Source organism: Microbacterium sp. NPDC096154 (assembly GCF_040302945.1).
GTDB lineage: Bacteria > Actinomycetota > Actinomycetes > Actinomycetales > Microbacteriaceae > Microbacterium.
Window position 1 is genome coordinate 1 of record NZ_JBEOSM010000008.1, and the last position, 204,994, is coordinate 204,994.

Annotated in this window: 188 protein-coding genes and 1 tRNA gene; 133 read left to right on the forward strand and 56 right to left on the reverse strand. The window is 71.9% G+C overall.

Annotated elements, in window-relative coordinates; translation table 11 throughout:
• Together ABTW64_RS11600 and ABTW64_RS11605 are read right to left on the reverse strand one after the other, a co-directional pair.
• Positions 1 to 199: hypothetical protein (locus ABTW64_RS11600; protein WP_350622533.1), on the reverse strand; the 199-nt coding region annotated here is incomplete at its 3' end.
• Entirely contained in the window at positions 190 to 717 is a 528-nt protein-coding gene (locus ABTW64_RS11605; RefSeq protein ID WP_350622535.1) for a hypothetical protein, read from the reverse strand. The genes ABTW64_RS11605 and ABTW64_RS11600, both read right to left, overlap by 10 nt.
• 125 nt (positions 718 to 842) lie before the next feature.
• On the opposite strand from ABTW64_RS11605, the gene ABTW64_RS11610 reads away from it, so the two are divergent.
• Positions 843 to 2,210 (forward strand): HNH endonuclease signature motif containing protein, encoded by a 1,368-nt coding sequence (locus ABTW64_RS11610; RefSeq protein ID WP_350622537.1) that lies wholly within the window; start codon positions 843 to 845, stop codon positions 2,208 to 2,210.
• Between the two features lie 10 nt (positions 2,211 to 2,220).
• On the opposite strand, the gene ABTW64_RS11615 is transcribed toward ABTW64_RS11610, so the two are convergent.
• From ABTW64_RS11615 to ABTW64_RS11640, 6 genes are read right to left on the reverse strand one after another with little or no spacing between them, the layout of a single operon-like run.
• Entirely contained in the window at positions 2,221 to 3,009 is a 789-nt protein-coding gene (locus ABTW64_RS11615) for an ABC transporter ATP-binding protein (RefSeq protein WP_350622539.1), read from the reverse strand.
• A complete protein-coding gene (locus ABTW64_RS11620; protein ID WP_350622541.1) occupies positions 3,006 to 3,812 on the reverse strand; it encodes an ABC transporter ATP-binding protein in 807 nt (268 codons plus the stop codon). Before ABTW64_RS11620 ends, ABTW64_RS11615 begins: the two co-directional genes overlap by 4 nt.
• The gene (locus ABTW64_RS11625) at positions 3,809 to 4,714 is read right to left on the reverse strand and encodes an ABC transporter permease (protein WP_350622543.1); all 906 of its coding nucleotides are present in this window, start codon (positions 4,712 to 4,714) and stop codon (positions 3,809 to 3,811) included. The genes ABTW64_RS11620 and ABTW64_RS11625 overlap by 4 nt, the downstream gene beginning before the upstream one ends.
• Positions 4,711 to 5,661 carry an ABC transporter permease gene (locus ABTW64_RS11630; RefSeq protein WP_350622545.1) on the reverse strand — a complete coding sequence of 317 codons (951 nt, stop codon included), beginning with the start codon at positions 5,659 to 5,661 and terminating at the stop codon, positions 4,711 to 4,713. Before ABTW64_RS11630 ends, ABTW64_RS11625 begins: the two co-directional genes overlap by 4 nt.
• Before the next feature lie 37 nt (positions 5,662 to 5,698).
• Positions 5,699 to 7,219, reverse strand: a complete 1,521-nt coding sequence (locus tag ABTW64_RS11635) for an ABC transporter substrate-binding protein (RefSeq protein ID WP_350622547.1) — start codon at positions 7,217 to 7,219, stop codon at positions 5,699 to 5,701.
• A gap of 47 nt (positions 7,220 to 7,266) precedes the next feature.
• Complete coding sequence (locus ABTW64_RS11640) at positions 7,267 to 8,289, reverse strand: alpha/beta fold hydrolase (protein WP_350622549.1); 1,023 nt, start codon at positions 8,287 to 8,289, stop codon at positions 7,267 to 7,269.
• Between the two features lie 208 nt (positions 8,290 to 8,497).
• Here ABTW64_RS11640 and ABTW64_RS11645 point away from each other — a divergent pair, with 208 nt between their 5' ends.
• From ABTW64_RS11645 to ABTW64_RS11655, 3 genes are all read left to right on the forward strand, one after another.
• Complete coding sequence (locus tag ABTW64_RS11645; protein ID WP_350622551.1) at positions 8,498 to 8,983, forward strand: carboxymuconolactone decarboxylase family protein; 486 nt, start codon at positions 8,498 to 8,500, stop codon at positions 8,981 to 8,983.
• Positions 8,984 to 9,005: 22 nt separating this feature from the next.
• Positions 9,006 to 9,710, forward strand: coding sequence for a tyrosine-protein phosphatase (locus ABTW64_RS11650; protein WP_350622553.1), 705 nt, complete (start codon positions 9,006 to 9,008; stop codon positions 9,708 to 9,710).
• Between the two features lie 62 nt (positions 9,711 to 9,772).
• Positions 9,773 to 10,249: an SIP domain-containing protein gene (locus ABTW64_RS11655; RefSeq protein ID WP_350622555.1), complete on the forward strand. Its 477-nt coding sequence runs from the start codon at positions 9,773 to 9,775 to the stop codon at positions 10,247 to 10,249.
• On the opposite strand, the gene ABTW64_RS11660 is transcribed toward ABTW64_RS11655, so the two are convergent.
• The 4 genes from ABTW64_RS11660 to ABTW64_RS11675 form a co-directional block, all read right to left on the reverse strand.
• The gene (locus ABTW64_RS11660; RefSeq protein ID WP_350622883.1) at positions 10,236 to 10,664 is read right to left on the reverse strand and encodes a Fe-S oxidoreductase; all 429 of its coding nucleotides are present in this window, start codon (positions 10,662 to 10,664) and stop codon (positions 10,236 to 10,238) included. The genes ABTW64_RS11655 and ABTW64_RS11660 overlap by 14 nt on opposite strands.
• Positions 10,665 to 10,759: 95 nt before the next feature.
• Positions 10,760 to 11,602: an arginase family protein gene (locus tag ABTW64_RS11665; RefSeq protein WP_350622556.1), complete on the reverse strand. Its 843-nt coding sequence runs from the start codon at positions 11,600 to 11,602 to the stop codon at positions 10,760 to 10,762.
• Between the two features lie 85 nt (positions 11,603 to 11,687).
• Complete coding sequence (locus ABTW64_RS11670) at positions 11,688 to 12,425, reverse strand: PspA/IM30 family protein (RefSeq protein ID WP_350622558.1); 738 nt, start codon at positions 12,423 to 12,425, stop codon at positions 11,688 to 11,690.
• 104 nt (positions 12,426 to 12,529) lie between these two features.
• Complete coding sequence (locus ABTW64_RS11675) at positions 12,530 to 14,548, reverse strand: TPM domain-containing protein (protein ID WP_350622560.1); 2,019 nt, start codon at positions 14,546 to 14,548, stop codon at positions 12,530 to 12,532.
• A gap of 118 nt (positions 14,549 to 14,666) precedes the next feature.
• Here ABTW64_RS11675 and ABTW64_RS11680 point away from each other — a divergent pair, with 118 nt between their 5' ends.
• The 5 genes from ABTW64_RS11680 (at position 14,667) to ABTW64_RS11700 (ending at position 20,716) form a co-directional block, all read left to right on the forward strand.
• On the forward strand, positions 14,667 to 15,500 hold the full coding sequence (locus ABTW64_RS11680; RefSeq protein WP_350622562.1) for a DUF3097 domain-containing protein: 834 nt from the start codon (positions 14,667 to 14,669) through the stop codon (positions 15,498 to 15,500).
• Positions 15,501 to 15,547: 47 nt separating this feature from the next.
• Positions 15,548 to 16,324 (forward strand): tRNA (guanosine(46)-N7)-methyltransferase TrmB, encoded by a 777-nt coding sequence (gene trmB / locus ABTW64_RS11685; RefSeq protein ID WP_350622564.1) that lies wholly within the window; start codon positions 15,548 to 15,550, stop codon positions 16,322 to 16,324.
• A 31-nt stretch (positions 16,325 to 16,355) separates the two neighbouring features.
• Positions 16,356 to 17,213 (forward strand): CPBP family intramembrane glutamic endopeptidase, encoded by an 858-nt coding sequence (locus ABTW64_RS11690; RefSeq protein ID WP_350622566.1) that lies wholly within the window; start codon positions 16,356 to 16,358, stop codon positions 17,211 to 17,213.
• 40 nt (positions 17,214 to 17,253) lie between these two features.
• The gene (locus ABTW64_RS11695; RefSeq protein ID WP_350622568.1) at positions 17,254 to 19,086 is read left to right on the forward strand and encodes a gamma-glutamyltransferase family protein; all 1,833 of its coding nucleotides are present in this window, start codon (positions 17,254 to 17,256) and stop codon (positions 19,084 to 19,086) included.
• A gap of 85 nt (positions 19,087 to 19,171) precedes the next feature.
• Positions 19,172 to 20,716 (forward strand): serine/threonine-protein kinase, encoded by a 1,545-nt coding sequence (locus ABTW64_RS11700; protein WP_350622570.1) that lies wholly within the window; start codon positions 19,172 to 19,174, stop codon positions 20,714 to 20,716.
• Positions 20,717 to 20,874: 158 nt separating this feature from the next.
• Here the strand turns inward: ABTW64_RS11700 and ABTW64_RS11705 are convergent.
• Positions 20,875 to 20,947: transfer RNA gene (locus ABTW64_RS11705), tRNA-Arg, on the reverse strand.
• 52 nt (positions 20,948 to 20,999) lie between these two features.
• Positions 21,000 to 21,821, reverse strand: coding sequence for an SGNH/GDSL hydrolase family protein (locus ABTW64_RS11710; protein ID WP_350622572.1), 822 nt, complete (start codon positions 21,819 to 21,821; stop codon positions 21,000 to 21,002).
• Positions 21,822 to 21,887: 66 nt separating this feature from the next.
• Here ABTW64_RS11710 and ABTW64_RS11715 point away from each other — a divergent pair, with 66 nt between their 5' ends.
• The 14 genes from ABTW64_RS11715 to ABTW64_RS11780 all read left to right on the forward strand — a co-directional run bounded on the left by ABTW64_RS11715 (position 21,888) and on the right by ABTW64_RS11780 (position 41,154).
• Complete coding sequence (locus tag ABTW64_RS11715) at positions 21,888 to 23,555, forward strand: arginine--tRNA ligase (RefSeq protein WP_350622574.1); 1,668 nt, start codon at positions 21,888 to 21,890, stop codon at positions 23,553 to 23,555.
• A gap of 4 nt (positions 23,556 to 23,559) precedes the next feature.
• Positions 23,560 to 24,381 carry an LmeA family phospholipid-binding protein gene (locus ABTW64_RS11720; protein ID WP_350622576.1) on the forward strand — a complete coding sequence of 274 codons (822 nt, stop codon included), beginning with the start codon at positions 23,560 to 23,562 and terminating at the stop codon, positions 24,379 to 24,381.
• Between the two features lie 121 nt (positions 24,382 to 24,502).
• The gene (lysA, locus tag ABTW64_RS11725) at positions 24,503 to 26,062 is read left to right on the forward strand and encodes a diaminopimelate decarboxylase (RefSeq protein WP_350622578.1); all 1,560 of its coding nucleotides are present in this window, start codon (positions 24,503 to 24,505) and stop codon (positions 26,060 to 26,062) included.
• A complete protein-coding gene (locus ABTW64_RS11730; RefSeq protein ID WP_350622580.1) occupies positions 26,059 to 27,384 on the forward strand; it encodes a homoserine dehydrogenase in 1,326 nt (441 codons plus the stop codon). The genes lysA and ABTW64_RS11730 overlap by 4 nt, the downstream gene beginning before the upstream one ends.
• A 2-nt stretch (positions 27,385 to 27,386) precedes the next feature.
• Entirely contained in the window at positions 27,387 to 28,349 is a 963-nt protein-coding gene (gene thrB, locus ABTW64_RS11735) for a homoserine kinase (RefSeq protein WP_502892336.1), read from the forward strand.
• Positions 28,346 to 29,797 carry a threonine synthase gene (gene thrC, locus ABTW64_RS11740; RefSeq protein ID WP_350622584.1) on the forward strand — a complete coding sequence of 484 codons (1,452 nt, stop codon included), beginning with the start codon at positions 28,346 to 28,348 and terminating at the stop codon, positions 29,795 to 29,797. Before thrB ends, thrC begins: the two co-directional genes overlap by 4 nt.
• 183 nt (positions 29,798 to 29,980) lie before the next feature.
• On the forward strand, positions 29,981 to 31,942 hold the full coding sequence (gene rho / locus ABTW64_RS11745) for a transcription termination factor Rho (protein ID WP_350622586.1): 1,962 nt from the start codon (positions 29,981 to 29,983) through the stop codon (positions 31,940 to 31,942).
• Positions 31,943 to 31,946: 4 nt separating this feature from the next.
• Entirely contained in the window at positions 31,947 to 33,017 is a 1,071-nt protein-coding gene (gene prfA, locus ABTW64_RS11750) for a peptide chain release factor 1 (protein ID WP_350622588.1), read from the forward strand.
• 152 nt (positions 33,018 to 33,169) lie between these two features.
• Complete coding sequence (locus ABTW64_RS11755; RefSeq protein ID WP_350622589.1) at positions 33,170 to 33,838, forward strand: hypothetical protein; 669 nt, start codon at positions 33,170 to 33,172, stop codon at positions 33,836 to 33,838.
• A gap of 5 nt (positions 33,839 to 33,843) precedes the next feature.
• Positions 33,844 to 35,622 carry a DUF4012 domain-containing protein gene (locus ABTW64_RS11760; protein ID WP_350622591.1) on the forward strand — a complete coding sequence of 593 codons (1,779 nt, stop codon included), beginning with the start codon at positions 33,844 to 33,846 and terminating at the stop codon, positions 35,620 to 35,622.
• Between the two features lie 116 nt (positions 35,623 to 35,738).
• A complete protein-coding gene (locus ABTW64_RS11765; protein WP_350622593.1) occupies positions 35,739 to 36,425 on the forward strand; it encodes an RNA polymerase sigma factor in 687 nt (228 codons plus the stop codon).
• A gap of 2 nt (positions 36,426 to 36,427) precedes the next feature.
• Positions 36,428 to 36,892 carry a hypothetical protein gene (locus ABTW64_RS11770; RefSeq protein ID WP_350622595.1) on the forward strand — a complete coding sequence of 155 codons (465 nt, stop codon included), beginning with the start codon at positions 36,428 to 36,430 and terminating at the stop codon, positions 36,890 to 36,892.
• 567 nt (positions 36,893 to 37,459) lie between these two features.
• On the forward strand, positions 37,460 to 39,955 hold the full coding sequence (locus ABTW64_RS11775; protein WP_350622597.1) for a CHAT domain-containing protein: 2,496 nt from the start codon (positions 37,460 to 37,462) through the stop codon (positions 39,953 to 39,955).
• Between the two features lie 179 nt (positions 39,956 to 40,134).
• Complete coding sequence (locus ABTW64_RS11780) at positions 40,135 to 41,154, forward strand: dTDP-glucose 4,6-dehydratase (RefSeq protein ID WP_350622599.1); 1,020 nt, start codon at positions 40,135 to 40,137, stop codon at positions 41,152 to 41,154.
• Between the two features lie 100 nt (positions 41,155 to 41,254).
• Here the strand turns inward: ABTW64_RS11780 and ABTW64_RS11785 are convergent, their stop codons facing one another.
• Entirely contained in the window at positions 41,255 to 41,869 is a 615-nt protein-coding gene (locus ABTW64_RS11785) for an acyltransferase (RefSeq protein ID WP_350622601.1), read from the reverse strand.
• 130 nt (positions 41,870 to 41,999) lie between these two features.
• Here ABTW64_RS11785 and ABTW64_RS11790 point away from each other — a divergent pair, with 130 nt between their 5' ends.
• The 12 genes from ABTW64_RS11790 (at position 42,000) to ABTW64_RS11845 (ending at position 55,264) form a co-directional block, all read left to right on the forward strand.
• Positions 42,000 to 43,082 (forward strand): Gfo/Idh/MocA family protein, encoded by a 1,083-nt coding sequence (locus tag ABTW64_RS11790; protein ID WP_350622885.1) that lies wholly within the window; start codon positions 42,000 to 42,002, stop codon positions 43,080 to 43,082.
• Entirely contained in the window at positions 43,079 to 44,113 is a 1,035-nt protein-coding gene (locus ABTW64_RS11795; protein WP_350622603.1) for a dTDP-glucose 4,6-dehydratase, read from the forward strand. The genes ABTW64_RS11790 and ABTW64_RS11795 overlap by 4 nt, the downstream gene beginning before the upstream one ends.
• A 77-nt stretch (positions 44,114 to 44,190) precedes the next feature.
• On the forward strand, positions 44,191 to 45,348 hold the full coding sequence (locus tag ABTW64_RS11800) for a DegT/DnrJ/EryC1/StrS family aminotransferase (RefSeq protein ID WP_350622887.1): 1,158 nt from the start codon (positions 44,191 to 44,193) through the stop codon (positions 45,346 to 45,348).
• The gene (locus ABTW64_RS11805; RefSeq protein ID WP_350622605.1) at positions 45,345 to 46,013 is read left to right on the forward strand and encodes an acetyltransferase; all 669 of its coding nucleotides are present in this window, start codon (positions 45,345 to 45,347) and stop codon (positions 46,011 to 46,013) included. Before ABTW64_RS11800 ends, ABTW64_RS11805 begins: the two co-directional genes overlap by 4 nt.
• The gene (locus ABTW64_RS11810; protein ID WP_350622607.1) at positions 46,010 to 47,170 is read left to right on the forward strand and encodes a DegT/DnrJ/EryC1/StrS family aminotransferase; all 1,161 of its coding nucleotides are present in this window, start codon (positions 46,010 to 46,012) and stop codon (positions 47,168 to 47,170) included. Before ABTW64_RS11805 ends, ABTW64_RS11810 begins: the two co-directional genes overlap by 4 nt.
• Positions 47,171 to 47,192: 22 nt before the next feature.
• Entirely contained in the window at positions 47,193 to 48,290 is a 1,098-nt protein-coding gene (locus tag ABTW64_RS11815; protein WP_350622609.1) for a glycosyltransferase, read from the forward strand.
• The gene (locus ABTW64_RS11820) at positions 48,290 to 49,855 is read left to right on the forward strand and encodes an oligosaccharide flippase family protein (protein ID WP_350622611.1); all 1,566 of its coding nucleotides are present in this window, start codon (positions 48,290 to 48,292) and stop codon (positions 49,853 to 49,855) included. Before ABTW64_RS11815 ends, ABTW64_RS11820 begins: the two co-directional genes overlap by 1 nt.
• 64 nt (positions 49,856 to 49,919) lie before the next feature.
• Positions 49,920 to 51,113, forward strand: coding sequence for a glycosyltransferase family 2 protein (locus tag ABTW64_RS11825; RefSeq protein ID WP_350622613.1), 1,194 nt, complete (start codon positions 49,920 to 49,922; stop codon positions 51,111 to 51,113).
• Positions 51,110 to 52,342 (forward strand): rhamnosyltransferase WsaF family glycosyltransferase, encoded by a 1,233-nt coding sequence (locus ABTW64_RS11830; protein ID WP_350622615.1) that lies wholly within the window; start codon positions 51,110 to 51,112, stop codon positions 52,340 to 52,342. The genes ABTW64_RS11825 and ABTW64_RS11830 overlap by 4 nt, the downstream gene beginning before the upstream one ends.
• The gene (locus tag ABTW64_RS11835; protein ID WP_350622617.1) at positions 52,339 to 53,016 is read left to right on the forward strand and encodes a hypothetical protein; all 678 of its coding nucleotides are present in this window, start codon (positions 52,339 to 52,341) and stop codon (positions 53,014 to 53,016) included. The genes ABTW64_RS11830 and ABTW64_RS11835 overlap by 4 nt, the downstream gene beginning before the upstream one ends.
• Positions 53,013 to 53,840: a hypothetical protein gene (locus ABTW64_RS11840; RefSeq protein ID WP_350622619.1), complete on the forward strand. Its 828-nt coding sequence runs from the start codon at positions 53,013 to 53,015 to the stop codon at positions 53,838 to 53,840. Before ABTW64_RS11835 ends, ABTW64_RS11840 begins: the two co-directional genes overlap by 4 nt.
• Entirely contained in the window at positions 53,837 to 55,264 is a 1,428-nt protein-coding gene (locus ABTW64_RS11845; protein WP_350622621.1) for an O-antigen ligase family protein, read from the forward strand. The genes ABTW64_RS11840 and ABTW64_RS11845 overlap by 4 nt, the downstream gene beginning before the upstream one ends.
• Positions 55,265 to 55,391: 127 nt before the next feature.
• Here the strand turns inward: ABTW64_RS11845 and ABTW64_RS11850 are convergent, their stop codons facing one another.
• The 5 genes from ABTW64_RS11850 to cysK form a co-directional block, all read right to left on the reverse strand.
• On the reverse strand, positions 55,392 to 57,191 hold the full coding sequence (locus ABTW64_RS11850) for a glycosyltransferase (RefSeq protein ID WP_350622623.1): 1,800 nt from the start codon (positions 57,189 to 57,191) through the stop codon (positions 55,392 to 55,394).
• A complete protein-coding gene (locus ABTW64_RS11855) occupies positions 57,184 to 58,020 on the reverse strand; it encodes a WecB/TagA/CpsF family glycosyltransferase (protein WP_350622625.1) in 837 nt (278 codons plus the stop codon). Before ABTW64_RS11855 ends, ABTW64_RS11850 begins: the two co-directional genes overlap by 8 nt.
• Before the next feature lie 131 nt (positions 58,021 to 58,151).
• Positions 58,152 to 59,546 carry an amidase gene (locus ABTW64_RS11860; protein ID WP_350622627.1) on the reverse strand — a complete coding sequence of 465 codons (1,395 nt, stop codon included), beginning with the start codon at positions 59,544 to 59,546 and terminating at the stop codon, positions 58,152 to 58,154.
• A 14-nt stretch (positions 59,547 to 59,560) separates the two neighbouring features.
• Entirely contained in the window at positions 59,561 to 60,154 is a 594-nt protein-coding gene (gene epsC / locus ABTW64_RS11865) for a serine O-acetyltransferase EpsC (protein WP_350622629.1), read from the reverse strand.
• Positions 60,154 to 61,092, reverse strand: a complete 939-nt coding sequence (gene cysK / locus ABTW64_RS11870; protein ID WP_350622631.1) for a cysteine synthase A — start codon at positions 61,090 to 61,092, stop codon at positions 60,154 to 60,156. Before cysK ends, epsC begins: the two co-directional genes overlap by 1 nt.
• Positions 61,093 to 61,282: 190 nt before the next feature.
• On the opposite strand from cysK, the gene prmC reads away from it, so the two are divergent.
• The 17 genes from prmC (at position 61,283) to ABTW64_RS11955 (ending at position 78,443) form a co-directional block, all read left to right on the forward strand.
• A complete protein-coding gene (gene prmC, locus ABTW64_RS11875; RefSeq protein WP_350622633.1) occupies positions 61,283 to 62,176 on the forward strand; it encodes a peptide chain release factor N(5)-glutamine methyltransferase in 894 nt (297 codons plus the stop codon).
• Between the two features lie 88 nt (positions 62,177 to 62,264).
• Positions 62,265 to 63,014: an L-threonylcarbamoyladenylate synthase gene (locus ABTW64_RS11880; protein ID WP_350622635.1), complete on the forward strand. Its 750-nt coding sequence runs from the start codon at positions 62,265 to 62,267 to the stop codon at positions 63,012 to 63,014.
• Positions 63,011 to 64,174: an MraY family glycosyltransferase gene (locus ABTW64_RS11885; protein ID WP_350622637.1), complete on the forward strand. Its 1,164-nt coding sequence runs from the start codon at positions 63,011 to 63,013 to the stop codon at positions 64,172 to 64,174. Before ABTW64_RS11880 ends, ABTW64_RS11885 begins: the two co-directional genes overlap by 4 nt.
• A complete protein-coding gene (locus tag ABTW64_RS11890; protein WP_350622639.1) occupies positions 64,175 to 64,672 on the forward strand; it encodes a Cg1360 family ATP-synthase-associated protein in 498 nt (165 codons plus the stop codon).
• 194 nt (positions 64,673 to 64,866) lie between these two features.
• A complete protein-coding gene (gene atpB / locus ABTW64_RS11895; RefSeq protein WP_350622641.1) occupies positions 64,867 to 65,658 on the forward strand; it encodes a F0F1 ATP synthase subunit A in 792 nt (263 codons plus the stop codon).
• Positions 65,659 to 65,701: 43 nt separating this feature from the next.
• Entirely contained in the window at positions 65,702 to 65,941 is a 240-nt protein-coding gene (gene atpE, locus ABTW64_RS11900) for an ATP synthase F0 subunit C (protein WP_135114798.1), read from the forward strand.
• Positions 65,942 to 65,971: 30 nt separating this feature from the next.
• Positions 65,972 to 66,526 (forward strand): F0F1 ATP synthase subunit B, encoded by a 555-nt coding sequence (locus ABTW64_RS11905; RefSeq protein WP_350622643.1) that lies wholly within the window; start codon positions 65,972 to 65,974, stop codon positions 66,524 to 66,526.
• Positions 66,526 to 67,308 (forward strand): F0F1 ATP synthase subunit delta, encoded by a 783-nt coding sequence (locus ABTW64_RS11910; RefSeq protein ID WP_350622645.1) that lies wholly within the window; start codon positions 66,526 to 66,528, stop codon positions 67,306 to 67,308. The genes ABTW64_RS11905 and ABTW64_RS11910 overlap by 1 nt, the downstream gene beginning before the upstream one ends.
• 81 nt (positions 67,309 to 67,389) lie before the next feature.
• The gene (gene atpA, locus ABTW64_RS11915) at positions 67,390 to 69,033 is read left to right on the forward strand and encodes a F0F1 ATP synthase subunit alpha (RefSeq protein ID WP_350622647.1); all 1,644 of its coding nucleotides are present in this window, start codon (positions 67,390 to 67,392) and stop codon (positions 69,031 to 69,033) included.
• 21 nt (positions 69,034 to 69,054) lie between these two features.
• Complete coding sequence (locus ABTW64_RS11920) at positions 69,055 to 69,954, forward strand: F0F1 ATP synthase subunit gamma (RefSeq protein WP_350622649.1); 900 nt, start codon at positions 69,055 to 69,057, stop codon at positions 69,952 to 69,954.
• Between the two features lie 41 nt (positions 69,955 to 69,995).
• Positions 69,996 to 71,432 carry a F0F1 ATP synthase subunit beta gene (gene atpD / locus ABTW64_RS11925; RefSeq protein ID WP_350622651.1) on the forward strand — a complete coding sequence of 479 codons (1,437 nt, stop codon included), beginning with the start codon at positions 69,996 to 69,998 and terminating at the stop codon, positions 71,430 to 71,432.
• 2 nt (positions 71,433 to 71,434) lie between these two features.
• On the forward strand, positions 71,435 to 71,695 hold the full coding sequence (locus tag ABTW64_RS11930; RefSeq protein WP_350622653.1) for a F0F1 ATP synthase subunit epsilon: 261 nt from the start codon (positions 71,435 to 71,437) through the stop codon (positions 71,693 to 71,695).
• A complete protein-coding gene (locus ABTW64_RS11935) occupies positions 71,692 to 72,450 on the forward strand; it encodes a YaaA family protein (RefSeq protein ID WP_350622889.1) in 759 nt (252 codons plus the stop codon). Before ABTW64_RS11930 ends, ABTW64_RS11935 begins: the two co-directional genes overlap by 4 nt.
• Before the next feature lie 91 nt (positions 72,451 to 72,541).
• Positions 72,542 to 73,411, forward strand: coding sequence for a large exoprotein (locus ABTW64_RS11940; RefSeq protein WP_350622655.1), 870 nt, complete (start codon positions 72,542 to 72,544; stop codon positions 73,409 to 73,411).
• Positions 73,412 to 73,478: 67 nt separating this feature from the next.
• Positions 73,479 to 74,459 (forward strand): aldo/keto reductase, encoded by a 981-nt coding sequence (locus ABTW64_RS11945; protein WP_350622657.1) that lies wholly within the window; start codon positions 73,479 to 73,481, stop codon positions 74,457 to 74,459.
• A 156-nt stretch (positions 74,460 to 74,615) separates the two neighbouring features.
• Positions 74,616 to 75,557 (forward strand): PP2C family protein-serine/threonine phosphatase, encoded by a 942-nt coding sequence (locus ABTW64_RS11950; protein WP_350622659.1) that lies wholly within the window; start codon positions 74,616 to 74,618, stop codon positions 75,555 to 75,557.
• 57 nt (positions 75,558 to 75,614) lie between these two features.
• Entirely contained in the window at positions 75,615 to 78,443 is a 2,829-nt protein-coding gene (locus tag ABTW64_RS11955; protein WP_350622661.1) for an FtsK/SpoIIIE domain-containing protein, read from the forward strand.
• 34 nt (positions 78,444 to 78,477) lie between these two features.
• Here ABTW64_RS11955 and ABTW64_RS11960 read toward each other — a convergent pair whose 3' ends face one another.
• Entirely contained in the window at positions 78,478 to 79,467 is a 990-nt protein-coding gene (locus ABTW64_RS11960; protein ID WP_350622663.1) for an asparaginase, read from the reverse strand.
• Between the two features lie 74 nt (positions 79,468 to 79,541).
• Here ABTW64_RS11960 and ABTW64_RS11965 point away from each other — a divergent pair, with 74 nt between their 5' ends.
• Positions 79,542 to 80,012: an OsmC family protein gene (locus ABTW64_RS11965; RefSeq protein WP_350622665.1), complete on the forward strand. Its 471-nt coding sequence runs from the start codon at positions 79,542 to 79,544 to the stop codon at positions 80,010 to 80,012.
• Positions 80,013 to 80,036: 24 nt separating this feature from the next.
• Here the strand turns inward: ABTW64_RS11965 and ABTW64_RS11970 are convergent, their stop codons facing one another.
• A complete protein-coding gene (locus ABTW64_RS11970) occupies positions 80,037 to 80,825 on the reverse strand; it encodes a lysophospholipid acyltransferase family protein (protein ID WP_350622667.1) in 789 nt (262 codons plus the stop codon).
• A 131-nt stretch (positions 80,826 to 80,956) separates the two neighbouring features.
• On the opposite strand from ABTW64_RS11970, the gene ABTW64_RS11975 reads away from it, so the two are divergent.
• Both ABTW64_RS11975 and dxr read left to right on the forward strand, forming a co-directional pair.
• Positions 80,957 to 81,907, forward strand: a complete 951-nt coding sequence (locus tag ABTW64_RS11975) for an FKBP-type peptidyl-prolyl cis-trans isomerase (protein ID WP_350622669.1) — start codon at positions 80,957 to 80,959, stop codon at positions 81,905 to 81,907.
• Between the two features lie 5 nt (positions 81,908 to 81,912).
• Entirely contained in the window at positions 81,913 to 82,995 is a 1,083-nt protein-coding gene (dxr, locus tag ABTW64_RS11980; protein ID WP_350622891.1) for a 1-deoxy-D-xylulose-5-phosphate reductoisomerase, read from the forward strand.
• A 91-nt stretch (positions 82,996 to 83,086) separates the two neighbouring features.
• On the opposite strand, the gene ABTW64_RS11985 is transcribed toward dxr, so the two are convergent.
• The 3 genes from ABTW64_RS11985 to ABTW64_RS11995 all read right to left on the reverse strand — a co-directional run bounded on the left by ABTW64_RS11985 (position 83,087) and on the right by ABTW64_RS11995 (position 86,248).
• Complete coding sequence (locus ABTW64_RS11985) at positions 83,087 to 84,694, reverse strand: Mur ligase family protein (RefSeq protein WP_350622671.1); 1,608 nt, start codon at positions 84,692 to 84,694, stop codon at positions 83,087 to 83,089.
• Between the two features lie 102 nt (positions 84,695 to 84,796).
• The gene (locus ABTW64_RS11990) at positions 84,797 to 85,507 is read right to left on the reverse strand and encodes a YcnI family protein (RefSeq protein WP_350622673.1); all 711 of its coding nucleotides are present in this window, start codon (positions 85,505 to 85,507) and stop codon (positions 84,797 to 84,799) included.
• Between the two features lie 129 nt (positions 85,508 to 85,636).
• Entirely contained in the window at positions 85,637 to 86,248 is a 612-nt protein-coding gene (locus ABTW64_RS11995) for a hypothetical protein (RefSeq protein WP_350622675.1), read from the reverse strand.
• Between the two features lie 114 nt (positions 86,249 to 86,362).
• Here ABTW64_RS11995 and ABTW64_RS12000 point away from each other — a divergent pair, with 114 nt between their 5' ends.
• Both ABTW64_RS12000 and ABTW64_RS12005 read left to right on the forward strand, forming a co-directional pair.
• Positions 86,363 to 87,655 carry a M50 family metallopeptidase gene (locus ABTW64_RS12000; RefSeq protein ID WP_350622677.1) on the forward strand — a complete coding sequence of 431 codons (1,293 nt, stop codon included), beginning with the start codon at positions 86,363 to 86,365 and terminating at the stop codon, positions 87,653 to 87,655.
• Positions 87,656 to 87,658: 3 nt separating this feature from the next.
• Complete coding sequence (locus tag ABTW64_RS12005) at positions 87,659 to 88,543, forward strand: DMT family transporter (protein ID WP_350622679.1); 885 nt, start codon at positions 87,659 to 87,661, stop codon at positions 88,541 to 88,543.
• Positions 88,544 to 88,609: 66 nt separating this feature from the next.
• On the opposite strand, the gene ABTW64_RS12010 is transcribed toward ABTW64_RS12005, so the two are convergent.
• A complete protein-coding gene (locus tag ABTW64_RS12010) occupies positions 88,610 to 90,589 on the reverse strand; it encodes a chorismate-binding protein (protein WP_350622681.1) in 1,980 nt (659 codons plus the stop codon).
• Between the two features lie 312 nt (positions 90,590 to 90,901).
• Between ABTW64_RS12010 and ispG the strand changes: the two genes are divergently transcribed.
• A complete protein-coding gene (ispG, locus tag ABTW64_RS12015) occupies positions 90,902 to 92,053 on the forward strand; it encodes a flavodoxin-dependent (E)-4-hydroxy-3-methylbut-2-enyl-diphosphate synthase (protein ID WP_350622683.1) in 1,152 nt (383 codons plus the stop codon).
• Positions 92,054 to 92,061: 8 nt separating this feature from the next.
• On the opposite strand, the gene ABTW64_RS12020 is transcribed toward ispG, so the two are convergent.
• The 4 genes from ABTW64_RS12020 to pcp all read right to left on the reverse strand — a co-directional run bounded on the left by ABTW64_RS12020 (position 92,062) and on the right by pcp (position 95,551).
• On the reverse strand, positions 92,062 to 92,211 hold the full coding sequence (locus ABTW64_RS12020; RefSeq protein WP_350622685.1) for a hypothetical protein: 150 nt from the start codon (positions 92,209 to 92,211) through the stop codon (positions 92,062 to 92,064).
• Positions 92,212 to 92,295: 84 nt separating this feature from the next.
• Positions 92,296 to 93,192, reverse strand: a complete 897-nt coding sequence (locus tag ABTW64_RS12025) for an LLM class flavin-dependent oxidoreductase (protein ID WP_350622687.1) — start codon at positions 93,190 to 93,192, stop codon at positions 92,296 to 92,298.
• Between the two features lie 276 nt (positions 93,193 to 93,468).
• A complete protein-coding gene (locus ABTW64_RS12030) occupies positions 93,469 to 94,896 on the reverse strand; it encodes an RNB domain-containing ribonuclease (protein ID WP_350622689.1) in 1,428 nt (475 codons plus the stop codon).
• A gap of 16 nt (positions 94,897 to 94,912) precedes the next feature.
• Positions 94,913 to 95,551 carry a pyroglutamyl-peptidase I gene (gene pcp / locus ABTW64_RS12035; RefSeq protein WP_350622691.1) on the reverse strand — a complete coding sequence of 213 codons (639 nt, stop codon included), beginning with the start codon at positions 95,549 to 95,551 and terminating at the stop codon, positions 94,913 to 94,915.
• A gap of 40 nt (positions 95,552 to 95,591) precedes the next feature.
• Between pcp and ABTW64_RS12040 the strand changes: the two genes are divergently transcribed.
• The 7 genes from ABTW64_RS12040 to rbfA all read left to right on the forward strand — a co-directional run bounded on the left by ABTW64_RS12040 (position 95,592) and on the right by rbfA (position 108,752).
• Positions 95,592 to 97,352 (forward strand): proline--tRNA ligase, encoded by a 1,761-nt coding sequence (locus ABTW64_RS12040; protein ID WP_350622693.1) that lies wholly within the window; start codon positions 95,592 to 95,594, stop codon positions 97,350 to 97,352.
• A 212-nt stretch (positions 97,353 to 97,564) separates the two neighbouring features.
• Positions 97,565 to 102,247 carry an ExeM/NucH family extracellular endonuclease gene (locus ABTW64_RS12045; RefSeq protein WP_350622695.1) on the forward strand — a complete coding sequence of 1,561 codons (4,683 nt, stop codon included), beginning with the start codon at positions 97,565 to 97,567 and terminating at the stop codon, positions 102,245 to 102,247.
• Between the two features lie 78 nt (positions 102,248 to 102,325).
• Complete coding sequence (locus ABTW64_RS12050; protein ID WP_350622697.1) at positions 102,326 to 103,855, forward strand: alanine/glycine:cation symporter family protein; 1,530 nt, start codon at positions 102,326 to 102,328, stop codon at positions 103,853 to 103,855.
• A 109-nt stretch (positions 103,856 to 103,964) separates the two neighbouring features.
• Complete coding sequence (gene nusA / locus ABTW64_RS12055; RefSeq protein ID WP_350622699.1) at positions 103,965 to 104,954, forward strand: transcription termination factor NusA; 990 nt, start codon at positions 103,965 to 103,967, stop codon at positions 104,952 to 104,954.
• Between the two features lie 195 nt (positions 104,955 to 105,149).
• Positions 105,150 to 105,422, forward strand: coding sequence for a YlxR family protein (locus ABTW64_RS12060; RefSeq protein ID WP_350622701.1), 273 nt, complete (start codon positions 105,150 to 105,152; stop codon positions 105,420 to 105,422).
• Between the two features lie 57 nt (positions 105,423 to 105,479).
• The gene (gene infB, locus ABTW64_RS12065; protein ID WP_350622703.1) at positions 105,480 to 108,224 is read left to right on the forward strand and encodes a translation initiation factor IF-2; all 2,745 of its coding nucleotides are present in this window, start codon (positions 105,480 to 105,482) and stop codon (positions 108,222 to 108,224) included.
• Positions 108,225 to 108,317: 93 nt separating this feature from the next.
• Positions 108,318 to 108,752 carry a 30S ribosome-binding factor RbfA gene (gene rbfA, locus ABTW64_RS12070; protein ID WP_350622705.1) on the forward strand — a complete coding sequence of 145 codons (435 nt, stop codon included), beginning with the start codon at positions 108,318 to 108,320 and terminating at the stop codon, positions 108,750 to 108,752.
• A gap of 126 nt (positions 108,753 to 108,878) precedes the next feature.
• Here rbfA and ABTW64_RS12075 read toward each other — a convergent pair whose 3' ends face one another.
• Together ABTW64_RS12075 and ABTW64_RS12080 are read right to left on the reverse strand one after the other, a co-directional pair.
• The gene (locus ABTW64_RS12075; RefSeq protein WP_350622707.1) at positions 108,879 to 109,745 is read right to left on the reverse strand and encodes an iron-sulfur binding domain-containing protein; all 867 of its coding nucleotides are present in this window, start codon (positions 109,743 to 109,745) and stop codon (positions 108,879 to 108,881) included.
• A gap of 36 nt (positions 109,746 to 109,781) precedes the next feature.
• Entirely contained in the window at positions 109,782 to 110,225 is a 444-nt protein-coding gene (locus ABTW64_RS12080) for a GNAT family N-acetyltransferase (RefSeq protein ID WP_350622709.1), read from the reverse strand.
• A gap of 131 nt (positions 110,226 to 110,356) precedes the next feature.
• Between ABTW64_RS12080 and ABTW64_RS12085 the strand changes: the two genes are divergently transcribed.
• Genes ABTW64_RS12085 through ABTW64_RS12105 form a run of 5 tightly spaced genes read left to right on the forward strand, consistent with a single transcriptional unit; the run spans position 110,357 to position 113,865 of the window.
• On the forward strand, positions 110,357 to 111,067 hold the full coding sequence (locus ABTW64_RS12085; protein ID WP_350622711.1) for a hypothetical protein: 711 nt from the start codon (positions 110,357 to 110,359) through the stop codon (positions 111,065 to 111,067).
• A gap of 59 nt (positions 111,068 to 111,126) precedes the next feature.
• Positions 111,127 to 112,032: a tRNA pseudouridine(55) synthase TruB gene (gene truB / locus ABTW64_RS12090; protein WP_350622713.1), complete on the forward strand. Its 906-nt coding sequence runs from the start codon at positions 111,127 to 111,129 to the stop codon at positions 112,030 to 112,032.
• The gene (locus ABTW64_RS12095; protein WP_350622715.1) at positions 112,029 to 112,397 is read left to right on the forward strand and encodes a hypothetical protein; all 369 of its coding nucleotides are present in this window, start codon (positions 112,029 to 112,031) and stop codon (positions 112,395 to 112,397) included. The genes truB and ABTW64_RS12095 overlap by 4 nt, the downstream gene beginning before the upstream one ends.
• Before the next feature lie 47 nt (positions 112,398 to 112,444).
• On the forward strand, positions 112,445 to 112,891 hold the full coding sequence (locus ABTW64_RS12100) for a hypothetical protein (RefSeq protein WP_350622717.1): 447 nt from the start codon (positions 112,445 to 112,447) through the stop codon (positions 112,889 to 112,891).
• Positions 112,888 to 113,865 (forward strand): bifunctional riboflavin kinase/FAD synthetase, encoded by a 978-nt coding sequence (locus ABTW64_RS12105; RefSeq protein ID WP_350622719.1) that lies wholly within the window; start codon positions 112,888 to 112,890, stop codon positions 113,863 to 113,865. The genes ABTW64_RS12100 and ABTW64_RS12105 overlap by 4 nt, the downstream gene beginning before the upstream one ends.
• Positions 113,866 to 113,933: 68 nt before the next feature.
• On the opposite strand, the gene deoC is transcribed toward ABTW64_RS12105, so the two are convergent.
• Complete coding sequence (deoC, locus tag ABTW64_RS12110; RefSeq protein WP_350622721.1) at positions 113,934 to 114,671, reverse strand: deoxyribose-phosphate aldolase; 738 nt, start codon at positions 114,669 to 114,671, stop codon at positions 113,934 to 113,936.
• Between the two features lie 83 nt (positions 114,672 to 114,754).
• Between deoC and ABTW64_RS12115 the strand changes: the two genes are divergently transcribed.
• From ABTW64_RS12115 to ABTW64_RS12135, 5 genes are all read left to right on the forward strand, one after another.
• Positions 114,755 to 114,970, forward strand: a complete 216-nt coding sequence (locus tag ABTW64_RS12115) for a heavy-metal-associated domain-containing protein (protein ID WP_350622723.1) — start codon at positions 114,755 to 114,757, stop codon at positions 114,968 to 114,970.
• Positions 114,967 to 117,255 (forward strand): heavy metal translocating P-type ATPase, encoded by a 2,289-nt coding sequence (locus ABTW64_RS12120; RefSeq protein WP_350622725.1) that lies wholly within the window; start codon positions 114,967 to 114,969, stop codon positions 117,253 to 117,255. The genes ABTW64_RS12115 and ABTW64_RS12120 overlap by 4 nt, the downstream gene beginning before the upstream one ends.
• A 31-nt stretch (positions 117,256 to 117,286) precedes the next feature.
• Positions 117,287 to 117,979, forward strand: coding sequence for a hypothetical protein (locus ABTW64_RS12125; protein WP_350622727.1), 693 nt, complete (start codon positions 117,287 to 117,289; stop codon positions 117,977 to 117,979).
• Between the two features lie 325 nt (positions 117,980 to 118,304).
• The gene (locus tag ABTW64_RS12130; RefSeq protein WP_350622729.1) at positions 118,305 to 120,458 is read left to right on the forward strand and encodes a DEAD/DEAH box helicase; all 2,154 of its coding nucleotides are present in this window, start codon (positions 118,305 to 118,307) and stop codon (positions 120,456 to 120,458) included.
• A 67-nt stretch (positions 120,459 to 120,525) separates the two neighbouring features.
• Positions 120,526 to 121,554: an ATP-dependent 6-phosphofructokinase gene (locus tag ABTW64_RS12135; protein WP_350622731.1), complete on the forward strand. Its 1,029-nt coding sequence runs from the start codon at positions 120,526 to 120,528 to the stop codon at positions 121,552 to 121,554.
• A 247-nt stretch (positions 121,555 to 121,801) separates the two neighbouring features.
• On the opposite strand, the gene ABTW64_RS12140 is transcribed toward ABTW64_RS12135, so the two are convergent.
• Both ABTW64_RS12140 and ABTW64_RS12145 read right to left on the reverse strand, forming a co-directional pair.
• Positions 121,802 to 122,740 (reverse strand): endonuclease domain-containing protein, encoded by a 939-nt coding sequence (locus ABTW64_RS12140; RefSeq protein WP_350622733.1) that lies wholly within the window; start codon positions 122,738 to 122,740, stop codon positions 121,802 to 121,804.
• Between the two features lie 331 nt (positions 122,741 to 123,071).
• Entirely contained in the window at positions 123,072 to 125,237 is a 2,166-nt protein-coding gene (locus ABTW64_RS12145) for a S9 family peptidase (protein ID WP_350622735.1), read from the reverse strand.
• A 184-nt stretch (positions 125,238 to 125,421) separates the two neighbouring features.
• On the opposite strand from ABTW64_RS12145, the gene ABTW64_RS12150 reads away from it, so the two are divergent.
• The 4 genes from ABTW64_RS12150 to ABTW64_RS12165 all read left to right on the forward strand — a co-directional run bounded on the left by ABTW64_RS12150 (position 125,422) and on the right by ABTW64_RS12165 (position 129,673).
• The gene (locus tag ABTW64_RS12150; protein ID WP_350622737.1) at positions 125,422 to 126,846 is read left to right on the forward strand and encodes an inorganic phosphate transporter; all 1,425 of its coding nucleotides are present in this window, start codon (positions 125,422 to 125,424) and stop codon (positions 126,844 to 126,846) included.
• The gene (locus ABTW64_RS12155) at positions 126,843 to 127,169 is read left to right on the forward strand and encodes a peptidase (RefSeq protein WP_350622739.1); all 327 of its coding nucleotides are present in this window, start codon (positions 126,843 to 126,845) and stop codon (positions 127,167 to 127,169) included. The genes ABTW64_RS12150 and ABTW64_RS12155 overlap by 4 nt, the downstream gene beginning before the upstream one ends.
• Positions 127,170 to 127,198: 29 nt before the next feature.
• Positions 127,199 to 128,107, forward strand: a complete 909-nt coding sequence (locus ABTW64_RS12160; protein ID WP_350622741.1) for a metallophosphoesterase — start codon at positions 127,199 to 127,201, stop codon at positions 128,105 to 128,107.
• Between the two features lie 111 nt (positions 128,108 to 128,218).
• Positions 128,219 to 129,673 (forward strand): aspartate ammonia-lyase, encoded by a 1,455-nt coding sequence (locus ABTW64_RS12165; protein WP_350622743.1) that lies wholly within the window; start codon positions 128,219 to 128,221, stop codon positions 129,671 to 129,673.
• A gap of 131 nt (positions 129,674 to 129,804) precedes the next feature.
• On the opposite strand, the gene ABTW64_RS12170 is transcribed toward ABTW64_RS12165, so the two are convergent.
• A complete protein-coding gene (locus ABTW64_RS12170; protein ID WP_350622745.1) occupies positions 129,805 to 130,674 on the reverse strand; it encodes a fumarylacetoacetate hydrolase family protein in 870 nt (289 codons plus the stop codon).
• 108 nt (positions 130,675 to 130,782) lie between these two features.
• On the opposite strand from ABTW64_RS12170, the gene ABTW64_RS12175 reads away from it, so the two are divergent.
• The 3 genes from ABTW64_RS12175 to ABTW64_RS12185 all read left to right on the forward strand — a co-directional run bounded on the left by ABTW64_RS12175 (position 130,783) and on the right by ABTW64_RS12185 (position 133,283).
• Positions 130,783 to 131,991, forward strand: a complete 1,209-nt coding sequence (locus ABTW64_RS12175) for a PrsW family intramembrane metalloprotease (protein WP_350622747.1) — start codon at positions 130,783 to 130,785, stop codon at positions 131,989 to 131,991.
• Between the two features lie 226 nt (positions 131,992 to 132,217).
• Entirely contained in the window at positions 132,218 to 132,589 is a 372-nt protein-coding gene (locus ABTW64_RS12180) for an FKBP-type peptidyl-prolyl cis-trans isomerase (protein ID WP_350622748.1), read from the forward strand.
• Between the two features lie 145 nt (positions 132,590 to 132,734).
• Entirely contained in the window at positions 132,735 to 133,283 is a 549-nt protein-coding gene (locus ABTW64_RS12185; protein WP_350622750.1) for a YceI family protein, read from the forward strand.
• 88 nt (positions 133,284 to 133,371) lie between these two features.
• On the opposite strand, the gene ABTW64_RS12190 is transcribed toward ABTW64_RS12185, so the two are convergent.
• Positions 133,372 to 134,676 carry an MFS transporter gene (locus ABTW64_RS12190; protein WP_350622752.1) on the reverse strand — a complete coding sequence of 435 codons (1,305 nt, stop codon included), beginning with the start codon at positions 134,674 to 134,676 and terminating at the stop codon, positions 133,372 to 133,374.
• A gap of 163 nt (positions 134,677 to 134,839) precedes the next feature.
• Between ABTW64_RS12190 and rpsO the strand changes: the two genes are divergently transcribed.
• Complete coding sequence (rpsO, locus tag ABTW64_RS12195; protein WP_018187174.1) at positions 134,840 to 135,109, forward strand: 30S ribosomal protein S15; 270 nt, start codon at positions 134,840 to 134,842, stop codon at positions 135,107 to 135,109.
• A gap of 203 nt (positions 135,110 to 135,312) precedes the next feature.
• On the opposite strand, the gene surE is transcribed toward rpsO, so the two are convergent.
• The 3 genes from surE to ABTW64_RS12210 form a co-directional block, all read right to left on the reverse strand.
• Positions 135,313 to 136,056, reverse strand: coding sequence for a 5'/3'-nucleotidase SurE (gene surE / locus ABTW64_RS12200; RefSeq protein WP_350622755.1), 744 nt, complete (start codon positions 136,054 to 136,056; stop codon positions 135,313 to 135,315).
• Positions 136,053 to 137,120 carry a PfkB family carbohydrate kinase gene (locus ABTW64_RS12205; protein WP_350622757.1) on the reverse strand — a complete coding sequence of 356 codons (1,068 nt, stop codon included), beginning with the start codon at positions 137,118 to 137,120 and terminating at the stop codon, positions 136,053 to 136,055. Before ABTW64_RS12205 ends, surE begins: the two co-directional genes overlap by 4 nt.
• Positions 137,121 to 137,247: 127 nt before the next feature.
• Positions 137,248 to 138,375, reverse strand: a complete 1,128-nt coding sequence (locus ABTW64_RS12210; RefSeq protein WP_350622759.1) for an acyltransferase family protein — start codon at positions 138,373 to 138,375, stop codon at positions 137,248 to 137,250.
• Positions 138,376 to 138,595: 220 nt separating this feature from the next.
• Here ABTW64_RS12210 and ABTW64_RS12215 point away from each other — a divergent pair, with 220 nt between their 5' ends.
• Both ABTW64_RS12215 and ABTW64_RS12220 read left to right on the forward strand, forming a co-directional pair.
• On the forward strand, positions 138,596 to 139,801 hold the full coding sequence (locus ABTW64_RS12215; RefSeq protein ID WP_350622893.1) for an LLM class flavin-dependent oxidoreductase: 1,206 nt from the start codon (positions 138,596 to 138,598) through the stop codon (positions 139,799 to 139,801).
• A gap of 19 nt (positions 139,802 to 139,820) precedes the next feature.
• Positions 139,821 to 140,483 (forward strand): CE1759 family FMN reductase, encoded by a 663-nt coding sequence (locus tag ABTW64_RS12220; protein ID WP_350622761.1) that lies wholly within the window; start codon positions 139,821 to 139,823, stop codon positions 140,481 to 140,483.
• Between the two features lie 95 nt (positions 140,484 to 140,578).
• On the opposite strand, the gene ABTW64_RS12225 is transcribed toward ABTW64_RS12220, so the two are convergent.
• Positions 140,579 to 141,166, reverse strand: coding sequence for a DedA family protein (locus tag ABTW64_RS12225; RefSeq protein WP_350622763.1), 588 nt, complete (start codon positions 141,164 to 141,166; stop codon positions 140,579 to 140,581).
• A 52-nt stretch (positions 141,167 to 141,218) separates the two neighbouring features.
• A complete protein-coding gene (locus ABTW64_RS12230; protein WP_350622765.1) occupies positions 141,219 to 142,388 on the reverse strand; it encodes a MalY/PatB family protein in 1,170 nt (389 codons plus the stop codon).
• Between the two features lie 185 nt (positions 142,389 to 142,573).
• On the opposite strand from ABTW64_RS12230, the gene ABTW64_RS12235 reads away from it, so the two are divergent.
• Positions 142,574 to 144,550 (forward strand): glycosyltransferase, encoded by a 1,977-nt coding sequence (locus tag ABTW64_RS12235; RefSeq protein WP_350622767.1) that lies wholly within the window; start codon positions 142,574 to 142,576, stop codon positions 144,548 to 144,550.
• A 304-nt stretch (positions 144,551 to 144,854) separates the two neighbouring features.
• On the forward strand, positions 144,855 to 145,607 hold the full coding sequence (locus ABTW64_RS12240) for a hypothetical protein (RefSeq protein WP_350622769.1): 753 nt from the start codon (positions 144,855 to 144,857) through the stop codon (positions 145,605 to 145,607).
• Between the two features lie 711 nt (positions 145,608 to 146,318).
• Here ABTW64_RS12240 and ABTW64_RS12245 read toward each other — a convergent pair.
• Positions 146,319 to 146,522, reverse strand: a complete 204-nt coding sequence (locus tag ABTW64_RS12245) for a hypothetical protein (protein WP_350622771.1) — start codon at positions 146,520 to 146,522, stop codon at positions 146,319 to 146,321.
• 382 nt (positions 146,523 to 146,904) lie between these two features.
• On the opposite strand from ABTW64_RS12245, the gene ABTW64_RS12250 reads away from it, so the two are divergent.
• The 3 genes from ABTW64_RS12250 (at position 146,905) to ABTW64_RS12260 (ending at position 151,156) form a co-directional block, all read left to right on the forward strand.
• Positions 146,905 to 149,166: a polyribonucleotide nucleotidyltransferase gene (locus ABTW64_RS12250; protein ID WP_350622773.1), complete on the forward strand. Its 2,262-nt coding sequence runs from the start codon at positions 146,905 to 146,907 to the stop codon at positions 149,164 to 149,166.
• Positions 149,167 to 149,391: 225 nt separating this feature from the next.
• The gene (locus ABTW64_RS12255) at positions 149,392 to 150,402 is read left to right on the forward strand and encodes an aldo/keto reductase (protein WP_350622895.1); all 1,011 of its coding nucleotides are present in this window, start codon (positions 149,392 to 149,394) and stop codon (positions 150,400 to 150,402) included.
• Between the two features lie 151 nt (positions 150,403 to 150,553).
• Complete coding sequence (locus tag ABTW64_RS12260) at positions 150,554 to 151,156, forward strand: histidine phosphatase family protein (RefSeq protein ID WP_350622775.1); 603 nt, start codon at positions 150,554 to 150,556, stop codon at positions 151,154 to 151,156.
• Positions 151,157 to 151,387: 231 nt separating this feature from the next.
• On the opposite strand, the gene ABTW64_RS12265 is transcribed toward ABTW64_RS12260, so the two are convergent.
• Positions 151,388 to 151,876 carry a hypothetical protein gene (locus ABTW64_RS12265; protein WP_350622777.1) on the reverse strand — a complete coding sequence of 163 codons (489 nt, stop codon included), beginning with the start codon at positions 151,874 to 151,876 and terminating at the stop codon, positions 151,388 to 151,390.
• Between the two features lie 46 nt (positions 151,877 to 151,922).
• The gene (locus ABTW64_RS12270; RefSeq protein WP_350622779.1) at positions 151,923 to 152,387 is read right to left on the reverse strand and encodes a GNAT family N-acetyltransferase; all 465 of its coding nucleotides are present in this window, start codon (positions 152,385 to 152,387) and stop codon (positions 151,923 to 151,925) included.
• 94 nt (positions 152,388 to 152,481) lie between these two features.
• On the opposite strand from ABTW64_RS12270, the gene dapB reads away from it, so the two are divergent.
• Positions 152,482 to 153,288, forward strand: coding sequence for a 4-hydroxy-tetrahydrodipicolinate reductase (dapB, locus tag ABTW64_RS12275; RefSeq protein WP_350622781.1), 807 nt, complete (start codon positions 152,482 to 152,484; stop codon positions 153,286 to 153,288).
• Complete coding sequence (locus ABTW64_RS12280; protein ID WP_350622783.1) at positions 153,285 to 153,731, forward strand: hypothetical protein; 447 nt, start codon at positions 153,285 to 153,287, stop codon at positions 153,729 to 153,731. The genes dapB and ABTW64_RS12280 overlap by 4 nt, the downstream gene beginning before the upstream one ends.
• A 22-nt stretch (positions 153,732 to 153,753) precedes the next feature.
• Here the strand turns inward: ABTW64_RS12280 and ABTW64_RS12285 are convergent, their stop codons facing one another.
• From ABTW64_RS12285 to ABTW64_RS12300, 4 genes are all read right to left on the reverse strand, one after another.
• A complete protein-coding gene (locus ABTW64_RS12285) occupies positions 153,754 to 154,641 on the reverse strand; it encodes a TIGR01777 family oxidoreductase (protein ID WP_350622785.1) in 888 nt (295 codons plus the stop codon).
• Positions 154,642 to 154,644: 3 nt separating this feature from the next.
• Positions 154,645 to 155,067, reverse strand: coding sequence for an OsmC family peroxiredoxin (locus ABTW64_RS12290; protein ID WP_350622787.1), 423 nt, complete (start codon positions 155,065 to 155,067; stop codon positions 154,645 to 154,647).
• A gap of 78 nt (positions 155,068 to 155,145) precedes the next feature.
• Positions 155,146 to 155,721, reverse strand: a complete 576-nt coding sequence (locus ABTW64_RS12295; RefSeq protein ID WP_350622789.1) for a DUF4395 domain-containing protein — start codon at positions 155,719 to 155,721, stop codon at positions 155,146 to 155,148.
• Positions 155,714 to 156,154 (reverse strand): TlpA family protein disulfide reductase, encoded by a 441-nt coding sequence (locus tag ABTW64_RS12300; RefSeq protein ID WP_350622791.1) that lies wholly within the window; start codon positions 156,152 to 156,154, stop codon positions 155,714 to 155,716. The genes ABTW64_RS12295 and ABTW64_RS12300 overlap by 8 nt, the downstream gene beginning before the upstream one ends.
• A gap of 88 nt (positions 156,155 to 156,242) precedes the next feature.
• Here ABTW64_RS12300 and ABTW64_RS12305 point away from each other — a divergent pair, with 88 nt between their 5' ends.
• The 15 genes from ABTW64_RS12305 (at position 156,243) to mobA (ending at position 171,276) form a co-directional block, all read left to right on the forward strand.
• Positions 156,243 to 157,052, forward strand: coding sequence for a thymidylate synthase (locus ABTW64_RS12305; protein ID WP_350622897.1), 810 nt, complete (start codon positions 156,243 to 156,245; stop codon positions 157,050 to 157,052).
• Positions 157,053 to 157,055: 3 nt separating this feature from the next.
• Entirely contained in the window at positions 157,056 to 157,559 is a 504-nt protein-coding gene (locus tag ABTW64_RS12310) for a dihydrofolate reductase (protein WP_350622793.1), read from the forward strand.
• A 64-nt stretch (positions 157,560 to 157,623) separates the two neighbouring features.
• The gene (dapA, locus tag ABTW64_RS12315; protein WP_350622795.1) at positions 157,624 to 158,601 is read left to right on the forward strand and encodes a 4-hydroxy-tetrahydrodipicolinate synthase; all 978 of its coding nucleotides are present in this window, start codon (positions 157,624 to 157,626) and stop codon (positions 158,599 to 158,601) included.
• A gap of 127 nt (positions 158,602 to 158,728) precedes the next feature.
• Entirely contained in the window at positions 158,729 to 160,405 is a 1,677-nt protein-coding gene (locus ABTW64_RS12320) for a ribonuclease J (RefSeq protein ID WP_350622797.1), read from the forward strand.
• 68 nt (positions 160,406 to 160,473) lie between these two features.
• Positions 160,474 to 163,245: an FtsK/SpoIIIE family DNA translocase gene (locus ABTW64_RS12325; protein WP_350622799.1), complete on the forward strand. Its 2,772-nt coding sequence runs from the start codon at positions 160,474 to 160,476 to the stop codon at positions 163,243 to 163,245.
• A complete protein-coding gene (pgsA, locus tag ABTW64_RS12330) occupies positions 163,245 to 163,820 on the forward strand; it encodes a CDP-diacylglycerol--glycerol-3-phosphate 3-phosphatidyltransferase (protein WP_350622801.1) in 576 nt (191 codons plus the stop codon). Before ABTW64_RS12325 ends, pgsA begins: the two co-directional genes overlap by 1 nt.
• A complete protein-coding gene (locus tag ABTW64_RS12335) occupies positions 163,817 to 164,338 on the forward strand; it encodes a CinA family protein (protein ID WP_350622803.1) in 522 nt (173 codons plus the stop codon). The genes pgsA and ABTW64_RS12335 overlap by 4 nt, the downstream gene beginning before the upstream one ends.
• A 108-nt stretch (positions 164,339 to 164,446) precedes the next feature.
• Positions 164,447 to 164,755: a helix-turn-helix domain-containing protein gene (locus ABTW64_RS12340; RefSeq protein ID WP_350622805.1), complete on the forward strand. Its 309-nt coding sequence runs from the start codon at positions 164,447 to 164,449 to the stop codon at positions 164,753 to 164,755.
• 25 nt (positions 164,756 to 164,780) lie between these two features.
• Positions 164,781 to 164,999, forward strand: coding sequence for a DUF3046 domain-containing protein (locus ABTW64_RS12345; protein ID WP_350622807.1), 219 nt, complete (start codon positions 164,781 to 164,783; stop codon positions 164,997 to 164,999).
• A 263-nt stretch (positions 165,000 to 165,262) separates the two neighbouring features.
• Positions 165,263 to 166,318 (forward strand): recombinase RecA, encoded by a 1,056-nt coding sequence (recA, locus tag ABTW64_RS12350; protein WP_350622809.1) that lies wholly within the window; start codon positions 165,263 to 165,265, stop codon positions 166,316 to 166,318.
• Between the two features lie 51 nt (positions 166,319 to 166,369).
• Entirely contained in the window at positions 166,370 to 167,104 is a 735-nt protein-coding gene (locus tag ABTW64_RS12355) for a regulatory protein RecX (protein WP_350622811.1), read from the forward strand.
• Between the two features lie 66 nt (positions 167,105 to 167,170).
• On the forward strand, positions 167,171 to 168,742 hold the full coding sequence (gene miaB, locus ABTW64_RS12360) for a tRNA (N6-isopentenyl adenosine(37)-C2)-methylthiotransferase MiaB (protein WP_350622813.1): 1,572 nt from the start codon (positions 167,171 to 167,173) through the stop codon (positions 168,740 to 168,742).
• Between the two features lie 22 nt (positions 168,743 to 168,764).
• Positions 168,765 to 169,700 (forward strand): tRNA (adenosine(37)-N6)-dimethylallyltransferase MiaA, encoded by a 936-nt coding sequence (gene miaA, locus ABTW64_RS12365; RefSeq protein WP_350622815.1) that lies wholly within the window; start codon positions 168,765 to 168,767, stop codon positions 169,698 to 169,700.
• Positions 169,701 to 169,805: 105 nt separating this feature from the next.
• On the forward strand, positions 169,806 to 170,696 hold the full coding sequence (gene dapF, locus ABTW64_RS12370; RefSeq protein ID WP_350622817.1) for a diaminopimelate epimerase: 891 nt from the start codon (positions 169,806 to 169,808) through the stop codon (positions 170,694 to 170,696).
• Positions 170,697 to 170,709: 13 nt separating this feature from the next.
• The gene (mobA, locus tag ABTW64_RS12375) at positions 170,710 to 171,276 is read left to right on the forward strand and encodes a molybdenum cofactor guanylyltransferase (RefSeq protein WP_350622819.1); all 567 of its coding nucleotides are present in this window, start codon (positions 170,710 to 170,712) and stop codon (positions 171,274 to 171,276) included.
• A gap of 3 nt (positions 171,277 to 171,279) precedes the next feature.
• Here mobA and ABTW64_RS12380 read toward each other — a convergent pair whose 3' ends face one another.
• Entirely contained in the window at positions 171,280 to 171,924 is a 645-nt protein-coding gene (locus ABTW64_RS12380; RefSeq protein WP_350622821.1) for a class I SAM-dependent methyltransferase, read from the reverse strand.
• Positions 171,925 to 172,077: 153 nt separating this feature from the next.
• Between ABTW64_RS12380 and hflX the strand changes: the two genes are divergently transcribed.
• Positions 172,078 to 173,610, forward strand: coding sequence for a GTPase HflX (hflX, locus tag ABTW64_RS12385; RefSeq protein WP_350622823.1), 1,533 nt, complete (start codon positions 172,078 to 172,080; stop codon positions 173,608 to 173,610).
• A gap of 24 nt (positions 173,611 to 173,634) precedes the next feature.
• Here hflX and ABTW64_RS12390 read toward each other — a convergent pair whose 3' ends face one another.
• Together ABTW64_RS12390 and lexA are read right to left on the reverse strand one after the other, a co-directional pair.
• A complete protein-coding gene (locus ABTW64_RS12390) occupies positions 173,635 to 175,623 on the reverse strand; it encodes an alpha/beta hydrolase family protein (RefSeq protein WP_350622825.1) in 1,989 nt (662 codons plus the stop codon).
• A 72-nt stretch (positions 175,624 to 175,695) separates the two neighbouring features.
• Positions 175,696 to 176,388, reverse strand: coding sequence for a transcriptional repressor LexA (gene lexA / locus ABTW64_RS12395; protein WP_350622827.1), 693 nt, complete (start codon positions 176,386 to 176,388; stop codon positions 175,696 to 175,698).
• Between the two features lie 270 nt (positions 176,389 to 176,658).
• On the opposite strand from lexA, the gene ABTW64_RS12400 reads away from it, so the two are divergent.
• From ABTW64_RS12400 to ABTW64_RS12425, 6 genes are all read left to right on the forward strand, one after another.
• Positions 176,659 to 177,045: a LysM peptidoglycan-binding domain-containing protein gene (locus ABTW64_RS12400; RefSeq protein ID WP_350622829.1), complete on the forward strand. Its 387-nt coding sequence runs from the start codon at positions 176,659 to 176,661 to the stop codon at positions 177,043 to 177,045.
• Positions 177,046 to 177,104: 59 nt separating this feature from the next.
• Positions 177,105 to 178,211: a histidinol-phosphate transaminase gene (locus ABTW64_RS12405; protein WP_350622831.1), complete on the forward strand. Its 1,107-nt coding sequence runs from the start codon at positions 177,105 to 177,107 to the stop codon at positions 178,209 to 178,211.
• Between the two features lie 52 nt (positions 178,212 to 178,263).
• The gene (gene hisB, locus ABTW64_RS12410) at positions 178,264 to 178,869 is read left to right on the forward strand and encodes an imidazoleglycerol-phosphate dehydratase HisB (protein ID WP_350622833.1); all 606 of its coding nucleotides are present in this window, start codon (positions 178,264 to 178,266) and stop codon (positions 178,867 to 178,869) included.
• Positions 178,866 to 179,555, forward strand: a complete 690-nt coding sequence (gene hisH / locus ABTW64_RS12415; protein ID WP_350622835.1) for an imidazole glycerol phosphate synthase subunit HisH — start codon at positions 178,866 to 178,868, stop codon at positions 179,553 to 179,555. Before hisB ends, hisH begins: the two co-directional genes overlap by 4 nt.
• A gap of 76 nt (positions 179,556 to 179,631) precedes the next feature.
• Complete coding sequence (gene priA, locus ABTW64_RS12420; protein ID WP_350622837.1) at positions 179,632 to 180,378, forward strand: bifunctional 1-(5-phosphoribosyl)-5-((5-phosphoribosylamino)methylideneamino)imidazole-4-carboxamide isomerase/phosphoribosylanthranilate isomerase PriA; 747 nt, start codon at positions 179,632 to 179,634, stop codon at positions 180,376 to 180,378.
• Positions 180,362 to 181,129 carry an SseB family protein gene (locus ABTW64_RS12425; RefSeq protein ID WP_350622839.1) on the forward strand — a complete coding sequence of 256 codons (768 nt, stop codon included), beginning with the start codon at positions 180,362 to 180,364 and terminating at the stop codon, positions 181,127 to 181,129. Before priA ends, ABTW64_RS12425 begins: the two co-directional genes overlap by 17 nt.
• 33 nt (positions 181,130 to 181,162) lie before the next feature.
• Here ABTW64_RS12425 and ABTW64_RS12430 read toward each other — a convergent pair whose 3' ends face one another.
• Positions 181,163 to 181,573, reverse strand: coding sequence for a DUF1844 domain-containing protein (locus ABTW64_RS12430; protein WP_350622841.1), 411 nt, complete (start codon positions 181,571 to 181,573; stop codon positions 181,163 to 181,165).
• Between the two features lie 270 nt (positions 181,574 to 181,843).
• Here ABTW64_RS12430 and infC point away from each other — a divergent pair, with 270 nt between their 5' ends.
• The 10 genes from infC (at position 181,844) to pheT (ending at position 191,268) form a co-directional block, all read left to right on the forward strand.
• On the forward strand, positions 181,844 to 182,494 hold the full coding sequence (gene infC, locus ABTW64_RS12435; protein ID WP_502892337.1) for a translation initiation factor IF-3: 651 nt from the start codon (positions 181,844 to 181,846) through the stop codon (positions 182,492 to 182,494).
• A gap of 107 nt (positions 182,495 to 182,601) precedes the next feature.
• On the forward strand, positions 182,602 to 182,796 hold the full coding sequence (rpmI, locus tag ABTW64_RS12440) for a 50S ribosomal protein L35 (RefSeq protein WP_221859612.1): 195 nt from the start codon (positions 182,602 to 182,604) through the stop codon (positions 182,794 to 182,796).
• A 29-nt stretch (positions 182,797 to 182,825) separates the two neighbouring features.
• A complete protein-coding gene (gene rplT, locus ABTW64_RS12445) occupies positions 182,826 to 183,212 on the forward strand; it encodes a 50S ribosomal protein L20 (protein ID WP_203135696.1) in 387 nt (128 codons plus the stop codon).
• Positions 183,213 to 183,358: 146 nt separating this feature from the next.
• Positions 183,359 to 184,159 carry a TrmH family RNA methyltransferase gene (locus ABTW64_RS12450; protein WP_350622845.1) on the forward strand — a complete coding sequence of 267 codons (801 nt, stop codon included), beginning with the start codon at positions 183,359 to 183,361 and terminating at the stop codon, positions 184,157 to 184,159.
• A gap of 139 nt (positions 184,160 to 184,298) precedes the next feature.
• Complete coding sequence (locus ABTW64_RS12455; protein ID WP_350622847.1) at positions 184,299 to 185,039, forward strand: amino acid ABC transporter ATP-binding protein; 741 nt, start codon at positions 184,299 to 184,301, stop codon at positions 185,037 to 185,039.
• Between the two features lie 58 nt (positions 185,040 to 185,097).
• Positions 185,098 to 185,994, forward strand: coding sequence for a glutamate ABC transporter substrate-binding protein (locus ABTW64_RS12460; RefSeq protein WP_350622849.1), 897 nt, complete (start codon positions 185,098 to 185,100; stop codon positions 185,992 to 185,994).
• 74 nt (positions 185,995 to 186,068) lie between these two features.
• On the forward strand, positions 186,069 to 186,725 hold the full coding sequence (locus ABTW64_RS12465) for an amino acid ABC transporter permease (RefSeq protein WP_350622851.1): 657 nt from the start codon (positions 186,069 to 186,071) through the stop codon (positions 186,723 to 186,725).
• On the forward strand, positions 186,722 to 187,666 hold the full coding sequence (locus ABTW64_RS12470) for an amino acid ABC transporter permease (protein ID WP_350622853.1): 945 nt from the start codon (positions 186,722 to 186,724) through the stop codon (positions 187,664 to 187,666). The genes ABTW64_RS12465 and ABTW64_RS12470 overlap by 4 nt, the downstream gene beginning before the upstream one ends.
• 54 nt (positions 187,667 to 187,720) lie before the next feature.
• Complete coding sequence (gene pheS, locus ABTW64_RS12475) at positions 187,721 to 188,776, forward strand: phenylalanine--tRNA ligase subunit alpha (protein WP_350622855.1); 1,056 nt, start codon at positions 187,721 to 187,723, stop codon at positions 188,774 to 188,776.
• Positions 188,776 to 191,268 (forward strand): phenylalanine--tRNA ligase subunit beta, encoded by a 2,493-nt coding sequence (gene pheT / locus ABTW64_RS12480; protein WP_350622857.1) that lies wholly within the window; start codon positions 188,776 to 188,778, stop codon positions 191,266 to 191,268. The genes pheS and pheT overlap by 1 nt, the downstream gene beginning before the upstream one ends.
• Positions 191,269 to 191,306: 38 nt before the next feature.
• On the opposite strand, the gene ABTW64_RS12485 is transcribed toward pheT, so the two are convergent.
• From ABTW64_RS12485 to ABTW64_RS12495, 3 genes are all read right to left on the reverse strand, one after another.
• A complete protein-coding gene (locus ABTW64_RS12485) occupies positions 191,307 to 192,296 on the reverse strand; it encodes a hypothetical protein (protein WP_350622859.1) in 990 nt (329 codons plus the stop codon).
• Positions 192,297 to 192,477: 181 nt separating this feature from the next.
• Entirely contained in the window at positions 192,478 to 193,137 is a 660-nt protein-coding gene (locus ABTW64_RS12490) for a protein-L-isoaspartate(D-aspartate) O-methyltransferase (protein ID WP_350622861.1), read from the reverse strand.
• 41 nt (positions 193,138 to 193,178) lie between these two features.
• Positions 193,179 to 194,318: an AAA family ATPase gene (locus ABTW64_RS12495; RefSeq protein WP_350622863.1), complete on the reverse strand. Its 1,140-nt coding sequence runs from the start codon at positions 194,316 to 194,318 to the stop codon at positions 193,179 to 193,181.
• A gap of 241 nt (positions 194,319 to 194,559) precedes the next feature.
• Here ABTW64_RS12495 and argC point away from each other — a divergent pair, with 241 nt between their 5' ends.
• The 9 genes from argC to tyrS all read left to right on the forward strand — a co-directional run bounded on the left by argC (position 194,560) and on the right by tyrS (position 204,611).
• Positions 194,560 to 195,606 (forward strand): N-acetyl-gamma-glutamyl-phosphate reductase, encoded by a 1,047-nt coding sequence (argC, locus tag ABTW64_RS12500; protein ID WP_350622865.1) that lies wholly within the window; start codon positions 194,560 to 194,562, stop codon positions 195,604 to 195,606.
• Complete coding sequence (gene argJ / locus ABTW64_RS12505) at positions 195,603 to 196,760, forward strand: bifunctional glutamate N-acetyltransferase/amino-acid acetyltransferase ArgJ (RefSeq protein WP_350622867.1); 1,158 nt, start codon at positions 195,603 to 195,605, stop codon at positions 196,758 to 196,760. Before argC ends, argJ begins: the two co-directional genes overlap by 4 nt.
• Positions 196,757 to 197,683: an acetylglutamate kinase gene (gene argB / locus ABTW64_RS12510; RefSeq protein ID WP_350622869.1), complete on the forward strand. Its 927-nt coding sequence runs from the start codon at positions 196,757 to 196,759 to the stop codon at positions 197,681 to 197,683. The genes argJ and argB overlap by 4 nt, the downstream gene beginning before the upstream one ends.
• Positions 197,680 to 198,897: an acetylornithine transaminase gene (locus tag ABTW64_RS12515; protein WP_350622871.1), complete on the forward strand. Its 1,218-nt coding sequence runs from the start codon at positions 197,680 to 197,682 to the stop codon at positions 198,895 to 198,897. Before argB ends, ABTW64_RS12515 begins: the two co-directional genes overlap by 4 nt.
• Positions 198,894 to 199,817 carry an ornithine carbamoyltransferase gene (gene argF / locus ABTW64_RS12520; protein WP_350622873.1) on the forward strand — a complete coding sequence of 308 codons (924 nt, stop codon included), beginning with the start codon at positions 198,894 to 198,896 and terminating at the stop codon, positions 199,815 to 199,817. The genes ABTW64_RS12515 and argF overlap by 4 nt, the downstream gene beginning before the upstream one ends.
• The gene (locus ABTW64_RS12525; protein ID WP_350622875.1) at positions 199,796 to 200,911 is read left to right on the forward strand and encodes a heparan-alpha-glucosaminide N-acetyltransferase domain-containing protein; all 1,116 of its coding nucleotides are present in this window, start codon (positions 199,796 to 199,798) and stop codon (positions 200,909 to 200,911) included. The genes argF and ABTW64_RS12525 overlap by 22 nt, the downstream gene beginning before the upstream one ends.
• Positions 200,912 to 200,921: 10 nt before the next feature.
• The gene (gene argH, locus ABTW64_RS12530) at positions 200,922 to 202,364 is read left to right on the forward strand and encodes an argininosuccinate lyase (RefSeq protein WP_350622877.1); all 1,443 of its coding nucleotides are present in this window, start codon (positions 200,922 to 200,924) and stop codon (positions 202,362 to 202,364) included.
• A 116-nt stretch (positions 202,365 to 202,480) separates the two neighbouring features.
• Complete coding sequence (locus tag ABTW64_RS12535; protein WP_350622879.1) at positions 202,481 to 203,287, forward strand: hypothetical protein; 807 nt, start codon at positions 202,481 to 202,483, stop codon at positions 203,285 to 203,287.
• Positions 203,288 to 203,315: 28 nt separating this feature from the next.
• Positions 203,316 to 204,611 (forward strand): tyrosine--tRNA ligase, encoded by a 1,296-nt coding sequence (gene tyrS / locus ABTW64_RS12540; protein ID WP_350622881.1) that lies wholly within the window; start codon positions 203,316 to 203,318, stop codon positions 204,609 to 204,611.
• The last annotated feature ends 383 nt before the right edge of the window (positions 204,612 to 204,994 follow it).

The window sequence follows — 204,994 nt, forward strand, 5'->3', positions numbered from 1 at the left end:
GGTCGTGCGTGTCTTCGCCGGATTGCTGTTGCACGCTGCCGCCCACGGTCAGGGTGTTCCCGTCATTCTGCGGGTCGTTCAGAGTGGGGCAACCGATGAGGCCAGTATCCGCACCGCATGCCGTACCAGCCGCAGCGTGGGCCGCGCCCGGGGAAAGCGCCAACAGACATGCAAGGGTGAGCGCCAGCGTCAGCCGCATGGAAACTCCGGGGTCGCCACACTCTTCTCGATGGCAAGACGGAACCTCTCGATAGTCATCAAGGAAACCTTGAGCGCGAGTGATTCGTCACGCTCTGGCGTCACATCCGTTCCATGTGCGTCGAGCACTCGCGTGCCGGAGTAGTCAAGGCACACGAACAGCGTCACGCTCCATGCGCTCTCGACCGCGGCAGCTTCGCCATGCTGTAGTGCGCGAATCTCTACTTCGCCGTCGACCTGGAGATCCTGCTCCTTCATCAGAGCGAGAAAGGCCTGTCCCTCCGTCAGCGCGTCGGCGGTGAGATACAGCCGCGGTTCGTACGCATCAGCCCCGGCGTAGTAGCTGTTCAGGGCCGCGGTGTAGTCGCGGTACAACTCTTCCGCCGCAGCGAACGCCTCCTCCTCGCTCGCGAACCCCGTTGGGGAAGGCGAGGGGTTTGCCTTGCCCGAGCCCGTGCATCCGGTCAGCGCGGCGAGCAGCAGGGCGGCAGCGACGACGGAGCACGAGCGGGACAGCATGTGCCCACGGTATGGATCATCGCGACTCGGGCCCGGAAGTTATCCCCAGGCGCTGCGATGGCCGAGAGCTGCAGCCGCATCCGGACCTTCGAACAAATGTCCGAAGCTCGTGCCAGCATGGGGGCATGACCCGGTTCATGGATGCGGACGACCTCGGCTGGGGGTTCACCCCGGCCGAGCGCATCCGCACGCGTACCGCGATCGAGCGGCTGAGGAGCGTGCGGCGCGAGCGCGCGCGTCTCGATGCCGAGGAGGCGCGTGTGCTTGCCGAGGTCACGGACATCGCGCTCGGCCAGCTGGCGCGCGACCCGAATGCCAGCGTTCATCGGTTTCCGCTGCGGTCGATGGCGACCGAGCTCGCGCTCGCCCTGCGTGAGTCGCCGCGTGCGATGCAGCGGCGGATGGAGCGCGCGCACGACCTGGTCACGCGCTTTCCCGCGGCACACGCCGCGCTCGCCCAAGGACGGGTGACCGCGCGACACACGCAGGAGATCGTGGCGGTCGGCGCCGACCTCCGCGAGGACGCGGCTCGGGCCGCGTACGAGGCCGAGATCACCGCGATGGCGGAGCGTTCGACGCCCGGCCGGACGAGAGCGCTCGCCGCGCGGGTCGCTGAGAAGCACCAGCCCACGACACTCGTGGAGCGGCACGAGATCGCGCGATCCGAGCGCCGCGTCTGGGTCGCCGACCTGCCCGACGGCATGGCGGAGCTGGGCATGGTGGCGCCGGCGGTCGTGGTCCATGCGGTCTTCGACCGGCTGACCGCGCTGGCCCGGGCGGTGCACCGCGACCGCCCGGCGGCCGCGATGCGTGCCGACGGCAGCGCGGGCGGCCCGCACGACAACCATGCCGCAGACAACCATGCCGCAGACAACCATGCCGCCGACCTCCATGCCGCAGACCTCCGCGACGACCGGCGGCTGGCCCAACTGCGGGCCGATCTGGCGGCGGACCTGCTGGTGTCGGGAGCACCCAGTGGGCACGACGTCGAGCGCTCGATCGCGGCGACGGTCGAGATCACCATTCCGGCGACGACGCTGAGCGGGCTGGATGACGGGCTGGCGCTCCTTGCGGGCTCCGGGCCGCTCGATGCAGCGACCGCCCGTCGCCTGGCCGGCCACGCGATCGGCTGGGAGCGCCTCTTCGTGAACCCTGACACCGGCGCGCTGCTCACGGTCGACCGCTACACACCGACTGCGGCGCAGCGTCGCTATCTGCTTGCCCGCGACCGCACGTGTCGGGTTCCGGGATGCGTGACGAAGGCGAAGCACTCCGACATCGATCACACCGTGCCGTACTCCCGCGGCGGGCCGACCGAGATCGGCAACCTCGCCGCGCTCTGCGAGGCGCACCACACCCTCAAGCACCATTCGCCCTGGCGGGTGCGTCAGCTGGGCGGCGGCCGGCTGCTCTGGCACAGCCCCGCGGGCTACGACTACCTCGACATCCCGCCCGTGCTGATCGACACCGGAACTCCCTCGGCTCCGTTCTGAGGTCGACGTCTCAGTCGATCGTCGGGATCGCGGCGAGCAGGCGCTTGGTGTAGTCCTCACGCGGACGCAGCAGCACATCCGCCGTCGCCCCGTGCTCGACGATGCGGCCGTCCTTCATCACCGCTACCGTGTCGCACAGGCTCTGCACCACGCCGATGTCGTGCGAGACCATCACCAGCGTCAGGCCGTCGCGCCGGCGCAGCTCATCCAGCAGCTGCAGAATCTGCGCGCGTACCGTCACGTCGAGGGCCGACAGGGGCTCGTCGCCCACGAGCAGGCGCGGACGGTGGGCGATCGCGCGCGCGAGGGCGATGCGCTGGCGCTGTCCTCCCGAGAACTCGTGGGGATAGCGCTCGGCCATCTCGGGCTCCAAACCGACGTCGGCGAGCACCTCGCGCACCCGAGCGGCGTGGTCGCCGGCGATCCCGAGCGCCCACAGCGGCTCGGCGACGATGCGCTCGATCGTCATTCGGGGGTCGAGCGACGCGTACGGATCCTGCAGAACGATGCCGGTGTCGCGACGCAGCCAGTGCAGCTCCCTCGCGCGCGCACCGGCTTCCACCGCGCGGCCCGCGAACTCCACCGTGCCCGAGGATGGCCGGTCGAGTCCCAGCAGCAGCCGCACGAGCGTCGACTTGCCCGAGCCCGACTCCCCGATCACGCCGAGAGCCGAGCCGTCGGCGATGTCGAGGTCGGTCGGCGCGAGCGCCACGTTCTCCCGGCGCGGGGAGAACGGTGTCTCGCGGGGGAGCGGGTGACGACGGCTGAGGCCGCGCGCCCGGATGATCGCATCGCTCATGGCCGCACCTCCGGCGCATCCTGCGCCCCGGGCTTCCACAGCGTGGCTTTCGCGTCGCGCAGCAGCCCCTGCGTCACGGGATGAGCGGGCCCGGACAGCAGCTCCGAGACCGGCCCGTGCTCGACGACCCGCCCGTGCTCGAGCACCACCCCGTGCGTGGCCACCTGCGAGAGCACGGCCAGGTCGTGCGTGATGAAGACGAGCGACATGCCGCTGTCGGCCACCAGCCCGAGCAGCAGCCGCAGGATCTCGGCCTGGATCGTCACGTCGAGCGCCGTCGTGGGCTCATCGGCGATCAGCAGCCGCGGCTCGCACGCCAGCGCCATCGCGATCGCGACACGCTGCCGCTGCCCTCCCGAGAGCTGGTGCGGGTACCGGCGCACGATCGCCTCCGGCTCGGGCAGCTTCACTCGGCGCGCCTCATCGACCGCGATGCGGCGGGCCTCGGCACGCGTGACGTCGCGGTGGATGCGCACCGACTCGGCGATCTGCCGACCGACCGTGCGGATCGGGTTGAGCGCGGTCTGCGGCTCCTGGAACACCATCCCGATCTCGTCGCCGCGCAGCTCGGCCAGCTCGCGGTCGCGTAGCCCAATCAGCTCGCGACCGTTCCACCGGATGCTGCCGCTCGCCGTCGCGCCATCCGGCAGCAGCCCCAGGATCGCCAGCGCGGTGAGGGACTTGCCCGAACCCGACTCGCCGATGAGGCCGACCCGCGCGCCCTCCGGCACGGAGAACGAGACGCCGTCGACCACGCGCCGCCCGCCGATCTCGACCGCGAGATCGCGCACCTCGAGACTCATGCGACCACCCCAGGAGTCGTGTGCGGCATCGCCTTGGCGCTGGGGGCGCCCGGGGCACGTCCGCGCAGCGTCGGATCGGTGGCCTCGCGCAGCGCGTCTCCCAGCAGGTTGAGCGCCAGCACCGTGAGCGTGATCGCGAGCCCGGGCCACACGACCGACAGGGGATGGATCTGCAGGTACTGCTGAAGGTCGGCCAGCAGCAGCCCCCACGAGGGCTCGGTCACGGAGGCGCCGAAGCCGAGGTACGACAGGCCCGCCTCCGCGAGCACCGCCACGGCCATCGACCACGACAGCTGCACGATGAACACGGGCGCCACATTGGGCAGCAGGTGGCGGCGCAGGTTCTGCAGCGTCGTGAGGCCCGACGCGCGACCGGCGAGCACGTAGTCGCTGCTCCGCACGCGCCGCAGCTCGGGGCGGGTCACCCGCGCGATGCTCACCCCGAAGCCGATGCCCACCGACCAGACGACCACCCAGAGCGAACCGCCCCACACCGACGAGATCATCATCGCGATCAGCAGCACGGGGAACGCGATCAGGATGTCGATCAGCACGGCTACGGCCTCGCGCGTCCAGCGCGGGGTCAGCGCGCCGAGCGACGCGAGCAGGATGCCCACCGCGGTCGACACGATGCCGGCGCCCACCGCGACCAGGAGCGTGGTGCGCGACCCCGCCATCACCAGGCTCAGGATGTCGCGCCCCGTGCCGTCGGTGCCCAGCAGGTGCGGCCATCCGGGCAGGCCCCAGCGCGCGGCGATGTCGACGGACTGGGGATCGAACGGCGTCCAGGCGAGCGACAGGAGCGCCGTGAGGGTCACGGCGCTCATCACGATCAGGCCGAAGCGCCCGGTCGACAGACGCCACGCACGCGCGACCAGACCGTCGCGGGGGCGCGCGCTCATGCGGCCTCCCTCTGCCGGGGGTCGATCGCGTGATGCACGAGGTCGACGACGAAGCCGACCAGCAGCACGAATCCCGTCAGCACGAGCAGCTCGCCCTGCACCATTACCAGATCTCGTGATCCCACATCGGCGCTCAGCATCCGGCCGATGCCGGGCAGATTGAACACGCGCTCGATCACCACCGCGCCGACGATGATGCCCGCCACCTGGATGCCCAGCACGGTCACGATCGAGAGCCCGACCGAGGGAAGCCCGTGCCGGATGAGGGCCTGGGTGCGCGTGAGCCCCTTGGCCGCTCCCGTGCGCACGAAGTCCTGGCCTACGGCCTGCAGGGTCGCGCTGCGCACGAAGCGCAGCAGCATCGCGCCCTCGACCACGCCGATCGTGAGCGCCGGCAGCACGAGCGATCGCAGCGCCTGCCCGGGCTCATCCCATCCGGATCGGGGGAAGCCCTGGGCAGGCAGCCAGCCGAGCACGACCGCGAACAGCACGATCAGCATCATGCCCGCCCACACCGCCGGCACGGCCGCGAGCGCCTGCGACGCCACGCTGATCGCGGTGCCGTCGCCGCGGCCACGGCGCACGGCGGAGAGCACGCCGAACGGCACCGCGATCAGCATCGCCACGAGCATCGCCAGGAGCGACAGCGGCGCCGTCACCTGCGCCTTCTCCCACAGCTGCGCCGACACCGACGACCCCGTCAGCAGCGACCGGCCGAGGTCGCCGCGCACCACGCCGCCGATCCAGTCGATGTACTGCCGCCACAGGGGCGCGTCGAGCCCCAACTGCTCGCGGATGCGCGCCACCTGCGCGGGCGACCCCTGGGTGCCCGCGATCATCTGCGCGACATCGCCGGGCAGCACCCGCAGCACCGTGAAGATCAGCGCGCTCGCGACGAACAGGCCCAGGACCAGCAGTGCCAGTCTCGTCAGCAGGTAGCGGATCACGGGCGGCGGATGCTCGGAGCTCAGCGGGGAGACCGGATCACTCGGATACGGTGACGCCCGACAGGTCGAGGCGCGACGTGGTGGAGTCGACAGGGAACCCGGCGACCGACTCGTGCACGGCCGTGAGCTCGCCGGCCGAATACAGCCAGTCGGCCGCGTGGTCCTCCGAGACGACGCGCGCCGCCTCGGCCAGCAGCGACGCCGACTCGTCGGCGTCGACGGCCGCCATGGCCTGGGCGTAGAGCTCCTGCACCTCGGCGCTGTCGTAGTTGAAGTAGTACTGCGGGTTGGCGTAGTTCGCGAAGTCGCGCGGCTCGGCGTGCTCGACGAAGCTCAGCTGGTAGTCCTTGTTGGTGTAGACGTCGTTGAGCCAGGTCGAGAACTCGACCGGGTCGACCTTGAGCTCGACGCCGATGTCCTTGAACGCCGAGACGAGGTACGCCGGCACCGTCGTGCCGTAGTGGTTCGAGATCGTCAGGGTGAGCTCGAGCTCCTCGTGGCCGGCCTCCGCCAGCAGCTCCTTGGCGCGCTCCGGGTCGTGCGGTGCGACATCCGAGAGGTCCTCGTAGCCCGGATCGAGCTCGGGGATCGGACCGTACAGCGTGCTGCCCGAGCCGATCGCCTCGACGAGCGCGTCGTGGTCGATCGCGAGGCGCAGCGCCTCCCGCACGCGCACGTCGTCGAGCGGCTCCGCGGCGTTGTTGAACGCGAGGGTGCCCTCCGACGTGGAGCGGCCGTCGACCAGCGTGTAGCCCGAGACGCCGTCGATCTGCGGCGCGAGGTTCGCGTCCACGCGCGTCAGCACGTCGAGGCTGCCTTCGAGCGCCGCGTTGATGCCCGCGGTCGCGTCGGGGATGTACTGGAACTCCACCTCCGCGACGCCCGCAGCCTCACCCCAGTACTCGCCGAAGCGCGCGAGCGAGATGCTCGTGCCCTGCGTCCAGTTCTGGAGCGTGAAGGGCCCCGTCCCGTTCGCCTCGGTCTTCATGTCGGTCTTGTCGCCCTCGTCGAAGACGAGACCGGCGGGGCCCGTGAGCCAGAACAGCAGGTTCTGGTCGGGCTCGCTCAGCGTCAGCACGACCGTGTGGTCGTCGGGGGCGTCGACGGCCTCGATCACCGAGAGCTCGGTGTGCCCGCGCAGGCTCTCGTCCTCGCGCACCTGGGTGAAGCTGGCCACGACGTCGGATGCGGTCAGCTCCCCGCCGCCGTGGAAGGTCACGCCCTCGTTCAGCTGGAAGGTGTAGGTGAGACCGTCCTCCGAGATCTCGTAGTCCTTCGCGAGCGACGGCACGACCTGGTTGTCGGGCGTGCGCGTGACCAGACCCTCGTAGACGTTGTCGATCAGCACCTGCTCGAGCGCGACCCCGGCGGTGTGACGGATGTCGAGGTTCTCGGGCTCGAGCCGCAGGCCGACCCGGAGCGTCGCGTCCGGGTTCGGGTCGCCCGTCGGCGTCTCGGCCGGAGCGCCCGTGCAGCCGGCGAGCGCGAGAGCGAGGACGGTGCCGACGCCGGCCGCCGTCAGCGTGCGGGTCGGAACGCGAGTCGTGAAGCTGTGCATGGATGTCCTCTCGGAGCCGGCGCGTGCCGCGCCGCGCGGGGTGCCGCTCACCGGCGGTCCGCGGTCGGGTCGTCTGCGGCGCCGGATGCGGCCGCCGTGGTGTCGGGAAGTCTCAGGGTCTGCGTCGGGAAGGGCACCCGCTCGGCGGGATCGGAGGCCGATGTGTTCAGGCGAGACGTCAGCAGCGCCGCCAGGGCCACGGGCGCCGCCTCCTGCACGTTGTGCGGCGCGTCGAGCGACACGATCGCCGCCTGAGGCACCCGCCGGGCGAACTCGTCGGCCGCCGCGTCGTCGACGTAGCCGCGCTCGCCGCGCACGAGCGTGACGGGAGCCGTCACCGCGGCCAGGTCGTCCCAGCTCGTGTCGTCGACGAGGGGCGCCGCGACCGCGTCGGTCCGCTGCGCCAGTCGAGCGAAGTGGTGCTTCCACTCGACGCGGCCGTCCTCGCGCACTCGCGTGTTGAGGAAGACGCCGCGGCGCGCGTCGTCGCGCGACCCACCGAGCCCGAAGGCCATCGCGCGCTCGAGGGCCTCCTCGCGCGAGGCGAAGTCCGTCTGCTCGTAGAAGCGGCGCAGCTCGGTCGACCCGGAGCCGCCGGCCGCGCTCGGGGTGATGTCGACCAGCTTGAGCGACGCCACGAGGTCGGGGCGCGCCGCGGCGACCGCCGCGGCCGTGAGCCCTCCCAGCGATTGTCCGGCCAGCACGACGGGCGCCTCGGCCCACGTCTCGATGGCCTCGATGACGTCGGGCGCGAGGGTGCGGGGCCGGTAGTCGGCGTCTTCGCGCCAGGACGAGTCGCCGTGCCCGGGAAGATCGATCGAGAGCACGGGCACGCCCAGGGCGATCGCGACGCGATCCCACGTGTGCGCGTTGAGGCCCGCACCGTGCAGCAGCACGACGCGCGGCGGCTCGGAGCCGAGGCGCACGGCGCTCAGAACACGCCCGTCGGCGAGAGGCAGCTCGAGGCGCCGGGCGGGAGGCGTGGGCTGTCCCAGCGATGCGGCCTGGTCGGCCAGGAAGGAGAACTCGTCATCCGCGGCGCTGCGCGCGCGGGAGGTCTTCTCGGTCACGGGGTGCGTGCTTTCTGTAGGGCCCGCATGGGGCGGAACGGTGTCCATTGTGACGCCGTTTCCCTCGCGCCCGGAAATCGCGGCTCAAGATGCTCATCGGAACTCCTCCAAAGCGTGCAGTATGCATGCCATGTGGAGAACCGGAGTGGCGATCTGATCTCGGACCCTTCTCGTGCCGTGCGCTTCGAGCGCTGGATAGGGTGTCAGCATGGCCGACCTGCGCGTGCATCTGTCGAAGTCCGAGCCGACCGCCTACAAGGCGCTCGACGCGTTCTCGCGCGAGGTCGGACGCATCGCGCGCGACAACGGCATCGACGACCGGCTCAGGGAGCTCGTGCTGCTGCACTGCTCGCAGCTCAACGGGTGCGCGTACTGCACCCGCATCCACTCCGATCGTGCGCTCGCGGCGGGCATCGGCTATGACGATCTCGCTCAGCTGCCCGTCTGGCGAGAGTCGGGCGTCTTCTCGGAGCGCGAGCGCGCGGCTCTCGAGCTCGCAGAGGCGTTCACGTTCATTCATCGTGGCGGGATCTCGGACGAGGTCTACGACCGGGTCGGCGGCGTGCTGAGCGAGAAGGAGTACCTCGGGATCAGCTGGCTGTGCGTCTCGATCAATGCGTTCAATCGAGTCGTCGTCGCCGGGCGCTATCCGGTGCCGCGCCGCGACGGGGACGCTCCGGCAGTGCAGGCATGACCGGCCGGGAGGGGGCCGGCGGATGAGCCTCGTGCCCGGCGCGGTGAACTTCCGCGATGTCGGCGGTCTGCCCGCGGGTGGCGGCCGCACGCGCACGGGCGTGCTGTACCGCTCGGGGAGCCTCGCAGAGGTCGACGATCTCGGCGGCGAGGCGTTCCGCCGACTGGGAGTGCGGCGCATCGTCGATCTGCGATCGGACGAAGAGGCCGGGCGCGCCCCCAGTCGCGTCGAGGGGGCCGAGACGCTGCGCGTGCCGCTGTTCCTCGGCTCGCTCACCTCCTTCTTCCTGGAGGACGTCACGCTCACCCAGCTGTACCGTTCGCTCCTCGAGCGTTCGGGCGACCGCCTCGTCACGGCGATCCGCGCCATTCTCGGGGCCCAGCCCGTCGTCGTCCACTGCACGGCCGGCAAGGACAGGACGGGGCTCACGGTGGCGCTCGCCCTGCGCGCGGCGGGGGTGGACGAGGACGCAGTGGTCGACGACTACGAGCGCACCGAATCGATGCTCCCGCCCTGGCGCAACCAGCAGACGCTCGCGCGGATGCGGCGGGCGTACCCCGCGCAGCGGCACCTCGAGGAGCTGGCCACCCGTGCGCCCGCCGCCGTCATGCGCGGCGTGCTCGAGGAGATCCGCGCGACGCACGGGTCGGAAGCCGGCTACCTGCGCGCGCATGGGCTCCGGAACGACGAGCTCGACCTTCTGCGGCGCACGCTCGTCGAGGAGTGAGGCTGGGCGAATTTCGGCGGTGAGGTAAGGCAACCCTGACAAGCGCGTAGGATGGGGGCATCATGACCCCCGTCGAGCACAGCACCGTCGAGCACAGCGCATCCGTGTGCCGCGCGCAGCGCCACACGCGCGTGCAGCATCTCGTGACCGCTGACGAGCAGTCGTTCGCCGCGCTGGAGGCGCTGCTGGCGACGCTGCCGATCTGCGCCACGGGGCGCGTGTTCATCGAGGTGCCCGACGCGACCTGGATCGGCGCGGTGGCGGCGCCGCCGCGCATGGTGGTCACGTGGCTCGACCGCTCCGCCCGCACCGGTGCGCCCGGCACGGGTCGCGCGTGCGCCCCCGGAGCGGCGCTCACGCGTGCGGTCACGGCCTGGGCCGACGAGATGCTGTGCGCGGACGACGACCAGACGCGCATCGACCTGCTCGGCGGCTACCTCGGCACGGCCGACATCGCCGACCACCTCACCGAGCGGCTCGGCGTCGACCCGGCGCGCATCAAGGCGCCCGAGCACTTCCGCCTCTTCAGCTCGCGCTGACCGACGTTCGCCGGCCGCGCGGGCCGCGCACATAGCCGCCCGCGCGCAGGCCGGCGGCGATCTCGAAGCGGTTGCGCAATGGGTCGCGACCCGCGAGCAGGTAGAGCAGCGGCATGAGGAACCCGTAACGGCGCCACTGCGCGCGATGCACGGCCTCGTGCCCCAGCAACGCGTCGCTCGGAGCCGCATCCCCGGTCAGGAAGCATCCGCCCACGCACACGCCGCCGCGCGGGAACGCCCACGCGGGCAGGCCGCGGAAGACCCAGAGCCCCGCGCGCCGCTCGATCGGGCCGGTGCTCCACAGCGAGCCCCAGAGCCAGCCGACCGCGGTGCCCCATGCGTAGCCCGCGAGGCTGACGGGCGAGTCGAGCAGGAATCGCGGGATCAGGCGGTCGATCGCGTCGCCTCGTCGCAGCGCACGCTCGGTCCGCGAGCGGATGCCGTCGGGCAGCGACGCCAGGTCGGCGTGCGGATGATCCGCATCCGGATGGTCGCGGGTGTGCCTCTCGCTCACGCGAGTGCTCCGATGATGCGCAGGATGGTGCCCATATCGTCGACCGCCGCGTCCGGGGAGGAGGGAGCGAAGCCCGCGATCGTGGCGCCCGCCAGCTCGATGCGCCGGCCGTCCGCCTCGACCGCACGCAGCGCGCCGATGGCGGCCACCAGCGTCGCCGGCGAGACGCCGAAGGGCTCGGGCGACGACACCCCCGTGACGTGAGCGGGATCGAGCACGTCCAGATCGACGTGCACGTAGACGCGGCGCACGCCCGTCGCGGCGACGGCATCGGCGAGGGCCTGGGGGCGCTCGAGGTCGGCCGGCGCGAGCGACGTCAGGGTCGACTGCGCGAGGTGCTCATCCTCCTCGGGGTCGAGCATGCGCACGCCCGCGAGCACCACGTGCTCGGGGGCGATGGTGCCCGCCGGGAGCGACAGCCCGGCGGCGCCGTCGCCCAGCACCGCGCGCAGGGCCATGCCGGCGAAGGCGCCGCTCGGCGAGCTGTCGGGCACGTGCAGGTCGCCGTGCGCGTCGAGCCACACGACGCCGAGCGGGTCGGGAGACTGTTCCGCGGCGTGCCCGATGGCGGCGACCGAGACGCCGCAGTCGCCGCCGATCACGATCGCGGGAGCGGGGATGTCGTCCAGTGCCGAGCGGATGCCGTCGGCCGTGCGCAGCAGGGAGCTGGCGCGCAGCACGCCGGTCTCGAGGGTCTCCCCGGCCTCCAGGGGCACCTCGACGACCGTGCAGGCGGAGCGCGGCAGATCGCCCGCGATCGCCTCGGTGCCGTCGATGTGCGCCATCGCCCGTGACGACGGGGATCCCTGCCACTGCGGGACGACGAGGAACCGTGCCATGGTCACATCCTGCCCCGAAACGCCTCGGCCCCGAAACGAGCCGAGGCCGCACCCGGACGGATGCGGCCTCGACGACGGGAGCGGATCAGGAGCCGAGCTGGCCCTGCGGCTGGCCGCCCGACTTGAGCTGCGCGAGTCGGGCCTCGACCTCGGTGAGCTCGCCGAGGTCCTCGAGGCTCTCGAACTGGGCGTCGAGGCTCGACGCCGCGAGCTCGGCCTTGCCCTGGGCCTGCGCCTCGACGCGGCGCACCTTGTCCTCGAAGCGGCCCAGCTCGCTGGTCGGGTCGAGCACGTCGATCGACTTGACGGCGTCGACGACCTTGGCCTGCGCCTCGGCGGTCTTCTGACGGGCCAGCAGCTCGCTGCGCTTGGCGCGCAGCTGCTCGAGCTTGACCTTCATGCCGTTGAGGCCTGCCTTCAGCTTCTCGACGACCTCCGACTGGGCCTCGAGCTGCGGCGCGGTCGCGCGGATGTCGTTCTCGGCCGAGATCTGGCGCTGCAGCGCGACCTTGGCGAGCGCGTCGAACTTGTCGGCGTCGACGGTGTCACCCGACGCGCGCAGCTCGTCGGCCTTGCGGCTGGCGGCGAGCGCCTTGTTGCCCCACTCGACGGCGGCCTGCTTGTCCTCGGCGTGATCGCGCTCGAGCAGGCGCAGGTTGCCGATGGTCTCGGCGATCGCGGCCTCGGCGTCGGCGATGTTGTTGGTGTAGTCGCGCACCAGCTGGTCGAGCATCTTCTCCGGGTCCTCGGCCTGATCGAGGATGGCGTTGATGTTCGCCTTCATGAGCGTCGAGATGCGCCCGAAGATGGACTGCTTTGCCATGATGTGCCTTTCGTCTGGCGTCGGTGGTGAGTGTGGGCTCGGGTGAGTCGCTCGGGGGTGAGTCTAGAAGCGGCGCCGCATGGATGGGCTGAGTGCGGAGCGCATCAGAATCGACCGCCTCCGCGACGCCCCCGGCTGCCGCCGCCGAAGCCGCCGCCGCCGATCCGGGCGCGGCTGCCGCCGCCGAGTCCGCCGAGTCCGCCGAGGCTGCCGCCCCACCCGCTCGACCCGCTCGATCGCGAGCCGCCGCTCATACCGCCGCTGATCAGGCCGCCGATGAGGCCGCCGACGATGCCGTCGACCATGCCTCCGCTGCGACCTCCGCCCAGCATGCCGCCGCCACCCAGGATGCCGCCGCTCATACCGCCGCCCCATTCAGCCGACTGCACATCGCTCTGGGCAAGACGACTCGCGGCGGTCGCGAGCTCGAGGGCGCGCTGCGCCCGCTGCAGGGCCTGCGCGGGGTCGCCCGTCTGCAGCGCCTCGGCCCGGGCCAGCTCGGCACCCGCCTCGGCGAGGCGGGTGCGCGCCTCGGCGCCGACCGCGCCGCGGCGCGCGGCGATGTACTCCTCGGCACCCGTCACCTGACTGCGTGCCTGCAGCAGGGTCTGACCGAGCAGCTGCTGCGCGCGCTGGGCGTTCGCGATGAGGCCGTCGATCTGCGCGTTCGCGCGCTGCAGCGCATCGAGCAGCATCTGCGGGCTTCGCGCGGGTCCCGAGAGGTTCTGCCGGGCCTGGGCGACGGCCTGCTCGGCCGCCGCCACGGCGACCGTGAGGTCTCCCTGCCCCGGAAGCACGCGGGCGCGGGCGACATCCTGCTCCAGGTCCGCGATCAGCGCGGCGGCCTGCTGCTCGGCTGCCTGGAGGCTCGCGCCCAGGTCGGTCACGGCCTTGTCGAGCGTCTCTGCCTGGGCAACGGCCTGCTCGGCGTTGCGGATCGCGACGGCGGCCTCGCCGGCGTCGCCCGTGCCGATCAGCTGCTCGGCGTCGGCGAGCTGCTGGTCGGCGAAGGCCAGGCGCGCCTCGGCCTGCGCGGGGTTGTCGGCCACGGTCGCCAGCGCGTCGGCCGCGTACCGCGTCCGCAGCTGCGCGAGCGCGGCCTCCACACGCTCGGCCGTGCCGTCGGCGGCGGCGCGACGCCGCCGAGCCTCGGCCAGCGCAGCGGGCGCATCCTGCTCGATGCGGCGCAGCTCGCCGAACGCGGCCTGCTTGTCGGCCAGGGTGGCCGCGGCGGCCTCGCACAGGTGCACGATCTCGGCGTTCCACGCCCGGATCTCCTGCTCCGTGTCCTTCTCGCCGTCGTCGAGCCGCTGCTTCAGCTCGAACGCCTGCGCCAGGTTCGCCTTCGCGTCCGCCAGCGCCCGCTCGAACTCGCCCGTGGCGTCGGCGCCGAACTGGGCGACCGCGAAGCCGAGCTCCTGCTCGCTGGCCCGCACGGCGTCGTCGGTCGCCACGAGCGCCGACGACGCGCGGCGGGCGAGCTCGTCGGTGCTGAGCTCGGGCTCGCCGGCCGGATCGGCCCCCGCCGGAGCGGCGCCCCTGCGCCGGCGCGTGAGGGCCCAGGCGGTGGCGCCGATCGCGACCACGCCCACGCCGCCGATGACCCAGGGGGTCGCAGAGCCTCCCGCGCCTCCCGCGCCGCCCGCGCCTCCGCCGAGCTCATCCGCCGTCGCGACGGCGGCGCCCGCCCAGTCGGATGCGCTGAGCTCATCCTGGATGTCGCGCTCGATCTCGCCCACGCGGTCGCCCGACAGGGGCCCCGCCGAGTCCGCTGAGAGGTAGTACGCGCGGCCCTCGATCGCGACGGCGAGCAGGTAGTCGTACGGGCCGAGGTTGTTGCGCTCGGCGGTGAGGTTGGCCCACTCCTCGGCCGAGGCGGGCGACTCGAACTCGTCGACGTAGACGACCCACAGGCTGAGGTCGGTGTCGGAGGCGAGCTGCGCGAGGCGCGCGTCGACCTGCTCCTCCTGTGCAGACGAGAGCGCGTCGGCGGCGTCGTGCACATAGCCGCTGCCGAGCTGCACGGGCTCCTCGGCCGAGGCCGGCAACGCGGCCAGCGTCAGCGCCGCCGCGATTCCCGTGACCGCGAATCCTCGCCGTGCGACCGTTCGCCGCGCTCGCATCGCCCACCCCTTCCCGGCCCGGTCCGGGGTCGGCGGGCCGTCGGTCACGATCCTAGAGGGCGGATGCGCCGCGCGGCATGCGAGGCGGGGCGGGGGCCGAAACGTAGGCTGGGTGGCCATGGACGATCGCTACGGGACCGACGTGCTGGCATCCGGATGGCGCGAGCGAGGCGCGAAGAAGGTCGCCGAGGTGCCCGCCGAGATCGACCTCGTGGTCGAGGTCGCCGTCGACGGGTTCTGCGGCGCCGTCACGAGGCTCGAAGCGGGCAGCGTCGAGCTGGAGGACGGGAAGGGACGCCGCCGCGTCTTCCCGCTGGGCAAGGGGTTCCTGATCGACGGCGAGCCCGTCGAGCTCGTCGTGCCGCGCGCCGCGCCGCAAGGGCGGCGTCGCACCGCCTCGGGGTCGTTCGCAGTGGAGGACCAGCGCGCCCGTGTGGCGCTGCCGCACCGCATCCTGGTCGAGGGAAAGCACGATGCCGAGCTGGTCGAGAAGGTCTGGGGTGCCGACCTGCGCGTCGAGGGCGTGGCGGTCGAGTTCCTCGAGGGCGTCGACCACCTGCCCGACCTGCTGCGCGCCGAGCCGCCCGGCCGGGGCCGCCGATACGGCGTGCTCGTGGACCACCTCGTGCCGGGCTCCAAGGAGCAGCGCATCGCGCGCGCGATCGAGCAGAGCCCGCACGGTCCCCACATGCGCATCGTGGGACATCCGTTCATCGACGTCTGGCAGTGCGTCAAGCCGTCGTCGGTGGGCATCCGCGCGTGGCCCGAGGTGCCCAAGGGCGAGGAATGGAAGAAGGGCGTGTGCCGCCGCCTCGGCTGGCCGCATGCCGAGCAGGCCGACACCGCTCGCGCGTGGCAGCACATCCTGTCGAAGGTCACGACGTTCCGCGACATCGAGCCGGCTCTGCTCGGTCGCGTCGAGGAGCTGATCGACTTCGTCACGGCGCCGTAGTCAGCGCCTTAGTCAGCGCCGTAGCCGGCGCCGCCTACGCTTGAGGGATGCCCGAAGAACTGCCTGAGGCCGAGCCGGCCTTCCGCAAGCAGCCGGTGTCGTTCGTGCGTCGCAGCGGGCGGATGTCGGAGGCGCAGGACCGCGCGTGGGCCGAGCTCGCGCCGCAGTACCTGTTCGACGTGCCGCGCGACGTCGCCTCGACCTCGGTGCACCCCGACGCGCGCCTCGTGCCCGCCGAGGTGTACGGCCGCGAGGCCCCGCTGACCGTGGAGATCGGGTCGGGGCAGGGCCACGCGATCGTGTCGGCGGCGACCGCGCATCCGGAGCGCGACTTCCTCGCAGTCGAGGTGTTCCGCGCCGGGCTCGCCCGCACGATGCTCGACGCCGACCGCGCCGGCGCCCGCAACCTGCGCCTGGTCGAGGCGAACGCGCCCGAGGTGCTCGAGACGCTGCTGCCCGAGGGCTCCGCCGACGAGGTGTGGGTGTTCTTCCCCGACCCCTGGCACAAGAGCCGCCACAACAAGCGGCGCCTGGTCAAGGAGGGGTTCGGCGCCCTCGCGGGCCGCGCGCTGCGCGATGGCGGCGTGCTGCGGCTCGCGACCGACTGGGAGGACTACGCGCTGCAGATGCGCGAGGTGCTCGACGGCGCACCCGAGTTCGAGCGCGCGTTCGACGGCGCCTCCGATCCCGACCAGGCCTCCGATCCCGACGGGGACTGGGCGCCGCGCTTCGAGGGGCGGGTCATGACGGCCTTCGAGCGCAAGGGCCTGAACAAGGGGCGCGACATCCGCGACCTGACGTATCGACGCGTGCCCCGCGGCTGACCCGCACGCTGACGACGGCGGGAGCGAAGACATGGCACGCACGCACGCGACGGCTCCGGTGGCCCGCGGGGTGGAGCCGCTGACCCTCGTCGCCGCACTGCTGATGTGCCTCGCGGCCCCGGCGTTCTACGTCGTGCAGATCTGGTGGGCCGGGTTCGCGCTCGTCGCCGCGAGCATCGCGGTCGCCGCCGTGTCGGACCGGCGCGATCCGGCTGGTCTGCGGCGCGAGACCGGCCTGACGCGCGATCTGTCGCTGATCGCTATCGGCCTGCTCATCGTGGCGTCGATGTCCATGGAGGCGAAGCTCGACGACTGGTCGATGGTGCGGTTCACGCTCGTCCTCGGGGGCGCCGTGGCCGTGCCGTATCTGGTGTCGCGGTTCGTCTATCGCGACCATGCCATCCGGTTCCCCTGGCGGGGAGGCGGCCGCTGGGGGCGGCTCCAGTGGGCCTGGCTCGTGGCGGTGCTGCTGCTCGGGTGGCTCATCCTGCCCTTCTACTTCGTGACGAGCGGCGTCTACCTGAACTGGCCGGTCGTGGACACGCCGAACCTGATCGCGCGACTGTTCGTCGGCGTCGGCGCCGTGGGCATCTGGGACGAGCTGTTCTTCATCTGCACGGTGTTCGCGCTGCTGCGCCGGCACCTGCCGGACGCGGTCGCCAACGCGCTGCAGGCGATCGTGTTCGTGTCGTTCCTGTGGGAGCTGGGCTACCGCGAGTGGGGCCCCGTGCTGACGATCCCGTTCGCGCTGCTGCAGGGCGTGATCTTCCTGCGCACGCGCTCGCTGGCGTACGTCGTGACCGTGCACCTGCTGTTCGACGCGGTCGTGTTCCTCGTGCTCGTGCACGGCCACAACCCCGGGGTGCTCGACGGACTGTTCCTGGTCTGAGCCGGTCGCCGGGAGTCAGGCGGCTGGTTGACTGGCGCGTATGAGCTTCACGCCGCCGCCCACGCACCTCACCCGTCCCGACCTGCGCGGCAGCTTCGGCATGGCCGCCTCGACGCACTGGCTCGCGAGCGCGAGCGCGCAGGCGGTGCTCGAGCGCGGCGGCAACGCGTTCGACGCGGCGGCGGCGGGCGCGTTCGTGCTGCACGTGGTCGAGCCGCACCTGAACGGCCCGGGCGGCGACATGACCGGCGTCTTCGCGACCGCCGACGACCCGACCCCCGTCGTGCTGATGGGCCAGGGGCCCGCGCCCGCGGGCGCGACCATCGCGCACTACCGCGCCGAGGGGCTCGACCTCGTGCCCGGTGCGGGGGCGCTCGCCGCGGCCGTGCCCGGCGCGGTGGACGCGTGGCTGCTGCTGCTGCGCGACCACGGCACATGGCCCGTGTCCGATGTGCTGGCGTTCGCGATCCACTACGCGCGGGAGGGTCATCCGATCCATCGCAACGTGACCGCGACGATCGCCCGGGTGCGCGGTCTGTTCCGCGACCACTGGCCCACGTCGGCCGAGCGCTGGCTGCCGGACGGCCGGGTGCCGGAGGAGGGCGAGCTGGTGTACGCGCACCGGTACGGCGCGCTGCTGGGCGACATGGCCGCCGCGGGCGAGGGGCTCGAGCGGACGGCGGGGGTGGACGCGGCGCGCGCGGTCTGGCGGGAGCGCGTGGGCGCGGCCGCCGAGCGGTTCGTGCGCACGCCCCACCGGCACTCCGACGGCGCCGACCACGCGGGCGTGATCACGGCGGCCGACGTCGCGGCGTTCGCCGCGTCGTACGAGCCGGCGGTGACCATCGACTTCCGCGGTCACACGATCGCCAAGATCGGGCCGTGGGGGCAGGGGCCCGTGCTGCTGCAGATGCTGCGCATCCTCGACGGCTTCGACGACCAGCGCCTCGACCCGCAGACCGAGATCGGCGCCCACACGATCCTCGAGGCGATGAAGCTCGCCCTCGCCGATCGGGATGCCTGGTACGGCGAGGACGTCGCACCCGAGACGCTCGCGCACCTGCTGTCGGAGGAGTACGCGGCCGAGCGCCGTGCGCTGATCGGCGAGACCGCGTCGCACACCGTGCGTCCGGGCTCCGTCCCCGGCCGCGGCGAGCCGCATGTGCCGGTTCTGCGCGAGACGTACGACGCGGGCTCCGGACGCATCGCGGGCGGAGGCGAGCCCACTGTGCAGGTGGCAGCGGCACAGGGAGCGGACCTCGAGACGGACGCCGACGGCCGGACCCGCGGCGACACGTGCCACATCGACGTGGTGGACCGCTGGGGCAACATCGTGTCGGCGACGCCGTCGGGCGGATGGCTGCAGTCGTCGCCGGAGATCCCCGAGCTGGGCTTCTGCCTCGGCACCCGGCTGCAGATGACGTGGCTCGACGAGGCGTCGCCGTCGCGCCTGCGGCCGGGCCGGCGCCCGCGCACGACGCTCACCCCCTCCCTGGTGCTGCGCGAGGGGAAGCCCGTGATGGCGCTGGGGTCGCCCGGCGGCGATCAGCAGGACCAGTGGCAGCTGCTGATGCTGCTGCGCGTGCTGGTCGGCGGCTACACGCCCCAGCAGGCCATCGACGCGCCGGCGCTGCACACGACCTCGATGCACGACTCGTTCTGGCCGCGCACGTGGACGCCCGGCGGAGCGGTCGTCGAGGACCGCCTGGGCGACGACGTGATCGCCGGGCTCCAGGCGCGCGGGCACCTCGTGACCCGTGCGGGCGACTGGGCGCTCGGCCGGCTGTCGGCCGTGACGCGCGATCCGGCGACCGGCGTGCTGGGCGCCGCAGCCAACCCGCGCGGGGCCCAGGGCTACGCCGTGGGGCGCTGATCCGCGGCCCCGGCGGCCCATTGCATGCCAGGGCGCTGGAGTCAAGCCTCGGGGGAGAAATCGCGGGGTGCCGGATCATGGAGCCATGACATCAGCGAGTGTGTGCGAGGCGGTACCGGGGGCGGTCCGGTCTCGTGCGCGCGTTGATGGGGGAGCGTCGGATGCCGAGCTGCTGGGGGGCCGCTATCGGCTGGAGGAGCTCGTCGGTCGGGGCGGGATGGGGCGGGTGTACCGCGCGACCGACGAGCTCCTCGGACGCACCGTCGCGATCAAGCTCTTCCCCGCCGCGCCCCGCGATGACGCCGACCTCGCGCGCCGGGCATCCGAGACGCGCCTGCTCGCCGCGCTCAGCCACCCCTCTCTCGTGACGCTCTTCGACGCGGACACCGCCGAGGACGGATCGGGCTACCTCGTGATGGAGTACGTCGACGGCGGCACGCTGGCCGACCGCATCGCGCGCGGCCCGCTGGCGCCGCAGCAGGTGGCAGCGGTCGCCGCAGACCTGGCCGAGGCGCTGCACGCGGTGCACGCGGCCGGCATCATCCACCGCGACATCAAGCCGCCGAACGTGCTGATGCGCGCGTCGGCCCAGGGCCCGTATCGGGCGACCCTCGCGGACTTCGGCATCGCCTATCTGGTGGACGGCGCCCGGATGACCACCCCGGGCATGGCCGTCGGCACGGCCGCGTACTTCTCGCCGGAGCAGGCTCGCGGCGCGGAGCCGTCGCCGGCCTCCGACATCTACGCGTTCGGTCTCGTGCTGATCGAGGCGCTCACGGGCCGGCGGGCGTTCCCGCAGACCACGCCCATCGAGGCGGCCATCGCTCGGCTGCACACGCCGCCCCAGGTGCCCGCGGGATTCGGCTACGGCTGGCGCTCGCTGCTCACCGCGATGACGGCGACGGACCCGGCCGCGCGGCCCACGGCTCTGGAGGTCGCCTCCCGCGCCCGCTCGCTGCAGAACGAGGCCGACGAGACCGCGGCCGCCGTGCCCGTCGCCACGGCCGCGACCCCCGTGGCCGTCGCGGAGACGCCGACGGTCGCTGTCGCCAGCGTCGACGATCCCACGCATGTGGTTCCCGTTGCGCCCGTGCCCGCCGCACCGGCTCCCGCCACGCCGCGACTGAGGGAGCGCCACCGTCGCGCCCGCCGGCCGCGGAGCATGGTCGGCGTGCACCTGGCCGCGGGGCTCGGCGTCACGGCGATCGCGCTCGGCGTGTGGAGCGGTGCGGCCGGGGGCCTCGGCTCGGCCGCCTTCGGCTCGGGCGCGACCATCGGCGGGCACGAGGTCGAGGTGCGCGGCGAGATCGCCCGCGTCGGAGCCGCTGTCGGCGAGGAGCCAGCCGAGCCTGACGCCCCGGCCGAACCCGTGGCAGTGGAGCCCATGGCGGTCGAGCCGGCGGTTGTCGAGCCGGCCGTGGTCCAGCCGGACGCGGCGGAGCCCGCGGCCGTGAAGCCGGCCCCGGCCACTGTTCCGAGCGAGAACCAGAATCAGGGCGCGGGCGCGCCGGCCGAGCGGGGCGAGAAGGCCCCTGCCGCCGAGCGCTCGGCCGACAAGACCCATGGGAATGGGAATGGGAAAGGGAGATCCGGCTTGGGGAAGCCGGACACCGGCCGAGACGGACGCTGACGACCACACCCCTTCAAGGGACGGGAGGGGTCATCCGGGCGTCGCGCACCGTTGAGCCGAGAAGGGCCGCACCAGATGGTGCGGCCCTTCTTCTCGTACGGGGATCCTGCGGGAACCCGGCCCTGCCGAGCCCGGCCCTGTGGGACCCGATTCTGTTGTGCGCCCGGAGGGATTCGAACCCCCGACACCTGGCACCGGAAGCCAGTGCTCTATCCACTGAGCTACGGGCGCATACCGATCGAGGATATCAGCCGTCGAGCGTGCTGCTGACCGCGGCCGGGTGTCAGGGCAGCGAGGCGGGCGAGACCGGCTCGGCCGGGGCCTCCTCGGCGGCCTCGAGCGTGGTCACGGGGTCGGTGATCTCGGCCAGGGCGCCGGCGAGGCGCTCGGCGAGGTAGGCGTGGCCGGCGACCGAGGGGTGGTCGCGCCCGTAGTCGCTCGTGTCGATCACGGTCGCGTAGTTGCGGGGCGTGATCCACTCCTCGGCGATCGGCGAGATGTACCACCACTGCCGCTCGGCCGCCAGGGCGGCGAGGTCGCGATCGATGCGCGCCGTGGCCGCCTCGACCGGCAGCACCTGCGGCGCGGGACCCAGTACGACGATCGGCGTGCCGGGATACAGCTCGACGAGCGCGTCCCATGCGGCGTTCACGGCATCGCGGTAGCCCGCGGCGGGCTGACGGCGGTCGTTGATCGAGCCCTGCACCACGATGAGGTCGTACTCGGCGGTCGGATCGAGGGCGGCGATGCGGGTGCCGTAGTCGGGGCGGTCGATCCCGGGCTTCAGGTAGCCGCTGCCGCGACCGCCGTCGACCACCGTCTGGCCGTCGAGCAGCGAGGCGAGCACATACGCGTAACCGCGCCGGATCGGCGTGGCCGCCGAGCCGTAGGTCCACGAGTCGCCGAACACGAGCACGTCCGGGTGAGCGGGAAGCCGGATCGCCGGCGGGGTCAGCACCGGCTCCTGGGCGGCGGCCTGCTCGACCTCGGCGACCTGCGGCGACCAGGGGCGCAGCACGCCCGCGGTCACCGCCGCGAGCACAGCGACGAGCACCGTCACGATGAGAGCGACGGCGTTGCGACTGGGGCGGGTCACGGACGCCATGCGCAGTAGGGTAGGCGATCCATCTGAATGGATCCGACACGGCGCGTCCCATAGGATTGACCCCCTATGAATCCGGATGCTCTGGCCGCCTCCCTGCTCGCCGTCGTCGCCCCGATCGCCGCACGACGACGCCCCGACGAGGCGCTCGAGCTGACGGCCTCCGACGTGACCCTCGAGCGCCCGAAGAACCGCGAGCACGGCGACTGGGCCACCAACCTCGCGATGAAGCTCGCCAAGCGCCTGGGCGCCAACCCCCGCGAGCTCGCGCAGGAGATCGCCGACGGGCTCGCCGCGACGGAGGGCGTCGCCGACGTCGAGGTCGCGGGCCCCGGCTTCATCAACATCCGGCTCGACGCCGCCGCCGCCGGCGCGCTCGCCCGGACGATCGTCGAGGCGGGCGCCGACTACGGCCGCAACGACTCCCAGTCGGGCAACACGATCAACCTCGAGTTCGTCAGCGCCAACCCCACGGGCCCCCTCCACATCGGTCACACGCGGTGGGCGGCGCTCGGCGACAGCATCGGCCGGATGCTGCAGTTCTCGGGAGCGACGCTGGCGCGGGAGTTCTACATCAACGACGCGGGCGCCCAGATGGCCCGCTTCGGCGCCTCGGTGCTCGCCGCGATCAAGGGCGAGCCCAAGCCGGAGGACGGCTACGCCGGCGAGTACATCGACGACCTCGCGCGCCGTGTGCTCGAGAACCGTCCGGACGTGCTCGACCTCCCGGCCGGCGAGCAGCTCGACGTCGTGCGCGACGACGCGTACGCCCTGCAGCTGGCCGAGATCAAGGAGTCGCTGGCCAAGTTCAACGTGCACTTCGACGTGTGGTTCTCGGAGCGCATCCTGCACGCCAAGGGCGAGGACGGCTCGCCGAGCCTCGTCGACCAGGCGGTCGACCGGCTGCGCGCCCAGGGGCACGTGTTCGATCTGGAGGACGCGGTGTGGGTGCGCACCACCGACTTCGGCGACGACAAGGACCGGGTCATCCGTCGCTCCAACGGCGAGTACACATACTTCGCCGCGGATGCCGCGTACTACCTCAACAAGGGCGACCGCGGCTTCGCGCACAAGATCTATCTGCTGGGCGCCGACCACCACGGCTACGTGCATCGGCTCAAGGCGCTCGCCGGCGCGGCGGGCGAGGACCCGGAGAAGGACATCGAGATCCTGATCGGGCAGCTCGTGTCGGTCGGCGGCGCCAAGCTGTCGAAGCGCGCGGGCAACATCATCGAGCTCGACGATCTGCGCGAGTGGCTCGGCACCGACGCGCTGCGCTACTCGCTGGCGCGGTACCCCGCGGACTCGCCGCTGTCGCTCGACCCCGACCTGCTGCGCAAGCGCACCAACGACAACCCGGTGTTCTACGTGCAGTACGCGCACGCCCGCACGCACAACGTGGGCCGCAACGCCGTGGACGCGGGCGTCGACCGCTCCGAGTTCGCGCCGGAGCTGCTCACGCACGAGACCGAGGCGGCCCTGCTGGGCGCGCTGCAGGAGTTCCCGCGCGTCGTGGCGTTCGCGGCCGAGGTGCGCGAGCCGCATCGCGTCGCCCGTTACCTCGAGGAGCTCGCGGGTCTGTACCACCGCTGGTACGACAACTGCCGCGTGACGCCCCTGGGCGACGCGCCGGTCGAGACCGTGCACCGTACGCGCCTGTGGGTCAACGACGCCACCGGGCAGGTGCTGCGCAACGGCCTCGGCCTGCTGGGTGTGACGGCGCCCGAGCGGATGTGACCGCATGAGCGCCGGCGAGCCCGTCACCGCGCCGCTCCCGCTGCAGGCGGACGCCGCGCCTGTGCCGCGTCGGCGGCGGCGATGGCCGTGGGTCGTTCTGGTCGCGGTCATCCTGCTCGCGGTCGTGGCGGCCGTCGTGGCCGAGCTCGTGGCCCGCTCGATCGTGCCCCAGCGGGTGCGCGAGACCGTCACGGCCGAGCTGGGACTGCCCGCCGGCCACCCGATGGACGTGGGACTGGGCGGCGGACTGCTGGTGCCCCAGCTGATCGCCGGGCGACTGGACGACCTGCGGATCGCGAGCGACGATGTGCCGCTGCCCTCGGGAGAGGGCGTGACGGCCGACGCCGAGGTGCGCCTGAACGGCGTGCCGCTGCGCGACGGCGCGACGAGCGGCGCCGGCGGGGCCGAGCTGCGGTTCGACCGAGACGATCTCGAGGTCATGCTGGGGTCGGCCGGGCTGCCGCCGGCCCTGGAGGGCGCCGAGCTCGCGCTCGCGGAGCCCGACGTGGTGCTGTCGCACGACGTCCCGCTGCTCGGCGCGTCCATCCCGATCGAGATCTCCCTGGCGCCCGGTGCGGCCGACGGCGATCTGACGTTCGAGCCGACGGGCGCATCCGTCGGCGGAGCGGCGCTCTCGCTCGATCAGCTCGCCGCCATGGCCGGCACCGAGGTCGGGCCGGTGCCGGTGTGCCTCGCCGACCGCCTGCCCGCGGGGCTGACGCTCACCGACGTGGCGGTCGACGGGCAGGAGCTCGTGGCGTCGCTCGACATCGCGCCGGGCACGCTGGGCGATCCCGCGCTGCTCGAGCCCGGCACCTGCGGCTGACCCTCGCCGACGGGGCTCGGGCCGGCGTCGGAAGCGATGGCGCGGGTGCCCTAGACTCGGGGGCACCCGCGCACGCGTGACCATCCCGCGTCGCGGACATCCCCATCCCCGAAGGTGACACGTGCCCGACGACGCAGCCGCTCCTGAGCAGAGCTGGGCGCTCGCGCCCGACTGGCTCGAAGTGCCCTCCGACCCGAACGACCTCGTCGACGGGGTGTGGCCCGCCTCGACGCGACGCGACGCCGACGGCGCGATCGTGATCGCGGGGGTCTCCGCCCCCGAGCTCGCGCGCACGTTCGGCACGCCCGTGCAGGTGCTCGACGAGGACGAGGTGCGCGCCCGCGCTCGCGAGACGCTGCGGGCGTTCGGAGACGCCGCCGCCCGCCACGGCGGTCGCGCGCGGGTCTACTACGCCGGCAAGGCGTTCCTGAGCGCCGAGGTGGCGCGCTGGATGATGGACGCCGGCCTGAACATCGACGTCTGCTCGGCCGGGGAGCTCGCGGTGGCCCTCGCGGCCGGCGTGCCCGGGGCGCGCATCGGCTTCCACGGCAACAACAAGCGCGTGTTCGAGCTCGAGCGAGCCGTCGAGACCGGCGTGGGCACGATCATCGTCGACTCGGAGATCGAGATCGAGCGTCTGGCCGCGATCACCGAGCGGCTGGATCGCCGACAGACCGTGCTCATCCGGGTCAACAGCGGCGTGCACGCCGAGACCCACGACTTCCTGGCCACGGCCCACGAGGACCAGAAGTTCGGCTTCACGCTCGAGGCCGCCCAGCGCGCGGCCGAGCGCATCCACGAGCTGCCCCTGGTGGACCTGGCGGGCCTGCACTGCCACATCGGCTCGCAGATCTTCGGCGTCGAGGGGTTCCGGGAATCGGCCTCGCGCGTGCTGGAGCTGTTCGCTCCCCTCCACGCGGCGGGACGGTTCACGGCCGAGGGCGGCCCCGTGCTGAACCTGGGCGGCGGCTACGGCATCGCGTACACGCGCGCGGACACCCCGAGCCCGATCGCGGAGCTGGCCGACGGCATCGTCGCTGCGGTCGCCGACGAGTGCGCCGTGCGGGGCATCGACCTGCCCGTGCTCGCGTTCGAGCCCGGTCGCACCATCGTCGGACCCGCCGGCGTGACGCTCTACGAGGTCGGCACGATCAAGTCGGTGACGGTCGACACGGATCGTCAGCTGGCCGTCGGCCCGGGCAAGGCGATGTCGGACGACCTGGGATCGGGCACGACCGAGCGCCGCTACGTGAGCGTGGACGGCGGGATGAGCGACAACGCGCGCCCCGCGCTGTACGGCGCGCAGTACTCGGCTCGCATCGCGTCGCGCGAGGGCATCGGCGCCCCCGTGCTGAGCCGCGTCGTGGGGCTGCACTGCGAATCGGGCGACGTCGTGGTCGACCACGAGTTCCTGCCCGACGACATCACGCCCGGCGACCTGCTGGCGGTGCCCGCCACCGGCGCGTACTGCGCGCCCCTCGCCAGCAACTACAACCACGTGCCCCGCCCGCCGGTCGTCGCGGTCTCGGGCGGTGTGGCACGCGTCATCGTGCGCGGCGAGCGGATCGAGGATCTGCTCGCGCGCGATGCCGGGATCGGGGGCCCCGTGCCGCCGGTCGGACAGGATGTCGAATCGGCACCCGCCGCAGCTGCGGATCGCGCCGGAGAGGGAGAAGCATGATCGATCACCGTCGCCTCCGGGTCGCGCTACTGGGCGCCGGCTCGGTCGGGTCGCAGGTCGCGCACCTGCTGCTGACGCAGGCCGAGGAGCTCGCCGAGCGCTCGGGCGCCGACCTGGAGCTGGCCGGCATCGCCGTGCGTGACGTCGACGCGCCGCGCGACGTCGATCTGCCGCGCGAGCTGCTGACGACCGACGCCGACGCGCTGATCGTGGGCGCCGACATCGTGATCGAGCTCATGGGCGGCATCGAGCCCGCGCGCACGCACATCCTGACCGCGCTGAACTCGGGTGCCGACGTCGTGACCGGCAACAAGGCGCTGCTGGCCACACACGGCGCCGAGATCTTCGACGCGGCCGACCAGGTGGGCGCGTCCGTGTCGTACGAGGCCGCCGTCGCCGGCGCGATCCCGATCATCCGCCCGCTCAAGGACTCGCTCGCGGGCGACCGGATCACGCGCATCTTCGGCATCGTCAACGGCAGCACCAACTTCATCCTCGACAAGATGGACCGCGAGGGCCTGTCGGCGGAGGACGCGCAGCGCATCGCGACCGAGCTGGGATACCTCGAGGCCGATCCCACGCTCGACCTCGAGGGCTACGATGCGGCGCAGAAGGCCGCGATCCTCGCGAGCCTGGCCTTCCACACGCACGTGTCGCTGGACGACGTGCACCGCGAGGGCATCGAGAACATCACGGCCGACATGATCGAGGGCGCGCGCCGCGCGGGCTTCGTGATCAAGCTGCTCGCGGTGTGCGAGCGGCTGGACGGCGACGAGAGCGACGAGGCCGGCATCGGCGGCGAGTCGATCTCGGTGCGCGTGTATCCGGCGCTGATCAGCCGCGACCACCCCCTGGCGAGCGTGCACGGCGGCAACAACGCGGTGTTCGTCGAGGCGGTCGCGGCGGGAGATCTCATGTTCTACGGTGCGGGCGCCGGCGGCCTGCAGACGGCGTCGGCCGTCATGGGCGACGTGGTCTCGGCCGCGCGTCGCCACATCGCGGGCGGCGTGGGCGCCGGCGAGTCTCCCCGTCAGAGCCTGCCGACCGCGCCGATCGGACGCATCATGACGCGCTACCAGGTGACGCTCGAGGTAGCGGACGAGCCCGGCGTGCTGGCACGGATCGCGAGCATCCTGAGCGAGGGCGGCGTGTCGGTCGCGACCGTCGAGCAGACGCCCTCGCACGATGCGCCCGGCCGGGCCCACATCGTGATCGGAACCCACCGCGCCCGGGAGCAGGCGCTGGGCGACACCGTCGCCCGCCTGGAGTCGAGCGACGTCGTCGAGCGCGTGGTGTCGGTGCTGCGCGTCGAAGGAGAGTGAGCGTGCCCGGCGCGGCGCCGCGCACGGTTCACGTGCGGGTGCCCGCGACCAGCGCGAACCTCGGTCCCGGCTTCGACACCCTGGGCCTCGCGCTCAGCGTGTACGACGAGCTCGCGGTCACCTCCCTCGCGCCGGGTGAGCTCGAGATCGAGGTGGCGGGCACGGGAGCGGACGAGATCCCGCGCGACGCGTCGCACCTCGTCGTGCGGACGATCCGCTACTGCTACGAGGCGGTGGGCCGCCCGGTGCCGGGACTGCGCATCGTTGCCCACAACGGCATTCCGCACGGGAAGGGCATGGGATCGTCCGGCGCCGCGGTCGCGGCGGGAGTGCTGGCGGCGAAGGGGCTGCTGGAGGGCGAGGCCGAGCTCAGCGACACCGACATGCTGCGGCTGGCGACCGAGCTCGAGGGGCACCCCGACAACGTCGCGCCCGCGCTGTTCGGTGGGCTGACGATCGCGTGGGACGAGAACGGCGTGCCGCAGCACAAGAAGCTGCTCGTGCACCGCGGCGTCGCCCCCGTCGTGTTCGTGCCCGACCGGACGATGTCGACATCCACCGCGCGCAGCGTGCTCGACGCCGCGGTGTCGCGCGAGGACGCGGTGTTCAACGTCTCGCGCTCGGCCCTGCTGATCGCGGCGCTCACGCAGAGCCCCGACCTGCTGTTGTCGGCGACCGAGGACAAGCTGCATCAGGAGCGCCGCGGCGAGGCGATGCCCGAGACGTTCGCGCTCGTGCGCGCCCTGCGGTCGCGCGGCTTCGCAGCCGTGGTCTCGGGGGCGGGCCCCAGCGTGCTGGTGCTCGCGGACGGCCCGGGACGCCGCGTGGCGGCCGCCGAGGTGGTGGCCGAGATCGGCGGGGGAGCCTGGCAGCCCCTCATGCTCGCCGTCGACTTCAAGGGCGGCACGGTGCGGACGTCGCCCGAGGCGGCAGCGCTGGAAGCGAAGACGGAGGTCCTCTCGTGAAGTACATCTCCACGCGCGGCGGCGGCGAGCCGCTGTCGTACACCGAAGCGCTGCTCGAGGGCCTCGCCCGGGACGGCGGGCTGGCGGTTCCCGAGACCATGCCCCGGGTCGAGCCGGAGACCCTCGAGCGGTGGCGCGCGCTGACCTACCCGCAGCTCGCCACCGAGGTGCTGGGGCTGTTCGCGACCGACATCCCGCGCGACGACCTGGCCCGGATGACGGCGGCCGCCTACGCGGCGTTCCCCTCGGAGGTCGTGCCGCTGCGGTCCATCGGCGACGGGCTCACACTCGTCGGGCTGTCGGAGGGGCCGACGCTCGCCTTCAAGGACATGGCCATGCAGTTCCTCGGCCAGGTGCTCGAGTACGCGCTCGCGCGCACCGGCGCGGTGCTGAACGTGCTCGGCGCCACGTCGGGAGACACCGGCTCGGCGGCGGAGCACGCGCTGCGCGGCAAGGACCGGATCTCGGTCTTCATGCTGTCTCCGCGGGGCCGGATGAGCGCCTTCCAGCGGGCGCAGATGTTCTCGCTCGACGACGAGAACATCCACAACATCGCGATCGACGGCGTGTTCGACGACTGCCAGAACCTCGTCAAGCAGCTCGCCGGCGACATCGCGTTCAAGCAGGCGAACCACCTGGGCGCGGTCAACTCCATCAATCTCGCGCGCATCACCGCCCAGTCCGTGTACTACTTCTGGGCGTGGCTGCGGGCGACCGACGCCGGCGGCCCGCGCGAGGTGTCGTTCACGGTGCCCTCGGGCAACTTCGGCAACGTCCTGTCGGGCTTCTATGCGAAGCGGATGGGGCTGCCGATCCGCCGACTGGTGCTCGCGACCAACGAGAACAACGTGCTCGACGAGTTCTTCCGCACGGGCGTCTACCGGCCGCGCACCGCGGCCGAGACGCTCGCCACCTCGAGCCCCTCGATGGACATCTCGAAGGCGTCGAACCTCGAGCGCTTCATCTTCGAGCTGGTCGGGCGGGACCCGCAGCTCGTGGTGCAGGCCTGGACGGAGCTCGACGAGCAGGGCTTCTTCGACGCCTCCGCCGACCAGCCGCGCTTCGCCGGGGAGTTCGGGCTGGTCAGCGGCACGTCCACGCACGACGACCGCATCCAGACGATCCGGCAGGTGCACGCCGCCGCGGGCGACATCATCGATCCGCACACGGCGGACGGCGTGAAGGTGGCGCGCGAGCACGTGGAGCCCTCTGTGCCGATGCTCGTGCTCGAGACCGCGAAGCCGCAGAAGTTCGCTGAGACCATCCGCGAGGCGCTCGGGGTGGACCTCGAGTACGCGCCCGACGTGAGGGCCATGCTGGACGCGCCGCAGCACGTGACCGAGATGGCCGACGACGCGCGGGCGCTGCGCGCGTTCATCGAGGCCGCCGCTCTGAGAGGTGCTACAGTGGGGGAAACCGCGGTGGGTGCCGATCGGCACGATTCTTGACCACCGTTTCGCAATCTGCGAAGCCCCGCACAGGTCCCCCGACCAGCTCTCCGAGCAGCTTGTTCACCTGAGCAGCCTGATCACGAGCGCCTGGGCGACCGACGCGTGTCGTGGCGCCCCCAAGCCGCGCATCCGGTACGTGCGATCGGGCGACATCACCACGTTCCAGCCAGAGGAGCACTCGTGGAGACCATCTCCGAGATCCAGACTGAGGCCGCCGCTGTGAGCAGCGAGCAGGTCACCGACACGGCCGCGGCCGAGACGCCGACGAAGGCGCCCCGCAAGCGTGCCCCCCGCCGCGCGAAGTCGGCCGACGCCGAGGCCCCGGTCGACGCTGCGGCGTCCGACGCCGCCCCGGCAGCGGAGCAGGCCGCCGAGGCCCCCGCCGACGCCGCGCCCGAGAAGCCCAAGCGCGCCCCGCGCAAGCGCACGCCGAAGGCCGCCCCGGCCGAGGCGGCGCCCGAGCAGGTCGCCGACCAGGCGAGCGAGGCGCCGGTCGAGGCCGCCGCGGACAAGCCCGCGGAGCTGCCCGCCGCGCCCGAGGACGCCTCGCAGCAGGACGCCCCGCAGCAGGACGCCCCGAAGCGGAACGCGCCGAAGCGAGGCCGCAAGCAGGACGCCGCGACGCAGGACGCTCCTGAGTCCGATGCCGCCGAGCAGGCCTCCGCGCCGGAGAACGCCGCCGAGGGCGCCGCGCAGGACGTCCCGCAGGAGGCCGCGCAGGACGGCGCCGCCGAGCAGGCGCAGGAGGGCACCGGCCGCCGCAGCCGGAGCCGCAGCCGCAGCCGCAGCCGCAACAAGGGCGACAAGGGCGAGGGCGGCCAGAACCAGAACGGCCAGAACCAGAGCGGCGCGCAGGCGCAGCCCCAGGCGCAGGAGTCCGACGACGAGCAGGGCGGTCGCGGTCGCGGTCGCAACAAGCGCCGTGGCGGCAACCAGACCGGCGACGAGTTCGAGACCGAGATCACCGAGGACGACGTCCTCATCCCGATCGCGGGCATCCTGGATGTGCTCGACAACTACGCATTCGTGCGCACGACGGGCTACCTCCCGGGCCAGCAGGACGTGTACGTCTCGCTCGGGCAGGTCAAGAAGTACAACCTGCGCAAGGGCGACGCGGTGGTCGGTGCGATCAAGCAGCCTCGCGAGAACGAGCAGCAGGGCCGCCAGAAGTACAACGCGCTGGTCAAGGTCGACTCGATCAACGGCCTGTCGGTCGAGGACGCGGCCTCGCGGGTGGAGTTCTCCAAGCTCACGCCGCTGTACCCGCAGGACCGCCTGCGCCTCGAGACGGCGCCCGAGAAGCTGACGCAGCGCATCATCGACCTCGTCGCGCCGATCGGCAAGGGTCAGCGCGGTCTCATCGTCGCGCCCCCGAAGGCGGGCAAGACGATCGTGCTGCAGCAGATCGCCAACGCGATCGCGCACAACAACCCCGAGGCCCACCTCATGGTCGTGCTCGTCGACGAGCGCCCCGAGGAGGTCACCGACATGCAGCGCACGGTGAAGGGCGAGGTCATCGCCTCGACCTTCGACCGTCCGGCCGAGGACCACACCACGGTCGCGGAGCTCGCGATCGAGCGGGCCAAGCGCCTGGTCGAGCTGGGACGCGACGTGGTCGTGCTGCTCGACTCGATCACGCGCCTGGGCCGTGCGTACAACGTGTCGGCTCCGACGTCGGGACGCGTGCTGTCGGGTGGCGTCGACGCGTCGGCGCTGTACCCGCCCAAGCGCTTCTTCGGCGCCGCGCGCAACATCGAGAACGGCGGATCGCTCACGATCCTCGCCACCGCGCTGGTCGAGACCGGATCCAAGATGGACGAGGTCATCTTCGAGGAGTTCAAGGGCACCGGCAACATGGAGCTGCGCCTGTCGCGCCAGCTCGCCGACAAGCGCATCTTCCCCGCCGTGGACGTGAACGCGTCGTCCACGCGCCGTGAGGAGATGCTGCTGTCGCCCGACGAGGTCAAGATCACCTGGAAGCTGCGTCGCGCGCTCGCGGGCCTCAGCCCCGAGCAGTCGATCGGCACCATGCTCGAGGGGCTCAAGGAGACCCAGTCGAACGTCGAGTTCCTCGTCAAGATGCAGAAGTCGATTCCCGGGGCCGGCGGACGCTCGTCGGGCCACGAGAACGACATCCGCTGATCGCGTGTTCGAGTCGGTCGATGCCCTGATCGACGAGCACCGCCGGGTGCAGGAGGAGCTCTCCGACCCGGCGGTGCACGCCGATGCCGCACGCGCGAAGCGCGTCAACCGGCGCTACGCCGAGCTGAACCGCATCGTTCAGGCGCACGAGGCGTGGACGGCCGCGACGGAGGACCTCGAGGCGGCGCGAGAGCTCGCCAAGGAGGACGACGCGTTCGTGGACGAGGTGCCCGTGCTGGAGGAGAAGCTGGCGCAGGCGCAGGAGAAGCTGCGTCGGCTGCTGATCCCGCGCGATCCGGATGACGCGCGCGACGTGATCATGGAGATCAAGGCGGGCGAGGGCGGCGCCGAGAGCGCGCTGTTCGCGGCCGACCTGCTGCGCATGTACACGCAGTACGCGGCCTCCAAGGGCTGGAAGACCGAGCTGCTCGAGCGCAACGAGTCGGACCTGGGCGGCTACAAGGACGTGCAGGTCGCCATCAAGGGATCGTCGTCCGATCCGGTGCAGGGCGTGTGGGCGCACCTCAAGTACGAGGGCGGCGTGCACCGCGTGCAGCGCGTGCCCGCCACCGAGTCGCAGGGGCGCATCCACACGTCGACCACGGGCGTGCTCGTGTTCCCCGAGGTCGACGAGCCCGAGGAGATCCAGATCGACCAGAACGATCTGAAGATCGACGTGTTCCGCTCGTCGGGCCCCGGCGGCCAGTCGGTGAACACGACCGACTCGGCCGTGCGGATCACGCACGTGCCGACCGGCATCGTGGTGTCCATGCAGAACGAGAAGTCGCAGCTGCAGAACCGCGAGGCCGCCATGCGCGTGCTGCGCGCCCGCCTCCTCGCGCGCCAGCAGGAGGAGCTCGACGCCGCGGCAGCCGACGCGCGCAAGTCGCAGATCCGCGGCATGGACCGTTCGGAGCGCATCCGCACGTACAACTTCCCCGAGAACCGCATCGCCGATCACCGCACGGGCTACAAGGCCTACAACCTCGACCAGGTGATGGACGGGGCTCTTGAGCCCGTCGTGCAGTCGTGCATCGAGGCGGACGAGGCCGAGCGCCTGGCCGCGCTCGGTTGACGGGCCGCTTCGCTGGGCTGACGGGCCGCTTCGCTGGGCTGACCGCGGCTCACACCGTCCCGTCGCCCCGACGGTCTCGCTGTATCACCGGGCCCTCTGACCCCTCGTAAGAGGGGACGCCGCGGTCCGCGCGGTGCCGGGAGGGAGGCGCGGTGCTGCACGGGTTGATCGCGGGAGCGGCGATGACGCTGCTCGCGGCGGGCTCGCTCGACGAGCCGTACGCCCCCGAGCAGCCCGTCGAGCCGTCGCTGAACGCGAGCGCGGTCGCGGTGTGCATCGCCGACGCCCCCTGGATCTCGTATGACGTGACGCTGGTCGATCCCGACGGGCTGTCCACGACGCGGGATGTCTCGCTCGTGTTCCGCAAGGGCGTCGAGCGGTACGACCTGCCGCTGGGAGCGCTCGGGGGCGACGACCGCCTGGCGGGATCGGTGCTGTGTCCGGGCTCTGCCGTCGATGCCCAAGGCACCGGCGCGGGGTGGCCCGGATGGCGACGGGTCGATGGCGAGTGGCGGGACGTGGGCGAGGACGACCTCGGGTGGACGCGCGTGGGCGCGCACGTCACCGTCGAGATGAACCCCGCGGCGGCGGTCGCCGTGGCCTATCCGCCCTCCACGCCCGGCTGCGTGCCGGGCCCCCGCCTCGAGCCGCCATCGCCGCGCCCCGACAGCGTGCCCACGGCGGGTGCTGCGGGCGCCGGGCTCGGGCCCCGCGCGCTGGCCGCCACCGGCATCGAGCTGGCGGCACCGCTGCTGCTCGGCGCGGGCATGCTCACAGGCGGGCTCGCGTTCGTCACGGCTCGACGGCGGCCGCGGCTGTGATCGCTGTGATCGCGCCTCCGCCTGCCCGGCCCTGGCGCCGGGCCGTCTCCCGCACGCTGCTCGGCGCGGGAGTGGTGCTGGCGGCGGCGTGCGTGTGGCTGGCGGTTAGAGCGGCGCTCGCGTACGCGGAGGTGGCCGCCCTGCAGCGCGCCGCCGACCGTTTCGAACACACTCTCGACGGCGCGCAGTTCGACGCGTCGTTCCTGGACCGCGTGTCCGGCGACGCGGGGGCGCTCGCCGGGCACGCTCAGACCCTGGCGTCGCTGACGTCGGACCCGATCTGGCGGGTCGCGGAGCACGCGCCGTTCGCGGGGCCCAACCTGCGTGCGATCCGTGTCGGAGCCGCCGAACTCGCCGCGCTCACGGCGGCGGGGCGCGACATCCTGCGCTCGGCCGGCCCGGTGGTCACTCCGACCGCTGCCGGGGGCGTCGACGTCGACGCGATCGAGGCGCTGCGCGCTCCGCTGCGCGAGGCGGTGGCGGCCCTCGGCGACGCGCGGGAGCGTCTCGCCGCGCTCGACCGATCCCACGTCGTGGGACCGATCGCCGCCGCGCTCGACCTGCTCGACCGCGGCGTGGCACGCGCCGGGCCCGCGATCGAGGCGCTGCACGCGACCTCGGAGATCGCGCCGGCCATGCTGGGAGCGGACGGCGACCGGCTCATCCTGGTGATGCTGCAGAACCCCGGCGAGCTGCGTGCCGCGGGCGGCATCGCGGGAACGTTCGTGGCGATCCGCGCGAAGGACGGCGTGCTCGCGCTCGAGGCCCAGACCGACAGCGAGTCGTTCCCGCCCGCGCGGGAGCCGCTGCTCCCCGTGCCGGACGATGCGTCGACGTGGCCCGACGACGATGTGGCGCGGTACGTCCAGAACCTGAGCGGCACACCCGATTTCGCGCTCTCGGCGCAGCTCGCGGCGGCTTGGTGGCGGGGATACGCGGGCCAGCAGCCGGATGCGGTGCTGTCGATCGATCCGCTGGTGCTGCAGCCGCTGCTGAGGGTGACAGGACCCGTGCGGGCGGGCGGCGAGCAGATCGCGGCGGAACAGGTGGTCGACGCGCTGCTGCGCCGCCCCTACCTCGAACGCGATCGGCCGGAGCAGGCCATGTTCTTCGCCGCCGTCGCGGAGGCCCTCTTCGCCGCCGCGATGGCGGATGCCGCCCACGCCGCGCCGATCGCCTACCACGTGGTGCCGCTGGTCGAGGAGGGGCGCGTCGCGCTGTGGAGCGCGCACGCCCGCGAGCAGGCCGCGATCGCCCGCTCTCCGGTGGCCGGCATGCGCGCTCGCATCGAGCAGCGGGATGCGCACGCGCTGCTCTTCGACGACCTCACGGGCGGCAAGCTCGGGGCGTATCTCTCGGCGACGTTCGCGCTGGACGCGAGCGCGTGCCGTGCCGACGGCCGGGGCACCGTGCTCGTGCGGGCCACCCTGACGAGCGAGGTCCCGCCCGACATCCTGCTGCCGTGGACGTCCTTCCCGGCCTGGGGCGGCTTCGAGCGCGACCACATCGGCGTGCGGCTGACGGCCCTGGCGCCACCGGGCGCCATCGTCGAGGGCGTGCACCTCGACGGCGAGCCGCACGCGTGGAGCAGCGCGACGGTGATCGGCCGGCCCGGCGCGGCCACGCGCATCGATGTGCCGCCGGGAGACGCCGTCGCGGTCGAGTTCCGCTTCGCGAGCGCGGCGCAGGGGGCAGACGCACACGGGGCGCCCGCGCCCGCGCTCGTCCACACGCCGCTCGTGGGGGACTCCCCGGTGGCCGTCACGGGGGGAGGATGCGGGTGATCGACCTCAAGGTCTCCTTCAGGTTCGGCGGCGCGGGCCGGGATGACGCGGCCGTGCCTCAAGTTCGCGACACTTCCCCTTGTGGGGTGTCATCGGCGATCGGCACAATGTGCCGCGTGCAGGATCAACATCCTCCGGAGCAGCCGACCCCCGAATCGGGCTCCGACCTCGCCGCGTCCCCCCGCGCGGGCGAGCGGTCGCCGGACGCGTCCGCCGACGAGACGGGTGACGGTCCCGCGCGGTGGAAACAGGCGGCTCGGCTGTTCGTGCGGTGGCGCGAGAGCGGCGACTCGCGCGCGCTCGACGAGCTCGTGCGCCTGCTCAGCCCGGTGCTGTGGCACGTGGTGCGGGCTTACGGGCTGCGACGGGAGACCGCCGAGGATGTGGTGCAGGCGACCTGGCTGGCGTTCGTGCGCAAGCACGAGTCGATCCTCGACCCCGAGGCCGTGTCGGCCTGGCTCACCATGACGGCCCGTCGCGAGGCGTGGCGCAGCTCGAAGGTCGACGCGCGCGCCGACCCGACCGAGGACGAGACGCTCGAGCTGCGGCTGGCGCCCACGGCCACGGCCGAGGAAGAGGCCGTCGGGCAGCTGGAGTCGCAGCACCTGTGGCACGCCGTGCAGGGGCTCGACGACCGATGTCAGCGCCTGCTGCGCATCGTGGCCTTCGACGACCGGCCCGACTATCGCCGTATCGCGGCCGATCTGCACATGCCGGTCGGCAGCATCGGGCCGACCCGCCAACGCTGCCTGGCCAAACTGCGGGCGCGGCTTGATGGTACTGAGGGGCTGCAAGGGGGATGATCATGATCGTGGACAGCGAAGAAGAGGACCGCGAGACGCTCGCAGCGCTCAGGCGGATGTGGGAGCGTGTCGACGAGCCCCCACAGGATCTGGCCGAGCGGATGATCGCGGCGGTCGCCGTGGACGACGTCTCGCGCGAGTACGCGCTGCTGACCGAGGTCACCGCGGGTCAGGCCGCGGTGCGCAGCGAGCAGGAACGGCTCACGCTGCAGTTCAGCGACGAGGCCACCAGCGTGCTGCTGCACGTGTCGGCGACCGAGTCGGGCAACCGCCGCATCGACGGCTGGTCGGAGCCCGCTGTGCTGGCGGCGCGCCTGTCGCAGGACGCGCACGAATGGGCGGCCGAGCTCGGCGAGGAGGGACGTTTCGCGTTCGCGGACGTGACCCCCGGGCTGTCGGCCGTGCGCCTGATCGTTCGGATGGACGGTGAGCTGAGGGAGTTCATCACGCCGCAGTTCGAGGTCTGATCTCTCACCGCGCTCCGCGTCATCCGGATGCTGCGGCGCCCCCGCGTCGCAGCAGGGACCGACGGTGCCCCCGCGCCGTCGGAACGTGCGATGCGGTTGCCGCGCACCGCGGAGAGGTGACCCCTATGGCTGGCGACGGGGCCTGCTGTCAGAGGGAAGGCGTGCGCGCCCGCTCACGCGACGACGGCCGTGCCGGAGCACGAAGCGGAGCGGCGCGCCGTGCGCCGCTCCGCTCGGCTCTGGCACGGCCGTCGCGGAGCGCGGGATGCCGGCGGTCAGCCGCCGGCGAGGGGGCGCAGCACCAGCGCGGCGCCCCGGAACGGCGACGGAATCGGCGCCCGGGATCGCCCATGCGGACGACACATCGAGGGCGTTCGGTCGGTGTGGATGACGGTGCGCGGGCGCGCGTGATTGGTGGGGGAGAAGGGCATGGGGAGTGCCTCGGGATCAGGGTAGGGGCGGGTAGGGAAGCGCGTTCCGATCGGGGGTTCGGAGCGTTACCGGACATGGTGCACCATGTCCCCGCCGGAGGGAAGAGGCAGTCGGCGCGTCGAGCGGAGGTGCGCCATGCGCCTCACCGCTGATGACCTTCACGCGCGCGGCGTCGCCCTGAGCAACCGGGGTCGGCTCACCGCGGCGCGGCGGGTGCTGCACGCGGCGGCCGAGCGTGCCGCGTCGGCCGACGAGCGGGCGCGGATCGCCGGAACGCTCGCGTACGTGCTCGCCCGCACGGGTCATCCGGACGAGGCCGCCCGGCTCTGCCGCGCCGTGCTGAGCGAGGGCCGCGCCGAGGGGCGGCTGTCGGCGTCCGCAGCCGCGGTGCTGCACGGGCAGCTCGGCGCCCTCGCCGTCGAGCGCGGCGACTACGACGAGGCGCTCGCGATGCTGAACCGGGCCATCGCGGCCGAGACCCATCCGCTGCGACTGGGCAACATGCTGGTCAACCGCAGCGTGGCGCTGATGCGCCGCCACCGGCTCGCCGCGGCGCGCGCCGACCTCGAGCGCGCCGCGTACTCGTTCGCGCAGGCCGGCGAGAAGCACAACCAGGCCATGACCGTGCACAACGCGGGCTACGTGGCGCTGCTGGAGGGCGATCTCGTCACGGCGCTCGAGCGCATGGCCGAGGCCCGCCCCATCATCGCCTCGTCGCCCGTGAACGTCGCGATCTGCGACCTCGACCGCGCCGAGGTGCTGCGCGAGGCCGGCCAGGTGCTCGAGGCGGAGCGCACGCTGGAGAGCGTCGCGCGGGCGTTCGGCGCCGCACGCATGCCGCAGTCCCGCGCCGAGGCGGAGTTCCACCTGGCGCTGTCGCTGCTCACGCACGAGCCGGCCCGGGCGGCGCAGGTCGCCGGCCTGGCGACGCGGCGCTTCCGCGGCCTCGGCAGCACGGCATGGGCCGCGCGGGCCGAGGGCGTGCGGCTTCGCGCGATGCTGCAGCTGGCCGACGCCGGCGGTCGCCTGCCGAGCGAGGAGCAGGTCGAGCGCGCGGCGACCGAGCTGGCGGACCTCGGCTACGCCGCGGAGGCGGAGACGCTGCGACTGGCGCGTCTGATCGCGGCGTCGCGCCGCGGCGATGTGTCGGGACGCACACCCCGCCTGCGCGATGGCGACTCGCTTCCGGTGCGGCTGATGGTGCACGAGGCCCGGGCGGTGCGGGCCGCCGCACGCAGACGCGACGGCGAGGCGCGTCGTCACGCCGCCGCAGGCATCGAGACCCTGTCGGCGTGGCAGCGCTCGTTCGGGGCTCTCGACGTGGCGTCCTCGGTCGCCATGCACGGCAACGGGCTGATGTTCGAGGGGCTCGCGGCCGCGATGCGCTCGCGTCGCCCCGACGTCCTGTTCGAGTGGTCGGAGCGCGCGCGGCACTTCGCACACCAGGTGGCGCCCGTGCGGCCGCCGCACAACCCCCGTCACGCGCACGACCTCGCCGAGCTGCGCCTGCTGCGCGAGGAGAAGGGCGCCGCGTGGCAGGACGACCCGCGTGCGCAGGAGATCCGCGAGCGCGTGCGCGAGCGACAGTGGGCCACGGTGGGGGAGGCCGCGGCCATCCCACGTGTGGGGCTCGAGACGCTGCGCGCCCACCTCGACCCCGGCACCGCGATGCTGACCTACCTGTACAGCCGGGGAGCGCTGCTGTGCCTCGCCGTGCCCGCCGACGGGGACCCGACGGTGATCGACGTCGACTGGGCGGCGGTGGAGGGCGAACTGCCCGGCCTCCGCGCCGATCTCGACGTCGCGGCGGCGCTCACGGGCGGGCGCATGGCGCGCGCCGTGCGCACGTCGCTGGAGCGTCGCCTGGCGCGGTTGTCGGCGCTGCTGGTGGACACGGCGCTCGCCGCGGCGGGCGAGCCGCGCCGCGTCCTGGTGACCGCGCCGGGCATTCTCGCGGGGCTCCCGTGGACCATGCTGCCCGGCATGCGGGGCCGAGCGATGACGCTGTCGCGCTCGGCCTCGCGATGGGTGGCCTCTCGCGGCGGGTGCCGTGCGGCGCACAGCGCCGGGTTCGTGGTCGGGCCCGGCATCGCGCGCGGGCAGGAGGAGGCCGAGAACGCGGCGTTCGCATGGGAGCTGCACCGTGCTGGTGGCGGCGCCGAGGCGGAGGTCCGCGCGCCGCGCATGCTGCTCGGCGCCGACGCGCGCGTCGACGCGGTGACCGAGCTGGCCCAGCAGGTCGACGTGCTGCACGTGGTGGCGCACGGGAGGCACTCGCTCGACTCGCCGCTGATGTCGGGCCTGAGCCTGGCCGACGGCACGCTGTTCGGCTATGACATCGATCTGATCGGGCGCCCGCCCGGCACGGTCGTGCTGTCGGCATGCGAGCTGGGACGCTCGTCGGTGCGCTGGGGGGCCGAGGCCATCGGCATGGCCCATGCGTGGCTGCACGCGGGGACCGTGTGCGTCGTCGCGGCGCCCGTGACCGTGGGGGACGACGCGGCCGCCGAGCTGCTCGGTGCGCTGCACGGCAGCCTCGCGGCGGGCCTGGCGCCGTCGGACGCGCTCGCGCTCGCGACGCAGGAGACGGGCATCATCGCGCCGTTCCTGTGCCACGGCAGCGGCTTCTGATCGGCGGACCGAGGCGGGCTGCGGCGGTATCAGATCCGCGCCCTCGCGCTCCTGCATCTCACCGGCGCCTCCGCGCCGGGAGACGGGACCTCGTGGCGAGGCCCCGCGGCGAGCGAGGAGCAGCGCGTGGCACAGCGGGTCAGGGACATGGTGCGTGCGGCCGGGGCGGGAGGCGCGGCATGACGTCGCTCTCGGGCGCGCGCATCGTGGTGACGGGCGGTGCCGGGTTCATCGGCAGCCACCTCGTGGACGAGCTCGTCAACCGCCGACGGGCGAAGCGCGTCACGATCGTCGACTCGCTGGTCAACGGCCGGCGCGCGAACCTCGCGCAGTGGGGATCGGACCCGCGGGTGCGGCTGGTGCAGGCCGACATCCGCTCCGACGCGGGCCGGCGCCCGCTGGAAGACGCGGATGTCGTGTTCCACCTCGCGTGCCTGGGGGTGCGGCACAGCCTGCACGACCCGGTCGAGAACCACGAGGTCAACGCCACCGCCACGCTGGCTCTGGTGGAGCGCGCGCGGCTCGCGGGCGTGCGCCGCTTCGTGCACGTCAGCTCGAGCGAGGTGTTCGGCACGGCGCAGCGCGTGCCGATGGACGAGCACCACCCCACCACCCCCGAGACCGTGTACGGCGCCAGCAAGCTCGCCGGGGAGGCCTACGTGCGCGCCGCGTATCGCACGCACGGCTTCGGCACGATCGTGGTGCGTCCGTTCAACACGTACGGCCCCCGCAGCCACTTCGAGGGCGACAGCGGCGAGGTCCTGCCGCGCACGATCATCCGCAACCTCTGCGGTCTGCCGGCGCTCGTCTACGGCGACGGCGAGCAGACCCGCGACTTCATGCACGTCGGAGACACTGCGCGGGGCCTGGCGACGATCGCCGAGTGCGACCAGGCCGTGGGCCGCACGATCAACTTCGGGTCGGGGCGCGAGATCTCCATCCGCGTGCTCGCCGAGACCGTCGCCCGGCTCGTCGGACGCCCCGACCTGGCTCCCGTGCACCTCGAGCCCCGACCGGGCGACGTGCGCCGGCTGCTCGTGGACGGCCGCCTGGTGCGCCGGCTCACGGGCTTCACCACGGCGATGCCGTTCGAAGCCGGCGTGGCGGACCTCGTGCGATGGTTCCGCGGCGGGCTCGCGACACCGCAGCAGATGCTGGCGCGGATCGACGATCGCAACTGGATGCCGTCGCCGGTCTGAGGCTCCTGCCGCCCGGCCGTCAGTGCGCCGGTGTGAGCGCGCCGTCGCGCTCGATGTATCGCTCGCCCGATGCGGGGCACACCCACTCGCCGCCCGGCCGTCAGTGCGCCGGTGTGAGCGCGCCGTCGCGCTCGATGTATCGCTCGCCCGATGCGGGGCACACCCACTCGCCGCCCTCGCGCACCAGCGGGCGGCCCGCGCGGCCGACCCAGCCGACCCGCCGCGCCGGCACGCCCACCATGAGGGCGTGAGCCGGAACGTCCTTCGCCACCACGGCGCCCGCGGCGACGAGCGCCCACGCCCCCACCGTGACCGGGGCGATGCACACCGCCCGCGCGCCGATGGACGCGCCGCGTCCGATCGTGACGCCCACGGCATGCCAGTCGTCCTGGCCCTTCAGGCGGCCATCGGGCGTGACGGCGCGAGGGAACTCGTCGTTCGTCAGCACGGCCGCCGGGCCAATGAAGACGCCGTCAGCCAGGACGGCCGGCTCGTACACCAGCGCGTGGTTCTGCACCTTGCACGCATCGCCCAGGACCACGCCGGGGCCGATGTACGCGCCCCGCCCGATGATGCAGTCCGCGCCGACTCGGGCGCCCTCGCGCACCTGGGCGAGATGCCAGATGCGCGTGCCGAGGCCGATGCCGGCGGAGGGGTCCACGTCGGCGGACGCGGCGGCGAGAGCCGCGGGTCGGGCGGGCTGGGTCTCGGTCATCGGATCATCCGTTCGTCGCGGCCTTCGTATCAGCGGGGGCGGCGCTCGCTCTGAGCAGGGGAGGCCGCACCGGCCGACAGTTCTCAGCAGAGCGCGCGACGCGCTCTCGACGGCAAGGAGCGGAAGCGTGATGGAGAGATACAACGCGGCGGTGATCGGCGCCGGCTACTGGGGCCCGAACCTGGCGCGCAATCTCCGCGCCTCGGACGCGTGGAACCTGGCCGCGGTGTGCGACCTCGACGTCGAGCGCGCGCAGCGCGTGGCGGAGTCGGTGGGAGGCGCGCCCGTGCTCACCGACGTCGCGGCCGTGCTGGCCGACCCGCTGATCGACGCCGTCGCGATCGCGACGCCCGCGCGCACCCACCACGCGCTGGCGTGCCGCGCGCTCGAGGCCGGCAAGCACGTGATGGTCGAGAAGCCGCTCGCGGCCGACCGCGCGTCGGGCAGCGAGATGGTCGCGCTCGCGCGCGAGCGAGGCCTCGTGCTCATGACCGACCACACGTACTGCTACACGCCCGCCGTGCTGCGCATCCGCGACCTGATCGCGGAAGGCGCTCTCGGCGACATCCTGTACATCGACTCGACCCGCATCAACCTCGGTCTCGTGCAGCCCGACGTCGACGTGCTGTGGGACCTGGCGCCGCACGACCTGGCGATCCTCGACTTCGTGCTGCCGGGCGGGCTCGCGGCGGACTCGGTGTCGGCCGCCGGCGGCGACCCGCTCCGCACGGGCAGGACCTGCGTCGGCTACCTCGCCCTTCCCCTCGCGGACGGCGCCATCGCCCACGTGCAGGTCAACTGGCTCAGCCCCACCAAGATCCGCCGCATGGTGATCGGCGGCACCCGCCGCACGCTGGTCTGGGACGACCTCAATCCGCAGCAGCGGCTCAGCGTGTTCGACCGCGGAGTCGACGTCGGGGCGCGGGCGGGTGGCGACCCCGGCACCCGCGATGCGCAGGTGTCGTACCGACTCGGCGACACCTGGTCGCCCGCGCTGCCCGAGCAGGAGGCGCTGGCGAATGTCGTGGCGGAGTTCGCGGCGGCCATCCGCGAGGGGCGGCCCGCTCGCACCGACGGCGACAGCGGCCTGCGCGTGCTGTCGGTGCTGGAGGCGGCCTCTCGCAGCCTGGCGGCGCACGGAGCGCCCGTGGCGGTCGAGAGCCCCGCGGAGCCGGCGCTCGCCGCTGCCTCGATCGTCGGAGGTGCGGCATGACCCCGCTCGCCGGCGCGCGCGTCGTGGTCACGGGAGGAGCGGGGTTCATCGGCAGCCACCTGGTCGACGAGCTGGTCGCACGCCGCGACGTCGAGCACGTCACGGTCGTGGACTCGCTGGTGAACGGCAGCCGCGAGAACCTCGTGCGCTGGTGCGGGGATCGCCGGATCGGCCTGATCGAGGCCGACATTCGGTCGGATGACGCGCTGCGGGCGCTCGAGGGCGCCGACGTCGTGTTCCACCTCGCGTGCCTGGGTGTGCGGCACAGCCTGCACGACCCGTTCACGAACCACGACGTGAACGCGACCGCCACGCTGCGCCTGCTCGAGCGGGCGCGGGCCGTGGAGGTGGGGCGGTTCGTGCATGTCAGCTCGAGCGAGGTGTTCGGCACCGCGCAGCGCGCGCCGATGGACGAGCAGCACCCGACCTGGCCCGAGACCGTGTACGGCGCCGCGAAGCTCGCGGGCGAGGCCTACGCGCGGGCCGCGTACCGCACGCACGGGCTGCCGGTGATCGTCGTGCGCCCGTTCAACACGTACGGCCCGCGCAGCCACTTCGAGGGCGACAGCGGCGAAGTGCTGCCGCGCACGATCGTGCGCAACCTGTGCGGGCTGCCCGCGCTGATCTACGGCGACGGGCGCCAGACGCGCGACTTCATGCACGTCAGCGACACCGCGCGGGGCCTGGCGACCCTTGCCGAGTGCGACGCGGCGATCGGCCGCACGGTGAACTTCGGGTCGGGGCAGGAGGTCACGATCGAGGCGCTTGCCCGCACGGTCGCGTGGCTGGTCGGGCGCCCCGACCTCGACCCCGTGCACCTCGAGGCGCGACCGGGCGACGTGCGCCGCCTGCTCGTCGACGCGACGCTCATGCGCCGGCTCACGGGGTTCGTGCCGGCTATGCCGCTGCATGAGGGCGTCGCCGAGCTGGTCGAGTGGTTCCGCACCCGCCCGCTCACGCCGGCGCAGATGCTGCAGCGCATCGAGGACCGCAACTGGCAGTCGCCCGCGCCCGAGGAGGTGACGGCGTGACCGCGCCGCAGCAGGCTCTGCTGGGGGAGGCCGCCCCGGCCGCGGCGCCCGCGGCTGCTCACGAGCGCATCGACGTGATGCGCCCCTGGCTGGGCGACGAGGAGGCGCAGGCCGCCGCGGCGGTGATCGCCTCGGGATGGGTCGCGCAGGGGCCGCGCGTCGCGGAGTTCGAGCGCGAGTTCGCCGCGGCGATGCACGCCCCGCACGCCATCGCGACCTCGAGCTGCACCAGCGCGCTGCACCTGGCGCTCGTCGTGGCCGGCATCGGCTCGGGCGACGACGTGGTGGTGCCCTCGCTGTCGTTCATCGCCACCGCCAATGCCGCGTCGTACGTCGGCGCGCGCACGGTGTTCGCGGATGTCGACGCCGCGACCGGCAACGTGACGGCCGACACCATCGCGCGCGCCCTGACACCCCGCACGCGCGCCGTGATCGCGGTGGACCAGGGCGGCATCCCGGTCGACCTCGCGCCCATCCGTGCCCTGTGCGATCCGCGCGGCATCGTCGTGATCGAGGACGCGGCGTGCGGCGTCGGGTCGACCTACCACGGCGCGCCCGTCGGGGCGGGCGCAGAGCTGGTGGCGTGGTCGTTCCATCCGCGCAAGATCCTCACCACGGGAGAGGGCGGCATGCTCACCACGAGCCGCGCCGACTGGGCGGTTCGCGCCCGGCGGCTGCGAGAGCACGCCATGGGCGTGTCGGCCGCCGAACGGCACGCCGCGCTGATCTCGCCGCCCGAGCGGTACGACGAGGTCGGCTTCAACTTCCGCATGACCGACCTGCAGGCGGCCATCGGGCTCGTGCAGCTCACGCGGCTGCCGGCCATCGTGGCCCGCCGTCGCGCCCTGGCCGCGCGCTACCGCGCCGCGCTCGCCGACGTGCCGGGCATCCGCGTGGTCGCCGACCCGCCGCGCGGTGAGAGCAGCTTCCAGTCGCTGTGGATTGAGGTCTGCCGGCCGTACCCGCTGGACCGCGAAGAGCTGCTCTCCGCGCTCGCCGCGCGGGGCGTGTCGGCGCGGCGCGGCATCATGGCGGCGCACCGCCAGCCCGCCTACGCCGAGCGCGACACCGGCGGCGCCTCGCTCGCCGCGACCGAGCGCCTGACCGATCGCACGCTCATCCTGCCCCTGTTCCACGAGCTGACGCTCGCCCAGCAGGATCGCGTGATCGCGGTCGTGCGCGACGGCGCGCGATGGATCGGCACCGCGGCCCGCACGAGCGGAGCCGCGCCGTGAGCGTGCTGCTGATCGGTGCGAGCGGGCTGGCGCGCGAGGTGCTCGCCGCCGGCGCGCCCGGTGTCGTCGGCATCCTCGACGACGACCCCGCCACGCACGGCACGGAGTACGGCGGGGTGCCCGTGCTCGGCGGCGTGGGGGAGGCCGCGCTGCGGCGCGAGCATCTGCTCGTGTGCATCGGATCGGGCCGGGCGCGCCGCGACGTGGTGCGCCGGCTGGCCGCGGCGGGCGTCGGCCCCGCGCGCTACACGACCTTCGTGGCCGCGGATGCGCGTGTGGGGTCGACGAGCACGGTGCGGGCGGGCTCCATCCTGCTCGACGGCGCCACGGTCACCGCGGATGCGCGCCTCGGCCGTCACGTCGTGGTCATGCCGGGCTGCACCATCACGCATGACGACGTGCTCGGCGACTTCGCGACCCTCGCGGCCGGCGTCAGCCTGGGCGGCGGCGTGCGCATCGGCGAGGCCGCGTATCTCGGCATGAACGCCGCCGTGCGCCCGGGCATCGTGGTCGGCCCCGGCGCGACCATCGGGATGGCGGCCGCCGTGATCCGCGACGTCCCCGCGGGTCAGACGTGGGCCGGAGTCCCCGCCCGGCGTCTCTCGGCGAGGGCCGCGTCCTACCCCCCTCCCATTCCCGCCCGCGTCCTGGAGCCTCACGCATGAGCATCACCGTGCCCACCTCGACCGTCATGGCGGCCGCCGTTCCCCGTTCCCCCGCCGTGCCGTTCCTCGACCTGCGCGCGCAGTCCGAGGAGATCGCCGACGAGGTGCTGCCCGCGTGGCACGAGCTGCTGCGTGCGGCCGCCTTCATCGGCGGCGGGCACGTCGACGCGTTCGAGCGCGAGTACGCCGCGTACATCGGCACCCGCCACGCGGTCGGCGTCTCCAACGGCACGGATGCGCTCGAGCTCGCGTACCGCGCCGTCGGCGTCGGGCCGGGCGATGAGGTCATCCTGCCCGCCAACACCTTCATCGCCACGGCTGCCGCCGCGAGCCGCATCGGCGCCGTGCCGGTGCTCGTGGACGTCGACGACATGCACCTGCTGATGGATCCGGATGCCGTCGCGGCCGCGATCACGCCCCGCACGCGGGCGATCGTGCCGGTGCACCTGTTCGGGCAGATGGCGCCGCTCGAGCGGATCGCGCCGATCGCCGCCCGCCACGGCATCCCGCTGGTCGAGGACGCCGCGCAGGCGCAGGGCGCGACCGGGCCCGCAGGGCGCGCGGGCGCCGTGGGAGCGATCGCCGCGACCAGCTTCTACCCCGGCAAGAACCTCGGGGCGGCGGGCGACGCCGGGGCCGTGACGACGTCGGATGCGGCGCTCGCCGAGACCGTGCGGTCGCTGCAGGCCCACGGCAGCACGACGAAGTACGTGCACGACCGCGTGGGCGTCAACGCGCGCCTCGACGCGGTGCAGGCGGTCGTGCTGCGCGCCAAGCTGCGGCGCCTGGAGGCGTGGAACGCCGCGCGTCGGGCGGCCGCCTGCCGCTACGCGGAGCTGCTGGGCGGCGTCGGGGATGTGCGGCTGCCGGTCACGCGCGCCGGCAACGTCGATGTCTGGCACCTGTATGTCGTGCGCGTGGCGCAGCGAGACCGCGTGGCTGCCGCGCTGGCCGATGCGGGCGTGGGCGCAGGCGTGCACTACCCGACCCCGCTGCATCTCACGGGCGCCTATGCGCACCTCGGCCACCTCCGCGGGGAGTTCCCCGTCGCCGAGGCGGCCGCGGAGCGCATCCTGTCGCTGCCGATGTTCCCGCACCTCGTGGAGGCGCAGCAGACGGCGGTCGCCGACGCGCTGCGTGCCGCGGTCGGCGCGTGACGGGAGGGGAGCGGGCGGCGTGGTGACCTTCGGCAAGAGCCTTCCGCCCGCGACGGGCGGCCTCGTGACCGTCGTCGTGCCGCACTTCAACTACGGGCGGTACCTGCCCACGGCGGTGCAGTCGGCACTCGCGCAGGACGTGCCGGTCGAGGTGATCATCGTCGACGACGCGTCGACCGACGGCAGCGACGCCGTCGCGCGGGAGCTCGCGGACGCGGATCCGCGGGTCACGCTGGTGCAGCACGCCGAGAACATGCGGCACATCCGCACGTACAACGACGGTCTGGCGCGGGCCAGGGGAGAGTACGTCGTTCTGCTCTCCGCCGACGACGCTCTCGCGCCCGGCAGCCTGGCCAGGGCCGCCGCGCTGTTCGAGCACGATCGCCGCATCTCGCTCGTCTACGGCCGGGTCGAGCAGTTCGAGCAGGGGGACGAGTTCGAGCACGCGGACGAGTTCAGGCGGGCGGCGCCACTCGGGGCACTGCCCGCGCCGGCACGGAAGCACTCCTGGTGGACGGTGTGGGACGGGGAGGAATGGATCGGGCACTTCGCGCGCCGCGGCCGCAACATCCCCACGAATCCGGAAGTCGTGATGCGCCGCTCGGTGTACGACGAGATCGGCGGCTACGCCGCGTCGCTGCCGCGTTCCGCCGACATGCTCATGTGGCTGCGGGCGGCGGCGCGTGGCCGGATCGGACGCGTGAACGGCCCCGTGCAGGCCTACTACCGCCTGCACGGGGCCAACATGCACCGCACCGTGTACGGCGGACTGCTCGACGACGCCATCAGCGTCAAGGAGGCGTTCGAGCTGTTCTTCGAGGTCGACGGCGTCCGACTGAGACAGCCGGGCAGGCTCGCGGAGCGGGCCCGACGCGCGGTGGCGCGAGAGCTGGCGCTCGCGTCGGCGCCGCTCCCGGGCGGCGAGGAAGGGGCGCACGCGCGTCGCCGGATGCTCGCGCTCGCACGTGACATCGACCCGGGCGTGGTGCGGTCCGGCGCATGGCGCTGGGCCGTGTTCGCCGCGGGCACGGGCGACCGCACGCGGCGCGTGGCGGTCCGCCCCGTCGAAGCGCTGCGCTGGCGCATCCGGAGCAGGATCCACGGGGCGCTGGGGACGTGATGCGCGCCGGGAGCACACGAGCCGCGCCCGAGCCCGGCCTGGCGGCGCGCGCCGCGCGCGGGGCCGCGTGGAGCAGTGTCAGCAGCCTGGTGCTGCGGCTCGGGGGCGTCGTCGTCGGCATCGTGCTCGCCCGCATCCTCGCGCCCGAGCAGTTCGGCGTGTTCGCGATCGCGATCACCGTGCAGGGCGTGCTCATGACCCTCGCCGACCTCGGTCTCTCGGCCGACATCATCCGGTCGCCGCACCCCGAGCGCATCGCGCCGACCGTCGCGACGCTGGGGCTCGTGTCGGGCGCGGCGCTCGCTGTCGCCACGGCGGCGACGAGCGCGCCGACCGCCGCCCTGCTGGGCAGCCCCGAGGCGGGCCCGGTCATCGCCGTGCTGTCGGTGACGCTGCTGCTCGCGGGCGCGACCGTCGTGCCGTACGGCATGCTGCAGCGGCGATTCCAGCAGCGCGAGCTCTTCGTGGTCGCGGTGTGCGACCTGATCGTGTCGACGGTCGTCACCCTGGGCCTCGTCGCGGCGGGCTTCGGTGCGCTCGCGCTCGCCATCGGGCGGGTCGCCGCCCAGGCCACGGGGTCGGTCCTGCTGTTCGCGTTCGCCCGCGTCCGTCCGCGGTTCGGCCTGGATCACTCCCAGCTGCGCGCCGTGCTCGCGTTCGGCGTGCCCATCGCGGCCGCCAACCTGCTGTCCTGGGCGCTCCTCAACGCCGACAACGTCGTGCTGGCGCGCACGGTGGGGGTCGTCGGCCTGGGGTACTACGTGCTGGCGTTCAACGTGTCGAACTGGCCGATGAGCGCGCTGTCGCAGGTGGTGCGGTCGATCGCGCTGCCGTACTTCTCGCGGACCGGGGAACCCGGCACGGGCGAGGCCCGCTCGGGGCAGGCGGGCGGCGCGCTCGCCGCCCTGACCGGGGTGGCATGGGCGGCGGCGCTGCCGGCCGGCGCGCTGCTCGCCGTGCTCTCGGCCGCGCTGGTCGAGGTGGTCTACGGCGAGAAGTGGCTGCCGGCCGCGCCCGTGCTGGCGGCGCTCGGCGTCTACGGCGCGCTGCGCGTGGTGTTCGACCTGTTCGCGTCGTACCTGTACGCCGAGGGACGCAGCGCGCCGGTGCTGTGGATCCAGGTCGCGTCGCTCATCGCCCTGGTGGCGGGCATGCTCGTGGCGACGCCGCTGTTCGGCATCGTCGGCGCCGCGTGGGTGCACGTCGCCGTCGCGCTGGCGCTCATCCTGCCCGGATACCTGCTCGCCGTGCGCCGTGCGGGCGCCCGGCTGCGCCCGCTGCTGCGGGCGTGCCTGCGGCCCACCATCGCGGTCCTGCCCGCGGCCGCCGTGGGATGGGGCCTCGACGCCCTGCTGGCCTCGCCGCTCGCGGCGCTCCTGGCCGGCGGCGCGGGGGCTGCCGCCACGTATCTGCTGGTCGTCGGGCCGTGGCTGCTGGCGCGGGTGCGATCGCTGCGGTCCGGCGCCGCGCCCCGCCCGACCGACGCGCCGATGGCGGGTGCCGCACGCGAACCGGATGCCGCACCGGAAGAGGTATCAACGGCGCGGGGCGGCGACTCCCTCTGACCGTCGCCACCATCCGGTCGGCGACGCGGGCGGACGGTCGCAGCCGACGATGAGAGGGGCGGACATGAGCGGATACCAGAGCGCACCCCGCGAGCTCGCGGCGGAGTTCCGTGCGCCCTTGCCGACGCGAGAGCTGGTGCTGGTCTCCGTCGTCATCCCCTGCTTCGACTACGAGCAGTACCTCGCGCACGCGGTGCGCAGCGCGCTGACCCAGCACGGCGTCGACGTGGAGGTCATCGTGGTCGACGACGCCTCCCGCGACGGCAGTCTCGACGTCGCCCGGCGCCTCGCCGCCGACCCGCGGGTGCGGGTGCTCGCCAACGAGCTCAACGTCGGGCCCGTCGCGACCTTCAACCGGGGCCTCGCGGCCGCGCGCGGTGAGTTCGTGGTGCGGCTCGACGCCGACGACCTGCTCACGCCGGGCGCCCTGCGCCGCGCGGTGGCGGTCATGCAGCACCACCCCTCGGTGGGTCTGGTCTACGGGCATCCGCTGCACTTCCGCCACGGACGCCCCCCGGCGCGCAGCCGGGTGACCGGATGGACGGTGTGGCAGGGCCGCGCGTGGCTCGCCGCGCGGTGCGCGGCGGGCGACAACGTCATCACCTCGCCCGAGGTCGTCGTGCGCCACAGCGTGCTCGAGCGCATCGGCGGGCAGCGAGAGCTGGCGCACACGCACGACATGGAGCTGTGGCTGCGGATCGCGGCGCATGCCGACGTCGCCTACCTCGAGGGGTGCGATCAGGCGTGGCATCGCGAGCACGACGCCAGCCTCTCGATGCAGGCGCAGGATCCGCGTGTGTTCCTGCGCGAGCTGCGCGCCGCGTTCGAGACGCTCTGCGACGGCATCGCCGACGCCGATGAGCTGCGCGGGTCGGCGCAGCGCGCGGTCGCGCTCGGGGCTCTCCGGCAGGCTCGACGCGACCTCGATCGCGGACAGGCGACCGAGGCCGCTGAAGAGCTGCGCCACCTCGCAGTGGACATCTGGCCTCCCGTGCTCGCGACGCCCGAGGGGCGTCGTTTCGAGGCAGCGCGGCGGCGTGCGTCGACGTGGCCGCACACCGCCGCGCTGGCGGCGGGCGCGCTGCCGCGTCTGCGCCGCCGCCGCGAGGCCGATGCGCGCTGGCGGCGCTGGCACAGCACCGGCGTCTACGAGCCGCTGTCCGCTGCGGGGCCGGAAGGTGCCGGACACCCAGCGGGGCACGGCGCCCATGCCGCACGGGCCGTGAAGACCCGTCCCGCCTTCGGAGGGGCGGCATGACCTCGCTGCGAGCGGGCATGCGCCTGCTGCGCCGCGAGGGACCGGGAGCGTTCGCGCGGCGGGCCGGTCAGCTCGCCGCCGCACGGCTGGGCGGGGGCGAGTCCGAGCTGGGCCTGGCCGACGCCGACGTGGCCGACTCCGCCGGCCTGCTGCTGCCGGTGCCGGATGTCGCGCCCCCGCGCGGATCGCCGCTGACGATCGGCTGGGTCACCACCTCGCCCGGCCCGGGCTCGGGAGGGCACACCACGCTGTTCCGCATGGTCGAGGGACTGGAGGCCGCGGGACACCGCTGCGTGCTGTTCCTCGCGGACCGGGGCGGTGCCGACCTCGTCGAGCGCGAGCGGATCATCCGCTCCTGGTGGCCCCGCGTGCGCGCCGAGGTGCGCTCCGCGGCCGACGGCATCTCGGGAGTCGACGCCGCGATCGCCTCCTCGTGGGAGACCGCGCATGTGCTGGCCACACGAGGGCGCTCGCCCATGCGCCGGCTGTACTTCGTGCAGGACTACGAGCCCTGGTTCCATCCCCGCGGCGCAGCCTACGCGCTCGCGGAGGACACCTATCGCTTCGGCTTCCGCTGCATCGCCCTGGGCGAGGCGGTGGCGGCGGCCCTGCGGCACGAGGTGGGCGTTCAGGCCGACGTCACGTCGTTCGGCTGCGACACCGAGGTGTACCGGCCGCTGCGCGGTGTGCGCCGCGAGGGCGTGGTGGCGTACGCGCGGCCGGGTGTCGCGCGACGCGGCTGGGAGCTGGCGCGGCTGGCCCTCGCCCGTTTCCACGAGCGGCGACCCGACGTGCCGATCCACATCTACGGCGACGTCGCGCGCGGCCTGCCGTTCCCCGCGACGCAGCACGGGCGCCTGTCGCCCGCCGACCTCAACGCCCTGTACGCGGGCTGCGTGGCCGGCGTGGCGATGTCGTTCACCAACATCTCGCTGGTGGCGGAGGAGATGATCGCCGCCGGGGTGGTGCCGGTGGTGGGCGACTCGCCGTACGCGCGTGCCGATCTGCCGGGCCCCGCGGCCGCGTGGGCGCGCCCCACCCCGGCCGGAATCGCGGGGGCGCTGGTCGCGGCGGTCGACCGGCCCGACCGCGACGCGCACGCGCTGCGCATCGCCGGCACGGCGCGCAGCGGGTGGGCGCGCGCTCAGGCCGATGTGCTGCGGGTGGTCGAGCACGACGTGTACGACGCGCCGAGCGCGCGTGCCCAGGCGCTGGCGGTCGCCGGATGACGCTGCGCACCCTGCTCGTGATCGTCGCGCGCCGGTGGTACGTCGTGCTGGTCGTCCTCGGCGGCGCCGGGGGTCTCACCGTGCACCTGGCCTCCTCGGCGGCCGGGGTCTACTCCACCCACACGACGGTGTCCTTCCTGTACGAGTTCGAGTCGACGCTGAGCCTGGACGGCTCCCGGGCCGACGAGGACGTCGTGGCGTTCGCGGGCGCGGTGGCCGCCGAGGTCGTGCCCGGTCGCGCCGCCGTGCGCTACTCGGCCGTCGAGGCGCCGTACTACGGTGCCGGGCTGCGCGAGGGGGTGCTGGTCGGCCTGCTCGACTACGGCAACCAGTGGACACCCAGCTATGGCGCCGCCGTGCTCGACATCCGCATCGTCGGGCCCACGCGCGAATGGGTGGCGCTGCGGCAGCGCGAGGCCCTCACCCGCGTGTACACCAGCAGCTACGTGCAGCGGCAGCCGGGCAACCGGATGGACATCACGCCGCGCGTGGATCCGCTGAGCCTGCGCATCGAGCACATCGCTCCCACCCGCGTGGCGATCGCCGCCGCCGTCGCGGCGCTGTCGGCCGCGGGTCTGCTCACTGCCGGCGCCCTCGCCGTCGGCGTCGACCGCGGCCTCACCGCCCGCGCCGCGCGCCGCGCGATCCGTCCGTCCGCAGAGGAGAGCCGATGAACATCGCCGAGACCCTGCGGGGCCTGCTGCGCCGCTGGTACATCGTCGGGCCCGGGCTGCTGCTGGCGGCATCGGCCGCCGTGGCCACGTGGATGCACGTTCCCCCGAGCTACGAGCGGACGGCGACGCAGCTGCTGCTGCCCGCCGAGGCCACGCTGCCGGAGATCGAGATCCAGGTGGAGGTCGAGGACGGCGAGGACGGCGAGACCGAGACCGAGACGCTCGCGCCGAACCCCTTCCTCTATCTCGGCGGCCTCAACACCGCCGCCGATGTCCTGGTGAGCGCCGTAGCGGGGGCGCCGGCCGTCGCGGACGCGCTCGACCGGTACGACGGCGCCGAGGTCTCTGTGACGCGGGATCCCAGCTCCCCGGGCCCGATGGTGCTCGTCACCGTGACGGCGGCCAGCGACGAGTCGGCCACCGAGCTCATCGACTTCATGCTCGCCCAGAGCCGACTCGCGCTCGACGATCTCCAGACGTCCCAGAGCGTGCCCGACGAGTCGCGCGTGCGCATCTCGCCGATCGCCGTCGACACCGAGAGCACGCTCGGGAACAGAGACCGGATGACCCTCACCGCCGGGGCGGGGGCGGCCATCGCGCTGCTGTCGGTGCTGCTGGCGGCTGCCGTCGACGGGCTCGTGCGCAGCAGGCGCAGGCGGCGTGGAGCCCGGCGGGGCGCCCGTCGCCGCGATCGCACCCGACCGCTTCGCCGGACCGGCACGGCGCCCGAGGGCGAGGGCCTCGCCCAGCCGGAGCCGGATGAGGCAGGGGCGGCCGAGCCGCTGCCCGAGCCGGTCGGGGCGGGGAGAGCGAGCGCGCCGTGAGCGCCGGGCGCGTCGACGGGCTCACCCGGCCGGTCTCGGCCTCACGAGGGGCGCTGGCTCGCCGGCCGCGCACGGGCACGGCGCTGACGATGGTGACCGTGTACATCGTGCTGCTGTTCGGCATCCCCTCGAACCTCACGTTCGCGGCACTCGGATCGCTCGGACGGCCCGCGCTGCTGTGGGGCGTGCTGCTGCTCATGTGGTGGGTGCTCGCCCGGCTGCAGGCCCGCGCGATCGACGTGACCCCGGCCCCCCAGCCGGTGCGGTGGGCCTGCGTGGCGCTGCTCGTGGTCGCGCTGATCAGTTTCGCCGCCGCCATGCTGCGCGGGCAGCCGGAGGGCCAGGACACCACGGCGATGACGTCGCTGGTGCGGCTGCTGTCGTGGGGCGGAGTCGTGCTGGTGACGATGGACGGCCTCCGCACGCTGCGCGACGTCGAGGCGCTCGTGGGGCGGCTCGTGGTGGCCGGCGCGCTCCTGTCGCTGCTCGGGCTGGCGCAGTTCGTCACGGGCCGTGGCCTGCTCGGGCTGTATGACCTGCTGCCCGGCTTCACGATCGAGCAGGCGGGCGTGACCGAGCGCGGGATGTTCACGCGTGCCGCGGCCACCGCCACGCATCCGCTCGAGTTCTCGGCCGTGATCTGCGCGATCCTGCCGCTCGCGATCACGCTCGGGGTCATCCGGGCCGACGCCGGTCGGGGCCGCCTGCCGTGGAACTGGATCCCCGCGGCCCTCATCGCCTTCGCGGCGCTCCTGTCGGTCTCCCGCTCGGGGATGATCGGCCTCGCGGTCGCGATCGTCGCGTCCCTGCCCGCGCTGCCGGCGGTGTACCGCGGCGTCGTCGCGGTCGGAGGGATCCTGGCCGCGGTGGCCGCCGTGGTCGCGGTGCCGGGACTGTTCGGCACGGTCGTCGACCTGTTCAGCGGCGTGGGCTCCGACACGAGCACGCTCTCGCGCACCGAGGGGCTCGCCCGCGTGCCGGAGTTCCTCGCCGCGAGCCCCGTGCTGGGGGTGGGCTTCGGCACCTTCCTGCCGCGGTACTACATCTTCGACAACCAGTGGGTGCTCATCCTGCTCGAGCTGGGTGTGCTCGGTCTGGTCGCGTTCGCAGCGGTGGTGCTCACCGCGACGTGGAGCGCGGTGAGCGCCGTGCGCCGGTCGCCGTTCGCGGATGTCGCGGCGCTGGGGCGCGGTGTGGCGGCGTCGCTGGTGACATCCGTGGTGCTGTTCGCGTTCTTCGACGGCCTGAGCTTCGCGATGTCGGCGGGTGCCTTCTTCCTGCTCGTCGGTCTGGCCGCCGCCGTGCGGGCCGTGGGGTACGCCGACGCGCGGATCGGCGTCGACTGGCTGCGCGCGGCGCGTGGGGCACCCCTGCGCGCTCGTGCCCGAGCCGCTGCCGCTGCCGCTGCCGGTGCCGCTGCCTGAGCCGGTGTCGGAGCGGGAGGCGCTGTCCGTGGGCCTCGCCGCGGCTCGAGGCGTCTGCCGCTGCGGGCGCCGGTGCGGTGGCCGAGCCCGGCAGCCCAGGGGCGGGCGGGCTGCCGAGCTCGGGGTCTCAGGCCGTGGCGGGGCGCGTGGAGGTGTCGCGCTCCCAGTCGGTCCACCGCCCCCGCCGCGAGATCCGCCCGCTCGCGTCCCGCCGCGCGATGAGCGCGAAGGCGGCGTAGACGGCGGCGTCCCAGGCGCGGGCGGGCGTCGTGGCGGTGCGCAGCAGCGCGGCGAGCGTGCCGCGGCCGGTGTCCACGCCCTGCTGCGCGGGGCCGCGCCGCACACGCCGCAGGGTCGCTCGCAGCGCGCTCGCGGTGAGCGGCACGCGCACGCGCACAGGCGCCAGCGGCGGGATGCGCTTCTCGTGCGCCGCGATGCTGCGGTCGACGTGCACGTCGTCCGCCGTCACCCCCGGCAGCGGCGCCACGCGGCTCACGCCTTCGCGTGTGAGCGCGTACACGCCCGCGCCCCACAGGGCGGCCGACGTGTGCGGCATGCGTCGGCGTGCGCGGTAGTACGCGCGCACCAGGGCGTCCGCGCCGGTCAGGTCGTATTCGAACGGCGGACGCCCGCCGACCGCGCCGGCACCGTCCAGTGCGCGCACGAGCCCGGGGATCGCGGCCGCAGGCAGCTCGATGTCGGCGTCCAGCACGAGCACAGGCCGTGTCGTGGTCATCTCGAGCCCCGCGTTGATGGCGGCGGGCTTCGACCCGACCGCCAGCTCGATCACGCGCACGCCCGCAAACGCCCGCGCGCGTGCGGCGGTGTCGTCGTGGCAGCCGTTGCACACGACGACGACGTCGATCGCGCCAGATGCCGCCGGGACGGCGAGGCGGGCCAGCGTGCGCTCGATCACCGCCGCTTCGTCGTGCGCCGGGATGATCACCGCGGCGACCGCGCAGGGCCCGCTGTCGCCGCCGCGCCAGGTGGCGGCAGGCAGGTCGACCCAGCGCCGCTCGTCGCGCAGCACGGGCAGCAGGGCACGGTGCGGCGCCGACCATGGTGCCCTCAGCGCCGCTCCGAGGATGAGCGCCGCGCGATACGGTGCGGCGCGGTGCGGCGCGTGCTTCCTCATGTAGCGCACGCGGTTCACGGCGAGCAGAGCGTCGAGCGCGGGCGACGACCCCGATCCGCCCTGGCTGTGCGCGACGCGCGCCTCGGGCGCGTAATGCACGGTGAACCCCGCGTCCCGCACGCGCCGCAGGGCGTCGGTCTCCTCGGAGTACAGGAAGAACCGCTCGTCCCAGTCTCCGACGCGCGCCGCGGCAGCGGCCGACAGCAGCACCGCGGCTCCCGTCGCCCAGTCCACGTCGTGCGCGCGCGTGTACGCACGCGCGTCGCGCACGCTCTCGGACAGGATGCCCGGACGGTGCGGCCACAGCGGACCGAGCGCGGCGTCGCCGAGCGCACGGAGCACGCCGGGCTCTCGGAACAGCGACCGCGCGGTGCGACCCGTCTCGTCCACGATGCGCGGCACCACCGCGCCGCGCCGCTCGTCGGCGCGCAGGCGTGCGAGCATCACCCGCAGGGCCCCCTCGCGCACCGAGAGATCGGGGTTGAGCACGAGCACCGCCTCGGCGTCGCCCGCGCGCGCCAGCCCCGCGTTCACGCCGCCGGCGTAGCCGAGGTTGCCGCCCGTGGGCACGACGATCACGTCGGGGTGGCGCCGGGCGACGCGCACGGTGGCGTCGTCGGGCGAGTTGTCGGCCACGATCACGCGCAGCGCGACGTCACGGGCCTCGCGGCGGAGGTCCGCGATGAGCGTCGCCAGGTGGGCGGCGCTCAGGTACGTCACGACGATCGCGGCGATCTCGGCGCGGCCCTCCGTCGCGAAACGGCCCGGCTGCCCGGGCGGTGCGTCAGGCATGGCGGCCCACCGGCCCGAGCGCCGGGCGTCGCACGATCGCGCGCGCCGAGCGGCGCAGCGCGATGTAGGCGGGCGGTCCCTGCACGAGGTAGCGGTGCGCCAGCCGTCGCGGCTCGAGCATGAGCCGCCAGGCCCACTCGAGCCCGGCGCGCGAGACCCACCGCGGCGCGCGGGCGACGCGTCCTGCGAGGAAGTCCACGACGGCGCCGAACGCCAGCATCACCCCCGCGCCCGTCTGGGCGCCGTACGTGTCGATCCACAGCTCCTGCCGCGGCTTGCCGAGGCACACGAGCAGGATGTCCGCTCCCGCCTCGCGGATGCTCTCGGCCACGGACGCGGCGCCCTCGGGCGTGCTGAGCTGCGCGCGCGGCGGCGTCCAGTGTCCGGCGAACCGCACGCCGGGCCACCGCTGCGTGAGGCGCTGGCGCAGCGGTGCGCACAGGGCGGGGTCGCCGCCGAGCACGCCGATCGACAGGTCCTCGTCGGCCGCGAGGCGCAGCACGTCGGCGATCAGGTCGCTGCCCGACAGCCGCGGGTAGGCCAGGCCGGTCTCGCGCCGCGCGTACGCGGCGATGGGGGAGCCGTCGATCAGATTCAGCCATTCGACCGGTCCGCCCTCGGTCGTCGCGGCGTGGTGCGTGTGCCGGCCGAAGTGGTGCAGGTGATCGAGATTGATCGACGCCACGGCCAGCGGGCGCGGGGACCTCCGCGCCGCGCCCTGCGCGATCACCCGCAGCGCGGGCTCGGCGGTCACGAGGTGGATCGGCACCCCGTCGGTGTCCAGCGTGGGGATCGCGCCTGTCAGCGTCCCCGATTCGGCTTGCGTCATCGCAAATCCCTTTCGCCGCGTCCTCGTAGGAGGGGAGCGGCAGGGTGCACGCCCCACTCAGTGAGAGGCGCGAAGGGCGGCGGTGATGCAAACTCGCGCGAGATCGTCGTGCGCGGCACCCCGCGCCGGCGTCAGAGGGAGGGCCAGGCGAGGGCGCCGCGCGAGCGCTCGAGATGCGCGGCGACGTGCAGGATGAGCGCCTCGCCGCCGGGACGCCCGATGAGCTGCACGCTCACCGGGTGCCCGTCGGGTGCCGTCGCGACCGGGACGGTCACGGCCGGGAGGCCGCAGACGTTGACGAAGCTGCTGTAGGGCGCGTACTGGCACTGTCTCGTGAAGCTGACCTCGGGGTCGTCCTGCGCGAACCAGCCGACGGGACGGGGCGGCAGCGCCAGCGCGGGTGTCAGCACGAGGTCGAACGACGCGAACGCCGCGATCGTGCCGCGCTCGAAGGCCCGGGCCGCCGCGTACGCCCCGAGCAGTCGCTCGGCGGTGAGGGCTCGCCCCTCGCGGATGAGCCATGCCGTGATCGGCTCCACCTCGCCGAGGCGCGCATCTGGCACGGGGATGCGTGCGGCCGACGCGCGCCACAGAATCATGAACATGTCGCCGTAGCCGGTCGGCGCCCAGCCGACGTCTTCGATCCCGTGTCCCGCGCCCGCGAGCACGCGCACGGCCTCGTCGAGCGCGCCGCGCGCGGCCGGGTCGAGCCGGATGTCCATGCTCTCGTCCCAGGGCGAGGCGGTCGTCACGCCGATCCGCAGGGTGCCCGGCAGCACCAGGGCCGCCTCCGAGAAGGGGCCGTCGCCGGGGGCTCGCGTCGCGTACCGGTACGGACCCGCCGCGAGCACGTCGAGCAGCATCGCCGCGTCGTCCACCGTTCGGGCGATCGGGCCGGCGACCGCGAGTCCGTCGGGCGAGTCGAGGCCCGACCCCGCCGGCACCCGCCCGCGCGAGGGCTTCAGTCCCACGACGCCGACGGTCGCGGCTGGGATGCGGATCGAGCCGCCGCCGTCGGACGCCGGGGCCGCCGGCAGCAGGCCGGACGCGACGGCGACCGCCGCGCCCCCGCTCGAGCCGCCCGCGCCGTTCGCCGGGCCCCATGGGTCGCGGGCCGGGGGTCCGACCCGCGTCTCCGTGAAGCCCGTGAGCCCGAACTCGGGCGTGCTGGTCTTGCCGAGGCTGATCGCTCCGGCCTCGTCCAGTGCGACCGCGAGTGGATCCGAGTGCGCGGGCACGTGGTCGGCGTTGACGCGCGATCCGTACCGGGTGGGCACGCCGGCCCGCGCCGTGAGGTCCTTGTCGGCGAGCGGCACGCCCCACAGCGCCGGCGGATCGGCCGGCGGAGCACCCAGTTCGGCCGCGCGCCGGCGCGCGGCCTCGGCCGTGACCTCGGCGAAGGCGCCGAGGTCTGTGTGTGCCTCGATGCGCGCCAGGAAGTAGGCGGTCGCCTCGACCGGCGTCACCTCGCCGTCGCGCAGCGCGGCCGCCAGCGGACGCAGGCCGAGCTCGTGCAGGGCTGACAACCGGTCGCCCCCGCTCAGATCTGGTACTCGGGGGCGGTGAGGATCGCGCGCGTGTCCTCGCCGTCCCGGCGCTGCCGGGCCTTGGCCGGGACGCCCACCAGCACGCTGTCGGGCGGCGCGTCCCGGGTCACGACGGCGTTCGCGCCGATCGCGCAGCGCGCGCCGATCGTGATGGGGCCCAGCACCTTCGCGCCGGCGCCGACCGCCACCCCGTCGCCCAGCGTGGGGTGGCGCTTCCCCGCGTCGCGCGTGCGGCCGCCGAGCGTGACGCCGTGGTAGAGCAGCACGTCGTCGCCGATCTCGGCCGTCTCGCCGATCACGACGCCCATGCCGTGATCGATGAACAGGCGCCGGCCGATCGTGGCTCCGGGATGGATCTCGATGCCCGTGAGGAACCGCGCGATCTGCGACAGCGCGCGCGCCGGGAAGCGGAGGCCGCGCCGCCACAGGCGGTGGCTGACGCGGTGCGCCCACACGGCATGCAGCCCGGGGTACAGCAGCGCGATCTCGAGGCCCCCGCGGGCCGCGGGGTCGCGCAGGCGCGCCGACGCGACGTCGTCCCGCACAGCCGCCGCGGCCGCCCGGAGGGTGCCTGCGACGCCCGCCATCAGTCCTCGCGCAGGTCCTCGAACAGCGCGGTCGTCAGGTAGCGCTCACCGGTGTCGGGCACGATCACGACGATGCGCTTGCCGGCGTTCTCGGGGCGCTTGGCGACCTCGAGGGCCGCCCAGACGGCGGCACCCGACGACATGCCGACCAGCAGGCCCTCCTTGGCCGCGAGCTCGCGCGCGACGCGCAGCGAGTCCTCGAAGCCGACGGGCACGACCTCGTCGATCACGTCGCGGTCGAGGATCGCGGGCACGAAGTTGGGGCCGATGCCCTGGATCTTGTGAGGGCCGGGGTGACCCTCGCTGAGCATGGGGGAGTCCTTGGGCTCCACGGCGACGACCTGCACGCCGGGCACCTTCTCCTTGAGCACCTGGCCGACGCCCGTGATGGTGCCGCCCGTGCCGATGCCGGCGACGAAGATGTCGATCCGGCCCTCGGTGTCGTCGAGGATCTCCTGCGCCGTCGTGCGGCGGTGGATGGCCGGGTTCGCCTCGTTCTCGAACTGGCGGGCCCACACGGCCCCGGGGGTCTCGGACACGATGCGCTGGGCCTCGTCGACGGCCAGCTGCATGCCCTTGGTCGGGTCGGTCAGCACGAGCTCGGCGCCGAACGCCTTCAGCAGCAGGCGCCGCTCCTTCGACATCGAGGCCGGCATGGTCAGGATGACGCGGTAGCCGCGCGCCGCGCCGACCATCGCGAGGGCGATGCCGGTGTTCCCGCTCGTCGACTCGACGATCGTGCCGCCCGGCTTCAGCTCGCCCGACTGCTCGGCGGCGTCCACCAGCGCGATGCCCAGACGGTCCTTCACGCTCGAGGCGGGGTTGTAGAACTCGAGCTTGGCGAGCACCTCGGCCTCGATGCCGTCGGTGACGCTGTTGAGCCGCACGAGCGGGGTGTTTCCGAACGCGGTGGTGATGTCGGCGTGGATGCCGGGCATGGCGGTGCTCCTCGAATCGGGGTCGCGGGTCGTGAGGCCGGTGAGGGCCGTCCCGCCCAGCGTAGGCGGGCGGCAGCCGTCCTGTCTCGTGTGTGACGTCATCCGGCGTCGCCATATTCCGCGTTCGGCATCCTCAGGACGGCGCCCGCATCGCGGCCGCGGAATCCCCGGCGCAGTAGGCTGGCACCTCATGACCACCACCCACGCGACGGGGGAGAGGCACGACTCCCGCGCGCTGCGCGACCGCCTGCGCTTCGCGGCCGTGCGTCTCGCGGAGGCCGGCGTGCCCGATCCGCAGGTCGACGCCGAGCTGCTGCTCGCGCACCTGCGCGGCCAGAGCCGGGGCGAGGTGCAGGCCGGTGTCGTGCGCGGCGACGAGTTGAGCGTCGCCGAGGCCGAGGCGTTCGAGGTGCTGGTGGCTCGGCGGGCCGCGCGCGAGCCGCTGCAGCACATCACGGGCGTCGCGTACTTCCGCCACCTCGAACTGGCGGTGGGGCCCGGGGTCTTCGTGCCCCGCCCCGAGACCGAGTCCGTCGCGCAGTTCGCCATCGACGCGCTGCGCGCGGCCCCGGTGCCCGAGCCTGTCGGCGTCGACCTGGGAACGGGCAGCGGAGCGATCGCGCTGGCGATGGCGACGGAGGTGCCGCACGCGCGCATCCACGCGGCCGAGAACTCGCCGTACGCGTTCGTGTGGACCACGGAGAACGTGCGCCGCGTGGGGGCCGACAACGTGCGCCTGGCCTTCGTCGATCTCGCCGTGGCGTTCCCCGACCTCGACGGGCGGGTCGACGTCGTGGTCTCGAACCCGCCGTACGTGCCGGACGACGCCATCCCGCGCGATCCCGAGGTGCGCCTGCACGACCCCGAGTCCGCGCTGTACGGCGGCCCCGACGGCCTCGACGTCGTGCGCGAGCTGAGCCACGTCGGCATGCGCCTGCTGCGCCCGGGCGGGCTGCTCGTGATCGAGCACGGAGAGCTGCAGGGCCAGGCCATCCGCGACCTGCTCACGGCCGACGGCTGGCGCGCCGCGGCCACCCACCCCGACCTCACGCTGCGCGACCGCACCACCACGGCTGTTCGTTAGGCTCGCTTCGCTCGCAGGGCCCGAGCAGACGAGTGAGCAAGGAGAGCGTCGGGCGAGCGATCGATCTGGACTCTCTACAATCAAAGAGATGTCCCCCCTCTTCGACTGCCGTGATGAGGCGCAGCTGCTCACCGGCATGCGCCAGGCGCGCCAGGCGATCGCCCGCGGCCATGTCGTCGTCATGCCCACCGACACGGTGTACGGCGTCGCGGCCGACGCGTTCAGTCCGCAGGCCGTGCAGCGGCTGCTCGACGCCAAGGGGCGCGGCCGGCAGCAGCCCCCGCCGGTGCTGGTCTCGGGCGTCGACGCCATGCGCGCGCTGGTCGAGCAGGTGCCCGAGCCGATCGAGCGGCTCGTCGAGCGCTTCTGGCCCGGCGGTCTGACCATCGTGCTGCCCGCCCAGCCCTCGCTGTCGTGGGACCTGGGCGAGACCCGCGGCACGGTGGCGGTGCGCATGCCGGATCACCGGATCGCGCTGGAGCTGCTGAGCGAGACCGGTCCGCTGGCCGTGTCCAGTGCGAACCTCACGGGTCAGCCGGCCGCCGTGACGGGTGACGACGCTCGCGCCATGCTGGGCGACCGGGTCGCGGTCTACCTCGACGACGGGCCCTCGCGCACGGGCGTCGCCTCCACCATCATCGACGCGACCTCGCTGGTCGGCCCACGCGGCGACGAGGCCGGCGAGCCGCAGGTGCGCATCCTGCGCGACGGCGCCGTGTCGCGCGACGAGCTGCTGGAGGTGCTGGGCGACCTGCTGGAGGTGCCCGAACACGAGCCGCACGCGCCGCCGACCGCCCGCTCCGGCGAGGACGAGGCCGCGGGCGGCGATCCGGCGTGAGGCAGTACCTCTTCACCATCCTGCTCACGGCGACGCTGACGACGGCGCTCGCCTGGGCGGTGTGGCGACTCAGCATGCGCTTCAAGCTGTACCCCGGCATCCGGGAGCGCGACGTGCACAAGACGCCCACGCCGCGGCTCGGCGGCATCGCGATGTTCCTCGCGATGGTGGCGGCGATCGGGGCGTCGGCCTCGAACGAGTTCTTCCAGATCTTCTGGGTCGATCCGCAGAAGGTGTGGGCGGTGCTCGGCGCCGCGACGCTGATCGTGCTCGTGGGTGTGGCCGACGACCTGTGGGACCTCGACTGGACCATCAAGCTCGGCGCCCAGTTCCTGGCCGCCGGCATCATCGCGGTCGTCGGCGGCCTGCAGATCTATGCACTCCCGATCGGCGGCATGACGCTGGTGTCGAGCTGGGTGAGCATCGCCCTGACGATGTTCTCGATCGTGATCGTGATGAACGCCGTCAACTTCATCGACGGGCTCGACGGCCTGGTCGCGGGCGTGTGCCTGGTCGCCAACGGCGTCTTCTTCGTGTACTCGTACATGCTCACGCGCGACACCTCGACCACCAACTCGAGCATCGCCACGTTCCTCGCGGCGGCCATGATCGGTGCGTGTGCCGGGTTCCTGCCGCTGAACTGGAAGCCCGCCAAGCTCTTCATGGGCGACTCGGGCGCGCTCGTGCTGGGCCTGCTGATGGCCACCAGTGCCATCGCCGTGACCGGATCGCTGCCGCCCTCGGTGCTCGATCCGGTCGACGGCCTCGGGCGCTCGCAGCTCCTGGGCGCGTTCCTGCCCATCCTGCTCCCGCTCGTGGTGGTGCTGCTGCCGCTGGCCGACTTCGGCCTGGCCGTGATCCGCCGGATGCGCGCCGGCAAGTCGCCGTTCTCGCCCGACCGCAAGCACCTGCACCACCGGATGCTCGACCTCGGTCACACCGATCGCGATGCGGTGCTGATCTTCTACGCCTGGACGGCCGTGATCTCGCTCGCCGTGCTGCTGATGTACCTCGCCACGCGGGAGGACTGGTTCGGCGGCTACTGGATCGGCGTCGTCTTCGGAGTGATCGGCGTCGCCGCCTGTCTCGTGCTCACCCTCATGCCCACACGCCGCGCCGCCGCCGAGCCGGCCCCCGATCACGCCACCCAGGAGGCCTGAATGTCGACAACCGAACCCTCGGACAGCACCCCCTCGGCCGCCGGCATCTCCAGCACCCCGGTGCTGCGCACGGCGCTGCTGTGGGGCGGGATCGCCACGCTCGTGATCGCGGTGGTCGGAGGCGGCATCGGCTTCGCGATCGCCGGCGGCGACGGCGCGCTGAGCGCATTCGCCGGCGCCGCGATCGCCGCAGTCTTCATGCTGCTGACGGCTGTGAGCATCCTGATCGCCAACCGCTGGTTCGGCGACGCGCTGTACGTGCCGATCTTCTTCGGCATCGTGCTGGGCGGCTGGCTGCTCAAGCTCGTGCTGTTCATCGTGGCGCTGCTCGTGCTGCGGGGGCAGCCCTGGGTCGTGCCGGGGGTCTTCTTCGTGGCCCTGGTGGTCAGCGTGCTCGCGTCGCTCGCGATCGACGGCATCGCGATGTTCCGCTCCCGGGAGCCCTACGTCGATGTGCGTCTCCCGGGCGAGGGCGGCGACGGGTCCTCGCGGTCCTGACAGAGCTTTTTCGACGCGTCGTAGAAGCGCGCGATTCTTTGATAGGCTGACGGAGTTCCTGCCGAGTTCCCCGCGGATGCCGATGGCGACATCGCCAGTGGTGACTGAGGGCTCCGGCAGATGACGACTTCCTGCCCCTCCCGGTCCCCGTGCCGGAGCTATGAAGCCGGAGCCACACGTTGACTCATGCCGCGATGCTGATCGCCTCTGCCGAATCGAGCGATGGCGGATTCCACCCGCCGTCCATCTCTGACTTCTTCCCGCCGGCGATCTTCCAGATCGGCTTCCTGGAGTTCACCCGCATCAATGCGGCGCAGCTGCTCGCGACCGCGATCCTGGTGATCCTGCTCGTCGTCGGCACGCGCAACATGAAGGTCGTGCCCGGCCGCCTGCAGAGCATCGTCGAGATGGGCCTCGACTTCGTGCGCGTCAACATCGCGCACGACATCCTCGGTCGCAAGGACGGCAACCGCTTCCTGCCGCTGCTGACCACGATGTTCTTCATGATCCTGTTCATGAACCTGACGGGCATCATCCCGGGCATCAACATCGCGGGCACCAGCGTCATCGCCGTGCCGCTGCTGCTGGCGGTCATCTCGTACGTCACATTCATCTACGCGGGCATCAAGAAGAGCCCCGGCGGCTTCTTCAAAAACTCGCTGTTCCCGTCGGGCGTGCCGGCCGCGCTGTACATCATCGTCACGCCGCTCGAGTTCCTGTCGACGTTCATCATCCGCCCCGTCACGCTCACGCTACGACTGCTGATGAACATGATCGTCGGCCACCTGATGCTCGTCCTGTTCTTCTCGGCGACGCACTTCTTCTTCTTCACCGCGGGTGGACTGTGGTCGGCGCTCGGCGTCGGCACGCTCGCCTTCGGTCTCGCCTTCACTCTGTTCGAGGTCCTGGTGGCGTTCCTCCAGGCCTACGTCTTCACGATCCTCACCGCGGTCTACATCCAGCTCGCGGTTGCGGAAGAGCACTGACGGTCCGCCACACGGCGCACCGCCTAACCGAAAGGAAAACCCCGTGGACGCTACTACGGTTCTCGCCAACGTGTACGGCTCGATCGCGACGGTCGGCTACGGTCTCGCCGCCATCGGCCCGGCCATCGGCGTGGGCATCGTCGTCGGCAAGACCATCGAGTCGGTCGCCCGCCAGCCCGAGCTCGCCGGTCGTCTGCAGGTCCTCATGTGGATCGGTATCGCCTTCACCGAGGCCCTCGCGTTCATCGGCATCGCGACCGGCTTCATCTTCGGCTACAACTGATCACTCGCTGCTGACACGTAAGGAGACAGGATGCTGAACGCTCTTGTCACGATCGCCGCGGAGGAGGGCGAGGCGCAGAACCCGCTGATCCCGGCGGCGTACGACATCATCTGGTCTGCGGTCTGCTTCCTCGTCATCCTGTTCGTGGTGTGGAAGGTCGCCCTTCCGAAGCTGACGGCGATGCTGGATGCCCGCTCGGCGGCCATCGAGGGCAACATCGCGAAGGCCGACGAGGCGCAGCGCCAGGCCGAGGCGGCTCTCGAGGAGTACACGAAGCAGCTCGCCGACGCCCGCAAGGAGGCCGGTGACATCCGCGAGGCCGCCCGTGAGGACGGCAAGCGCATCGTCGCCGAGGCCAAGGCGAACGCGGCCACCGAGGCCGAGCGCATCACCGCGACGGCGCACACGCAGATCGAGGCCGAGCGTCAGTCGGCGCTCGTCACGCTGCGCAGCGAGGTCGGCGCGCTCGCGATCGACCTGGCCGGCAACGTCATCGGCGAGACGCTGAGCGACGACCAGAAGGCCACGGCCGTGGTCGACCGCTTCCTCGCGGACCTCGAGGCTTCCGAGAAGGCGGCGAAGTAATGGGCAGCGCGACCACTCAGGCGCTCGCGAAGAGCGCGCAGGCGCTCGACGCGGCCACGGTCGACCTCGACACGGCTCGCGAGCTGTTCGCGGCCGCCCGTGCCGTCGCCGGCTCGCAGGCGCTGAGCGGCGCGCTCGCCGATCCGTCTGCAGCTCCCGAGGCGCGCAGCGCGCTCGTCGCTCGCGTCTTCGGCAGCCTGTCGCCGACCTCGCAGTCGCTCCTGTCGACGACCGCCGCCCAGCGGTGGTCGTCGCAGGGCGAGCTGGTCGACGGCATCGAGGAGCTCGCCATCCGGGCGGCCGCCAAGGCCGACCAGGGCGACCTCGAGGGCGAGCTGTTCCGCGTCTCCCGCATCGTCGCGGAGAACCCGGAGCTCGAGCTCGCGCTCGGCAGCCGTCTCGGCGACGGCGCGGCCAAGGGCGCGCTCATGGAGAAGCTGCTCGGCGGTCGCGCGAGCGAGGCCACGACCCTGGTCGTGTCGTCGCTCGTGCAGCAGCCGCGCGGGCGTCGCGTGCGCGGGCTGCTCTCGCGGGCGCTGCGCATCGTCTCGGCCCAGCGCGGCCGCACGGTGGCGACGGTCACGACGGCTGCGCCGCTCACGCCCCTCCAGACCGAGCGTCTGGCCACCGCGCTCGCGCGCACCTACGGCGGCGCGGTGACGATCAACCCGGTCGTCGACCCCTCGGTCGTCGGCGGCGTGCGCGTGCAGATCGCGGACGACGTCATCGACGGAAGCATCGCGTCGCGTCTCGCCGACGTGCGCCAGAAGCTCGCTGGTTAATCGGCAGGGCTGACCCGAACACTTCCCGCCCCGGCGGACTCACTTGGGGATCGCGCAGATCCCACAACATGAAGGAAGACAATGGCAGACATCACGATCAGCCCCGACGTCATCCGTGACGCGCTGAAGGACTTCGTCGCCGCCTACGAGCCCACGGGCGACGCGGCCACCGAGGTCGGCACCGTCATCGACGCGGCCGACGGCATCGCCCACGTCGAGGGCCTGCCGGGCGTCATGGCCAACGAGCTCGTCCGCTTCGCCGACGGCACGCTGGGCCTGGCCCAGAACCTCGACGAGCACGAGATCGGCGTCGTCGTGCTCGGCGAGTTCGACCGCATCGAGGAGGGCCAGCAGGTCACCCGCACGGGCGAGGTGCTCTCGGTCCCGGTGGGCGAGGGCTACCTCGGCCGCGTGATCGACCCGCTCGGCAACCCGATCGACGGCCTGGGAGAGATCGCGGGCATCGAGGGTCGCCGTGCGCTCGAGCTGCAGGCCCCCGGCGTCATGATGCGCAAGTCGGTGCACGAGCCGATGCAGACCGGCATCAAGGCCATCGACGCCATGATCCCCGTCGGCCGCGGCCAGCGTCAGCTGATCATCGGCGACCGCCAGACCGGCAAGACCGCGATCGCGATCGACACGATCATCAACCAGCGCGCCAACTGGGAGTCGGGCGACCCGACCAAGCAGGTTCGCTGCATCTACGTCGCGATCGGCCAGAAGGGCTCGACCATCGCCTCGGTGAAGGGCGCCCTCGAGGAGGCCGGCGCGATGGAGTACACCACCATCGTCGCGGCCCCCGCGTCCGACCCGGCCGGCTTCAAGTACCTGGCGCCCTACACGGGTTCGGCGATCGGCCAGCACTGGATGTACCAGGGCAAGCACGTCCTGATCGTGTTCGACGACCTGTCGAAGCAGGCCGAGGCCTACCGCGCCGTGTCGCTCCTGCTGCGCCGTCCGCCGGGCCGCGAGGCGTACCCGGGTGACGTCTTCTACCTGCACTCGCGTCTGCTCGAGCGCTGCGCGAAGCTCTCGGACGAGCTGGGCGGCGGCTCGATGACGGGTCTGCCGATCATCGAGACGAAGGCCAACGACGTGTCGGCCTACATCCCGACGAACGTGATCTCGATCACCGACGGCCAGATCTTCCTGCAGTCCGACCTGTTCAACGCGAACCAGCGTCCCGCGGTCGACGTGGGCATCTCGGTGTCGCGAGTCGGCGGTGACGCGCAGCTGAAGCACATCAAGAAGGTCTCGGGCACGCTGAAGCTCGAGCTGGCCCAGTACCGCTCGCTGGAGGCGTTCGCGATGTTCGCGTCCGACCTCGACGCGGCCTCGCGCCGTCAGCTCGCTCGCGGTGCGCGCCTGACCGAGCTGCTCAAGCAGCCGCAGTACTCGCCGTACCCGGCCGAGGAGCAGGTCGTCTCGATCTGGGCCGGCACGAACGGCAAGCTCGACACCATCGAGGTCGAGGACGTGCTGCGCTTCGAGGCCGAGCTGCTCGACCACTTCCGTCGCAACACGACGATCCTCGACACGCTGCGCGAGACGGGCAAGCTCGAGGACGAGACGGTCGCCGAGATGGAGAAGGTCATCGACGCGTTCCTGCTCGAGTTCCAGGGCGGCAAGGGTCAGCACCTCACGGCCGCGGGCCACGAGGAGCACCGTGCGGCGGATGTCGCCGATGTCGACCAGGAGAAGATCGTCAAGGGTCGCCGGGCGTAAGCCTGGCGCGGAAGACGCATCATGGGAGCAAAGCTCAGGGAGTACAAGCAGAAGATCTCTTCTGCTCAGACGACCAAGAAGATCACGAAGGCGATGGAGCTCATCGCGGCTTCGCGCATCCAGAAGGCGCTGGCGCGTGTGAACGCGTCCAGCCCCTTCTCCCGCGCGGTGACGCGCGCCGTCTCGGCGGTCGCCACGCACACCGACATCGACCACCCGCTCACGCGGGAGCCGGAGTCGATCAAGCGCTCGGCGATCGTGATCCTCAGCTCGGACCGCGGCCTCGCGGGCGCGTTCAACTCGCAGGTCATCCGCGAGGGGCTCGAGCTGGCGGAGCTGCTGCGCTCGCAGGGCAAGGACGTGGCGTTCTACCTGTTCGGCCGCAAGGCCGTCGGCTACTTCCAGTTCCGTCACATCGTGGCGGAGGCGGAGTGGACGGGTGACGCCGACGTTCCGAGCTTCGCGACCGCGGAGGAGATGGCGCAGACGCTGCTCGAGGCGTACGAGAAGGACGCCTCGGAGGGCGGAGTGGACGAGATCCACATCGTCTACAACCGCTTCGTCAGCATGATGACCCAGGAGGCCGAGCAGGTGCGCCTGCTTCCTCTCGAGGTCGTCGAGCACGACGAGTCGGCGACGGCGACGCAGCACGAGGTGTACCCGCTGTACGAGTTCGAGCCCGACGCCACCGAGGTGCTCGACAGGCTGCTGCCGGTGTACATCCAGAGCCGCATCTTCAACGCGCTGCTGCAGTCGGCCGCCGCCAAGCAGGCCGCGACGCAGAAGGCGATGAAGTCGGCCAGCGACAACGCCGACAAGCTCATCACCGACTACACCCGCCTGCGCAACAACGCGCGCCAGGCCGAGATCACGCAGCAGATCGCCGAGATCGTCGGCGGTGCCGACGCCCTGGCGTCCTGAGCTGAACCTTAAGACTCTGTCTATCAAGAGGAATGACGAAAATGACTGCCACTGAGACCGCGGTCGTCGGTCGGGTCGCCCGCGTCACGGGCCCCGTCGTCGACATCGAGTTCCCGCACGACGCGATCCCCGAGGTCTACAACGCCCTGAAGACGACGATCGTCATCGGCGAGCAGCAGACCGAGATCACGCTCGAGGTCGCCCAGCACCTCGGCGACGACATGGTCCGCGCCATCTCGCTCAAGCCGACCGACGGCATGGTCCGCGGCCAGGAGGTGCGCGACACCGGTGCCCCGATCTCGGTGCCCGTCGGCGACGTGACCAAGGGCAAGGTCTTCGACGTGACGGGCGAGGTCCTGAACCTGCCCGACGGCGAGGCCATCGAGGTGACCGAGCGCTGGCCCATCCACCGCAAGGCTCCGAACTTCGACCAGCTCGAGTCGAAGACCCAGATGTTCGAGACGGGCATCAAGGTCATCGACCTGCTCACCCCGTACGTGCAGGGTGGAAAGATCGGCCTCTTCGGCGGCGCGGGCGTCGGCAAGACCGTCCTCATCCAGGAGATGATCCAGCGCGTCGCGCAGGACCACGGCGGTGTGTCGGTGTTCGCCGGCGTCGGCGAGCGCACGCGTGAGGGCAACGACCTCATCCACGAGATGGAGGACGCGGGCGTCTTCGACAAGACGGCCCTCGTGTTCGGTCAGATGGACGAGCCGCCGGGGACGCGTCTGCGCGTGGCCCTGTCGGCGCTGACGATGGCGGAGTACTTCCGCGACGTCCAGAAGCAGGACGTGCTGCTCTTCATCGACAACATCTTCCGCTTCACGCAGGCGGGCTCCGAGGTGTCGACCCTGCTGGGCCGCATGCCCTCGGCCGTGGGCTACCAGCCCAACCTCGCCGACGAGATGGGCGTGCTCCAGGAGCGCATCACCTCGACGCGCGGTCACTCGATCACCTCGCTGCAGGCGATCTACGTGCCGGCCGACGACTACACCGACCCGGCCCCGGCGACCACGTTCGCGCACCTCGACGCCACGACCGAGCTGTCGCGTGAGATCGCGTCGAAGGGTCTGTACCCGGCCGTCGACCCGCTGACGTCGACCAGCCGCATTCTCGACCCGCGCTACATCGGCGAGGACCACTACCGCGTGGCCACGTCGGTGAAGCAGATCCTGCAGAAGAACAAGGAGCTGCAGGAGATCATCGCGATCCTCGGTGTCGACGAGCTCTCGGAAGAGGACAAGATCGTCGTGTCGCGCGCACGTCGCATCCAGCAGTTCCTCTCGCAGAACACCTACATGGCCAAGAAGTTCACCGGTGTCGAGGGCTCGACCGTGCCGATCAAGGAGACCATCGAGTCGTTCGACGCGATCGTCAAGGGCGAGTTCGACCACGTCGCCGAGCAGGCCTTCTTCAACGTCGGTGGCATCAGCGACGTCGAGGCCAACTGGGCGCGCATCCAGAAGGAGAACAGCTGAGCATGGGCCTTCAGGTCACCCTGGTCTCCGCCGAGTCGGAGGTGTGGACGGGCGAGGCGAACCTCGTGGTCGCCAAGACCACCGAGGGTGAGATCGGCTTCATGCAGGGCCACGAGCCCGTGCTGGCGATCCTCGCCGAGGGTCAGGTGCGCATCACCGAGCCCTCGGGCAACAAGGTCATCGCGGACGCACGCGACGGCTTCGTCTCGATGGAGGGGCAGACCCTGACCATCGTGGCGGGTCACGCGGCGCTGGCGTCCTGAGCACCGTCCTCCTGCCCCCTTCGGAGACGAAGCGGGCAGGGGGATCGGGTGCGCCACTCGCTTTCGACGGCCTCGCACTGCCGGTGCTCGCACCGCAGCGCGAGGCCGTCGTCGCGTCCGTGGTGGCGCTCTCCGCCGATCCCGAGCTCGCCGCGCGCGTCCTCAAGCTCTCGGCCCGTCAGCGGGGCGAGATCGACGTCAACGCCGCGTTGCGCGCCGCTCCCACCATGCCCGCGGTCGACCGCTACACGGGCGTGCTGTTCGACGCGCTCGACGCGGCCTCGCTCGACACGACAGCGCGCGCGTGGCTGGGCGAGCACGCGTTCATCCAGACGGCCCTGCTCGGTCCCGTCGGCGCGCTCGATCCGATTCCGTCCTACCGGCTCGCGGCGGGGGCGTCGCTCCCGGGCCTCGCTCCGCTGAAGCGCGTGTGGGCCGACGCCGTGCGAGACGCGCTCGCGGCGCTGCCGGGACTGGTCGTCGACCTGCGCTCCGAAGCCTATGCCGCCCTCGGGCCGGTGCCCGCCGGTGTCGCGAGCACCTATGTGCGAGTCGTGGCGGATGGACCCGACGGCACGTCCCGCGCTCTCAATCACTTCAACAAGAAGTCGAAGGGCCTGCTCGTGCGCCGCATGGCGCAGGATGCGCCGCAGCTCGCGACCGTCGACGACCTGATCTCGTGGGCGGCGTCGGCGGGCTTCCGGATGCGTCCGGGGGCCCGCGCCGGCGAGACGGACCTCGTGATCGCCGACTGACCGCCCCGCAGGCGGGGCTGTCGGCGGCGGGTGGCGGCTGGATAGCCTGGGACCAGCGGCGACGGGCCGCACCGGATCCAGGAGGGGTCGCATGTACTCGGACGACTACGCCGCGCTCAGCGCCATCTGGGCGGCGATGATCGGGTTCACGCTGTTCTTCGGCATCGTCTTCTATATCGTCGGCTCGTTCTTCATGATGAAGCTGTTCGACAAGGCCGGCGTGCAGGGCGGGTGGCGAGCCTGGGTCCCGGTCTACAACATGATGGTCTTCTTCAAGCTCGGAGACCTCAGCCCCTGGCTCGTGCTGTACGGCGTGGGCGGCTCGATCCTGCTGACCGCGTTCGGCATCGGCGCGCTGTTCTCGCTCGCGCTCGGTGTGCTCTCGGCCATCGCCGCCTACCGCATCGGCCTCAAGCTGCAGAAGGAGGGAGCCTGGGTCGTCCTCTACGTCTTCCTGTCGCTCGTGTGGCTCGGGATCGTGGCCTTCGATCGCTCGCGATGGAACCCCGCCATCCCGCCCGCGCCGTGGGCCGGCAACGGCTTCCTCGGCGACCGAACGGTGTGGGATGGCGTGCCCGTGCAGCCGTCGGCCGCGCCCGCACCCGGGTTCGGCTACGGCCGGCCCGGCTACGGCCAGCCCGGCTACGGCCAGCCCGGCTATGGCCAGCCCGGGTACCCGGTTCAGCCGGGCTACCCGCAGGGCGGCTACCCACAGGGCGGCTACCCACAGGCCCCGGACCAGGGCGGCCACCCTCCGGCACCCGGCCACGGCGGCTACCCGACCGTTCCGGGCGCTCCCGGTGCGCCGGTGCCGCCTCCGAGCACGCCGCCGACGACGCCACCCGGCCCGCCTGCGCCTCCGGCCACGCCGCCCGCGCCGCGGCCCGACGAGGAGCCGCCGCGCGCGCCCGGCCCTGACGACAGGCCCGGCCCCGTGCCGCCGTCCCCGCCTCAGCCATAGAGCGCCCTCGAACGCCCCGCCCGATCCGTCGGAGCGGGGCGTTCGCCGTGGCGCTAGCGTGGACGGCATGGATGTCGCGCTGCGTCGGGTCGGGGAGTCGGGACTGCGGGTGTCGGAGGTCGGCCTCGGCTGCAACAACTTCGGCCGCGCCGGAACGGCCACCGAGACGCTCGAGGGCACGCGCGCGGTGCTCGACGCGGCCATCGATCACGGCGTGACGTTCCTCGACACGGCCGAGATGTACGGCGGCCAGGGCCGCAGCGAGACGCTGATGGGCGAGGCGCTCGCGGGTCGCCGCGACCGGGTCGTGCTGGCCACCAAGTTCGGTCACCAGGCGGTCGACATGGGCTACGGCCCGACGGTCGGCTCGAAGGGCTCGCGCGCGTACATCCGGCGCGCGGTGGAGGAGTCGCTCACGCGCCTGCAGACCGACTGGATCGACCTCTACCAGCTGCACATGCCCGATCCGGAGACGCCCGTCGAGGAGACGGTCGACGCGCTCGAGGATCTCGTGCGCGAGGGGAAGATCCGGTACTACGGCCACTCCAACCTGACGGGCTGGCAGATCGCCGAGGCGCACCTGGTCGCCCGCGCCCGCGGGGGCTCGGGGTTCGTGTCGTCGCAGAACCAGTTCTCGCTGCTGGCGCGTGACGTCGAGCGCGAGGTCCTGCCCGCGGTGCGGCACTTCGGCCTCGGGTTCTTCCCCTACTTCCCGCTCTACAACGGCCTGCTCACGGGCAAGTTCACGCGGGAGGGCGGTCCGGAGGGCAGCCGCATCATGTCGCAGCGGCCGCACCTGTGGAGCGAGGCGCCGTGGGATGCGCTCGACGCCTACCGGGCCTTCTGCGATGCGCGCGGCATCACGATGCTCGAGGCGACGTTCGGATGGCTCCTGGCGCAGCCCGGCGTCGCGAGCGTGATCGCCGGCGCCACGTCGCCCGAGCAGGTCGCGAAGAACGCCGCGGCCGGCGCGGCGTGGCGTCCGACGAGCGAGGAGCTCGTGGTCATCGACGGGCTCTTCCCCGGCCCCGTCGTGCCCGTCGTCTGAGCCGATCCGTCGTCGCGCTCGGGACCCCGACATCCCGTCCGATATGCCGCGACGCGGCGCGTCGGTCGCCTGCGGATAGGATGTGAGAGCCCGCGACGCACGCGCCCGCCGCTTCTGTGCGGCCTGCCGAGCACCGTCGCCCGATCCCGGAGGTCCATGCCCGTGTCCGACGCCCCGACTGCGGCGCAGTCCCAGACCGTGGCACTGCCCACAGGCCTGGACGCCACGCTGACCTGGGCCGGGGTCACGCACCGCGGCCGCAAGCGCGACATCAATCAGGATGCACTGCTGACGTCCTATCCGCTCTTCGTCGTGGCCGACGGCATGGGCGGTCACATCGGTGGCGAGATCGCCAGCGCGAGCACGATCGACCGGCTCCAGCGCATGGTCGGCAAGGGGCCGGTGTCGCCGGAGGCCATCGAGAAGGCGCTGGTCAAGGCGGTGCGCGACATCGGGGAGCACCCCGACACCACCGACGAGGGCACCGGCACCACCGTCACCGGCGTCTACCTCGACATCACCGACGAGCAGGCGACGTGGGTCGCCCTCAACATCGGCGACTCGCGCGTCTACCTGGAGCGCGACGACGCGCTCGTGCAGGTCACGACCGACCACTCGCTCGTGCAGGAGCTCGTCGCCGCCGGCCGTCTCAGCCCGGAGGAGGCCGAGAACCATCCGTACGGAAACGTGATCACGCGTGCCGTCGGCCCGAGCGAGGGTGCGGTGCCCGACTACGTGCGCCTGGACGTTCGCGACGGCGACCGCTTCGTGATCTGCTCGGACGGTCTCACCAAGGAGCTCACCGACTACGGCATCCTGCACTTCCTGCGGCTGCACGCGGAGCCGGAGGCCGCCGTCGACGCGATGCTGGAGGCGGCGCTCGAGAACGGCGGACGCGACAACATCACGATCGTGGTGCTCAACGTCTCGGTCCCCGGACAGGGGCCGGAGGACGAGGGGCCCACGACTCAGGATGCGCGTGAGCAGGATGACCGCGTCGCGCAGGACGCGACCGACACGGCGGGCGTGCCCGTGGTGGAAGCCGTCCCCGCGGCGGAGGCCGATGCCTCGTCCACAGGCGGCGACGCGCGCGAGTGATCCGCGGCCGGGCGGTCTCCGCGACTCCGCACGCCCCGCACGCGCTGGACTGGGGGCATGTCCGCACCCGCCGTTCGTCGTTCTGATGCCCCCATCGCGTTGCCGGCCCGGCCGGAGCGGCCGCCGCGCGGCGCCTTCCCGCTCGTGGCGTCGGTCATCCCGGTCGTCGCGTCGGTCGCGATCTGGGCGGTCACCGGCTCGCTGATCGCCCTGTGCTTCGCGGCGCTCGGGCCGCTCATGGCGCTGGCCACGCTGATCGACGGCGCGCGTGGCGGTCGGCGGAGGGGGCGGGAGCAGGCGCGGGCTCACGCCGAGGCGCGGGCCCGCGCGCGCGAGCAGATCGTACGGCGGCAGGACGCCGAGCGTGCGACGCGGTGGCGCGAGAGCCCCGACGTGGCCGCGCTGCTCGGCGACGTCCGACGGCAATGGCGCAGCAGCGCCGACGAGCTGGTGGTCGGCCGGGGAACGGTGCCCAGCGGGGTGCAGGTGTCGGGAGGGGACGAGGAGGCCGACGATCTGCGCCGCACGGCCTCGGAGCTCCAGGACGCTCCCGTGACCGTCCCTGCCGGCGTGGGCGTCGCGGTGCTGGGCGACGCCGTGACGGCCGGCGCGGTGGCGCGAGCGCTCGTGCTGCAGCTGTGTCTCGCCCGGCCGGCGAGCGATCTGGCGGTGACCCGGGCGCCGGAATCCGACCGTGCATGGGCGACGCGGCTGCCGCACTGGACGCCGGGGGAGGGCCTCGGCGGGGCAGCCGACGCGCGAGTGCGCGTCGCGCTCGTCGCGCCGGATGAGCCCCTCCCGGACGCCGACGTCATCATCGCGGTGGTCGCCCGCGAAGCCGAGGCGCCGCCCGCCTGCGGGGCCCTTCTCGAGCTCGACGGGCTCGGCCCCGCGCGCCTGACGTGGGGCGCCCACGTCAGCGAGGTGAGGCCGGAGGGCGTTTCGCTGGCGCAGGCCGCGGCGGTAGCCGAACGGCTCGCGCGGCGCCACGGCACATCGGGCGATGCCGAGCGGCCACGCGGCCCGGTCGCCCTCGGCGACCTCCTGCGCCGGTGCGGAGAAGAGAACGAGGGGGAGCCCGCGTCGCTCGGCGCCCTGGGCGCCGTGATCGGCGTCGAAGAGGCCGGACCCGTTCCGCTCGACCTCGTGTCCGACGGCCCCCACGCGGTCGTGGTGGGAATGACGGGCAGTGGCAAGAGCGAGCTGCTGATCACCTGGGTCGCGTCGCTCGCCGCCACGCTGTCGCCCGAGCGCGTGCAGTTCCTGCTCGCCGATTTCAAGGGCGGCACCGCCTTCGCCCCGCTCGCGGAGCTGCCGCACGTCGCGGGCGTGATCACCGACCTCGACGCGGGCGGCGCTCGAAGAGCGGTAGAGAGCCTCCGAGCCGAGCTGCGGGCGCGAGAGGCGGCGCTGGGCGAGGTCGGGGCGCGCGACGTCTCGGATCCGCGTGCTCGGCTGCCGCGGCTGGTGATCGTGGTCGACGAGTTCGCGGCCATGCTGCAGGAGCATCCCGACCTGCACGCGGTGTTCACCGACATCGCGGCGCGGGGCCGCGCGCTCGGGATGCACCTGGTGCTCGGCACTCAGCGTGCGGGTGGCGTGCTGCGCGATGCGCTCGTGGCCAACTGCCCCCTGCGCATCGCCCTCCGGGTCGCCGAGCCCGCAGAGAGCCGAGGGCTGCTCGGCACGGATGATGCGGCCACGCTGCCCGGCGGGGCCGACGGCCGGGGGATGGCGTGGATCAGGCGCGCGGGCGACGCCCGTCCGCGCCTGACCCGCATCGCGCTCTCCGCTCCTGCGGACGTCGCGCAGGCGGCGGCCCGCTTCGCGGGGCGTCCGTCTCGGCCGGGGCCGTGGCTGCCGCCCCTGCCGACGCGGCTGTCGCGCGAGCGTGCGATCGAGCTGGTGGGCGAGCCGCCGCAGGATGCGATCCTGCTGGGCGTGGCCGACGACCCGGCGCGCCAGCGACAGACGCCGGTGCTGCTGCGCCCTGGCCGCGACCGCGGACTCGTGGTCGTGGGTGGCGGGGGCTCCGGGCGGTCGACGGTCGCGGGCGCCGTGGTGGCCGCTCGGCCCGACGCCGTCGTCGTGCCGCGCGACCCGGAAGCCGCGTGGGACGCCCTGGAGCTCATCGAGCGCGTGCGCCCCGAGCTGGTGGTCATCGACGACGTGGATGCCGTGCTGAGCGCGCTGCCCGCCGAGTACGCGCAGGCCGCGGGCGAGCGGATCGAGGCCGTCGTGCGCGAGGCGGGCGAGACCGGCACGACCGTGGTGCTGACGGCGGCGCGACTCACCGGTGGTGCCCTGCGCTTCGCGGAGCTGCTGTCCCGGCGCGCTCTGCTGGCGCTTCCCGGCCGGGCCGAGCACGCCGCCGTGGGCGGGGAGGCGTCGTCGTTCGATCCGCATCGTCCTCCCGGTCGGGCGGTTCTCGACGGGCTCGAGGTGCAGTTCCTGCTGGGCGACTCGGCGCGGGCCGCACCGGCCGCGACGGACGCCCGCGCCTCGGAGCGCTGGCAGCCCGCGGCGGCAGTCACCGGCATGGTGCTGCGCGCACCGCGCCGTCGCGGCGAGCAGCTCGCGGCCGCCTGGCCGCGGGACGTGCGGGTGCTCCCGATCGACGCCGTCCCTCCCGGGACGACGCTGGCAGCGCTCACGCGATCGGGGGAGCGCCTCGTCCTCGTCGGCGATGGCGATCTCTGGCAACGCCACTACGCCCTGTTGCAGGAGGTGCGCTCATCCGCTCCGTTCGTGCTCGGCGCCGACTGCGCGGCCGAGCTGCGCACGCTCCTGGGCGAGCGCGAGCTGCCGCCCTACGCGCGCACGCGCGCCTCGCGAGCGTGGCTCGTGCGCGACGGTCTCCCGCCCGAGCGCGTCCTGCTTCCGTGAGGCGCCTCGGCAGGCGAGCTCGCAAGCGCCTCCGTCAGACGGTGGCGCGGATGCGGCCGACCGGCTGGCCGCCGCCCGTGACGGTGAACAGCGGGTGCGCGGCGAACTCCGCCACATTGCCGGGGGCGATCGCGCCGGCACCCGCGAGCAGCGACAGCGCGACCAGCGGAGCCGCGCGCAGCGAGCCGTCCAGAGTCTTGAGCGCGACCGTCGTGCCGTCGGGGGCGACCATGATCTGCACGCCTTCGGCGCCGAGCTTCGAGAAGACGCCGAACCGCTCGATCGCCAGGGTGTCGGAGCGACCCGGCCCGTCGACCGCCCACGGATTCTCGCGCACGGTGCGCACGAGCGCGCCGGCCACACGGTGCAGGGCGAACGGCGAGCGCTCCGACGACGTGCCGATGCGGTGGATGCCGCGCGCGAGCGAGGTCAGCGACATCGCGTGCACGGGCGCGCCGCATCCGTCCACCACCGTGGCCGCGATCTTCTCGCCCGTGAGGCGCTCGACGACCTCGCGGATGTGCAGCTGCAGCGGGTGGGCCGGATCCAGATAGCCCGACACATCCCATCCGGTCGCGACGCAGGCCGTGAGCATCGCGGCGTGCTTGCCCGAGCAGTTGTGGCGCACCGCGGCCTGATCGAAGTGGTCGCGCACCATGACGTCGCGCGTCGCGGCGTCGCTCGGCCAGCTGGCGGGGCACGCGAGGTGATCCTCCGTCAGCCCCACGGCGGACAGCATCTCGCGCACGACCGCGACGTGGCGGTCGGTGCCCGCGTGGCTCGCGGTCGACAGCGCCAGGCGCTCGCCCGTCAGCTCGGCGCCCGCCGTCACGACGGCGACCGCCTGCAGCGGCTTCAGCGATGAGCGGGGCAGGACGAGCGCATCCGGGTCGCCCAGGCGCGTCAGCTCCTCCCCGCCGGGGCCGAGCACGATCGCCGAGCCCGCATGACGCGACTCCACGAACCCGCCCCGCTCGACGATCGCGAGCTCCACGGAATCCTGCACGCTGAAGGTCTCGGTCACCGTTCCAGCCTATCGATGCGCCGCAGGGCTCTCGTCGCGCGGCGGTCCGGCTGAGCGCCTGCCAGACTGGCGGCATGCTCGGAGAACATCGCTACGCGCTCACCGCCACCTGGACCGGCAACCTGGGCACGGGCACATCCGGCTATCGCGACTACTCGCGCGACGTCACTCTCGAGGTCGCGGGCAAGCCCACGCTGCTGGCGTCGTCCGACAAGCCGTTCCGCGGCGACCCCGAGCGCTGGAATCCCGAGGACCTGCTGGTCGCGGCGCTCTCGGAGTGCCACCTGCTGTCGTACCTGCACGCGTGCGTGCAGGCGGGTGTGGTCGTGACGTCGTACACGGACCAGGCCACGGGCCTCATGCGAGAGGACGGCAAGGGCAGCGCGCAGTTCGAGCAGGTCGTGCTGCATCCGCGCGTCACCGTCGCCGACGCGTCGATGATCGAGGCGGCCGAGGCGGCTCATGCCACGGCCCATGACTGGTGCTTCATCGCGCGCTCGGTCAACTTCCCGGTGACGCACGAGGCGATCGTCACGGTCGGCTAGAGCCGGCGGCGCGGTCGGAGAGGATCACCGCCGCTCGTGCGGCAGCACGCGCTTGATCTTCTCGATCGGCGTCTGCGCGGGCGTCTCGTTGTAGGCGTCGGCGAGCTCCTGACCCGACAGCGCGTGGATCGCGGCCATGATCTCGTCGGTCGCGGCACGTCGGGCCTTGCCGGAGCTCGCGGGCCCATGGTGCGACAGGTCGAGGGGCGCGCCGAACCGGACGGTCACGCGCTGGCGCAGCGACGGGACCCTCGATCCCACCGGCATGACCTTGTCGGTGCCGATCAGCCCGACGGGCACGACCGGGGCTCCGGTCTGCAGCGCCAGGAACGCCACTCCCGTGCGTCCCTTGTACAGGCGCCCGTCGAGCGAGCGGGTGCCCTCGGGGTACAGTGCGACGGCCGCTCCCGTCTCCAGGATCTGGCGCTGCTGGTCGAGGGCGTCGAGCGCCGCCTGGCCCGCGCCCCGTCGCACCGGCACGGCGCCGGCGGCGGTGAACAGCGACCGCGACAGCCATCCCTTGAAGCCCGTGCCCTCGAAGTACGACGACTTCGCGAGGAAGTGCACGGCCCGCGGCGCGACCGCCACGGGGATCGCGATCGAGTCGATGAACGACAGATGGTTGCTGGCGAAGATCAGGGCGCCCTCGCGCGGGATGTTCGCCTTGCCCTCGACGCGCGGGCGGTAGATCGCGCGAGCGAGCGGAGCGAGCGAATTGCGCGCGAGCGTGTAGAACCAGCCGGGCCTGCTGGGCTGCTCGAAGGGATCGTTCTGCTCGTCTGGTGCGGGGGCCACGGAGTCGGCAGAGGTCATCCGTCGAGGTTATCCGGGCTCCCATGCCCGCCGAGGAATGCTGCCCGGGCAGTCCGTGGCTCGGACCCTCAGCCGGTTCATCGGCGGCATGGGGGAAGATGGGACGAATCCACAACGATCGAGGTATCTCCGTGCGTCTTCGCCCTGCAGTCCTTCTCTCCACCCTCGCGCTCGCCGCGGTCTCGCTCGCCGGATGCTCCGGCGAACCCGCTCCCGAGTCGACCCCCAGCGCTTCCGCGGCGGGCGATCTGTGCGGTGCCGCCCTGCCCGATGGCGACGCGACCGACGCGCTCGAGGTCACGGGCGAGGTGGGGTCGGTCCCCGAGGTGGCGTTCGAGGCGCCGCTCGAGATCGCCGAGCCGCTGCGCACCGTGGTCACGGAGGGCGAGGGAGAGCCGCTGCAGGAGGGTGAGAGCGTCGAGTACGCCATGGCCATCTTCGACGCGTCGAACGGCGAGCTCGCGCAGGTGGGCGGCTTCGACGAGACGCTCCTGCCGCTCGAGGCCTCGGCCGCGAGCGGTGTCGGCCAGCTGCTCGGCTGCGCGCCGGTCGGTTCCCGCGTGGCCGTGACGATCCCGGGCAGCGAGCAGAGCGCCGCTGCCGTGTACGTGATCGACGTGCTCGGAACGGCCGACGACGTCCCGGCGCGCGCATCCGGCGAGCAGCAGGACGTGCCCGAGGGGCTTCCGACGGTCGAGCTGTCGGACGAGGGCGCCCCGACCATCACCCTGCCCGATGCCGAGCCGCCGGCCGAGACGCAGGTGACCACCCTGATCAAGGGCGAGGGCGCCGTGGTCGAGTCGGGCGACGACGTGCTGGTGAACTACACCGGCGTGAAGTGGTCGGACGGCAGCGTCTTCGACTCCAGCTGGGACGCGGGCTCGCCCGTGCCGTTCAACACCGGCGCGGTGGTCGCCGGCTTCACCAAGGCGCTCGAGGGACAGACGGTGGGCTCGCAGGTGCTCGTGACGATGCCGCCGGCCGACGGCTACGGCTCGGTGCCCGGGCACGAGCTCGAGAAGGAGACGCTGACCTTCGTGCTCGACATCCTGGCTTCCGGCAAGCCCATGCACCAGCCGTGACCCGCATGCGTCGCGTCGTCATCCTGGGATCGACCGGGTCGATCGGAACCCAGGCGCTGGATGTGATCCGCGCCAACCGCGACCGCTTCGAGGTCGTCGGCCTGTCGGCAGGATCGAACGCGCAGGCGATGGCCGCGCAGGCGGCCGAGTTCGGCGTCGAGCACACGGCCCTCGGGGCCGCCGATGCCGAGCAGCTGGTGCGCGACGTCGAGTGCGAGGTCGTGGTCAACGGCATCACCGGATCGGTCGGGCTGGGGCCGACGCTCGCCGCGCTCGAGGCGGGCCGCTCGCTCGCGCTCGCGAACAAGGAATCGCTGATCGTGGGCGGCGAGCTGGTCAAGCGGGCCGCCCGACCGGGGCAGATCGTGCCCGTCGACTCCGAGCACTCGGCGCTCGCGCAGGCGCTGCGCTCCGGCACCGCCGACGAGGTGCGCCGGCTGGTGCTCACGGCGTCGGGAGGGCCGTTCCGGGGCCGCAGCCGCGAGTCGCTCGCGGCCGTCACGCCGGCGGAAGCGCTGGCGCACCCGACGTGGGACATGGGGCGCGTCGTCACGACGAACTCCGCGACCCTCGTGAACAAGGGGCTCGAGGTCATCGAGGCGCACCTGCTGTTCGACGTCCCCTACGAGCGCATCGACGTGGTGGTGCATCCGCAGTCGATCGTGCACTCCATGGTCGAGTTCATCGACGGATCGACCATCGCGCAGGCATCGCCGCCCGACATGCGCCTGCCGATCTCGCTGGGTCTCGATTGGCCGCACCGCGTCGCGGGCGTCGGCGCGCCGCTCGACTGGACCACGGCATCGGCCTGGACCTTCGAGCCCCTCGACGAGCGGGCCTTTCCGGCTGTCGCGCTCGCGAAGCAGGTCGGCACGGCCGGGCGCACGTTCCCGGGGGTCTACAACGCCGCCAACGAGCAGGCCGTCGACGCCTTCCACGAGGGGCGGCTGCCCTTCCTCGGCATCGTCGACACGGTGCGCCGGGTCGTGGAGGCGCACGATGCCCCTGCCGAGCTCACGCGAGAGTCGCTCGCCGAGGCCGAGACCTGGGCCCGCGCCGAGGCCGATCGGCTGATCGCCGGCGCCTGACGCCCCGTCCTCCCGACTACACACCAATGTGCGTGTGCACTGGGCCCTCCGGCCGAGTGCACACGCACATTGGTGTGTACCGGGGAGGAGGTCAGTCCTCGTACGGCACGGGCCAGGCAGGGGCGGGCACGGGCCAGCCCGCGTCGCGCAGGGCGCGCCGGGCGAGCTCGCGCGCCGAGTAGGGCGTGCGCACCCCGCGGATGTCGCGGTAGTCCTGGTGACCGGGCCCTGCCCACAGGATGGCGTCGCCGGGTCCCACGAGAGACACGGCCTTCACGATCGCCGCCTCCGGCGGAGAGACCTCGTGGATCTCGTGATCCGGGTTCGTCGCACGGGCGCCCTCGAGCAGCATGGCGCGGATCGCGTCCGGGTCCTCGAAGCGCGGGTGATGGTCGGTGATCACGACGATGTCACTGCCCTCGACCGCCGTGCGGCCCATGTCGAATCGCTTGGTCTTGTCGCGGTCGCCGTCGGCGCCGAACAGCATCAGCACCTTGCCCGGGGTGACGCGGCGCACGGCCGCGAGGGTCTTCTCGAACGCGTCGGGAGTGTGGCCGAAGTCGACGTAGACCGCCGGCCCCTCGTCGCCGGAGACGCGCTGCGTACGGCCCGGGAGGTACGCCTGGATGCCGCCGTCGCGCTCGAGCGCCCCGGCGATGCGCTCCCACGGGTAGCCCGCCTCGAGCAGCATCACGATCGCGAGTCCCGCATTCGAGGCCATGTGGGGGCCGATCACGGGAACGGTCGTGGTGAGCGATCCGGCGGGTCCGGTCAGGGTGAAGCGCGTGCCGGTCTGCTGCTCGTCGTCGATCGCGACGATCCAGTCGGCCCGGGCGGCGGCATCCGGATCGGCGGCGATCGACGGCGTCGCGATCGTCACGACCGGGATCTCGGCCTGGGCGGCGACGTCGATGCCGGGCGTCGAGTCGAGCGACACGACGCCGCGGCGCGCGCGGTCGGGGCGGAAGAACTGCATCTTCGCCTCGAAGTACTCGGCCATGTCGGCGTAGTCGTCGAGGTGGTCGTGCGTGAGGTTCGTGAACGAGGCGACGTCGAACACGAGCCCGTCGACGCGGTGACGGGTCAGCGCCTGGGCGCTGACCTCGACCGCGACCGCCTCGACGTGGCGCTCGCGCATCAACGCGAGCAGCGCGTGGAACTCGGATGCCTCGGGCGTGGTCAGGCGCGACACGATCACCTCGCCGGCGATGTGGCGCTCGGCGGTGGATGACAGCCCCGAGACGACGCCCATCTGCGTGAGCAGGCCATCGAGCAGGTGCGTGACGCTGGTCTTGCCGTTGGTGCCCGTCGAGCCCAGCAGCAGCGGCAGGTCGCGGTCGGTCCCGTACACCCACGCCGACAGCTCGCCCAGGATGGCGCGGGGGTCGTCGACCACGACGACGGGCAGCCCTGAGGGCTCGGCGATGTCCGCCCCCTCGGCGTCGGTGACGACCGCGGCGGCGCCCTTGTCGCCGGCGACCTGCGCGAACTCCGCGCCGTGACGGTTCACCCCGCGGATCGCGACGAACGCCTCGCCTGCGCGCAGATCGGCCGTGGCGAGCGTGACGCCGCTGATCTCCACGCCCTCCACGGCGCCCCGCGTGCCGCGGCCGAAGCGGGAGGCGAGGTCGCCGAGTGCCCGTCGCGGGGGGTTCTCGGGGCGCAGGACCGGGGGCAGGTTCGAGGGAGGGTTCGTCATGGCGTCATCAAGTCTCGCACGGGGCACGGCGCGTGCACGGTCGGGCGGTGCGGGGCACGCCGCGTCCGACCCGGACCACACTGGGCCGGACGCGGCGGGAGCTCAGCCGCGAGTCCGACGCCAGGCGAGCACCGACACGACGAGCGCGGCGACACCCGCGATCAGGCCGCCCGCGCCGAGCGCGATCGGCAGCGGATCGGCGGGAGCCGCGGCCGCCGCGCCATCCTGTGCCGGCTCGTCGGCGTGCGCATGCGCGGAGTCGGCGGAGCCGGACGCCGCGTCGGCCGCCAGCGTCACGACGGGCGCGGGGTGGTCGAGCGCATGCGGATCCTCGCCGTCGGCGGCGAGCTCGGACCACGACGTCGAGCCCTCGGCGCACACCTGCTCGACCGGGAAGGCGAGCGTGCCCGAGGCGTCCACGGCGTACTTCACGCCCAGCTCGACCGTCGCGCGCAGGTCGCTCGGCACGGGCTCGTCGGCGGTGTAGGTGACGCGGTCGATCAGGCCGTCGGAGGTGCTGCGCTCGACATCGACGGTCCAACCGGGCTGGATGGTCGGCGACACCGAGTCGAGCCCGTCGGGCACGTCGATCTGCAGCGCGGTGGTCGGCGATCCGTCGCAGCCGTGGCTGAACGCGAACGTGAGCACGTCGTAGCCGCCGGGCGCCGGGGCGCCGGAGTCGGGCGTGACGGTCACGTGCGCGCTGGCCGCGAGGGGAGCGGCGAGGACGAGGCCCGCGGCCAGCGCGGTGGCGGAGGCAGCGCGGACGATGCGGCGGCTGGCGGGACGGCGGGAAGCGGGGGTGGTGGACATGGGTCTCTCCGAGATCTGTGCGGGCGCGCGGGCGAGTGCCCCGGCGCGCGGGAGCGCGGCGCGGCACAGGCCGCGGCGCGGGATGGCTGCGTCTGCGCCCGGATCACCGCGTGCCGCGAGGCAGGGTTCTCAGGCGCCGAGCGCGAGGGGCGGGCCGCGCCGGGAGGCGGAGGAGAGGAGGACGGCTGCCGCCCGGCGGACGGCGGGGGCGGCAGCGGGGGAGACGGGACGGGCGACGAGCGGCGCGCGGGTCAGCCCGAAGCGGCGCAGCACCGCGACCACGCCGCCCGCGACGGCGCGGACGAGCCGCTCGCCGCGCCACAGCAGCGCCACGGTGACCAGCGCCGCGATCGCGTGCGCGACGTACATGGCGGCGCTCTCGGCGGGAGGTGCGACGACATCCGGCACCGCGGCGGCAGCCTGCGCGGAGCGCTGCAGCAGGTCGGCGGCGCCGTGCACGTGCGGGGCGCCGCCGGACGCGGTGCCGGTCGGCGACCCGAGCAGCGCGAACACGCCGTGGAACGCTGCCTGCCCGAGCGGCACGACCGCGGCGAGGCGTCCGAGCCCCGGGCGGGGTCCCGCCAGCGCCGCGGTGGCGGGCGTGAGCAGCACGGCCACGGCGGCGACCAGCAGCGGCGACGGCGCGGCACCGCCTGCCAGCGTGTGCGAGGTCGCGGCGAGCAGCGTCGCGACCGACGCCCAGACCGCACCGCGGAGCACGCGCTGCTGCCGGGTCGTCATGCCTCGAATCTACCCGCGGTCGCGGGCCCGCCGGCTCGACGACGGCCTCCGCGGGGCCTGCGTCCCGGTCTGCGGCCGAGCCGATTCAAAGGCAGCGGGCAGTACGGTTGATCCGTGGCAGTCGTGGCGTTCGTGATCGGCGTGCTCATCGTGGTGGTGGGGCTCGCAGTCTCCATCGCCCTCCACGAGATCGGCCACCTGGTGCCCGCCAAGCGGTTCGGCGTGCGCATCAGCCAGTACATGGTCGGCCTCGGCCCGATCGTGTACTCGCGTCGGGTGGGCGAGACGGTCTACGGCGTCCGCGCTCTTCCCCTGGGCGGCTTCGTCTCGATGGCGGGCATGTACGCACCCGTGAAGCAGAGCGCGAGGGCGCGGGGCGTCTTCGCGACCCTGGTGCAGGATGCGCGCGATGCCAATCACGAGACGCTCGAGGGCGTCGACGACTCGCGCGCCTTCTACCGCCTGCCGGTGTGGAAGCGCATCGTCGTGATGCTCGGCGGCCCGATCATGAACCTGCTGCTCGCGCTCGTGCTGTTCTCGGTCCTGTACAGCGGCATCGGGATGCAGCAGACGACCACGACGATCGACGCGGTCGCGGAGTGCGTGCTGCCCGCGGGGTCCGACGCCACGGAGTGCGCCCCTGGGGATCCGGCGTCGCCGGCGCTCGCCGCGGGGCTGCAGCCGGGCGACCGCTTCGTCACCCTGGACGGGCAGGAGGTCTCGACGTTCGCCGAGGCGTCGCGGATCATCCAGGACAACCCCGACCGCTCCATCCCGGTGGTCGTCGAACGCGAGGGCCGCACCGTGCCGCTGACCCTCACGCCCGTGCTCGCCGAGCGCGAGCTCGCCGGCGAGGACGGTCAGGTGACGACCCAGAGCGTGGGCTTCGCGGGCCTCACCGCCGCGGTCGAGCGCGTGCGCCAGCCGATCTGGACGGGCCCCCAGGCGACATTCGAGACCGTCGGATCGGTGGGCGGCATCATCCTGCAGCTGCCGGTGCGGCTGTGGGACACCGCGGTCGATCTGTTCACGGGGCAGGAACGCGACCCGAACGGGCCGCTCAGCGTGATCGGCGTCGGCCGGCTCGCGGGCGAGGTCGCGGCGACCGAGGCGCCCATCCTCGACCGCGTGGCGGCCATGGTGGGCCTGCTCGCCTCGGTCAACATCGCGCTGTTCGTGTTCAACCTCATCCCGCTGCTGCCGCTCGACGGGGGCCACGTGGCCATCGCGCTGTGGGACGCGCTCAAGCGCGCGTGGGCGCGGGTGCGCGGCACGCCCGACCCCGCTCCCGCCGATGCGACGCGCCTCGTGCCGGTGACTCTGCTGGTCGTGGTGCTGATGGTGGGGATGGGGGCGCTGCTGTTCGCGGCCGATATCTTCAACCCGGTGCGCCTGGCCGGCGGCTGATCCGTGCTGCGCGGATACGTCGCCCTCGTCGGCGCGACACTGTGCTGGGCGGGCAACTACCTGCTCGGCGTGATCGCGGTGGCAGAGACCGATCCGGTGAGCCTCACGTGGATGCGGTGGGTGCTCGCCGTTCTCCCGCTGTTCGCGATCGCGCAGGCCGTGGAGCGTCCCGACTGGCGCGCGCTGCTGCGGTCGTGGCCGCGGCTGGCGCTGCTCGGCGGCATCGGCGTGGCGGGGTACAACCTGCTGCTGTACGCCGCGCTCGGCACCGAGACGCCGTTCCAGCTCTCGCTCATCAACGCGTTCAACCCCGCGCTGATCGCGATCGCCGCGGTCGTGTTCCTGGGGGCCCGGCTCGGGTGGCGGGGGATCGCGGGCATCCTGCTGGCGTTCGCCGGGGTGTTCTGGATCATCTCGGGCGGGCGCCCGCTGACCATCCTGGAGCACCCGCCGAAGATCGGCAGCCTGATCATGGTGGGCGCGATCGTGGCCTGGACGGCGTACACGATCATCGGGCGCACGGGCCCGCGCCTTCCGCCCATCTCGGCCGTGGCGGTGCAGGGCGCGTTCGTGGTCGCGGGCCTCACGCCCTTCGTGCTGGCACAGGGGCTGGATCTTCCCGACACCGCCGCGGGCGGATGGTCGCTCGCCTACATCGCGGTCTTCCCGTCGATCCTGTCGTACGTGCTGTGGAACTACGCCCTGCAGCATGTGCCGCCGGCTCAGGCCGGGGTCTCCCTCAACCTGATCACGGTCTTCACGGCCATCGCGACCGTCCTGCTCGGCATGGCCGTCACGATCCCCCAGGTCGTCGGCGGGGTGCTCGTGCTGGCGGGCGTGGTGCTCGCGCAGGAGCGGTCCCCGCAGACACAGCGCGGGAACTCCTGAGCGGGCGCGCCGGGGCGGGGGACGCCGAGGCTCAGCGCTTGGACCGGTGGCCCGGCAGGCCGCCGCTCAGGCGAGCGCGTGCGAGACGAGCCGCTCGAGCGTGCGCATGCCGTCGCGCGACAGGATCGACTCGAGGTGGCCCTGCACCGACGCGAAGCCGTGGCCGCGAAGCGCGTACACGTCTCCGGTTGCCGGATCGGCGGCGAGCTCGACGGGACCGACCCGGCCGCAGCGCGTCTCGCTCGGCGTGAGCCGCGAGACACCCGGCATGGCCCGGGCCGTGAAGGTGTTGTAGAAGCCGATCGACGCCGGCTCGCCGAACACGTCGACCGTCTTCTGCAGGCCCTGGTGCGGGCTCGCGAGAGGCGCGAGGTCGAGGCCGATGCGGTCGCTCAGGATCTGGTGGCTCAGGCACACCGCGAGCAGCGGGGCGGCGGCGTCGCCGCCCTCGAGACGTCGCGCCACGATCTCCCGCATCCGGGCGACTCGGGGGTTGGCCGCGTCGCGCGGGTCGCCTGGGCCCGGACCGGAGACGACGAGCTCGGCGGCGTCGATGTCGGCGTCGGTCGCCTCCGACCAGTGCGCGATGGTCACGTCCAGGCCCAGATGGCGCAGCTGATGCGCGAGCATCGTGGTGAAGCGGTCCTCCGCGTCGACCACGACCGCCGACCGGCCGGCGAACGGCCCCGGCCCCGAGCCCTGGGGCTCGAGCCAGAAGGGCGCCAGGCGGGCGTTGCGCGACGCGAGCAGCTCGGCGATCCGGGGATCCTCGGCCAGCGGACGCCGGGTCTGCGCGCGTCCCGGAAGGGGCGTCGGGGCGTCCGGGTCCTCGGCGGGCGCGGGGGCCGACGCCCGCGGCACGGCGCCGATCGCGCCGAGCACGCCCGCGGCCTTGCCGTGCGTCTCGGACACCTCGCCCTGCGGGTCGGAGTGCCGCACCAGCGTCGCGCCGGCCGGCACCCGCAGGCGGCCGTCGACGAGGTACGCCGTGCGGATCAGGATGGGAGCATCCAGGTCGTGCCCGCCGCCTTCGCGCGGCGTGAACAGGGCCGCGACCCCCGAGTAGTAGCCGCGCGGCGTGCGCTCATGCCGACGGATGACGGCACACGCGTTCTGCATCGGCGAGCCGGTGACGGTCGGGGCGAACATCGTCTCGCGCAGGATGTCGCGCGGGTCCATCCGGCTGGTGCCGCGCAGCATGTACTCCGTGTGCGTGAGCCGCGACATCTCCTTGAGGTGCGGGCCGGTGATCCGGCCGCCGTCGCTGCACACGGCGCTCATCATCTTGAGCTCCTCGTCGACCACCATGAAGAGCTCCTCGGTCTCCTTGGTGTCGGTGAGGAACGCCGCGAGCGTCTCGGCCGTCGCGCCGCCGGACGGATGGCGGAACGTGCCGGAGATCGGGTTCATCGTCACGACGCTCGGCTCGCCCGCGCTTCCGGCGACCGCGGTCACGTGCGCCTCGGGGCTCGCACCCACCGCGACGTGGCCGGGGGTCACGATGGCGAACGTCCAGTAGGCGCCGCGCTCGTGCTCGAGCAGCGCGCGGAACCACGTCAGCGCCGCGACGCGGGGGGCGGCGTCGACGTCCGCGATGTAGTCGCGGCGGATCACGAAGTTGGCGCCCTCGCCGCGGCCGATCTCGTCCGAGATCACGCGCCGCACGATGTCGGCGTACTCCGCGTCGGCGATGTCGAAGCCGGCGCCCGACAGCGGCACGGGCTCCGTCGGAAGCACGGCCATGGCCTCGGCCAGCGGCACGCGCTCGTGCGCCTCGACCAGCAGGCAGCGCAGGGGAGCGCCGTCGTCGTGCGCCTCGAATCCGCGCTCGCGCACCTGCCGGTAGGGCACCATGGCGAGCACCTCGCGCGGCACGCCGCGCTCATCCTGCAGCGGGATGTCGGCGAGCAGCTCCACGTCCTGCACGGCCCCGGTCAGCACCTCGATGTGCTCGACGGAGCCGGATGCGCCCGCGCGCGCGATCAACGCGAACGAGGCGTCGGCATCGGCTGCCAGGCGGTTGATCAGGTCGGCGGTGCCGGTCATCGGGTTCTCCTCGGCGGTGCGGCGGCCTGACATACGAAAAGACCGCCCTGACGGCGGTCTGTTCTCGTGTTCGCGAAAGCACCGCCTAGGAGGCGGGCCACCAGGAGGTGAGGTTCGCGGACATGCCGGAAACGTACCATGCTTTTCGCTCCCGCCTCCCGTCTCCCGCCTCCCGCCTCCCGCCTCCCGCCTCCGCTCAGGCCCCGCACGCTCGCGCGGGGGCGCGCTTGCGCAGAGCGGGGCGCCTGGACGATTCCCGCGAGCCCGGGCGCATCCAGCCTCGGCCCATCCGCGCCGACTACCCTGGGGAGCGTGCCAGCCGTGAATCTCGGGATGCCCCGCGTCCCCGAAACGCTCGCCCCGCGTCGCAAGTCCCGCCAGATCCGCGTGGGCAAGGTGCTCGTCGGCGGCGACGCGCCCGTCAGCGTGCAGTCGATGACCACCACGCCGACCACCGACATCAACGCGACGCTGCAGCAGATCGCCGAGCTCACGGCGAGCGGCTGCGAGATCGTGCGCGTCGCGGTGCCGAGCCAGGACGACGCGGATGTGCTGCACATCATCGCGAAGAAGAGCCAGATCCCGGTCATCGCCGACATCCACTTCCAGCCGAAGTACGTGTTCCAGGCGATCGACGCCGGCTGCGCCGCGGTGCGAGTGAACCCGGGCAACATCCGCAAGTTCGACGACCAGGTCGGGGCGATCGCGAAGGCGGCACAGGCCGCGGGGGTCTCGCTGCGCATCGGCGTGAACGCCGGATCGCTCGACCGCCGCCTGCTCGAGAAGTACGGCAAGGCGACGCCCGAGGCGCTCGTCGAGTCGGCGGTGTGGGAGGCGAGCCTGTTCGAGGAGCACGACTTCCACGACTTCAAGATCTCCGTCAAGCACAACGACCCGATCGTGATGGTCAAGGCGTACCGGCAGCTCGCCGAGCGGGGCGACTGGCCCCTGCACCTGGGCGTCACGGAGGCTGGTCCGGCGTTCCAGGGCACCATCAAGAGCGCCACGGCCTTCGGCATCCTGCTGTCGGAGGGCATCGGCGACACGATCCGCGTCTCCCTGTCGGCCCCGCCGGCTGAGGAGGTCAAGGTCGGTCACCAGATCCTGCAGTCGCTCAACCTGCGTGAGCGCAAGCTCGAGATCGTGTCGTGCCCGTCGTGCGGCCGCGCCCAGGTGGACGTCTACACGCTCGCCGAGAGCGTGACCGAGGGTCTCAAGGACGTCACCGTCCCGCTGCGCGTGGCCGTCATGGGATGCGTCGTGAACGGCCCGGGCGAGGCCCGCGAGGCCGACCTGGGCGTCGCATCGGGCAACGGCAAGGGCCAGATCTTCGTCAAGGGCGAGGTCATCAAGACCGTGCCGGAGGCCGAGATCGTGCAGACCCTCATCGAGGAGGCCCGCCGGATCGCCGATGAGATGGGCCCCGACGCCGGCATCGGCACCGCGCAGGTCGTCACGGCGTAACGCGCGCGTCAGCGTTCGCTCATGCGCTGGCGCATGCGCTCCGCGAACCAGGCGGCGGACACGTCGAGGTCGATCTGCCCACTCGCCACGCCCACGACGTGCGCGAATGCGTCGTCCTCGGTCGCATCGACCACGCGATCGTTCAGCCATAGTCCCATCCGCTCGACGACGCTCAGCGCGTTCTCGAGCGTGAGCTATCGCGCCATCGGGCGTCTTCGAGCTCAGGTCTGCGACGGCGCGCCTCAGCCGCCCTGCGCGGCGACCTCGGCCAGGAAGCGGTCGCCGAGGTCGTTGATCTTCGCCACGTCGCGCAGCGACGTGAGAGGCAGGATGAACTCGTCCACGCCTGCCTCGGCGTACGCGCCCATGATGTCCACGAGTTCGGCCGCGCTGCCGCCGATAGCGGGTCGGCCCTTCGCGTTCACGGCGGCCGCCTTCGCGGCGTCGTCGAAGAAGACCAGCGCCTGCGTCGTGCGCCACAGCGAGCTCGGCTGGCGGCCCGCGTCCTCGAGCGCGGCGGTGAAGATGCGGTTCTTCCCGGCGAACAGCTCGGGCGTGGCCCACATGTTCCACTCGTCGGCGTAGCGCGCCACGAGCTTCGGCATGACCTTCTCGCCCTTGCCGCCGATCAGGATCGGCAGGGTCGCGTGCGGTTTCGGGTTGAGCGACGCGTGCTCGAGGCGGTAGCGCTCTCCCTCGAAGTCGGTGAACGTCTCGTCCCGCAGCCCGGTCCATACCTGCAGCGCCTCGCGGAACCAGCGGATGCGGCTCGGCACGTCGCCGAACTCGATGCCGAACGCGCGGTGCTCGTTCTCCTGCCAGCCGGCGCCGACGCCCAGCACGAACCGGCCGTCCGAGATGTCGCTCAGCGCGGCCGCCTGCTTGGCCACGACGGCCGGATGACGGTACGTGTTGCCGAGCACCAGCGATCCGATCCGCACGTCCGGCACGGTCGCCGCGAGCGCGGTCAGCTGCGTGAGGCACTCGCCGCGCGCGCCGTCGTTCGGCTCGGCGGTGTTGTCCATGAAGTGGTCCTCGAGCCAGAGGCCGCGCCATCCGCCCGTGCCGGCGGCGTGCGCCGCGGCGGCGTGCAGATCGTGCCAGGGCAGGTTCGCGGGGAGCCAGAGACTGAACTTCATGTGGCGAGCGTATCGGGCCCCATCGCGCCGGGCGCCGTGGCGGCTCGGCCCCCTGGCAGGTCGGCCGCCCGGTGCGTGTCCCACTTGTGGCCTGAATGAGCGGCGGATTCCGACCACAACTGGGACACGCTCTCAGCCGAAGTGGCCACAACTGGGACACGCGCTCAGCCGAAGTGGCCACTACTGGGACACGCTCTCAGCCGACGTGGCCACAACGGGGACATGCCCGCGCCGACGGGGCCTACGCGACGCGGCGGACGGAGACGCGGCGTGCGCTCAGACGACCGCGAACGTGACGCGTCCCTCGCCGATGTCGGTGCCCGTCAGGCGCACGCGGATCGTGGAACCGGGATCGCGCGGGTCGGAGATCGTCGCGGTGACGAACGGATCGGCGATCTGGATGCGCGATCCGCCCTTGGTCTGCGACACGACCGTGGCGTCGAACTCCTCATCGACACGCCCGTGCAGCACGGCGGCCTCGACGCGGTCGACCGCTCCCGCCTCGAGGCGGCTCGCGAGCGAGCCGGATCGGCGCATGGTCTCGGCCAGCCCCGGCAGCGCCTCGCGGGCCCACGCCGGGGCGTCGGTGCACATCGCGAGCACGAACCGGTCGACCAGGCGGCGCAGGGGAGCGGTCGTGTGGGCATACGGGGCGGCGATGGCCGCCTGGATCGGCTGCTCGGGGCGCACGCCGTCGAAGGCCACGTAGTCGGCGCCTCGGAACAAACCGCTCGCCGCCTGCATGATCGCGGGAGCCGCCGGGTCGGCGTGGTCGACGCGGCGCAGATACTCGCCGTACGGCATGTCGTCGGGCCACGGATGGCCGATCGCCGCCACGCGGCGGCGGAACTCGGCGATCGCCTCGGCGTCGGCCGCAGGGAGGGTGCGCAGGATGCCCGCACCCCGCTCGAGCATGATCGCCGCGGCCGCCATCCCCGTCATCAGGGAGATCTGCGCGTTCCAGTCCTCGATCGGCAGCGTCACACGGGCCCGCAGGTCATAGCCCGCGTCGGTCGCCACGATCTCCTCCTCGGGCGAGTTCAGGCTGGCACCGCCGCGCGCGGCCTCCTGGGCGACCAGCGCGGGGCCGACCTCGGCGAGCAGCGCGAGCGCGTCCGGTGCGTCCCCGCGGTCGACGGCCGCCTGCGCGTCGACGTAGCTCCACTGCCGGCGCGAGCGCACCCACGCCCGCACGGGGGGTCGCGCGGGCCCGTGCTGCGCGCCGGCGGCATCGAGAGCGAAGCGCCACACGTACGCGCGCCGATCCTGCTCGGGCAGCAGCGAGGCGGCGCCGTGCGAGAGCACCTCGGGGTGCAGCGCCACCGAGCCGTCGGGGGCGTACAGCGTCTGGCCGCGACGGTGCGTCTCCGCGTCGATGGCACCGCCGGGGCGCACGAACGCCGCGAGGTCGGCGATCGCGTAGTGGACGACGAAGCCGGCGCCGTCCCGCGCGATGCACAGCGCCTGATCCAGGTCGCGCGATCCTTCCGGGTCGATCGTGTGGAACGCGAGATCCCGCAGGTCCGCACGTTCGGCATCCGATCCGTCCACGGCCTCCCCGGACGCGACGACCGCGTCCGCCTCGGCGATCACCTCGGCCGGGAACTCCCCGGGCAGCTCGAGCTCGCGGCGCAGGGCCGCGAGCGACTCGGCCAGCTGCGTCTGGACGGCGGACGGAGACAGGCGTGCGTGGCGGGCCGGCATGCCGCCAGCCTATTGATCAGTGCAGGGCGCCGGCGCTCGCTCCGGCGTCGACGGTGACGTCGAGCGCCGTCCGCACCGCGAGCTGGAGCGCGTGCGCGATGTCGATCGCCGGAAGAGAGGCGGCTCCCTCGGGCGCGGTCTCGGTCGACCACGGCACGTGGACGAAGCCGGCGCGCATGCCCGGGCGCGACGCGGCTTCGTGAGCGGCGACGTAGAACACGTGGTTGCACACGAACGTGCCCGCCGTGTGCGACACGGCGGCCGGGATGCCGGCACCCTCGATGGCGGCGGCGATCGCCTTGACGGGCAGGGACGAGAAGTAGGCCGCCGGGCCGCCGGCGACGCTCGGCTCATCGATCGGCTGCGCGCCGGCGTTGTCGGGGATGCGGGCGTCCCGCAGGTTGATCGCCACCCGCTCAGGCGTCACGTGGGGACGCCCGCCGGCGAGCCCCGTGGCGATCACGACATCCGGTGCGAACTCGGCGATCAGCTGGCGCAGCTCGGCTGCGGCGGCGTCGAACTCCACCGGCAGCGTCGCGGTGACGAGGGTCTCGGGCCCCGCCCACGTCAGGGCGGCCTCGGCGACGGCCTCGCCCGAGGGGTTGCGGGCATCGCCCGCGAACGGCTCGAATCCAGTCAGCAGCACGGTCGTCACCGGTCAAGATTAGGCGCCTAAATCCCTAGACTGGACGCCTATGGTCACGCGGCTCTCTTCCTTCTTCTTCCGCTCGCTTCGCGAGGACCCCGCCGATGCGGAGGTCGTCAGCCACCGTCTCCTGGTTCGCGCGTCGTACATCCGGCGCCAGGCGCCCGGCATCTTCGCCTGGCTGCCGCTCGGCCTGCGGGTGAAGGCGAAGGTCGAGCAGATCATCCGCGAGGAGATGGCCGCAGCCGGAGCGCAGGAGGTGCACTTCCCGGCACTCATGCCGCGCGAGCCCTACGAGGCCACGAACCGCTGGACCGAGTACGGCGACGGCATCTTCCGCCTGCAGGATCGCCACGGGGCCGACTACCTCCTCGCGCCCACGCACGAGGAGGCCTTCACCCTGCTCGTGAAGGACCTGTACTCGTCGTACAAGGACCTGCCGCTGACCATCTACCAGATCCAGGACAAGTACCGCGACGAGGCGCGTCCCCGCGCGGGCCTCCTGCGCGGCCGCGAGTTCACGATGAAGGACGCGTACTCGTTCGACGCCTCTGACGAGGGCCTCGACGCGTCCTACCAGGCGCAGCGCGACGCCTACGAGCGCATCTTCCAGCGCCTCGGCATGGAGTACGTCATCGTCAAGGCGGACGCCGGCGCGATGGGCGGCTCGAAGTCGGAGGAGTTCCTGCACCCGACCCCGATCGGCGAGGACACGTTCGTGCGCTCCGAGGGCGGCTACACGGCGAACGTCGAGGCGTTCGAGACGCGGGCGCCCGAGGCGCTGCCGATCCCGGATGGCGCTCCCGTCGTGTTCGACTCGCCTCAGACGCCGACCATCCAGACGCTCGTGGATCACCTGAACGCGCATGTCGAGAAGCCCGCAGCAGGGGAGTGGACCGCGGCGGACACCCTGAAGAACGTGGTGCTCGCGCTGAAGCACCCGGATGGCCGGCGCGAGCTGGTCGTGGTGGCCGTGCCCGGCGATCGCGACGTCGACGACAAGCGCGTGGAGGCGGCCTTCGCGCCGGCGGAGGTCGAGGCGGCCACGGAGGCCGACTTCGCGAAGCACTCCGCGCTGGTCAAGGGCTACATCGGCCCGTGGTCGGCTGCAGGCCCCGTGCTGGGCGAGGAGTCGGCCAGCGGCATCCGCTACCTCGTCGACCCGCGCGTCGTCGACGGCACGGCGTGGGTCACGGGGGCCAACGAGCATGAGAAGCACGTGCACTCCGTCGTGGCGGGCCGCGACTTCACGCCCGACGGCGTGATCGACGTCGCCACCGTGCGCGAGGGCGACATCGCGCCCGACGGCACCCCCATCACGCTCGAGCGCGGCATGGAGATCGGCCACGTGTTCCAGCTCGGGCGCAAGTACGCCGAGTCGCTGGGGCTGAAGGTGCTCGATCAGAACGGCAAGCTCGTGACCGTGACCATGGGCTCGTACGGCATCGGCGTGACGCGCATCCTCGCCGCCATCGCCGAGCTCAACAACGACGACAAGGGCCTGATCTGGCCGGCCGCCGTCGCACCGTTCGACGTGCACGTGGTCGCCACGGGCAAGGGAGACGACGCGCTGAACCTCGGCGAGCAGGTCGTGGCCGAGCTCGAGGCCGGCGGCCTCGACGTGCTGTTCGACGACCGCCCCAAGGTGTCGCCGGGCGTCAAGTTCGGCGACGCCGAGCTGATCGGCGTGCCGCAGCTGCTGGTGGTCGGTCGCGGCGCCGCGGACGGCCAGGTCGAGCTGTGGGATCGTCGCTCGGGTGAGCGAGAGGTGGTGCCCGCGGCCGAGGCGGTCGCCCGACTGGTCGGCTGATCCCTCTCGACAGCGCCGAGGCCCCGGTCTTCTGACCGGGGCCTCGGCGCGTGCGGAGGCGCCGTCGGCCGTTCTCCTCGTCGTCACCTCGCCGTCAGGGGCACGAAACGCGGTGGGAGCAGTGTGGGGGGAGTTCTGCCCAGGCCTCCGCCGTCACCGGCGTGGTTCTCTGGATCGTTTGCACCGCTCCTCTCACCCCCCGGAGATCGCCCATGCCCCTCATCGGTCCGGCCCCCGCGCGTCGACGTGCCGCGGTCGTCGCGAGCGCAGCCCTCGCAACAGGCTGCCTCGCCTCCTTCCTCCCCAGCACGGCGTTCGCCGCCCCCGACGGCGGCGCGGTCGTCATCAACGAGGTGTATGGCGGCGGCGGCAACAGCGGCGCGGTGTACACCCACGACTTCGTGGAGCTCTACAACCCGACGGATGCGCCGATCTCGCTCGACGGCATGGCGCTGGAGTACCGCTCGGCCGCCGGCGGCTCGGGTGGCGTGAACGTGCTGGACGGCACCATCCCGGCCAAGGGCTTCTTCCTGGTGCAGGAGGCCCAGGGCTCGGGCGGCACGACGCCGCTGCCGGCCCCCGATCAGGTCGGGACCCTGTCTCTGGCGGGCGGCAGCGGACAGGTGCTCCTGCTGCCTTCCGCCACGAGGTTCACCGGCACGGGCGACGTCGCGGGGCACGCGGGCCTGATCGACGCGGTCGGCTACGGCACCGCGAACACCTTCGAGGGCGCCGCCACGCCCGCGCTGTCGAACTCGACCGCCGCGGGCCGCACGGCCGCAGGCGTCGACACCGATCGCAACGCCGCGGACTTCGCCGTCGGCGCGCCGACCCCGCAGAACTCCGGAGGCGGGGTGGAGCCCGAGCCGACGCCCACGCCCACCGTGACGACCAGCCCCACGCCGACTCCCACGCCGACCGCTCCGGCCGAGGTCGTCGCGATCGCCGACGTGCAGGGGGCGAGCGACGCGTCGCCCCTGGCCGGCCGCACCGTGACGGTGCGGGGCGTCGTGACGGCCGACTACCGCACGGGCGGCTTCAACGGGTTCTACGTGCAGGATCCGGCCGGCGATCCCGCGGACGGTCGATCCGACGCGATCTTCGTCTACGGCTCGCACGCGCGCGCCGAGATCGGCCAGAGCGTTGCGGTCACCGGCGCCGTCAGCGAGCACCTGGGCACGACCGAGATCACGCCCGCGGCCGGAGGTGTCGAGGTGCTCACCGAGAGCCTGGGCACGATCACGCCGCTCACCGGGTGGGCGACGATCGACACGGCCGAGGAGAAGGAGGCGCATGAGGGCGAGCTCGTCCTCCCCGCCGAGGGCTTCACGGTCAGCGACAACTACGACGCCAACTACTACGGATCGTTCGTGCTCGCCCACGGCGAAGGCGCACTGAAGACCCCGACCGAGCACGCCGACGCCGACGACACGGCGGGTCTCGCCGCGATCGCGGCCGAGAACGACGCGCGCCGGATCACGCTCGACGACGGCTCGTCGACGAACTTCAACAGCAACGCCAACAAGGCGACGCCGCTGCCGTACCTCACGCCGGCCAACCCGGTGCGCGTGGGCTCGGTGGCGACCTTCCATGAGCCCGTCGTGCTCGAGTACCGCTATGACGCCTGGAACTTCCAGCCCACCGCTCCGGTCACGGGCGACGGCACCGACGTCGTGACATTCAGCGACACCCGCACGCCGAACCTTCAGCCGCAGGATGTCGGGGGCGACGTGCGCCTGGCCACCTTCAACGTGCTCAACTACTTCCCGACCACCGTCGAGGAGCACGTCGCCGCAGGCGGCTCGTGCACGACGTACGACGACCGTGCCGGCGACCCGGTGACGGCGAACGACTGCGGGTCGCTCGGTCCGCGCGGTGCCGCCGAGGCCGAGGACCTGGCGCGCCAGGAGATCAAGATCGTGAAGGCCATCACGGGACTCGGGGCCTCGATCGTCTCGCTGGAGGAGATCGAGAACTCCGCCCACTTCGGCAAGGACCGGGACTTCGCGGTCGCGACCCTCGTCGATGCACTGAACGAGCACGCCGGATCCGACGTCTGGGAGTACGTGCCCTCGCCGCAGGAGGTGCCCGCGGTCGCGGACGAGGACGTGATCCGCACGGCCTTCATCTACAAGCCGGCCGACGTCGCGCCGGTGGGCGAGTCGCGCATCCTGATCGACGAGGAGAACTTCGACAACGCGCGCGAGCCGCTGTTCCAGGCGTTCAAGGGCGTCGGCGCCGCGGACGAGGACGCCTTCCTGGTGTCGGTGAACCACTTCAAGTCGAAGGGCTCGGGCGTCGACGACGGCACCGGCCAGGGCAACGCCAACCCCGACCGCGTCGGTCAGGCCCAGGCTCTCGTGGACTTCGCGGCGCAGCTGACCGAGGAGACGGGCATCGAGGACGTGTTCCTCGCCGGAGACTTCAACGCGTATGCCAAGGAAGACCCGATCCAGCTCATCGAGGAGTCCGGCTACACCGAGCTCAACGCCGCCCTCAACGGAGGGGAGGCGACCTACAGCTTCGACGGCATGGAGGGATCGCTCGACCACGTGTTCGCCAACGCGGGCGCGCTCGAGATGGTGACGGGCGTCGACGTCTGGCAGATCAACGCGCAGGAGCAGGTCGGCTTCGAGTACAGCCGCCACAACTACAACGCCACGATCCTGTACGACGACTCGGTCTTCCGTGCCAGCGACCACAACCCGGAGCTCGTCGGCCTCGACCTCCCTGGCGACGCCGCGGCGCCCGTCGAGCTCGACATCCTGAACATCAACGACTTCCACGGGCGCATCGACGGCAATACGGTCGCGTTCGCCAAGACGGTCGAGGACCTGAAGGCGCAGAACCCCGACGGATCGGTGTTCGTGTCCGCGGGCGACAACATCGGCGCCTCGCTGTTCGCGTCGTCGGTGCAGAAGGATCAGCCGACGATCGATGTGCTGAACGCCCTCGGCCTGGCCGCCTCCGCTGTGGGCAACCACGAGCTCGACCAAGGCCTGGAGGACCTCACGGGCCGCGTCGCACCCGCCACGGAGTACAGCGATCTCGGCGCGAACGTGTACCTGAAGGGCACGCAGACCCCGGCGCTCGACGAGTACGACGTGATCGACGTCAACGGCGTCGAGATCGGCTTCGTCGGCGTGATCACGGAGGAGACGGCCACGCTGGTGTCGCCCGCGGGCATCGCCGACATCGAGTTCGGCGATCCGGTGCAGGCGCTCAACCGCGTGACCGAGCAGCTGCTCGACGGGGATGCCGCCAACGGCGAAGCCGACCTGGTGGTGGCGCTCGTGCATGAGGGCGCGGGTGCCGGCACACCGGACGGCTCGTCGATCGCGGACGAGGTCGCCGCGGGCGGTGCGTTCGCGTCGATCGTGACCGACACCGATCCGCGCGTCGCCGCGATCCTGACGGGTCACACCCACAAGCAGTACGCGTGGGATGCCCCCATCGAGGGCACCGACCGCACTCGGCCGATCATCCAGACCGGCAACTACGGCGAGTTCCTCGGCCACGTGTCGCTGACGCTCGACCGCGAGACGCTCGAGGTGGTCGACTACGCGGTCGAGAACGTGGCCCGCGCCGCCGCGCCGACCGCCGACCAGATCGCGGCGAGCCCCGTGCTCACAGAGGTGAAGTCGATCGTGGATGCCGCGCTCGCCCACGCGGCGGAGGTCGGCGACGAGCCCATCGCCGAGGTCACGGCCGACATCACGACGGCCTTCGCCGGCGGCTCCTACGTCGACGGCGTCTGGACCGGCGGCACGCGGGACGACCGCGCGAGCGAGTCGGCGCTGGGCAAGCTGGTCGCCAACTCGCTCCGCGACAGCCTCGCGGACGACGCGCGCGGCGGCGCCGAGATCGGCGTCGTCAACCCCGGCGGCCTGCGCGCCGACCTGCGCTACGGAGAGGACGGCGTGATCACCTACGCCGAGGCCAACGCCGTGCTGCCGTTCGTCAACAACCTGTGGACCGTCACGCTGACCGGCGAGCAGCTCGACGAGCTGCTCGAGCAGCAGTGGCAGACGGATGCGACGGGCGCCCGCCCCTCGCGGCCGTACCTGGCGCTGGGTCTGTCGGACAACGTGACCTACACCGCCACGACCGGCGACCCGCTGGCAACCCCGGGCGACAATGTCTCGGCGATCTACATCGACGGCGAGCTGGTGCAGGCCGATGACGAGATCACGGTGGGGACGTTCTCCTTCCTCGCAACGGGAGGTGACAACTTCCGGGCCTTCACGGAAGGGTCGGATGCACGCGACTCGGGTCTCGTGGACCGCGACGCATGGATCGCATACCTCGAGCAGAACACGCCGCTGTCACCCGCGTTCGATCGGGCGCGGGCGATCGTCCCGGAGGCGCCGGGCACGGTTCGCGCGGGTGAGGACGTGCGACTGGCGGTCTCGGGGCTCGACCTCACGTCTCTGGGCGCGCCGCGGAACACAGCCGCTCAGGTGACGCTCGACGGCGTCTCGCTCGGCGAGCTGCCGGTGTCGGAGGGCGCCCTCGCCGGTGCGGTCGCGATCCCGGCCGACACCGCCGCCGGCGCCGCCACGCTCGAGATCACCGTCGAGCCGTCGGGCACCGTCGTGCGCCTGCCGATCGCGGTGGAGGCGCGGGCGGCGGTCGAGGCCGGCGAGCCGGTGATCACGGCGGGCAAGCAGGGCGTCAAGCCCGGCGCGAAGCTCTCGGTGGACCCGGGACAGTGGACGGCGGGCGCGCAGCTGTCGTACCAGTGGATGGCCGACGGCGAGCCGATCGCGGGTGAGACCGGGCGGCAGTTCCACCTCACCGGCAGGTACAAGGGCAAGGTCATCACCGTCGAGGTGACGGGCACGCTCGAGGGGCATGAGTCCGCGACGGCCGTGTCGGACGGCGTCCGCATCTGACGTCCCGACACGCCCGGCATGCGGCCCCGCTCCCTTCTCAGGTGGCGGGGCCGCGGTCGTGCGGCGCAGACTGACGGGATGGAATCGATCGCCGATTGGCTCGCCACGTGGGGCGACAACCTCTGGACCTGGATCGTGCTGCCGGTGGTGGCCGTGCTCGGCGTCTACCTCACGGTGCGCTCCGGCGTCGTGCAGATCCGGCTCATCCCGGAGATGTTCCGCACGCTCACGGACAAGACCCCGCGCGACGCCGACGGGCGACCGCAGTCGGTCTCGTCGTTCCAGGCGTTCACCATGTCGGCCGCCTCCCGCGTCGGCACGGGCAACATCGCCGGCGTCGCCACGGCGATCGCGATCGGCGGCCCCGGTGCCGTGTTCTGGATGTGGCTCATGGCCGCGATCGGGGCGGCCTCGGCGTTCGCAGAGTCGTCGCTCGCCCAGCTGTTTAAGGTGCGCGACAGCGACGGATTCCGCGGCGGCCCCGCCTACTACATGGCACGGGGCCTCAACGCGCGGTGGATGGGCGTGGTGTTCGCCGTCATCCTCATCTTCTGCTTCCCGTTCGCGTTCAGCGCGCTGCAGGCCAACACCATCGCGCTCACCTCCGCGACCGCGATCGAGACCCTCAGCGGCATCGACGCGTCGTGGCTGCCCTTCGTCATCGGACTGGCCACGGCCGGCCTGACCGCTCTGGTCGTCTTCGGCGGCGTGCGCCGCATCGCGGATGTCACGCAGGTGCTGGTGCCCGTGATGGCGCTGGCGTACCTGCTGCTCGGCCTCGGCGTCGTCGCGGTCAACATCGAGCAGCTCCCGGGCGCGTTCGTCTCGATCTACACCGACGCGTTCGGGTTCAACGAGGTGCTCGGCGCGGCGCTGGGGCAGATCATCCTGACGGGTGCCAAGCGCGGAATGTTCTCGAACGAGGCGGGACTCGGCTCCGCGCCGAACGCCGGTGCCGCGGCGGCCGTGACGCATCCGGTCAAGCAGGGGCTCGTGCAGTCGCTGGGTGTCTACTTCGACACCATGATCGTGTGCTCGATCACCGCATTCCTGGTGCTGGTGGCGGTGCCGATCGAGCAGGGCGGCCCCTCCGGCATCGAGCTCACCCAGCTGGCGCTCGAGACGTCGCTCGGATCGTGGACGTCGATCGCGCTGGCCGTCGTGGTGTTCATGCTCGCGTTCAGCTCGATCATCGGCAACTACTACTACGGCGAGGCGAGCATCGAGTTCATCTCGTCGCGGCGCTGGGTGCTGATGGTGTTCCGCGTGCTGGTGGTGCTGGCGGTGCTCGCCGGATCGGTCGCCTCCGCCGCGGTGGTCTGGAACGCGGCCGACGCCGTGATGGGCGTGATGGCGCTCATCAACCTCGTGGCGGTCGCCCTGCTGTCGGGACTCGTGTTCCGGCTGCTGCGCGACTACACGCGCCAGCGCCGCGACGGCCTCGACCCCGTGTTCACCCGCGACCTGATGCCTGATGTGAAGGGCATCGCGTGCTGGGAGGACGCCGACACCGTCACGGGGCCGATCGACCTCAGCACCCGCCGTCGTCAGTCGGCCAAGCACCGTGACCACCTGCACGGGACACGCGCCGCGGAGCCCCGCCGCTGAGACCGCCGCTGCGGCCCTGGCGCTCACAGGATGAGACGGGCGCGATCCTGTAATGTCAGGGGGATATCGGCGGGACGTATGCCGGTGAGAGCTGAATAGGGAGGTCGCTGTGGATATCGATCTGGGGCTGCTGCGCACGGTCGAGCGTGAGAAGGAGATTCCGTTCGACGAGCTCGTGCGGATCATCGAGCAGGCGATCCTGACCGCCTATGGCAAGCACGTCTCGCAGAGCGGCGAGGTGCCCGAAGGCGTCCGCGCTCAGCTGGACCGCAAGACGGGACACGTGGGCATCTTCGTGCCCGTGCGCGACGACGAGGGCGCGGTCATCGGCGAGGAGGAGACGACCCCCGAGGACTTCGGCCGCATCGCGGCCTACGCCGCGAAGCAGGTGATCAGCCAGCGCCTGCGCGACATCGCCGACGACGCGGTGCTGGGCGAGTTCCGCGGCAAGGAGGGCGACATCGTCGCCGGTGTCGTGCAGCAGGGGCCGAACCCGCGCATGATCCACGTCGACCTCGGCACAGTCGAGGCCATCCTGCCCCCCGAGGAGCAGGTGCCCGGCGAGGAGTACCGCCACGGTGCGCGCCTGCGCGTCTACGTCACGAGCGTGTCGAAGGGCGCGAAGGGGCCGTCGATCACGGTCTCGCGCACGCACCCCGGTCTCGTGCGCAAGCTGTTCGCGCTCGAGGTGCCCGAGATCGCGAACGGTCTCGTCGAGATCACGTCGCTGGCTCGGGAGGCCGGCCACCGCACGAAGATCGCCGTGAAGGCCAACGACCCGTCGATCAACGCCAAGGGCGCCTGCATCGGCGAGCTCGGACGCCGCGTGCGCGCCGTCACCGAGCAGCTGGGCGGCGAGAAGATCGACATCGTCGACCACGACGAGGAGCTCGCGAAGTTCGTCGCCAACGCGCTGTCGCCCGCCAAGGTCACCTCGAGCTTCGTGCTCGACGCGGGGACCAAGGCCGTCCGCGCGCTGGTGCCCGACTACCAGCTCTCGCTCGCCATCGGCAAGGAAGGCCAGAACGCCCGTCTCGCCGCCAAGCTCACGGGCGCCAAGATCGACATCCAGCCCGACAGCATCCTCGAGGACAAGTGAGGATCCTCGAGGACAAGTGAGGATCCTCGAGGACGAGTGAGAATCCTCGAGGCAAGCAGAAGACGAGTAAGAGAAGCGACTCGGGAGCCTTCGCTCGCATCCGGGAAGCAGCCATGTAGGTGCGAGCGAAGCGACCTCGCAGCGCGAACCGCTGCCTGCTGCGGAGCGAGCGAGGCGAGCGGATAGAGGTGTACGATGGAAGCCGTACGAACGTGCGTCGGCTGTCGCACGCGTGCCCCCCGATCCGCTCTTCTCCGAGTGGTCGCGCGCGATCTCGAGCTTGTCATCGACGAGCGCAAGGCGTCGCCCGGTCGGGGCGCGTGGCTGCATCCCACTCGCGAGTGCGCGGAGAACGCTCTCAGGCGCCGCGCCTTCGGACGAGCACTGCGCGTGTCGGGCCCTCTTGACACGCAGACCTTCGAGAAATGGCTGAACGGCTATGGAAACAAAGTGAACGGCTCGAAATGAGACCCGTCCGCCTTTAGAGGTCTGCCCTGTCCGGGCAGGCCGCCAGACAGGAGAATTGTGGCAAAACCACGCGTACATGAGATCGCTGCGGAGATCGGCGTCGACAGCAAGGTCGCCCTGGCGAAGCTCAAGGAGCTCGGCGAGTTCGTGAAGAGCCCGTCGTCGACGATCGAGCCTCCGGTCGCGCGCAAGCTGCGCGCCGCCTTCGAGGCCGAGGGCGCCAAGCCGGCCGCGCCGGCGAAGCCCGCCGGCCGTCCCGGCCCGGCTCGCGCGACCACCGCCAAGCCCGGCGCCCCGGCGAAGCCCGCCGCGCCCAAGGCCGAGAAGCCTGCCGCTCCGGCTCCCGCCCCGGCGGCCCCGGCGCCGGCCCCGGCCGCCCCGGCGAAGCCCGCCGCGCCTGCGGCCGACAAGCCCGCCGCTCCGGCGTCCGACGCGCCCAAGCCCGGCGGTCCTCGTCCGGGTGCCCCGCGTCCCGGTGGGGCTCCGCGCCCCGGCAACAACCCGTTCGCCTCGTCGCAGGGCATGGGGCAGCGCCCCGCCGGCCCGCGTCCGGGCAACAACCCCTTCGCTTCGGCGCAGGGCATGGGCCAGCGCCCGACGCCCGGCAACATCCCGAAGCCGCAGCCCCCGCGTCCGGGTGCGCCTCGTCCGGGCGCCCCGCGTCCCGGCGGCGCCGGTCGTCCGGGTCGTCCCGGCGGTGCCGGTCGTCCCGGCGCACCGTTCCAGCAGCGTCCGGGCGGCGCAGGTCGTCCCGGTGGCGGCGGCGGCTTCCGTCCCGGCGGCGGCCCCGGCGGCCCCGGTGGTGGCGGCGGATTCCCCGGCCGTCCCGGCCCCGGTGGTCGCGGTCGCGGCGGCACGGCCGGCGCGTTCGGCAAGGGCGGCGGCAAGTCGAAGCAGCGCAAGTCGCGTCGCGCGAAGCGCCAGGAATTCGAGATGCGGTCGGCGCCGGTCGTCGGCGGCGTCAACGTCCAGAAGGGCAACGGCGAGACGATCCGTCTGCGTCGCGGCGCGTCGATCTCCGACTTCGCCGACAAGCTCGAGGCCCTGAAGGGCTACACCGTGCAGCCCGGCACGCTCGTCACCATCCTGTTCAACCTGGGCGAGATGGCGACCGCGACCGAGTCGCTCGACGAGGCGACGTTCGAGATCCTCGGCGAGGAGCTGGGCTACCGCATCGAGATGGTCTCGCCCGAGGACGAGGACAAGGAGCTCCTCGAGGGCTTCGGTCTCGACCTCGAGCAGGAGCTCCTCGACGAGGACGCCGACAGCCTCGAGATCCGTCCGCCCGTGGTGACCGTCATGGGTCACGTCGACCACGGTAAGACGCGACTGCTCGACGCCATCCGCAAGACCAACGTGGTCGAGGGTGAGGCCGGCGGCATCACGCAGCACATCGGCGCGTACCAGATCTGGACCGAGCACGACCAGATCGAGCGCGCGATCACCTTCATCGACACCCCGGGTCACGAGGCGTTCACCGCCATGCGTGCCCGTGGTGCGCAGGTGACCGACATCGCGATCCTCGTGGTCGCGGCCGACGACGGCATCATGCCGCAGACGGTGGAGGCGCTGAACCACGCCCAGGCGGCCGGTGTGCCGATCGTGGTCGCGGTCAACAAGGTCGACAAGCCGGAGGCCAACCCGGCCAAGGTGCGTCAGCAGCTGACCGAGTACGGCCTGGTCGCCGAGGAGTACGGCGGCGACGTCATGTTCGTCGACGTGTCGGCCCGCCAGGGCACCGGCATCCAGGACCTGCTCGACGCCGTGCTGCTCACGGCCGACGCCGGGCTCGACCTCACGGCCAACCCGAACAAGGCGGCGCGTGGTGTCGCGATCGAGGCGAAGCTCGACAAGGGCCGCGGCTCGGTGGCCACGGTGCTCATCCAGTCGGGAACGCTGCGCGTCGGCGACGCGATCGTCGCGGGCACGGCCTACGGCCGCGTGCGCGCCATGATCGACGAGAACGGCGAGCACGTGGAGGAGGCGGCGCCGTCGCGTCCCGTGCAGGTGCAGGGTCTCAACTCGGTGCCTCGCGCCGGTGACACGTTCATCGTCACGGACGAGGACCGCACCGCCCGCCAGATCGCCGAGAAGCGCGAGGCCGTCGAGCGCAACGCCCAGCTGGCCAAGGCCCGCAAGCGCATGTCGCTCGAGGACTTCACCCGTGCTCTCGAAGAGGGCAAGGTCGAGTCGCTCAACCTCATCATCAAGGGTGACGTGTCGGGTGCCGTCGAGGCGCTCGAGGAGTCGCTGCTCAAGATCGAGGTGGACGAGAGCGTCCAGCTGCGCATCATCCACCGCGGTGTGGGTGCCATCACGGAGTCGGATGTGAACCTGGCGACGATCGACAACGCGATCGTGATCGGCTTCAACGTGCGTCCCGACGCGAAGGCCCGCGAGGCCGCCGCGCGCGAGGGCGTCGACATCCGGTTCTACTCGGTCATCTACAACGCGATCGACGATGTCGAGCAGTCGCTCAAGGGCATGCTCAAGCCGGAGTACGAGGAGGTGCAGTCGGGCGTCGCGGAGATCCGCGAGGTCTTCCGCTCCTCCAAGTTCGGCAACATCGCCGGTGTCATCGTCCGCTCGGGCACGATCACGCGCAACGCCAAGGCGCGCGTCATCCGCGACGGCGTGGTCATCGCCGACGGCCTGGCGATCGAATCGCTGCGCCGCTTCAAGGACGACGTCACCGAGGTGCGCACGGACTTCGAGGCCGGTATCGGTCTGGGCAAGTACAACGACATCCAGATCGGCGACGAGATCGAGACCACCGAGATGGTCGAGAAGCCGCGGGCGTGATGCACGCCGCGGTGACCTCATCGCTCTGACACACTGAACCTGCCGGGTGGCTCGCGCCGCCCGGCAGGCTCGTCTCTACAGGGAGGACTCCTCATGGCCGCCAACGAACGTCAGGCCCGGCTGGCCGACCGCATCCGTGTGATCCTGGCCGAGCGGCTCGAGAAAGGCCTGCGCGACCCGCGCCTCGGCTTCGTGACGATCACCGAGGTGCGCGTCACGGGCGACCTGCAGCACGCGTCGGTCTTCTACACGGTGTACGGCACCGACGAGGAGCGCGCGGGATCCGCGGCGGCCCTGAAGTCGGCGACCGGCATGCTGCGCACCGAGGTGGGCAGGAAGCTCAACACGCGCCTCACGCCGTCGCTCGAGTTCATCCCCGACGCGCTGCCGGAGAACGCCGGGCACCTCGATGCCCTGCTGCGCGAGGCGCGCGAGCGTGACGAAGCCGTGGCCGGGCTCGCCTCGTCGGCGCAGTACGCCGGCGACGCCGACCCCTACGTCAAGCCCCGCGAGGCCGACGAGGACTGACCCTCGCGCGCGGCATCCGGGTGCACACCAATGTGCGTGTGCACTCGAGCCTCTGCTGGGCGCAGCCGCGCGGGTGGCAGCCGGCCGGGTGCACACCAATGTGCGTGTGCACTCGACCGGCACGGGTCACCGCGGCAGGTGCAGCAGCCCGTGCTCGGCCTCGATCAGGCCGTCGTCGAGCAGCGACAGGATGGCGCGGTCGCGCTGGCGGGCATCGGGCCAGTCCGCGAGGATGGCGTCCTGCGGCAGGGCGCCGACGTCGCGCAGCGCGCGCAGCACGGCGCCGCGCGCCTGGCGGTCGCTGCCCTCGTACTTCGCCTGCCGGCGGCGCAGATCCGGGGTGTCCGGGCTGCCGGCCCGCACCCAGGCGCATACGTCGCGCACGGGGCACTCGCCGCAGCGCGGTGAGCGCGCCGTGCAGATGAGCGCGCCCAGCTCCATCATCGCGGCGTTCATGACGGCGGCGTCGGCGTCGTCGTCCGGCAGCAGCGCGGCCATCTCGTCGAGGTCGCGCCGGTGCGGCGGTCCCGGCTGCGCCCTGCCGTGCACCGCGCGGGCGATCACCCGACGGGTGTTGGTGTCCACGACCGGATGCCGGTCGGCATAGGCGAACACGGCGACGGCGCGGGCCGTGTAGTCGCCGATGCCGGTCAGTGCGAGCAGCGCATCGACGTCCCGCGGCACGATGCCGTCGTGGCGGTCGCGGATCTCGACTGCCGCGCGGTGCAGCCACAGCGCGCGCCGTGGATATCCGAGGTTCGCCCACTGCCGCACGGCCTCGGCCGGCGCGTCGGCGGCTAGATCGCCCGGGGTCGGCCAGCGCTCGAGCCATGCCTCCAGGTGCGGGATGACCCGGCTCACGGGGGTCTGCTGCAGCATGAACTCGCTCACGAGCACGCCCCAGGCTCCGAAGCCGGGGGCCCGCCAGGGCAGGTCTCGCTGGGCCCGCGCGAACCAGGGGATGAGGCGCGCGGCGAGCGGGGGAGCGGGCATCCCTCCAGCGTAGGCGGCGGTGGGAGCGCCCCCGCGTCAGGCGGAGCGCACCATGGGCACGTGGGGGATGCCGTCCTCGATGAACTCCGGACCCTCGACCTCGAAGCCGAACCGGGCATACCAGGTCGCCAGATGCGACTGCGCGTCGAGCCGCACGGTGCGGCCCTCGCACAGCGTGAGCGCCCGGCGCATCAGCTCGGCCGCGAGGCCGCGCCCGCGAGCGCGCGAGGCGGTGGCGACGCGTCCGATGCGGCGGTCGTCCCCGCGCCCCTGCGGATCATGCAGCACGCGCAGGGTCGCCACGACATCGTCCTCCTCGAGCGCCCACAGCTGCACGGCGGTCGGCTCGACGTCGCGCCCGTCGAGCTCGGGGTACGGGCACTCCTGTTCCACCACGAACACGTCGACGCGCAGTCGCAGGATCGCGTACAGCACGAGCGGCGGGATGTCGGAGGTCGGCGCGGAGCGGTAGTCGATCACCGATCCAGCGTAGGGCGAGCCGCGATCGTGACCGAACCGTGAGGGGCGGTGGCGGCGGTCGTCGGCGAGGCTGGAGAGACCTCGTGAACCGCGATGGCGACGTCCTGTGCGCCGCCGATGGAGGGAGATCGATGCTGGACATCCGCATGGATGCGTCGCGCCGCCTGGCCGCGTCGGCCGGCGCCGCGGCCTGGCTGGTCGCGTTGGCCGGGTGCGCGTCCGCCGGTCCCGGTGGCGCGACTACGGCGCCGGCCCAGGACCCGCCGTCGCCCAACCCCCCGTCCGTCACCTCCCCACCGCCGGCGGCGCCGACCCCGTCGTCCGCTCCGAGCCGCGCCGACGATGACGAGGACGCGTCCGATCCCTCGACCTGGGAGATCGAGGACGGGGAGGTGGGGCCGATCGAGATCGGCGAAGACTTCGCCGAGACGCTGGCCGAGCTGCCCGCCCAGGGCTGGACGAACGACCCTGCCTGCGCGTGGGTGGCGTTCTGGAATGCTCCGGCAGGGGCCTACACCCTGAGCTTCGCTCGCAGCCCGCAGGGCGATACCGGGCCGGTGGAGGCCATCGCGATCGAGTGGGGACCGGCGCAGCCCCCGCGAACCGGCCCGCGCACCGACGACAGCGGCGTCGGGCTCGGCTCGACGCGGGATGAGGTGCTCGCGGCATTCCCGGCCGCGCAGGCGCAGCCGTCGACCATCGAGGGGCGCGAGTTCCTGCGTGTCTCGGACGACGACCAGGATGACGGCACGCTCTTCTTCGAGTACGTCGACGGGCAGGATGGCGCCCAGAGCGTCGTGCTGACGACGGCGGACGAGCCCGCCTACGAGGCCTGCGCCTGAGCGGGCGGGGGGTCGCTCGCGATCCGACGCTCCCACGCCGGACGCGTACCCTGGAAGGCATGCATTCCGCGTCCGGCATCCTGCTCGTCGACAAGCCGGGCGGCATCACCAGTCATGACGTGGTCGCTCGCACGCGTCGCGCGTTCGGCACCCGCAAGATCGGCCATGCCGGCACTCTCGACCCCATGGCGACGGGGCTGCTCGTGCTCGGGATCGAGGGCGCGACCCGCCTGCTGACCTACCTCGTCGGACTGGACAAGACCTATGAGGCCACCATCCGTCTCGGCGCGGCGACCACGACCGACGACGCTGAGGGGGAGATCGTGCGCACCGCCGATCCGGAGGTCCTCGCTGCGGCCACCGACGAGCGGATCGCCAGGGGCGCGGCCGCGCTGACGGGCCGCATCTCACAGGTGCCCAGCACCTTCTCGGCGATCAAAGTCGACGGCAAGCGCGCTTACGACCTCGCTCGCGCGGGACAGGACGTCGCGCTCAAGGCGCGCGAGGTCACGGTCTCCCGGTTCGCGGTGGGCGAGGTGCGGCGCACCGCCGGCGCGGTCGATCTCGACGTCGTCGTCGACTGCTCGTCGGGGACGTACATCCGGGCCCTGGCACGCGACCTCGGCGACGACCTCGGCGTGGGCGGCCACCTGACGATCCTGCGCCGCACGCGTATCGGCCCCTTCGGCATCGCGGACGCCCACGCTCTTGACGGCCTGGCGACAGGATCGCTGCCGACGCTGCTCGCCCCGGCCGACGTCGCCGCGCGCGTGCTGGGGCGCCTCGACGTCACGACGGCGGAGGCGCGCGACCTGCGCCACGGCAAGAAGCTCGTGGGCGCGGCCTCGCGCATCGACGGAGAGCGCGCCGCGGCCGTCGACCCCGAGGGGACGCTGGTGGGCATCGTGGAGCGCCGGGGCGACGCGCTCAAGAGCGCCATGAACATGCCGGAGGTGCATGCGTGATTCTCTGGTTCACCGTCGCGCAGCTGGTGGTGGCCGTGGTGGCGGGGCTGCTGTGCGTGGTGCTTGGTCTCGCGGGGCGTCGCCCCAGCGACCTGACCGTGGGATCGCTGGCGCTCATCGAGCTGCTGCTCGTCGTGCAGGTCGTCGTCGCGATCGTGGCGCCGTTCGCGGGCAACCCGCCCACGGGCAGCGTGCTGGAGTTCTGGACGTACCTGGTCTCGGCCGTGCTTCTGCCCGCCGCGGGCGTGGTGTGGGCGCTGGTCGAGCGCAGTCGCTGGAGCACCGTGATCATGGGCGTCGTGGCTCTGTCGGTCGCCGTCATGGTGTGGCGCATGCAGGTGATCTGGACCGTCCAGGTCGCCTGAGGGGACGGGCGGTGCGGCCACGCCGCCGAACTAGACTGGAGCGCGCTATGACTGATACCGCGCCCTCCCGCCGCATGACCGGCATCGGCCGGGTCCTCGTCATCGTCTACGGCGTGATGGCGCTGGCCGCGACGGGGCGCTCGTTCGTGCAGATCGCCGAGCGCTTCCACGAGGCGCCGCTCGCGTACTCGCTGTCGGCCGCGTCGGCCGTGGTGTACATCCTGGCGACGCTCGCCCTCGTGTTCGCGCGACGTCCTGGCTGGTACATGGTCGCGTGGGTCGCGATCGTGTTCGAGCTCGTGGGCGTGCTGGTGATCGGCACGCTGTCGCTCGTGGCCCCCGACCTGTTCCAGCACCCGACCGTGTGGTCGCAGTACGGCATCGGCTATGTCTTCGTGCCTCTCGTGCTGCCGTTCTTCGGCCTGTGGTGGCTCATCACGCATCGCGCCGCGCCGGCGACGTCGGCAGCCGCGGTCGCGGAGGCGACGCGATGATCCTGTTCCAGGACGTCTCGGACGTGCCCGCCGACTTCGGACCGACCGTCATCGCGATCGGCAAGTTCGACGGGGTGCACGCCGGTCACCGCGCGCTGATCGAGAAGATGCTGGTCGACGCCGCGTCGACCGATCTGCGCACGGTCGCCGTGACGTTCGATCGCAACCCGCTGTCGGTGATCGCTCCCGAGCGATGCCCCCGCGCGCTGGTCGGGGTCTCGCAGAAGGTCGAGCTGCTCGGGCGCACCGGCATCGACGCGACCCTGCTGCTGCGCTTCGACGAGACGCTCGCGGGCGAGGAGGCCGAGGCCTTCGTGCGCCGTGTGATCGTGGCGGGCCTGCACGCGCAGCGCGTGCTGGTGGGCAGCGACTTCCGCTTCGGCCGGGGCGGCGCCGGCGACGTGGAGCTGCTGCGCAGGATGGGCGACGAGCTCGGCTTCGCGGTCGAGGAGGTGGCCGACGTCGCGAGCGCCGAGGACGGCCGCCGGGTGTCGTCGACGTGGATCCGCGAGCTGCTCGACGACGGGGACGTGGAGCGGGCGGCCAAGCTGCTGGGCCGTTACCCGTCGGTGATCGGCGAGGTCGTGCACGGGCTCAAGCGCGGCCGCGAGCTGGGGTACCCGACGGCCAACCTGTCGCCCGACGCCGAGGGATACGTGCCCGCCGACGGCGTCTACGCGGGCTGGCTGATCGAGCGCTCGCCGGAAGGCGTGCTCCGCTCAGGTGTGCGGTATCCGGCCGCGATCTCGGTCGGCACCAACCCCACGTTCGATGACGTCGAGCTGCGGCAGGTGGAGGCCTACGTGATCGACGAGTCGGGCCTCGACCTCTACGGACGCAGCGTCGAGATCGAGCTCGTCGCGCGCATCCGGGGCATGGTCGCGTTCGAGGGCGTCGAGAAGCTCGTCGAGCAGATGGCGGACGACGTGATCAGGGCGCGCCACGTGCTCATCGAAGCCGCCTCGGGTCGCTAGCTGAACCGACCCGCGAGCGGAAGCGGCGTGCCGCGGATGCGGCGGGCCAGCGTGGGCCGAGGAGCGGCTCAGTAGCTGCTGGTGTCTTCGGCGCCTGTGCCCGCCCGGCCCTCGGCGCGCGCCCGAAGCTCGCCCAGGATGGTCGCGCTGGCGCTGGTGCCGAGGCGGGTGGCGCCCGCGTCGAGCATCGCGACGGCCGCGTCGAGGCCGCGCACGCCGCCCGAGGCCTTGACCTGCACGGCGGGGGAGACGCTCTCGCGCATGAGCGTCACGTGCTCGACGGTCGCGCCGCCGCCGGCGAAGCCGGTCGAGGTCTTCACGAACGTCGCGCCACCGGCCTCGGTGAGGCGGCTGCCGCGCGCGATCTGCTCGAGGTCGAGGTAGCTGGTCTCCAGGATGACCTTGGTCACGTGCCCGCCGCTGGAGGAGGGGCCGCCCGCGGCCTCGACGACTGCGGCGATGTCGGCCGTCACGAGGTCGTCCTCGCCCGAGCGCAGCGCGCCGATGTGCACGACCATGTCGAACTCCGTCGCGCCGTCGTCCTTGGCACGCTGCAGCTCGGCGACCTTGGCGGCGGTCGAGGTGGTGCCGTGGGGGAAGCCGATCACGGTGCCCACCGCCACACCGGAGCCGTCGAGGCGGCGCACGGCGTACGCGATGTCGGACGGCCGCACGCACACGCTGAAGACGCCCCACTCGGCCGCGATGTCGAGCTCGCGGTCCACGTCGCTGCGCGTGAAGTCGGGCTTCAGGATCGCGTGGTCGATGGTCGCGGCGACGGCCGGCTCGGTCAGCTCGATGCTCATGCCCTCAGCCTACGTCGCGCTTGCGGTGGGAATACCCCCCGGGGGTATGCTGTTCGTGCCTGAGACCGACGAAGGGACACATCATGAGCACCATCAGCACCTATCTCGTTCAGGGCATGACGTGCGGGCACTGCGCCCGCGCGGTCGGCGGGGGCATCGAGGCCATCGAGGGCGTCGTGCGGGCCGACGTGGATGTCGCGGCCGGCACGGTGACGGTCGAGGCGGCCGCACCCGTCGCCGACGAAGCGGTCTCGTCCGCCGTCGCGGAGGCCGGCTACACCTACGGCGGCAGGGCATGAGCGCCGGCGTGCGCGAGCGCGACGCGCAGGACCGGCGCGCCGTCGTGCTCGACATCCAGGGCATGACGTGCGCCAGCTGCGTGGCCCGCGTGGAGAAGCGGCTGCAGCAGGTGCCGGGCGTCGACGCGGCCGTGAACCTGGCGACCGAGTCCGCCAAGGTCGACGCGCCCACGGGCGTGGCCGACGAGGCCCTGGTCGCCGCGGTGAACGCCGCGGGCTATGACGCGCGAGTGCGCCCGGCCTCGCCCGCGCCTCCCGATCACGCCGGCCACGGCGCCGAGGCGACCCGACACGATCACGGCGCCCACCCCGGCCACGGCGAGCGCTCGGAGCACGTGCACGACGTCGAGGACGCCCCGGGATCCACGCCGCTGATCGCACGGCTGATCGTCTCGGCGGTGCTGACGGTGCCGATCCTGCTGGTGTCCCTGCCCATGATGTTCGGCGGCGACATGCTGTTCCACGGCGCGGAGTGGCCGATGCTGGCCCTCACCGCGGCCGTGGTGGGCTGGGGCGGCTGGCCGTTCCATCGTGCGACGCTGCGCGCCGCGCGCCACGGGGCGGCGACCATGGACACGCTGATCACGCTCGGCACGGCGGCAGCGCTCCTGTGGAGCGCTTGGGCCACCATCGCCGGGTCGGGTCACGTGTACTTCGAGGTGGCCGCGGTCGTCACGACGTTCCTGCTGCTGGGCCGCTCCATCGAGCAGCGCGCGAAGCGCCGGGCGGGCACCGCGCTGCGCTCGCTGATGCAGCTCGGCGCGCGTGACGTGATCCTGGCCGATGCCGCCGGCCGCGACGGCGAGACCGTGCCCGTGGAGCGGCTGGGCCGCGGCGACCGCTTCGTCGTGCGCCCGGGCGGCACCATCGCGACCGACGGAGTCGTGGAGCAGGGCGAGGCGGCGATCGACGCCAGCATGCTCACGGGAGAGTCGGTGCCGGTCACGGTCGGCGCCGGCGCATCGGTCACCGGCGGCACCATCGCGACGGACGGCCGGCTCGTGGTACGGGCGACGGCCGTCGGCGCCGAGACGCGGCTGGCGCGCATCGCCGCGCTGGTCGAGGATGCCCAGGCGGGCAAGTCGCGCATCCAGCGGCTCGCCGATCGCATCTCGGGCGTCTTCGTGCCGATCGTCATCGCACTGTCGATCGTCACCCTGGTCGGATGGCTGCTCTCCGGCGCCCCGACCGAGCAGGCGTTCATGGCCGCGGTCGCGGTGCTGATCATCGCCTGCCCCTGCGCCCTCGGGCTCGCCACGCCCGTCGCCATCCTGGTCGGCACGGGACGCGGCGCGCAGCGGGGCGTGCTCATCACGGGCCCGGAGGCCATCGAGAGCGCGGGTCGCGTCGACACGGTGGTGCTCGACAAGACGGGCACGGTGACGAGCGGGCGGATGTCGGTGCACGAGATCGTGACCGCGCGCGGAACGGACCGCGACGAGGCGCTGCGCGTCGCCGCGGCCCTCGAGACCGGCTCGGAGCACCCGATCGCGCGGGCCGTCGTCGCGGCGGCGGGGGACGTCGAGCTGCCGTCGGTCGCCGGCTTCCGCAATCATGCGGGTCGCGGGGTGACCGCCACGGTCGCGGGTCGCGAGGCCTTCGCCGGCAGCCCGGCGCTCGCAGCCGAACGGGGCGCCCGCATTCCGGCCGAGCTCGACGACGTCGCCCGTGCCGCAACGGCCACGGTCGTGGTCGTCGGCTGGGCACCGGCCGCCGGGATGAGCGCCACCGCGCGCGCCGTGCTGCTGGTGGGCGACACGGTGCGGGAGGACAGCCGCGCCGCGATCGCGTCGCTGCGCGAGCTGGGTCTGGACGTCGTGCTGCTCACGGGCGACGGAGACGGCGTGGCGCGTGCGGTCGCCGCCGACACGGGCATCGCCACCGTCATTGCCGGGGTCTCGCCTGAGGGCAAGGTGGCCGAGATCCGGCGTCTGCAGCAGGAAGGGCGCCGCGTCGCCATGGTCGGCGACGGCGTGAACGACGCCGCGGCGCTCGCCACCGCCGATCTGGGGATCGCGATGGGAGGGGGCACGGACGCCGCCATGCACGCGAGTGACATCACGCTCGTGCGCGACTCGCTGACGGCCGCCGGTGACGCCGTACGGCTCTCGCGCCGGGTGCTCGCGATCATCCGGGGCAACCTCGTGTGGGCGTTCGGGTACAACGTGGCCGCCATCCCGCTCGCCGCGTTCGGGCTGCTGACGCCGGTGATCGCGGGCGCGGCGATGGCGTTCTCCAGCGTGTTCGTGGTGCTCAACAGCCTCCGGCTGCGCGCCTTCCGCTGAGGTCGGGCGGGCGGGCGGTACGTTCGACATCATGCCGTCCGCCCGTCCCGTCGCCGCCCTCGCCCTGATCGGCGTCGGTCTCGCGCTCGCCGCGTGCCAGCCCGAGCCCGAGTCCACTCCGACCGCGACGCCCTCGGCGAGCGAGACGGCCCCGGGGCGCCCGAGCGGCAGCCCGGTGCCGAGCACGGAGCCCGAGACGACGCCCGAGCCCTCCGTGCCGGGCCCCTCGGAGTCCGCCGCCCCGCCCGCGCCCGCCCCGTCGCCGCCGGCGGATGCCGGCGGGCTTCCCGTCGACTGCGCGCACGCCTACTCGGCGCAGATGCAGGACTGGCTCTACGCCGAGTTCGGGCACCTCAACCCGCCCGACGCCAGCCGCTACCCCAGCTCGAAGGTCGCCGATCTGCTCGACGTCATCCACGGCACCCCCAACCTCACCTGCTTCTGGACGCCGCCGGGCGATCGCGCGCTCAACTCCAACGCCGCCATCATCCGGCCGCAGCACGTCGCCCTGGTGCGCGACGTGCTCGCCGCCAACTTCCCCGGATGCGATGACACGGGCCCGCAGCTGACGTGCTCGCGCCAGGGCGAGCAGATCCAGGGCGCCGTGGAGATCGAGCATGTGGTGCTGCGGGGCGACCTCCTCGTCACGACCCTCGCGCTCAACGCCGATGCGGCCCTCGTCGACGAGGCGGTCGACGACATGCTGGCGCACCTGCCGGGCTGATCCGGTCGGCCGATCGGCGTCGTCCTGGCGCCCCCATGCCGTAGACTGACTTCACAGGTTTCCGCCGTCCGTCGCGTCATCGACGTCCGAGAGCGCCGGGTCTCGACTCATTTCGCTCGCTCAACCTGGTTGCAGCGGGCAGCTCATCGCCGGCCGATGCACGTGCCCGGGCGGAGACCGCGTCTCACCGCCGCGTCGCGGAAGCGACCGGCAGTCGCGGCTCGCGACGCCGCAGCGTCGCAGATCCACGGGACGCACGCACGACTCCGATCGCCGGATGCGCCGCATCCGGTGGCACCGGACGGTCTCTACGCTCAGGAGGAGCATGCCGACCACGGCACCCGCGCGACAGCGCAAGAAGTCCTCGTCCGCGCGCCGCGACGACGAGGCCCCCCTCATCCCGATCCTCGCCCGCAAGGTGCGCGAGGTCGAGGCCAAGGCCCAGCGAGGAAAGCTCGGCCCCACCAACCGCACCAAGTTCCAGGTGATCGCGTTCCTCGTGCGCGAGGAGCGCGCCCGCGTGAAGGCCGACGGCGAGATCACCGACGCCGCGCGCGCCGAGCTGCTCAAGCGCCTCGACGGCTTGGCCACCATCCTGGCCAAGACGGCGGCGCGCGACACGTCGCTCATCCAGCTGCTCGAGGTCGACCAGGCGACGTCGCCCGTGGCGCGCCGCATGCGCCGCGACTGGCTGCTCGAGTCGGGCGCCGAGCTGCCCCCCGAGGAGCTCGTGATCGCCGATGTGAAGCCTGTCGTGCAGACCACGCTGATGCCGCCCGTCGCGACCGAGCGGCAGGTCACGCCGCCTCAGGTCGAGGCGCGCATCGAGTCGAACCCGTTCCTCGCGCCCGAGCTCGAGCGGCGTGCCACCGGTCCCGTGCCGCGCCGCCGGCTCGACGGCTGGGAGCTGATGGGACCGCTCTACAAGGCCTTCGAGCAGGGCGCGGGCGGCGGCTCGGCGACGATGGAGCTGCCCGAGGTTCCCGAGTTCGACCGCATCTCGCCCAAGGGGCTCGAGGTCATGGCGCACCAGTCGCGCTTCCTCGAGGCCGTGCGCGCGGGACACCGCACGTTCCTGCTGGCCGACGAGCCGGGCCTCGGCAAGACGGCCGAGTCGGTGCTCGCGGCGTCCGTCGCGAACGCATACCCTCTGGTGGCGGTCGTGCCCAACGTGGTCAAGATGAACTGGGCCCGCGAGGTCGAGCGCTGGACGCCCCACCGCCGTGCCACCGTGATCAACGGGGACGGCGACGACATCGACGCGTTCGCCGACGTCTTCATCATCAACTACGAGATCCTGGATCGGCATCTCGGCTGGCTGGCGAAGATCGGCCTGCGCGGCATGGTGGTCGACGAGGCGCACTTCATCAAGAACCTCACCTCGCAGCGGTCGCAGAACGTGCTCGCGCTGGCGTCGAGCATCCGGGAGTCGACCCCGGGCGGCGATCCGCTGCTGCTGGCCCTCACCGGCACGCCGCTCATCAACGATGTCGAGGATTTCGACGCGATCTGGCGCTTCCTCGGCTGGACCACGGGCGACAAGCCCGGCCCCGAGCTGATGGAGAAGCTCGACGCGACCGGTCTCACGCCTGCCGACAAGGCCTTCTATCCCGAGGCGCGCGACGCCGTGATCTCGATGGGCATCGTGCGACGCCGCAAGAAGGATGTCGCCAAGGACCTGCCCGACAAGCTGATCGCCGACCTGCCAGTGCAGCTGGACGACGAGTTCGGACGCGGCATCCGGGAAGCCGAGCGGCAGCTGGCCGAGCGTCTCGCGGCTCGCTACCGCCGCATCATCGAGGCGCGCGGCGACCGCGGTCTCGCGCCCGGCGAGATCGACGACGACATCGTGCGCCTCGTGGCACAGGGCGAGCTCGATGAGTCGAAGGCCGCCGGCACCGACGGCGACAACGTCTTCACGATGGTGCGCCGCATCGGCCAGGCGAAGGCGGGGCTCGCGGCCGACTACGCCGCCCAGCTGCAGCGCTCGGTCGGCAAGGTCGTGTTCTTCGCGAAGCACATCGACGTCATGGATCAGGCCGAGGCGCACTTCGCCGCCGTCGGCGTCAAGAGCGTGTCGGTGCGGGGCGAGCAGACCTCGACCGCGCGCCAGGAGGCGATCGACGCGTTCAACAACGATCCCGAGGTCGGCATCGCCGTCTGCTCGCTCACCGCGGCCGGCGTCGGCGTCAATCTGCAGGTCGCGTCGAACGTCGTGCTGGCCGAGCTCAGCTGGACCGCCGCCGAGCAGACGCAGGCCATCGACCGCGTGCACCGCATCGGACAGGATGAGCCCGTGACCGCGTGGCGCATCATCGCCGCCCACACGATCGACAGCAAGATCGCCGAGCTCATCGACCAGAAGCAGGGCCTCGCCGCCCGCGCGCTGGACGGCGAGGCGGTCGACCCCACCTCGAGCGACTCGGTGCAGCTGGCGGCGCTCATGCACGTGCTGCGAGGAGCCCTGGGCGCCGACTGACGCGTGTCGCGAGGGTCGATCGGCATACCGCCCGTCGGCCCTCGCCGCATCGCCTAGTGTCGGATCCATGAAGATCGGAATCCTCACGTCCGGAGGTGATTGCCCCGGACTGAATGCGGTCATCCGCGGCATCGTCCTCAAGGGCACCACCACCTACGACCTGGAGTTCGTGGGCATCCGCGACGGCTGGCGCGGCGTCGTCGAAGCGGACTTCTTCCGCCTGACCCGTCACGAGGTCAAGGGCCTCGCGAAGGTCGGCGGCACCATCCTCGGCACCAGCCGCACGAACCCGTACGAGGGGGAGCGCGGCGGGGCCGAGAACATCAAGGCGACGCTCGCCGAGCACGGCATCGACGGCATCATCGCGATCGGCGGCGAGGGCACGCTCGCAGCCGCCGATCGGCTGTCGAAGGACGGCATCAACGTGTTCGGCGTGCCGAAGACCATCGACAACGACCTCGGGGCGACCGACTACTCGTTCGGCTTCGACACGGCCGTCAACATCGCGACCGAGGCGATGGACCGGCTGCGCACCACGGGCGACTCGCACCAGCGCTGCATGGTCGCCGAGGTGATGGGGCGCCACGTCGGATGGATCGCCCTGCACGCCGGCATGGCGGCGGGCGCGCACATCATCTGCATCCCCGAGGTGCCGCTGTCGATCGAGGAGATCTGCGAGCACGTGACCTCGGCGTTCGAGCGCGGCCGCGCCCCGCTCGTCGTGGTGTCCGAGGGCTTCAAGCTCAAGGGCCAGGAGGAGGCCTACAGCGACAAGGGCCTCGACGCGTTCAACCGCCCGCGCCTGGGCGGCATCAGCGAGGTGCTGGCCCCGGAGATCGAGCGCATCACCGGCATCGAGACCCGCGCGACCGTGCTCGGCCACATCCAGCGCGGCGGATCGCCGTCCGGCTTCGACCGCGTGCTCGCCACGCGCCTCGGGCTGCATGCGGCCGACGCCATGGTCGAGCAGGCCTGGGGCCAGATGGTCGCGCTGCGCGGAACCGAGATCGTGCGAGTGCCCTTCGCCGAGGCGCTCGGCGAGCTCCACACCGTGCCCCGCACGCGCTACGACGAGGCGGCCGCCCTCTTCGGGTGACCCCTTCCTGATCCGCTGATACGAAGACCCCTCTGATACGAAGACCCCTCGGTGCGTGCGGCGCCGAGGGGTCTTCGGCCCGTGCGGGGCCCGTGTCCCAGTTGTGGCCCGTTTGCGGTGGCCCGTGTCCCAGTTGTGGCCCGTTTGCGGTGCCCCGTGTCCCAGTTGTGGCCCGTTTGCGGTGCCCCGTGTCCCAGTTGTGGCCTGAATCGACGCGGGTATCGGGCCGCAAGTGGGACACGCTCGGTCAGCCATGCCAGCCGCACTCGCGCAGCGCGTCTCGGACCATGGCCACGGCGGCGGGCCGGCGCCCGCGGAGGTGGTGACGGAGCAGCCGCACGAGCGTCCATCCGGTCCTGCGGATCGCGTCCCAGCGGTCGGCGTCCCGGGCGAACTGCTCGGGATCGGCGTGGCCCCGACCGTCGTACTCGACCGCCAGTCCGTACTGCGGGTAGGCCATGTCCAACCGAGCGACGAACCGTCCTCGGGCATCGACGAGGCGGTGCTGGAGCACGGGCTCGGGCAGCCCCGCGCGCGTGATGATCAGCCGGGATCGCGTCTCGCCGGGCGACTCGGCCCCGACCCGCGCTTCCTGCAGCGCACGCGTGAGGCGTCCGCCGGGCACGTCGCCCATCAGCTCGACCTCCGCGGCGAGCTCGTCGATCGCCGCGAGCCGGTGCTCGCGCAGCACGAGCGAGTCCGCAGCGGCGATCAGGTCATCCAGCGTCCACAGCGTTCCGGCCTGCCGCCACGCTCGCACGGCGTTCTCCACACGGAAGCCCTCGGGTGTGATGATCCATGCGGGTTCCCTCGCCTGCAGCCTGTGGCCGATCACGCCCTCGATCCGCGGCTCGCGGCGCGGTCGGTGCGCCGAGACGTGCAGGCCGACTGCACGGGGCAGGTCCGGCAGCGCCGCGCCGTGCAGTGCCAGCGCCGTCTCGTGGCTGTAGAACTGCCACTCCTTGAGGCGGGGCGCGTATCTCCATCCCGCCTCCGCCACTTCTCGCCTTCGGCGGTCATCCTGAGCCGCGAACATCTCGGGCGGATCCCCGGTGATCCGGACGCCGCGGAACGGCGCCTCGAGATCAGCGGCACGCAGGCGCTTGCGGGGGATCCCGCGGGCCACCGCGTCGGCGACGTGAAAGCGGCGGGGGACACCAGGGGGCAGGGGAGAGGGCGTGCGCATGTGGGCGATCCTGTCTCGGGCAGGACGAGCGGATGCCGGGGAATCGCCTCGGGGGATGGCTGCCGCGATGCGGAGACCTGTGGACGACCGGCAGGTGGCGTCATGCCCTGGCGCACTGTGCTCGCGCCTCGGCGAGCTCGCCGTCTGGTGAGGTCTTCGCCCACCGTGTCCCACTTGTGGCCCGAGGGGGATGTGGAAAGGGGCCACAAGTGGGACACGCCGCCAGGGTGAGGGGCCACAACTGGGACACGCCGCCAGGGTGAGGGGCCACAACTGGGACATGCGCCCACGCGCCTGCGCCCAATCCGCGCCGGGCGCAGTCACGCGCCGCTCAGGCGTCGGCGACGCCCAGCACGTCGAACAGCCAGGCGAGCTGGAAGGCCCGCTCACGCCACGAGTTGTAGCGGCCGCTCACGCCGCCGTGACCGGCGACCATCTCGCACCTGAACAGCGCGTCCGCGCCCACGTCGCGCAGGCGCGCCACCCACTTGGCAGGCTCGACGTAGAGCACGCGTGTATCGTTCAGCGACGTCATCGCCAGGATGCGCGGGTACGTGACGCCCTCGCGCACGTTCTCGTACGGCGTGTACGACTTCATGTACTCGTACACGTCGGGGTGGTGCAGCGGGTCGCCCCACTCGTCCCACTCGATCACCGTCAGCGGCAGCGAGGGATCCAGGATGGTCGTCAGCGCGTCGACGAACGGCACGTCGGCGAGCACCCCGGCGAACAGCTCGGGGGCCAGGTTCGCGATCGCGCCCATCAGCAGGCCGCCCGCGGATCCGCCCTCGGCGACCATGCGATCCGGCGTCGTGTACCGGTTCTCGACCAGGTGGCGCGCGACGTCCACGAAGTCGGTGAAGGTGTTGCGCTTGGCGAGGAGCTTGCCGTCCTCGTACCACTGCCGACCCATCTCGCCGCCCCCGCGCACGTGCGCCACGGCGAACACCACGCCACGGTCGAGCTCCGACAGACGCGCCACCGAGAAGGACGGGTCGATCGAGTGCTCGTACGAGCCGTAGCCGTACAGGTGCACGGGCCGGATGGACGTGCCCGGCTCGCCGAACGACCGCTTCCACACGAGCGACACGGGAATGCGCGTGCCGTCCTGCGCGGGCGCCCACAGGCGGGCCTGCCCGTACTCCGCCGGGTCGTAGCCGCCGAGCACCTCGACCTGGCGACGCAGGATGAGCTCGCCCGGCGCGCCGTCGCGCACGATGTCCGGATCGGCGTCGGGCAGCACGTACTCGAACACCGAGCCCGGGGTCGTGAACGAGCCGTACCCGATGCGCAGCACGGGCGGAGCCCACTCCGGGTTGCCGCTCAGACCCGCGGCGTAGAGCGGCTCATCGAACGCGATCTCAGTGAGGGCGTGCGTGCGGTAGTCGAGCAGCGCCAGGCGCGGCAGGCCCTCGCGGCGGTACTCGACCACCGCGAAGTCGCGGAAGCAGTCGACGTCGAGCAGGCGGCGGCCCGGCTCGTGCGCCAGCACGGTCTCGACGACGTCCGGCGCGCCGACGCGGGCCCGCACCAGCTCGAAGTCGAGCGCGCCGTCGTTGTGCAGGATGTAGAGCCAGTCCTCGCCGTCGATCACGGCATGGTCGACGCCGTACTCGACGCCCTCGCGCCGCGGCCACACCACCTGCGGCTTCGCGTCGGGGTCGTCGGCCACGGTGGCGGCGTCGAGCAGCGCGACCTCGCTCGTGATGCTCGAGCCCGACTCGACCACCAGGAACCGGTCGCTGCGCGTGACGCCGGCACCGACCCAGAAGCGGTCGTCGTCGTCGCGGTAGATCTCGCGATCGGCGTCGCGCCCGGCGGTGCCGACGGGGTGCAGCCACGCGCGGTCGGGGCGCCAGGCGTCGTCCACCGTGGTGTAGACCACGTGGGTGCCACCGGGAAGGAAGTGCGCGCCCGAGAACGTGCCCTCCAGCAGGTCGGGCAGGATGTCGCCCGTGGCGAGGTCCTTGATCCGGATCGTGTAGCGCTCGTCGCCTGCCACGTCGACGCCCCAGAGCATGAGCGTGCCGTCGTTGGAGACGTCGAACGAGCCGAGCGAGAAGAACTCGTGCCCCTCGGCCTCGGCGTTCGCGTCGAGCAGGATCTGCTCGCCCGGCACCGCGACCTCGGGCCGGAGGACGGGCGGCGTCCAGTCATCCGGGCCCGAGATCGGGGCGCGGCACTGGATGCCGTACTGCTTCCCCTCGACGGTGCGACCGTAGTACCACCAGGCGCCGCGCCGGCTCGGCAGGCTCAGGTCGGTCTCGCGCACGCGGCTCTTGATCTCCTGGAACACCCGCTCACGCAGCGGCTCGAGGTGCGCCAGCGCCGCGTCGGTGTGCGCGTTCTCGGCCTCGAGGTGTGCGATCACCTCGGGGTCGTCCTTCGCCCGCAGCCACTCGTAGGGATCCTCGAACGCATCGCCGTGGTGCGTGCGGATCACGGGGCGCCGCGCGGGGCGCGGAACGGGAATCGTCTCGGGCGCGTTCGGGGTCATCCGATAACGCTATCTGCCGCGCTGCGCCCCTCGGCGAAGCGGGAGACGCCGGCGCGCGGTTTGACCGGTCGGCCCGGCGATGCGAGGATCATTGACTGTCTGGTTGCCAGACCGTGAACACTCGGCGAACTCTTCGTTCGCCCCTGTCGGATCCATCGGATCCCCGCAGCACGGAAGGCGGACGGTGGAAACCGCAGCCCTCATCGTCGCGCTGGTCATCGCACTGGCGCTCTTCTTCGACTTCACCAACGGATTCCACGACACCGCCAACGCGATGGCCACGCCCATCGCGACCGGCGCTCTCAAGCCCAAGGCCGCCGTGGCGCTGGCGGCCATCCTGAATCTCGTCGGCGCGTTCCTCTCGACGGAGGTCGCCAAGACGATCTCCGGCGGCATGATCCGCGAGGATCAGATCTCGGGCGACGTGTTCCCCTCGCTGATCTTCGCCGGACTCATCGGAGCCATCACGTGGAACATGCTCACGTGGCTGCTCGGTCTGCCGTCGAGCTCGTCGCACGCGCTGTTCGGCGGTCTGATCGGCGCCACGATCGTCGGCTTCGGCATGCAGGGCATCGACTTCGGGGTGGTGGTGTCGAAGGTCGTGCTGCCGGCGCTGCTCGCGCCCCTCACCGCCGGCATCATCGCCTATGCCGTCACCAAGATCGCGTACGCCGTGACCCGCCGGTACGACGGCAAGCCGGACGGACGCGACGGCTTCCGATGGGGACAGATCTTCACGTCGTCGCTGGTCGCGCTCGCACACGGCACGAACGACGCGCAGAAGACCATGGGCGTCATCACCCTCGCGCTCATCGCGGCAGGATGGCAGTCGGCCGAGCATCACGAGCCGCAGCTGTGGGTCGTCTTCTCCGCGGCCGCCGCGATCGCCCTCGGCACGTACGTCGGCGGATGGCGCATCATCCGCACGCTCGGCAAGGGACTCACCGACGTCAAGCCGGCGCAGGGCTTCGCGGCCGAGACGTCGACGGCCGCGACGATCCTCGCGTCGAGCCACCTCGGCTTCGCCCTGTCGACCACCCAGGTGGCGTCGGGCTCGGTCATCGGCTCGGGCCTGGGCCGACGCGGTTCGGAGGTGCGCTGGCGCACCGTCGGCCGCATCATGGTCGGCTGGCTGCTGACGCTCCCCGCCGCCGGCGCTGTGGGCGCGCTCGCCGCGCTGCTCGTGGTGTGGAGCGAGTCGGCGGGCATGGGCATGCTGGGCGTCGGCATCGACGCCGTGATCGCACTCGTGATCATCCTGGGGCTCTTCCTCCGGTCGCGCCGCGACGAGGTGCACGCCGGCAACGCGATGAGCGAGGTGGCGGAGTCGGGCATGGCGGTCAAGCTCGAGGAGAACCCCCCGCCCACGCGCCGTCAGCGCCGCGTGCTCGCCGAGCGTGCACGCCAGGAGGCCGCCGTGCGCGCCGCTGAGGCGGCCGCCGAGCGCGCGGCCGAGAAGGCCGCCGCCAAGGCGGTCGCGGCGGCGCTGGCCAAGGAGAGACTCGCCGCGTCGCAGGCGAAGGTCGAGCGCGCGGATCGTGCCGCCACGTCGAAGAAGGCCAAGCAGGACGCGAAGCCCAAGCCGAAGTCGAAGGGGAAGACGAAATGACCATCGACTGGGGCGCCTTCCTGCAGGTGTTCGTCGCCGCTCTGCTGGCGGCGGTGGTCGTCGTCGGCTTCTACGCGCTGGGGCTGCGCATGCTCGCCCGGAGCGGACGGATCCCTGTGGTCGCGCCCGTCACCTTCACCGACGCCATCACGGTGCTGTCTCCCAAGCAGCTCAAGCGCGCCGAGAAGGCCGCGGCCAAGGCGGCTGCCAAGAGCCCGCTCACGGAGGGCGAGAAGCGCGCCTCCGTGTTCGCGGCCTACGCGTGCTTCGCCGTCTGCGCGCTGGCGGTCGTCGCGGGCATCCTGCTGATCGTCCTCGGCTGAGCCCGGGCTCCCGGCTTAGTGTGGGAGGCATGCAGCTCGGTCAGCATGCGCCCGCGCGCCGCACGATCGTCCATCTGAGCGACACGCACCTGCTGGGCGGCAACCGCCCCCTCAGCGGGCGGTTCGACACCGAGGGCAACCTCTCGCGCACGCTGGCCCGCCTCGAGCTGCTGGCGGATCGGGGCGCCGCCGTCGACGCCCTGGTGTTCACAGGAGACCTGACCGACCTGGGCGAGCCCGAGGCGTACATGCGCCTGCGAGAACTGGTGGAGCCGGTCGCGCGGCGCCTGGGCGCCCCGATCGCGTGGGTCGCGGGCAACCACGACGAGCGGCCCGAGATGCGGCGCGACCTGCTGGGTCTGAGCGCCGACCAGCAGCCGATCACGGGCGTGTGGGATCTCGGCGGGCTGCGGCTGATCGCGCTGGACAGCTCGGTGCCGGGGTGGCACCACGGCGAGATCGACGCCGCGCAGCGTGCGTGGCTGGCCGAGGTGCTGGCGACGCCGGCGCCGCTCGGCACGATCATCGCCCTGCACCACCCGCCCCTGCCGAGTCACGTGCCGCTGTTCGACATCCTGGAGCTGCGCGAGCAGGCGGCGCTGGCCGAGGTGCTGACGGGAACCGATGTGCGGGCGATTCTGGCGGGGCACCTGCACTACTCCATGAGCGGCACGTTCGCCGGCATCCCCGTGAGCGTCGCGTCGGCATCCTGCTACACGATGGATGTCGCACGCCCACCGCTGAGCGTGAACGGGATGGACGCGGGCCAGTCGTTCCACCTCGTGCACGTGTACGACGCGACGATCACGCACACGGTCGTGCCGGTCGAGGCCGACGACCCGGCCGCGTTCTTCACGCCCGGGTGGTACGACCGGATGGCGCAGCTGACCCCCCAGCAGCGCCTGGAGGCGTTCTCGCGCAAGCCGCCTCGGGGATGAGCGCCGGGCCGCTTAGGCTCGACAGGACGCCCCGTCGACGTGGACGGGGCTGGCCGCCGCGACACGACCGCGCTGCGGCCCTCACGCCGCGACACACCCACAAGGAGAACGATGGCTGACGATCAGGCCGCCCGGATCGAGACCGATTCGCTGGGATCGATGGAGATCCCTGCGCACGTGCACTGGGGCATCCACACGGCCCGTGCCCTCGAGAACTTCGACGTCTCCAAGCGCCCCATCTCGGTCTACGCCGAGCTGGTGGTCGCGCTCGCGATGGTCAAGCAGGCAGCGGCGCGCGCGAACCGCGAGATCGGCGTGCTCGAGCCCGCGAAGGCCGAGCTGATCGACCGCGCCGCGCAGCGGGTGATCGACGGCGAGTTCCACGACCAGTTCGTGGTGGGCGTGATCCAGGGCGGCGCCGGCACGTCGACCAACATGAACGCGAACGAGGTCATCACCAACATCGCGCTCGAGATGGCGGGCCGAGACAAGGGCGACTACGCGTTCCTGTCGCCGATCGATCACACCAACCGCAGCCAGTCGACGAACGACGTGTACCCCACGGCGATCAAGGTCGGCATCTCGCTCGTGCACACTTCGCTGCTCGAGGAGCTCGACCTGCTGCGGCGCGCGTTCCTCGCGAAGTCGCGCGAGTTCCACGATGTGCTGAAGGTCGGCCGCACGCAGCTGCAGGATGCCGTGCCGATGACGCTCGGCCAGGAGTTCCACGGGTTCGCCACGACGCTGGGGGAGGACTATCAGCGTCTCGCCGAGAACTCGTCGCTTCTCACCGAGATCAATCTCGGTGCCACGGCGATCGGCACCGGCGTCACCGCGCCGCAGGGCTACTCGGAGGCCGTGCGTCGCCACCTGAGCGAGATCTCGGGCCTGCCGTTGACGACCGCGACCGACCTCGTCGAGGCGACGAGTGACACGGGCGCCTTCATGTCGTTCTCGTCGTCGCTCAAGCGCAACGCCATGAAGCTCTCGAAGATCTGCAACGACCTGCGGCTGCTGTCGTCGGGCCCGCAGGCGGGGCTGGGCGAGATCAACCTGCCCGCACGCCAGGCGGGGTCGAGCATCATGCCCGGCAAGGTGAATCCGGTCATCCCGGAGGTCGTCAACCAGGTGGCGTTCGCGGTGGCCGGCGCCGACATGACCGTGACCATGGCGGCCGAGGCGGGCCAGCTGCAGCTGAACGCGTTCGAGCCGGTGATCGCCCACTCCATCCTGCAGTCGATCACGTGGATGCGGCAGGGCATGCGCACGCTGCGCGTGAACTGCGTCGACGGCATCACCGCCAACCGCGAGCGCCTGGGTGCCATGGTCGGATCGTCGGTGGGCGTGATCACGGCGCTGACGCCGTTCATCGGCTACGCGGCCGCGGCGGCGCTCGCCAAGACGGCCCTGCTGACGAACCGCAACGTGGCCGATCTGGTCGTCGAGGCGGGGCTCATGGATCGCGCCGAGGTCGAGAAGCAGCTCTCGCCCGCTCGCCTGTCGGGCATCGAGGCGATCACCGCCGCGATCCCGGTGATCTCGCCGGAGGATCTGCCGACGTCATGACGTCCGGATGACGGAAGGGCCGCCCCGTGGGGCGGCCCTTCGCCGTGAAGTCGGTCGGTCATCCGGCCCACTCGACGTCGGTCGGTCATCCGGCCCACGCGACGTCAGTCGGTCATCCGGCCCGCTCGACGTCAGTCGGTCATCCGACAGTGCGTCGTGAGCTCGCCGATACCGTCGATGCCGACGGTCACGGTTGAGCGGTCGCGCATCAGCACCTGCGGGGTGCGCGAGTACCCGGATCCGCCGGGGCTGCCGGTCGAGATCAGCGTGCCAGGCAGCAGCGTGATGCCGTGCGACAGGTGCGCGATGAGCTTGGCCACCGAGCGCACCATGGTGCCCGTGCTGGCATCCTGCATGGTGTGCCCGTCGAGCACGGTCCAGATGTGCAGGTCCTGCGGGTCGGGGATCTCGTCGGCCGTGACCACGTAGGGACCGACGGGGGTGAAGCCGTCGAACGACTTGGCGCGGCTCCACTGGGCCTCGGAGTACTGCACGTTGCGCGCGGTGATGTCGTTCACCACGGTGTAGCCGAAGACGTAGTCGAGCGCGTCCTCCTCGCTCACGTCGCGCGCCGGCCGGCCGATGATCACGCCGAGCTCGGCTTCGTAGTCGACTGCCTCGCTGAGCGAGCGCGACCACGTCACGGTTGCTTCGTGGGCCGCGATGGAGTTCGGCCAGAGGGTGAAGACGGTGGGGGTGTCGTCGCTCTTCAGGTTGAGCTCGCCGGCGTGCGCCGAGTAGTTCAGGCCCACGGCCATGATCGTCGGCGGCGTGAGCACCGCGGGGCCGAAGACGACGTCGGCGATCGCGATCCGCTCGCCCGTGTGGCGCGATGCGGCATCCCGCACGGCCTCCTGCAGCGTGTCGCCCGCCGCGATGAGCTGCTCCAGCGTGCGGGGACCGTCGGGAAGCAGGGTGGGCACCGGGATCGCGCCGGATCCGTCGACGAGAGCGAGAGTGGGGGAGTCGTCTCCAGGCAGCACGACGTGGGCGAAACGCATGTGCTCCAGGCTACCGGCGCCACCGAGGGGGCCTGTGCCGTGGGCCCCAATATGATGGTCGCGACGCGCCGCCGACCCGACAGCGGATGCGCGGAACGGGGGAGAGACATGACCGACGGCACCGAGCTGAACCCGCCTCGCCAGGGGCGGTTCCCGAGCCCGCTCGCTCAGCCCGAGTACGGCGCGGGCGCCGCGATCGCTCCCGCTCCCCCCGCGGTCGCGCCGCTGCCGGACCTGCCGTCGCGGGGTCGCGTCGCGCCCGGGTGGCTGTGGATCGTGCTCGGCGTGCTGCTGCTCGGTCTCGGCGTCTACTTCGCCGGCATGATCGGCGTCGCACCCTCGCTGATCGGATTCATCGCGGCGCTGTTCCCGTACGCCGTCGTGCTCGGCACGGTGGTGGTGATCGACCGGTGGGAGCCCGAGCCGAAGGGGCTCGTGTTCTTCGCGCTGGCCTGGGGCGGCATCGCCTCGATCGCGCTCACCCTGATCTTCGGGCTCCCGTTCACGATCCTCACGATCATGCTGGGCGCCCCCGACTACTGGGGTGCGGTGGTGCAGGCACCGCTCATGGAGGAGTTCTTCAAGGTGGCGGGCCTCGTGCTGCTGCTCTGGATCGGCCGCCGTGCGTTCGACGGTCCCGTCGACGGCATCGTGTACGGGGCGATGATCGGGGCGGGGTTCGCCTTCACCGAGAACATCCAGTACTTCGCCGGTGCGGTGGTCGAGGGCGGCTTCGAGCAGCTGGCTCAGCTCTTCGTGCTGCGGGGCGTGATGTCGCCCTTCTGCCACTCGATGTTCACGGCGGTGGCGGGCTACATGATCGGCCGCGCGGTGCGCGACGGCGCCGGCCCCGGTCGCCGGCTGGCGTACGGCGCGCTCGGCTACGCCGGCGCCGTGCTGCTGCACGCGGTGTGGAACGGCGGTGCCACCTTCGCGGTCGACGGCGACGCGTGGGGCACGTTCTACCTGTTCCAGATGGCGCTGTTCGCGCTGTTCATCGTGGGCATCGTGCTGCTGCGCCGCGAGGAGAGGCGCCTCACGCGTGAGCGGCTGGGCGACTACGCCGCCGCGGGGTGGTTCACGCCGCAGGAGGTCGACATGCTGGCGACTCCCGCCGGGCGCCGCACCGGGCGGCAGTGGGCCGCGCACCTGCCCGGCGACCGTCGCGGGCTCATGACGTCGTTCATCCGCGACGCCGCGTCGCTCGCCGCCGCTCGTCAGCGCGCGGTCTCGGGTCGCGACCCGCAGGCCGCGCAGGATGAGCACGTGCTGCTCGCGCGCATCACCGAGACGCGGCGGCAGCTGCTGTCGAGCTGAGCGGTCCCGTGGACGGAGTGCGCGTCGCGGACGCCGTCTCGCGTCGCGGCTGTTGACACGGCCGGGCGCGCAGGAGCATCCTGATGGCAGATCAACTCAGCGCCCGGAAGACTCGCAGGCATCGCCGCGGCCCGGGCGCTGAGTCTTTGGGGCAGGTCCTGCCGTGACGCGAAGCGGATGGCACCTCGGCGAGATCTCGCACCGCATCTGTGATGGGATGGATGCCATGAGCGCAGATCGCAGCAAGCCCGAGTTCGACGCACCCCAGGGCCCGGCGCCCTCCGAGCTGGTCATCCGCGACATCATCACGGGGGACGGAGCCGAGGCCAAGCCGGGCGACACCGTCACCGTGCACTACGCGGGTGTCGAGTACGAGACCGGCGAGGAGTTCGACTCGTCGTGGAACCGCGGCGAGAGCATCCAGTTCCCGCTGCGCGGCCTGATCCAGGGCTGGCAGGACGGCATCCCGGGCATGAAGGTCGGCGGCCGTCGCGAGCTGGTCATCCCGCCGCACCTCGCGTACGGCCCCGCCGGCGCGGGCCACTTCCTGAGCGGCAAGACCCTCATCTTCATCATCGACCTGATCGACGTGGCCTGAGCCTGCTCGAATCCATGAGGCGCCCTCCACCGCGGAGGGCGCCTCGTCGTTTCCGCAGGATTCACCCGCCGTGCGGGAATATATGCACGTGCATGGGTATTGTTCTCGGTACACCGCCGTCACGGCACTGACTTCGAGGAGAAGAATGACCATCGAGATCCCCGGCTACCGCCCCGGCACCTACGTGCTCGACCCGTCGCACAGCGAGGTCGGCTTCAGTGTCCGCCACATGATGATCTCCAAGGTGAAGGGCAGCTTCCACGTGATCGAGGGCGCGATCGTCGCCCCCGAGAACCCGCTCGAGGCGAAGGTCACGGCCAAGGCCGATGTCGCCTCGATCAACACCAAGGACGAGGGGCGCGACCAGCACCTGCGCTCGGCCGACTTCTTCGACGCCGAGAGCCACCCCGAGATCACATTCGTCTCGACGGGCGTGCGCGCGAACGACGGCGACTTCCTCGTCGATGGCGACCTGACGATCAAGGGCATCACCAAGCCCGTCACGTTCACGGTGGAGTTCGGCGGCTTCGGCGCCGACCCGTGGGGCAACTACAAGGCCGGCGCCACCGGCACCGCCACGATCGACCGCGAGGAGTTCGGCCTGACCTGGAACGCCGCGCTCGAGACCGGCGGCGTGCTGGTCGGCAAGGACGTCACGATCACCCTCGACCTGCAGGGCGCTCTGCAGGCCTGAGCCGGTTTCTCGTTGCCCCGAGCTGTCGCTTCTCTGCGGCAGCTCGGGGCAACGGCCGTTTCAGGGCGCAGGGTTCAGGGCGCAGGGTTCAGGGCGCAGGGTTCTCGGCGTCGTAGGCGCGGAAGCGCGTGGCGAAGCGCAGGATGACGCCCACGATCACGATGATCGCCACCCCGCCCGCGAGCGGCGGGAACCAGAGGGCGACGGCCGAGAGGGTGCCGGTGAAGAATGCGCCGATGCGCGGCCCGCCGGCCACCACGACCATGAAGATGCCCTGCAGGCGACCGCGCACGGCGTCGGGAACGGCGGCCTGCAGCATGGTCTGCCGGAAGATCGCGCTGATGTTGTCGGCCGCGCCCGTGAGGGCCAGGCACACGCACGCGAGCACGATCAGCAGGATGTCCGGATGCGCCGCGTCCACGCGCTCGGCGGGGGTCCATCCGAGCGCCGCTGCCAGCAGCACCAGGCCGAACAGGCCGGTCGCGAGGCCGAACGCCTGGATCGCGCGCGCGATGCCGACTCCTTGACGCCGGACCGCGCCGACCCGGCCCGAGAACAGGCTCGACACGAGCACCCCCACGGCGATCGCGGCCATCAGGATGCCCGATGTCACCTCGCCGCCGCCCAGCAGCAGCACGCCCAGCGCCGGGAACAGGGCGATGGGCTGGCCGAACGTCATCGCGATGATGTCGAGGATGAACTGCATCCGGATGTTCGGGGCGACCTTCAGGAACGCCAGGCCGTCCACGATCGACTTGAGCCCGGGTCGGTCGGTCTGCCCCTCGGGCGCGAGCCGGGGGAGCGTCGCGAGCCCGAGGAACAGCGACAGGGTCAGCACGGCGTCGATCGTGTAGGTGATCGGGTAGCTGAAGGCGGCCACCAGCACGCCGCCGAGCGCCGGGCCCGCCATCACCATGACGCCGGTCGTGATGCCGGTGAGCGCGGCCGCGGCCGGGATGAGCTCTCGGCCCACGAGCTTGGGCGTCATCGCAGCCTTGGTCGCCGATGCGACCGTGCTGGCCGATGAGTTCACGACCGAGAGGCCGTAGAGCCACCATTCGTTGACGTTGCCCGTCCAGGCCAGCACGGCGAGCAGCACCGTGGCGCCCCAGCCGATCGACGCGGCGATGAGCGCCACGGCGCGGCGGTCGAAGTGGTCGGCGAGCATTCCGCCGTAGAGGCCCGCCACGATCATCGGCAGCAGTCCCGCCACGGCGATCATCGAGACCGCGAAGGTGTCGTGCGTGAGCGCGAACATGTGCAGCATCACGGCCGTGATGGTGAGCTGGGCGCCGAGGCCGCCCAGCAGGGTGCCGATCCACAGGCGAGCGAACGGGGGGCTCTGGGTCAGGGGGCGCAGATCGATGAAGTGGCTGCGGGTGGGGCGTGGCACGGATCGACCCTAGTGTGCGCGCGGACCGCTGCCGCCGCCACGGCGCCGCAGGCGCCCGATCACTGGTAAACTCTCGTAGTTGCCGTTCGATCGGCCGCGGATAAAGAGAGCTCACGCATCAGGCGTGGAGCGCCGCGCAATGAGGAGAAAGGGGATCGGTTCTATGGCACTGGAAGCAGACGTCAAGAAGGCGATCATCGAAGAGTACGCGACGCACCCCGGTGACACCGGTTCCCCCGAGGTGCAGGTCGCGATGCTGACGCAGCGCATCAAGGACCTCACCGAGCACCTCAAGGAGCACAAGCACGACCACCACTCGCGTCGTGGCCTGTTCCTGCTCGTCGGTCAGCGCCGCCGCCTGCTGGGTTACCTGCAGGACGTCGACATCAACCGCTACCGCTCGCTCATCGAGCGTCTCGGCCTCCGCCGATAAGCGCGAGTCGATAGGCAACGCCACCAGCGTTCAATCGTCTTCTCGAAGGCCCGTCCCAGGTGTGGGGCGGGCCTTCGTGCATCTCCCTCCCCTCGGATCGGTGACTAGCGCCGGGCGCACTCGCTAGCGTCGCCGACGGCAGTGAGCTCGCCCAGCGCTAGTCAACGCGACCTGGGACCGCGCCCACCGGGGCTGGATGCGCGTCAGCTTCGGTAGCCGACCACGCGGTGGCTGACGGGCTCGATGCCCGTGAGCGTCGCGTAGCCCTCGGCCAGCAGCGCCGCGTCGGTGCCCGGATCCGGCACGTTGGGCAGATCCTCGACCGCCAGGCGGATGTGCTTCTCGTCGCGCTCGCTGAGGGTGGTCTGCACGATGCCGAACGGGGCGAGCGGCGCCTCGCGCACGCCGCGGTGCTGCGGGGCGTTGGGCACGTTGAGGTTGACGACCGAGCCCTTCTCGAGCGACATCAGGAACGGCACCGTCTCGAGCGCGGTGGCGGCCGCGACCTCCCACTCGAACGCCTCGGGCCGCATCCCCACGTCGAGCGACACTGCGAGGCCCCAGGCGCCGTTGAGCCCGCCCGTGAGCGCCGCTCCCACGGTGCCGGAGTGCAGGATGGCGCGCCCCACGTTGGCGCCGTGATTGACGCCTGACAGCACGACATCGAACGGATCGCCGAACGCGCCGTGCGCCGCGATGAGGGCGATCAGCCCGGGCCCGCCGCGCACCGCGAAGGCCGGCAGCTCCTCGAGGCCCCGGAGCGTGCGCCGCTCCATCGCGATGCGCCCCTCCTCCTCGCCGGCGATGATCGATGCGCTCGCGCCGCTCGACTGTCGCTCCGGTGCGGCGATCGTCACGTCGACGCCGTGTGAGGCGGCGGCGCGAGCCAGGGCGTGCAGCCCGGGTGCGTCGATGCCGTCGTCGTTCGTGACGAGCACCCGGGTCATCCGTCCTCCTCCGTCGCGGTGTCCTCGTCCTCGTCACGGCGCCCATCGGCGTCGGCCAATGACGCCAGGCCCACAGGACTCACGCGGCCGTGGCTCTCATCGGGCTGCGCGAGCTCATCCTCCCCGCCTTGAAGCACGCGCACCTGGACAGCGCCGCGCAGGCGGTCGATCGTCTCCATGTCGCCCGTGCCGAGGCCGTGCCGCGTCACGTTCATCGCGCCGGCGGCGGCGCCCGTCACGACGGCCTCCCGCAGGGTCTGGCCTGCCGCGAGCCCCGCGCACACACCGGCTGTGAGCGAGTCGCCCGCGCCCCGGTGATCCGCGATCTCGAGCTGCGGGGGAGTCACCTCCAGCACCGTGTCGCCGGAGCGCACGATGAAGGGGCTGCCCGCCCGTGTCACGATGACGTCGCGCGCACCTCGGGACCGCAGCGTCTCGATGGCGTCCAGCAGCGCCTCTGTGCCATCGGCTCCACCGGGCAGCAGGTCGTCGGCCTGCAGCTCTTCGTCGCTCACCTTCAGCAGGTCGACGCCGCCCTCGAGAGCCGCGGTCATTCGTTCGCCGGCGAGATCGACCACCACGCGCACGTCGTTCGTGCGCAGGTCCGCGGCCAGGCGCCGGTAGGTGTCGGGTGGCAGCACCCCGTCGCCGTCGGGCCCGCTCAGGATGGCCAGCCGCGCGTCGATGCCCTCGCGCAGCATGGCGGTGTAGAGCTCGTCGAGCTCGTGCCGGCTCAGCGGCTGCCCCGCCGTCGCGGCCACCGCGGAGCGTTCGCCGTCGCGCCGGTCGTGCACGTACGCCGCGCCGCGGCCCTCGCGCTCCACGCCAACGACGCGGAAGCCCTCGTCCTCGAGCAGGGGTCGCACCACGCGCCCGAGCTCTCCCGTGAGCGTGCAGACCAGCGTGACTGAGATGCCCAGCCGGCGCAGCATGCGTGCCTGCCAGACGCCCTGACCGCCCGCGTGCACATGGATCTCCGGATCGCCGCCGTCGGCGTCCATCCCGTGGTCCTCGATCGTGACGGTGAGGGTCGGCGACGGGGCGAAGATCGCGATGTCCGACATGAGACAGACGCTAGGCGCCGCCGCTACCGGGTTCAGCCCCCTTGCGTGTCACGCATCGCCGCGCTAGCCGCAACCGGCCGTCACCCCAGCCCACCCCGCCGGGCGCGCGACGGTCGGGCGCGCGACCTCACCGGCGCGGGCGACGTGACCCCGTCGGATCGCTGCCGCGCCCCGCCTGCGGCGTGATGCTCGGATCGGCGAACAGCCAGCGCGAGCGCGGCTCGATCAGGGGCCGGAACACGCGGCGCACGGGCTTCGACGCCAGCAGCACCGCGATCGCCACGGACAGCACGCACACCGCGGGAAGCCAGAGCCATGTCGGCTCGAGGTCGCGCAGCACGCCCGACTCGCGGAACGGGTACAGCACGAACGAGTGCAGCAGGTACACGTACATCGTGTAGGTGCCGAGCGGAGTGAACGCGAACTCGCCCCGAGGAACGAGCACGAAGAACGCCGCGCACAGGATGACCGCGACCAGCATGAGCGCGAGGCGCACGCCGCCCGCCCACCACGGAGCGTCGCCGATGATGGCGGCGTAGTCCTGGTCGTAGAACAGCCAGTTGCGCATGTCCATCTCGTGCCACCCCGGCAGGCCCGCCCATGCCAGCCATCCGGCGAGTGCGAACACGGCCACGGCGCTGACCCGCGCCCACCACGCCTTGCGCTCGAGCAGTCGCAGCCGCGCCACCACGTCGTGCTCGCGCAGCCACCACCCGAGCGCGAAGAACGGCAGGAAGCCGAGCGTCCGCGACAGCGAGAACGTGCTGTCGACGTTGGGCAGGTATCCCACGCCGATCGACATCACGACGGTCCACGCGAGCGGCCAGCGCAGCAGAGCGAGGTACGGCAGGATCAGGCGGAAGATGCCGAGCGCGAGGAGGAACCAGAGGGTCCACGACGGCTGGGTGAGGTTCGGGTCGGGGTCGCCCTCGACCAGTCCCTTGGTCAGCCACCACAGCGCCTCGAAGATGACGTAGGGCACCAGGATGTCGGTGATCACGCGCGCCATCTGCCGTCGCGACGGCGGGTCCGACTTCGAGAAGTAGCCGGAGATGATCGCGAACGCGGGCATGTGGAACGCGTAGACCATCAGGTACAGCGCGTAGGCGATGTCCGAGTCGTACGTGAGCCGCTGCACGGCGTGGCCGAGCACGACGAGCACGATGCACGCGAAGCGGGCGTTGTCCCAGTACGGCACGCGCTTGCGCACGCGGGGAACTGATCCCGTGTCAGGGGAGGGGGGTGCCGCGCTCATCCGGATCACGTTACCGTGACCGCGCTGTGACATTCAGCGCGGAGGTGTCGATGGGCCTGGGGCGGGAATAGATCCGACGCGAGGCCGTTGAAGCAGGTATATTCACACGCATACAAATGCGCAGAACCCAGAGCGGGTCCCCCGGGACCGGATCGGAGCAACAGACGTGATCGACACCACTGCCCAGAACGAGGCCGAGTCGACGGTCGACGCCTCGGGGATGCAGTTCGGACTCTTCTCCGTCAGCGACATCACGACCGACCCGACCACGGGCCGCACACCGAGCGAGGCCGAGCGCATCCGGGACATCGTCACGATCGCCACGCACGCCGAGGAGGTGGGCCTCGACGTCTTCGCGCTCGGCGAGCACCACAACCCGCCGTTCTTCTCATCGTCGCCCACGACGACGCTCGCGTACATCGGTGCGCAGACGAAGAACCTCATCCTGTCGACCGCCACGACGCTCATCACGACGAACGACCCGGTGAAGATCGCCGAGGACTACGCGATGCTGCAGCACCTCACGGGCGGCCGTGTCGACCTCGTGATGGGCCGCGGCAACACCGGCCCCGTGTACCCCTGGTTCGGCAAGGACATCCGGCAGGGGCTGCCGCTCGCGATCGAGAACTACGCGCTGCTGCGCCAGCTCTGGGAGCAGGATGTCGTCGACTGGGAGGGCAAGTTCCGCTCGCCGCTGCAGGGCTTCACCGCCACCCCGCGCCCGCTCGACGGCGTCGCGCCGTTCGTGTGGCACGGCTCGATCCGCACGCCCGAGATCGCCGAGCAGGCCGCCTACTACGGCGACGGCTTCTTCGCGAACAACATCTTCTGGCCCAAGGAGCACTACCAGCGCCTGATCGCCCTCTACCGCCAGCGCTACGCGCACTACGGCCACGGCACCCCCGAGCAGGCGATCGTCGGGCTCGGCGGGCAGGCGTTCATGGCCAAGAACTCGCAGGATGCCGTCAAGGCCTTCCGCCCCTACTTCGACAACGCCCCGGTGTACGGCCACGGCCCGTCGATGGAGGACTTCACCGAGATGACGCCGCTCACAGTCGGCTCCCCGCAGCAGGTCATCGACCGCTACGCCGCCATGCGCGACCACTACGGCGACTACCAGCGCCAGCTGTTCCTGATGGACCACGCGGGCCTGCCGCTGAAGACCGTGCTCGAGCAGCTCGACCTGCTGGGCGGCGAGGTCGTGCCGGTGCTGCGCAAGGAGCTCGCGAAGAACCGGCCCGCCGACGTGCCGGCCGCGCCGACCCACGCCGCCCGCGTCAAGGCGGTCTACGGCGACGGCCCCGCGCGTCAGGCGCGCCCCAACGCCGCGGGCGGCAACAACCTCACGGTCGGCGGCCCCTACCAGGACACGCCGCCGGCGGCGCCCAAGGCAGGCTCCGCATTCGGCTCGGCCGCGACCCGCTGAACCCGGAAGGAGACAGGATATGACCGACACCATGGCCGCAGACACGCGGCGGATCGCGGTGATCTCCGCGGGCCTGTCGACGCCCTCGTCGACGCGCATGCTGGCCGACCGGATGGCCGCCGCCGCAGTGGCCGAGCTCGACGAGCGGGGCATCGCGGCAACCGCCGAGGTGTTCGAGCTGCGCGACTACGCGCACGACATCGTGAACCACATGCTGGCCGGCTTCGCCCCGCCGGCACTCGAGAAGGTGCTCACGCAGATCGCATCGGCCGACGCGGTCATCGTCGCGACGCCGATCTTCTCGACCAGCTACTCGGGCCTGTTCAAGTCGTTCGTCGACATCCTCGACCGGGATGCGCTCGTCGGAAAGCCCGTGCTGATCGGGGCGAACGCGGGCACGGCCCGCCATTCGCTCGCGATCGACTACGCGATCCGGCCGCTGTTCGCCTACCTGCACGCCGAGCCCGTCTCGACCGGCGTCTTCGCGGCGTCGAGCGATTGGGGCGGCAAGGAAGACGATGTCGCCCCGCTCAGCGCGCGCATCGAGCGCGGCGCGCGCGAGCTCGCCGAGGCGATCGCGGCGAAGCCGAAGGTCGACGGCCTCGACCCGTTCGACCCCGACACCTACCTGGGCCAGGGGCGGGGCTTCGGCCACCTGCTGGGCGGGCTCGCGGGGGAGTGAGCGCGTCAGGCGGGCGCTCGGGGAGGGAGCCCGCCGCGAAGGCGCCGGATCGTGCACAGTGCGCGCGATCCGGCGCCTTCACCGCGAGAGCCTCCTCACTTCGCGCGGCGAATGCGCGCGAGGACCAGGTCGATCGTCCAGCCGACGAGGAGTGCCACCGCGATCGAGATGATGACGGCGGGGAGTGTGCCGCCCGGCACGAGCGACGCGACCGCCGCACCCGCCAGCGCCTGGAATGCGGCCCAGGCGAGTGCAGCTGCCCCGGCGATGGGCAGATAGCGCAGTGCCGGCACGCTGGCGGCGCCGGCCGAGAGGTTGACGGCGAGCCGGCCGAACGGGATGAACCGCGCCGTGAACACGGCCGTGGCCATGTGCGTGCGCAGGCGGCCGGCGGCCCAGTCGAGGCCCCGCTGCAGGCCGGGACGCTGCAGGATGCGCCACGTTCGCGGATGCAGTAGGCGGCCGACCAGATAGCAGCAGACGTCGCCCGTGAACGCCGCCAGGCCGCCGACCAGGATGACCGACCACAGCGGGGGGAGCCCCTGCGTGGCGGCGACCGTCCCGAGCGCCGTGACGGCCACCTCGCCGGGCACGACGACCAGGAACGCGTCGGCGAACACGACGGCGGCGAGCGCGGCGAGCGCCCAGGGATGTGCCGCGAGTCCGGCGATGAGCTCGTCCACGGCATCTGTGTACGCGGGCCCGGTGAACGGCCGGGGAACGGCGCACCGGGCGTCAGCGCTGGCGCAGCGCATTCCCCATCGCGGCGACGATCTGTTCGAGGACCGGGCGCGGTGTCGCGAAGTTCAGCCGCACCGCCGTGGCACCGATGTCGCCGCAGAGCTCCCCGTCGGTGAGCACGACCCCGGCATGCTCCCGGAAGAACTCGGCCGGCGATCCCGCCAGGTCGAGCGCGGCGCACTCGAGCCATGCGAGGTAGGTGCCCTCGGGCTGGGTCATCGCGACACCGGGCAGGTGCGCCGCCACCAGCTCACCCAGCAGCCGCCTGCTGCCGTCGAGGTAGTCGACCACGTCGTCGAGCCACGGCCCGCCCGCGGAGTACGCGGCGGTGTTCGCGATCACCCCGAGGTTTGCGGCGCCGTGGCCCCACATCCGGCCCTCGGCGACCCATCGTTCGCCATCGGCCGAGTTCGACACGATCACCTGCGCCGTCTTGAGCCCGGGCAGGTTCCAGGCCTTCGATGCCGAGGTGGCCGTCAGCGTGTGGCTCGCTGTCGCCTCGTTCACCGACGCGTAGGGCACGTGCGCCCGGCCCGGGTACACGAGCGGCGCATGGATCTCGTCCGAGAACACGCGCGCGCCGTGCCGCGCGACGATCTCGCCGATCGCCGCCATCTCGAGCGGGTCGAGCACTCTGCCGATGGGGTTGTGAGGGTTGCAGAGCACCAGCATCCCGGCGCCGTCCGCGAAGGCCTGGTCGAGCGCATCGAGGTCGTACACCCAGCGCTCGCCGTCCCGCGCCATCGGCACCTGGACGACGCGGCGCCCGAGCGCGAGCGGCACCGTGAGGAACGGCATATAGGCGGGGGTCGGCACCACGACCGCCGACCCCGGCGCGCTGAAGTGCTCGATCGCCACCTCGAGGGCGGCGATCACGTCCGGGAACGCGTGCACGTCGTCCGGGTCGACGCTCCAGCCGTAGCGTTGGGCCGACCACGTCGCGAAAGCCTCGGACATCGCCCGCGCGTCTGCCGGGGGCAGGTAGCCGAACGCGCCGCGGTCGACCGCGGCGTGCAGCGCGTCGGTGATGGGCGGCGCCACCCCGAAGTCCATCTCGGCGACCCACGCAGCCAGGGTGTCGGGGAACATCGTCCACTTCATGCTGCCCACCTCGCGCAGGCTCTGCACCGTGATGGCGTCGAAGGGGTGGCGGGAGTGCGTCACGGGCGGCTCGCTTTCGTCGGATCGGCTCGTCCCCATCCTGCCCGGGGTCACCGACACCCGCCGAGCCTCGCGACGGTGACGCGTCGGGGTGGCGCTGGTGAAACCTCGGTGATCCTGGATGAACGCTCGGCGAAGCGGCCTGTCCCGGCCGGCGCTCGGCGCCCGCCGCCGGGCACCCTGGATGGGTGAGAATCGCGCTGGTCGCCGAGTCCTTCCTGCCGCACATGAACGGGGTCACGCACTCGGTTCTGCAGATGGTCCGTCACCTCGAACGGCGGGGCCATGACACGCTGGTGATCGCGCCCGACGCCGGCGCGCGCGACCATTCCCCGGGGCAGCGCACGGCGCGGGGCGACACCGTGCTGCTGCCGTCGATGCCGATGCCGTCGTATCCGGATGTCCGCCTGGCGTATCCCTCCACCTCACGCCTGGCGCGCGTGCTGCGCGACTTCCAGCCCGACGTGGTGCACCTCGCCTCGCCCTTCGCCCTGGGGTGGAAGGGACAGGCGGCGGCCGACGTGCTGCGCCTGCCGACCGTGGCGGTCTACCAGACCGACATGATCGCGTACGCCGAACGCTACGGTCTGCCGGGTGCGGTGCCGCTGGCCACGGCGCATGTGGCGCGGGTGCACCGGCGCGCAACGCTGACGCTGGCCCCCTCGTCGGCGTCCGAAGCGCAGCTCACGGCGCTGGGTATCGACCGGCTGCGCCGGTGGGGGCGCGGCGTGGACGCCGAGCGCTTCCGGCCCGAGCGCCGCAGTGACGCGTGGCGGTCGCGGATCGCGCCGGGCGAGACGCTCGTCGGCTACGTCGGGCGGCTCGCGACCGAGAAGCAGGTCGAGGATCTGCGGGTGCTGTGCGGGCTGCCGGGCCTGCGCCTCGTGATCATCGGCGACGGGCCTGAGCGAGAGCGTCTGGCGAAGCGACTTCCGGGCGCGGTGTTCACCGGGTTCCTCGGGGGCGAGCGGCTGGCACGGGCTCTCGCGAGCCTCGACGTGTTCGTCCATCCGGGCGAGAGTGAGACGTTCTGTCAGACGGTGCAGGAGGCGCTGGCCAGCGGCGTGCCGGTGGTCGCCACGGGTCGCGGCGGTCCCGTCGACCTCGTGCGCTCCAGCATCGACGGGTGGCTCTACCGCCCGGGCGACCTCGACGATCTCCGCGAGCGTGTGCTCGACCTCGCGGGCGACGACGCCAAGCGCCGCTCGTTCGGCACGGCGGCCCGGGGCAGCGTGGCGGCCCGCACGTGGGAGTCGCTCGGCGACCGGCTGCTCGACTACTACCGCGAGGCGCAGCGGCTGCGGCCTGTGGATGACGCGTGGCGGGCGCGCGGCATGACGCGCCCCGAGCGTGTCGAGCCGCCGCGGCCCCGCGCCTGGAAGCGGTACGTGGCCCTGGGTGACTCGCTCACGGAGGGCCTGTGCGACACGTCGCGCATGCAGAACGGCGCGTACCGCGGGTGGGCCGATCGCCTGTCGACCATGCTTGCGCAGGGTGCCGGCCGGTTCGAGTACGCCAATCTCGCCGTCCGCAGCAGGCGGGTGCGCGATCTGGTGCATGAGCAGGCGCCGCAGGCGCTGACCATGGCACCGGACCTGGTGTCGGTGTTCATGGGAGCCAACGACCTCGTCAGCCACGGGGCGGAGCCGGTGCGTCTCGCTGCGCAGGTCGAGCAGGTCGTGCGCGACATCCGGGCGACCGGCGCCGACGTGCTGCTCGTCACGCCGTTCCTGCCGGACCGTCGTGCCGCGCGCCTCTTCGTCCGCCGCTTCGCGCTGTACGCGATCGAGCTGCGGCGGATCGCGGCCGAGACCGACTCGTATCTGCTCGACGCGGCAGCGCTGCCTGCGCTCGGTGACCGCACGATGTACGCCGATGACAGGGTGCACCTGAGCTCACGCGGCCACCGGTACCTCGCCTACCGCGCCGCGGAGGCGCTGGGCATCCCGGACGCCGAGGAGCTCGGGCGGCTCGACGACACGCTCCACGGTTCGAGCCCGGCCGCCGAGCCGCCGGTGTCGACCGGCTGGCTGCGGGTGCACGCCCTGCCATGGATGTGGCGCCGCGTGCGCGGCCGCACGGCGGGTGACGGCGTGCTGCCGAAGCACGCCGACTGCATCGTGATTCCGATCCGTGACGCGCCCGAGAGCAGCAAGCTCGGGTAGTCGGTCCGCGCCGCTCCGGCGCTTCCAGCGTTGCCGTACCGTAACTGCCCGGGCACTCACAGGAGCCTCTCAGAATCCTCGTCCGCAGGTCGCCACATCCCGATATGTTGCCCGCAGGAGCGAGCGCTCCGGATGGAGTCGCCGGGAGTGGTCGTGATCGGTGCTGCGCGTGCCTGGCTGTGGTCGGTGCGGCGGTTGTGTCGTTGGTTGTCACGTTGGTGACGGTGCCCTTCGAGCCGTCGGCCGTGCCGGCCTTGTCGCGGCCGTCACGGTCACGAACACGTACACGGCGACGGCGACGGGCATGACGACCACGTCGTCGAACAGCGCCGTGACCGGGTCGCCGAACGGCTCGACGATCACGACGAAGGTGGATCTGCTCGGGCGGGTGACGTCGTACACCGACGTGTGGGACACGGTCACGGTGCCCGCCTACCAGGCGCGGGTCGACCGGCTCACGAGCGTGACCACCACGCCCGCCGGCGGCACCGCGGCGGTGACGGCGTTCACATACGACCTCGACGGCAAGTCCACGACGGTGAAGGTCGATGGCCAGGTGTACGCCACTCCGTCGTATGACACGTATCAGCGACTCGCGTCGGTCGCGTATCTCGGTGGCTCGGCGCTGACGGGCATCACCCGGGATGCGGCGGGGCGTGCGAGCGGGCAGTCGTGGACGTTCCCGGAGGCGGACACCGTGACCGAGACGGTGGCCCGTTCGCAGGCGGGTCGGGTGGTGCAGCACAAGATCACCCGCGGCACCGAGACCTACACCTCCACCTACGGGTACGACAAGGCCGGCCGCCTGATCACCGCGAAGATCCCCGGCCACCAGCTTACCTACGAGTTCGCCGGAACCGGAGGGTGCGGGGTGAACACCGCGGCCGGGAAGTCCGGCAACCGCACGAAGCTGACGGATGTGTGGACGGCTCCGGGGCAGGCGGCGAAGACGACCACGACGGTGTACTGCTACGACTGGGCCGACCGGCTCACCTCCACCACGGTGACCAACCCGATCGCCGGGGCGAACACGGTCGCCGATGGGCTGGTGGCGTAGGAGATCGTGTATAACGCGCGGGGTGAGACCACGCGCCTGGCGGACATGGTGCTGGCGTACGACGCGGATGGCCGGCATGCGAAGACCGAGCGGTTCGTGCGGATGGCGGCGGCCAAGCGCGTTGCCGCCTATTTCAGCGCATTGTCGGTGTTGTCAGCCATCGGCAGCCCAGCCTTGAGGACTGCGTGGGGGAAGGTGATATCAAGGCGACACTCGGCCATGGGCGAGACCCGCGGTCCCGTGCCCGTGTGGACAGGGGCCGGCCCGAAGGGGGGTCGAAAGCTACGGTGATGGTGGTGAGCGCCCACCTGCGACTGCCGCGGGAGGACGCGGCGAATGGGCACCCGGGATGCCACAGATGACCGATCAATAAGGGAATGATCTCGTGATGTCAGGGGATGCCGGACTTTACCCAGATGCGATCCGCTCTAGAGGGAATCGGTGGGTACATCTTGAATCCGACTTCAAACCTCGACACCTACGACCTGCGCCTTGAGGACCTTCAGTTCGGGTAGAAGCTCGGCCTTCTTCGACCGGAGCTGATTCGATGTATCGCCTTGGAGTTGATCGGGCGGGGTGATTCGCAGGATCCACGAGCGGTCGCAGCGCCGATCGAGCAGGGGCGCTTGTGCGACTCCACTCACTCAAGAGCCAGGGCGGTGGAACCTGCGCTGAAGGTCAGGCAGACGGCGCAGCCGGTCGCCAGCGGCGTTACTCGTCGAGGTCGCCCAATCCGGCCGCCTCGTCGCGCTCGTCCTCGAGAATCGGATCCGGGTCGACCTCCACGGTCTCGTCCGGATCGATCGTGGGCGGCGGCAGTTCGAGCTCGGCCTCGTCGTCCAAGTCGACTTCGCGCTCCTCGTCGGGATTGAGGGGGCGCTCGACGTCGGCGGTCTCATCGGGGAAGTCGCTCATGGTGCCGAGGCTAGGCAGTCCCGCCGACGATGCGACAGGGGCCTGACCAGATCGGGGTGCCGCTGGTAGGGTGGGGAAGGCTCCCGTCTTCGCGGGAGCCGTCGGAGGGCGCCGCGCAGGCGGCGTCCGATCCACAATTCCATACGTGAAGCAGGAGCAGGCTGGCAGGAAGCTGGTCCCCTGAAGTGGTCTCCCAGACCTTCGATCCGCGGATCCGGCCTGGTGGATTTCTCCTGGTGGCCAGCGCAGGCGAGCGTGATCGATCTCCCGCGCGATCTCAGTTCCGCGCGGTCTGAACGCTGCGCGCCCATATCTGCCTGTTCCCCTGCTCCTGACGTGAACCCGCGGCATCCACCGCGGACAACAGAAGGAGAGAGACCTCTTGGAAGGTCCTGAAATCACCGCCGCCGAGGCCGTTCTCGACAACGGCCGCTTCGGCACCCGCACGATCCGCTTCGAGACCGGTCGTCTCGCGCAGCAGGCGCAGGGCGCCGTCGCCGCATACCTCGACGAGGAGACGATGCTCCTCTCGGCCACGAGCGCGGGCAAGCACCCGCGTGAGGGCTTCGACTTCTTCCCGCTGACCGTCGACGTCGAGGAGCGCTCGTACGCCGCCGGCAAGATCCCGGGCTCGTTCTTCCGGCGCGAGGGTCGTCCCTCGACCGAGGCCATCCTGGTCTGCCGTCTGATCGACCGCCCGCTGCGACCGTCGTTCGTCGACGGCCTGCGCAACGAGGTCCAGATCGTCGTCACCGTCCTGTCGATCGCCCCGGGCGAGTACTACGACGCGCTCGCGATCAACGCCGCGTCGGCTTCGACGCAGATCTCGGGCCTGCCGTTCTCGGGCCCGATCGCCGGTGTGCGCCTCGCGCTCATCCCGGGCCAGGGCGAGCACGCCGACCAGTGGGTCGCGTTCCCCAACGCCGAGCAGGTCGAGTCGGCCGTCTTCGACCTGATGGTCGCCGGGCGCGTGCTCGAGAACGGCGACGTCGCGATCATGATGGTCGAGGCCGAGGCCACCGAGAACAGCTGGAACCTGATCAAGGCCGGCGCCGTCAAGCCCAACGAGGAGATCGTCGCGGGCGGTCTCGAGGCGGCCAAGCCGTTCATCAAGCAGCTCGTCGCGGCGCAGGCCGAGATGGCCGCCAACTCGACCAAGGCCCCGCTGGAGTTCCCGGTCTTCCCGGCGTACAGCGACGAGACGTTCGCGTTCGTGAACGAGAAGGCCTACGACGACCTGGTGAAGGTGTACCAGATCGCCGACAAGCAGGAGCGCCAGAACGCCGATGACGAGGTCAAGACCCGCGTCAAGGCCGAGCTGGTCGAGAAGGTGGAGGCGGGCGAGCTGCCCGCTGCGGCGCCGCTCGAGTTCGCCGCCGCCTACAAGTCCGTCACGAAGAAGATCGTGCGTGGGCGCATCCTCAGCGAGGGCGTCCGCATGGACGGCCGCGGGCTGGCCGACATCCGCCCGCTCGACGCCGAGGTGCAGGTCATCCCTCGCGTGCACGGGTCGGCGATCTTCCAGCGCGGCGAGACCCAGATCATGGGCGTCACCACGCTGAACATGCTCAAGATGGAGCAGCAGATCGACTCGCTGTCGCCCACGACGAGCAAGCGCTACATGCACCACTACAACTTCCCGCCCTACTCGACCGGTGAGACCGGCCGCGTCGGCAGCCCGAAGCGTCGTGAGATCGGTCACGGCTTCCTGGCCGAGCGCGCTCTCGTCCCCGTCCTGCCGTCGCGCGAGGAGTTCCCCTACGCGATCCGCCAGGTGTCGGAGGCTCTGGGCTCGAACGGCTCGACGTCGATGGGCTCGGTGTGCGCCTCGACGCTGTCGCTGCTGAACGCGGGTGTGCCGCTGCGCGCGCCCGTCGCGGGCATCGCGATGGGACTGGTCACGGACGAGGTCGACGGACAGACGCGCTACGCCGCGCTGACCGACATCCTCGGCGCCGAGGACGCCCTGGGCGACATGGACTTCAAGGTCGCGGGCACGAGCGAGTTCATCACCGCGATCCAGCTCGACACCAAGCTCGACGGCATCCCCTCGGAGGTGCTGGCCGGTGCGCTCACGCAGGCCAAGGACGCGCGCACGCGCATCCTCGAGGTGCTGAACGCCGCGATCGACGGCCCGGACGAGATGGCGCCGACGGCCCCGCGCGTGATCAGCGTGCAGATCCCGGTCGACAAGATCGGCGAGCTGATCGGGCCGAAGGGCAAGACGATCAACGCGATCCAGGATGAGACCGGCGCGCAGATCTCCATCGAGGAGGACGGCACCGTCTACATCGGCGCGACCGACGGCCCCTCGGCCGAGGCCGCCCGCGCTCAGGTCAACGCGATCGCCAACCCCACCAACCCGGAGGTCGGCGAGCAGTTCCTCGGCACGGTCGTGAAGATCATCCCCTCGGGCGCGTTCATCTCGCTGCTGCCGGGCAAGGACGGTCGCATGCACGTGACGCAGATCCGCAAGCTCAACGGCGGCAAGCGCGTCGAGAACATCGAGGACGTCGTCTCGGTGGGTCAGAAGATCCTGGTCCGCATCGCCGAGATCGACGACCGCGGCAAGATGGCCCTCGAGCCCGTCATCGAGGAGGCTGCCGCCTCCGACGAGACCGCTGAGGCTCCCGTCGAGGCCTGAGTCCTTCGCGATCGGACGGCCCGCTCATCCTCCCGGATGGGCGGGCCGTTCCGCGTTCGACGCAGCATCGGCATCGCCGTGACGAAAGCGTTACCGGCGCGGCGGCCGTGACCGCACGACGCCTGCCGTACCCTCGAATCACACGCCGTCGTCGGGCGTGGCGCGGGTCGTCCATCCCCGGACATGCGCGTGAGGGGGCGGGGTATGGATGAGGCGCAGGTCGGCATGGCCGGCCCGCAGGTGCGGCCGCACGAAGGCGAGTCTGCTGCTCACCCGTCGGCACCGATCCCGGTGCAGGGCCCGGGCGTGGGCACGTTCCTCCGCAGCTCGCTCGGCGACACGGCACTGCGCATCTTCCCCCTGATGCTCGGCGGTGCCGAGTTCGCGTGGACGATCGACCAGGAGCGCGCAGAGAAGCTGCTCGACCACTTCGCGGCGCTGGGCGGCAATGCCATCCACACGGCCGACAGCTTCTCGGCCGGACGCAGCGAGCACATCATCGGGCATTGGATGCGCACGCGCCGCCGCCGCGATGACACGGTGCTCGCGGTGCGCGTGGGTGATCATCCCGACAACCCGGGGCTCGGGCCCACGAACCTCGTGCGTGCGGTCGAGGCGTCGCTGACGCGACTGGCGACCGACCGCATCGACGTGCTCTACCTCGACGCCACCTCCGAACCGGTCGGGTCGGTGGAGGACACGCTCGCCACGGCAGAATGGCTGATCGACACCGGCAAGGTGCGGCATATCGCGGCGTACGGGTTCACCGCCGAGCAGCTGGTCGAGGCGCGCATCCTCGCGTCCGCCGGCTATCCGCGCATCGAGGCGATCGACGTGCCCTACAACGTCATGCGGCGCCGCACGTTCGAGGGCGACCTGCGGCTCGTGGCCGGTGCCCAGGGGCTGGCCGTCACGCCGTCCCACGCGCTCGAGCACGGGTTCCTGTCGGGGCGGCACCGCTCGCGGCACGAGGTGGCCGCCTCCACCCGCGGGCGTCAGCTCGCCGGTGTGCTCAACCGCAGGGGAGTGCGTGTGCTGAAGGCCCTCGACGCCCTCTCGGCCGAACTCGCCGTGCCGCACGCGGCGATCGCCATCGCCTGGCTGCTGGCCCAGCGCGGCGTCGCGGCGCCGATCGTCAACGCGTATGCGCCGTCGCATCTCGACGAGCTCGTGCAGGGAGTGGGCGTGCGCCTCACGCGGGCCCATCTCGCCGAGCTCGCCCGCGCGGCCGAGTGACACGATTTCTTTCCCACCTCGTGTGACCGACGCGGGCGGGCTCGCCCCGCTCGTGTCGGAGACGTCACGTAGTGTGGGGGAGGATCGCAGACCTCCGGCTCACGATCCTGTGAACGATCGGACGCAGACGTGATGAAGGACGGGTGAAGCAGTGGCGCATTACATCTACCTCGTTCGTCACGGCGAGCAGCAGGATGCCGAGCACGGCATGGAGGACGGCCCGCTGTCGCCACGCGGACGGCGCCAGGCCGAGCTCATCGCCGATCGGCTGTCGGGCATCCCGCTCGACAAGGTGTGGCACTCGCCCCTCGTCCGAGCGAGCGATACGGCCCGCATCGTCGCCGAACGGCTGCCCGCCGTGACGCCCGAGCCTCACGCTCTGCTGTTCGACTGCGTGCCCACCGGCATGACCGACGAGACACCCGCGGCATTCGAGCCCTTCTTCGGCGGCGTGACCGAAGCCCAGCTCGAGGCAGGCAAGGCTCAGATGGCCGACGCGGTGGGCGAGTTCCTCGTGCGCAAGCAGGGCGACGTGCACGAGCTGCTCATCACGCACAACTTCGTCATCTCGTGGTTCGTGCGCGAGGTGCTCGGCGCCCCCGAGTGGCGCTGGATGACCCTCAACCAGGCCAACTGCGGCCTCACGGTCATCTCGCAGCGCCAGGGCCGTCCCTGGACTCTCCTCACGCACAATGACCTGGCGCACCTGCCCGTCGAGCTGCGCACGGGCCTGCCCGACACGCTGCTGTTCTGAGCTGCACAGTTCCGTAGGAGATATCCCTTCCGTCGGTGCACTGCGGCCGCTCTGCTCCTACGGACCGGGCTCTCCCTTGGCGCGGGCAGCACCACTGTGTCGGCGGAAGCGTGTCGGTGACGGTCGCGTACCTCGCACGTGTCTGCGCCGCCCGCTCGTCATCCACGCGCGCCATCCGGGCGCCACTCGCCCAGCGATTTGCCGTACCAGCGCGTTGCGTTGGCGGCGTCGTTACGTCGCGGAGCCTGTCGCGAGGATCTCCTCGGCGACGGCGCGGATGCGCTTCCGAATGCGCTCCACGTCATGCTTCGAGTACTCGGCTTCGTCGTACTCGTCGTCGAGCTCGGCAAGCAGATTGAGGAGATCGGACTCGCTCTCGTGGTGGAACCGCGTGTGCACCCAGCCGCTCAACTCGCGCTCATTCATCTCGTTCGCGAGCAGGACCCGGCACATCCTGCGCACGGCGAGAGCTTCAAGACCGTGAGTGAAGGCGTCGTGCAGTCGGAGTTCATCCGCAACGCGCGTGATCAAAGCATCGACTTCGAAGGGGTTCATGCTCTCGGTGATGCCTGCCAGCTCAGCGACTGCATCGCCGCCCAGGTCAGCGACCAGGGCATCGGTGGCCGCCGTGGCGAGTGCCGTGCGACCGCCGCTGAGCCCGATCTTCCACCACGCCACGGCTTCGATCAGGTGGGCGCGGGCCCTCATTGCGGTGGTCATGCTCGCATTCTTGCGGTTCGTGACGCGCTGAGCACGCCCGAGGGGCTTACAGGACCTTACGTAACCAAACAGTCGCGTTCGGGTTGTCGTTGTAGGGCTCGATGGGCTCGAAGCCCGTGCGGGCGTAGAGCGAGGCGGCGGCCGTCAGCGTATGGTGCGTGTCCAGCACGAGCTCGCGGGCGCCCCATTCGCGTGCGCGGCGCTCGAGCTCCTCGATCAGCAGGCGCCCGGCCCCGAGCCCGCGGGCGGCGGGGCGCGTGTACACGTGCTTGACCTCGAAGCGCGCGCCGAGCGGACCGTCGGCGATGCGGCGGATGGCACCGCAGCCGACAAGGCCCCGCTCGTCGTGCTCCACGAGCAGCAGCACGCCGTCGGGCGGCGTGAAGGCATCCGGAGCGGGCAGGGTCGGGCGGTATTCGCCGGGGAAGCCGGCGGCGCGCTCCGCGAAGTACTCGACGATCAGATCGTGTGCGTCGGGGTCGGCGGGGGAGGCGGCGCGGAACGTGATCACGCGTCGAGCCTACGGCCGCTGTCGTCCCCACCCGGACGGGCGGGGCGGTGTCAACCCGAAGGGATCCCGTGCGCGCGGAACCTAGGATGGACGCATGACGACACGGATCGCCCTGGTCGGCGGCACGGGCAAGCTCGGCGGCATCATCCGCGAGGTCATCGACGACCTCGACGGCTTCGAGGTGTCGGCGGTGCTCGACTCTCGCAGCGACCTCGCCGAACTCGAGGGGGCCGACCTGGTGGTCGATGCGTCGACGCCCGCCGTGAGCGTCGACGTGGTGCGCGCCGCGATCGAGCGCGGTATCAACGTGCTGGTCGGCACGAGCGGGTGGTCGGCCGAGCGCATCACGCTCGTGCGGCCGCTGGTGGAGGCGGCGGGCACGGGCGCGGTGTTCATTCCGAACTTCTCACTGGGGTCCGTCATCGGCAGCGCGATCGCCGCGGCGGCCGGACGCTTCTTCCCCTTCGCCGAGATCGTCGAGGCGCATCACGCCGGCAAGGTCGACTCGCCCAGCGGCACGGCCGTGCGCACGGCCGAGCTGATCACCGCCGCCCGTGGCACGCCCGTCGACGCGCCGCACGTGGATCAGCGCGCCCGCGGTCAGCAGGTCGCCAGCGTGCCGGTGCACTCGCTGCGACGCCCCGGCGTCATCGCGCGGCAGGAGACGATCCTGTCGGGCCCGGGCGAGACGCTGTCGATCGTGCACGACACGGCCGACCCCGCGGCCGCGTACGCTCCGGGGATCCGGATCGCGCTGGAGCACGCGGTGGACGTCCGCGGCGTGGTGATCGGGCTCGAGAACTTCATCGACATCGGCGTCGGGGCACCGGCGGCTCGAGATGGCCGGCCCGTGCAGGATGACGCCGTGCCCGGTCAGGTCGCTCAGGCGACGAGCGCGTGAGCGCCCGCGTCGGCGTGGCCGTGATGGCCGCGCTGCTGGCCCTGTACATCCTGCTGGTCGGATGGCGCGCCGTGCAGTTCCTGCAGACGGGAGATCCGGTCGGCATCGCGATGGGCGTGGCGCTGATCGTGCTGCCCCTCGTGGCCGCCTGGGCGCTGGGGCGTGAGCTCTGGTTCGGTGTCCGCGCCGAGCAGCTCGCACGGCGGCTCGAGATCGAGGGTGGCCTGCCCGACGACGTCGTGGCCACGACTCCGAGCGGTCGTGTCACGCGCGACGAGGGGGACGCCGTGTTCCCGCGCTATCGCGCCGAGGTCGAGGCCGATCCCTCCGACTGGAAGGCATGGTTCCGGCTCAGCCTGGCGTACGACGCCGCGGGGGACCGTCGCCGCGCGCGCGGGGCGGTGCGCGAGGCGATTCGGCGCGAGCGCGTGGCCGAGCGCTGATCCGAGCCGCACGCCTTCGGCATCATCCGGCGGGTACAGCCGCCGCGACCGCCTCTTCCACGGTCGCATGGCGGAAGACGTAACCCGACCTCTCCAGCGCCTCGGGGACGACGTGCGCGTCGGCGAGCAGCAGGCTGTCGGCGAACGGGCGCCCGAGCCCGGCGCGCAACGCGAAGGACGGTGCCGGCACGGTATACGGGCGGTTCATCCGCACGGCCAGGGCGAAGCCGAGGTCGCTCTGCGTCGCGCGGGTGGGCCCCGTGAGGTTCACGGGCCCCGTGAGCCCGCGGTCGATGACGTGCAGGATGGCCCCCACCTCGTCGTCGAGCGAGATCCACGGCCAGACCTGTGTGCCGGGGCCGAGCGGCCCGGCGATCCCCAGCCGCGTCAGGGCGACGAGCGGCTTCAGCACAGCGTCGGGGTGCACGACCGGCGCTGTGCGCAGCAGCGCCACTCGGTGGCCCGCCGGACGGGCCGCGTGCTCCCACTCGACGCACAGCGCGGCGAGGAACGTGTCGCCCGCCGGTGCTTCCTCGGTCAGCACCGCGCCTGGCGCCGAGCCGTACCAGCTCACCCCGCTCGCGGATGCGAACAGCGGGCGGTCGCCGACGGGAAGCGCCTCGATCGCGCGAGCCAGGGTGCGCGTCGGTGTCAGGCGCGACCACAGCAGCCGACTGCGGTAGCCGGGCGTCCATGGCAGGCGCCCGATGCTCGCGCCGTTCAGGCCCACGACGGCGTCGGCTCCTGCGACGATCTCCGGGTCGAGCGCGGTGCCGTCCAGCCACCGCACCTCGTCCGGGGCGGTCGGCTCCCGTCGCACGAGGCGGGTCACGCGGTCGCCGCGCTGGCGCAGAGACGCGACGAGGGCGCGTCCGATCAGACCGGACGCGCCCCCGACGACGACGTGCATGGTTCAGCCCAGCGTCGCCTCGAGCGTGATGTCGATGCCGGCGAGCGCCTGCGAGACCGGGCACCCGGCCTTGGCCTCCTCGGCGATCTGCTGGAACTTCTCGGCGTCGAGGCCCGGCACGACCGCGTTGACGTTGAGGTGGCTGCCCGTGATGCCCGTGCCCGGCTTGAACGTCACCGACGCGGCCGTGTCGAGCTTCTCGGGCGGGGTGCCGTTGCCGCTCAGCGCGTGCGAGAGCGCCATGCTGAAGCACGAGGCGTGCGCCGCCGCGATGAGCTCCTCGGGCGTGGTGTTCGAGTCCGAGCCCTCGCTGCGCGCCTTCCAGTTGATCGGGAACGCCCCGATCCCGGAGGCGAACGAGACGGTTCCGGACCCTTCGGCCAGGCTTCCGGTCCAGGCGGTGGTGGCTTCGCTGGTGACGGTCATGACGTCCTCCGATTCGGCGTTGAGCGGTATCGCCGTCAGCCTACTGGCCGGGTGGGTGGGCGTCACGGGGCTTGCGGATCAGGCCGGCCGGCTGCGTCCGACGAGGCCGGCGCGCTGCAGCAGCAGGTACAGCTGGCATCCCAGGCACAGCCCGAACACGGCATTGAGCAGCGCCGCGACCAGCGCCGCCGCCGTCGCGATCGGAAGCGCCCACGGCACGGCCACCAGATGCAGGATGAGCCCGGCGCCCGTGACGACCAGACCCACGCCCTGCGCGAAGCGCGGCGGACGCGGATCCTCGAGCTCGGCGGGCGGCGCGAGGCGAGGCTGCACGAGGCGGCGGAAGACCACGCCCCACGGCGCCGTGCGGGGCGAGACCACGCCCCACAGGAACAGGGCGGCGACGATCGCCGCGGCGATGAAGCCCGGATCGAAGATGCGCTGCCACACGGTGGTGAACGCGAGCGCGCCGGGGGCGTAGGCCGCGCCGGCCAGCGGCTGGTAGGCGAACCAGCCGAAGGACGCGGCCTCACGGGTCGTCGAGATCCCGGTCAGCGCGAGGAACGTCGCGAGCGCGAGCAGCACGCTCGTGATCGCGGCCACGAAGCGCGGGCCACGCGGATCGATGCCGGTCGGCACGTGTGAGTCAGACACGGGAGTCCTCCAGGATGCGCTCGAGCTCTCGCTCCACGTCGTGTACGCGGGGTGCCCCGCCGATGCGGGCTCGCACGGCCCCGTGCGCGTCGACGACGAGGGTGGTCGGGGTCTGCAGCACGCCGAACCGGCGCGTGAGGTCGGGCCGGTGGGTGAGGTCGACGTCCACGTGTGCGACGCCCTCGTGCTCGCCCGCGATGCGGCCCAGCACTCGTCGCGCTGCGGGGCACCTCGCGCAGTACTCCGTGCTGAACTGCAGGAGCGTGGCGCGCTCGCCGAAGGCTGCGCCCGCCAGGTCGAGCCCGGCGGGGTCCACCGCGGCCGGGCCGCGCGCCGCGCGGGCGCGCCCTTCGCGCCGCCGCAGCACCAAGCCGATCGCCATCGCGGTCAGCATGACCGCCGCGATCAGGATGAGCGCCGCCACCGGGTCCATGTCCGGCACGATAACGCGCCCGGGGTGCGCGACGGGCGATGGCCGACACGCTCCGTAACAGCCCCCGGTGTCGGACCCCCGGTCTACCCTGGATCCCGTGATCCCCACTCCGTACGAAGACCTGCTGCGCGACGTGCTCGCGAACGGCGCGCACAAGGACGACCGCACGGGCACCGGAACGACGAGCGTGTTCGGCCGCCAGCTGCGCTACGACCTGTCGCAGGGCTTCCCGCTCATCACCACGAAGCGCGTGCACTTCAAGTCGGTCGCGCTCGAGCTGCTCTGGTTCCTGCGCGGCGACGGCAACGTGAGGTGGCTGCAGGAGCGCGGTGTCACCATCTGGGACGAGTGGGCCGACGAGAACGGCGACCTGGGTCCGGTCTATGGCGTGCAGTGGCGGTCGTGGCCCACCCCGAGCGGCGAGCAGATCGACCAGATCCAGCAGGCGGTCGACCAGCTCCGCACGAACCCCGACTCGCGGCGCATCCTGGTGTCCGCGTGGAACCCCGCCGACATCCCCGACATGGCCCTCGCGCCGTGCCATGCGATGTTCCAGTTCTATGTGGCCGAGGGGCGGCTCTCGTGCCAGCTCTACCAGCGCAGCGCGGATCTCTTTCTGGGCGTGCCGTTCAACATCGCCTCCTACGCGCTGCTCACCCTGATGATGGCGCAGCAGACCGGCCTCGAGCCGGGCGAGTTCGTGTGGACGGGCGGCGACTGCCACATCTACGACAACCACCGCGAGCAGGTCGCCGAGCAGCTGTCGCGCGAGCCCTTCCCGTACCCGACGCTCGAGATCACCCGCACGCCGGCGTCGATCTTCGACTACGAGTTCGAGGACTTCGCGGTTCACGACTACCGTCATCACCCGCCCATCCGCGCGGCCGTCGCCGTCTGACGCATGCCGATCCGAGCGATCTGGGCCCAGGCGTCCAATGGCGCAATCGGCGCAGACGGCGGCATGCCGTGGGACCTGCCGGAGGACATGGCGTACTTCAAACGGGCCACGGCTGAGTCTCCGGTGGTGATGGGACGGCGCACGTGGCAGTCGTTCCCGCAGCGCTTCCGCCCGCTGCCCGGACGGCCCAACATCGTCATCACACGCGACGAGGCTTTCGAGGCTCCGGGAGCGACCGTCGTGCACGCGCTGGAGGAGGCGCTGCGGCGTGCCGCCGAGCTCGACGACGAGGTCTGGGTGATCGGCGGTGCCGAGATCTATCGGCAGGCCATGCCCGTGCTCGACGAGCTCTGGGTGACCCGCATCGACCTGGACGTGGAGGGCGACGCGTTCGCGCCCGAGATCGACGGCTCGTGGCAGCTGGCGCGCGTCGATCCCGCTCCGGGGGAGTGGCACACCAGCCGCACCGGAACGCGTTACCGCTTCGAGGTGCTCCGTCGCGCCTGACGCGATAGACCGGGATGCCGGCGGGCGGGCGGCGGCGCACGAGCGGGCGGGATAGCCTGGAGCCATGACGCACTCGGGCAACCCCTTCGGACAGGTGCTCGTCGCGCTCGTCACTCCGATGACGGCCGACGGCGAGGTCGACTGGCCCGCCGTCGAGAAGCACATCGACGACGTGATCGTGTCGGGCGCCGACGGCATCGTCGTCACCGGCACGACGGGCGAGACCTCCACGCTGACCGACCCCGAGAAGATCCGCCTCGTCGAGGTGGGCAAGGATGTCGCAGCCGGCCGAGCCAAGATCATCACCGGCGGCGGATCCAACGAGACCGCGCACGCGATCGAGCTCTACCAGAAGAGCGAGAAGGCCGGCGCTGACGGCATCATGATCGTCACGCCGTACTACAACAAGCCGACCCAGGCCGGCATCCTGACGCACTTCCGTCTCGTGGCCGACTCGACCGATCTGCCGGTCATCCTGTACGACATCCCCGGCCGCACGGGCGTGCCGATCAAGTACGAGACGATCCTGCGCCTCGCCAAGCACCCGAACATCCTCGCGGTGAAGGACGCCAAGGGCGACTTCAGCGAGGTCAGTCGGGTGCTCAACCAGACGGATCTGATGTACTTCTCGGGTGACGACGCCAACGTGCTGCCGCACCTCGCGATCGGCGCGGCGGGCCTCATCGGCGTGACCGCCAACATCGCGGCGGCGCCGTACCGCGTGATCGTCGACGCCGTGAACCGCGGCGATCTGGCCACCGCCACCGCCCAGCACAAGAAGCTCGAGCCGCTCGTGCGCGCCGTCATGACGCACGTGCCGGGCACGGTCTCGTCGAAGTACATCCTGCACGGCCTCGGCCGCATCTCCAGCCCGCGCGTGCGACTGCCGCTCGTGGGGCCGGAGGAGTGGGAGGCCGCGATCATCGAGGACGAGCTCGCGCTCGTGAAGGATGTCGAGGGCGTCGACTTCTCGAACTTCCGTCCCGACCGCAATGCGGCCGCCGGCGGCGCGCTTCCCAAGGTGCCCGGCACCACGCGCTGACACCCGAGGCCCCACAGATCTCCCGCGGTCGAGAAGACCGCACCACACAACACAACACGAGAACACCGGATGCGCCCCGCGCTCCGGTCGGACTCCGGTCGCCCGCGGCGGCCGTGAAAGGCGGACGATGTCCACTCCGGTCTACGATCCTCCCGCGCTCGAGCAGGGCGCCCTGCGCGTCACCCCGCTCGGCGGCCTGGGCGAGGTGGGACGCAACATGACCACCTACGAGTTCGACGGCAAGATCCTCATCGTCGACTGCGGCGTGCTCTTCCCCGAGGAGCACCAGCCGGGCGTCGACCTGATCCTGCCCGACTTCGAGCCCATCAAGGGGCGGCTGCAGGACGTCGTGGGCGTCGTCCTGACGCACGGGCACGAGGACCACATCGGCGCCGTGCCGTACCTGCTCAAGCTGCGTCAGGACATCCCGCTGATCGGCTCCGCTCTGACGCTCGCGCTTGTCGAGGCGAAGCTCAAGGAGCACCGGATCAAGCCGTCGCTGACGGTCGTGAAGGAAGACGAGAACTGGGACATCGGGCCGTTCGAGCTCGAGTTCGTGGCGGTCAACCACTCGATCCCGGATGCGCTCGCCGTCGCAGTGCGCACGCCCGCGGGCCTCGTCCTGCACACCGGTGACTTCAAGATGGACCAGCTGCCGCTCGACGGACGCATCACCGACCTGCGCGCGTTCGCTCGGTTGGGAGAGGAAGGCGTCGACCTCTTCCTGCCCGACTCGACGAACGCGGATGTGCCGGGCTTCACGCCCACGGAGCGCGCCATCGGGCCGGTCATCGACCAGGTGATCTCGAAGACCCCGGGTCGCGTGATCGTGGCCAGCTTCTCGAGCCACGTGCACCGTGTGCAGCAGGTGCTCGACGCCGCGGCGGCCAACGGGCGCCGCGTGGCCCTGCTCGGGCGCAGCATGGTGCGCAACATGACGATCGCCGCCGACCTCGGCTACCTGAAGGTGCCGGACAACGTGCTGGTCGACTACAAGAAGGCCAAGGACATCCCGGACGACCAGATCGTCTACATGTCCACGGGATCCCAGGGCGAGCCGATGGCCGTGCTCAGCCGCATGGCCAACCTCGACCACGCCATCGAGCCGACGGAGGGCGACACGGTCATCCTGGCGTCCAGCCAGATCCCGGGCAACGAGAACGCCATCTACCGCGTGATCGACGGTCTCACGAAGCTCGGCGCGAACGTCGTGCACAAGTCGAACGCCAAGGTGCACGTGTCCGGCCATGCTGCGGCGGGCGAGCTGCTGTACTGCTACAACATCCTCAAGCCGAAGAACGTGCTTCCGGTGCACGGCGAGTACCGCCACCTCATGGCCAACGCGAAGCTCGCGCAGGACACCGGCATCGCCGAGGAGCGCACCATCCTGGGCGAGAACGGCACGGTGGTGGATCTGAAGGGCGGCGTCGCGCGCGTCGTCGGCCAGCTGGACCTGGGCTTCGTCTACGTCGACGGCTCCACCGTGGGCGAGATCACCGACGCCGACCTGAAGGATCGCCGCGTGCTGGGCGAGGAAGGCTTCGTCTCGGTCATCGTCGTGGTCGACGCGGCGACGGGCAAGGTCATCACGGGCCCGGAGATCCACGCCCGCGGCATCGCCGAGGACGACTCGGTGTTCGAGGCCGTCAAGCCGAAGATCGCCAAGGCGCTCGAGGAGGCCGCAGCCTCCGGCGTGCGGGACACCCACGCGCTGTCGCAGACCGTGCGTCGCACGATCGGCCGCTGGGTCAACCAGTCGCTGCGTCGCCGTCCGATGATCGTGCCGCTCGTCATCGAGGCCTGACCGCCGGATCTCGCCGATCACCGGCGTCGCTCCCGCGCGATGTCGGTGCCCCGACGTACCGTGGAACCATGCCACGCACGTCCGCCGCGTCCTCCGGGAGCAAGGCCTCCGGCTCGAAGACCTCCGGAGGCCGGAGTCGCGCTGCCTCGAAGGACGAGCCCGTGAGCTCCCGCGCGCGCAAGAAGCCCGAGCCGGCGGCAAAGCCGTACTTCGAGCCGTCCGACCGCCCGCCGGTGGCGGTGCGCGCGTGGAACGGGCTCGGCCACGCGGTGGGCGGGCTGTTCCGGGCCTTCGGTCCCGAGGTGCTCGAGAAGGATCAGCGTCGCGACGGCTTCCCGCTGCTGCTGGTGCTGCTCGCGGTCGCCGGCGCCGTGACCGAGTGGTTCTTCATCGGCAACCCCGTGGCGACCAACATCAGCGCCTACACGTTCGGCGGTCTGATCGGCCGCACGGCCTTCGTCTTCCCCGTCGCGCTGCTGCTGCTGGCGGGATGGCTGTTCCGTCATCCGTCGTCGGTGCACGACAACGGGCGCATCGGCATCGGCTTCACGCTGCTCACGATCACCGTCGCAGGCTTCTGCCACATCGCCGGGCTCCGGCCCGAGCCGGCCGAGGGCATGCCGGCCCTGAGCCAGGCGGGCGGGCTCTTCGGCTGGATGGTCGGCGAGCCCACCGCGATGCTGCTGACCGACGTCGGGGCCTACGTGCTGCTGTCCCTCGTCGCGGCGCTGAGCGTGCTGATCATCACCAAGACCCCGCCCAACCGCATCGGCCAGCGCCTGGGCGACCTGTACTCGTGGATGTTCGGCACGGAGCGCCCCGACCCCGCCGATGAGACGGCCAAGGGGCAGACGGCGCCGACGGAGGTGCTGGGCGATGACGCCGACGAGCATGTGCCGTGGTGGCGCCGCAACAAGTCGGGCCGCGAAGAGGATCCGGACGTCGTCGACTCGCCGCAGGACCTGACGGAGCTGCTGACCGAGCAGTCGGACGGCGGATACGACAAGGCGTTCGTTGTGGCGGAGCCCGAGCCCGACCCGCGTGATTCGGCCACGCAGGTGCTGAGCTCTGTCAGCGGCGTCACCGGCGCCCTGGCCGAGACCGGCGCGACGGGCCTGATGGGCGACGGCGACGACTCCGACACGGGCGAGCTGCCGGGCCTCATGGGCTTCGGCACGGACGGCCCCGGTGCACGCGGACCGCAGCCGCCCGCCGCGCCGTACGTGCTGCCGTCGCCGGCGTCGCTGTCGGCCGGCCCGCCGTCGGTGGCCCGCAGCGAGGCGAACGACCGCGTCGTGGAGCAGCTGACGCGCGTCCTCGCCGAATTCAAGGTCGAAGCGAAGGTGACGGGCTTCTCGCGCGGCCCGACGGTGACCCAGTACGAGATCGAGCTCGCCCCGGGCGTGCGCGTGGAGCGCATCACCCAGCTGCAGAGCAACATCTCGTACGCCGTCGCGTCGAACGACGTGCGCATCCTCGCCCCGATCCCGGGAAAGAGCGCGATCGGCATCGAGATCCCGAACACCGACCGCGAGACCGTGGCGCTCGGCGACGTGCTGCGCTCTCCGGCGGCGCAGAAGTCGAGCCATCCGCTCACGGTGGGCGTCGGCAAGGACGTGGGCGGCGGCTTCGTCGTCGCGAACCTCGCCAAGATGCCCCACCTGCTGGTCGCCGGCTCCACGGGATCCGGCAAGTCGAGCTTCATCAACTCGATGATCACGAGCATCCTGATGCGCGCGAAGCCCAGCGAGGTGCGCATGGTGCTGGTCGATCCGAAGCGCGTCGAGCTGACGAACTACGCGGGTGTGCCGCACCTCATCACGCCGATCATCACGAACCCCAAGAAGGCGGCCGAGGCGCTGCAGTGGGTCGTGAAGGAGATGGACATGCGGTACGACGACCTCGCGTCGTTCGGTTTCCGTCATGTGGACGACTTCAACGCGGCCCTGGCGAAGGGCGAGGTCGAGGTGCCCGCGGGCAGCGAGCGCGTGCTCAAGCCGTACCCCTATCTGCTGGTCGTCGTCGATGAGCTCGCCGACCTCATGATGGTCGCCCCGCGCGACGTCGAGGATTCGATCGTCCGTATCACTCAGCTGGCGCGCGCGGCCGGCATCCACCTCGTGCTCGCGACGCAGCGCCCGTCGGTGAACGTCGTGACCGGTCTGATCAAGGCCAACGTGCCCTCGCGTCTGGCGTTCGCCGTGACCAGCGTCACCGACAGTCGCGTCATCCTCGACGAGGGCGGTGCCGACAAGCTGATCGGCCAGGGCGACGCGCTGTTCTCGCCCATGGGCTCGTCGAAGCCGCTGCGCGTGCAGGGCGCGTGGGTCACCGAGGACGAGATCGACCGCGTCGTCAAGCACGTCACGGGCCAGGCCCGTCCCGAGTACCGCGCGGATGTCGCTGAGGCGATCGAGGCCAAGAAGAAGGAGATCGACGAGGACATCGGCGACGATCTCGAGGTGCTGATCGCCGCCGCGGAGCTCGTGGTCACCAGTCAGTTCGGCTCGACGTCGATGCTGCAGCGCAAGCTGCGCGTGGGCTTCGCGAAGGCCGGCCGCCTGATGGACCTGCTCGAATCCCGTGAGGTCGTCGGCCCGTCGGAAGGATCCAAGGCCCGCGATGTCCTCGTCACGCCCGAGCAGCTGCCCGAGGTCCTCGCCCGCATCAAGGGCGAGGAGCCCCCGGCCGTGTCGGTGCAGGAGGCACCCGGCGAGGCGTCATCGGGGATGGACGACGACCGGTACGGCGATGACCCGATCGAGGCCCAGTTCCAGGGGCGCCCGGTCGACGACGATGAGGGCGACGAAGACGCCTGGCAGCTGACCGGGCGCGACTGATGGCGATTCCCCGGCAGCTCCCCAACGCGATCACGATCTCCCGCATGCCGCTGGCGATCCTCTTCGTCGTCCTGCTCGTGCTGGGTGGAGCGCACGGTTCCGACGACCTCGTCCTGCGGTGGGTCGCCGCGGTGATCTTCATCGTGGGCATCTCGACCGACTGGGTCGACGGGTATCTCGCCCGCAAGCACGACATCGTCACCGACCTCGGCAAGCTCCTCGACCCGATCGCAGACAAGCTGCTGACCGGCGCCGGATTCGTCGGGCTGGCGATCCTGGGCGAGGTGCCGTGGTGGATGGTGATCGTCATCCTGATCCGCGAATGGGGCATCACGATCCACCGCCTGGTCATCGTGAACGAGCACGTCGTCGCGGCGGCCTGGATGGGCAAGATCAAGACCGTGGTGCAGGGGGTCACGCTGTCGTGGGCGCTGCTGCCGGTCTGGCTGCTGATGGGCACCGGCCCGTTCGCGATCGTGACGCTGGTGCTGATGTGGGCCGTGGTGCTGCTGACCGTGGCGAGCGGCATCGACTACGTCCTCGCGCAGGTGCGCGGGCGGCGGGCCTCGCGGTGAGCCACGCCGATCCGGTCGCGCTGCTGGCGGCACTGCGCGAGCGCGGCTGGTCGATCGGCGTCGCCGAGTCGCTGACGGGAGGTCTCGTGGTGTCGACGCTCGTCGATGTGCCCGGCGCGTCCGCGAGCGTGCGCGGGGGAGTCGTGGCGTACGACACGGCCCTGAAGGCATCGCTTCTCGGGGTCGACCCCGAATTGCTCGCCGAGCACGGTCCCGTCCATCCCGAGGTCGCGCGTCAGATGGCCGACGGCGTCCGCCGGGCGATGGCCGTGGACGGAGAGCCGGCGGATGTCGGCGTCGCGACGACGGGTATCGCCGGACCCGATTCGCCCGACGGGCAGCGCATCGGCACTGTGCATATCGGCGTCGCGACACCGGAGGCCATCTCCGTGACCTCGTGGGTGTTCGCGGGCGATCGCGCCGCCGTGCGCGAGGCGGCGCGCGCGCAGGCGATCCTGGACCTCAGCATCGCCGTCGCACCCCCTGCCGCGGCGCTGCCGGGTGTTTCGCGGGCGTGAATTTGCTGGATTCCCACCCGATCCATATCCGTGCGGGATTAGATTGGCCGCGTCGGTGTTGTACTGTGGTGCACCCGGTCCGGGACAGCAGTGAGGAGGGGGCCTGAGATGATCCTGGTTCGTCAAGAGATCGGCGACGTACTGCGAGACATGCGTCAGCAGAAGGGCCAGACCCTCCGTCAGGTCGCCAGCAGGGCGAGCGTCGCGCTCGGCTACCTCAGCGAGGTGGAGCGCGGCCAGAAGGAGGCGTCGAGCGAGATCCTGGCGTCGGTGGCCGAGGCCCTCGACGTTCCGATCTCGTCGATCATGCGTGAGGTCGGCGACAGAATCGCCGTGCTGGAAGGCGTGCAGCCCTTCCCCGACGTCGTGCCCGACGACCTCATGGCAGAGGTCGGCCCCGAGCTCTCGCTGCGGTGAACCGCATCACGTCGCCGAGCGAGCGATGAGGCGCAGCGAGTTCCTGCGCGCGGTCGACGACGAGTTCGGCGCGCGCGCCGCATCGTTGCTCAACGACCTCGTGCTGCCGGGTGTCGGGCGCACCGCCTCCGACGCACTGGACGCGGGGGTGCCGCCGCGCGACATCTGGCTCGCGCTCTGCGAGGAGACCGACGTTCCCGTTGCTCGTCGATACGGTGCGGGGCGCCTCGAGCCGCGCCGCTGACCGCGCCTTCACGACGTTCGAGACGTCTGGAAGGACGTTCGGCGTGTCATCGAAGATCCGTTCGAAGCGCGCGTAATGTCGTCCACACGTGGTGAACGCCGCGATCTGCTCCCCTTGCGAGGGCTCCCGCGATGAATGTCGGTGGCCCTGTCTAGCGTGGCAGGTGGCACAGGAGCCACGCGCCTTGTCGCAGAATCCCGATCACCGTGGTCGAGTCGCGACAGCCTACAGGCGACGGACACACCAGTGAGAAGGAGCAGGTCATGGCATCAGCAGCCGATCGCGAGAAGGCCCTCGACGCGGCCCTCGCCCAGATCGACAAGCAGTTCGGCAAGGGGTCGGTCATGCGGCTCGGCAGTGACGAGCGCGCGCCGGTCGAGGTCATCCCCACGGGGTCGATCGCCCTCGACGTCGCCCTCGGCGTCGGCGGCCTGCCTCGGGGCCGCATCATCGAGATCTACGGTCCGGAGTCGTCGGGTAAGACGACCCTGACGCTTCACGCGATCGCGAACGTCCAGCGTGCCGGCGGCATCGCCGCGTTCGTCGACGCCGAGCACGCGCTCGACCCGGAGTACGCGAAGAAGCTCGGCGTCGACATCGACCAGCTCCTGGTGTCCCAGCCCGACACGGGTGAGCAGGCGCTCGAGATCGCCGACATGCTCATCCGCTCGGGTGCCATCGACCTCGTCGTCATCGACTCGGTGGCCGCGCTCGTTCCTCGTGCCGAGATCGAGGGCGAGATGGGCGACTCGCACGTCGGTCTCCAGGCTCGCCTGATGTCGCAGGCTCTGCGAAAGCTGACCGGTGGTTTGAACCAGACCAAGACGACGGCCATCTTCATCAACCAGCTGCGCGAGAAGATCGGCGTGTTCTTCGGCTCTCCCGAGACGACCGCCGGCGGTAAGGCGCTCAAGTTCTACGCATCGGTGCGCCTCGACATCCGTCGCATCGAGACGCTGAAGGACGGCTCGGACGCGGTGGGCAACCGCACCCGCGTCAAGGTGGTGAAGAACAAGATGGCCCCGCCGTTCAAGCAGGCCGAGTTCGACATCCTCTACGGCACGGGAATCTCGCGCGAGGGCAGCCTCATCGATTTCGGCGTGGAGCACGGCATCGTCAAGAAGTCGGGCTCCTGGTACACCTATGACGGCGATCAGCTCGGGCAGGGCAAGGAGAACGCCCGCAACTTCCTGCTGCAGAACGCCGACGTGGCGCTCGAGATCGAGAACAAGATCAAGGAGAAGCTCGGCGTAGGCCAGCGCGGCAAGACCGCCGAGCTCGCCCCCGCCGACGAGGTGGCGGCTCGTCGCACGGCGTGATGACGCGCGATCCACGAGGCTCCATGACCGCGTTCCGACGGGGGGTGAGGCGTGACTGACGACAGCGAGCGCCTCGCCCCCGTCATCCCCCTTTTCGGCGGCGGGGCGACACCGAACGCGCCGTCCGAGCAGGGAGCCGGCACCGGCGAGAGCCAGGCCTGGCACACCACCTGGCGAGATCTGGGCTCACGGCCCGAGGATCGCAGGCCCGCCCCCGTGAAGCCTCTCGAGGTCAAGAACCAGGGCGGTGTGCGTTTCGTCGAGCTCCCCGAAGGAGACGAGGCCGACGATGGCGGCCAGGTCCGTGCCGACGCGGAGGAGAGGCTCGTCAAAGCCCTGCGGCGGCGATCTCTCTCGGCGTCGGAGGCCCGCGCCAAGCTGCGTGAGAGCGAACTCGAGCCCGAAGCGATCGACGAGATCGTCGACCGGCTCGTGCGCCTCGGGGCTCTCGATGATGCGAAGCTCGCCGAGCAGCTCGTGCACGCGGGCGTGGAGCGCAAGAAGCAGGGGCGCCGCGCCATCGCGCAGTCGCTCTCGGCGCGCGGCATCGACCGTGCGGTGATCGACGAGGCGCTCGCGGAGCTCCCCGACGACGACTTCGACCGAGCGCTCGAGTACGCGCGCGGCAAGGCGCGCACCCTGCTGCGCTACGACGAGGAGACAGCCCTGCGTCGGCTCAGTGGACAGCTGGCCCGGCGCGGGTATGGCGGCGGTCTGGCGATGTCGGCGGCGCGGGCCGCTCTGGACGAAGCGCGGCGGCCGCGTTCGTCGGTTCGCTTCGACTGATCCCGCTGTCCGGCGGCGCGCGCTCCCGGGGCGCTCCGGGTGACACGAACGTAGAATGAGCAGGCCATGACTACGCCACTCAGCGCTCCTTCGAGCGCGCCGTCCAGCGCCCCGGTGCTCATCGAGCCTTCACCTGCCGCCCTCACTGCCGACGGACGGGCGCGCTCCTACGAGGTGCGCACCTTCGGGTGCCAGATGAACGTGCATGACTCCGAGCGGCTCGCGGGGTCGCTCGAGAGCGCCGGTTACGTCCGCGCCGAGGCCGGGGCCGACGCGGATGTGGTCATCATCAACACCTGCGCCGTGCGCGACAATGCCGCGGGCAAGCTGTACGGCACGCTCGGTCACCTCAAGTCGCGCAAGGACAAGCACGAGGGCATGCAGATCGCCGTGGGCGGCTGCCTGGCCCAGATGGACAAGGAGGCCGTGCAGACCAAGGCGCCGTGGGTCGACGTGGTGTTCGGTACCCACAACATGGGCTCGCTGCCGAGCCTTCTCGAGCGCGCCCGCCACAACGGCGAAGCCGAGCTCGAGATCCTCGAGTCGCTCGAGACGTTCCCGTCGACACTGCCCACCAAGCGCGACTCGATCTACAGCGGCTGGGTGTCCATCTCGGTCGGCTGCAACAACACCTGCACGTTCTGCATCGTGCCGAGCCTGCGCGGCAAGGAGAAGGACCGCCGACCCGGCGACATCCTCAACGAGATCCGCCTGCTGGTCGATGACGGTGCGATCGAGGTCACGCTGCTGGGCCAGAACGTCAACTCGTACGGGGTTGAGTTCGGCGACCGTCTCGCGTTCGGCAAGCTGCTGCGCGCAGCGGGTGAGATCGAAGGGCTCGAGCGCATCCGATTCACCAGCCCGCACCCCGCGGCCTTCACGGATGACGTGATCGACGCCATGGCGGAGACACGTGCGGTCATGCCGCAGCTGCACATGCCGCTGCAGTCCGGCAGCGACCGCATCCTGCGGGCCATGCGCCGCTCGTACCGCAGCGCGAAGTTCCTCGGCATTCTCGAGCGGGTGCGCGAGCGCATTCCGCACGCCGCGATCTCGACGGACATCATCGTGGGCTTCCCGGGCGAGACCGACGAGGACTTCGAGGAGACCCTGCGCGTCGTGGAGCAGGCGCGCTTCGCCAGCGCCTTCACATTCCAGTACTCGATCCGCGAGGGCACGCCCGCCGCGACGATGCCGGATCAGGTGCCGAAGGAGGTCGTGCAGGAGCGCTACGACCGACTGATCGCGCTGCAGCAGCGCATCACGCTCGAGGAGAACCAGAAGCAGCTCGGCCGTTCGCTCGAGGTGCTGGTGTCGACCGGCGAGGGCAAGAAGGACGCGGCGACGCACCGCCTCACAGGACGCGCCGAGGACAACCGCCTCGTGCACTTCGAGGTTCCGGCTGGATCCGAGCTGCCGCGTCCGGGCGATGTCGTCACGGTCGAGGTCACACACGCGGCTCCTTCGCACCTTCTCGCGGACTCCCGGGATGGTGCGCCGCTGCGCATCCGCCGCACCCGCGCCGGCGACGCGTGGGACCGCTCGCAGTCCGAGTCGTGCGGGGTGCCGGCGCCCGGCACGACCACGGCGGGCGGCGCCGTGAAGCTGGGCCTGCCCACGCTCCGCATCGGTGTGTGATGTGTCGCCCGCTGCGACCGCGATGAGCGCGCACCGCGACACGCAGGTCGAGGGGCGGCTGTTCGCGATCATCGGAGCCACCGGCACCGGGAAGAGCGATCTCTCGCTCGACCTCGCCGAGGCCGTTGCCGCTCGTGGCAGGCCCGCCGAGGTCGTCAACGCCGACGCCATGCAGCTGTACCGCGGCATGGACATCGGCACGGCCAAGCTGGGCGTCGCCGAGCGCCGGGGTGTTCCGCACCACCTGTTCGATGTGCTGGACGTGACCGAGGACGCCGCCGTCGCCCGCTATCAGCAGGACGCGCGCGCGGCGATCGACGACATCCTGGCGCGCGGGCGGCACGCCATCCTGGTGGGCGGATCCGGGCTGTACGTCTCGAGCGTGCTGTTCGACTTCCGATTCCCTCCCCGCGACGAGGCTCTGCGCGCGCAGCTCGAGTCGGAGCTCGAGCAGCAGGGCGCCGGGGCGCTGTACGCCCGTCTGCAGGAGCGCGATCCGACGACGGCCGGCCGCGTGGACCCTCAGAACGGCCGGCGGATCGTCCGCGCCCTGGAGATCCTGGCGCTGGGCGAGAGCACGCACGGCGCGGCTCTCCCCGACGAACCCGTTGTCTGGCGCCCCGCGACGGTGATCGGCCTGACGATGGATCGCGCCCGTCTGGTCGAGCGTCTCGACCGGCGCGTGGAGCGGATGTGGGCCGACGGCATGCTCGACGAGACCGCGCGACTGCGGGAGCGCGGGCTCGAGCGGGGGAAGACGGCGTCGCGCGCGATCGGCTACGCGCAGGCGCTCGCCCAGTTGAAGGGCGAGCGGACCGAGACGGAGGCGATCGCCGAGACGCAGGCGCTGACCCGCCGCTATGCGCGCAGGCAGGTGTCGTGGTTCAAGCGCTACGCGGACGTGCGCTGGGTGGAGGCCGGCGCGGCCGACGCGGAGGCGCTCGCGGACGAGATCTGATCCTCTCGGATGCCGGTGGCCGGTGGCAGGGCCCGGGTACGCCGGTCGGTCGTAGACTGGCCGGACTGCGGGTGCCCTCCGCGGCCGAACGAGTGAGAGAACCCCGTGACCGAGACGAGAACAGAGATCGCCTTCACCAAGGGACACGGCACGGGGAACGACTTCGTGATCGTGTCCGACCCCGATGGTGAGCTCGACCTCAGCGATGCGCAGGTGGCGGCGCTGTGCGACCGTCGGTTCGGCATCGGCGGCGACGGTCTGCTCCGGGTGGTGCGCTCCGCACGGATCCCCGAGGGGGCCGCATCTCTCGACGAGGAGCCCGAGGCCGAGTGGTTCATGGACTACCGCAACGCCGACGGGTCGAAGGCCGAGATGTGCGGCAACGGCGTGCGGGTGTTCGTACACTACCTTCTCGAGTCAGGTCTGGCAGAGCTTCCCGCCGGATCGACGCTGCCGATCGGCACGCGCGCCGGCGTGCGCGACGTGATGCGCTCGGAGACGGGCTATCAGGTCGACCTCGGTCGCTGGCGCGCTGAGCCGGGGGAGACGCTCGTCCGCGCCAAGGGACTGGGCGTGCCTCGACCGGGGCTGGGAATCGACGTGGGCAACCCGCACGTCGTGGTCGCGCTGGCCTCGGAGACGGAACTGGCCGGGCTCGAACTCGACGCGCGTCCCGACCTCGAGCCGGAGCCGGCTCACGGCGCGAATGTCGAGTTCGTCGTGCCGCACGACCCGCTGGTGCATGACGGCGTCGGACGGGTGCGGATGCGCGTCTTCGAGCGGGGCGTGGGCGAGACGCTCAGCTGCGGCACAGGCGTCGCGGCCACCGCGCTCGCGGTGCGTCACTGGGCGGGGTCCGCGGCACCGGACCACTGGCGCGTGGACGTCCCGGGCGGCACGCTGGGCGTACGGATGTTCCCCGCCGAGGATGGCGAGCACGTCGCGCTCTCAGGCCCGGCCGTGCTGGTGTATTCCGGCACCGTGGCGCTCGCCTGACCCGAGACGCGACATGATGCGACACCTGCGCGGCATCGTGCTCGCCGGCGGTCGGTCGTCGCGCATGGGCGGTCGGCACAAGCCGGCCATCCCGGTCTCGGGCGCGCCGATGGTGGCGCACGCCGTGGGCGCGCTGCGCGCGATCGGCGCGGAGGTGATCGTGGTGGGCTCGCCGGAGGGCGTCCCCGACGGCGTACCGGTGGTGCAGGAGGATCCCCCGTTCGGCGGCCCCCTCTCTGCCGTCGCCGCAGGCCTCGATCATCTCGCGACCGACCGGGATGCGCTCGTGATCCTCCTCGGCGGAGACATGCCCTTCACCACGCCGGCAGCGCTCAGCGCGCTCGCGGAAGCGGCCGCCGGCGGTGCGGCGTGCGCCGAGGACGAGAGCGGTTCACCGCAGCCTCTCTGTGCCGCGTGGAACGAGGCGCTGCTGCGCGACCGCATCGCGGCGGTCGGCGACGCCGTGAACAGGCCGCTGCGCATCCTTTACGACGGGTTCGAACCACGGCGCGTCGCGCTGCCGCGAAGCGTGCTGCGGGACATCGACACCCCCGACGACCTCGCGGCGGCCGGGGGCTGAGCGTCAGAACGAGGGGAGCGCGACCGGCTCGGTCGGCGGTGTGCCGTGCCGGCGCACCTTGAGCACCCGATAGCCCTTGCCCGTGGCGGTGCGGTACACGCTGTACCCCTCAGCGAAGGTGGAGGCCAGCCACCGCTGCAGCGAGTCGGAGCCGAGATCGCGCTTGACCACGAGATGCGCGTCGCTGCGCTCGGCGAGGCGCGGGATCCACGTCTCCATCAGCTCGTGCAGCACCGACTTGCCGACGCGGATGGGAGGGTTCGAGCGGATTGCGCGGAAGCTGAGGTGGTCGGGAACATCCGCGGGCAGCACGGCGTTGACATTGTCGAGGCCCAGGGACGCCGCGTTGCGGCGCACGAGGTCGAGCGCGCGCTCGTTCACGTCGACGGCCCAGACACGAGCGCGAGGTGACTGCATGGCCATGCTGAGCGCGATGGGTCCCCACCCGCATCCGAGGTCGAGGAAGTCGCCCCCGGCCGGGGGTTCCGGGGTGTTCGCGAGCAGCACCGACGTGCCCACGTCGAGGCGTTCGGGGCTGAAGACTCCGGCGGCCGTCGTGAGCTCCACGGTGCGTCCGACCAGGGGCACTCGGATGCGTCGCAGATTCTCGGCACTGGTGGGACTCGCAGAGAAGTAGTGGTCCACCATAGGGGGCCAGCGTACCGGAGGAGCCCGGCGCCGGGGAGGACAAGAGTCCTCGCACCGACAGGACGCGCGCGGCCATGGCCTCGCGAGACGCAGACGAATAAGCTGAAGAACTCGATGCGCGCGGTACAGCGCGCATCGCGATGAAAGGCATGGATGACTGACACCACGACACCCGAACCCACCGCTGTGAACGACGTCGACACGACCGTCGATCCGGTGGAGCGGGTGCTGTCCCGGGCCGAGGCGCGCACGGGAGCGAGGGTCTTCGGCGCCGCGCAGGCGCTGCAGGACGTGACCACCGCGTCCGACGGTTCGAGCGACGGCGAGCAGTGGGACCGCGAGGAGCGGGCCGCTCTGCGCCGTGTCTCGGGTCTCTCCACGGAGCTCGAGGATGTCACCGAGGTCGAGTACCGGCAGCTCCGGCTGGAGAACGTCGTGCTCGTCGGGGTGTACTCGCAGGGGTCGCTGGCCGATGCGGAGAACTCGCTGCGTGAGCTCGCGGCGCTGGCCGAGACCGCGGGCGCCGTCGTGCTCGACGGAGTGCTGCAGCGTCGCCCGCACCCGGACCCTGCGACCTACGTCGGCCGCGGCAAGGCCGACGAGCTCAAGGACATCGTCGCCGCTGTCGGCGCCGACACCGTGATCGCCGACACCGAGCTCGCCCCCAGCCAGCGGCGCGCGCTCGAGGACGTCGTGAAGGTGAAGGTCATCGACCGCACCACGGTGATCCTCGACATCTTCAGCCAGCACGCGAAGAGTCGCGAAGGCAAGGCGCAGGTCGAGCTCGCACAGCTCGAGTACCTGCTGCCGCGTCTGCGCGGATGGGGCGAGTCGATGAGCCGCCAGGCCGGCGGCCAGGTGGGCGCCGGCGGCGCCGGCATGGGCTCCCGCGGTCCCGGTGAGACGAAGATCGAGCTGGACCGCCGTCGCATCCGCACGCGGATGGCGCAGCTGCGCCGTCAGATCCGTGACTTCGCGCCGGCCCGCGAGGCGAAGCGGGGCGAGCGCAAGCGCAACACGATCCCGTCCGTGGCGATCGCCGGCTACACCAACGCCGGCAAGTCGAGCCTTCTGAACCGCCTGACGAGCGCCGGCGTGCTGGTCGAGAACGCGCTGTTCGCGACCCTGGATGCCACGGTGCGCCGGTCGGAGACGTCCGACGGTCGCGTCTACACGATCGCCGACACGGTCGGCTTCGTGCGGAACCTGCCGCACCAGCTGGTCGAGGCTTTCCGCTCCACGCTCGAGGAGGTGGCCGACGCCGACGTCATCCTGCACGTCGTGGATGCCCACCACCCCGATCCGGCCGGTCAGCTGCAGACCGTGCGCGACGTGATGGGGGATGTCGGAGCGCGCGACATCCACGAGATCGTCGTCTTCAACAAGTCGGATCTCGTGGACGACGATACGCGCCTCGTGCTGCGGGGTCTCGAGCCGAAGGCCGTCTTCGTGTCGTCCCGCTCGGGCGAGGGCATCGACGAGCTGCGTCGGACGATCGAGGCGGCGCTGCCCCTGCCGGAGGTCGAGATCCGCGCGCTCGTGCCCTACGACCGGGGTGAGCTCATCTCCGAGATCCACGAGCACGGGCACCTGCTCGAGCGCTCGCACGAGGAGGGCGGCACGCTCGTGCACGCCCACGTGTCGGAGCGCCTCGCGGCATCGCTCGAGCCGTACCGCGTCGCGTAGGCCTCGCCGACGCCGGGACCGACCTCAGTCGAGCACGAGGGGCGGGACGCCGGGGGTGTCGAAGCCGAGCACCGAGCCGAGGAAGGCGAGCTCGGCCTCGAACGCGCGCACGAGCGTGGACGCCTGGCGGAATCCGTGCGACTCGCCGTCGAACAGGATGTAGGCGTGCGGCACCCCGTTGCGCGCAAGCGCGTCACGCAGCGCCTCCGACTGCGACGGCGGCACAACGGGGTCCTCCGAGCCCTGCAGGATGAGCAGCGGAGTGCGCAGGGTCTCGGGGCGCGACAGCGGCGAGCGGCTGACGTAGAGCGGCTCGGCCTGCGGCAGGGGGCCCACGAGACCGTCGAGATACCGTGCTTCGAAGTCGTGCGTGTCCTCGGCGAGGCGGCGCAGGTCGGCGACGCCGTAGCGGCTGATGCCGGCCGCGAACACATCCGTGTCGGCGACGGCGCACAGCACCGTCCAGCCGCCCGCGGAGCCGCCCTTGATCGCGATGCGTCCCGGGTCGGCCAGCCCGCTCGCGGCGAGCCCTCGCGCCGCAGCCGCGGTGTCGGCGACGTCCACGATGCCCCAACGGCCGCGGAGGCGGTCTCGGTATTCCCGGCCGTAGCCTGTGGAGCCGCCGTAGTTGACGTCGAGCACGCCGATGCCGCGGCTCGTGAAGTAGGCGACGGCGAGCGACAGCTCGCCGGACGCGTGAGCGGTCGGCCCCCCGTGCACGAGCACCAGGTAGGGAGGCAGCTCACCCTCGGGGCCGGTGGCCTCCGGGTTCGTCGGCGGGTATGCGAACGCGTGCACGTCGCCGTAGGGGCCAGCGAACGTGAGGGACTGCGACCGCGGCAGCCACTCGGCGGGGAGCGATGCCACGCCGCCGCGCACGGCCTCGATCGTGCGGGCGTCGACGTCGAGCAGCCAGAGCCCACCGGGCACCTGGGTGCCGGCCCCCGTGAGCAGCACGCGCGCACCCCGTGCGTCCCGCACCAGGACCCCACCTGACAGGGGCGTCTCGAGGGCATCGACGGCGCCGCAGGTGGGGTCGAGCAGCACGAGGTCGTCGCTTCCCTGGGTGCGCACGGCCAGGACCCGCCCGTCGTCGAGCGGCGCGTACCAGCGGGCGCCGAGGTTCCACAACGGGCCCCCGGTGTCCGCATCGGCGGGAGCGAGCGCCTCGGGTCCTGTCGCGGTGAGGCCCTCGAAGCGAACCCAGCACAGGTTCCAGCGCCCGTCGCCCGGACCGCCCGGCAGGTCGGCCGTGAACATGAGCTCGTCGTCGCCCGTCCACTCGGGTTGCAGCGCGGACACCGGGCCTTCCGCCGTGCGTCCGCCGGCGACCACGACATGCTCGGCCACCCTGCCGTCCGCGCCGATGCGTCCCACGTGCAGCTCGGAGGCGTCCCACGGCATGTCGGGGTGGTTCCAGGCGATCCATGCCAGCCGGTCGCCGCGCGGCGTGGGATAGGCCACGAAGTCCGAGCCCCCAACGACCGTCAGGATGGCTGGCGCGTCGGCTGCGGCCGACCCGTCGAGGGGAATCGTCACGATGTCCCGCGTGGGCACCCGCTCTTCGCCGTGCGTCTCGCGCACCGCCCACAGGACGCCTGAGCCGTCGGCCCCGGCTGCCCACGTGAGGTCACCGAAGCTCATGCCCTGGCCGCCGGGCGTGAGGGGCTCCGGCTGCGTGCCGGGCGACATCCGGTACACGCGCTGATCGGACGCCTCGACGAAGAGCAGCACGCCGTCGTCGGTGACGGTCCACGCCCCGCCGCCGTACTCGTGCACGCGGGAACGGGCGCTCCAGGGCGCCACGAGCACGGTCTCGACCGCTGCGCCGACGCGCCGCATGACCGCCGTGCGGCCCTTCTCGGCGGGTACGCTCTCGCCCCACCAGATCTCGGCCGCGCCCGCGTCGCCGTCGACGAAACGCGCGCCGTCGAGCCGGGGAGAGCCGCCGGCGATGTCGGACGCCGAGATCGGAGAGGGCCAGGAACCGTACGGGAGCGTCGTATGCGGCATGGCCCCACGCTAGCGGGCGTCGCCGACGCCGACGGCAGCCGGCGACGCGAGGTCGACGGCCCGGAGGGGCGATCAGACGGCGCGCATCACCGCGACGATCTTGCCGAGCACGACCGCCTCGTCGCCCAGGATCGGCTCGAAGGCCGAGTTGCGGGGCAGGAGCCACGTGTGTCCGTCGCGCTGACGGAACACCTTCACGGTCGCCTCGCCGTCGAGCATGGCGGCGACGATGTCGCCGTTGTCTGCGGTGTTCTGCACGCGCACCACGACCCAGTCGCCGTCGCAGATGGCCGCGTCGATCATCGAGTCGCCGCTGACCTTGAGCATGAACAGCTCGCCCTTGCCCACGAGCTGCCGGGGGAGGGGGAAGATCTCCTCCACCTGCTGGTCGGCAGTGATCGGCACGCCGGCGGCGATGCGGCCCACGAGCGGCACCATGGCGGCGTCGCCGACCGAGGGCACGCCCGCATCCAGGTTCTCGGCGGACTGGCCGGGGAGATCGATCAGCACCTCCATCGCACGGGTCTTGCCCGGGTCGCGCCGGAGGTAGCCGCTCAGCTCGAGCTGGCCCAGCTGGTGCGTGACGCTCGAGAGCGACTTCAGCCCCACCGCGTCGCCGATCTCGCGCATGGTCGGCGGGTAGCCCTTCGACTGGATCGAGCGCTGGATGACCTCGAGGATCGCCAGCTGCTTGTCGCTGAGGTTCTTGCGACGCCGCGTGCGGCGCTTCTCGTCGAGTTCGGCGGGCGTCTCCGCGGCGCTCATCTGACCGGCTCCTTCTCCTCCGACCCGTGAATGTCGGTGGCCCGTGGTGGGGTGCTGTCTGTCGTCGAACAGTCATCGAAACCGTATCCGAACCGCGGAGACATTCGGAAGATTCGTTCGAGCGTGTCGGGTGCGCAGGCCGCATTCGGTTCGAACAAGACGTTGACAGATTCGAACATTCGAAGATAGATTCGGAACAGAGCTTCGCATCCGGTCCTCCCGGCCGAGGTGCCGGATGCGAAGCCTCTCCGACTGAAGAAGGAGCCACCGATGAGCACCGTCAGCATCACCGCCTATGAGGTCACGGCCCCCGCCGCGCGCGTTGCGGCGCCGGCCACCCGCCTGCGTCTGACGCGTCGCGGACGTCGTGTGCTGGCTGCCCTCGCGGCGGCGCCCGTCGCAGCCGGGCTCGCGCTCGCGGTGATCAGCGGCGGCAACGCACTCGCCTCGCGCGAAGAGGGCGCGCCGGCCGGCACCTTCGACGTCGTCACGGTCATGCCCGGTGACTCTCTGTGGTCCATCGCGCAGGAGGTCGCACCGGCGGCCGACCCCCGTGACGTGGTCGACGCCATCATCGCGCTGAACCAGCTGCCCGGCTCGGTGGTCGCGGCGGGCGAGCGCCTGTCGATCCCGGTCGAGTACGCGGCCGCCGGCTGATCTCGCCCCGGGTCCCGCCGCGGACCCGCGCCGGCTGGTGGCCCGCAGGCGGCTCTAGCATGGAACGCGTGACCGCGACTCTCGACGACCTGCCCATCCGCGACGATCTGCGGGGGCAGAAGCCCTATGGCGCCCCCCAGGCTCCGCTCCCGGTGGCCCTCAACGTCAACGAGAACACGCACCCCGTGCCCGCTGAGGTGGCCGACGACATCGCCGACGCAGTGGCGCAGGCTCTGCGCGGTGTCAATCGCTACCCCGACCGGGAGTTCAGCGAGCTGCGCGAGGGGTTCGCCCAATACCTGGGGCACGGTGTCGACCCGTCGCAGATCTGGGCCGGCAACGGCTCGAACGAGGTTCTGCAGCACGTGCTCCAGGCCTTCGCCGGGCCGGGCCGCACGGCCTTCGGGTTCGAGCCGACGTACTCGATGTACCGGCTGCTGAGCCGGGGGGTCGGCTCGGAATGGCTGGCGGGCACGCGCGGCCACGACTACACGATCTCGCCCGAGGATGCCGCGCGACAGGTCGCGGATGCGCGGCCGGACGTCGTGTTCCTCTGCGCGCCGAACAATCCCACCGGCACACCGCTGTCTCTCGACGTGGTCGAGGCGGTCTACGACGCGACCGACGGCATCGTCGTGGTCGACGAGGCGTACCAGGAGTTCGCGCCGCACGATTCGCCCTCGGCCCTCACGCTGCTGGGCGGTCGCCCGCGCCTGGCGGTGTCGCGGACCATGAGCAAGGCCTTCGCCTTCGCCGGCGCGCGTGTGGGCTACCTCGCGGCGGATCCCGCACTGATCGACGCGCTGCGCCTCGTGCGGCTGCCGTACCACCTCAGTGCGCTGACGCAGGCCGCAGCCAGCGCCGCCCTGCGCCACACCGACACCATGCTGCGCATGGTCGACGAGATCATCGTGCAGCGCGACCGGATGGGCGCCACGCTCGAGGCGCTCGGCTACCAGGCTCACGAGTCGTGGACCAACTTCATCCTGTTCGGGGGCGTGGCCGACCCGTCCGCCACGTGGCAGGCGCTCTACGACCGGGGTGTTCTGATCCGCGACATCGGGATCCCGGGGCACCTGCGTGTGAGCGCGGGCACCGAGGACGAGACGACGGCGTTCCTCGAGGCGCTCGCGGACCTCGGCGACGCCGACCGCGGCACGCGCTGAGACGCCCTCCCAGCGGCCCGGCCGGAGGCGCGGCGCGACTAGACTCGCGAGCATGACGAACGCTCGAATCGCCCGCCGCACCCGCTCCACCAGCGAGTCGACCGTCGAGCTCGAGCTGAATCTCGACGGCACCGGCAAGAGCGAGATCTCGACGAGCGTGCCGTTCTTCGATCACATGCTGACCGCCTTCGCTAAGCACTCGCTGACCGACCTCACCGTCACCGCCACCGGCGACACGCACATCGACGCCCACCACACGGTGGAGGACATCTCCATCGTGCTCGGCCAGGCCATCCGCGAGGCGCTCGGAGAAAAGAGCGGCATCTCCCGCTACGGCGATGCCCTTGTGCCCTTGGACGAGGCTCTCGCGCAGGCGGTCGTGGACATCTCGGGGCGCCCGTACCTGGTGCACGAGGGGGAGCCCGCAGGCTTCGAGCACCACCTGATCGGCGGTCACTTCACGGGGGCGCTCGTGCGTCACACGTTCGAGGCGATCGCGTTCAACGCGGGACTGACGGTGCACGTGCGCGTCGTGTCGGGGCGCGACCCCCACCACATCGCAGAGGCCGAGTACAAGGCCTTCGCCCGCGCGTTCCGGCAGGCCAAGGCGCTCGACCCCCTGGTCGAGGGCGTGCCGTCGACGAAGGGCGCGCTGTGAGCGCCGCGGCCGCCCAGGAGACGCACGCGACGAGCGGGTCGCGTCGGCCTGTCATCGCCGTGCTCGACTACGGCTCGGGCAACATCCACTCCGCCGTCAAGGCGCTGCAGGCGGCCGGTGGTGACGTGCACCTCACGCGCGACCGGGGCCTCATCCGCGAGGCCGATGGCCTCGTCGTCCCCGGCGTGGGGGCGTTTCAGGCCGTGATGGAGCAGCTGCGCTCGGTGCGCGGCGGCGAGGTCATCGAGCGTCGCCTCGCGGGGGGCCGGCCGGTGCTGGGCATCTGCGTGGGGATGCAGGTCATGTTCGAGCACGGCATCGAACGCGGTGTCGACACGGAGGGCCTCGGGGAGTGGCCGGGCGTCGTGGAGGAGCTCAAAGCGCCGATCGTGCCGCACATGGGCTGGAACACGGTCGAGGCGGGCGAGGGGTCGCGCCTGTTCCGGGGTCTCGAGGACGAGCGCTTCTACTTCGTGCACTCGTTCGCGGCCCAGGAGTGGACGCTCGAGCCGCAGCGCCCGCTACCGCCTGCCGTGGTCACCTGGGCCCAGCACGGTGGACGCTTCGTCGCCGCGGTCGAGAACGGGCCGCTGTCGGCCACCCAGTTCCACCCCGAGAAGTCGGGCGAGGCGGGCATCCGGCTGCTGCGGAATTGGATCGAGAGCCTGCCCGGGGCTACCCTCTGAGATCGTGCCCGCGACGGGAGATGCCCGCCGCCCGTCGTCCGCCCCTGTGGACGACCCCCGAAGCACATTGGGAGCTATGAACGATTTCGCGTCCACGCCCGGACTGATCCTGCTGCCCGCCGTCGACGTCCAGGGCGGGAAGGCCGTGCGCCTGACCCAGGGCGCCGCCGGAACGGAGACCGACTACGGCGATCCCATCGAGGCCGCCGAGAACTGGGCCAAGCAGGGCGCAGAGTGGATCCACCTCGTCGACCTCGACGCGGCGTTCGGACGCGGCACCAACGCCGGCGTGCTGCGCAAGGTCATCAAGCACCTGCGCGGCGTGAACGTCGAGCTGTCGGGCGGTATCCGCGACGACGCGTCGCTGGAGGCGGCGCTCGAGAGCGGAGCCCAGCGCATCAACCTCGGCACAGCGGCGCTCGAGAACCCCGAGTGGACCGCGTCGGTGATCGGGCGCTACGGCGACGCGATCGCCGTGGGCCTGGACGTGCGCGGCACCACGCTCGCGGCGCGCGGCTGGACGCAGGAGGGCGGCGACCTCTGGGACGTGCTCGAGCGTCTCGAGGAGGCGGGCTGCAGCCGCTACGTCGTCACCGACGTCACCAAGGACGGCACCCTGCGCGGGCCCAACCTCGATCTGCTGCGCGAGATCACCTCGCGCACGACCAAGCCGGTCGTCGCCTCGGGCGGCGTCTCGAGCCTGGATGACATCGCCGCGCTGCGGCGCCTGGTGCCGAACGGCGTCGAGGGCGCGATCGTGGGCAAGGCCCTCTACGCGGGCGCGTTCACGCTCGCCGAGGCGCTGGATGTCGCAGCCGACTGACGGCGCGGACTCCGCAGGCGTCCCCTGGGAGGGGCGCCACTTCGAGGCGAACCCGCACGCGAGCGATGACGGATCCGCGGATCCCGCCCTGCTCGCGGCGCTGACGGCGTTCCGCGCCGGCCAGGGCGACCAGGCCGCTGTGGTCGACGCGCTTCGGCACGCGCGCGTGCTCATCCCGCTCGTCGCCGAGAAGGGCGACGAGGGCGTCGGAGCCCATGGCCTGCCGGTGGACAAGACGCAGGAGCTCTCGATCGTCACGGTCGCGGCACCGGATGGGCGCAAGGTGCTGCCGGTGTTCAGCTCGGTCGACGCGCTGGCGCGCTGGGACCCGCAGGCGCGTCCCATTCCCGTGGAGGCCGTGCGCGCCGCGCTGGCGGCCTCAGCGGAGCAGACCGACCTGATCGTGCTCGACCCCACGTCGGACACCGAGTTCGTCGTGCGCCGCCCCGCGGTGTGGGCCATCGCCCAAGGCGAGCCCTGGCTGCCGAGCTTCGCGAACCCGGATGTGTTCCTCGGGCTGCAGCAGAGCGTGTCGGGGGAGCTCGCCGTGCTCGACCTCACCGTCGAGCCGGGGGACCGTGAAGCGCGCCTGCGGGGACCGGAGCTGGTCGTGCGGCTCACGCTGATGTCGGGCCTCGACCGCGGTGAGCTCGACGCGGTGCTGGCGCGTCTCGCGCGCCGCTGGTCCACGGACGACCGCGTCGCCACGCTCGTGGATTCGCTGTCGGTCAAGCTCGATCGCGCCGAGTAGCGCGGGTCCGCGAGGGCGCGGACCCGCGCGCGGTCAGATGACGGGGCCGGTGTACTTCTCGCCCGGGCCCTTGCCCGGCGCGTCGGGAATGGTCGAGATCTCGCGGAAACGCAGCTGGAGCGAGCGCAGGCCGTCCCGGATGGGGCGCGCGTGCATGTCGCTGATCTCCGGTGCGGCGGCGGTGACGAGACCGGCGAGGGCGTTGATCAGCTTGCGCGCCTCGTCGAGGTCGATGTCGGCTTCCGCATCGGGCTCGTCCGCGAGGCCGAGCTTCACGGCGGCGGCGCTCATCAGGTGCACGCATGCGGTGCCGATGACCTCGACAGCCGCGACATCCGCGATGTCACGCACGGCCGATGTGTCGGAGCCGGCGCGCTCCTGCTCCTCCCAGCGCGCCTCGCGCTGCGCGTCGAAGGAATGGGTGTGTGCCGGATTGGTGCTCATGTGCCGCTCTCTGCTAGACTTTCCCGGGCTCCGGACCTTCTCGATGAGAATCCGGACGAAAGAGGATTCACATCCCACCCGCGCTTGCCGTTACAAGGCTACCGGGTCATGCACTCCCTCGCGTTCCACGCGGGTGTTCCAGGATGCGCCGTCGCGCCGAATGGATCTGGGTGAGGCCGACGCGTGACGTCTGCCGGGTGGATGCTGACTCTTCTCCCGCCCGTGGCACGACCCCGTCTTGACGAGCCTGTCGACGACGAGCATGTCGCGGTGGCTCTCCGTCACCCACCTATCAAGGAGTTCCGCATCAGCGATCCCCGTACCAACGAGCGCATCCGCGTGCCCGAGGTCCGACTCGTCGGCCCCAACGGCGAGCAGATCGGCGTCGTCCGCATCGAGGCCGCCCTGCGTCTGGCGCAGGAGGCCGATCTCGACCTGGTCGAGGTTGCCCCCAACTCGAAGCCTCCCGTCGTCAAGATCATGGACTACGGCAAGTTCAAGTACGAGGCAGCGCAGAAGGCCAAGGAGGCCCGTCGCAACCAGGCCAACACGGTCCTCAAGGAGGTCCGTTTCCGCCTGAAGATCGACGAGCACGACTACGAGACCAAGCGCAAGCGCGCCGAGGGCTTCCTGAAGTCGGGTGACAAGGTCAAGGCCATGATCCTGTTCCGCGGTCGTGAGCAGTCGCGTCCCGAGCAGGGAGTGCGTCTGCTGAAGAAGTTCGCGGATGACGTCGCCGAGTTCGGCACCGTCGAGTCCAATCCCAAGGTGGACGGCCGCAACATGGTGATGGTCATCGCGCCGCACAAGAACAAGTCCGAGGTCAAGACCGAGCAGAACGCCCAGCGCGCTGCCAACAAGCAGGCCGCACGCGAGGCGAAGAGCCAGGCGTCCGGTCTGGAGACCACGGCCGCGGAGTAACACCGCCCGCAGACTCCCGCTTCAACCGCGGTGCCGCCCGACGGCACCGGCATGAGCCGGGTGCACACAACGTCGCCCCGAGGGGCGCATTCACGAAGGAAGAGAAGATGCCGAAGCAGAAGACCCACTCGGGCAGCAAGAAGCGCTTCAAGATCACCGGCAGCGGCAAGATCAAGAAGCAGCAGGCTGGCATGCGCCACAACCTCGAGCACAAGTCGAGCCGTCGTACGCGCCGCCTGAACCAGGACCAGGTCATCTCGGGCAACGACCTCAAGCAGGTCAAGAAGCTCCTGGGTCGCTGAGCTCGCGAATCTCGTTAGGAAGATAAGAAATGGCTAGAGTCAAGCGGGCAGTCAACGCCCAGAAGAAGCGTCGCGTCATCCTCGAGCGGGCCTCGGGTTACCGTGGCCAGCGTTCGCGCCTGTACCGCAAGGCGAAGGAGCAGGTCACCCACTCGCTCGTCTACGCGTACCGCGACCGTCGCAAGCGCAAGGGCGACTTCCGTCGCCTGTGGATCCAGCGCATCAACGCCGCCGCGCGTCAGAACGGCATCACCTACAACCGCTTCATCCAGGGCCTGGGGCTCGCGGGTGTGCAGGTGGACCGTCGCATCCTGGCCGAGCTCGCCGTGAACGAGCCCGCCACGTTCGCGTCGCTGGTGGCGACCGCGAAGGCCGCGCTGCCGGCCGACGTGAACGCGCCGAAGTCGGCTGCGTAAGCACCTCCGGTTTCGAAGAGGGCGTCCCGTGAGGGGCGCCCTCTTCTGCGTCTTCGGGCATCGGCCGTCCCGTCGTGCGCCCTCGGGTCGCACGCGCCTCTTCCGCCCGTCATGTCCGCGTGCGAGCGCGGCCATAGACTGACGGGGTGCTGGAGAATCCGCGGTCGCCGCGTGTGAGAGCCGTCGCCAAGCTGGCGAAGCGCAATGCGCGCAAGGAGACCGGTCTGTTCCTGCTCGAGGGCCCGCAGGCGGTGCGCGAGGCACTCACCTACCGCCCCGAGACGATCGTCGAGCTGTTCGCGACGCCCACGGCGCTCGAGCGTCATCAGGATGTGCGCACGCTGCTGAGCGATGAGCGCCTGGAAGCGGAGTTCGTATCGGAGGCCGTTCTCGATGCGATGGCCGACACCGTGACGCCGCAGGGCTTCGTCGCCGTCGCGCGGCAGAACCCCACGGCGCTCAAGGACATCTTCGCGGCCGGTCCGCGACTCATCGCGATCTGCGAGGAGGTGCGCGATCCGGGCAATCTCGGCACCATCATCCGCGCCGCCGACGCGGCGGGCGCCGACGCGGTGGTGCTGACGGGGCGCACCGTCGATCCGTACAACCCGAAGGTGGTGCGGTCCACGACCGGGTCGCTGTTCCATCTGCCCGTCGCCGTCGGGGGAGAGCTCGAGGATGTCATCGGGCGCGCCCACGCCGCCGGCATGACGGTGCTCGCCGCCGACGTGAAGGGCGACGATCTGCTCGAGGCCCGCGCCGACGGGGTGCTCGCGCGGCCGACGGGATGGCTGTTCGGCAACGAGGCCCACGGTCTCGACGATCGCGCGCTGGGGCTCGCGGATCGTGCCCTGCGGCTGCCGATCTTCGGGCGGGCTGAGTCGCTGAACCTAGCCACGGCAGCCAGCGTCTGCCTGTACGAGAGCGCATTCGCGCACCGCGCCTGACGGCTGCGCGGGTCTCCTCGACACGCCCGACCCGGCACCGGGACGCGCCATTGCGCAACCGCGCCAGTGCTGTTACAAGTCGGTAAAGCGCCGCGAGCGCTGGTGGTTCCCCCTGTGCGCACCCCCTAGGGTGAAACGCATGGCTGAGCCCCTCGTCGTCGTCAAGGACGTGCAGAAGCACTATGGCGACTTCCAAGCCCTCAAGGACATCGACCTGACCGTCGACAAGGGCGAGGTCGTCGTCGTGATCGGCCCGTCCGGATCCGGCAAGTCCACCCTGTGCCGCACGATCAACCGCCTCGAGACCATCACCAGCGGCACGATCACGATCGACGGCAAGGAGCTACCGAAGGAGGGCAAGGGGCTGGCGAACCTCCGTGCCGAGGTCGGCATGGTGTTCCAGTCGTTCAACCTGTTCGCGCACCTGACGATCCTCGAGAACGTCACGCTCGGACCCATCAAGGTGCGCGGGATGAAGAAGGCCGACGCCGAGCGCGAGGCGCAGGCGCTTCTCGACCGCGTCGGTGTGGGCCACCAGGCATCCAAGCTCCCCGCGCAGCTGTCGGGTGGGCAGCAGCAGCGCGTCGCCATCGCGCGCGCCCTCGCCATGCGCCCGAAGGTCATGCTGTTCGACGAGCCGACCAGCGCCCTCGACCCCGAGATGATCAACGAGGTGCTGGACGTCATGATCTCGCTGGCGAAAGAGGGGATGACGATGATCGTCGTCACCCACGAGATGGGCTTCGCGCGCAAGGCGGCCAACCGCGTCGTGTTCATGGCCGACGGCCAGATCGTCGAGCAGGCGACGCCCGAGGAGTTCTTCACCAGCCCGAAGAGCGACCGTGCGAAGGACTTCCTCTCCAAGCTGATCACGCACTGACGACGCGACGCGCGACGTGGCGCGAAGCGGACGGACCACCCCACCAAGGAGGAAACACATGCGCAAGTCCCGGATCATCGCGGGCGCCGGCCTCGGCCTGTCGGCCCTGCTCGCGCTGACGGCGTGCAACAGCGGCTCGCCCACCGACCCCGGCGCCTCGGCCGGCGCCGGCGGCGGCGAGGAGGCTCTGTGGGAGGTCGCGAGCGACGTCCAGCTCGAGGGCAGCCCCACGTTCGATCGCGCCACGGAGGCCGGCGAGATCGTCATCGGCGTCAAGAGCGACCAGCCGGGTCTCGGCTACGAGGACCCGGTGACGCAGGAGCGCACCGGCTTCGACGTCGACATCGCGCGCTGGATCGCGGCATCGCTGGGCTTCGGCGAGGACCAGATCGAGTTCAAGACGATCCCCTCCGCCAACCGCGAGCAGGAGATCATCAACGGGGGCGTCGACTACTACGTCGGCACCTACTCGATGACCGAGGCGCGCGATGAGGTCATCGACTTCGCCGGCCCGTACTTCATCACCGGTCAGGGCCTGCTGGTCGCCGCCGACGACGACTCGATCAACGGCCCCGAGGACCTCGAGGGCAAGGTCACGTGCTCGGTCACCGGCTCGACCCCGCTGCAGCGCATCCGCGAGGAGTACAGCGGCGAGGTCACCGAGCGTCAGACGTACTCGGAGTGCGTCGAGCAGCTCAAGGCCGGCCAGGTCGACGCGATCACCACCGACGAGGCGATCCTCGCCGGCTACGTCGCGCTCGAGCCCAACGAGCTCAAGCTGGCGGGCGAGCCCTTCAGCGAGGAGCGCTACGGCGTGGGCCTCGCCGACGGCGACACGGCGCTCAAGGACCACATCAACGCCCTGTTCACCGACGGCAACGACGTGTGGACGGCACTGTACGAGCAGTACCTCGAGCCGGCCGGCGTCGTCGCCGAGCAGCCCCAGGTCGACTGACTCTTCGTGCGGGGCGGCCCCAGCGGGCCGCCCCGCACGATCCCCTCACTTCCTCGACACGCGTAAGGAGCCGCATGGGCGTCATCACCGATAACGCCGACCTGTGGGGCGAGGCGCTGATCGGCACGCTGAAGCTGTTCTTCGGCGGCGGCCTGCTGGCGCTGGTGCTCGGCACGATCGTCGGCGCGATGCGCGTGTCCCCGGTGCCGATCGCCCGTGCGGTCGGCACGTTCTACGTCAACACCATCCGCAACACGCCCCTGACCCTGGTCTTCTTCGGCTTCGCCTTTGCGCTCCCGACTCTGATCGACGTGCGCGCGAGCGGTGGCAACGAGGTGCTGTTCGCGATCGGAGCGCTCGGCATCTACACCGCCACGTATGTGGCCGAGACGATCCGCTCGGGCATCAACACCGTGCCGGTGGGTCAGGCGGAGGCGGCTCGCGCCCTCGGCCTGACGTTCGGGCAGGTCATGACGCTGATCGTGCTGCCGCAGGCGTTCCGCTCGGTGATTCCGCCCATGATGAGCGTGTTCATCGCGCTCCTGAAGAACACGACGGTCGCCGCCGGCTTCTCCGTGCTGAACCTCGGCTCCATGCGCGACTGGCTGAGCGAGCGCGGTGAGAACCAGCTCGTGGTGATCCTGTGGGTGATGGTGATCTTCGTGGCCCTGGTCCTGCTGCTGTCGTGGGCGCAGCGGACCCTCGAGAAGCGATGGATGGTGGCGCGATGAGCAGCAGCGTCCTCTACGACGTCCCCGGTCCTCGCGCCGTCCTTCGCAACAGGATCCTCGGAGTCGCCACGATCCTCGTCGTGCTCGCGGTCGTCGCGTTCTTCGTGTGGCGCCTGGCCGCCACGGGTCAGTTCGCGGCCTCCAAGTGGGAGGCCTTCACCTACACGGCCATCTGGGCGCAGATCGGGCAGGGCGCGCTCAACACCGTCGCCGCGTTCGTCGTCGCCGCGGTCGGAGCGCTGGTGGTGGGCTTCGTCCTGGCGGTCGGCCGCCTGTCTGACCACGCCTGGGTGCGCTGGCCCGTCACCGCGGTCACCGAGTTCCTGCGCGCGGTGCCGGTGCTCGTGATGATGTTCCTGCTGTACTACGGGCTTCCCGTTCTCGGCATCCGGATGCCGAGCTACTGGGTCGTCGTCATCGCGCTCGTGGCCTACAACGGCTCCGTTCTCGCGGAGGTCATCCGGGCGGGCGTCGAGGCGCTGCCGCGGGGCCAGCGCGAGGCCGGCTACGCGATCGGCCTTCGCAAGTCGGGTGTCATGCGCCTGATCCTGCTGCCGCAGGCGATCCGCGCCATGATGCCGGTCATCCTGTCGCAGCTCGTCGTGACGCTGAAGGACACCGCGCTCGGCTTCATCATCACGTACGAGGAGCTGCTGTTCTTCGCCAAGCGCCTCGGATCGGCCGCCACGCTCGATTCGCCGATCATCCAGTCCACCATCATCGTGGGCGCCATCTACATCGGGCTGTGCCTGATCCTGTCGGGCGTCGCCCGCCTGATCGAGAAGCGGATGAAGAAGTCGCCCCGCGTGCGGGCGGCCGAGGAGGCGATCGCACCTCGCCTGCACGAGGGCACCAACACCGCCATCATCGGCGTGCAGGATGCGGCGGAGCTCGCACGCACGGCGGATCGCGGCGGTCCGGCCGCCGGCCAGTCGGGGTGACCCGGCCCTCGCGGCGGCGGGCCGGGCTGCCCTGCCCGGTTAGACTCGGTTCTCGTGCCTGACGTTCCCGAGATCCCTGGTCCTGTGATCAGCGGCGAGGCGGTGGAGGCCGCGGTCGAGGCCGCGCTCGCGGCAATCGCCGACGCCCCCGACACCGCGGCCCTGAAGGCCGTCCGCTCCGCGCACGCGGGGGAGGGCTCCGCCCTCGCCGCGCTGAACGCGCAGATGCGCCACGTGCCGAACGATCGCAAGGCCGAGTTCGGCAAGCTCGTGGGCGGAGCGCGCGGACGCGTGAACCAGGCGCTCGCCGCGCGGGAAGCCGAGCTGGCCGAGGCCGAGACGGCCGCACGGCTGGAGGCCGAGCGCGTCGACATCACGGCGGTGGCCTCGCGCACGCGCGTCGGCGCCCGCCATCCGATGAGCGTGCTGCAGGAGCAGATCAGCGATGTGTTCGTCGGCATGGGCTGGGAGATCGCGGAGGGCCCCGAGCTCGAGCACGAGTGGTACAACTTCGACGCGCTGAACTTCGACGAGGACCACCCGGCGCGCCAGATGCAGGACACGTTCTTCGTCGACCCGGTCGCCCGGCACCTGGTGATGCGCACGCACACGTCGCCCGTGCAGGTGCGGTCGATGCTCGAGCGCGACCTGCCGATCTATGTCCTGTGCCCCGGCCGCGTGTACCGCACGGACGAGTTCGACGCGACGCACCTGCCCGTGTTCACGCAGGCCGAGGGCCTCGTGGTGGACAAGGGCATCACGATGGCGCACCTCAAGGGCACCCTCGACCACATCGCCAAGGCGCTGTTCGGGGACGAGGCCAAGACGCGCCTGCGCACCAACTACTTCCCATTCACCGAGCCGTCGGCCGAGTTCGATCTGTGGCACCCGACCTTCAAGGGCGGGGCGCGCTGGATCGAGTGGGGCGGGTGCGGCATGGTCAATCCCAACGTGCTGCGGGCAGCGGGCATCGACCCCGAGGTGTATTCGGGCTTCGCCTTCGGGATCGGGATCGAGCGGGCTCTGATGTTCCGCAGCGACGTGCAGGACATGCGCGACATGGCCGAGGGCGATGTGCGCTTCAGCGAGCAGTTCGGGATGGTGGTGTGATGCGCGTCCCGCTGTCGTGGCTGCGTGAGTACGTGGATGTTCCGGCCGAGGCGACACCGGAGGATGTCCTCGCGGCCCTCGTGTCGGTCGGCTTCGAGGAGGAGGACGTCTTCCGCTTCGAGGTGACCGGCCCCGTGGTCGTCGGCCGGGTGATCTCGTTCGAGGCCGAGCCGCAGAAGAACGGCAAGACCATCCGGTGGTGCCAGGTGGACGTCGGCGAGGCAGAGCCGCGCGGCATCGTGTGCGGTGCCGGCAACTTCTTCGAGGGGGACAAGGTCGTCGTCACCCTGCCCGGCGCGGTGCTGCCTGGGCCGTTCCCGATCGCCGCGCGCAAGACGTACGGCCACGTGTCGGACGGCATGATCGCATCCGCACGCGAGCTGGGGCTCGGCGACGAGCACAGCGGCATCCTGCGCCTGGTCGAGCTGGGGCTGGATCCCGAACCCGGCACCGACGCCATCGCCCTGCTGGGTCTCGACGACGTCGCGGTCGACGTGAACGTCACGCCCGACCGGGGCTACGCCATGTCGATCCGCGGTCTGGCGCGCGAATACTCGCACGCGACCGGCGCCGCCTTCCGCGACCCGGCGCTGCGCGACGACCTCGGGTCGGGAACGGGCTTCCCGGTCGTCGTGGACGACCGGGCGCCGATCCGCGGCCGCAGCGGCGTGACCGAGTTCGTCACGCGCGTGGTGCGGGGCGTCGACCCCTCGCGCCCGACACCGCCCTGGATGATCGCGCGCCTGACGCTGGCAGGCATCCGGTCGATCTCGCTGCTGGTCGACATCACGAACTACGTGATGCTCGAACTCGGCGGCCCGATCCACGGGTACGACCTCGACAAGCTCACCGGCGGCATCACCGTGCGCCGTGCGACCGAGGGCGAGACCCTCGAGACGCTCGACGGCCAGGTGCGCAAGCTCTCCACCGAGGACCTCCTGATCACCGACGACTCGGGCCCCATCGGCCTGGCCGGCGTGATGGGCGGCGCGAAGACCGAGATCGGCGCGACGACGACCGATGTGCTGATCGAGGCCGCGGTGTTCGACACCGTGTCGATCGCGCGCACGGCCCGGCGCCACAAGCTGCCGAGCGAGGCGTCGCGTCGCTTCGAGCGCGGCGTCGACCCGCTGCTGCCGGCCGCATCGGCGCAGCGTGTGGCCGACCTCATGGTGGAGCTCGCGGGAGGCGCGGTCGACCCGCTCGGCAGCGCCCTGGGCGCGGCGTACGAGCGCACGGCGATCGGGCTGCCGGCCGGCTTCGTGCAGGGCCTCGTGGGCGTGGACTACACAGCCGCCCGCATCGCCGAGACACTGACGATGATCGGGTGCGACGTCGCCGAGACGCCCGACGGCTGGTCGGTCACACCGCCGTCGTGGCGTCCCGACCTCACCGACAAGTGGACGCTGGCCGAGGAGGTCGCACGCATCGACGGGGTGGACAAGATCCCCTCCGTGCTGCCGACTCCGCCGTCGGGCCGTGGTCTGACACCGGCGCAGCAGGGCCGTCGTCGCGTCGCGAACGCACTGGCCGCCGCCGGGTTCGTCGAGACGCCGTCGTTCCCCTTCACGTCGGAGGAGCAGAACGACCTGCACGGATCGCCGTCGGGAGAGCACCTGCCCAGCGTGCGGCTGGCGAACGCGCTCGACGGTCAGGTGCCGTTCCTGCGCCGTTCGCTCATCCCGGGACTGCTGCAGACCGCGCACCGCAACGTGTCGCGTGGTCACACCGACCTCGCGCTGTTCGAGCTCGGGACGGTCTTCCTGCCGAAGCCCGGGGTCGAGTACGGCACCGCGACCATCCCCCCGCTCGCGGTGCGGCCCGACGCGGAGACGCTCGCGCGCCTCGACGCGTCGATCCCGCCCCAGCCTCGCCATGTCGCTCTGCTGCTGGCGGGTGCCGTGGCGCCGAAGCAGCCGGGCCGGGAGGCCGAGGCGGCCGGCCTTGAGGTGGCCCTCGACGCGGTGCGTGTCGTCGCGGCTGCCGCGGGCGTCGAGATCGAGGTGGCGCAGTCGCAGCGCGCCGCGCTGCACCCCGGGCGCACGGGCGTCCTGACAGTCGCCGGTTCCGAGGTCGGCTACGTCGGCGAGCTGCTGCCCGCGGTCGCCGCCGAGGCAGACCTGCCGGGCCGGGTGACGGTGGCCGAGCTCGACCTCGACGCGCTGCTGACGCTCGCGGGGGAGCGCGTCACCGTCGCGTCGCTTTCGACGTTCCCGGCTGCGACGCAGGATGTGTCGCTCGTGGTCGACGCCGCGCTGCCGGCGGCCGAGCTGCGCCGCGCGCTCGTCGACGGCGCCGGCGAGCTGCTCGAGAGCGTGCGGCTCGTCGACGACTACCGCGGCAGCGGCATCCCGGACGGCTCCAAGAGCCTGACGTTCGCGCTGCGCTTCCGCGCTCCCGACCGCACGCTCACCGCGGCCGAGGCGACCGAGGCGAAGCTCGCCGGCGTCGCCCTCGCGGCCGAGCGTCACCGCGCCGCGCTCCGCGAGTAACCCGGCCGCGACAATCCATGTTCACGCCGAGAATGCGGTCAGCCCCGCATTCTCGGCGTGGAACTGGATTGTCGAGGGGTGAGGGCGCGGCGCAGAGTCAGCAGCGGGCCGGACTCGCGCGGATGGATGTGCCGCAGTCCCGCTGAGCGCAGGATGGTGTCGAGGGGATCGACTCTCATCACGTGCTCGTGACCCCAGCGGGCGAACCCGGCGACGCGTCGCCGCAGCGCGTCCTCGCGTTGCTTCTCGTCCCACAGGCGCTTCCCGCCGTCGCCTAGCGTGCCGTCGTACTTCACCCGCCCATCGGCCTCGCCGATGACGTCGTCGTCCGGCCAGTACATGTCCGCGCGGTGCGGTGTGCCGTCGTCCGCGCGGAAGATCACCTGCAGGTCGGGAGGCGGGTATCCCAGCCACTCCACGGCTGCCCGGCTGACCGACTCCAGCGCGCTCTCGGCGAGCGGAGTGGCGCGGGACAGAGCCCACCGGGCGGCGTCCCGACCCCGGCTGCTCGCGCGCGCTTCGTTCCGCGCGATCAACACATCCGGGTGGGGGCGATCCAGCAGGCGCACGGCATCTGCGGCCATCAAGCCGACAGCGCGGTGGCGCATCCGCGCCAGGTCGACCGCCGTCTCCTCCGGCGACAGCAGGATGAGCCCGTCCACCGTGCGCAGGTCGCGACGGTCACGCGTCACGTGCGTGCGCACGCCGGCGACCAGGCGACCTGCTGTGCCATCCGAGAGCACATGCACCTCGTCGAGGGCTCCCGCGACGGGCACTCCGAGCAGCACCGCAGCCGATTCGAGGGCGAACACCGCGTCAGGATGGGTGAGCGCGTGCGCGGGCACGCGCGCGAGATAGCGATCCCACCGCGTCAGCCGGCTCCACGGGTCGGTCGGCGCGAACACGCCTCGCGCCACGCGATGCACATCGCCGCGGCGGTGCGCGACGTCGAGACGCACCGCCGCGTCTGCCTGCCGCAGCAGCGGAACCGGGCAGGGGCGGAGGGAGAGCTGGTCTGGGCGACGCATGCGGCAAGAGTGCCGCGTCTGTGCGCCCGCAGACGGCCCCGCGGCTCACTGTGGACGAACATGCCCTCGCGTCGTCCGGTGCACGAGTGATCCCCTCGCCCACGAGAATCCACTTGCACGCTGAGGATGCACGGGGGCCGGCATTCTCAGCGCACAGCTGGATTCTCGCGGTGGAAGAGGGCTAGCCGGTGCCGTGGGCGCCGCGGAGCGGGACGAAGCGCACGGCGCCGAGGTCGTCCATCGTGACGTCGTCGCCCAGTCGCGTGACGCGCACCAGCTGCTGCCAGCCGGCATGGCGCTCGAGCGGCATCACGATGCGACCGCCATCGGTCAGCTGCTCGATCCAGGGGCCCGGGATGTCCGGCCCTGCGGCGGCCGCCAGGATCGCGTCGAACGGCGCCCGCTCCGGCAGGCCGAGCGTGCCGTCGCCGGTCACGACGCCGACGCTCGCGAATCCGGCCGCCGTCAGCGCGCGCCGCGCATCCTGCGCCAGCTCGGGCACGTACTCGATGGACCAGACCTCGGCGCCCATCGCGGCGTAGACGGCAGCGGCGTAACCCGAGCCGGTGCCCACCTCGAGCACGCGGTCGCCGGGTCCGATGCGCGCGGCTTCAGCGGTCAGCGCCACGATGTAGGGCTGCGAGATGGTCTGACCGTGCCCGATCGCGAGCGGAGAGTCGGCGTAGGCCTCCGCCGCGGCTGCCGCGGGAACGAACAGCTCGCGCGGTACGTGCGCCATCGCCTCGAGCACGCGGCGATCCCGGATCCCGCGCGCCTCCAGGTGCCACTCGAGCATCTCGCGACGCTCGGCGGAACGATCCGGCTCCCGTGTCTCGCCCATGCTCGATGAGGCTACGCCGCCGAAGGCGCGCCGTCACGGCATCAGCGTGACGGCCATCGCCACGCGGGTCGGTCGAGCGCTCCCTGCCCCGCTACGCGGGTGCCGAGCCCATCCGACTCCAAGGCGACCGCATCGGCGCCCGCTGACACCAGCGCGTCGCGCAGTCGATGCGAGTGCGTCACGACGACCACCTGCATGTCGGCGCTGGCGGCGGAGATCAGCCCGGCCAGCGCATCCACGAGGTCGGGGTGCAGGCTCGACTCGGGCTCGTTGAGCACGAGGAGCGGCGCGGCGCGCGCGGGCACGAGAGCGGCGATGAGCAGCAGGTAGCGCAGCGTGCCGTCGGAGAGCTCAGACGCCTCGAGCGGTCGCAGCAGCCCTCGCTGGTGCATCGTGAGGCGTAAGCGCCCCGTCGTGCTCTGGACGGCGACGCGGGCGCCCGGAAAGGCGCGTGCGACCTCACGGTCGAGCGCATCGCGTCGCCCGGCATCCGCCGACGAGGCCCACGTGGCCGCGAGGTCGACGCCGTCGTGGGCGAGGAACGCGGTGCGCGTGCCGACCTGCGGCTGCCGGACGGGCGAGTCGCGATCCGTGCGGAAATGATCGTAGAAGCGCCACCGCGACAGCGTGCGTCGCAGGGTGAGCAGCTCGAGAGTCGCCTCGGCGTCGGCGATCTCCATCAGGATCGACTCGTGCGGCGCGAGCGGCTGGCCGAGGCTGCGCCACGCGGTGTCGCGCACCCGTACCCCCGCTCGGTCGCGGTCGACCAACAGCGTCGCGGGTCTGGCGAAGCCGCCGGCGAAGACCTGCTCGCGCTTGATCTCCGGGTCGCGGGCGAACACCGAGCGGCTGTCGGCCTGTGGCAGGCCGAGGCCGACGAGGTAACCGAGCTCATCGGCGGCGTAGCCCAGGCGCAGCGATACCGGGCGGCTGCGGACCGTGCCCTGCACCACGCCCGCCCGCGGAGTCTCGGGGCCGGCCCACAGCACCGAGTCGAAGCCGCCCTCGGCGGCGATCGCGGAGATCGTGGCGCCGTTCGCGGCGGCGGCCAGCAGCTGCAGCGAGCGATAGAGGCTGCTCTTGCCCGAGCCGTTGGGCCCCGTCACCACCGTCGCACGGCCGAGGGGCAGCACCAGGTCGACCAGCGAGCGGTAGCCGGATACGGCGATGGTGGTGATCATGCGTCCATCCTCGCGGGGGCCGGGGACATGCCGGTGGGGACGTTCTGCTACGCTCGCGGCATGCCGACCGGCCAGGCGACCACCCACCCCTTCCGGGGCATCGTCCTGCGCCGACGTCCCCGCGGCCGCCGAATCTCGGCGACGCCGCGACGCTCCCGCGCCTGAGCGCGGTCGAGCCGGCCCACGGGCCGAGCGGTGTCGCCGTGAAGAAGCAGACTCCCTCGGACAATAAGGTGGAAACATGACCTACTCGGTCGCCGTCTCCGGCGCTTCTGGCTATGCGGGAGGCGAGCTGCTGCGGCTGCTCGCCGACCATCCCGACGTCGAGATCCGCACGGTCACCGCGCACTCCAACGCCGGGCAGCCGCTCATCGCGCACCAGCCGCACCTGCGCTCGCTCGCGCACCTCACGCTGCAGGACACGACCCCCGAGGTCCTGTCGGGGCACGACATCGTCTTCCTCGCGCTGCCTCACGGCCAGTCGGGTCAGTACACGGATGCACTGACGGATGTCTCGCTCGTCATCGACTGCGGCGCCGACCACCGGCTCACCGGCCGCGCCGACTGGGACGCGTTCTACGGCGGCGACTTCCACGAGGCGTGGACCTACGGCGTGCCCGAGCTCCCCGTGGGCGACGGGAAGCAGCGCGATCTCCTGATCGGTGCCGACCGCATCGCGGCGCCGGGCTGCAACGCCTCGACCGTGAGCCTGAGTCTCGCGCCGGGCGTCGCGGCCGGCGTCATCGACCCGTCCGACATCGTCAGCGTGCTGGCGGTCGGCCCCTCGGGCGCCGGCAAGAGCCTCAAGCCTCACCTGCTGGCGAGCGAGATCCTCGGCTCGGCGAATCCCTACGCCGTGGGCGGCTCGCATCGCCACATCCCGGAGATCGCGCAGGCTCTGCGAGCCGCCGGCGCGACGGGCGACATCCGGCTGTCGTTCACCCCGGTGCTCGTGCCGATGGCGCGCGGCATCCTTGCCACGACCACGGCGCGCATCGCGAACGACGCGACCGACGCGCAGATCCGCGAGGCGTGGGAGGCGGCGTACGGCGACGAGATGTTCGTGCACGTGCTGCCCGAGGGGCGGATGCCGCGCACAGCCGATGTGATCGGCGCGAACACGGCGGTCATGGGGCTCGCGGTCGACCGCGCGGCCGGACGAGTCGTCATCGTCACCGCCGTGGACAACCTGACCAAGGGCACGGCGGGAGCCGCGATCCAGTCGATGAACATCGCGCTCGACCTCCCCGAAGGTCGAGCCCTCAGCGTGAACGGAGTGGCGCCGTGAGTGTGACCGCAGCCCAGGGCTTCGAGGCGGCGGGTGTCGCCGCGGGTCTGAAGTCGACCGGAGCGAAGGATGTCGCCGTGGTGGTCAACCGCGGTCCGCTCAAGACCGGCGCTGCCGTGTTCACAACGAACCGGGCGAAGGCGAACCCCATCCTGTGGTCGCAGCAGGCGATCTCCGACGGCGTGGTCGAGGCCGTCGTGCTCAACTCGGGCGGGGCGAACTGCTTCACGGGGGAGTTCGGCTTCCAGACGACGCACCAGACGGCTGAGAGGGCGGCCGAGCTGCTGGGCGTGAGCGCAGGCGATGTGCTGGTGTGCTCGACGGGCTTGATCGGGTCGGGTGACGAGGTCTTCCGCGCCAACGTGCTGGCGGGCACCGAGGCGGGCATCCGGCAACTGAGCACGGAGGGCGGCGACGACGCGGCCGCCGCCATCATGACGACCGACACCGTCCCGAAGACGGCCGTGCGCACCGGCGACGGGTGGACCATCGGGGGCATGGCCAAGGGCGCCGGCATGCTCGCCCCGGGCCTGGCCACCATGCTCGTGGTGATCACGACCGACGCGGTGCTCGATGCGGCTCAGGCCGACGCTCACCTGCGTGCGGCGACGCGCGTCAGCTTCGACCGGCTCGACTCGGACGGCTGCATGTCGACCAACGACCAGGTCACGCTGCTCGCGAGCGGCGCGAGCGGCGTGGCGCCCGACGACTCGGCGTTCGCCGCGGCCCTCGTCGACCTGTGCCGCGAGCTGGCGCAGAAGCTGCAGGGCGACGCGGAGGGCGCCAGCCATGCCATCACCATCGAGGTGGCGGGTGCCGTGACCGAGGAGGACGCTGTCGAAGTCGGTCGCTCGGTCGCCCGCAACAACCTCTTCAAAGCCGCCATCTTCGGCAACGATCCGAACTGGGGCCGGGTGCTCGCCGCGATCGGCACGACGCAGGCGGTCTTCGACCCGTATGACGTGGACGTGTCGATGAACGGCGTGCGCGTGTGCACGAAGGGCGGACCGGATCGCCCGCGCGAGGAGGTCGACCTCACGCCGCAGGCGACCCACGTGCTGATCGACCTCCACGTGGGCGACGCCGCGGCGACGATCCTGACCAACGACCTGACCCACGACTACGTGCACGAGAACAGCGCCTACGCCTCATGAGCACCGATGACACCAGCAACCAGGGCGTCGACCTGCAGGACACCAGTCCGGAGGAGGCGGCCGCGAAGGCCGCGACCCTCATCGAGTCGCTGCCCTGGGTGAAGAAGTACCGCGACCAGATCGTCGTGGTGAAGTACGGCGGCAACGCGATGATCAGCGAGGAGCTGCAGGATGCCTTCGCGCAGGACATCGCCTACCTGCGGTATGTGGGCGTGCGGCCGGTCGTGGTGCACGGTGGCGGCCCGCAGATATCGAGCATGCTGGATCGTCTCGCGATCCCGAGCGAGTTCAAGGGCGGCTACCGCGTCACGAGCACCGAGGCCATTAGCGTCGTCCGCATGGTGCTCACGGGCCACATCAACCCGCAGCTCGTGGCGAAGATCAACTCGCACGGACCGCTCGCGACCGGCCTGAGCGGCGAGGACGCCGGCCTGTTCAGCGGACGCAAGCGCGGCGTCGTGATCGACGGCGTGGAGGAGAGCCTCGGCCGCGTCGGCGACGTCGTGAAGGTCGACCCGTCGGCCGTGCTCGATCATCTGGACGCGGGGCGCATCCCCGTGGTCTCGAGCATCGCGCCCGACCTGGATCACCCTGGCCAGTCGCTCAACGTGAACGCGGACGCTGCGGCCGCGGCCCTCGCGATCGCGCTCAAGGCGCGCAAGCTCGTGGTGCTGACGGATGTGGCCGGCCTCTATGCCGACTGGCCCAACCGCGACTCCCTGGTGTCTCACCTCACAGCGGGCGAGCTGCGCGACATGATGCCGAGGCTCGAGTCGGGGATGATCCCCAAGATGCAGGCGTGCCTCGACGCGGTCGAGGGCGGCGTCGGCGCCGCCGCGATCATCGACGGCCGGGTGGAGCACTCGGTGCTGGTGGAGCTCTTCACGAGCAAGGGAATCGGAACGCAGGTGACGGCAGGATGACGCGCGAGACGAACTGGCAGGATGACGCGACGCGCGACCTGATGAGTCTGGGCGGGCGCCTCGCCCTGCTCGAGCGGGGCCACGGCTCGCACGTGTGGGACGCCGACGGCCGCCGCTACCTCGATTTCCTCGGCGGCATCGCGGTCAACGCCCTCGGGCACGCGCATCCGGTGTTCGTCGACACCGTCGCACGCCAGGCGGCGACGCTGTCCCACGTGTCGAACTACTTCGCCACGCCGCAGCAGCTGGAGCTCGCCGCCCGGCTGAAGCAGCTGGCAGGCGCGGGCGAGCGCGGCCGTGTCTTCCTGGCGAACTCGGGCACCGAGGCGAACGAGACCGCCATCAAGCTCGCCCGCCTGCACGACCGGGACGGCCTGATCGTCAGTCTGGAGGGCGCGTTCCACGGCCGATCGACCGGAGCGCTGGCTCTCACGCCGAAGGCCGCGTACCAGGATCCGTTCCGGCCTCTGATGCCGGGGGTCGCGCATATCGCCCCCACGCTGGAGGCGCTCGAGCAGCTCTTCGCGGGCGGCGAGCGGATCGCGGCGCTCGTCGTGGAGCCCATCCAGGGCGAGGCCGGTGTGCTGCCCCTGCCGGACGGCTACCTCCGGCGCGCGCGCGAGCTCACGACCGAGCACGGCGCGCTGCTCATCCTGGACGAGGTGCAGACCGGCATGGGGCGCACCGGAGAGTGGTTCGCGTTCCAGCGCGAGGGCATCGTCCCCGACGCGATGACGCTCGCCAAGGGCATCGCCGCAGGATTCCCCCTGGGGGCCGTCGTGACGTTCGGCGACGCCAGCGACCTGTTCTATCCCGGCACCCACAACTCGACCTTCGGCGGCAACCCGCTCGCGAGCGCGGTCGCGAACGCCGTGATCCAGGAGATCCAGGACCGCGACCTGCTCGCGAACGTCGCTCTACGCGGTCGGCAGCTGCGAGAGGGCGTGGCGTCGCTGCCGCTCGTCGCCGGCACGCGCGGCGCCGGACTGCTGATCGGCATCCGTCTGACGGCGCCCGTCGCGGCTGACGTGCGCGCCGCCGCGCACGAGCGCGGCCTGATCGTCAACGCCCCCACCGACGACGCGATGCGCATCGCACCGGCGTACACGATCGGCGATGCGGAGGTGGCGGAGTTCCTCGAGCTGTTCGCCGCCGCGCTCGACGACGTGGCCGCCCGCCGCGCGGACGCACACACCGAGGAGAACCCCGCATGACCCGGCACTTCCTGCGCGACGACGACATCACTCCGTCCGAGCAGGCCGAGATCCTGGACCTGGCCGCCACGCTGAAGAAGGACCGCTGGGCCGACAAGAGCCTCGCGGGGCCGCAGACCGTCGCGGTCATCTTCGACAAGTCGTCGACGCGAACGCGCGTCTCGTTCGCCGTGGGCATCGCCGACCTGGGCGGGTCGCCGCTGATCATCTCGACCGCCAACAGCCAGCTCGGCGGCAAGGAGACGCCCGCCGACACGGCGCGCGTGCTCGAGCGGCAGGTCGCCGCGATCGTCTGGCGCACCTACGCGCAGGCGGGGCTCGAGGAGATGGCCAACGGCACGCGCGTTCCGGTCGTGAACGCCCTCAGCGACGACTTCCACCCGTGCCAGCTGCTGGCGGACCTGTTGACGATCCGCGAGCACAAGGGCGAGCTGAAGGGCCTCACGCTGTCGTTCTTCGGCGACGGGCGCAGCAACATGGCGCACTCCTACGTGCTCGCGGGTGTCACCGCAGGCATGCACGTGCGTGTCGCGTCGCCCGAGGCATATGCGCCGCGCGAGGACGTCGTCGCCGACGCCGACCGCATCGCGCTCGAGACCGGTGGGTCGGTCACGCTGCTGACGGATCCGCTCGAGGCGGCCGCGGGCGCCGACGTCGTCGTGACCGACACGTGGGTGTCGATGGGCAAGGAGGAGGAGAAGCTCGCACGTCTGCGCGACCTCGGCGGCTACAAGGTGACCCAGGAGACCATGTCGGTCGCCGACGGCGAGGCGATCTTCATCCACTGCCTGCCCGCCGATCGCGGGTACGAGGTCGACGCGGAGGTCATCGACGGGCCTCAGAGCGTCATCTGGGATGAGGCCGAGAACCGGCTGCACGCACAGAAGGCGCTCCTGGTGTGGCTGCTGCGGCAGCCCTGAGAGAGCGGATCTCCACCCGTCGGGCGCGGCTCGACGGGCCGGGTCGCGAGCCCGGCATCGACCTCGCGCGCGGGCTCGCGGTGATCGGCATGTTCGCCGCCCACCTGCTGGATACGAGCCCGTTCGAGTGGGCGCATCCGGCCACGTGGACCGACGTGGTCAACGGCCGCTCCTCCATCCTGTTCGCCACGCTCGCCGGGGTCTCCCTCGCGCTGGTGACGGGGGGACGGCGGCCGTTCGACGCCCAGCGGATGGCGTACGCGCGCATCCGGATCGCGCTGCGGGCCGCCTGCATCTGGCTGCTCGGCATCCTGCTGATCCTGCTGCAGACGCCGGTGCTCGTGATCCTGCCGGCGTACGCCATCCTCTTCCTGCTCGCGCTGCCGCTGCTGCGCGCGGGTGTCGGCGTGCTCTTCGGCACCGCGGGCGCGATCGCCATCGCGATGCCCTTCGCCGTGTACGCGATCGACTCGTGGGACGGATGGCACCGGGAACCGGGACTGACAGTCGCCCAGTCGCTCGGCTGGAACTATCCGTTCCTGCTGTGGGCGGCGTTCGTGGTCGCCGGCATCGGGATCGGGCGTCTGTCGTTCTCGCAGCCGCTCACGGCGACGTTGCTGTTCATGGTCGGCGTCGCGCTCGCCATGGTCGGCTACGAGGTGATCGGACGCTGGGCGCTGATCGCTCCCGCGGATTCGCTGTGGGGCATCGCGCTCTCGAGCGTGCCCCATTCCAGCGGTATGGGGGAGGCGGTCGGATCGGGCGGCGTCGCCATCCTGGTCATCGCGCTGTGCGCGCTGCTGTGCGCGACCCCCGCGCGGTGGATCGTCTGGCCGCTGCGCGCTGTGGGAGCCATGCCGCTGACCGCATACACCGCGCAGCTGGTGGCGTGGGCCGCCTTGCAGCCGTCCATCGGGGGGTACGGATCGGAGCTCGCGGCGTTCCGGGCGACCGAACCGTTCTGGCCCATGACGATCGCGACGATCGTCGGCTGCACGGTGTGGACGCTGTTGGTCGGGCGGGGGCCCTTGGAGAGGCTGGTCGGATGGGTCGCCCAGGCCGGGCCGCGCGGGCCCGCGCTCGACGATCGATAGGCTGACCGGCATGAGCACTGATCATGGGTCGGGGGAGCAGCAGGCCACGAACGAGGGGGCGCTGTGGGGCGCGCGCTTCGCGACGGGCCCGTCGCCCGAGCTGCAGGCGCTCAGCCGCTCGACGCATTTCGACTGGCGTCTCGCGCTCTACGACATCGCGGGCTCCCACGCGCACGCCAAGGCCCTCGCCGCGGCTGGGTATCTGGAGCCCGACGAGGAGCGGCGGATGCACGAGGGGCTCGACACGCTCGCGCGCGCCATCCAGGACGGCTCGCTCCAGGCCCGTCCCGCCGACGAGGACGTGCACGGCGCGCTCGAGGCCGCGCTCATCGACGTGGTGGGGCCCGAGCTCGGCGGGCGACTGCGCGCCGGGCGCAGCCGCAACGACCAGATCGCGACGCTGGTGCGGATGTATCTGCTCGACCACAGCCGCGTGATCGCGAAGGACCTGCTCGCCCTGATCGACGCGCTCGTGGCGCAGGCGGACGCGCACGCCGGCGTCATCCTGCCCGGCCGCACGCACCTGCAGCACGCGCAGCCGGTGCTGCTCGCACACCACCTGCAGGCCCACGCCTGGCCGCTCGTGCGCGATCTCGAGCGCCTGCGCGACTGGCGCGTCCGGGCCGCCGTGTCGCCGTACGGCGGGGGAGCGCTCGCCGGATCGACGCTGGGTCTCGACCCGCAGCTCGTCGCGACGGAGCTCGGTCTCGACCGGCCCGCCGAGAACTCCCTCGACGGCACGGCGGCCCGAGATGTCGTCGCGGAGTTCGCCTTCATCGCGGCGCAGATCGGCGTCGACCTGTCACGCTTCGCGGAGGAGATCATCCTCTGGAACACGCGCGAGTTCGGGTTCGTGATGCTCGACGACGGGTATTCGACGGGGTCGAGCATCATGCCGCAGAAGAAGAACCCCGACATCGCCGAGCTCGCGCGCGGCAAGGCCGGCCGGCTGGTCGGCAACCTCACGGGCCTGCTCACGACCCTCAAGGGTCTGCCGCTCGCGTACAACCGCGACCTGCAGGAGGACAAGGAGCCCGTGTTCGACTCGGTCGACACGCTCGAGGTCGTGCTGCCGGCGTTCACGGGCATGGTCGCGACGCTGCGCTTCGACGCCGAACGCATGGCCGCGCTGGCGCCCCAGGGCTTCTCGCTGGCCACGGATGTCGCCGAGTGGCTCGTCAAGCGGCGGGTGCCCTTCCGCGAGGCGCACGAGATCTCGGGAGCGCTCGTGCGCGCGTGCGAGAACCAGGGCATCGGGCTTGAGGACGCCGATGACGAGCTGCTCGCCTCGGTCTCGACCCACCTGACCGCGGATGTGCGCGACGTGCTGTCGATCCAGGGCTCGATCTCCAGCCGTGCCGGTGAAGGAGGCACCGCTCCCCAGCGCGTCGCCGAGCAGCGCGCCGAGCTCGTGGCGCGCGCCCAGGACGCGGTGCACGCGCTCGGACTCTGAGGCGCCACCGCGGCGCAGCCGCGCGAGATCCCGGCCGCGGGCGCGTTCTGCCGGGGAACCCCTGGTGTCGGGCGCGGCAGGCCGCGGATGTCCGACCCCCTGGGCAGGATGGTCGCATGATCCTCGCCGGCCTCATCCTGCTCTCGGTCGGCACCGCCGCGCTGATCCGCACGCTGTTCCGCCGCGCCGGGAAGACCGCGCAGCGCAGTGGCTGGATCGCCGCCACGGTGCTCATCCTCGTGATCGCTCTGCTCGCCGATGCTCTGGTCGCGGGGCTCGCGGCAGTGGCGGTGGCCGCGCTGTGGATATGGCTCATGCCCGACCGGGGGCGCTCGCCCGCCTCGATCTGGCCGACGGTGGGCGTCGGGGTGCTGGTCGCCATAGCCCTCCTCTTCGTGCCCGCCGGCTACGGAAGGGGCCTGTCGGAGGCCGTCGAGATCGCCTCGCCGCTCGGCCCGCTCTCGCTGCCCGCCGTCCTTCTGATGATCGGCGCAGGCGTCTACCTGCTGGAGCCCGCGAACGTCGTCGTGCGCGCCGCCCTGGAGCGGGAGAACATCGCCCCGGACCCTGAGCCCGACGAACGCGTGTCCTACGTCACCGCGCCTGCCGATCCGACTGCGCCCGCCGCGCCGACCGCGCCCGCCGAATCGACCGCGATGCCGAAGCTCGGCCCCGGACAGGTGATGAAGGGTGGCCGCCTGATCGGTCCGCTCGAGCGCGTGATCGTGTTCGGGCTCACTCTCGCGGCTGCCTACCCGCTGCTCGCGGCGTTCATCGCCGCCAAGGGCATCGTGCGGTTCCCCGAGATCTCGCGTGACGGCGACGGCGGCGACCGCGCCGAGTACTTCCTCGTCGGCAGCATGGTGAGCTGGGTGCAGGCGCTCGCCGCGGCGTTCCTGGTCTGGTGGGGCCTGCGCTCGTGAGGCGCGCCGACGTCCTAGGCTGGATCTCGTGACTGCAGACACCGTGGCCGTCCCCGCCATCGACCCGAGCTTCGACAACGTCTGGGATGAGCTCGTCTGGCGCGGGCTGATCCATGTGTCGACCGACCAGGACGCGCTGCGCGAGCTGCTCGCCGGCCCGCCCGTCGTCTACTACTGCGGGTTCGATCCCACGGCCCCGAGCCTGCACCTGGGCAACCTCGTGCAGCTGCTCACGATGCGGCGGCTGCAGCTTGCCGGTCACCGGCCACTGGGGCTGGTGGGCGGCTCGACGGGCCTGATCGGCGACCCGCGGCCCACGGCTGAGCGCACTCTGAACACCCGCGAGACCGTGGCCGACTGGGTCATGAAGCTCCGCGCGCAGGTCGAGCGCTTCCTCGCCTTCGAGGGCGACAACGCCGCGCGCATCGTGAACAACCTCGACTGGACTGCGCCGCTGAGCGCGATCGACTTCCTGCGGGAGATCGGCAAGCACTTCCGCGTGGGCACGATGATCAAGAAGGACGCGGTGAGCGCGCGGCTCAACTCCGACGCCGGCATCAGCTACACCGAGTTCAGCTACCAGATCCTTCAGGGGCTCGACTACCTGGAGCTGCACCGCCAGTACGGCTGCGTGCTGCAGACCGGCGGCAGCGACCAGTGGGGCAACCTCACCAGCGGTGTCGACCTGATCCACAAGGTCGAGGGCACGTCGGTGCACGCGATCGGAACCCCGCTGATCACCAACAGCGACGGCACCAAGTTCGGCAAGAGCGAGGGCAACGCGATCTGGCTCGACGCCGAGATGTGCAGCCCCTACGCGATGTACCAGTTCTGGCTCAACACCGACGACGCCGACGTCATCGCGCGCCTCAAGGTCTTCACGTTCCTCACCCGCGCGGAGATCGAGGAGTACGAACGGCTCGTCGCCGACGAGCCGTTCCGTCGTGCGGCGCAGAAGCGGCTTGCCCTCGAGGTCACCACGACGGTGCACGGCCCTGCCGCGGCGAACGCGGCCATCGCGGCTTCCGAGGCGCTGTTCGGAAAGGGCGACCTGGCGGCGCTGGATGCGGCGACGCTCGCGTCCGCGCTGCGGGAGCTGCCTCACGTCGAAGTGCCTGCCGGCACCCCGGTGGTCCAGGCGCTGGTGGAGACGAAGCTCGTGTCGTCGGCGTCCGAGGCTCGCCGTGCCATCGCGCAGGGCGGGGTATCGCTCGACGGCACCAAGGTCGACGCGGACGACGCCGCGGTCGCGGGCACCCTGCCCGGGCGCGTGTCCGTCCTGCGTCGCGGGAAGAAGGCCCTGGCCGGGCTTTTCGTCTCGTGACGGGCGCCACCACGACCCTGCGACACGCCCGGGAGTGGACGCGGGTTGCCGCGTCGGAAGCATCCGCGTAATGTATTCACATGTCGCCGCCAAGCGGTGAGGTTGAGCCGGAAGGTTCCCACCCCAGGTCGACGACAACCCCCACAACGAAGATCACGCTCTTGAGCGTGCCTGGCCCTCGGGTCTAGGGTGGAGGACCAGCTCCTCGGTACTTCCCGATGTAGCCGGAGCCTGACGCACAGCGATCAGCGCCCCGGCGTGTCGGATTGACAAGCCGAGCGAGATGGATAAGATAGAGAAGTTGCCCCGGAGGGCTGCGGCGGGAGTCGCAGGGCTGGGAGCATCCGATCCTTGAGAACTCAACAGCGTGCACTTGTCAAATG

Excerpts from the sequence above, each read along its gene's own strand:
- ABTW64_RS11605 (WP_350622535.1), bottom strand. The coding sequence starts at position 717 with ATGCTGTCCCGCTCGTGCTCCGTCGTCGCTGCCGCCCTGCTGCTCGCC.
- ABTW64_RS11610 (WP_350622537.1), top strand. The coding sequence starts at position 843 with ATGACCCGGTTCATGGATGCGGACGACCTCGGCTGGGGGTTCACCCCG.
- ABTW64_RS11615 (WP_350622539.1), bottom strand. The coding sequence starts at position 3,009 with ATGAGCGATGCGATCATCCGGGCGCGCGGCCTCAGCCGTCGTCACCCG.
- ABTW64_RS11620 (WP_350622541.1), bottom strand. The coding sequence starts at position 3,812 with ATGAGTCTCGAGGTGCGCGATCTCGCGGTCGAGATCGGCGGGCGGCGC.
- ABTW64_RS11625 (WP_350622543.1), bottom strand. The coding sequence starts at position 4,714 with ATGAGCGCGCGCCCCCGCGACGGTCTGGTCGCGCGTGCGTGGCGTCTG.
- ABTW64_RS11635 (WP_350622547.1), bottom strand. The coding sequence starts at position 7,219 with ATGCACAGCTTCACGACTCGCGTTCCGACCCGCACGCTGACGGCGGCC.
- ABTW64_RS11645 (WP_350622551.1), top strand. The coding sequence starts at position 8,498 with ATGGCCGACCTGCGCGTGCATCTGTCGAAGTCCGAGCCGACCGCCTAC.
- ABTW64_RS11650 (WP_350622553.1), top strand. The coding sequence starts at position 9,006 with ATGAGCCTCGTGCCCGGCGCGGTGAACTTCCGCGATGTCGGCGGTCTG.
- ABTW64_RS11655 (WP_350622555.1), top strand. The coding sequence starts at position 9,773 with ATGACCCCCGTCGAGCACAGCACCGTCGAGCACAGCGCATCCGTGTGC.
- ABTW64_RS11665 (WP_350622556.1), bottom strand. The coding sequence starts at position 11,602 with ATGGCACGGTTCCTCGTCGTCCCGCAGTGGCAGGGATCCCCGTCGTCA.
- ABTW64_RS11670 (WP_350622558.1), bottom strand. The coding sequence starts at position 12,425 with ATGGCAAAGCAGTCCATCTTCGGGCGCATCTCGACGCTCATGAAGGCG.
- ABTW64_RS11675 (WP_350622560.1), bottom strand. The coding sequence starts at position 14,548 with ATGCGAGCGCGGCGAACGGTCGCACGGCGAGGATTCGCGGTCACGGGA.
- ABTW64_RS11680 (WP_350622562.1), top strand. The coding sequence starts at position 14,667 with ATGGACGATCGCTACGGGACCGACGTGCTGGCATCCGGATGGCGCGAG.
- trmB (WP_350622564.1), top strand. The coding sequence starts at position 15,548 with ATGCCCGAAGAACTGCCTGAGGCCGAGCCGGCCTTCCGCAAGCAGCCG.
- ABTW64_RS11690 (WP_350622566.1), top strand. The coding sequence starts at position 16,356 with ATGGCACGCACGCACGCGACGGCTCCGGTGGCCCGCGGGGTGGAGCCG.
- ABTW64_RS11695 (WP_350622568.1), top strand. The coding sequence starts at position 17,254 with ATGAGCTTCACGCCGCCGCCCACGCACCTCACCCGTCCCGACCTGCGC.
- ABTW64_RS11700 (WP_350622570.1), top strand. The coding sequence starts at position 19,172 with ATGACATCAGCGAGTGTGTGCGAGGCGGTACCGGGGGCGGTCCGGTCT.
- ABTW64_RS11710 (WP_350622572.1), bottom strand. The coding sequence starts at position 21,821 with ATGGCGTCCGTGACCCGCCCCAGTCGCAACGCCGTCGCTCTCATCGTG.
- ABTW64_RS11715 (WP_350622574.1), top strand. The coding sequence starts at position 21,888 with ATGAATCCGGATGCTCTGGCCGCCTCCCTGCTCGCCGTCGTCGCCCCG.
- ABTW64_RS11720 (WP_350622576.1), top strand. The coding sequence starts at position 23,560 with ATGAGCGCCGGCGAGCCCGTCACCGCGCCGCTCCCGCTGCAGGCGGAC.
- ABTW64_RS11730 (WP_350622580.1), top strand. The coding sequence starts at position 26,059 with ATGATCGATCACCGTCGCCTCCGGGTCGCGCTACTGGGCGCCGGCTCG.
- ABTW64_RS11770 (WP_350622595.1), top strand. The coding sequence starts at position 36,428 with ATGATCGTGGACAGCGAAGAAGAGGACCGCGAGACGCTCGCAGCGCTC.
- ABTW64_RS11775 (WP_350622597.1), top strand. The coding sequence starts at position 37,460 with ATGCGCCTCACCGCTGATGACCTTCACGCGCGCGGCGTCGCCCTGAGC.
- ABTW64_RS11780 (WP_350622599.1), top strand. The coding sequence starts at position 40,135 with ATGACGTCGCTCTCGGGCGCGCGCATCGTGGTGACGGGCGGTGCCGGG.
- ABTW64_RS11785 (WP_350622601.1), bottom strand. The coding sequence starts at position 41,869 with ATGACCGAGACCCAGCCCGCCCGACCCGCGGCTCTCGCCGCCGCGTCC.
- ABTW64_RS11790 (WP_350622885.1), top strand. The coding sequence starts at position 42,000 with ATGGAGAGATACAACGCGGCGGTGATCGGCGCCGGCTACTGGGGCCCG.
- ABTW64_RS11795 (WP_350622603.1), top strand. The coding sequence starts at position 43,079 with ATGACCCCGCTCGCCGGCGCGCGCGTCGTGGTCACGGGAGGAGCGGGG.
- ABTW64_RS11800 (WP_350622887.1), top strand. The coding sequence starts at position 44,191 with ATGCGCCCCTGGCTGGGCGACGAGGAGGCGCAGGCCGCCGCGGCGGTG.
- ABTW64_RS11810 (WP_350622607.1), top strand. The coding sequence starts at position 46,010 with ATGAGCATCACCGTGCCCACCTCGACCGTCATGGCGGCCGCCGTTCCC.
- ABTW64_RS11820 (WP_350622611.1), top strand. The coding sequence starts at position 48,290 with ATGCGCGCCGGGAGCACACGAGCCGCGCCCGAGCCCGGCCTGGCGGCG.
- ABTW64_RS11825 (WP_350622613.1), top strand. The coding sequence starts at position 49,920 with ATGAGCGGATACCAGAGCGCACCCCGCGAGCTCGCGGCGGAGTTCCGT.
- ABTW64_RS11830 (WP_350622615.1), top strand. The coding sequence starts at position 51,110 with ATGACCTCGCTGCGAGCGGGCATGCGCCTGCTGCGCCGCGAGGGACCG.
- ABTW64_RS11835 (WP_350622617.1), top strand. The coding sequence starts at position 52,339 with ATGACGCTGCGCACCCTGCTCGTGATCGTCGCGCGCCGGTGGTACGTC.
- ABTW64_RS11840 (WP_350622619.1), top strand. The coding sequence starts at position 53,013 with ATGAACATCGCCGAGACCCTGCGGGGCCTGCTGCGCCGCTGGTACATC.
- ABTW64_RS11850 (WP_350622623.1), bottom strand. The coding sequence starts at position 57,191 with ATGCCTGACGCACCGCCCGGGCAGCCGGGCCGTTTCGCGACGGAGGGC.
- ABTW64_RS11855 (WP_350622625.1), bottom strand. The coding sequence starts at position 58,020 with ATGACGCAAGCCGAATCGGGGACGCTGACAGGCGCGATCCCCACGCTG.
- epsC (WP_350622629.1), bottom strand. The coding sequence starts at position 60,154 with ATGGCGGGCGTCGCAGGCACCCTCCGGGCGGCCGCGGCGGCTGTGCGG.
- cysK (WP_350622631.1), bottom strand. The coding sequence starts at position 61,092 with ATGCCCGGCATCCACGCCGACATCACCACCGCGTTCGGAAACACCCCG.
- prmC (WP_350622633.1), top strand. The coding sequence starts at position 61,283 with ATGACCACCACCCACGCGACGGGGGAGAGGCACGACTCCCGCGCGCTG.
- ABTW64_RS11880 (WP_350622635.1), top strand. The coding sequence starts at position 62,265 with ATGTCCCCCCTCTTCGACTGCCGTGATGAGGCGCAGCTGCTCACCGGC.
- ABTW64_RS11890 (WP_350622639.1), top strand. The coding sequence starts at position 64,175 with ATGTCGACAACCGAACCCTCGGACAGCACCCCCTCGGCCGCCGGCATC.
- atpB (WP_350622641.1), top strand. The coding sequence starts at position 64,867 with ATGCTGATCGCCTCTGCCGAATCGAGCGATGGCGGATTCCACCCGCCG.
- ABTW64_RS11905 (WP_350622643.1), top strand. The coding sequence starts at position 65,972 with ATGCTGAACGCTCTTGTCACGATCGCCGCGGAGGAGGGCGAGGCGCAG.
- ABTW64_RS11910 (WP_350622645.1), top strand. The coding sequence starts at position 66,526 with ATGGGCAGCGCGACCACTCAGGCGCTCGCGAAGAGCGCGCAGGCGCTC.
- atpA (WP_350622647.1), top strand. The coding sequence starts at position 67,390 with ATGGCAGACATCACGATCAGCCCCGACGTCATCCGTGACGCGCTGAAG.
- ABTW64_RS11920 (WP_350622649.1), top strand. The coding sequence starts at position 69,055 with ATGGGAGCAAAGCTCAGGGAGTACAAGCAGAAGATCTCTTCTGCTCAG.
- atpD (WP_350622651.1), top strand. The coding sequence starts at position 69,996 with ATGACTGCCACTGAGACCGCGGTCGTCGGTCGGGTCGCCCGCGTCACG.
- ABTW64_RS11930 (WP_350622653.1), top strand. The coding sequence starts at position 71,435 with ATGGGCCTTCAGGTCACCCTGGTCTCCGCCGAGTCGGAGGTGTGGACG.
- ABTW64_RS11940 (WP_350622655.1), top strand. The coding sequence starts at position 72,542 with ATGTACTCGGACGACTACGCCGCGCTCAGCGCCATCTGGGCGGCGATG.
- ABTW64_RS11945 (WP_350622657.1), top strand. The coding sequence starts at position 73,479 with ATGGATGTCGCGCTGCGTCGGGTCGGGGAGTCGGGACTGCGGGTGTCG.
- ABTW64_RS11950 (WP_350622659.1), top strand. The coding sequence starts at position 74,616 with ATGCCCGTGTCCGACGCCCCGACTGCGGCGCAGTCCCAGACCGTGGCA.
- ABTW64_RS11955 (WP_350622661.1), top strand. The coding sequence starts at position 75,615 with ATGTCCGCACCCGCCGTTCGTCGTTCTGATGCCCCCATCGCGTTGCCG.
- ABTW64_RS11965 (WP_350622665.1), top strand. The coding sequence starts at position 79,542 with ATGCTCGGAGAACATCGCTACGCGCTCACCGCCACCTGGACCGGCAAC.
- ABTW64_RS11970 (WP_350622667.1), bottom strand. The coding sequence starts at position 80,825 with ATGACCTCTGCCGACTCCGTGGCCCCCGCACCAGACGAGCAGAACGAT.
- dxr (WP_350622891.1), top strand. The coding sequence starts at position 81,913 with ATGCGTCGCGTCGTCATCCTGGGATCGACCGGGTCGATCGGAACCCAG.
- ABTW64_RS11985 (WP_350622671.1), bottom strand. The coding sequence starts at position 84,694 with ATGACGAACCCTCCCTCGAACCTGCCCCCGGTCCTGCGCCCCGAGAAC.
- ABTW64_RS11990 (WP_350622673.1), bottom strand. The coding sequence starts at position 85,507 with ATGTCCACCACCCCCGCTTCCCGCCGTCCCGCCAGCCGCCGCATCGTC.
- ABTW64_RS11995 (WP_350622675.1), bottom strand. The coding sequence starts at position 86,248 with ATGACGACCCGGCAGCAGCGCGTGCTCCGCGGTGCGGTCTGGGCGTCG.
- ABTW64_RS12010 (WP_350622681.1), bottom strand. The coding sequence starts at position 90,589 with ATGACCGGCACCGCCGACCTGATCAACCGCCTGGCAGCCGATGCCGAC.
- ABTW64_RS12020 (WP_350622685.1), bottom strand. The coding sequence starts at position 92,211 with ATGGGACTATGGCTGAACGATCGCGTGGTCGATGCGACCGAGGACGAC.
- ABTW64_RS12025 (WP_350622687.1), bottom strand. The coding sequence starts at position 93,192 with ATGAAGTTCAGTCTCTGGCTCCCCGCGAACCTGCCCTGGCACGATCTG.
- ABTW64_RS12030 (WP_350622689.1), bottom strand. The coding sequence starts at position 94,896 with ATGCCGGCCCGCCACGCACGCCTGTCTCCGTCCGCCGTCCAGACGCAG.
- ABTW64_RS12040 (WP_350622693.1), top strand. The coding sequence starts at position 95,592 with ATGGTCACGCGGCTCTCTTCCTTCTTCTTCCGCTCGCTTCGCGAGGAC.
- ABTW64_RS12045 (WP_350622695.1), top strand. The coding sequence starts at position 97,565 with ATGCCCCTCATCGGTCCGGCCCCCGCGCGTCGACGTGCCGCGGTCGTC.
- ABTW64_RS12050 (WP_350622697.1), top strand. The coding sequence starts at position 102,326 with ATGGAATCGATCGCCGATTGGCTCGCCACGTGGGGCGACAACCTCTGG.
- ABTW64_RS12060 (WP_350622701.1), top strand. The coding sequence starts at position 105,150 with ATGGAAGCCGTACGAACGTGCGTCGGCTGTCGCACGCGTGCCCCCCGA.
- rbfA (WP_350622705.1), top strand. The coding sequence starts at position 108,318 with ATGGCCGCCAACGAACGTCAGGCCCGGCTGGCCGACCGCATCCGTGTG.
- ABTW64_RS12075 (WP_350622707.1), bottom strand. The coding sequence starts at position 109,745 with ATGCCCGCTCCCCCGCTCGCCGCGCGCCTCATCCCCTGGTTCGCGCGG.
- ABTW64_RS12085 (WP_350622711.1), top strand. The coding sequence starts at position 110,357 with ATGCTGGACATCCGCATGGATGCGTCGCGCCGCCTGGCCGCGTCGGCC.
- truB (WP_350622713.1), top strand. The coding sequence starts at position 111,127 with ATGCATTCCGCGTCCGGCATCCTGCTCGTCGACAAGCCGGGCGGCATC.
- ABTW64_RS12100 (WP_350622717.1), top strand. The coding sequence starts at position 112,445 with ATGACTGATACCGCGCCCTCCCGCCGCATGACCGGCATCGGCCGGGTC.
- ABTW64_RS12105 (WP_350622719.1), top strand. The coding sequence starts at position 112,888 with ATGATCCTGTTCCAGGACGTCTCGGACGTGCCCGCCGACTTCGGACCG.
- deoC (WP_350622721.1), bottom strand. The coding sequence starts at position 114,671 with ATGAGCATCGAGCTGACCGAGCCGGCCGTCGCCGCGACCATCGACCAC.
- ABTW64_RS12115 (WP_350622723.1), top strand. The coding sequence starts at position 114,755 with ATGAGCACCATCAGCACCTATCTCGTTCAGGGCATGACGTGCGGGCAC.
- ABTW64_RS12120 (WP_350622725.1), top strand. The coding sequence starts at position 114,967 with ATGAGCGCCGGCGTGCGCGAGCGCGACGCGCAGGACCGGCGCGCCGTC.
- ABTW64_RS12125 (WP_350622727.1), top strand. The coding sequence starts at position 117,287 with ATGCCGTCCGCCCGTCCCGTCGCCGCCCTCGCCCTGATCGGCGTCGGT.
- ABTW64_RS12130 (WP_350622729.1), top strand. The coding sequence starts at position 118,305 with ATGCCGACCACGGCACCCGCGCGACAGCGCAAGAAGTCCTCGTCCGCG.
- ABTW64_RS12135 (WP_350622731.1), top strand. The coding sequence starts at position 120,526 with ATGAAGATCGGAATCCTCACGTCCGGAGGTGATTGCCCCGGACTGAAT.
- ABTW64_RS12140 (WP_350622733.1), bottom strand. The coding sequence starts at position 122,740 with ATGCGCACGCCCTCTCCCCTGCCCCCTGGTGTCCCCCGCCGCTTTCAC.
- ABTW64_RS12145 (WP_350622735.1), bottom strand. The coding sequence starts at position 125,237 with ATGACCCCGAACGCGCCCGAGACGATTCCCGTTCCGCGCCCCGCGCGG.
- ABTW64_RS12155 (WP_350622739.1), top strand. The coding sequence starts at position 126,843 with ATGACCATCGACTGGGGCGCCTTCCTGCAGGTGTTCGTCGCCGCTCTG.
- ABTW64_RS12160 (WP_350622741.1), top strand. The coding sequence starts at position 127,199 with ATGCAGCTCGGTCAGCATGCGCCCGCGCGCCGCACGATCGTCCATCTG.
- ABTW64_RS12165 (WP_350622743.1), top strand. The coding sequence starts at position 128,219 with ATGGCTGACGATCAGGCCGCCCGGATCGAGACCGATTCGCTGGGATCG.
- ABTW64_RS12170 (WP_350622745.1), bottom strand. The coding sequence starts at position 130,674 with ATGCGTTTCGCCCACGTCGTGCTGCCTGGAGACGACTCCCCCACTCTC.
- ABTW64_RS12175 (WP_350622747.1), top strand. The coding sequence starts at position 130,783 with ATGACCGACGGCACCGAGCTGAACCCGCCTCGCCAGGGGCGGTTCCCG.
- ABTW64_RS12180 (WP_350622748.1), top strand. The coding sequence starts at position 132,218 with ATGAGCGCAGATCGCAGCAAGCCCGAGTTCGACGCACCCCAGGGCCCG.
- ABTW64_RS12185 (WP_350622750.1), top strand. The coding sequence starts at position 132,735 with ATGACCATCGAGATCCCCGGCTACCGCCCCGGCACCTACGTGCTCGAC.
- rpsO (WP_018187174.1), top strand. The coding sequence starts at position 134,840 with ATGGCACTGGAAGCAGACGTCAAGAAGGCGATCATCGAAGAGTACGCG.
- surE (WP_350622755.1), bottom strand. The coding sequence starts at position 136,056 with ATGACCCGGGTGCTCGTCACGAACGACGACGGCATCGACGCACCCGGG.
- ABTW64_RS12205 (WP_350622757.1), bottom strand. The coding sequence starts at position 137,120 with ATGTCGGACATCGCGATCTTCGCCCCGTCGCCGACCCTCACCGTCACG.
- ABTW64_RS12210 (WP_350622759.1), bottom strand. The coding sequence starts at position 138,375 with ATGAGCGCGGCACCCCCCTCCCCTGACACGGGATCAGTTCCCCGCGTG.
- ABTW64_RS12215 (WP_350622893.1), top strand. The coding sequence starts at position 138,596 with ATGCAGTTCGGACTCTTCTCCGTCAGCGACATCACGACCGACCCGACC.
- ABTW64_RS12220 (WP_350622761.1), top strand. The coding sequence starts at position 139,821 with ATGACCGACACCATGGCCGCAGACACGCGGCGGATCGCGGTGATCTCC.
- ABTW64_RS12240 (WP_350622769.1), top strand. The coding sequence starts at position 144,855 with ATGACGACCACGTCGTCGAACAGCGCCGTGACCGGGTCGCCGAACGGC.
- ABTW64_RS12245 (WP_350622771.1), bottom strand. The coding sequence starts at position 146,522 with ATGAGCGACTTCCCCGATGAGACCGCCGACGTCGAGCGCCCCCTCAAT.
- ABTW64_RS12255 (WP_350622895.1), top strand. The coding sequence starts at position 149,392 with ATGGCCGGCCCGCAGGTGCGGCCGCACGAAGGCGAGTCTGCTGCTCAC.
- ABTW64_RS12265 (WP_350622777.1), bottom strand. The coding sequence starts at position 151,876 with ATGACCACCGCAATGAGGGCCCGCGCCCACCTGATCGAAGCCGTGGCG.
- dapB (WP_350622781.1), top strand. The coding sequence starts at position 152,482 with ATGACGACACGGATCGCCCTGGTCGGCGGCACGGGCAAGCTCGGCGGC.
- ABTW64_RS12285 (WP_350622785.1), bottom strand. The coding sequence starts at position 154,641 with ATGCACGTCGTCGTCGGGGGCGCGTCCGGTCTGATCGGACGCGCCCTC.
- ABTW64_RS12290 (WP_350622787.1), bottom strand. The coding sequence starts at position 155,067 with ATGACCGTCACCAGCGAAGCCACCACCGCCTGGACCGGAAGCCTGGCC.
- ABTW64_RS12300 (WP_350622791.1), bottom strand. The coding sequence starts at position 156,154 with ATGGACCCGGTGGCGGCGCTCATCCTGATCGCGGCGGTCATGCTGACC.
- ABTW64_RS12310 (WP_350622793.1), top strand. The coding sequence starts at position 157,056 with ATGCCGATCCGAGCGATCTGGGCCCAGGCGTCCAATGGCGCAATCGGC.
- dapA (WP_350622795.1), top strand. The coding sequence starts at position 157,624 with ATGACGCACTCGGGCAACCCCTTCGGACAGGTGCTCGTCGCGCTCGTC.
- ABTW64_RS12320 (WP_350622797.1), top strand. The coding sequence starts at position 158,729 with ATGTCCACTCCGGTCTACGATCCTCCCGCGCTCGAGCAGGGCGCCCTG.
- ABTW64_RS12325 (WP_350622799.1), top strand. The coding sequence starts at position 160,474 with ATGCCACGCACGTCCGCCGCGTCCTCCGGGAGCAAGGCCTCCGGCTCG.
- pgsA (WP_350622801.1), top strand. The coding sequence starts at position 163,245 with ATGGCGATTCCCCGGCAGCTCCCCAACGCGATCACGATCTCCCGCATG.
- ABTW64_RS12340 (WP_350622805.1), top strand. The coding sequence starts at position 164,447 with ATGATCCTGGTTCGTCAAGAGATCGGCGACGTACTGCGAGACATGCGT.
- ABTW64_RS12345 (WP_350622807.1), top strand. The coding sequence starts at position 164,781 with ATGAGGCGCAGCGAGTTCCTGCGCGCGGTCGACGACGAGTTCGGCGCG.
- recA (WP_350622809.1), top strand. The coding sequence starts at position 165,263 with ATGGCATCAGCAGCCGATCGCGAGAAGGCCCTCGACGCGGCCCTCGCC.
- miaB (WP_350622813.1), top strand. The coding sequence starts at position 167,171 with ATGACTACGCCACTCAGCGCTCCTTCGAGCGCGCCGTCCAGCGCCCCG.
- miaA (WP_350622815.1), top strand. The coding sequence starts at position 168,765 with ATGAGCGCGCACCGCGACACGCAGGTCGAGGGGCGGCTGTTCGCGATC.
- mobA (WP_350622819.1), top strand. The coding sequence starts at position 170,710 with ATGATGCGACACCTGCGCGGCATCGTGCTCGCCGGCGGTCGGTCGTCG.
- ABTW64_RS12380 (WP_350622821.1), bottom strand. The coding sequence starts at position 171,924 with ATGGTGGACCACTACTTCTCTGCGAGTCCCACCAGTGCCGAGAATCTG.
- hflX (WP_350622823.1), top strand. The coding sequence starts at position 172,078 with ATGACTGACACCACGACACCCGAACCCACCGCTGTGAACGACGTCGAC.
- ABTW64_RS12390 (WP_350622825.1), bottom strand. The coding sequence starts at position 175,623 with ATGCCGCATACGACGCTCCCGTACGGTTCCTGGCCCTCTCCGATCTCG.
- lexA (WP_350622827.1), bottom strand. The coding sequence starts at position 176,388 with ATGAGCGCCGCGGAGACGCCCGCCGAACTCGACGAGAAGCGCCGCACG.
- ABTW64_RS12400 (WP_350622829.1), top strand. The coding sequence starts at position 176,659 with ATGAGCACCGTCAGCATCACCGCCTATGAGGTCACGGCCCCCGCCGCG.
- ABTW64_RS12405 (WP_350622831.1), top strand. The coding sequence starts at position 177,105 with ATGGAACGCGTGACCGCGACTCTCGACGACCTGCCCATCCGCGACGAT.
- hisB (WP_350622833.1), top strand. The coding sequence starts at position 178,264 with ATGACGAACGCTCGAATCGCCCGCCGCACCCGCTCCACCAGCGAGTCG.
- priA (WP_350622837.1), top strand. The coding sequence starts at position 179,632 with ATGAACGATTTCGCGTCCACGCCCGGACTGATCCTGCTGCCCGCCGTC.
- ABTW64_RS12425 (WP_350622839.1), top strand. The coding sequence starts at position 180,362 with ATGTCGCAGCCGACTGACGGCGCGGACTCCGCAGGCGTCCCCTGGGAG.
- ABTW64_RS12430 (WP_350622841.1), bottom strand. The coding sequence starts at position 181,573 with ATGAGCACCAATCCGGCACACACCCATTCCTTCGACGCGCAGCGCGAG.
- rpmI (WP_221859612.1), top strand. The coding sequence starts at position 182,602 with ATGCCGAAGCAGAAGACCCACTCGGGCAGCAAGAAGCGCTTCAAGATC.
- rplT (WP_203135696.1), top strand. The coding sequence starts at position 182,826 with ATGGCTAGAGTCAAGCGGGCAGTCAACGCCCAGAAGAAGCGTCGCGTC.
- ABTW64_RS12455 (WP_350622847.1), top strand. The coding sequence starts at position 184,299 with ATGGCTGAGCCCCTCGTCGTCGTCAAGGACGTGCAGAAGCACTATGGC.
- ABTW64_RS12460 (WP_350622849.1), top strand. The coding sequence starts at position 185,098 with ATGCGCAAGTCCCGGATCATCGCGGGCGCCGGCCTCGGCCTGTCGGCC.
- ABTW64_RS12465 (WP_350622851.1), top strand. The coding sequence starts at position 186,069 with ATGGGCGTCATCACCGATAACGCCGACCTGTGGGGCGAGGCGCTGATC.
- ABTW64_RS12470 (WP_350622853.1), top strand. The coding sequence starts at position 186,722 with ATGAGCAGCAGCGTCCTCTACGACGTCCCCGGTCCTCGCGCCGTCCTT.
- pheT (WP_350622857.1), top strand. The coding sequence starts at position 188,776 with ATGCGCGTCCCGCTGTCGTGGCTGCGTGAGTACGTGGATGTTCCGGCC.
- ABTW64_RS12485 (WP_350622859.1), bottom strand. The coding sequence starts at position 192,296 with ATGCGTCGCCCAGACCAGCTCTCCCTCCGCCCCTGCCCGGTTCCGCTG.
- ABTW64_RS12490 (WP_350622861.1), bottom strand. The coding sequence starts at position 193,137 with ATGGGCGAGACACGGGAGCCGGATCGTTCCGCCGAGCGTCGCGAGATG.
- ABTW64_RS12495 (WP_350622863.1), bottom strand. The coding sequence starts at position 194,318 with ATGATCACCACCATCGCCGTATCCGGCTACCGCTCGCTGGTCGACCTG.
- argC (WP_350622865.1), top strand. The coding sequence starts at position 194,560 with ATGACCTACTCGGTCGCCGTCTCCGGCGCTTCTGGCTATGCGGGAGGC.
- argB (WP_350622869.1), top strand. The coding sequence starts at position 196,757 with ATGAGCACCGATGACACCAGCAACCAGGGCGTCGACCTGCAGGACACC.
- ABTW64_RS12515 (WP_350622871.1), top strand. The coding sequence starts at position 197,680 with ATGACGCGCGAGACGAACTGGCAGGATGACGCGACGCGCGACCTGATG.
- argF (WP_350622873.1), top strand. The coding sequence starts at position 198,894 with ATGACCCGGCACTTCCTGCGCGACGACGACATCACTCCGTCCGAGCAG.
- argH (WP_350622877.1), top strand. The coding sequence starts at position 200,922 with ATGAGCACTGATCATGGGTCGGGGGAGCAGCAGGCCACGAACGAGGGG.
- ABTW64_RS12535 (WP_350622879.1), top strand. The coding sequence starts at position 202,481 with ATGATCCTCGCCGGCCTCATCCTGCTCTCGGTCGGCACCGCCGCGCTG.